Annotated in this window: 224 protein-coding genes, 1 tRNA gene and 2 pseudogenes (1 of these 227 cut by a window edge); 116 read left to right on the top strand and 111 right to left on the bottom strand. The window is 32.5% G+C overall.

The features are described 5' to 3' along the window. The 5 genes from IEV77_RS09345 to IEV77_RS09365 all read right to left on the bottom strand — a co-directional run. Window positions 1-309, bottom strand: the 5' end (the start) of a protein-coding gene (locus tag IEV77_RS09345; RefSeq protein ID WP_188464098.1) for a TlpA family protein disulfide reductase. The gene continues 1,095 nt to the left of window position 1, outside the view; 309 of the gene's 1,404 nt are visible here — the first part of the coding sequence; the start codon lies at window positions 307-309; the stop codon falls past the left edge of the window. A gap of 169 nt (window positions 310-478) precedes the next feature. Further along, window positions 479-1,024: a hypothetical protein gene (locus IEV77_RS09350; protein ID WP_188464100.1), complete on the bottom strand. Its 546-nt coding sequence runs from the start codon at window positions 1,022-1,024 to the stop codon at window positions 479-481. Window positions 1,025-1,250: 226 nt separating this feature from the next. Next, entirely contained in the window at window positions 1,251-2,234 is a 984-nt protein-coding gene (locus IEV77_RS09355) for a DUF6794 domain-containing protein (protein ID WP_188464102.1), read from the bottom strand. 155 nt (window positions 2,235-2,389) lie between these two features. Next, the gene (locus IEV77_RS09360) at window positions 2,390-3,235 is read right to left on the bottom strand and encodes a T9SS type A sorting domain-containing protein (protein ID WP_188464104.1); all 846 of its coding nucleotides are present in this window, start codon (window positions 3,233-3,235) and stop codon (window positions 2,390-2,392) included. Between the two features lie 171 nt (window positions 3,236-3,406). Next, on the bottom strand, window positions 3,407-4,069 hold the full coding sequence (locus IEV77_RS09365; RefSeq protein WP_188464106.1) for a hypothetical protein: 663 nt from the start codon (window positions 4,067-4,069) through the stop codon (window positions 3,407-3,409). Window positions 4,070-4,939: 870 nt separating this feature from the next. Between IEV77_RS09365 and IEV77_RS09370 the strand changes: the two genes are divergently transcribed. Next, complete coding sequence (locus IEV77_RS09370) at window positions 4,940-5,623, top strand: hypothetical protein (RefSeq protein WP_188464108.1); 684 nt, start codon at window positions 4,940-4,942, stop codon at window positions 5,621-5,623. A gap of 99 nt (window positions 5,624-5,722) precedes the next feature. Here IEV77_RS09370 and IEV77_RS09375 read toward each other — a convergent pair whose 3' ends face one another. Next, the gene (locus IEV77_RS09375; RefSeq protein WP_188464110.1) at window positions 5,723-6,535 is read right to left on the bottom strand and encodes an RDD family protein; all 813 of its coding nucleotides are present in this window, start codon (window positions 6,533-6,535) and stop codon (window positions 5,723-5,725) included. A gap of 21 nt (window positions 6,536-6,556) precedes the next feature. Between IEV77_RS09375 and IEV77_RS09380 the strand changes: the two genes are divergently transcribed. The 6 genes from IEV77_RS09380 (at window position 6,557) to IEV77_RS09405 (ending at window position 12,289) form a co-directional block, all read left to right on the top strand. Then, window positions 6,557-7,522, top strand: coding sequence for a stage II sporulation protein M (locus IEV77_RS09380; RefSeq protein WP_188464112.1), 966 nt, complete (start codon window positions 6,557-6,559; stop codon window positions 7,520-7,522). After that, window positions 7,522-8,241, top strand: coding sequence for a hypothetical protein (locus IEV77_RS09385; RefSeq protein WP_188464114.1), 720 nt, complete (start codon window positions 7,522-7,524; stop codon window positions 8,239-8,241). Before IEV77_RS09380 ends, IEV77_RS09385 begins: the two co-directional genes overlap by 1 nt. After that, window positions 8,238-9,446: a DUF4350 domain-containing protein gene (locus IEV77_RS09390; protein ID WP_229736635.1), complete on the top strand. Its 1,209-nt coding sequence runs from the start codon at window positions 8,238-8,240 to the stop codon at window positions 9,444-9,446. The genes IEV77_RS09385 and IEV77_RS09390 overlap by 4 nt, the downstream gene beginning before the upstream one ends. A gap of 4 nt (window positions 9,447-9,450) precedes the next feature. Continuing rightward, window positions 9,451-10,455, top strand: coding sequence for an AAA family ATPase (locus IEV77_RS09395; RefSeq protein WP_188464116.1), 1,005 nt, complete (start codon window positions 9,451-9,453; stop codon window positions 10,453-10,455). Window positions 10,456-10,493: 38 nt separating this feature from the next. Further along, the gene (locus IEV77_RS09400) at window positions 10,494-11,828 is read left to right on the top strand and encodes a DUF58 domain-containing protein (protein ID WP_188464118.1); all 1,335 of its coding nucleotides are present in this window, start codon (window positions 10,494-10,496) and stop codon (window positions 11,826-11,828) included. A gap of 92 nt (window positions 11,829-11,920) precedes the next feature. Further along, window positions 11,921-12,289, top strand: a complete 369-nt coding sequence (locus tag IEV77_RS09405; RefSeq protein WP_188464120.1) for a DUF805 domain-containing protein — start codon at window positions 11,921-11,923, stop codon at window positions 12,287-12,289. An 82-nt stretch (window positions 12,290-12,371) separates the two neighbouring features. Here IEV77_RS09405 and IEV77_RS09410 read toward each other — a convergent pair whose 3' ends face one another. After that, the gene (locus IEV77_RS09410) at window positions 12,372-13,376 is read right to left on the bottom strand and encodes an LLM class flavin-dependent oxidoreductase (protein WP_188464122.1); all 1,005 of its coding nucleotides are present in this window, start codon (window positions 13,374-13,376) and stop codon (window positions 12,372-12,374) included. Window positions 13,377-13,602: 226 nt separating this feature from the next. Here IEV77_RS09410 and IEV77_RS09415 point away from each other — a divergent pair, with 226 nt between their 5' ends. Next, on the top strand, window positions 13,603-14,190 hold the full coding sequence (locus tag IEV77_RS09415) for a thiamine phosphate synthase (RefSeq protein ID WP_188464123.1): 588 nt from the start codon (window positions 13,603-13,605) through the stop codon (window positions 14,188-14,190). Between the two features lie 57 nt (window positions 14,191-14,247). Then, window positions 14,248-14,892, top strand: coding sequence for a thiamine phosphate synthase (locus IEV77_RS09420; RefSeq protein ID WP_188464126.1), 645 nt, complete (start codon window positions 14,248-14,250; stop codon window positions 14,890-14,892). 19 nt (window positions 14,893-14,911) lie between these two features. On the opposite strand, the gene IEV77_RS09425 is transcribed toward IEV77_RS09420, so the two are convergent. Continuing rightward, on the bottom strand, window positions 14,912-16,120 hold the full coding sequence (locus IEV77_RS09425; RefSeq protein ID WP_188464127.1) for an acyl-CoA dehydrogenase family protein: 1,209 nt from the start codon (window positions 16,118-16,120) through the stop codon (window positions 14,912-14,914). Window positions 16,121-16,470: 350 nt separating this feature from the next. On the opposite strand from IEV77_RS09425, the gene IEV77_RS09430 reads away from it, so the two are divergent. Continuing rightward, complete coding sequence (locus tag IEV77_RS09430) at window positions 16,471-20,316, top strand: T9SS type A sorting domain-containing protein (protein WP_188464129.1); 3,846 nt, start codon at window positions 16,471-16,473, stop codon at window positions 20,314-20,316. A gap of 218 nt (window positions 20,317-20,534) precedes the next feature. Here IEV77_RS09430 and IEV77_RS09435 read toward each other — a convergent pair whose 3' ends face one another. The 5 genes from IEV77_RS09435 to IEV77_RS09455 all read right to left on the bottom strand — a co-directional run bounded on the left by IEV77_RS09435 (window position 20,535) and on the right by IEV77_RS09455 (window position 27,748). Further along, window positions 20,535-21,839, bottom strand: coding sequence for an APC family permease (locus IEV77_RS09435; RefSeq protein ID WP_188464131.1), 1,305 nt, complete (start codon window positions 21,837-21,839; stop codon window positions 20,535-20,537). A 128-nt stretch (window positions 21,840-21,967) separates the two neighbouring features. Further along, on the bottom strand, window positions 21,968-23,215 hold the full coding sequence (locus tag IEV77_RS09440; RefSeq protein WP_188464133.1) for a hypothetical protein: 1,248 nt from the start codon (window positions 23,213-23,215) through the stop codon (window positions 21,968-21,970). Then, complete coding sequence (locus tag IEV77_RS09445; protein ID WP_188464135.1) at window positions 23,199-25,640, bottom strand: DUF2339 domain-containing protein; 2,442 nt, start codon at window positions 25,638-25,640, stop codon at window positions 23,199-23,201. Before IEV77_RS09445 ends, IEV77_RS09440 begins: the two co-directional genes overlap by 17 nt. Before the next feature lie 241 nt (window positions 25,641-25,881). After that, a complete protein-coding gene (locus IEV77_RS09450; RefSeq protein WP_188464137.1) occupies window positions 25,882-27,417 on the bottom strand; it encodes an SDR family NAD(P)-dependent oxidoreductase in 1,536 nt (511 codons plus the stop codon). 139 nt (window positions 27,418-27,556) lie between these two features. Beyond that, window positions 27,557-27,748, bottom strand: a complete 192-nt coding sequence (locus tag IEV77_RS09455; RefSeq protein WP_090840989.1) for a cold-shock protein — start codon at window positions 27,746-27,748, stop codon at window positions 27,557-27,559. Between the two features lie 264 nt (window positions 27,749-28,012). On the opposite strand from IEV77_RS09455, the gene IEV77_RS09460 reads away from it, so the two are divergent. The 7 genes from IEV77_RS09460 to IEV77_RS09490 all read left to right on the top strand — a co-directional run bounded on the left by IEV77_RS09460 (window position 28,013) and on the right by IEV77_RS09490 (window position 34,386). Beyond that, complete coding sequence (locus IEV77_RS09460; protein WP_188464139.1) at window positions 28,013-29,092, top strand: DUF1295 domain-containing protein; 1,080 nt, start codon at window positions 28,013-28,015, stop codon at window positions 29,090-29,092. Window positions 29,093-29,327: 235 nt separating this feature from the next. Further along, window positions 29,328-29,912, top strand: a complete 585-nt coding sequence (locus IEV77_RS09465) for a TetR/AcrR family transcriptional regulator (protein WP_188464141.1) — start codon at window positions 29,328-29,330, stop codon at window positions 29,910-29,912. A gap of 48 nt (window positions 29,913-29,960) precedes the next feature. Beyond that, on the top strand, window positions 29,961-30,593 hold the full coding sequence (locus IEV77_RS09470) for a nitroreductase family protein (protein ID WP_188464144.1): 633 nt from the start codon (window positions 29,961-29,963) through the stop codon (window positions 30,591-30,593). 13 nt (window positions 30,594-30,606) lie between these two features. Continuing rightward, entirely contained in the window at window positions 30,607-31,602 is a 996-nt protein-coding gene (locus tag IEV77_RS09475) for an NADP-dependent oxidoreductase (RefSeq protein ID WP_188464146.1), read from the top strand. Window positions 31,603-31,624: 22 nt separating this feature from the next. After that, window positions 31,625-32,785 carry an iron-containing alcohol dehydrogenase gene (locus tag IEV77_RS09480; protein ID WP_188464148.1) on the top strand — a complete coding sequence of 387 codons (1,161 nt, stop codon included), beginning with the start codon at window positions 31,625-31,627 and terminating at the stop codon, window positions 32,783-32,785. An 8-nt stretch (window positions 32,786-32,793) separates the two neighbouring features. Beyond that, window positions 32,794-33,600, top strand: coding sequence for a type 1 glutamine amidotransferase domain-containing protein (locus IEV77_RS09485; protein ID WP_188464150.1), 807 nt, complete (start codon window positions 32,794-32,796; stop codon window positions 33,598-33,600). 270 nt (window positions 33,601-33,870) lie between these two features. Beyond that, window positions 33,871-34,386: a peroxiredoxin-like family protein gene (locus IEV77_RS09490; protein WP_188464152.1), complete on the top strand. Its 516-nt coding sequence runs from the start codon at window positions 33,871-33,873 to the stop codon at window positions 34,384-34,386. Window positions 34,387-34,484: 98 nt separating this feature from the next. Here the strand turns inward: IEV77_RS09490 and IEV77_RS09495 are convergent, their stop codons facing one another. The 4 genes from IEV77_RS09495 to IEV77_RS09510 all read right to left on the bottom strand — a co-directional run bounded on the left by IEV77_RS09495 (window position 34,485) and on the right by IEV77_RS09510 (window position 38,484). After that, window positions 34,485-35,066, bottom strand: a complete 582-nt coding sequence (locus IEV77_RS09495) for a porin family protein (protein ID WP_188464153.1) — start codon at window positions 35,064-35,066, stop codon at window positions 34,485-34,487. 203 nt (window positions 35,067-35,269) lie between these two features. Then, on the bottom strand, window positions 35,270-36,655 hold the full coding sequence (locus IEV77_RS09500; protein WP_188464155.1) for an FAD-binding oxidoreductase: 1,386 nt from the start codon (window positions 36,653-36,655) through the stop codon (window positions 35,270-35,272). A gap of 74 nt (window positions 36,656-36,729) precedes the next feature. After that, complete coding sequence (locus tag IEV77_RS09505; RefSeq protein WP_188464157.1) at window positions 36,730-37,257, bottom strand: YybH family protein; 528 nt, start codon at window positions 37,255-37,257, stop codon at window positions 36,730-36,732. A 135-nt stretch (window positions 37,258-37,392) separates the two neighbouring features. Further along, complete coding sequence (locus IEV77_RS09510) at window positions 37,393-38,484, bottom strand: nickel-binding protein (protein WP_188464159.1); 1,092 nt, start codon at window positions 38,482-38,484, stop codon at window positions 37,393-37,395. A 218-nt stretch (window positions 38,485-38,702) separates the two neighbouring features. Here IEV77_RS09510 and IEV77_RS09515 point away from each other — a divergent pair, with 218 nt between their 5' ends. From IEV77_RS09515 to IEV77_RS09550, 9 genes are all read left to right on the top strand, one after another. Continuing rightward, window positions 38,703-39,572 (top strand): TraB/GumN family protein, encoded by an 870-nt coding sequence (locus tag IEV77_RS09515; protein ID WP_188464161.1) that lies wholly within the window; start codon window positions 38,703-38,705, stop codon window positions 39,570-39,572. Window positions 39,573-40,076: 504 nt separating this feature from the next. Next, window positions 40,077-42,362, top strand: coding sequence for a catalase/peroxidase HPI (katG, locus tag IEV77_RS09520; RefSeq protein ID WP_188464163.1), 2,286 nt, complete (start codon window positions 40,077-40,079; stop codon window positions 42,360-42,362). Window positions 42,363-42,477: 115 nt separating this feature from the next. Beyond that, the gene (locus tag IEV77_RS09525; RefSeq protein WP_188464165.1) at window positions 42,478-43,050 is read left to right on the top strand and encodes a GNAT family N-acetyltransferase; all 573 of its coding nucleotides are present in this window, start codon (window positions 42,478-42,480) and stop codon (window positions 43,048-43,050) included. Between the two features lie 124 nt (window positions 43,051-43,174). Further along, window positions 43,175-43,381, top strand: a complete 207-nt coding sequence (locus IEV77_RS17465) for a hypothetical protein (RefSeq protein WP_229736636.1) — start codon at window positions 43,175-43,177, stop codon at window positions 43,379-43,381. Further along, window positions 43,365-43,625, top strand: a complete 261-nt coding sequence (locus IEV77_RS17470) for a CCP domain-containing protein (protein ID WP_229736637.1) — start codon at window positions 43,365-43,367, stop codon at window positions 43,623-43,625. Before IEV77_RS17465 ends, IEV77_RS17470 begins: the two co-directional genes overlap by 17 nt. Window positions 43,626-43,637: 12 nt before the next feature. Then, window positions 43,638-44,306 (top strand): DUF2306 domain-containing protein, encoded by a 669-nt coding sequence (locus tag IEV77_RS09535; RefSeq protein WP_188464167.1) that lies wholly within the window; start codon window positions 43,638-43,640, stop codon window positions 44,304-44,306. A gap of 119 nt (window positions 44,307-44,425) precedes the next feature. Then, a complete protein-coding gene (locus IEV77_RS09540) occupies window positions 44,426-45,391 on the top strand; it encodes a tRNA dihydrouridine synthase (protein ID WP_188464169.1) in 966 nt (321 codons plus the stop codon). A gap of 178 nt (window positions 45,392-45,569) precedes the next feature. After that, complete coding sequence (locus IEV77_RS09545) at window positions 45,570-46,139, top strand: Crp/Fnr family transcriptional regulator (RefSeq protein ID WP_188464858.1); 570 nt, start codon at window positions 45,570-45,572, stop codon at window positions 46,137-46,139. A gap of 130 nt (window positions 46,140-46,269) precedes the next feature. Further along, a complete protein-coding gene (locus IEV77_RS09550) occupies window positions 46,270-47,013 on the top strand; it encodes an acyl-CoA desaturase (protein WP_188464171.1) in 744 nt (247 codons plus the stop codon). A 131-nt stretch (window positions 47,014-47,144) separates the two neighbouring features. Here IEV77_RS09550 and IEV77_RS09555 read toward each other — a convergent pair whose 3' ends face one another. The 7 genes from IEV77_RS09555 to IEV77_RS09585 form a co-directional block, all read right to left on the bottom strand. Then, entirely contained in the window at window positions 47,145-47,594 is a 450-nt protein-coding gene (locus IEV77_RS09555; protein WP_188464173.1) for a KTSC domain-containing protein, read from the bottom strand. Between the two features lie 79 nt (window positions 47,595-47,673). Next, the gene (locus IEV77_RS09560; RefSeq protein ID WP_188464175.1) at window positions 47,674-48,987 is read right to left on the bottom strand and encodes a DEAD/DEAH box helicase; all 1,314 of its coding nucleotides are present in this window, start codon (window positions 48,985-48,987) and stop codon (window positions 47,674-47,676) included. 5 nt (window positions 48,988-48,992) lie between these two features. Continuing rightward, complete coding sequence (locus IEV77_RS09565; RefSeq protein ID WP_188464177.1) at window positions 48,993-50,324, bottom strand: DEAD/DEAH box helicase; 1,332 nt, start codon at window positions 50,322-50,324, stop codon at window positions 48,993-48,995. Window positions 50,325-50,564: 240 nt separating this feature from the next. Continuing rightward, window positions 50,565-50,756: a cold-shock protein gene (locus IEV77_RS09570; RefSeq protein WP_188464179.1), complete on the bottom strand. Its 192-nt coding sequence runs from the start codon at window positions 50,754-50,756 to the stop codon at window positions 50,565-50,567. Between the two features lie 148 nt (window positions 50,757-50,904). Beyond that, complete coding sequence (locus IEV77_RS09575; protein ID WP_188464181.1) at window positions 50,905-51,147, bottom strand: cold-shock protein; 243 nt, start codon at window positions 51,145-51,147, stop codon at window positions 50,905-50,907. A 41-nt stretch (window positions 51,148-51,188) separates the two neighbouring features. Then, window positions 51,189-52,286 (bottom strand): fatty acid desaturase family protein, encoded by a 1,098-nt coding sequence (locus IEV77_RS09580; RefSeq protein WP_188464183.1) that lies wholly within the window; start codon window positions 52,284-52,286, stop codon window positions 51,189-51,191. A gap of 352 nt (window positions 52,287-52,638) precedes the next feature. Then, window positions 52,639-54,666, bottom strand: a complete 2,028-nt coding sequence (locus IEV77_RS09585) for a M13 family metallopeptidase (RefSeq protein WP_188464185.1) — start codon at window positions 54,664-54,666, stop codon at window positions 52,639-52,641. A gap of 343 nt (window positions 54,667-55,009) precedes the next feature. On the opposite strand from IEV77_RS09585, the gene IEV77_RS09590 reads away from it, so the two are divergent. Further along, the gene (locus tag IEV77_RS09590; protein ID WP_188464187.1) at window positions 55,010-55,657 is read left to right on the top strand and encodes a hypothetical protein; all 648 of its coding nucleotides are present in this window, start codon (window positions 55,010-55,012) and stop codon (window positions 55,655-55,657) included. Window positions 55,658-55,677: 20 nt separating this feature from the next. Here IEV77_RS09590 and IEV77_RS09595 read toward each other — a convergent pair whose 3' ends face one another. After that, complete coding sequence (locus tag IEV77_RS09595) at window positions 55,678-56,508, bottom strand: phospholipase A (RefSeq protein ID WP_308419212.1); 831 nt, start codon at window positions 56,506-56,508, stop codon at window positions 55,678-55,680. A gap of 443 nt (window positions 56,509-56,951) precedes the next feature. On the opposite strand from IEV77_RS09595, the gene IEV77_RS09600 reads away from it, so the two are divergent. Beyond that, window positions 56,952-57,473, top strand: coding sequence for a 5' nucleotidase, NT5C type (locus tag IEV77_RS09600; RefSeq protein ID WP_188464189.1), 522 nt, complete (start codon window positions 56,952-56,954; stop codon window positions 57,471-57,473). A 108-nt stretch (window positions 57,474-57,581) separates the two neighbouring features. Here IEV77_RS09600 and IEV77_RS09605 read toward each other — a convergent pair whose 3' ends face one another. The 4 genes from IEV77_RS09605 to IEV77_RS09620 form a co-directional block, all read right to left on the bottom strand. Continuing rightward, window positions 57,582-58,331: a DUF6090 family protein gene (locus IEV77_RS09605; RefSeq protein WP_188464191.1), complete on the bottom strand. Its 750-nt coding sequence runs from the start codon at window positions 58,329-58,331 to the stop codon at window positions 57,582-57,584. Window positions 58,332-58,417: 86 nt separating this feature from the next. Further along, complete coding sequence (locus tag IEV77_RS09610) at window positions 58,418-59,860, bottom strand: CotH kinase family protein (RefSeq protein ID WP_188464193.1); 1,443 nt, start codon at window positions 59,858-59,860, stop codon at window positions 58,418-58,420. Between the two features lie 505 nt (window positions 59,861-60,365). Next, on the bottom strand, window positions 60,366-61,094 hold the full coding sequence (locus IEV77_RS09615) for a LytR/AlgR family response regulator transcription factor (RefSeq protein WP_229736638.1): 729 nt from the start codon (window positions 61,092-61,094) through the stop codon (window positions 60,366-60,368). Window positions 61,095-61,096: 2 nt separating this feature from the next. After that, window positions 61,097-61,900, bottom strand: coding sequence for a sensor histidine kinase (locus IEV77_RS09620; RefSeq protein WP_229736639.1), 804 nt, complete (start codon window positions 61,898-61,900; stop codon window positions 61,097-61,099). An 89-nt stretch (window positions 61,901-61,989) separates the two neighbouring features. On the opposite strand from IEV77_RS09620, the gene IEV77_RS17475 reads away from it, so the two are divergent. Beyond that, a complete protein-coding gene (locus IEV77_RS17475) occupies window positions 61,990-62,136 on the top strand; it encodes a hypothetical protein (protein ID WP_229736640.1) in 147 nt (48 codons plus the stop codon). A gap of 4 nt (window positions 62,137-62,140) precedes the next feature. On the opposite strand, the gene IEV77_RS09625 is transcribed toward IEV77_RS17475, so the two are convergent. The 6 genes from IEV77_RS09625 to IEV77_RS09650 all read right to left on the bottom strand — a co-directional run bounded on the left by IEV77_RS09625 (window position 62,141) and on the right by IEV77_RS09650 (window position 68,203). Next, window positions 62,141-63,361 carry an ABC transporter permease gene (locus tag IEV77_RS09625; RefSeq protein WP_188464197.1) on the bottom strand — a complete coding sequence of 407 codons (1,221 nt, stop codon included), beginning with the start codon at window positions 63,359-63,361 and terminating at the stop codon, window positions 62,141-62,143. 2 nt (window positions 63,362-63,363) lie between these two features. Next, window positions 63,364-64,107 carry an ABC transporter ATP-binding protein gene (locus IEV77_RS09630; protein ID WP_188464199.1) on the bottom strand — a complete coding sequence of 248 codons (744 nt, stop codon included), beginning with the start codon at window positions 64,105-64,107 and terminating at the stop codon, window positions 63,364-63,366. A 16-nt stretch (window positions 64,108-64,123) separates the two neighbouring features. Further along, the gene (locus tag IEV77_RS09635) at window positions 64,124-65,314 is read right to left on the bottom strand and encodes an efflux RND transporter periplasmic adaptor subunit (RefSeq protein ID WP_188464201.1); all 1,191 of its coding nucleotides are present in this window, start codon (window positions 65,312-65,314) and stop codon (window positions 64,124-64,126) included. 11 nt (window positions 65,315-65,325) lie between these two features. After that, complete coding sequence (locus tag IEV77_RS09640; RefSeq protein ID WP_188464203.1) at window positions 65,326-66,657, bottom strand: TolC family protein; 1,332 nt, start codon at window positions 66,655-66,657, stop codon at window positions 65,326-65,328. A 246-nt stretch (window positions 66,658-66,903) separates the two neighbouring features. Continuing rightward, window positions 66,904-67,263, bottom strand: coding sequence for a zinc-binding dehydrogenase (locus tag IEV77_RS09645; RefSeq protein ID WP_308419213.1), 360 nt, complete (start codon window positions 67,261-67,263; stop codon window positions 66,904-66,906). A 76-nt stretch (window positions 67,264-67,339) separates the two neighbouring features. Continuing rightward, window positions 67,340-68,203, bottom strand: a complete 864-nt coding sequence (locus IEV77_RS09650; protein WP_188464205.1) for a winged helix-turn-helix domain-containing protein — start codon at window positions 68,201-68,203, stop codon at window positions 67,340-67,342. 132 nt (window positions 68,204-68,335) lie between these two features. On the opposite strand from IEV77_RS09650, the gene IEV77_RS09655 reads away from it, so the two are divergent. Continuing rightward, complete coding sequence (locus IEV77_RS09655) at window positions 68,336-68,908, top strand: hypothetical protein (RefSeq protein WP_188464207.1); 573 nt, start codon at window positions 68,336-68,338, stop codon at window positions 68,906-68,908. 65 nt (window positions 68,909-68,973) lie between these two features. On the opposite strand, the gene IEV77_RS09660 is transcribed toward IEV77_RS09655, so the two are convergent. The 6 genes from IEV77_RS09660 to IEV77_RS09685 form a co-directional block, all read right to left on the bottom strand. Then, window positions 68,974-69,600 (bottom strand): dioxygenase family protein, encoded by a 627-nt coding sequence (locus IEV77_RS09660; RefSeq protein WP_188464209.1) that lies wholly within the window; start codon window positions 69,598-69,600, stop codon window positions 68,974-68,976. A 158-nt stretch (window positions 69,601-69,758) separates the two neighbouring features. Then, window positions 69,759-70,241, bottom strand: a complete 483-nt coding sequence (locus tag IEV77_RS09665; protein WP_188464211.1) for a CIA30 family protein — start codon at window positions 70,239-70,241, stop codon at window positions 69,759-69,761. Between the two features lie 14 nt (window positions 70,242-70,255). Next, window positions 70,256-70,738: an SRPBCC family protein gene (locus IEV77_RS09670; RefSeq protein WP_188464213.1), complete on the bottom strand. Its 483-nt coding sequence runs from the start codon at window positions 70,736-70,738 to the stop codon at window positions 70,256-70,258. A gap of 13 nt (window positions 70,739-70,751) precedes the next feature. Then, window positions 70,752-71,213, bottom strand: coding sequence for a TspO/MBR family protein (locus IEV77_RS09675; protein WP_188464215.1), 462 nt, complete (start codon window positions 71,211-71,213; stop codon window positions 70,752-70,754). Next, entirely contained in the window at window positions 71,210-71,692 is a 483-nt protein-coding gene (locus IEV77_RS09680) for a glutathione peroxidase (protein ID WP_188464217.1), read from the bottom strand. The genes IEV77_RS09675 and IEV77_RS09680 overlap by 4 nt, the downstream gene beginning before the upstream one ends. Window positions 71,693-71,905: 213 nt before the next feature. Continuing rightward, a complete protein-coding gene (locus tag IEV77_RS09685; RefSeq protein ID WP_188464219.1) occupies window positions 71,906-72,826 on the bottom strand; it encodes an EamA family transporter in 921 nt (306 codons plus the stop codon). A gap of 259 nt (window positions 72,827-73,085) precedes the next feature. Between IEV77_RS09685 and IEV77_RS09690 the strand changes: the two genes are divergently transcribed. Then, complete coding sequence (locus IEV77_RS09690) at window positions 73,086-74,012, top strand: peptidoglycan DD-metalloendopeptidase family protein (protein WP_188464221.1); 927 nt, start codon at window positions 73,086-73,088, stop codon at window positions 74,010-74,012. 70 nt (window positions 74,013-74,082) lie between these two features. Here IEV77_RS09690 and IEV77_RS09695 read toward each other — a convergent pair whose 3' ends face one another. The 6 genes from IEV77_RS09695 to IEV77_RS09720 all read right to left on the bottom strand — a co-directional run bounded on the left by IEV77_RS09695 (window position 74,083) and on the right by IEV77_RS09720 (window position 79,160). Further along, on the bottom strand, window positions 74,083-74,604 hold the full coding sequence (locus IEV77_RS09695) for a hypothetical protein (RefSeq protein WP_188464224.1): 522 nt from the start codon (window positions 74,602-74,604) through the stop codon (window positions 74,083-74,085). Between the two features lie 228 nt (window positions 74,605-74,832). Beyond that, entirely contained in the window at window positions 74,833-76,578 is a 1,746-nt protein-coding gene (locus IEV77_RS09700) for a transcriptional regulator (RefSeq protein ID WP_188464226.1), read from the bottom strand. Between the two features lie 75 nt (window positions 76,579-76,653). Continuing rightward, on the bottom strand, window positions 76,654-77,688 hold the full coding sequence (gene arsB / locus IEV77_RS09705; RefSeq protein WP_188464228.1) for an ACR3 family arsenite efflux transporter: 1,035 nt from the start codon (window positions 77,686-77,688) through the stop codon (window positions 76,654-76,656). 1 nt (window position 77,689) lies between these two features. Continuing rightward, window positions 77,690-78,301, bottom strand: a complete 612-nt coding sequence (locus IEV77_RS09710; RefSeq protein WP_188464229.1) for an arsenate-mycothiol transferase ArsC — start codon at window positions 78,299-78,301, stop codon at window positions 77,690-77,692. Window positions 78,302-78,315: 14 nt separating this feature from the next. Beyond that, complete coding sequence (locus tag IEV77_RS09715; protein WP_188464231.1) at window positions 78,316-78,783, bottom strand: DUF6428 family protein; 468 nt, start codon at window positions 78,781-78,783, stop codon at window positions 78,316-78,318. Window positions 78,784-78,827: 44 nt separating this feature from the next. Next, window positions 78,828-79,160, bottom strand: coding sequence for an ArsR/SmtB family transcription factor (locus IEV77_RS09720; protein WP_188464233.1), 333 nt, complete (start codon window positions 79,158-79,160; stop codon window positions 78,828-78,830). Window positions 79,161-79,308: 148 nt separating this feature from the next. Between IEV77_RS09720 and IEV77_RS09725 the strand changes: the two genes are divergently transcribed. Then, window positions 79,309-81,615 (top strand): DNA topoisomerase 3, encoded by a 2,307-nt coding sequence (locus tag IEV77_RS09725; RefSeq protein WP_188464235.1) that lies wholly within the window; start codon window positions 79,309-79,311, stop codon window positions 81,613-81,615. 10 nt (window positions 81,616-81,625) lie between these two features. Continuing rightward, window positions 81,626-82,135 carry a hypothetical protein gene (locus IEV77_RS09730; protein ID WP_188464237.1) on the top strand — a complete coding sequence of 170 codons (510 nt, stop codon included), beginning with the start codon at window positions 81,626-81,628 and terminating at the stop codon, window positions 82,133-82,135. A gap of 55 nt (window positions 82,136-82,190) precedes the next feature. On the opposite strand, the gene IEV77_RS09735 is transcribed toward IEV77_RS09730, so the two are convergent. From IEV77_RS09735 to IEV77_RS09745, 3 genes are all read right to left on the bottom strand, one after another. After that, on the bottom strand, window positions 82,191-82,652 hold the full coding sequence (locus tag IEV77_RS09735; protein ID WP_188464240.1) for a cold-shock protein: 462 nt from the start codon (window positions 82,650-82,652) through the stop codon (window positions 82,191-82,193). A 223-nt stretch (window positions 82,653-82,875) separates the two neighbouring features. Next, window positions 82,876-83,994: a DEAD/DEAH box helicase gene (locus IEV77_RS09740; RefSeq protein ID WP_188464242.1), complete on the bottom strand. Its 1,119-nt coding sequence runs from the start codon at window positions 83,992-83,994 to the stop codon at window positions 82,876-82,878. Window positions 83,995-84,152: 158 nt separating this feature from the next. Beyond that, window positions 84,153-85,496, bottom strand: coding sequence for a T9SS type A sorting domain-containing protein (locus IEV77_RS09745; RefSeq protein WP_188464244.1), 1,344 nt, complete (start codon window positions 85,494-85,496; stop codon window positions 84,153-84,155). Between the two features lie 228 nt (window positions 85,497-85,724). On the opposite strand from IEV77_RS09745, the gene IEV77_RS09750 reads away from it, so the two are divergent. Together IEV77_RS09750 and IEV77_RS09755 are read left to right on the top strand one after the other, a co-directional pair. Beyond that, entirely contained in the window at window positions 85,725-86,015 is a 291-nt protein-coding gene (locus IEV77_RS09750; RefSeq protein WP_188464246.1) for a DUF3817 domain-containing protein, read from the top strand. Continuing rightward, on the top strand, window positions 86,015-87,262 hold the full coding sequence (locus IEV77_RS09755; protein ID WP_188464248.1) for a mechanosensitive ion channel family protein: 1,248 nt from the start codon (window positions 86,015-86,017) through the stop codon (window positions 87,260-87,262). The genes IEV77_RS09750 and IEV77_RS09755 overlap by 1 nt, the downstream gene beginning before the upstream one ends. A 1-nt stretch (window position 87,263) precedes the next feature. Here IEV77_RS09755 and IEV77_RS09760 read toward each other — a convergent pair whose 3' ends face one another. Next, window positions 87,264-87,650 carry an acyl-CoA thioesterase gene (locus tag IEV77_RS09760; protein WP_188464863.1) on the bottom strand — a complete coding sequence of 129 codons (387 nt, stop codon included), beginning with the start codon at window positions 87,648-87,650 and terminating at the stop codon, window positions 87,264-87,266. 186 nt (window positions 87,651-87,836) lie between these two features. Between IEV77_RS09760 and IEV77_RS09765 the strand changes: the two genes are divergently transcribed. Together IEV77_RS09765 and IEV77_RS09770 are read left to right on the top strand one after the other, a co-directional pair. Next, a complete protein-coding gene (locus tag IEV77_RS09765; protein ID WP_188464250.1) occupies window positions 87,837-88,238 on the top strand; it encodes a glyoxalase in 402 nt (133 codons plus the stop codon). 3 nt (window positions 88,239-88,241) lie between these two features. Further along, window positions 88,242-88,688, top strand: a complete 447-nt coding sequence (locus IEV77_RS09770) for a transcription elongation factor (RefSeq protein WP_188464252.1) — start codon at window positions 88,242-88,244, stop codon at window positions 88,686-88,688. On the opposite strand, the gene IEV77_RS09775 is transcribed toward IEV77_RS09770, so the two are convergent. From IEV77_RS09775 to IEV77_RS09900, 26 genes and pseudogenes are all read right to left on the bottom strand, one after another. Further along, complete coding sequence (locus IEV77_RS09775; RefSeq protein WP_188464254.1) at window positions 88,681-89,358, bottom strand: DUF2461 domain-containing protein; 678 nt, start codon at window positions 89,356-89,358, stop codon at window positions 88,681-88,683. The two genes, IEV77_RS09770 and IEV77_RS09775, sit on opposite strands and share 8 nt — an antisense overlap. Before the next feature lie 79 nt (window positions 89,359-89,437). Beyond that, a complete protein-coding gene (locus tag IEV77_RS09780) occupies window positions 89,438-89,986 on the bottom strand; it encodes a hypothetical protein (protein WP_188464256.1) in 549 nt (182 codons plus the stop codon). A 48-nt stretch (window positions 89,987-90,034) separates the two neighbouring features. Then, window positions 90,035-90,238, bottom strand: coding sequence for a hypothetical protein (locus IEV77_RS09785; RefSeq protein WP_188464258.1), 204 nt, complete (start codon window positions 90,236-90,238; stop codon window positions 90,035-90,037). Between the two features lie 143 nt (window positions 90,239-90,381). After that, complete coding sequence (locus tag IEV77_RS09790) at window positions 90,382-90,885, bottom strand: Dps family protein (RefSeq protein ID WP_188464260.1); 504 nt, start codon at window positions 90,883-90,885, stop codon at window positions 90,382-90,384. A gap of 166 nt (window positions 90,886-91,051) precedes the next feature. Beyond that, window positions 91,052-91,834 carry a tRNA pseudouridine synthase A gene (locus IEV77_RS09795; RefSeq protein WP_188464263.1) on the bottom strand — a complete coding sequence of 261 codons (783 nt, stop codon included), beginning with the start codon at window positions 91,832-91,834 and terminating at the stop codon, window positions 91,052-91,054. Between the two features lie 82 nt (window positions 91,835-91,916). Next, on the bottom strand, window positions 91,917-92,513 hold the full coding sequence (gene hisIE, locus IEV77_RS09800) for a bifunctional phosphoribosyl-AMP cyclohydrolase/phosphoribosyl-ATP diphosphatase HisIE (protein WP_188464265.1): 597 nt from the start codon (window positions 92,511-92,513) through the stop codon (window positions 91,917-91,919). Continuing rightward, on the bottom strand, window positions 92,513-93,268 hold the full coding sequence (gene hisF / locus IEV77_RS09805) for an imidazole glycerol phosphate synthase subunit HisF (RefSeq protein ID WP_188464267.1): 756 nt from the start codon (window positions 93,266-93,268) through the stop codon (window positions 92,513-92,515). Before hisF ends, hisIE begins: the two co-directional genes overlap by 1 nt. Then, window positions 93,269-94,000 (bottom strand): 1-(5-phosphoribosyl)-5-[(5-phosphoribosylamino)methylideneamino]imidazole-4-carboxamide isomerase, encoded by a 732-nt coding sequence (gene hisA / locus IEV77_RS09810; protein ID WP_188464269.1) that lies wholly within the window; start codon window positions 93,998-94,000, stop codon window positions 93,269-93,271. Window position 94,001: 1 nt separating this feature from the next. After that, window positions 94,002-94,583, bottom strand: a complete 582-nt coding sequence (gene hisH, locus IEV77_RS09815) for an imidazole glycerol phosphate synthase subunit HisH (RefSeq protein WP_188464271.1) — start codon at window positions 94,581-94,583, stop codon at window positions 94,002-94,004. Window positions 94,584-94,694: 111 nt separating this feature from the next. Beyond that, entirely contained in the window at window positions 94,695-95,828 is a 1,134-nt protein-coding gene (gene hisB / locus IEV77_RS09820) for a bifunctional histidinol-phosphatase/imidazoleglycerol-phosphate dehydratase HisB (protein ID WP_188464273.1), read from the bottom strand. 43 nt (window positions 95,829-95,871) lie between these two features. Next, window positions 95,872-96,159 (bottom strand): annotated as a pseudogene (locus IEV77_RS09825) (GIY-YIG nuclease family protein). A gap of 48 nt (window positions 96,160-96,207) precedes the next feature. Further along, complete coding sequence (gene hisC / locus IEV77_RS09830) at window positions 96,208-97,260, bottom strand: histidinol-phosphate transaminase (protein ID WP_188464275.1); 1,053 nt, start codon at window positions 97,258-97,260, stop codon at window positions 96,208-96,210. A gap of 4 nt (window positions 97,261-97,264) precedes the next feature. Further along, window positions 97,265-98,584, bottom strand: coding sequence for a histidinol dehydrogenase (hisD, locus tag IEV77_RS09835; protein ID WP_188464277.1), 1,320 nt, complete (start codon window positions 98,582-98,584; stop codon window positions 97,265-97,267). Then, the gene (gene hisG, locus IEV77_RS09840) at window positions 98,581-99,438 is read right to left on the bottom strand and encodes an ATP phosphoribosyltransferase (RefSeq protein ID WP_188464279.1); all 858 of its coding nucleotides are present in this window, start codon (window positions 99,436-99,438) and stop codon (window positions 98,581-98,583) included. The genes hisD and hisG overlap by 4 nt, the downstream gene beginning before the upstream one ends. 245 nt (window positions 99,439-99,683) lie before the next feature. Then, window positions 99,684-100,499, bottom strand: a complete 816-nt coding sequence (locus IEV77_RS09845; RefSeq protein ID WP_188464281.1) for a prohibitin family protein — start codon at window positions 100,497-100,499, stop codon at window positions 99,684-99,686. A 9-nt stretch (window positions 100,500-100,508) separates the two neighbouring features. Continuing rightward, complete coding sequence (locus IEV77_RS09850; RefSeq protein WP_308419214.1) at window positions 100,509-102,452, bottom strand: VWA domain-containing protein; 1,944 nt, start codon at window positions 102,450-102,452, stop codon at window positions 100,509-100,511. A gap of 146 nt (window positions 102,453-102,598) precedes the next feature. After that, complete coding sequence (gene fabG, locus IEV77_RS09855) at window positions 102,599-103,345, bottom strand: 3-oxoacyl-[acyl-carrier-protein] reductase (RefSeq protein WP_188464285.1); 747 nt, start codon at window positions 103,343-103,345, stop codon at window positions 102,599-102,601. A 178-nt stretch (window positions 103,346-103,523) separates the two neighbouring features. After that, window positions 103,524-104,270, bottom strand: coding sequence for a T9SS type A sorting domain-containing protein (locus IEV77_RS09860; RefSeq protein ID WP_188464287.1), 747 nt, complete (start codon window positions 104,268-104,270; stop codon window positions 103,524-103,526). Between the two features lie 207 nt (window positions 104,271-104,477). Then, on the bottom strand, window positions 104,478-105,350 hold the full coding sequence (sucD, locus tag IEV77_RS09865; protein WP_188464289.1) for a succinate--CoA ligase subunit alpha: 873 nt from the start codon (window positions 105,348-105,350) through the stop codon (window positions 104,478-104,480). A gap of 69 nt (window positions 105,351-105,419) precedes the next feature. Further along, window positions 105,420-105,827, bottom strand: a complete 408-nt coding sequence (locus IEV77_RS09870; RefSeq protein ID WP_188464291.1) for a nuclear transport factor 2 family protein — start codon at window positions 105,825-105,827, stop codon at window positions 105,420-105,422. After that, entirely contained in the window at window positions 105,828-106,763 is a 936-nt protein-coding gene (locus tag IEV77_RS09875) for a UDP-3-O-(3-hydroxymyristoyl)glucosamine N-acyltransferase (RefSeq protein ID WP_188464293.1), read from the bottom strand. A 5-nt stretch (window positions 106,764-106,768) separates the two neighbouring features. Continuing rightward, a complete protein-coding gene (gene efp, locus IEV77_RS09880; RefSeq protein WP_188464295.1) occupies window positions 106,769-107,335 on the bottom strand; it encodes an elongation factor P in 567 nt (188 codons plus the stop codon). An 80-nt stretch (window positions 107,336-107,415) separates the two neighbouring features. Beyond that, window positions 107,416-108,201, bottom strand: a complete 786-nt coding sequence (lpxA, locus tag IEV77_RS09885; protein WP_188464297.1) for an acyl-ACP--UDP-N-acetylglucosamine O-acyltransferase — start codon at window positions 108,199-108,201, stop codon at window positions 107,416-107,418. Between the two features lie 28 nt (window positions 108,202-108,229). Beyond that, window positions 108,230-109,636 (bottom strand): bifunctional UDP-3-O-[3-hydroxymyristoyl] N-acetylglucosamine deacetylase/3-hydroxyacyl-ACP dehydratase, encoded by a 1,407-nt coding sequence (locus tag IEV77_RS09890; RefSeq protein ID WP_188464299.1) that lies wholly within the window; start codon window positions 109,634-109,636, stop codon window positions 108,230-108,232. Further along, window positions 109,623-110,651, bottom strand: coding sequence for a UDP-3-O-(3-hydroxymyristoyl)glucosamine N-acyltransferase (gene lpxD, locus IEV77_RS09895; protein ID WP_188464302.1), 1,029 nt, complete (start codon window positions 110,649-110,651; stop codon window positions 109,623-109,625). The genes IEV77_RS09890 and lpxD overlap by 14 nt, the downstream gene beginning before the upstream one ends. Window positions 110,652-110,675: 24 nt before the next feature. Next, on the bottom strand, window positions 110,676-111,905 hold the full coding sequence (locus tag IEV77_RS09900) for an HD domain-containing protein (protein WP_188464304.1): 1,230 nt from the start codon (window positions 111,903-111,905) through the stop codon (window positions 110,676-110,678). A gap of 37 nt (window positions 111,906-111,942) precedes the next feature. On the opposite strand from IEV77_RS09900, the gene porX reads away from it, so the two are divergent. The 5 genes from porX (at window position 111,943) to IEV77_RS09925 (ending at window position 116,495) form a co-directional block, all read left to right on the top strand. Continuing rightward, window positions 111,943-113,496, top strand: coding sequence for a T9SS response regulator signal transducer PorX (gene porX, locus IEV77_RS09905; RefSeq protein WP_188464306.1), 1,554 nt, complete (start codon window positions 111,943-111,945; stop codon window positions 113,494-113,496). 92 nt (window positions 113,497-113,588) lie between these two features. Continuing rightward, window positions 113,589-113,993 (top strand): tRNA (adenosine(37)-N6)-threonylcarbamoyltransferase complex ATPase subunit type 1 TsaE, encoded by a 405-nt coding sequence (gene tsaE, locus IEV77_RS09910; protein WP_229736641.1) that lies wholly within the window; start codon window positions 113,589-113,591, stop codon window positions 113,991-113,993. Between the two features lie 271 nt (window positions 113,994-114,264). After that, window positions 114,265-114,804, top strand: coding sequence for a hypothetical protein (locus IEV77_RS09915; protein WP_229736642.1), 540 nt, complete (start codon window positions 114,265-114,267; stop codon window positions 114,802-114,804). Between the two features lie 61 nt (window positions 114,805-114,865). After that, window positions 114,866-116,065 (top strand): alanine dehydrogenase, encoded by a 1,200-nt coding sequence (locus IEV77_RS09920; RefSeq protein WP_188464310.1) that lies wholly within the window; start codon window positions 114,866-114,868, stop codon window positions 116,063-116,065. A gap of 58 nt (window positions 116,066-116,123) precedes the next feature. Beyond that, window positions 116,124-116,495, top strand: a complete 372-nt coding sequence (locus IEV77_RS09925) for a hypothetical protein (protein ID WP_188464312.1) — start codon at window positions 116,124-116,126, stop codon at window positions 116,493-116,495. Window positions 116,496-116,547: 52 nt separating this feature from the next. On the opposite strand, the gene IEV77_RS09930 is transcribed toward IEV77_RS09925, so the two are convergent. Next, window positions 116,548-118,056, bottom strand: a complete 1,509-nt coding sequence (locus IEV77_RS09930) for a T9SS type A sorting domain-containing protein (RefSeq protein ID WP_188464314.1) — start codon at window positions 118,054-118,056, stop codon at window positions 116,548-116,550. 434 nt (window positions 118,057-118,490) lie between these two features. Here IEV77_RS09930 and IEV77_RS09935 point away from each other — a divergent pair, with 434 nt between their 5' ends. The 14 genes from IEV77_RS09935 (at window position 118,491) to IEV77_RS10000 (ending at window position 136,883) form a co-directional block, all read left to right on the top strand. After that, window positions 118,491-119,585 carry a glycosyltransferase family 4 protein gene (locus tag IEV77_RS09935; RefSeq protein WP_188464316.1) on the top strand — a complete coding sequence of 365 codons (1,095 nt, stop codon included), beginning with the start codon at window positions 118,491-118,493 and terminating at the stop codon, window positions 119,583-119,585. Window positions 119,586-119,598: 13 nt separating this feature from the next. Beyond that, on the top strand, window positions 119,599-120,930 hold the full coding sequence (murJ, locus tag IEV77_RS09940) for a murein biosynthesis integral membrane protein MurJ (RefSeq protein ID WP_229736643.1): 1,332 nt from the start codon (window positions 119,599-119,601) through the stop codon (window positions 120,928-120,930). A 153-nt stretch (window positions 120,931-121,083) separates the two neighbouring features. Further along, window positions 121,084-122,205, top strand: coding sequence for an O-antigen ligase family protein (locus tag IEV77_RS09945; RefSeq protein ID WP_188464318.1), 1,122 nt, complete (start codon window positions 121,084-121,086; stop codon window positions 122,203-122,205). A gap of 4 nt (window positions 122,206-122,209) precedes the next feature. Beyond that, a complete protein-coding gene (gene asnB, locus IEV77_RS09950; protein ID WP_188464320.1) occupies window positions 122,210-124,057 on the top strand; it encodes an asparagine synthase (glutamine-hydrolyzing) in 1,848 nt (615 codons plus the stop codon). Next, window positions 124,054-125,142 (top strand): glycosyltransferase, encoded by a 1,089-nt coding sequence (locus tag IEV77_RS09955; RefSeq protein ID WP_188464322.1) that lies wholly within the window; start codon window positions 124,054-124,056, stop codon window positions 125,140-125,142. The genes asnB and IEV77_RS09955 overlap by 4 nt, the downstream gene beginning before the upstream one ends. Then, window positions 125,143-126,300: a glycosyltransferase gene (locus tag IEV77_RS09960; RefSeq protein WP_188464324.1), complete on the top strand. Its 1,158-nt coding sequence runs from the start codon at window positions 125,143-125,145 to the stop codon at window positions 126,298-126,300. 98 nt (window positions 126,301-126,398) lie between these two features. Then, window positions 126,399-127,490 carry a glycosyltransferase family 4 protein gene (locus IEV77_RS09965; protein WP_188464325.1) on the top strand — a complete coding sequence of 364 codons (1,092 nt, stop codon included), beginning with the start codon at window positions 126,399-126,401 and terminating at the stop codon, window positions 127,488-127,490. 4 nt (window positions 127,491-127,494) lie between these two features. After that, the gene (locus tag IEV77_RS09970) at window positions 127,495-128,700 is read left to right on the top strand and encodes a DegT/DnrJ/EryC1/StrS family aminotransferase (protein WP_188464327.1); all 1,206 of its coding nucleotides are present in this window, start codon (window positions 127,495-127,497) and stop codon (window positions 128,698-128,700) included. Then, window positions 128,697-129,287, top strand: coding sequence for a sugar transferase (locus tag IEV77_RS09975; RefSeq protein WP_188464329.1), 591 nt, complete (start codon window positions 128,697-128,699; stop codon window positions 129,285-129,287). Before IEV77_RS09970 ends, IEV77_RS09975 begins: the two co-directional genes overlap by 4 nt. After that, complete coding sequence (locus tag IEV77_RS09980; RefSeq protein ID WP_188464331.1) at window positions 129,284-130,267, top strand: polysaccharide deacetylase family protein; 984 nt, start codon at window positions 129,284-129,286, stop codon at window positions 130,265-130,267. The genes IEV77_RS09975 and IEV77_RS09980 overlap by 4 nt, the downstream gene beginning before the upstream one ends. 390 nt (window positions 130,268-130,657) lie before the next feature. Then, window positions 130,658-131,800, top strand: a complete 1,143-nt coding sequence (locus IEV77_RS09985; protein ID WP_188464332.1) for a DegT/DnrJ/EryC1/StrS family aminotransferase — start codon at window positions 130,658-130,660, stop codon at window positions 131,798-131,800. Next, complete coding sequence (locus tag IEV77_RS09990; RefSeq protein WP_188464334.1) at window positions 131,793-133,691, top strand: polysaccharide biosynthesis protein; 1,899 nt, start codon at window positions 131,793-131,795, stop codon at window positions 133,689-133,691. The genes IEV77_RS09985 and IEV77_RS09990 overlap by 8 nt, the downstream gene beginning before the upstream one ends. A 29-nt stretch (window positions 133,692-133,720) precedes the next feature. Then, a complete protein-coding gene (locus tag IEV77_RS09995) occupies window positions 133,721-134,503 on the top strand; it encodes a polysaccharide biosynthesis/export family protein (protein ID WP_188464336.1) in 783 nt (260 codons plus the stop codon). A gap of 25 nt (window positions 134,504-134,528) precedes the next feature. Next, complete coding sequence (locus IEV77_RS10000; RefSeq protein ID WP_188464338.1) at window positions 134,529-136,883, top strand: GumC family protein; 2,355 nt, start codon at window positions 134,529-134,531, stop codon at window positions 136,881-136,883. Between the two features lies 1 nt (window position 136,884). Here IEV77_RS10000 and IEV77_RS10005 read toward each other — a convergent pair whose 3' ends face one another. Beyond that, a complete protein-coding gene (locus IEV77_RS10005; RefSeq protein WP_188464340.1) occupies window positions 136,885-138,057 on the bottom strand; it encodes a proline dehydrogenase family protein in 1,173 nt (390 codons plus the stop codon). A gap of 95 nt (window positions 138,058-138,152) precedes the next feature. On the opposite strand from IEV77_RS10005, the gene aroB reads away from it, so the two are divergent. Further along, window positions 138,153-139,220, top strand: a complete 1,068-nt coding sequence (aroB, locus tag IEV77_RS10010) for a 3-dehydroquinate synthase (protein ID WP_188464342.1) — start codon at window positions 138,153-138,155, stop codon at window positions 139,218-139,220. Window positions 139,221-139,304: 84 nt separating this feature from the next. Beyond that, a complete protein-coding gene (locus tag IEV77_RS10015) occupies window positions 139,305-139,607 on the top strand; it encodes a hypothetical protein (protein WP_188464344.1) in 303 nt (100 codons plus the stop codon). Here IEV77_RS10015 and IEV77_RS10020 read toward each other — a convergent pair whose 3' ends face one another. The 3 genes from IEV77_RS10020 to IEV77_RS10030 form a co-directional block, all read right to left on the bottom strand. Then, a complete protein-coding gene (locus tag IEV77_RS10020) occupies window positions 139,608-140,123 on the bottom strand; it encodes a DinB family protein (RefSeq protein ID WP_188464346.1) in 516 nt (171 codons plus the stop codon). A gap of 64 nt (window positions 140,124-140,187) precedes the next feature. Continuing rightward, complete coding sequence (locus IEV77_RS10025; protein WP_188464348.1) at window positions 140,188-140,667, bottom strand: Lrp/AsnC family transcriptional regulator; 480 nt, start codon at window positions 140,665-140,667, stop codon at window positions 140,188-140,190. A 71-nt stretch (window positions 140,668-140,738) separates the two neighbouring features. Further along, window positions 140,739-141,899, bottom strand: a complete 1,161-nt coding sequence (locus IEV77_RS10030) for a M14 family zinc carboxypeptidase (RefSeq protein ID WP_188464350.1) — start codon at window positions 141,897-141,899, stop codon at window positions 140,739-140,741. Between the two features lie 301 nt (window positions 141,900-142,200). Between IEV77_RS10030 and IEV77_RS10035 the strand changes: the two genes are divergently transcribed. Then, window positions 142,201-142,599 carry a helix-turn-helix domain-containing protein gene (locus IEV77_RS10035; RefSeq protein ID WP_188464352.1) on the top strand — a complete coding sequence of 133 codons (399 nt, stop codon included), beginning with the start codon at window positions 142,201-142,203 and terminating at the stop codon, window positions 142,597-142,599. A gap of 60 nt (window positions 142,600-142,659) precedes the next feature. Here IEV77_RS10035 and IEV77_RS10040 read toward each other — a convergent pair whose 3' ends face one another. From IEV77_RS10040 to IEV77_RS10065, 6 genes are all read right to left on the bottom strand, one after another. Further along, a complete protein-coding gene (locus tag IEV77_RS10040) occupies window positions 142,660-143,145 on the bottom strand; it encodes an ABC transporter ATPase (RefSeq protein WP_188464354.1) in 486 nt (161 codons plus the stop codon). Window positions 143,146-143,147: 2 nt separating this feature from the next. Next, complete coding sequence (locus IEV77_RS10045; protein ID WP_188464356.1) at window positions 143,148-143,939, bottom strand: (Fe-S)-binding protein; 792 nt, start codon at window positions 143,937-143,939, stop codon at window positions 143,148-143,150. 69 nt (window positions 143,940-144,008) lie between these two features. Further along, a complete protein-coding gene (locus IEV77_RS10050; protein ID WP_188464358.1) occupies window positions 144,009-144,455 on the bottom strand; it encodes an LNS2 domain-containing protein in 447 nt (148 codons plus the stop codon). A gap of 140 nt (window positions 144,456-144,595) precedes the next feature. Then, window positions 144,596-145,903 (bottom strand): 4Fe-4S dicluster domain-containing protein, encoded by a 1,308-nt coding sequence (locus IEV77_RS10055; protein WP_188464360.1) that lies wholly within the window; start codon window positions 145,901-145,903, stop codon window positions 144,596-144,598. Window positions 145,904-145,919: 16 nt separating this feature from the next. Further along, the gene (locus tag IEV77_RS10060) at window positions 145,920-146,867 is read right to left on the bottom strand and encodes an MlaD family protein (protein ID WP_188464362.1); all 948 of its coding nucleotides are present in this window, start codon (window positions 146,865-146,867) and stop codon (window positions 145,920-145,922) included. Between the two features lie 55 nt (window positions 146,868-146,922). Then, window positions 146,923-148,041, bottom strand: a complete 1,119-nt coding sequence (locus tag IEV77_RS10065; protein WP_188464363.1) for an N-acetylmuramoyl-L-alanine amidase family protein — start codon at window positions 148,039-148,041, stop codon at window positions 146,923-146,925. A gap of 216 nt (window positions 148,042-148,257) precedes the next feature. On the opposite strand from IEV77_RS10065, the gene IEV77_RS10070 reads away from it, so the two are divergent. Continuing rightward, complete coding sequence (locus IEV77_RS10070) at window positions 148,258-151,023, top strand: putative LPS assembly protein LptD (protein WP_188464365.1); 2,766 nt, start codon at window positions 148,258-148,260, stop codon at window positions 151,021-151,023. A 95-nt stretch (window positions 151,024-151,118) separates the two neighbouring features. Then, complete coding sequence (locus IEV77_RS10075; protein ID WP_188464367.1) at window positions 151,119-151,499, top strand: Rid family detoxifying hydrolase; 381 nt, start codon at window positions 151,119-151,121, stop codon at window positions 151,497-151,499. On the opposite strand, the gene IEV77_RS10080 is transcribed toward IEV77_RS10075, so the two are convergent. Continuing rightward, window positions 151,496-152,050 carry a class I SAM-dependent methyltransferase gene (locus IEV77_RS10080; RefSeq protein ID WP_188464369.1) on the bottom strand — a complete coding sequence of 185 codons (555 nt, stop codon included), beginning with the start codon at window positions 152,048-152,050 and terminating at the stop codon, window positions 151,496-151,498. The two genes, IEV77_RS10075 and IEV77_RS10080, sit on opposite strands and share 4 nt — an antisense overlap. 19 nt (window positions 152,051-152,069) lie before the next feature. Beyond that, a complete protein-coding gene (locus tag IEV77_RS10085; protein WP_229736644.1) occupies window positions 152,070-154,388 on the bottom strand; it encodes a S9 family peptidase in 2,319 nt (772 codons plus the stop codon). Window positions 154,389-154,806: 418 nt separating this feature from the next. Between IEV77_RS10085 and IEV77_RS10090 the strand changes: the two genes are divergently transcribed. Continuing rightward, entirely contained in the window at window positions 154,807-155,847 is a 1,041-nt protein-coding gene (locus tag IEV77_RS10090) for a GMP reductase (RefSeq protein WP_188464371.1), read from the top strand. Between the two features lie 210 nt (window positions 155,848-156,057). Then, entirely contained in the window at window positions 156,058-157,596 is a 1,539-nt protein-coding gene (locus tag IEV77_RS10095; RefSeq protein WP_188464373.1) for an arylsulfatase, read from the top strand. A 95-nt stretch (window positions 157,597-157,691) separates the two neighbouring features. Here IEV77_RS10095 and IEV77_RS10100 read toward each other — a convergent pair whose 3' ends face one another. The 3 genes from IEV77_RS10100 to IEV77_RS10110 all read right to left on the bottom strand — a co-directional run bounded on the left by IEV77_RS10100 (window position 157,692) and on the right by IEV77_RS10110 (window position 161,368). Further along, the gene (locus IEV77_RS10100) at window positions 157,692-158,390 is read right to left on the bottom strand and encodes a tetratricopeptide repeat protein (RefSeq protein ID WP_229736645.1); all 699 of its coding nucleotides are present in this window, start codon (window positions 158,388-158,390) and stop codon (window positions 157,692-157,694) included. Between the two features lie 67 nt (window positions 158,391-158,457). Continuing rightward, complete coding sequence (locus IEV77_RS10105; RefSeq protein WP_188464375.1) at window positions 158,458-159,516, bottom strand: HAD family hydrolase; 1,059 nt, start codon at window positions 159,514-159,516, stop codon at window positions 158,458-158,460. 133 nt (window positions 159,517-159,649) lie between these two features. Further along, complete coding sequence (locus IEV77_RS10110; protein ID WP_188464377.1) at window positions 159,650-161,368, bottom strand: arylsulfatase; 1,719 nt, start codon at window positions 161,366-161,368, stop codon at window positions 159,650-159,652. Between the two features lie 251 nt (window positions 161,369-161,619). Between IEV77_RS10110 and IEV77_RS10115 the strand changes: the two genes are divergently transcribed. Beyond that, a complete protein-coding gene (locus IEV77_RS10115) occupies window positions 161,620-162,738 on the top strand; it encodes a helix-turn-helix domain-containing protein (RefSeq protein ID WP_188464379.1) in 1,119 nt (372 codons plus the stop codon). 111 nt (window positions 162,739-162,849) lie between these two features. Here IEV77_RS10115 and IEV77_RS10120 read toward each other — a convergent pair whose 3' ends face one another. The 5 genes from IEV77_RS10120 to IEV77_RS10140 form a co-directional block, all read right to left on the bottom strand. Then, window positions 162,850-163,224: a methylglyoxal synthase gene (locus tag IEV77_RS10120; protein ID WP_188464381.1), complete on the bottom strand. Its 375-nt coding sequence runs from the start codon at window positions 163,222-163,224 to the stop codon at window positions 162,850-162,852. Continuing rightward, window positions 163,215-164,087, bottom strand: a complete 873-nt coding sequence (locus IEV77_RS10125) for an N-acetylglucosamine kinase (RefSeq protein WP_188464383.1) — start codon at window positions 164,085-164,087, stop codon at window positions 163,215-163,217. The genes IEV77_RS10120 and IEV77_RS10125 overlap by 10 nt, the downstream gene beginning before the upstream one ends. A gap of 79 nt (window positions 164,088-164,166) precedes the next feature. Then, window positions 164,167-165,165 carry a type I glyceraldehyde-3-phosphate dehydrogenase gene (gap, locus tag IEV77_RS10130; protein ID WP_188464385.1) on the bottom strand — a complete coding sequence of 333 codons (999 nt, stop codon included), beginning with the start codon at window positions 165,163-165,165 and terminating at the stop codon, window positions 164,167-164,169. A gap of 54 nt (window positions 165,166-165,219) precedes the next feature. Beyond that, window positions 165,220-166,206: a 6-phosphofructokinase gene (gene pfkA / locus IEV77_RS10135; RefSeq protein WP_188464387.1), complete on the bottom strand. Its 987-nt coding sequence runs from the start codon at window positions 166,204-166,206 to the stop codon at window positions 165,220-165,222. A 149-nt stretch (window positions 166,207-166,355) separates the two neighbouring features. Next, the gene (locus IEV77_RS10140; RefSeq protein WP_188464873.1) at window positions 166,356-170,729 is read right to left on the bottom strand and encodes a translocation/assembly module TamB domain-containing protein; all 4,374 of its coding nucleotides are present in this window, start codon (window positions 170,727-170,729) and stop codon (window positions 166,356-166,358) included. Window positions 170,730-170,855: 126 nt separating this feature from the next. Between IEV77_RS10140 and tsaD the strand changes: the two genes are divergently transcribed. From tsaD to IEV77_RS10185, 9 genes are all read left to right on the top strand, one after another. Then, window positions 170,856-171,878 carry a tRNA (adenosine(37)-N6)-threonylcarbamoyltransferase complex transferase subunit TsaD gene (gene tsaD, locus IEV77_RS10145; RefSeq protein WP_188464389.1) on the top strand — a complete coding sequence of 341 codons (1,023 nt, stop codon included), beginning with the start codon at window positions 170,856-170,858 and terminating at the stop codon, window positions 171,876-171,878. Window positions 171,879-171,988: 110 nt separating this feature from the next. Next, a complete protein-coding gene (locus tag IEV77_RS10150) occupies window positions 171,989-172,621 on the top strand; it encodes a peptidylprolyl isomerase (RefSeq protein ID WP_188464391.1) in 633 nt (210 codons plus the stop codon). Then, the gene (locus IEV77_RS10155) at window positions 172,621-173,328 is read left to right on the top strand and encodes a 16S rRNA (uracil(1498)-N(3))-methyltransferase (RefSeq protein ID WP_188464393.1); all 708 of its coding nucleotides are present in this window, start codon (window positions 172,621-172,623) and stop codon (window positions 173,326-173,328) included. The genes IEV77_RS10150 and IEV77_RS10155 overlap by 1 nt, the downstream gene beginning before the upstream one ends. Window positions 173,329-173,347: 19 nt before the next feature. Further along, window positions 173,348-174,004: a DUF4159 domain-containing protein gene (locus tag IEV77_RS10160; protein ID WP_188464875.1), complete on the top strand. Its 657-nt coding sequence runs from the start codon at window positions 173,348-173,350 to the stop codon at window positions 174,002-174,004. Window positions 174,005-174,010: 6 nt separating this feature from the next. Beyond that, entirely contained in the window at window positions 174,011-174,535 is a 525-nt protein-coding gene (locus IEV77_RS10165; protein ID WP_188464395.1) for a TrmH family RNA methyltransferase, read from the top strand. A gap of 22 nt (window positions 174,536-174,557) precedes the next feature. After that, window positions 174,558-175,649: an AI-2E family transporter gene (locus IEV77_RS10170; RefSeq protein ID WP_188464397.1), complete on the top strand. Its 1,092-nt coding sequence runs from the start codon at window positions 174,558-174,560 to the stop codon at window positions 175,647-175,649. A 6-nt stretch (window positions 175,650-175,655) separates the two neighbouring features. Beyond that, the gene (locus tag IEV77_RS10175) at window positions 175,656-176,840 is read left to right on the top strand and encodes a THUMP-like domain-containing protein (protein WP_188464399.1); all 1,185 of its coding nucleotides are present in this window, start codon (window positions 175,656-175,658) and stop codon (window positions 176,838-176,840) included. 37 nt (window positions 176,841-176,877) lie between these two features. Continuing rightward, window positions 176,878-177,534 carry an HAD family hydrolase gene (locus IEV77_RS10180; protein ID WP_188464401.1) on the top strand — a complete coding sequence of 219 codons (657 nt, stop codon included), beginning with the start codon at window positions 176,878-176,880 and terminating at the stop codon, window positions 177,532-177,534. Window positions 177,535-177,554: 20 nt separating this feature from the next. Then, on the top strand, window positions 177,555-177,917 hold the full coding sequence (locus IEV77_RS10185) for a hypothetical protein (protein ID WP_188464402.1): 363 nt from the start codon (window positions 177,555-177,557) through the stop codon (window positions 177,915-177,917). An 86-nt stretch (window positions 177,918-178,003) separates the two neighbouring features. Here IEV77_RS10185 and IEV77_RS10190 read toward each other — a convergent pair. Together IEV77_RS10190 and IEV77_RS10195 are read right to left on the bottom strand one after the other, a co-directional pair. Next, window positions 178,004-178,077 (bottom strand) — tRNA-Arg (locus IEV77_RS10190). Between the two features lie 232 nt (window positions 178,078-178,309). Continuing rightward, window positions 178,310-178,504, bottom strand: a complete 195-nt coding sequence (locus IEV77_RS10195; protein WP_188464404.1) for a hypothetical protein — start codon at window positions 178,502-178,504, stop codon at window positions 178,310-178,312. Between the two features lie 160 nt (window positions 178,505-178,664). On the opposite strand from IEV77_RS10195, the gene IEV77_RS10200 reads away from it, so the two are divergent. The 3 genes from IEV77_RS10200 to IEV77_RS10210 are packed head-to-tail and all read left to right on the top strand — an operon-like array spanning window position 178,665 to window position 180,056. Then, on the top strand, window positions 178,665-179,420 hold the full coding sequence (locus IEV77_RS10200) for a hypothetical protein (RefSeq protein WP_188464406.1): 756 nt from the start codon (window positions 178,665-178,667) through the stop codon (window positions 179,418-179,420). Between the two features lie 2 nt (window positions 179,421-179,422). Continuing rightward, complete coding sequence (locus tag IEV77_RS10205; RefSeq protein WP_188464408.1) at window positions 179,423-179,845, top strand: DUF5675 family protein; 423 nt, start codon at window positions 179,423-179,425, stop codon at window positions 179,843-179,845. Next, window positions 179,823-180,056 (top strand): hypothetical protein, encoded by a 234-nt coding sequence (locus IEV77_RS10210; protein WP_188464410.1) that lies wholly within the window; start codon window positions 179,823-179,825, stop codon window positions 180,054-180,056. Before IEV77_RS10205 ends, IEV77_RS10210 begins: the two co-directional genes overlap by 23 nt. A 1,541-nt stretch (window positions 180,057-181,597) precedes the next feature. On the opposite strand, the gene IEV77_RS10215 is transcribed toward IEV77_RS10210, so the two are convergent. Next, on the bottom strand, window positions 181,598-182,692 hold the full coding sequence (locus tag IEV77_RS10215) for a HigA family addiction module antitoxin (protein WP_188464412.1): 1,095 nt from the start codon (window positions 182,690-182,692) through the stop codon (window positions 181,598-181,600). A 563-nt stretch (window positions 182,693-183,255) separates the two neighbouring features. Here IEV77_RS10215 and IEV77_RS10220 point away from each other — a divergent pair. Genes IEV77_RS10220 through IEV77_RS10230 form a run of 3 tightly spaced genes read left to right on the top strand, consistent with a single transcriptional unit; the run spans window position 183,256 to window position 185,480 of the window. Next, window positions 183,256-183,921: a multiubiquitin domain-containing protein gene (locus tag IEV77_RS10220; protein ID WP_188464414.1), complete on the top strand. Its 666-nt coding sequence runs from the start codon at window positions 183,256-183,258 to the stop codon at window positions 183,919-183,921. Next, window positions 183,896-185,053, top strand: a complete 1,158-nt coding sequence (locus tag IEV77_RS10225; protein WP_188464416.1) for a ThiF family adenylyltransferase — start codon at window positions 183,896-183,898, stop codon at window positions 185,051-185,053. The genes IEV77_RS10220 and IEV77_RS10225 overlap by 26 nt, the downstream gene beginning before the upstream one ends. Then, the gene (locus tag IEV77_RS10230; RefSeq protein ID WP_188464417.1) at window positions 185,043-185,480 is read left to right on the top strand and encodes a ubiquitination-like system serine protease family protein; all 438 of its coding nucleotides are present in this window, start codon (window positions 185,043-185,045) and stop codon (window positions 185,478-185,480) included. The genes IEV77_RS10225 and IEV77_RS10230 overlap by 11 nt, the downstream gene beginning before the upstream one ends. 96 nt (window positions 185,481-185,576) lie before the next feature. On the opposite strand, the gene IEV77_RS17625 is transcribed toward IEV77_RS10230, so the two are convergent. From IEV77_RS17625 to IEV77_RS10270, 8 genes are all read right to left on the bottom strand, one after another. Further along, complete coding sequence (locus IEV77_RS17625) at window positions 185,577-185,771, bottom strand: ArsR family transcriptional regulator (RefSeq protein ID WP_188464877.1); 195 nt, start codon at window positions 185,769-185,771, stop codon at window positions 185,577-185,579. A 38-nt stretch (window positions 185,772-185,809) separates the two neighbouring features. Further along, window positions 185,810-187,060: a type II toxin-antitoxin system HipA family toxin gene (locus IEV77_RS10240; RefSeq protein WP_188464419.1), complete on the bottom strand. Its 1,251-nt coding sequence runs from the start codon at window positions 187,058-187,060 to the stop codon at window positions 185,810-185,812. A gap of 1 nt (window position 187,061) precedes the next feature. Further along, window positions 187,062-187,349, bottom strand: a complete 288-nt coding sequence (locus tag IEV77_RS10245) for a helix-turn-helix domain-containing protein (RefSeq protein ID WP_188464420.1) — start codon at window positions 187,347-187,349, stop codon at window positions 187,062-187,064. Between the two features lie 805 nt (window positions 187,350-188,154). Then, window positions 188,155-189,420, bottom strand: coding sequence for a type II toxin-antitoxin system HipA family toxin (locus IEV77_RS10250; protein ID WP_188464422.1), 1,266 nt, complete (start codon window positions 189,418-189,420; stop codon window positions 188,155-188,157). 2 nt (window positions 189,421-189,422) lie between these two features. Then, window positions 189,423-189,686: a helix-turn-helix domain-containing protein gene (locus IEV77_RS10255; RefSeq protein WP_188464424.1), complete on the bottom strand. Its 264-nt coding sequence runs from the start codon at window positions 189,684-189,686 to the stop codon at window positions 189,423-189,425. Window positions 189,687-189,859: 173 nt separating this feature from the next. Continuing rightward, window positions 189,860-191,221, bottom strand: a complete 1,362-nt coding sequence (locus tag IEV77_RS10260) for an acyl-CoA dehydrogenase family protein (protein WP_188464426.1) — start codon at window positions 191,219-191,221, stop codon at window positions 189,860-189,862. 254 nt (window positions 191,222-191,475) lie between these two features. Continuing rightward, window positions 191,476-191,700 carry a hypothetical protein gene (locus tag IEV77_RS10265; RefSeq protein WP_188464427.1) on the bottom strand — a complete coding sequence of 75 codons (225 nt, stop codon included), beginning with the start codon at window positions 191,698-191,700 and terminating at the stop codon, window positions 191,476-191,478. Next, window positions 191,664-192,116: a hypothetical protein gene (locus tag IEV77_RS10270; protein ID WP_188464429.1), complete on the bottom strand. Its 453-nt coding sequence runs from the start codon at window positions 192,114-192,116 to the stop codon at window positions 191,664-191,666. The genes IEV77_RS10265 and IEV77_RS10270 overlap by 37 nt, the downstream gene beginning before the upstream one ends. Before the next feature lie 151 nt (window positions 192,117-192,267). Here IEV77_RS10270 and IEV77_RS10275 point away from each other — a divergent pair, with 151 nt between their 5' ends. From IEV77_RS10275 to IEV77_RS10370, 21 genes are all read left to right on the top strand, one after another. After that, on the top strand, window positions 192,268-192,690 hold the full coding sequence (locus tag IEV77_RS10275; RefSeq protein WP_188464431.1) for an MgtC/SapB family protein: 423 nt from the start codon (window positions 192,268-192,270) through the stop codon (window positions 192,688-192,690). Further along, window positions 192,669-193,940: an NAD(P)/FAD-dependent oxidoreductase gene (locus IEV77_RS10280; protein WP_188464433.1), complete on the top strand. Its 1,272-nt coding sequence runs from the start codon at window positions 192,669-192,671 to the stop codon at window positions 193,938-193,940. The genes IEV77_RS10275 and IEV77_RS10280 overlap by 22 nt, the downstream gene beginning before the upstream one ends. Before the next feature lie 2 nt (window positions 193,941-193,942). Then, a complete protein-coding gene (locus tag IEV77_RS17480; protein WP_229736646.1) occupies window positions 193,943-194,284 on the top strand; it encodes a hypothetical protein in 342 nt (113 codons plus the stop codon). Next, window positions 194,269-195,249 carry a sodium:proton antiporter NhaD gene (gene nhaD, locus IEV77_RS10285; RefSeq protein ID WP_229736647.1) on the top strand — a complete coding sequence of 327 codons (981 nt, stop codon included), beginning with the start codon at window positions 194,269-194,271 and terminating at the stop codon, window positions 195,247-195,249. Before IEV77_RS17480 ends, nhaD begins: the two co-directional genes overlap by 16 nt. A 1-nt stretch (window position 195,250) precedes the next feature. After that, the gene (locus IEV77_RS10290; protein WP_188464435.1) at window positions 195,251-197,851 is read left to right on the top strand and encodes a phosphatidylglycerol lysyltransferase domain-containing protein; all 2,601 of its coding nucleotides are present in this window, start codon (window positions 195,251-195,253) and stop codon (window positions 197,849-197,851) included. 324 nt (window positions 197,852-198,175) lie between these two features. Continuing rightward, window positions 198,176-199,837, top strand: a complete 1,662-nt coding sequence (locus IEV77_RS10295; RefSeq protein WP_188464437.1) for a sensor histidine kinase — start codon at window positions 198,176-198,178, stop codon at window positions 199,835-199,837. Between the two features lie 6 nt (window positions 199,838-199,843). After that, window positions 199,844-200,911, top strand: coding sequence for a response regulator (locus tag IEV77_RS10300; protein WP_188464439.1), 1,068 nt, complete (start codon window positions 199,844-199,846; stop codon window positions 200,909-200,911). A gap of 293 nt (window positions 200,912-201,204) precedes the next feature. After that, entirely contained in the window at window positions 201,205-201,687 is a 483-nt protein-coding gene (locus tag IEV77_RS10305; protein WP_188464441.1) for a hypothetical protein, read from the top strand. A gap of 50 nt (window positions 201,688-201,737) precedes the next feature. Continuing rightward, window positions 201,738-202,436 (top strand): Crp/Fnr family transcriptional regulator, encoded by a 699-nt coding sequence (locus IEV77_RS10310; protein WP_188464443.1) that lies wholly within the window; start codon window positions 201,738-201,740, stop codon window positions 202,434-202,436. Between the two features lie 101 nt (window positions 202,437-202,537). Continuing rightward, entirely contained in the window at window positions 202,538-203,053 is a 516-nt protein-coding gene (locus tag IEV77_RS10315; protein ID WP_188464445.1) for a hypothetical protein, read from the top strand. An 81-nt stretch (window positions 203,054-203,134) separates the two neighbouring features. Further along, a complete protein-coding gene (locus IEV77_RS10320; protein ID WP_188464447.1) occupies window positions 203,135-204,004 on the top strand; it encodes a universal stress protein in 870 nt (289 codons plus the stop codon). A gap of 125 nt (window positions 204,005-204,129) precedes the next feature. After that, window positions 204,130-204,810 carry a hypothetical protein gene (locus IEV77_RS10325; RefSeq protein ID WP_188464449.1) on the top strand — a complete coding sequence of 227 codons (681 nt, stop codon included), beginning with the start codon at window positions 204,130-204,132 and terminating at the stop codon, window positions 204,808-204,810. A gap of 247 nt (window positions 204,811-205,057) precedes the next feature. Next, entirely contained in the window at window positions 205,058-206,353 is a 1,296-nt protein-coding gene (locus IEV77_RS10330; protein ID WP_188464451.1) for a TolC family protein, read from the top strand. A gap of 26 nt (window positions 206,354-206,379) precedes the next feature. After that, window positions 206,380-207,438 (top strand): HlyD family secretion protein, encoded by a 1,059-nt coding sequence (locus IEV77_RS10335; protein WP_188464453.1) that lies wholly within the window; start codon window positions 206,380-206,382, stop codon window positions 207,436-207,438. After that, window positions 207,438-209,003, top strand: a complete 1,566-nt coding sequence (locus IEV77_RS10340; RefSeq protein ID WP_188464454.1) for a DHA2 family efflux MFS transporter permease subunit — start codon at window positions 207,438-207,440, stop codon at window positions 209,001-209,003. The genes IEV77_RS10335 and IEV77_RS10340 overlap by 1 nt, the downstream gene beginning before the upstream one ends. A gap of 100 nt (window positions 209,004-209,103) precedes the next feature. Continuing rightward, window positions 209,104-210,342, top strand: coding sequence for an NAD(P)/FAD-dependent oxidoreductase (locus IEV77_RS10345; protein ID WP_188464456.1), 1,239 nt, complete (start codon window positions 209,104-209,106; stop codon window positions 210,340-210,342). Between the two features lie 31 nt (window positions 210,343-210,373). Further along, window positions 210,374-210,883 (top strand): hypothetical protein, encoded by a 510-nt coding sequence (locus tag IEV77_RS10350; protein WP_188464458.1) that lies wholly within the window; start codon window positions 210,374-210,376, stop codon window positions 210,881-210,883. Beyond that, a complete protein-coding gene (locus IEV77_RS10355; protein WP_188464460.1) occupies window positions 210,855-211,136 on the top strand; it encodes a universal stress protein in 282 nt (93 codons plus the stop codon). The genes IEV77_RS10350 and IEV77_RS10355 overlap by 29 nt, the downstream gene beginning before the upstream one ends. A gap of 23 nt (window positions 211,137-211,159) precedes the next feature. Further along, the gene (locus IEV77_RS17630) at window positions 211,160-211,303 is read left to right on the top strand and encodes a universal stress protein (RefSeq protein ID WP_373282344.1); all 144 of its coding nucleotides are present in this window, start codon (window positions 211,160-211,162) and stop codon (window positions 211,301-211,303) included. Between the two features lie 54 nt (window positions 211,304-211,357). After that, a complete protein-coding gene (locus IEV77_RS10365) occupies window positions 211,358-211,774 on the top strand; it encodes an OsmC family protein (RefSeq protein WP_188464462.1) in 417 nt (138 codons plus the stop codon). A gap of 25 nt (window positions 211,775-211,799) precedes the next feature. After that, on the top strand, window positions 211,800-212,255 hold the full coding sequence (locus tag IEV77_RS10370; protein WP_188464464.1) for a universal stress protein: 456 nt from the start codon (window positions 211,800-211,802) through the stop codon (window positions 212,253-212,255). Between the two features lie 53 nt (window positions 212,256-212,308). Here the strand turns inward: IEV77_RS10370 and rraA are convergent, their stop codons facing one another. Both rraA and IEV77_RS10380 read right to left on the bottom strand, forming a co-directional pair. Then, window positions 212,309-212,794: a ribonuclease E activity regulator RraA gene (gene rraA, locus IEV77_RS10375; RefSeq protein WP_188464465.1), complete on the bottom strand. Its 486-nt coding sequence runs from the start codon at window positions 212,792-212,794 to the stop codon at window positions 212,309-212,311. A gap of 16 nt (window positions 212,795-212,810) precedes the next feature. Further along, a pseudogene (locus tag IEV77_RS10380) lies at window positions 212,811-213,575 on the bottom strand (M90 family metallopeptidase). 117 nt (window positions 213,576-213,692) lie between these two features. On the opposite strand from IEV77_RS10380, the gene rimK reads away from it, so the two are divergent. The 16 genes from rimK to IEV77_RS10460 all read left to right on the top strand — a co-directional run bounded on the left by rimK (window position 213,693) and on the right by IEV77_RS10460 (window position 230,426). Continuing rightward, entirely contained in the window at window positions 213,693-214,568 is an 876-nt protein-coding gene (rimK, locus tag IEV77_RS10385; RefSeq protein WP_188464467.1) for a 30S ribosomal protein S6--L-glutamate ligase, read from the top strand. Further along, window positions 214,568-215,542, top strand: a complete 975-nt coding sequence (locus IEV77_RS10390; protein ID WP_188464468.1) for a succinylglutamate desuccinylase/aspartoacylase family protein — start codon at window positions 214,568-214,570, stop codon at window positions 215,540-215,542. The genes rimK and IEV77_RS10390 overlap by 1 nt, the downstream gene beginning before the upstream one ends. Window positions 215,543-215,569: 27 nt before the next feature. Beyond that, window positions 215,570-215,830, top strand: coding sequence for a heavy-metal-associated domain-containing protein (locus IEV77_RS10395; protein WP_188464470.1), 261 nt, complete (start codon window positions 215,570-215,572; stop codon window positions 215,828-215,830). Between the two features lie 59 nt (window positions 215,831-215,889). Next, window positions 215,890-217,638, top strand: a complete 1,749-nt coding sequence (locus tag IEV77_RS10400; protein WP_188464471.1) for a thiamine pyrophosphate-dependent enzyme — start codon at window positions 215,890-215,892, stop codon at window positions 217,636-217,638. A 66-nt stretch (window positions 217,639-217,704) separates the two neighbouring features. Continuing rightward, window positions 217,705-218,181, top strand: coding sequence for a Dps family protein (locus tag IEV77_RS10405; RefSeq protein ID WP_188464473.1), 477 nt, complete (start codon window positions 217,705-217,707; stop codon window positions 218,179-218,181). Between the two features lie 26 nt (window positions 218,182-218,207). Further along, window positions 218,208-220,988 (top strand): aconitate hydratase AcnA, encoded by a 2,781-nt coding sequence (acnA, locus tag IEV77_RS10410; RefSeq protein WP_188464474.1) that lies wholly within the window; start codon window positions 218,208-218,210, stop codon window positions 220,986-220,988. A 119-nt stretch (window positions 220,989-221,107) separates the two neighbouring features. Continuing rightward, complete coding sequence (gene coxB, locus IEV77_RS10415) at window positions 221,108-222,034, top strand: cytochrome c oxidase subunit II (RefSeq protein ID WP_188464476.1); 927 nt, start codon at window positions 221,108-221,110, stop codon at window positions 222,032-222,034. Between the two features lie 21 nt (window positions 222,035-222,055). Then, window positions 222,056-222,436: a SpoIIAA family protein gene (locus IEV77_RS10420; protein WP_188464477.1), complete on the top strand. Its 381-nt coding sequence runs from the start codon at window positions 222,056-222,058 to the stop codon at window positions 222,434-222,436. A gap of 36 nt (window positions 222,437-222,472) precedes the next feature. Beyond that, window positions 222,473-224,128 carry a cytochrome c oxidase subunit I gene (gene ctaD / locus IEV77_RS10425; protein WP_188464478.1) on the top strand — a complete coding sequence of 552 codons (1,656 nt, stop codon included), beginning with the start codon at window positions 222,473-222,475 and terminating at the stop codon, window positions 224,126-224,128. Continuing rightward, window positions 224,128-224,679, top strand: coding sequence for a cytochrome c oxidase subunit 3 (locus IEV77_RS10430; protein ID WP_188464479.1), 552 nt, complete (start codon window positions 224,128-224,130; stop codon window positions 224,677-224,679). Before ctaD ends, IEV77_RS10430 begins: the two co-directional genes overlap by 1 nt. Then, complete coding sequence (locus tag IEV77_RS10435; RefSeq protein ID WP_188464480.1) at window positions 224,676-225,530, top strand: cytochrome c oxidase assembly protein; 855 nt, start codon at window positions 224,676-224,678, stop codon at window positions 225,528-225,530. The genes IEV77_RS10430 and IEV77_RS10435 overlap by 4 nt, the downstream gene beginning before the upstream one ends. 27 nt (window positions 225,531-225,557) lie before the next feature. Beyond that, window positions 225,558-226,604 (top strand): hypothetical protein, encoded by a 1,047-nt coding sequence (locus IEV77_RS10440; protein WP_188464481.1) that lies wholly within the window; start codon window positions 225,558-225,560, stop codon window positions 226,602-226,604. A gap of 20 nt (window positions 226,605-226,624) precedes the next feature. Then, window positions 226,625-226,843 (top strand): aa3-type cytochrome oxidase subunit IV, encoded by a 219-nt coding sequence (locus IEV77_RS10445; RefSeq protein WP_188464482.1) that lies wholly within the window; start codon window positions 226,625-226,627, stop codon window positions 226,841-226,843. Then, window positions 226,833-227,369 carry a QcrA and Rieske domain-containing protein gene (locus IEV77_RS10450; protein ID WP_188464483.1) on the top strand — a complete coding sequence of 179 codons (537 nt, stop codon included), beginning with the start codon at window positions 226,833-226,835 and terminating at the stop codon, window positions 227,367-227,369. Before IEV77_RS10445 ends, IEV77_RS10450 begins: the two co-directional genes overlap by 11 nt. Beyond that, window positions 227,366-228,784 carry a cytochrome b N-terminal domain-containing protein gene (locus IEV77_RS10455; protein ID WP_188464485.1) on the top strand — a complete coding sequence of 473 codons (1,419 nt, stop codon included), beginning with the start codon at window positions 227,366-227,368 and terminating at the stop codon, window positions 228,782-228,784. The genes IEV77_RS10450 and IEV77_RS10455 overlap by 4 nt, the downstream gene beginning before the upstream one ends. A gap of 124 nt (window positions 228,785-228,908) precedes the next feature. Further along, window positions 228,909-230,426: an FMN-binding glutamate synthase family protein gene (locus IEV77_RS10460; protein ID WP_188464487.1), complete on the top strand. Its 1,518-nt coding sequence runs from the start codon at window positions 228,909-228,911 to the stop codon at window positions 230,424-230,426. Window positions 230,427-230,686: the final 260 nt, after the last annotated feature.

The following is a 230,686-nucleotide window of genomic DNA, read 5'->3' on the forward strand; positions in this document are numbered from 1 at the left end:
ATATCCTTTATTTAGATAAATAGGATATGTAATGTCTCCAACGGAGAGATCGTAAAATCCGCGAGGTATTTCGAGAGTTTCTTTAAAGGAATTGTCAGAGTCAATTTGGAGATTCCAGTTGTTAATTGATTTTCCCGTAACGTGGTAATTTGGATGGGTCTTAATGTAAATTGTATCTAAATTATTGTTTTCTATAATTCCAGAGATAGTTAGATTACTTGATTTACCATTGGATTCACAGGATAATGTGACAATGACCAATATTATTGAGAGTAAATTTCTCAAAATAGCAAATATGTTGTAACTCATGTTTAAACTAATTATTTCTGATTAATTTTTTTCCTATTGAGAGAGCAAAAAGTATGGTAACGGTTTTGTATATGAAAAGTGCGTGCTTGTGTCAGAGGATTTTCGGAACGAAAATCGGATGAAAGCAATTACGCACTTTCCTTTGGTTTAGCACTAAACTACACATTTTTTATATACAGTGTTTGGCATAGTTTTTTATTTTTTGCTCCATGTTATCCCAAATTTTCAATAGAGTATTTGTGTCTTTTGAAGCTGTTTTATAGTCATCTCTACCTTTTGCAGTCAGAGTGTGTTTTTTTCCTACTTTACTTACTAATCCTTTCTCTGATAGCCACGAAATAGAAGTTTGTATTTCTTTATGTGTTGGAACGGCATGATTAATTCCATCCGCAATCATAGAGATGCCATTAAAGTCTGTTGGTTCAGTTTCTGAAGCCATTGACAACGCCAAATAAATCCATGAGATTGTTCTTCCTTCGCTTGGGTTATTATATGGCATTATTTCAATTCTTTTTGGCACTCTATTTCGCATTATAAATCCCGATTTTTTTTTGTCAGGTGTTAGCTCATTATATCGGCTTTTGATATATGGTCTAGCACCGTCAGCAGGAGAAAATTCAGTTTCCAAATATTCAATATCCTCTTCATCTAATTCACTAACTGTTCCATCTTCGTTGACATAAACATATTCAAATCCAAGTTCTTTGGGTCTCAAAGGGACGAAGTATTTGAGGTAGACAAATAGTCCAACAATTACAATAATGCCTATTATGAAATATAATATCGTCATTTTTAATTATGCCTAACGGTTTTGTACATAAAAAGTGCGTACTTGTGTCAGAGGATTTTCGGAACGAAAATCGGATGAAAGCAAGTACGCACTTTCCCTTTAGTTAAGCACTAAAATAAGCATTTTTTATACACAGTAGTAGGCATAGTTTTTATTGTCTATTATAAAAAGTAATAAACCATTCATTTAATTCTTGATATTCTAATTCTGTAATTGTATTATATTCATTTGGACTAATTATCTTCCAACCAAAAACAGGATGAAAGATCCATTTTACATCTTTTTTTAGATTTGAAAAAAAATATAAGGTATAAATGTAATTCTCATTTTCATCTTCAATAAATATTGTTTGTGACCTTTCTACATTTTTCACGTATTTTGGGAAATCTTTTTTTTGTGGGCATTCCGAATTTATGATAGCCTGTATTTGATTTTCAAATTCTATTGGTAAATTGTTTGTTCTTCTATAAAAGCTTTTTAAGATAATACCAGTCATGTCCTCTGAATCTGTAATTCCAAAGTTTTCAAAATATTTATTGAGTCTTGAAGTATGACCATATAGTCCCCAATTATTCCTCATCCATCTTCCAATTGTTAAATGACTTTTACCAATAAAATCATTAATAGATATTTTTTTTATTCCTTCTTTTTCTTCAGTGCTTAAAGCAGTATCTAATTCATTTAACGCATCATTTAAATCAAAAGGAATATAAATACCATTTATACTATCCATTACCATTTGTTCCTCTACATATCGCTCTCTTTCTTTTAATTCAATTAAGTATGGTTGTGTAATTTCAGATAAACAAATAGGATTACCTTTTAATTTGTGGAAAGAGTATCTTGATATAATGTGTTCAATTTTATATTCTGGTATTTTTTGTACTCCATTTAGATTAAAGAATTTAATCACTGATTTATAATCTTCGTAGTTGAAAATATAAAAATCATCAAAAGAAAAATACTCATTATATGAATTAAGTTGAGAGATACTATCCTTTTCTTTCTTGGGGATTTTGCTTAAAATTTTTTCAGATAATTCATTTATTTGAATTGGATGGCAAAAATCAGAATTTTGACCTAAAACATTTAGGGTTAAAAATAAGAAGGATATGTTTAATATTATTTTGGTCATTTCAAATTATGCCTAACGGCGGTTTTGTATATGAAAAGTGCGTGCTTGTGTCAACGGATTTTCGGAACGAAAATCGGATGAAAGCAAGTACGCACTTTCCTTTGATTTAGCACTAAACTACGCTTTTTTTTATACAGTGTTTTTGCGCTGGTTTTTTATTCCTTGATTATTTTTTTAGTTATCGTTTTATTCTGTGATTGAAATTTGATAAAATAAATTCCTGAATTTAGGTTAGATAAATCAATTTTATTACTCTGTAGTTTTGTGTTAAGAACTAATCTTCCAGTAGTGGAATAAATTTTAATACTCTCTATAATCAAGTTTGAGTTAATCGTTAATTCATTTTTTGTAGGGTTTGGGAAAGTCGTTATTGCATTGTAATAGAAATCTGTTATACTTAAGGAACAATTTTCACTGAAAATTGTAGAATCATCTATACACCAACTGTTGTCATCACAAGTTTGATTGTTGGAATAATCCACATCATCAACTTGAATACATTGTAAATTAGGTGAACCACTAGTCCATAGTCGTTCAAGGTTTATATTATTTCCATTTTGGATGTTTAAATATTCAAGTGAATCGTTAACATCACATTCTAATGATTTCAAGTTTATATTTGATGATAAATCTATACTCACTACTTGATCTATATCCCAACATCTTAATGTTTCTAAATTGATAAGAGAAGTAACATTAAGTTCCACTAAAGGATTATCAGTACAATATAGTAAAGTAAGATTAGTGAAATTTGCAATTCCTTCAAGTGATGTAATATTTTTATAATCAACATTCAAACTGATTACTGATTCAGCTTCACTAACTTGAATTTCTCCATCATTGTTTAAGTCAGCATCTGAATCCCAAGTTCCATTATCATCGGTATCTACAACATTATCGTTTACCAAAGCATTTTTAAAATTAATATCGGGAATATTTACAATTTGAGATTGACATAAAAAAGAAGTCATTAAAAATGTCAGAATGCAGATTTTTTTCATAGTTTTATTTTTGGGTTTGAGGTTCGTCAAAATGACACATAACGATTTTGCACATAAAAAGTGCGTGCTTGTGTCAGAGAATTTTCGGAACGAAAATCGGATAAAAACAAGTACGCACTTTCCTTTGGTTTAGTACTAAATTACGCATTTTTTATACAGTGTTGGTAACAGTTATTTTAAACTTTTTATTTTTTCCCAATGAATATTAAACAGTGTTCTTGCTACTTGGATAGTTTTATCTCTTGAAATTCTAACTTTGGTTTCGAAATTAGGCTCTTTACTTTTATTCGTGATAAGAGTTAATAAATTCTCGACTGAATCAATAAGGTCTTTTTGTTCCGTTTTTGAATCACTTAATAATAATTCAAGTTTGGATTTCGCAAATACTAATTTTTCTAAAAATTTATTATTTTCATCAATTTTATCATTTTCAATATTAGATAAATACAAAGTAGACGTTAAAAATTCAGTTAGAGTATGTCTAACTTCATTTATCCAATCTTGTCTGTTTTTTGAAGCTATTGTAGCTTTATATTCGATATTCAGGTTTTCTTTTGTTGTTTTTCTTAATTGATTTGCAATAATGTAGTTTGCTAAAACGGATAATAATCCAATAATTAATGCCACAATCCAAGGCATTTTATCCTTCCACTCGTTTTTCTCATTTAAATCACTTCCTATATTTTCAATTTTAAGAGTTTCAGGTAAATTAATGGAAATTTTTGTTTCGACTTCTTTTTTATGATTTTCATAATTTATTGAATCTACTGCAGTTTGGGCCGATGATAAAATAGAGATAAAAATGAAATACATTAAAAGAAGTAGTTTTTTCATGTGAGTGAGTTAATTGTTACCAATGTGTTTTATCAACTCTAAATATACTCATATCCCTTAAATAATACAGATAACAATACTAATTTACATCAATTTAGAACATAGCCATTACACAAATCCTAAATGTATCTTACTGTTATTTACATTTTTTTTCCACTTTTAGTTCGGGTCTCCAAGGGGTCTCCTCCGGGTTTAGTTCGGGTTTACTTCGGGTTTACTTCGGCATCGGTCGGGTGGAGTTCGGGTGTATAAGCCTAATTCGGGTCCGAAAAAAATTACCATAACAAAAATCTATAGTAATTATTCTATCTTTTTTATGCTATAAAACCGCTACTCTGGTATGTATTATATTAATTTTCCTACTTAATATGTTAAATATGCACTTTTTTTAAAAACCATGTTTTTTGCTAAAAATTCAAAAGCTATCCAACTGTTAATGAGAATAATATAATTTTTTCATACAATAAGAGCCATTTTTTAAATTATTTTCAGCTTTTTACGTATTTTACTGATTACAAGATAATTACACCTATTTTTTTATTCAAATATTTGTTCTATGTTTGAAACGTTAAACAACATTGTGGGGTATTCGCGGTACTGCAACTTGTGTGTTTAATTAATTGGATATCCAATAATTCTCCTAAAAATTAATAGTCCCAAAGCTGGAGCAGATTCTAAGTCTGTATCCTTATTTTTAACCTAACCGGGTGTTACTATTAAATGCCAAATCACTTGGTTATAAATCTTATTATTATGGCAAGAAATAATTCATTTGTAAAACTTGACGGTACCCTAGATGGACTGACGTTTTACCGTAAAAACGGAGAAAATTTGGTTAAAACTCAAAGCCGAATTAGTAAAAAACGTATTATGAGCGATCCCGCTTTTAAACGTACCCGAGAAAACATGATGGAATTTTCAGGCGCATCTAACGCTGGTAAAGCGCTTAGAGACGGGTTTGCAAATACCATAAAACTTATGGGCGATCCCTATTTAAGTTCGCGCATAAGTGGTATCATGAGACGGATTATCAGCGTAGGCGCTGGTAAACGTGGAGAACGTGAAATAGACGTGGTAAGCATGAGAGACATGTTTAAAGGCTTAGAATTAAACAAAATCCTGCCTTTCCGCACTATTTTCTATGCACCCTACTCCCTACCCACTATTTCCGCCTCGCGTAATGTGGTAGACTGGACAGTAGTAGACTTTGCCACAGACCAATTTATATCTGCCCCCTTAGGAGCAACTCATTTTAAATTGGTATTAGCCGCTGGTTATGTTAGTAACTACCAATATAACCCTGCCATGCGTGGCTATGAGCCTGTAGACGACACCGTCAATAGCCTTGGTGGTACAGCTTACAGCAGCTATATCCCTCTGGGTAATTTGGTTGGTAGCGATACAGTCCTGCAAGTAGATTTAACTTCGTTGGGAGTAATCCCTGCTAGCTCGGCTATCTTTACTGGAATTGGTATTATCTTTTACCAAGAGATTAATGGAGACTTGTACGAATTGGCTCAAGCAAATGCCATGATGATTCCTGTTGCAGGATAAACAACTCTTAATTAATATAAAACCCTACTTTAGTTTTTTGGGAGAATTTCTAAAGTAGGGTTTTTTATGTTTTAGTAACAACCAAAACTGCCTAGCTATTTACATACTCTGGGTATAAAAATTGTAATCTTTTAAAACAATATCTATAAACTCCTTATCATTGGTATGCACAGACTTAATTTCGGTAACTTCAATAATCTTACTACGTAACTTGATAAGCGTTTTATAGTCTCTCATCTTGGTTGCCTTGTAAAAAGTCTCCTTAATTATTCTGGCATCATTATCAGATAATCTAATAACCGCCGGATAAACAGGTTTATAAGTGTCTGTAATTTGCTCTAAAATGGTATCCGTAAACTTTACGGTATCTTTTAAATAAATTACCACAGTATGGGCCATAATATCCCCAAAACGCTGATGCTTTTTAGTTAATACAATCAATAAAAACCCAATAAGTTTTCCAATTAAAAAGCATACTATTATTAATTGGAAATTACTATCCAAGCCTAAAGAAGCAAAATAAATAAAGATTAATGAGAAAAAATTAAAATCAATAACCCTTAAAAACCATCTAATAATATAGTCGGTAATAGAAGGTTTAAACCCGTCCACATTAATCACTTTTATTTTAAGAAACTTCTTTCCTATGGTTTGTCCGTCCAATAAGATTTCAGAATATAAAGAATAGAAAGTAACAGGTAGAAAAATTAAAATATCTATAGCCGCTATAGACCATTGATCATCATTAAAAGTATCTCCAATAAGATTGAAATTTAGAAACTTAATAGCAAAATAGATATAGGCAAACTTTATAACATTATCTATTAAGAAGGCTAACAAGCGTTGCCCAACATTTGCTAAAGTAAAATTGATATCTACATTTTGTGCCGTTTTTATTTGGAGTCTTTTCATGCAATGTTTAAATTCGCTCTAATGAGAGAAGTCGCTTTTATTAAGCAAAATAAAGAAAAATGGCTTGAATTTGAACAAAAAAGTTCAAATAATGATAAAAAAAGCCCCGACGATTTAGCTAACCTACACATCAAAATCATGAACGATTTAGTGTATGCGCAAACCTATTACCCTAAAAGTAAAGTTACTATCTATTTAAACAAACTAGCTAAAACTAGTTTTGAAAATGTATATCATGCCAAAAGAAGAAATAAAAATGTTCTCTTAAACTTCTTTCTAGACACCGTTCCCCTACTCTCTTACAAGTATAAAAAATACATTTACATCTCTTTTATAGTTTTCTTTATCAGCTTTTTTATCGGTTTACTATCAACCTTTAACGACGATACCTTTGCTAGACAAATTCTAGGAAACGGCTATGTAGATCAAACTCTGGAGAATATAGAAAACGGCGATGCCATGGCTATTTACAAGGGCGGAAGCAATTGGGGTACCTTTATTGGTATCTACGACAATAACCAGCGGGTGGGATTAAACATGTTTTTATCTGGGTTGTTTTTAGGAATCGGTACTGGTTTTTATGTCATGTATAATGCCATAATGGTGGCTGTATTTCAAGCGTTTTTCTATCAGCACAACAGTTTATTCGATAGTTTAAAAGGCATCTGGATTCATGGTACTTACGAAATCTTCGGAATGATTATAGAAGCGGCAGCTGGTTATATTATTGGCGCAAGCATTTTATTTCCAGGTACCTTAAAAAGATTTGAGTCCTTTAAAATAGGCGTTAGAGAAGCTTTTTATATTTTCATTAGCACCATTCCTTTCACCATTATTGCCGCCTTTTTAGAAGGTTATATTACCAGATATTCTAATACAATGCCAATAATAGCATGCTTTGCCATTATTCTATTTAGTCTGGCCACCATTAGTTATTACTACCTTATTCTACCCTATCAAGTAGCTAAAAAACACGCCTTAAGATAATGAAAAAGTGTTTGCTCCTTCTTTTCCTACTAACCTCTCTCATTGGATTTTCTAAGTCCTTTCAAGATACCTTACAAGCAAGTGAAGCTTCAAATACCTACAATAAAACCACAGAGTTTGAAGATAAACTAGTTTTTATACCAGACCTTAAAGAGAAATACAACGATAAAGAGTTTACCTACGTAGACAATTTAAAAGAAGTAGAACCAGCTAAAGAAGAAGTTTCCTCGCCTGGTAGCATGGGATTGCTAGCCGCACTTGCCGGTTTTCTAACGTATTTTTTTCCCTTTCTTTTAGGAATTATAGTAGTTTTTATCATCCTGAAAGCCTTTCTTGGAACAGGTATGGATTTTTGGAATTTCAAGAAAGCCTCTAAAAAGGTAGCCGATAAATTAATTTATGAAGATGAAGACATCCATGAAGCAGATTTCAACAAACTCCTTGAAAACGCCATTACCCATGCAGATTATAGATTAGCTACCAGATATTATTACCTGTCATTATTAAAAAAACTGTCAGACAAAAAGTCCATAGCATATCATAAAGACAAAACCAATACAGATTACTTATTTGAAATAGAAAACAAAGATATTAGAAGCCAGTTTTCCCAAGTATCCCATATTTATAGCTATGTGTGGTACGGAGAGTTTCCAATAGATTCATTGAAATTTCAGACTGTAGAAAAGAAATATAAAACCCTATTTAACAGCATTAATTGAACGGCTTTAACAACATACAAAAGGGTTTCCTCCTACTTGCTTTATGCAGCCTAATAAGCTGTAATAATACCAACTGGAACGAGAACTTTAAAGAAAAGAACAAAAATCCTTTTGGCACTTATATTCTTTACAATGAAGCCGGAGAATTGTTTAAGGATCAGGAAGTCACGTACCTAAAAGAAAACATTTACGACTACCTATTCCACAATGTAAAGGATACCACTTTTGGTAATTACATTTGTATTAAACCTAATGCCTATAAGCTTGACGAAGATGGTTTTGACTATTTATTATCCTTTATCAATAAAGGAGATCACGCGTTTCTATCCCTTAATTACTTTAGCGAGCATTTAAGCGACACCTTACAATTTACCACAACCTATTTAGACGAAGCTATTTTTTCTCCGGAAGAGTTAAAACAACTAAAAGGAGAGCTATACTTAGAAAACACCAGTTTTAAACACCAGCCTTTTCTTTACGATAGAAATATAAGAAGAACCTACTTCGACAGCTATGACGAAAACAACACCATTGTTTTAGGTACCATAGAAATCGATGGCGTAAAGCAACCCAACTTCATTAAAGTCTATTATGGTAAAGGCGCTATCTTTTTGCATAGCAATCCGGTGGTATTTACTAATTACAACATGCTTAATGGCAACGAAAATTATGTAGAGAATGTCTTATCCTATTTACCAACCGAAGACATTCTATGGGATCCACAAATAAAATCTAGTAACTATTCTAATTCCAATGAAGAAGACCAGGAATCCATCTTTAAATTCTTCTTGCAACATCCAAGCTTAACATGGTTTCTAGGGGTTTCTTTTTTAGGATTAACCTTGTTTATGCTATTTAATGCCAGAAGAAAACAAAGAGCCATTCCAATAATTAAACCTTTACAAAATTCGACGATTGAGTTTGCTCAAACCATTTCTAATTTATATCTCAAAGAGGAAGATCATAAAAATTTAGTAGATAAAAAAATAGCCTACTTCTTAGAAAAAATAAGAGAAAAATACTTAATTGATACCAATAATTTAAATACCCAGTTTATTGAGAATCTAGCCTTAAAGTCTAACAATGACATACAAGGAACTAGATATTTAATAAACACGATAATAGCTTTAAATAAGAAAACAGAATGTTCTAAAAACGAGCTACTTATATTAAACAAAATGATAGAGAATTTCTTTAAAAAATAACCTTATGGAAGAACAAATCAACACAGAAGTATCAGAGAATTTAGAATTCAAAAATAGAATCGATGTCTCTGAATTACAAGAAGCTGTACACAATATAAAAAAGCAATTACAGAAAGTTATTGTGGGTCAAAAAGACATGATCGACTTACTAATTGTGTCCCTTTTAGCCAATGGCCATGTGTTAATTGAAGGTGTTCCAGGAGTAGCAAAAACCATCACAGCGAAACTACTTTCTAAAACTATGGATGTCGATTTTAGTCGTATTCAGTTTACCCCAGATTTAATGCCTTCAGACATTTTAGGAACCTCTGTTTTTAATGCCAAAACATCCAACTTCGAATTTAAAAAAGGACCTATCTTTTCTAGCATGATCCTAATAGATGAAATCAACAGAGCACCCGCAAAAACACAGGCTGCCTTATTTGAAGTCATGGAAGAAAAGCAAGTAACCATTGATGGAGAAACTTATAAAATGAAAGAACCCTTTATTGTTCTAGCTACTCAAAACCCTATAGAACAAGAAGGAACTTACAGATTACCAGAAGCACAATTGGACAGATTTCTCTTTAAAATTAATGTAGAATACCCAACTGCCGACGAAGAATTAGAGATTATTATTAGAGAGCAAGGCCTCCAAAACACAACGAAAATAGAAAAAATAGAGAAAATAATTACGGGTCTAGAAATTGAAAAATACAGGGCGCTTGTCAATCAAATAAGTTTGGAGGAAAATTTACTAAAATACATAGCCAATATTGTGGTGAATACCAGATCCAATTCTTTTTTATATTTAGGAGCTTCCCCAAGAGCCAGCATTGCTATTTTAAAAGCTTCCAAGGCATTTGCCGCTATAGAAGGCAGAGATTTCGTAACCCCAGAGGATATTAAAAGAGCCTCCACTCCAGTGCTTCAACACAGAGTTATTGTAACCCCAGAAAGAGAGATGGAAGGTTTAACTAGCAAACAAATTATCGAACAAATAATTGAAGCGGTAGAAATCCCTAGATAGTATAAGCATATAATAAGCGATTTTAATGCGTTAACCCAATGAAAAAACTATACAGTTCCTTGTTTTTAAACAACAGATTCTTCTACATCTTAGCTGTAATATCAGTTTTATTTGTGGTAGGGTTTTTTGTACCAGTAGTTTTTTACATCTCTAAAGTCTTATTATTTATTCTAAGCCTTTTGGTGTTGGTAGACATATTCATTTTGTTTAATAAAACCACCGGTATTACCGTAGAACGATTACTACCTGAAAGACTATCTAATGGAGACGAAAACAAAATCACCCTTCAAATAAAAAATACCTATCCCTTTTTAAGTCATCTATCCATTATCGAAGAACTACCTTTTCAATTTCAAAAGAGAGATTTCTTCTTTGATTTAGAGTTAAGTTCCAATCAAAACAAGACCATTCATTACAATGTACTTCCTACAGAAAGAGGTCTTTATAGTTTTGGACATGTTAATGTTTACGCTTCTTCCCCACTTAAGTTAGCCACAAAGAAGTATCAATTAGCTGAAGCAAAAGAGCTTAAATGTTATCCGTCTTTTTTAAAGCTAAGAGAATTTAATTTCAATGCTTTTACAGATGCGACTATTTCATATGGAACTAAAAAAGTAAGACGCATTGGACACTCCTTAGAATTTGAACAAATTAAAGAATATGTTTCAGGCGATGATATTAGAACTTTAAACTGGAAAGCTTCAGCCAAAAGAAATCAATTGATGATTAATCAGTATGTGGAAGAAAAATCCCAGCCTGTCTATTCTGTTATCGATAAAGGACGTGCCATGCAAATGCACTTTAATAATATTACCTTGTTAGATTATGCTGTAAATGCCACTTTAGCTATAAGCAATGTTATTTTAAGAAAACAAGATAAAGCTGGCATGCTTTCTTTCTCCAGAAAGCTAGAAGACATTGTAGTTGCAGAGCAAAGAAACTCACAAATGAATTTAATTTCTGAAGCCCTCTATAATATAAAAACAGATTTCTCAGAATCGGACTTTAGTAGTTTATACGCTGTGGTAAAGCGAAAAATAACCAACAGAAGTTTACTCATCTTATATACCAACTTTGAGACTATGGATGGCTTAAACAGGCAACTTTCCTATTTAAGAGCTTTAGCTAAAAATCATTTATTGCTTGTTGTTTTCTTTAAAAACACAGAGTTAAATGCGGTTGTAAATTCCAAGTCGGAAAACATCCAAGATGTCTATGACACCATCATTGCAGAAAAGTTTATGCATGAGAAAAAAAGAATTGTAAACGCCCTAAAAAAATATGGCATTCAATCTGTTTTAACAGAACCACAAAACTTAACAGGAGATACCATTAATAAATATCTAGAATTAAAGTCTAGAGGCCTTTTTTAATTAAAGTGGGATAAAGGAAGTTGTTAACATTTTAATTGGTAAAGAAGATAATATTGTTAAATTAGCAGACTTAACCTACAAAAAACAATAAAATGAATTGGTATTTAAAAGTATTAAAACAGTATGCAGATTTTAGTGGAAGAGCTAGACGTAAGGAGTATTGGATGTTTTTTCTATTCAATATGATTATATCTTATAGTATTACTCTTTTATCTGTATTTTTAGAAGTCCCTAGTTTAGCTATAGTATCAACATTATACAGTATTGCAGTTTTAATTCCAGCCATTGCAGTAGGAGTTAGACGCATGCATGATGTTGGAAAAAGTGGCTGGTTTTTATTAATCCCAATCTATAATTTAATTTTAGCTTGTACAGATAGTGATCCTGGACCAAACAAATGGGGACAAAACCCTAAAGAAGTTGGTAATGATAGTGTGATCGATTCTATAGGAACGGAATAAATTTTCCCGTTTACAATAACTTATAAATCTTGTTTATTTTTGTGCAATCTAGATGTTGCCACATAAAATAGACAAGATTTTTTTATTGCAACTCCTTCATAATTTCGGCAAACAATTGGTAAGAGCGTATTCTATCTTTAATATCATAGATATTAGTAACAGCAATCAGTTCGTCTGCTTCCGATTGTTCCATAAACTCCTTTACCTGAGCCTTTACGGTAGCTTTACTGCCAATAAAAGAATACTTAAGCATTTGGTGCACTTGTGGGTTCCGCATCACATCTCTAAGTTCCTCTGTCATGTCTGTTGGCGGTTTCACATAATCACGTTTCCCTGTAAAGATGCCAACAATCATTCTAATTAGAGAGGTTGATAAACGCTGAGCTTCTTCATCTGTATCGGCAATTATAATATTAACCCCTGCCATGACATAAGGTTTTTCTAAAACCTCCGATGGCTGAAATTCTCTTCTATAAACAGCCATAGCTTCCCATAAATGAGTTGTTGCAAAATGACTTGCAAAAGCATAAGGCAATCCTTTCTTAGCCGCTAAATGGGCACTATCTGTACTGGATCCCAAAATATACAACGGAACCTCAACGCCTTCTGCTACTGTAGCACGCACCATGGCATCTTCATTTTCTACAGAAAAATAGGTTTGTATTTTCTCCAATTCATTTGGAAAAGAATGAGCTGCCTTCATAAAATCCGAACGGATGGCTTGTGCCGTTTCCATATCTGTTCCGGGTGCTCGCCCTAAACCTAAATCTATTCGGTTAGGATACAAAGAACCTAAAGTTCCAAACTGCTCCGCAATAATTAATGGCGAATGGTTTGGCAACATAATTCCTCCGGAACCTACCCGAAGCGTGCTAGTTCCTTCGGCCACATAACCAATCAATATAGAAGTAGCACTACTTCCTATGGTTGCTGCATTATGGTGTTCTGCCAACCAATAACGCGTGTATCCATATCCTTCGGCATGCTGTGCTAAAGAAAGACAATTATTAAAAGTTTGTTTCAAAGTGGTGCCTTCAGAAACTAAGGCAAGGTCTAAAATAGAATAAAGAGTAGGTTCTGTTTTCATAATTAATTAATCCCCATTTAGAAGCGGTTTTTTTTCAATACTACAAAGTTACATAATGCTAAACAGAATTAAATAATGAAATTCGTGTAATTAATAACAAAAATATTTACATCTTGAATTATTAGTGTTAATCGTATTCAAAAAGATATAGTAGCTAAAGCCATTTAAAAGTGAATGTGAAGTATCTTTGTAAAATAAACGAAGTTAGAAGTAAAAGAATAAATCCATGATAGTTTTAATTGCCCCAGAAAAGGATCTCCCAAACGAAATAGACATACTCCATGAGTTATTTCAGGAAGGTTTAGAATACTATCATTTAAGAAAGCCAGATAAAGATGTTCAAGCCTATGCCACTTATTTAAATAAAATAGACACAAGCTATCACAACAGAATAGTGATTCACGAGCACCATGAGTTAATTAACACCTTTAATTTAAAAGGCATTCATTTTCAAGAGCAACAAAGAATTGATCATTTAGACAATCCAGGGAGATATTTTAAAAACCTGAGTCTCTTTGGAAAAACCATTAGTTCTTCGTTTCATGACCCTAAAGAATTGGAAGATTGTTATTTTGAATTCGATTATCATTTACTTAGTCCTGTCTTTTCATCCATCTCAAAGGAAAGCATAACAGGACGTGGATTTGATGTAAATGGAATCGACAAAAGAATTATAGGGATGGGAGGCGTTACGGAAGATAACCTAAAAACCTTTGACACTTTAGGCTATAAAGGCATTGGTGTTTTAGGTGGTATTTGGAATAGTGAAATTCCCGTAACTGTTTTCAAGAAAATGAAACAACATTTTCAATAACTGGCGTAAGCAAAGAAATAGAAGGAATAAGATTAGTAAGCATAAAAAAACAAAGACATGATTATCCCGAAATTACATTATATAGCTCAAGGTGAAACTAAAAAAGAGTTACTAGAAAATATTCAGAAAGCCTGTACTTCTGGTGCTGAACTTGTGGAGTTACGTATGGAAAATGCTTCAGAAAACAAAGTTTTAAAAGTAGCCAAGGAAGCTATAAAAATCACCGAACATTTTCAAACCAGATTAATAATTAGTGGGCATTACAAAATAGCAAAAGAGATTAAAGCAGATGGGGTCCACCTAGAAAAAACGGACGTCGCTCCTACTGTAGTTAGAAAACATTTATACCCTTGGCAAAGTATTGGGGGAACTGCGAATACTTTAGCCGACTGTGAAAACTTATTGGATGAAGAAATCGATTATATTACTCTAGGACCTTTTAGAGAAACATCAACGAAGGTTGATTTAGGTCCTGTTTTAGGACTAAAAGGTTATACTGCAATCACAGATATTTTAAAAACACCTATCCCAATTATTGGCTTTGGGGGCATTACCACAGAAGATATTACAGACATTTTACAAACAGGAATTTCAGGAGTTGCAGTTTCTGAAGCCATTACCCAAAACTTTGACTCTATAAAAACATTCAACCAATTATTAAAAGCATCTTCTACAGAAGAGCAACGTCATACTTTTGAATAGCCTATTTTAAATGGATAGTTTAAGAAGGTTTATTGTTAGTTTTGGCGGCTCTTATTTGTTGAAATAACTCTTTAAACAAACCACGAGCAATCAATATTTTCATAATCTCATTGGTGCCAGCATAAATCCTGGCTACTCTATTATCTGCATACATTCTGGCAATGGGATAATCCCACATATAGCCATAACCTCCAAATAACTGCAGGCATTCATCTACCACTTTTCCATGCATCTCGGTAGCGGCATATTTAGCCATGGAAGCGCTTTCAGCAGTTAATTTATGCTCTGCTAACAAAAGCGTACAGCGATCTAAAAATGCTTGATGCAATTGTAATTGCGTAGCACATTCGGCTAGTTTAAATTGCGTATTCTGAAAACCAGCAATGGGTTGCTTAAAAGCCCTTCTTGTAGACGTATAGGCAATGGTTTTTTCTATAGCACCTTCTGCGCCACCAATAGCATTAAGCCCTACTGTTAAACGCTCTCTAGCTAATTCGGTCATCATAATTTTGAAACCCATGCCTTCTACTCCTAGTAAATTCTGTTTTGGTACTTTCACATTATCAAAAAACAACTCACAAGTATCCTGAGCTTTCATACCTATTTTCTTAAAAGGAACGCCCTTTTCGAAACCTTCATAAGCACTCTCCATGAGTAATAAAGACACGCCTTCTTTCTCTGTACCTGTATTGGTTTTTACTGCAACTATAGACATGTCACTCATAAATCCATTGGTAATAAAGGTTTTCTGTCCATTTACCAAATAATGATCACCTTTATCTACGGCATTGGTTTTAATAGCTTTAAGGTCGCTCCCACAGTTAGGTTCCGTCATTCCAATAGATGTAATTATTTTTCCGCTAGCCATTAAAGGAAGATACTTTTTCTTTTGAGCTTCGGTGCCATATTTTAAAAGATAAGGCGCTACAATATCGGAATGTAAAGAAAACCCAGGCCCATTAACGCCTTCTTTTCCCATTTCCTCAATAAGTAAGGCATTAAAACTAAAATCCAAACCTCCACCTCCATATTCCTCAGGCATATCCATACAAAGCAATCCTAATGCTCCAGCTCGTTCCCATATGTCACGGCTAACCATACCATTTTTCTCCCATTCGTCGGTCTGATCCAGAATCTCATTCTTAATGAAATCTTGAATCATTTCCTGCACCATTTTATGTTCTTCTGATGCGTATATTTCGCGTGCTAATAAAACATTCTGTAACATATAACCTGATATTAAAAAGTGTGAACTCTAATATATTTCGTTGCTTCTTGTAGCTTCCTCTAAGGTAGATAAATCCAATGAGTTTTTTTAATTATTTGATTAAGACCTTTTAATGCAATTAAACCTCTCATGATTTATCTATGATTTTAAGCTCTAAGCCACCTATCAACTAACTATCAATCCCGTTTCGAACCTGTTAAACATTTTTCTCAGCTACTTTATATTTTTTTAATTTAGGTCAACCAATAAATTAACTTATAAAAGTACTTTCGTAACCGTATCATAATCTTTAGTTTTTACAGAGGTAAACTTCGAGAAGTAAATTGCACCCTTAAACTAAAAACTAAATTATGTGTAAAAAACTTACAATTTTAAGTGCCCTTTTACTTACTAACCTTTTTGCCTTTGCGCAAGTGTCTCTACAAGTCACGGAAATCTGGCCAGGTAACGAACCTGGTTCTAACCTAACGTCAGACTGGTTTGAAATTACAAATAATGGATCTACTGCTTGGGTTTCTGGAGTAGATGCCGATTTGTTTTATGATGATGATTCTCAAGATCCATCAACTGCCGATCTTATTAATGGTATTACAGATATCCAACCTGGTGAACGTGTTATTATTGTCATTGGAGAAGCTATCGACGTAACAGAGTTTACGGCTGTTTGGTCCTTAGACTATAATTTAACGGGGATAGAAATTGGTTATACAGATGGTTCTGGTTTAGGTGGCGGTGGCGATGGTGTTACCTTATTTTTAGGTGGTCCAACCGTAGCAGACATTGTTGATTTTGAAACCTATCCAGATGCAGATTCTAATGGCGGACAATCTTACGATGTCGAATTAGCAGCATTTAGTACTTTAATGAATACAAGTAATGCAGGTGCTACCAATAGTACTTTAAATGATGAAGGGCAAGTAGCTATTGCTTCTCCAGGGAATCAGGGTCCTTTAGCAACAATTGCCGATTTACAGATAACAGAAATCTGGTCAGGAAATGATCCAGGATCTAATCTAACTTCAGATTGGTTTGAAATTAGAAACACTGGTACTGCTGCTTGGGTTTCTGGTGTAGATGCCGATTTATTTTATGATGATGATTCTCAAGATCCATCTACTGCCGATCTTATTAATGGTATTACAGATATTCAACCAGGAGAACGTGTTATCGTTGTTATTGGCGAAGCGATTGATGTCATTGAATTTACAACTGTTTGGTCTATCGATTACGACTTAACTGGAATAGAAATTGGTTATACAGATGGTTCTGGCTTAGGTGGCGGTGGCGACGGTGTTACCTTGTTTCTAGGTGGCCCAACTGTGGCTGATATTGTGGATTTCGAAACCTATCCTGACACAGAAAATAATGGCGGACAATCTTACGATGTAGAATTAGTAGCCTTTAGTACTTTAATGAATGTAAGCAATGCAGGAGCTACTTATAGTACCTTAAATGATGAAGGACAAGCAGCTATTGCTTCTCCAGGAAACCAAGGACCTTTAGCTCCATCTACCTTAACCATTTTAGTAGATACTGCTAATTTAACACCCTTTTTAAGTCTGCCTGAAGCCAATGCTGGATATGCTAGTGCTGTTTTAAATGATCCAACAGATCCTGCAAGTATCTATGGAATTCCTTTTGATATTATGGATGTTGAAACTCCTGTAGCTAATTTAGTAGTTACAGTATCTAGTAGTGAAGAATCTGTAGTGCCTAATGCCAATTTAATATTAACTGGAACAAACAGAGATCGCTTATTAAACATCACACCTATTGCTTTCGGGTTTACAACCATAACTGTTACGGTTGAAGATACCGATATGAATACATCTACCTATACTATTAATTATGCAGCATCTGAAGCATCTGTTGTGCCAAGTACAAGTCGTTTTTATACTGGAGCATCAGATGGTTCTACAGGAATTGAAATTGAAGACCAGTATGTTTGGGTTGCAGACGACGAAGACCAAACCATTAGATTATATGATGGTTTACAATCTGGCCTACCAGTAAATGCAATAAACTTTAATGCAGATTTAGGTTCTACAGAAGAAGCAGATTTAGAAGGCTCTTTCAGATTAGGAAACACGATTTACTGGAATGGTTCAACATCAGAAACAGACAGATCGGTTATTTTTACAACTACAATTTCTGGCTCAGGAGCTAATTCCATGTTAACTTATGGAGATAGATATAATAACCTTCATGATGATATCGTGGCTTGGGATGTGAATAACGGTCACGGTTTAGGGGCAAACTATTTTAATTTCAATTCTCTCTTAGAAGTAGAAGCCTTGGCTTTAGCGCCAAACAGTACAACAACTGCTTACTTAGGTTTACGTAGCTCCACATCAGAAAATCAAGCTATTATTATAACGGTAACAAACTTTACAAACTTACCAGGCATGCCTGCAGGTTCTGCAACGTTTGGAGCTCCTATCCTACTCGATTTAAAAGGAAGAAGTTTACGTGCTATGGAATGTAATGCCGAAGGGTGTATTTTAATTGGTGGTCCTTTTGGTACCAAACCAGATTTTAAATTATACACTTGGACAGGTGATGCCAACGATACTCCAGAACTTAGAAATGCAAATTTAACTGCTTTAAATACTCATGGTTCTTTTGAAGGTTTAGTTTCGCTACCAAACTCTAGTTTCTTAGGAACTGATGGAGATTCAGATACCGTAAAACTATTAGTAGATTTAGGTGCAACCACTATTTACAACAACGGCGTTGAAAATAAAGATCTACGTGCCGAGTGGAAAAAATTCAGAACAGACATTGTAACTCTTGGAACTGTTGCTACTCCTATAATTAAAACCCCTGTAATTAATGAGTTTGTTGCAGACCATTCTGGAGCAGATTCTGCAGAGTTTGTAGAAATTCTTGGAGATCCATTTACAGATTATTCAAATTATACAATTCTTGTAATTGAAGGAGATAGTGGAAACACAGGCTTAATTGACGCTTCTTTTACTTTAGGAACTTCAAATGAAAATGGATTCTGGACAACTCCTTTCTTTTCTAACGATATAGAAAATGGGAGTATCACCTTATTACTTGTCGATGGATATACTGGTATCCTTGGAGATGATATCGATACATTAGATGATGGTAATATTGACACAACTTATTGGACAAGCATTGTTGATGGTATTGCTAGCTCTGATGGTGGTGTCGATGATTTTGTTTATGCTTTAGATTTAGCTCCTGGTTATGATGGTGATACGTTTCAAGTTGGTGGTGCATCTCGTATTCCTAATGGTTTAGATACGGATGCTACTTCAGACTGGGTAAGAAATGATTATGATGGTGAAGGTCTTGTAGGTTTTACTGGAACACCTATAGAAGGTGAAGCTTTAAACACTCCTAATGCTTACAACAAACTTGTTGGTCCAATTTTAAACATTACTGAAATATGGCCTGGAAATGGTGATGGAAGTAACCTAACTGCCGATTGGTTTGAAATTACGAATAATGGTCCAATGGCATGGACACCTGCGGTTGGTGGACTTTATTTCGATGATGATTCTCAAGATCCTGCTTCCGCTGTTTTAATTGAGGGAATTACATCTATTCAACCTGGAGAATCTGTTATAGCTGTTGATGCCGGAACTAACGATAACTTTATCGCTGTTTGGGGAGGTGTTTATAATCTTTCTGGAGTACAAGTAGGAACATATGCTGGTGCTGGTTTATCTGGTGGTGGAGATATGGTTACTCTATGGATTGGAGAGCCATTAACTGTAGGTACTATTGTTGATGCTGAAGCTTATCCTGATACAGCTTCAAACCCTGGTCAATCTTACGATGTAGAAAAAGCTGGTTTTAGTATTGTTAACGAAACTCCTTATTTGCCGGCAGCAACTGCTGGAAATGATGCTGGTGAGTCAGCTATTGGTTCCCCTGGGAATCAAGGTCAGACTTTAAGTGTCGAAAGTAACAGTTTTTCAGATTTAAGTATGAAACTGTATCCAATGCCATTTACTAATGAAATTAATATGTCTCTAAATTTAACGACTTCTGTTCCAGCTACTATTAAAATAGTAAACTTATTAGGAGCAACTGTTTACAGCGAAAAAGCACAGGTTTCGAATGGCACAACTACCATTTCTAATTTGTCTCATCTTTCTGCTGGAGTTTATGTATTACATATTTCAGAATTAAACTTGACGATGAAGATTATCAAGAAATAAAATATTTTTCTTTCCTTAAAAAAGCCAGTTTGAAATCCTTCAAACTGGCTTTTTATATTAAAGTCTTTTAGCAAATTGCTTATAGTAGAAACTGAATTAAAATGCATCTCAGTTCTATGAGACTTCTTTTTATTGCTTGTTTAAATCTTGTGAATGAATTAGATTGATAGCTTGGTATTGTATTAAAACATCTGTATCAAGAAATATATGGAACTTGTTTATCTGCTACCTACTTTTTTTACTTTAGTTCTATAGACTTTTTCAATAACAAAGGATAGAACAATCATACCAGCTAAAATCCATAAATGATCTTTTGTTGCTGGGTTTTCATCTACTTTAATACAAAGTATTATTAAAGCAAAAGCAGTCATTATTGCCGCCAAGCCAGAAAGCCATTTCAAACTCCCAGTTTCCTTTGCCAAACGAACATTAGCAATATTAACCATCATAAAAATCAGTAAAAACCCGGCGCTTCCCATGGTTGCTATGGCTTCTAAGGGAATAAAATTGGCCACAATTATCGCCAATCCAGCTGTAAAAATGGTTCCAACCAGATGTTGCCCTCGAAATGTAGCTTCCATTTTACTTGGTAGTTCACCACTTTGGGCTATTGTATTGGTGAGACTCCCGGTACTATAAAAAGTAGCATTAATAGCTGAACTTGTAGCCAATAAGGCTGCAATGGCTATAGCAATAAACCCCTTTTTACCCAACATTTTCTCTGCCGCTACAGATAATGAATTGACACTATTTAATGCTATTTCATTAAAATTAAGATGCCCAATAACAACGGATACAATCAATAAATAGAATATCATAGCTATTAGAATGCCACCAATATAAGCTATGGGTAATGTTTTCTTCCGATTGGCTACTTCTCCTGAAGCGTTTGCTATTAATTCGAAACCTTCATAATTTAAAAAAATAAGCATCGCTCCAGATATCATACCTAAAGGCGAAACGTAGTTCTCTGGTTCAATACGCGTCCAATCGGCATCCATGGTTAAACCAAAAATGATAAACCCCAATAGGATAATCATCTTTAGAGCATTGAATAGGTTTTCCGAACGAATCACTAATTTACCACCAAAAGCATTTACAAATAAAAGTAAGACTATAATTCCTGTGGTTAGCGTATAACGCCAAAACTCCTGATCGGCTTCTGGGAAAAAACTCGAGCCGTAGCCTCCAAAAGCATAGGCATAAACCGAAACTAAAACCACATAACTGAATAAAAGTAGAATGTTTAAGCCTCCAGTAAAAGTTCCTGTTCCAAAGCCTTTATTTAGGAAGGATACGGTACCTCCTTCTCCTGGGTATTTTAGTGTCAATTTTAAATAAGAATAGCCCGTTAGTAAAGCTACAATTCCCGCAATTCCAAATGCAATAGGTGCGCTTCCTCTGGCAATTTCAATGGATAACCCAGTAACAGCAAATATACCACCACCAACCATACCACCAATACCAATAGACAAGGTAGAAAAAGTTCCTAGTCCTTTTTTGCTTTCACTTGTCTTTGCCATTTATAATTGAATCGTTTTTGGTAAATATATACATTTAATAAGTACGCTTGTGCCTGATATTGTTTAGGGTTATAACCATACCTAAAAAAGTAGCTATATTAGATGTCTTGTTATTAAAAAGAGAGTTATTATGAATCGATTTTATTCTTATTCAAATCTTTCAAGAGGTTGAATGCCACATACAAAATCATAAGACTTGCAATCCCAATACAACACCACATAAACCAGGGTTGTTGCCAGATTGAGGAACTCTCCTTGGTTGTTTCAGCTTCTTGTTCATAAACTACAGAGCTTATTTTAGCAATAGGCAATATGCTTTTCGTGGTATTGGTGACATCAAATATATCATAGTCGGGAAAAGTCAAGGTGTCATTACCTGCAGTTACTTTATAAGTTTCTAAGCTCTTTAAGGAGGCTACTAAATAAACGGCTTCTTGCAAGAATTGAAGCTTCTTAATTTGCAGTTTGGGATTGTCTTTATTGTCTATTTCCAAATAAACCTCTTTTTCTATACTTCTTGGAACGTTGAAAACCAAGTCTTTGTCTGAGCGAATTGAAAAAGATGCTACGTTTTGTCTATAAGATTCCATACTACGTTTTACTTCACGCTCTTTTATGGTATAAAAACTGGCATTCCGGCTATATAGTTCTGGAGAAGTTATCTGCATTCTAATTTGATCAATAAGCTGTGGCCTATTAAAACGAATATGAATTTGGGTCCTTTTATCCTTCTCTAAAAATTCGATACTTTTTACTGGAATTTGTTCCTTAATGATTGGCACTACCGCTACAGATTCTGTAGTTGCCATCCCTATTTTCAAGAGATTTATTGGTAAAGACTTTCTATCATCAAATACAACTTTGAGGTACTGATACCTACACAATGGAAAATGAATGCTCTTATAAACACTCGTTTCTGTTGAGTGACTTAACTGGTTTAACTGCCCACTATTCACAATCCCAAACCATTGTTTTTGATTGTTGCTACCTTCTAATTTATAGCTTTTATTGCCTTGGTAATTTGCAATTAAAAACACGGCTTTTTCCAGAGTGTCATAAGGATTTTTAAAAATATAAGTAGCACTTGAATCTGCGATTCTTGTACTTGAAACAATTGAAAATTCCTTGAAGTCTGAAACTCTGGTGTTTATATAATCAGTAGTAGGTTGAATAAAATAAGGTACTTGTTTGCCTTTATCAGCCCATATTCTAATGTCACGCAAATCGGATGTCGCATAAGAACGCATCTCCTGTGGCATTTGAATACGATATAACCCATCTTCTTGTACGGGATCTATTGTTCCGGTAACTAAGGATGTCTGGGCAAAAGTGACACTCCCCAAAAGCATTGCAAAAAGCTTAATCAATTTTATCATTCTTAGGTGTTTTGTCTTCGTCTATTACTAAAACTTTAATCTTTTGATATACAAATGAAATAATTAAAATAAGCACGCCTAATAAGATAAACGCAATAATCTTTCCTGTTTCAGATACATTACTAATGTCGTATGCAAATAATTTTACAATGGTTAGCCCCAGCAAGGTTAAAGCAATAATTCGTAATTGTTTTATTTGTTTTTTAATCCCTATCAATAATAATATAAAGGCCAAGATTCCCCATAATACCGGTAGTCCTGTTTTTATTATTTTATATCTAGCGGAAGAGATCATTTCGTAAGCCAAATCAAACTGTCCTGGTTCAATGGTGAAAGTCATGATATGCAAGCCTTGTAAAATAACTTCGGTACTCGTTAAAACCACCAAAATAAAAACAGCAAACCATAAGGCTAATTTATTATTAAAGGCTAAAAATACCTTTTGTGATTTGTTACTTTTAACAATCAAATACCAAAAATATACCAGTATGACTAGAGATACCATATGAAGATAGTATGCGAGATGATTATCTTCATTCCTTATAATATTTTCGCGATGTTCAGAAAAAGGAATTGCTACAAATAAGAATGTAAAAGCTACGATGTTTAAAACGGCAAGAATATTAATTGTTTTATCATTTCCTGAAGTCCTGTTTCTAAATAAAACAAAGCAGAAAACTGCTGTGAACAATAAATGATACAGCACGATAATAGCCAAAAAGTCATTAATTGAAAAATAGGTTATGGACTGATATGATACTTCAAAAAGGCCTACAAAATAACCTGTAGTTATAGCCATAATGTGACATATCTTTCTATAGAATGTCGGGTTGAAGGTCAAACCAAACTTAGTTAGTTTTTCTGTTTCATTACGCAATAAGTATCCAACAACCACAAAGGAAGCCACAACAAAAGCACCACCAATAAAAATAGGATTGCCAATAATTCTCAAATTTTCATAAATACTAATATAATTAGGCCAATCCATTATCAAACTTCCTAACATTAAAATTTGCACGATAACGGACGCAAAACGATAACTTTTTATTTGAGATTTTTGAGCTAGCCACATTAATAAAACAGCTTCAACAGCCCAGAACATAGTAATATTATTCCCTGAAAATTGTACAGGAATAGCTAAGGTTATAAAGGTTAATGTTAAACCTATTAATAAATATATGGCTATTTTGTCTAAGCCAAATTTCTTGTACAATAACAAGGCATAACCCAAATTCAACAAGGCTAAAAGCGTTGTAAAAAGTCCTGAAAACTCAGGTTTATAATGAGATAACACCAACATACCAATCCCATAAAAAACAAAATTATTAACAGTTAGCATGACCAGTTGTATCTTGGAGAAGCTATCTTTTGTTCGTAGATTGTTAATGATATTTGTAATAATAAAAATGAGGTAAAAAACAAACCCAAAAATTAAAGCCCCCAAGTAATGTGGATTCTCAGCGTTCATTTCTGTAAGCACCCAACCAGAAAATAAAAGGGTTGTAAATACAAAGGCGAGAATGTGCACCAAATGCCACTTTTTAAAATAAGCTAGCGTTAAAATACCAATATCTAAAATGGCGATATAGGTAAACAACACCAAATAGTTTCCGCTTCCAGTGCTTATCATAAAAGGCACTAAAAAACCACCAATTAGGGATAATATGGCGAGTTCCATTCTATTATAAGATAGAGAAATTAAACAGCTGAAAGCCGTTATTAACACCATAATGGCAAAAGCGACCTCTTGTCCAAATAATTGATATTCATGAAAAGCTATGGCAATGGTGAAATAAAAGATTGCGATGGCTCCAGCAACTAGAACAGAACTGAATGGCGCATATTTTACACGAAGTTTATGGGCGATAAATAATACCAAACTCCCAGCTAGAATACCAATTCCCACACGAGCAGGTTCATTAATCCAATCCTTGTCTATGGCAAATTTCACAAAATAACTGATTCCTAAAACCAAAATAAGAATACCAATTTTGTTGATTAGGTTTTCCCCAACAAATTTCTCAAGATCGGGGTTTCTTTGTTTAAATCGTTCCCAGAAACTAAGAGTTGGTTCTTCAATGACTTTTTTAGCAGGTGCCGCAGTCATAACAGCCTTTGCGGAAGCCGCTAGTACCTCTGCTTCTTTAGCTTCTACTTGCTTGGTAAGCTCTGGAATAGGTGGTGTTACTATAATAGGTTCCGATTTAACCAAAATTTCAGGAATAGGTTCAACCGGTTTTATTAAATCATCTTTTACAGGTTCATTTTCTTTAGTTTTTATACCCTCTTTACGCTGGGTTAAAAGACTATTTAATTTGTTATTTAGCGTATTGAGGTCTTCTTTTAGACTCAGGTTGTCTCTACTATATTTTTTATTCTGAAAGATTAATAATACAATAACAACAATTGAAAGGACATATTCCATAGGTTTCTTTGGGGTTAGCTAGGTATAATTTAGACTAAGATAATGGGATTTTATTATAAACGCATTGGTTACGGCTAAAATGAAAATGTTATTATACTTAATTTTATTAATCCTCAAACTCGTTTGTTTAGGATTTGAGTAGAATTAGAGCATATATAATTTCTAAATTTATTTCATTTTTAATAATGAAATAATAACTTCTCAAGTTAGATTCTCTCGTTTCTGCAATGATCATTCATGCCTACCAATCGATAGGAAAATAATCCTTCAAAAACTTACCGGACCAATGTTTTCCTGTATTTATACCATCTATTAGCGGATCCATGACTCTGGCCGCGCCATCAACGATATCTAATGGTGGCTGAAAATCGTGAACTTCAACTTTTTTCTTAGATAAGGCTGCAGGATCTTCATCTGTAACCCAACCAGTATCAACAGCATTCATATAAATCCCCGATTTGGCAAAGGTTGCCGCCGAGGTATGTGTTAGCATGTTTAAGGCTGCTTTGGCCATATTGGTATGCGGATGTCTGTCTTGTTTTTTAAATCTATGAAACTTGCCTTCCATGGCAGATACATTTATAATATGCTTCTTACCTGTATTTTCTTTCATCATTAAATTAGACAAACGATTACATAGTACAAAAGGCGCTACTGCATTTACTAATTGAACCTCAACCATTTCAGTAGTTTCAATTTCACCTAGTTTTAAACGCCAGCTATTGGTTTTTCTTAAATCTACTTGTTGTAAATCGGCATCTAATTTGCCTTCCGGAAAGACTTCGGCTGTTTGCAGAGAATTATCAAAACTGTAAGGAATTTGAGACAATTCTGCTGAATTACGTAAACCAATTCCTGGTTCTGGTCCGTGCCATGTAACTGGTAACACGTTATTCTTACTCGTTTTTGAAGCGCTAACACTTAGACTGGAAAGTTCTTCTAAACAACTTTCGTGATCCTTAAGTAAGGTTTGTGCTAGTATAGGTAATTGGTTGATAGGGAGTTTTTCATTTTCCATTAAATGAAAATAAAAACCTGATGGTCTTCGTACCGTTTGTGCGGCGTTATTTATTAAAATATCTAAGCGATCGTACTTTTGTTCTATATAATTACAAAAAATCTCTACACTTGGAATGTGTCGTAAATCCAAGCCATGAATATGTAACCGGTGACTCCATTCCTTATAATCGTCTTCTTTAGAAAACCTAATGGCAGAATCAGCCGGAAAACGTGTGGTTGCCACAACAGTAGCACCAGAACGTAATAACATTAAGGTAATATGATAGCCTATTTTTAATCTAGAACCTGTAATAACAGCTACTTGATCTTTTAAATCTGTAGTTTGAAAACGTTTCGCATAGTTTAGATCGCCACATTCGGTACACATGGTATCATAAAAATGATGCAATTTTGTAAAGACTGTTTTGCAGACATAACAGTTTCTTGGAGATTCTAATTCTAGAGTGTCTTCTGGAATTGAAGCCGATGCCAATAACTTTGGCGCTACAAATAATGCGGCTTCACGTGCAGAACGAATGCCTGTTGTTTTTCTGGCATGCTTATCCTTAGCAATCATTTTACGCTTCGTTGCTTTTTTAGCATCCTTTTTTCTGCGTTGAAACTCATCCCTGTTGGGTCTGGTTAATTCACCTGCCGCTTTAAAAAGCGCAACTCTTTGGTCTTCTGGTAATTCAAAAAGTTGATTGGTGTCTTCCAGTAGACTCTTTAAGGTAGCGATACAAGCTTCTATATCTGGATTACTGACGTTTTCACTCATAACAACAACTTACTTATAATCTATTTAGGTATTTAAAAATATTGGGTAAAGATAAACAACCTTTTGAGAGAGCAAACTATTGTATACTAAAAGAGCCCATCTAATAGATGGGCTCTTTCTGAAAATATTTAGATATATACTAGATAACTTTTACGTTTACTGCGTTTAATCCTTTGTTTCCTTCTTGTAAGTCGAATTCAACTTCATCTCCTTCTCTAATCTCATCGATTAATCCAGAAATGTGTACAAAATGATCTTTATCAACTCCCTCTTCGGTGATGAATCCAAAACCTTTAGCGTCGTTGAAAAATTTTACTGTTCCTTTACTCATTGTAATATAATTTATTATTAATACTTGTTAGATTGCAAAGATGGTGCCACAAATGTAAAATACAGTTATAATCTTATTATAATCATTAAGTTATGGTGTGCTTTTAAAAATTAGTACATCGCCAAGTCCGATTTCATATAAAAATTAATTAGTTTCATAATCTCAAAAAGATATGAAACTTTAAGTCTGGATGCGGACTAAGGCCATCTGAAATTATAAAGCTATGATAGCATCCTTTAAACTTTTGAATACAACCAACGTCTCATGAACATTTACATACTAGGTTTTTTTACACCATGGATTATCTATGCTATTATTACCTTATTACATTATTTCCTCCCTGGACGTTGGGTGACAGGATATGTGCGACACTCCGAAACAGGCGATTTATTAAAGTACCGATTAAATGGCAGATTGGTATTAATTACTAGCGTCCTTATCTGGTTTGTCTTAGGATATTTTGACTACGTGGCATTCGATTGGCTTTATGAAATTAGATGGGCTAGTCTAGCCGGAGCTTTTGTTTTTGGCCTGCTTTTTTCCTTATGGATTGTTTTACCTTTTCCCTCAACTGGAAAATCTGTTTTGTCTGATGTCTTTTTAGGGCGTCTAGAGAATCCTCAATTTAAAAAAGGAACAATAGATGCTAAAATGTGGCTGTATCTAATTGGAGCTGTTATGCTAGAATTACATGTACTCAGTTTTTTAGCCCATCATTATAATACCTTTGGAAGTATTGCTCCTGGATTAATGCTTTGTGCTGCCATGCTAACATATTTTGTTTTAGACTATTTGAGTTTTGAAAAAGTACATCTTTATACCTATGATTTTTTTGCTGAACGGGTAGGAATTAAATTAGGCTGGGGCTGTTTGGCCTTCTACCCCTATTTTTATTTAATAGCTATCTGGTCTACAGTAAATTTACAAAATCCACATACCCCTATCTGGTTGCTGATATGTTATGCGCTTATCTTTCTAATGGGTTGGAGTTTGGCTCGTGGTGCCAATATGCAAAAATACTTTTTTAAGACCCAACCCAATCGGGCATTTCTGGGTATAAAACCAGAAACCATTACAGATGGCAAAAAGACCTTATTAGTGAATGGTTTTTGGGGACTAAGTCGTCATATTAATTATCTAGGTGAAATTCTTATGGGTACTGGAATTGCATTGAGTGTTGGTCACCCTGAAGTATTTTGGGTCTGGCTTTATCCAATATATTATATAGCCTTATTATTACCAAGACAAATTGACGATGATAAAAGATGTGCTTCAAAATATGGTAATTTGTGGCAGGTCTATATAAACAAGGTCAAGTATCGGATTATTCCATATTTATATTAAAAGGCTATTTACTATACATACTTATATTATGGGAGAAATGGGTTCGGTTTTTAATCTATCCTAATACAAAATGATTTCTCAAATTGCTTATCAGTTTAAATACCTTTTGCCTAACCCTTTTAGTTCCGTATGTCAACATGAATTAAATATTTAAATTATTAGCTTCATTAAATCTTTGTTAAAAAAAAGAATGAACGTTCATTTTTACATATCTTTGCCTCATAATAAAAACAAAATGGCTAAGCTTCAAAAAAGTATAGATAAACGAAATGCCCTTATTAAAGCAACAATTGAGTTGGTAAATAATAATGGCTTTCATGCAACACCTATGAGTAAGATTGCTAAAATGGCGAACGTATCACCTGCAACTATCTATTTGTATTTTGAAAATAAACAAGATTTAGTAAATCAAACTTATATTGAGGTAAAAGCAGAATATACAGACTATGCTTTTGCAACATATAAGGATACGATGTCTGTGGAAGATGGTTTTAAATTAATATGGCATCGTATTGCAGATTTTAAACTTAAAGAATGTGAAAACGCGATGTTTTTAGCTCAATGTGACAATACGCCTATGATAGATGAACCTAGCCGATTAGAAGGCATTAAACATCTTCAACCCTTAGTGGAACTTTGGGCACGTGGTAAAACAGAAGGGATTATCAAACCCATTTCAGATTATATCTTGTATGCTTATTCTATAAATCCGCTCTCTTTCTTAATGATTATTCAAAAAAGAGGAGATTTTCAACTAGACAAAACACATATAGAAGAAGCCTATCAATCTGCTTGGAGCAGTATTAAAGTTTGCAACTAAATAGCACAATAAATTAAACTTAAAACGACAATTACAAAAATTAAATACATGGAATTATTAGACAAATTAAACTGGAGATATGCTGCAAAAGCAATGAATGGAGAAAAAGTTGCCGAAGATAAAATTGAACGCATCTTAGAAGCGGCACGCTTAGCTCCTACCTCGAGTGGCTTACAACCTTTCGAAATATTTGTTATTAAAAATCAAGAATTAAAAGAGAAAATTAAACCTGTAGCTTGGAACCAATCTGTTATTACAGACTGCTCTCACCTACTTGTTTTTGCGGCTTGGGATACCTACACAGCAGATAGAATTAATTATATGTTCGATTTAACCAACGAGATTCGTGGCTTTAAAAACGAAGGTTGGGAAAATTACCGTCAGATGTTATTGAGTTCTTATCCTCAAAAAGATGCTGAAGAAAACTTTAATCATGCGGCGAAACAAGCATATATCGCTTTTTCTCAAGCCATTGCTGCGGCGGCTTTTGAAGGTGTAGATGCTACCCCGTTAGAAGGCTTTGATCCAGATGCTGTAGACGAGATTTTAGGACTACGTGACAAAGGTTTACGTAGTGCCGTTTTATTGCCTCTTGGTTACAGAAAAGAAGATGAGGATTGGTTGGTAAATCTTACAAAGGTTAGAAAACCTATGGATCATTTAGTAACAGTTATAAACTAAAAACAACATCAAGATGAAAACTATTTTATTAAAAAACAGACCAGAAGGAAAACCTTCTCTTTCAGATTTTGAATTTGTTACAGAAGACACCGATTTAAAAATTAACACAGGAGAAATCCTTTTAGAAACCACCTACGTATCCGTAGATCCTTATTTAAGAGGTAGAATGAGCGCCGCTAAATCCTACGTTCCTTCTTTCGAACTAAACAAACCCATACAATCTGGTGTTATTGCCAAAGTTATAGAATCTAAAAATGAGAACTTTCAAGTAGGAGATTTTGTTTCCGGCATGTTAGATTGGAAAACAAAACAAGTATCTACAGGCGAAGGTCTCTTAAAAGTAGATGGCTCTAAAGCGCCATTAAGTGCTTACCTAGGTGTTTTGGGGATGACTGGTTTAACAGCATACTTGGGACTTACCCAAATTGGAAAACCTGTAGCAGGAGAAACATTAGTAGTTTCTGGCGCTGCTGGTGCTGTTGGATCTGTTGTAGGACAGATAGGGAAAATTTTAGGCCTAAGAGTTATTGGTATTGCGGGAACAGATGAAAAAATAGACATGCTTAAAAGCAAATTCGGTTTTGATGCTGGAATCAATTACAACACCAGTACAGATATTGCAGCAGATATAGCTAAAGTCGCACCAAATGGCGTTGATATTTATTATGATAATGTTGGAGGCCCAATTTCAGATGCTGTGTTATTCAATATCAACAAATTTGCAAGACTTATTATCTGCGGCGCCATTTCGGTTTATAATAATAAAGAACATCCAAAAAGTATCAGTGTACAACCCTTCTTAGTAAAAAATAGCGCCTTAATGCAAGGGTTTATTGTTTCTAATTATGCCTCTAAGTTTCCAGAAGCCATGAAACATTTATCAGGATGGTTAGCAGAAGAAAAATTAACTTATACAGAAACTGTTGTAGAAGGTTTTGATAACATCCCTAAAGCTTTTATCGATTTATTTGAAGGTAAGAACAAGGGGAAAATGATTGTAAAAATTTAAAGAATTTAAATAGAAAAAGAAGATGAACAATTTTGAATTTAAAAACCCTACTAAAATAATATTTGGTAAGGATACTATAGAAAAATTAGAAAATGAAATCCCTAAAGACGCCAAAGTTTTATTACTTTACGGTGGTGGGAGCATCAAGAAAAATGGTATTTACGACCAAGTAAAAAAAGCTTTAGCCAAAGTTGAGGTTGTAGAGTTTGGAGGCATTCCTGCAAACCCAGAATATGCTGTATTAATGCAAGCTTTAAAAGTAATTAAAGACAAAAACATTACGTATTTATTAGCTGTTGGTGGAGGTTCTGTTATTGATGGTACCAAGTTTTTATCGGCTGCCGCTTTATATGAAGGCGATACCCCATGGGATATTTTAACTAAAAACATTAGAACTGAAAAAGGGATGCCTTTTGGAACGGTATTAACCTTACCAGCAACGGGATCTGAAATGAATTCGGGAGCCGTTATTACTAGAGCAGAAACGAAAGAGAAATTAGCCATGGGAGGACCAGGATTGTTTCCGGTGTTCTCTATTTTAGATCCTCAGGTAATTACCTCTATTCCAAAACGTCAGTTAGCGAACGGATTAACAGATGCGTTTACTCACGTTTTAGAGCAATATATGACTTTCCCATCTGGAGCCTTATTACAAGATCGTTTTGCTGAAGGTATCTTACAAACCTTAGTAGAAATTGCTCCAACGGTAATAAAAGATCCTTCAGACTATAATGCCGCCTCTAACTTTATGTGGAGTTGCACCATGGCTTTAAACGGATTAATCCAAAAGGGAGTTCCTACAGATTGGGCTGTTCACGCCATGGGACATGAGCTTACCGCCTTGTTTGGTATTGATCATGCTAGAACTTTAGCTGTGATTGCCCCTAGCCATTACAAGTTTAATTTTGAAGCTAAAAAAGAAAAATTAGCACAATACGGCGAACGTGTTTGGAATTTAAACGAAGGAAGCATCGACGATAAAGCCCATGCCGCTATAGAAAAAACAGAAGCTTTTTTCCATCAATTAGGTATTGACACGAAGTTATCAGATTATACCAAAGATTACGAAGGCACAGCAGAAAAAATTGCTAAACGCTTTACAGAACGTGGTTGGATGGGATTAGGTGAGCACCAATCCTTATCGCCAGATAAAGTAGAGAAAATAGTAAAAATGGCTTATTAAGTTTCATTATGAAAACATTACAAACCTTAGCCTTGGTTTGCACCCTTATAACAGCATCTAGTTGTAAAGAAGGCACCAAGGAAACTGCTTCTGAAAACGCTTTAGAAGATAAAACAACATTAAAAGAACAAAAAGACATGAAAATTTTATTTGTATTAACATCTCATGATAAACTAGGAGATACAGGAAAAAAAACAGGCTTTTGGGTAGAAGAATTTGCAAGCCCATATTACACACTTTTGGATCAAGGAGCTAAAATTACTATTGCTACTCCAAAAGGAGGCGCAGCTCCAATAGACCCAAGTAGTGACTCCCCAGACGCAGCCACTGAAGAAACAGAACGTTATAATAACGATGCTGTAGCACAAGAGAAAATTGCAAACACCAAAGTGTTAGCAGATATGAATCCAGACGATTTTGATGCGGTTTTCTATCCAGGTGGTCATGGACCATTATGGGACTTAGTAAACGATAAAAATTCTATCGCTTTAATCGAAAAATTTAACAATCAGAAAAAACCTATTGCTTTTGTTTGTCATGCTCCAGCCGTTTTACAAGATGTTAAAAATGCTGATGGAAGTAGATTGGTTAAAGGTAAAAAAGTCACTGGCTTTTCAAATGCAGAGGAAACTGCTGTTGGATTAACAGAAGTTGTCCCTGTATTACTTGAAGATATGCTAATTGAGCATGGTGCTTTTTATTCTAATGGCGATTCATGGGCACCTTATGCCATTCAAGATGGAAATTTAATTACGGGTCAAAACCCAGCTTCTTCTAAGTTGGTTGCCGACAAATTATTTGAAAGCTTAAACTAAATAATAGTTATTGAAATATAAAAGGCTGTCTGAAAAGGCAGCCTTTCTTTTTTAAACTTATCAACCTAAATTATTTTTTAGTACCTACTTTTTTTAGAGTTAAAGATTTCATCATTACAAGACATCCTTTTTAATTAAAATATAGAACTTATAAAAAATAAATCTGGGACCAATATATTTAAGATTTGTCTTACTGTCAGCCTTGTATTCAATGATTAATTTGCTATGAATGTGGGTTTAATTGGTTCCTTAAATTAAATAATAAATATTATGATTAGACCACAAGAACAAGCACCAGAATTACAATTAAAAGTTATAGGTGGAGAAACATGGAATCTTGCCAAGCAAAATCCGAAGAACTTCACAATGGTTGTATTTTATAGAGGGATACATTGTCCTGTATGTAAAAAATATACTGAAGAATTACAAAACTTAAAATCGAAATATAACGAATTAGGAGTTGACATTATTGCTGTAAGCATGGATACCGAAGCTAAGGCAAGAAAGGCTAAAATGGATTGGGATATTGCCGATATTCCAATAGGTTATGAGCTAACCGAAGAACAAGCAAAAGCTTGGAATTTATATTTATCTAAAGGAGTTAAGGACGCGGAACCCCAGTTATTTTCTGAACCTGGTTTATTTTTAATTCGCCCAGATAATGAAATTTATTATATTGCTTTAAATTCACAACCCTTTGGACGACCTGAATTAAGTTCCTTTGTCAAATCAATTGATTTTATTGTATCTAAAGACTACCCTTCTCGTGGAGAGGTTTCTTATTAAATAAAAAAAGCCAACTAGTAATTTATACTAGTTGGCTTTACTATAAAAAGAATATGGGCTTTAGTAAGGTTGATATCCAGATCTAAAGCCCATTTATTTTATTGTTTTGATTTTGATTTCGTCTTAAAAAAGAAGTAGCCAACAGACACTTGAAACACGCCATTTTTATACGAATCCGATGATCCCTCAATACCATTGATGTTGGTTAATCCCAAATCGTATCTGGCTCCAAAATTAAGTCCATTATTTAGTTTGTAACCCAAACCAAAGTTAACACCAAAATCTACTGTATTAAAATCGTCTTTTACATTTCTACCTTCATTATCTCCATAAAGTAAAAACCCAATTTGTGGACCAGCTTCTATGCTTAATCCTTTAGTTACATAATATTTAGCCATTAATGGCACGTTTAAATAACCTAGGGAAATAATATCATCTCCAATACTAGTACCCTGTGGCGAAAACATTATTTCAGGTTGAAAAGAAAATTTCTCACTAAAAGACATTTCTGCCATAATACCAACATTAAAAATGCTGGTAATGGGATCAAATAATCCTGTATTATCTCCATAAATATCTGAAAGATTAACACCTACTTTAGCACCAAACTCAATTTCCTGAGCCTTGACATTTGTAATTCCGAATACTGCGATTGCAGCGACAAGTAATAGTTTTTTCATTGTTTTAAGTTTTAATTGTTTCAAACAAAAGAAATCATTATTACTAGATGTAGGATTCGTATTATAAAAGCTTTAACCTTTTTAACCAATTTTAACAATGAAACTAAAAACACCTATAGGTCTTAAGTCTATTTCAAAATTTAAACGAAACGAGTACCTAATTAAGCATCTGCATTCCAATTCATTACACACCAAAAATATTATTAAGGTTTGATATTTTGATTCACACGAAACAAATTTTCAGGGTCGTAGGCTTTTTTAATTTGAAGCAATCTATCGTAGTTATGTTTGTAACTAGCTTTCACTCGTTCTTGTCCTTCGTCCATCATAAAATTAGAATAGGCACCTCCAGCGGCATAAGGATGCAATGCGTTGTAATATGCTTTACACCAATCCGTTATAATATTTGCCTTTTCTGGGTCTGGATCCACGCCCACATAAACGCCAGCATATTTGGAATCTCTAAAGGCCCAAGGCGTATCTGTAGGGCCTACTCGACTTGCAGCACCACTAATTGGATATAAATGCATTTGCGACAGAACTGTTGGAATATTAGAACCAAACTTTAAATGCTGTGCGGTAATTTCTGGAGTTAAGGCGTTAAAAAAATCGGCTCTCCAATACCATTGCATGCCTTTTGGAAAAAAGCCATCAAACATGGTTTGCAAAGCAGGATAAGGCATTTCACCTACATGTACAAAAAGAGGTTTTTGGTCCAAAACAGGTTTAAAAATGTCGTCGAATTTATCTGGATCTCCTACATAACACCACACAATACCACAAAACTTTTTATTGTGTAAATGCTCTGGAAAGGGAGATTCTGGAATGACCATAGTGGCTATAAAACCATTTAAATCTTCTGTTGCCTCTTGAATAAAAGTGTCATACCAAGTCATAACTTGTTCCACCTGTTCTATGGGCCATAAGGTTGGTCCGCCCATAAGCATTTTTACTGGATGGGCTTGAAAAGTAAAGGAAGTAACGACTCCATAATTTCCCCCACCTCCACGGATAGCCCAAAACAAATCTGTATTCTCGTTTTTATTCACTGTAACAAAATCGCCATTAGCTAAAACCATGTCAGCTTCCAATAAATTATCTATGGTTAGACCATATTTCCGAGTTAAATATCCAACACCACCACCAAGCGTTAATCCACCAACACCCGTTGAAGATACCATTCCTGATGGAATGGCCAAACCAAATTCGTGAGTCGCCTGATCCACTTCATTCCAAATATTTCCACCTCCTACCTTTACGGTGTTCTTTGCCGTTTCTACCTCTACAAATTTTATACCTGATAAATCGATAACCAAACCACCATTGCAGAGCCCTAAACCACCACCATTATGACCACCTCCTCTTATGGCAATTAATAAATTGTTGTCCCTTCCAAAGTTGACGGAAGCTATGACATCGGAGGCATTTTCGCACATAGCAAAGAGACCAGGACGTTTATCTATCATGGCGTTATAAACCTGACGAGTTTCATTATAGGTTTTATCTGAAGGTGAAATGAGTTTGCCTTTTAATTGCGATGCAAAGGCTTTTATGATTTGAGGAGCGAGGTTTTGAACTGTATTTTTCATTTTAAGGTTTTGAATTTATAATAGGATTTATTAGAGAATAATATTAGATGCTCTGCAAACTATCATTACAGGCTTTAACCTGTTACTTTTGATAAAGGAGAATGATGTTCGTGAACTAATTTCCAACCATTTTCCGTATTCACGAACAACAGAGTTATTTGATCATTAACCACGACTAAATCACTTCCAAACATTAATTGAAAATCGGAGTGAAATGTTAGATTCGCAACATCTCCATAAACTGCGATTTGTAAATCATTGGCATCAAACTTAAGAACTTCTGTTACAGAACCGAAAACTGATCTTTCGTAAGTTTCATTGGCTTCTCCTTCATTTCTTGGTTGACCATTCTTGAATTCAGTAAACTTAGGACTATAAGCATGAAAGGAAATCAGCTTATCTAAATCGCCATCTTTAATACTTTGAGCAATAGCCCCGAAAGTTTCCAAGACTTCTTGTTGTGCTTCAGGAAATGGTTCATTGATTAAATCAATTGAAATTTCCTCTACTTTAACTATTTCTACTGTTGGTTCTTGCTGCTTGCATCCCATATTTATTGCTACAATTAGTATCAGATACCCTAGTGATAATTTTGTCTTCATTGTTTTATATTTAATTGGTTTTCATCAAAAGTAGAACAGAAATGTTTTTCATTATTCTACATTTAGACCAAATAAATGTAATTTTAGACCAGGGAGAAATTTAGGAGACAAACTATTGTATAACAATCGGTTATACTAATAACTCTTTACATTTGAAGGAAGTACACCATACTTTTTATGGAAACATTTTGAAAAATAAGCTGGGCTACTAAAACCAGTTTGGTAGGCAATTTCAGAAATAGTGGCCTCTTGTTTTTTAAGCAAATCTAAAGCTTTATTTAAGCGATAGTCTCTTAAAAATGCATTAGGCGATTTACCTACCAAATGCATCATGGTTCTATAGAGTTTGGATTTACTATAGCCTAAATTCTCTTCAAAGTCATTAACATTTGTGGTGGTATGTGACCAAATGCTTTCTGTAAAATCCATTAATTGTGTCATAAACGCTTCTTCATTGTTATTTATAACAAGAATGCTATTATTGGTTTCTAAGGATATATTTTGATTTTCACCTTCATACAAATCTTTGATAGCCGAAGTTATAGAAAAGTTTCCTTTAACAATATCACTTAAATAATTTGAAGTTTTTATGGTATCCTCAAAAATACCTTCTTTATCGGTTACAGGGATTCCTGCGCTTATACCTATTTTAAACTCTAAATCGGGTGTTATTATGCCATTATAAGACTCTTGAATTTTTATACCACAATGAATGGCATCTGAAACAGTATCAAAAGACATTAAAAAACTATTTGTTTCTTGCTTAACTAATCGTCCCTGATATTGAGGAACTATAGCTTTAATGGAATACGAATATCCTCTAATAGCCGTTTTTAAAGTTTCAACATCTTTGGACCGCAGAGATTTACTTTTTATTTTAACTACCATAATGGTTCTAAATGCTGGATCATTGATAATATTTAGGCTAATATTCTTAGATTTTTCAGGATCTTCAATACGTCCCAAAAAAGATTCTACAATGGTGTCATTAACTTCAATAATACGTGTAGGAATAGCACCATGAGCATGCTCATGTAAATCAATAAGAGCCTGTTTGTTTGGAGCATCAATTAAACAAAATGCTGTTTTTCTTTTTTCATCACACCAATAGGTAAGCCCACGACAATTATATTTGTGTTCAGTATCTAAATCTGCTTGATGCATTTCGGCAACATGTGCCGCTGTAATACCTTCAGGAAGTTCATGTAAATCTAAAAATAATGGCATAGTATTGATTTTGAGACTGTAAGGTACATTTTTTTAATTAAATATATAGTTTCAATAAGCTTTCTATGGACATTTCACTGGGGGTTATTTTAGAAAATAATTGTTAATTAATCAACGAAACCCGAAAAGCCTCAAAGATTTTTCAATCAAAGGGAAAGGCCTGTACTATTATTTTTTGGACTAATGTCCTATCTTTGAAAGGTAGCATGTAGCAAAAAATGAAAAACATCCTCCTCCTATTTATTTTTATGACCATTTCATATATTGGGATCAGTCAGAACACCATTTTATGGAAAGTTACAGACACCATAAATAATAAAACCTCTTTTGTTGTTGGTACATTTCATCAGTTAGGAAATTCGTTTGTTGATTCCATTCCCGAAATACAAGAGAGTTTATACCAATCAGAATTAGCCATTTTCGAAAGTGTATCTAAAATAGCGGAAACCCGAGAATTAATTAATCAAAGAGAAAAATCATACGAAATAGAAAAAAAATTAAATAAAAAAGATTTCAAAAACCTTTTAGAAATAAGTAAAGATTGGGAAGTTGATATTTATAAATTAAAACCCATAGAAGTTAGGTGGAAATTACAGCAGGAATTTCAAAATATTATATGCGAAACCGTCAAACCTATTGACAAATGGACTCATTTTGATAGCTATTTACAAGAACTTGCCGAACAAAAACAAATAGAAGTTCTAGGTTTAGAAACGGATAGTGTGCAATTAAATTTTATCTATAAGCAATATAAATATCCTAGTTGGAAAGATGAAAAAAGGAATCTTAGTTACCTTATAAAGCAAATGACCACAGACAACCCAAATATGAATCCTTGTAATCTTGTGAACGAGTATAAGGCCTTTGATTTAAATTACGACTTTGAGAAACCTTGTTCGATTGATGTTTTAATTATAGAGAGAAATGAAAATTGGCTCAAAATACTCCCTCAATTAATGCAAGAAAAAAACTGCTTTGTAGCTGTGGGCTTTTATCATTTAAAAAATGATTGTGGCATACTTCAGCAATTAAAAAACATGGGGTTTATAGTTGAACCTGTAAAAATACAGTCAAAAGTTGTTGATTAACAATTCCTGAAAAACACCTTCTTAAATAATTAACTAACTTCATTTGGTGCTTATTATAGCTTACATACACATACAAACATTTTGTAAAGTCTATGAAATCTAAAACTTTAGAGGTATTGCCTATATAGAAAATTAATGCACTATTTTATATGTCACATATACCATATAAAATGTTGCTTAGACAAATTATCTGAATAGCATATCTCGAGGGGTTATTATGCGCATGTTCTTTTCAAAAGCCATTCCTTTTTTTTCAATTGCTTATTTTACAATGACTGTATGACAATCTTAAATTTATTTTATGGCATTTGTTTCAGCTTTTTCGGTTTTTATTATTAATTTTAAACCCCACGAACTATATGTGTTAGCTATTGATTTTTATGTTTCTATAAATTATACTTATAATTCAATAGCATATGAAAATTAAAAACTCAAATTTACATCTCAGAATAAGGTTAAATTTGATATGAAATAAAACATTCAATTAATATAACCTTTTCAAATATGGAAGATAACAAACATTCAAACTCACCTGACGATCTAAGCAAATGTCCCGTTAATCATGAAGCACTTCCGCTTAATAATGGTGATACTATTGTTGAAGGCAATCATGATTCAGCATCCAATCATAGTTCATCTGCAGGAAAATGCCCAGTAATGCATGGTGGCAATACATCGACCAAATCAAATGTTATGGAATGGTGGCCAAATGCACTTAATTTAGATATTTTGAGTCAACATGATACTAAAACAAATCCATTAGGTCAAGATTTTAATTATCATGAAGAACTTAAAAAATTAGATATAGAAGCCTTAAAAAAGGACATGCATGCTCTAATGACTGATAGTCAAGATTGGTGGCCTGCAGATTGGGGACATTATGGAGGTTTAATGATACGATTATCTTGGCACTCTGCCGGATCTTACCGTATTTCAGATGGCCGTGGCGGTGGTGGTTCAGGAAATCAGCGTTTTGCACCATTAAATTCTTGGCCAGATAATGTGAGTTTAGACAAAGCGAGACGCTTGTTATGGCCAATTAAGAAAAAATATGGTAATAAAGTAAGTTGGGCAGATTTAATTGTTTTGGCTGGTACAATAGCTTATGAAAACATGGGCTTAAAGACCTTTGGTTTTGCTTTTGGACGTGAAGATATTTGGCATCCAGAAACTGACACCTATTGGGGAGCTGAAAAAGAATGGTTAGCTCCAAGTGACGAACGTTACGATAATGTAGACGATCCAAAAACAATGGAAAACCCTTTAGCCGCAGTACAAATGGGACTAATTTATGTAAATCCAGAAGGTGTTAACGGAAAACAAGATCCTTTAAAGACTGCCGCTCAAATTCGTGAAACTTTTGCTAGAATGGCAATGGACGACGAAGAAACAGCTGCTTTAACAGCTGGCGGACATACCGTTGGAAAAACCCATGGTAATGGTGATGCTAGTATTTTAGGACCGGATCCTGAAACTGCAAATGTGGAGGAACAAGGATTAGGCTGGAAAAATCCAAGTCATTCAGGAAAAGGACGTTATACGGTAACAAGTGGACTTGAAGGTGCATGGACCACGCATCCTACAAAATGGGATGGTGGCTTTTTTGAGATGTTATTTAATCATGAATGGGAATCTGTTAAAAGTCCTGCTGGCGCCTGGCAATGGGAACCCGTAAGTATTAAAGAGGAAGACAGACCTGTTGATGTTGAAGATTCTAGTATTCGTCATAATCCGATGATGACCGATGCCGATATGGCCATGAAAGTAGATCCTATATATAAGGAAATATGCTTGAAGTTTATGAATGATCAAGAGTATTTCTCAGATACCTTTGCTCGTGCATGGTTTAAATTAACGCATAGAGATTTGGGGCCAAAAGCCAATTACTTTGGTACCGATGTACCCCAAGAGGATTTAGTTTGGCAAGATCCCATTCCGGCTGGAACTACAAATTATGACGTCATAGCTGTAAAAAATAGAATTGCATCTTCAGGTTTATCAATCTCAGAAATGGTCGCTACTGCTTGGGACAGTGCTCGAACATTCCGTGGTTCAGATAAACGTGGTGGTGCCAACGGTGCACGTATTCGTTTAGCACCTCAAAAAGACTGGCAAGGAAATGAACCAAAACGTCTAGCATATGTTTTATCTGTTCTTGAACCTATTGCTTCTGAATTTGGAATTAGTATTGCCGATACCATTGTATTAGCAGGTAATTTAGGGATAGAACAAGCAGCTAATGCAGCAGGTATTAATATTCTAGTTCCTTTTGCTGCAGGACGTGGGGATGCTACAGATGACATGACAGATGCAGATTCTTTTGAACCCTTAGAGCCTTTGGCAGACGGTTACCGTAATTGGAGTAAAAAAGATTATGTAGTAAGTTCTGAAGAATTAATGCTAGATCGCACACAACTTATGGGACTGACAGCGCCAGAAATGACCGTTCTAGTTGGTGGTATGAGAATGTTAGGTACTAATTACGACAATACCAAACATGGTATTTTTACAGATAAAGTTGGTGCTTTAACTAACGATTTCTTTGTAAACTTAACGGATATGAATAATAGTTGGAAGCCAACAGATAAAGGGCTTTACGAAATTCGCGACCGTAAAACAGGAGTTGTAAAATGGACTGCTACTCGTATGGATTTGGTGTTTGGTTCTAATTCTATTTTGCGTTCCTATTCTGAAGTTTATGCACAAGACGATAACAAAGAAAGATTTGTAAACGATTTTGTAAAAGCTTGGGTGAAAGTTATGAATGCCGATAGATTCGATTTAAACTAAAAAAACCTAGCCAACAATTTGCTAAAATAATAACGGCTTCGGTTCTTTACCGAAGCCGTATTTTTTTTGCCTATTTACCCCTTTTACCTTAATTGATAAAACAAAACATTAAATAATGATAATAAGAAAAGCAACCAAAGCCGATTCGAAAATAATTTCAGAACATATGGTTTTGGCCATGCAGGATATTATTTATGAATTTATTGGAACGAAAGACTTAAAGAAAGCAAAAACTTTTTTATTATATTTTGTTGAAAGAGAAAATAATCAATATTCCTATACTAATTGTTTTGTTTTAGAAATTGATAATGAACTGGTTGGAACTATTAATATATATAATGGCGCAACACTAAAAACTTTAAGAGAATCTATTGCACTTTATATTAAAAATCATTTTGAAATAGATTTTAATCCTGAAAATGAAACCCAGCAAGGGGAATATTATATTGATACTATTGGTATAAGTCCAGAGCACCAAGGAAAAGGAATAGGAACTCACTTATTAAAATATATAATAGAAACATATTGTATCAAACGGCAACAAACCATTGGATTATTAGTTGATGAAGACAACCCAAATGCCGAAAAATTATATTTGAACTTAGGTTTTGAGTTTGTTGGAAAAAAGGTATTAGCTGGAAAACAGATGAAGCATCTTCAAAGGAAACCATTGAAAGATATAACATAAGTGAATTTTCTAAACATTGTTTGCTATTAAGACATGCTTCTACCCAAATTAACGTTAAGTTAAAAGCACTTTTCAAAACCAAAAATTAGATTACATTAGTTCTTATAAATAGTATCAAAACATTATGAATAATGATTTAATTGTACAAAAAAGTTGGTGGAAACAAAATTGGAAATGGTTGGTTCCAATTATTGGAATCGTTCTTCTTTCCATTTTTTCATTACTATCTTCTGGGTTTGGTGGTGTTTTAGGTGACTATACAAAAGCTTATGCTGACCCTGAGCTGTATGAAGGAGCCATAGCAAAGAATCCGATTGAATCCACGAGTTAAGGACGTTTTAGGTGAAGTTGAACCCATTGATCCTATGACCATTCTAAATGGTTCTGTAAGTTATTCAGACGATAATACATCGGTTAATTCCACAATAAAAATTACATGCAAAAATGGAAAAGCCATGCTCGATATTTCTGCGGACCGAGTTAATGGAACTTGGAATTACTCCAAAATTGCGATTAGAATAAAAAGTCCGCCAGAGAAGAAAGAAACCATAGAAATACTAAATCAAGAATTATAAGAAAACGAATCTATGCCTGATTATTCCTTTTTACATACTTCCAATATCGTTTTTCATGTAATTGCTGGTTCCATAGCTTTATTATTAGGCTTTATTGCTTTATTTACAAAAAAAGGTGAAAAATGGCACACAACAAGTGGGAATTATTTTCTCTTCTTTTTAATTTTAGAAGTGCTGACTGGATTGATAGGAGTCTTTATTTTTAAACGAAATACCTTCTTATTAATAATTACGGTTTTGAGCGCTTATTATGGATTTTCTGGCTATCGGATTCTAAAAACCAAAACTAATAGCCCGAAAATAATTGATATTACAGTTGCAATAGTCTCACTAATTTCGGTTTCTTACTTTTTATATTATTTCAAATCGATGGGAATGTATTGGTCACCAGTGATTGTTTACAGCACAGTTGGAGCTTTGCTACTGATAATTACTTATGATTTCTTGCGTTACCTAATTCCTAAAAAGACGTACAAAAACATGTGGCTTTACGAACATATCTTTAAAATGATTGGAGCTTTTACCGCATTGTTATCTGCCTTTTCAGGAACTGTATTTGAGAATTACCAACCTTATAGCCAGTTTTTACCTTCTGTTTTTGGTACCTTATTACAAATTGGATTTATAGTTTATTATGTTAGAAAATTTAAACGAAGTAGGAAACAACGTCTCAAAGGATAATATTTAAATTTGTCATGGGATTTTATTCAATTTATCAACTAAAAAATATAGTATGCCGTGAATAGAAACTTGTGTTTACTTCTTTCTGTTTAACTATCTTTGCCCAACTAAATAATAAGATGGCTTTCACACTACTTTCATCACCTTTACAAGGTTTTACAGATTTCAGGTTTCGAAATGCCTTCAATCATTATTTTGGTGGCATTGATACTTTTTATGCACCATACATTAGACTTAATGGGAAGCTAAAAATTAAGCAATCTTATCAAAACGATTTACTTCCAGAAAACAACAATACCTTAGAAGTCATTCCGCAAGTTATTACTAACGACCCTGATGAGTTTCTTTTTGTTGCCAAGTACGTTCAGAGTTTAGGTTATAAAGAATTAAATTGGAATTTGGGTTGCCCCTATCCTATGGTTACCAAATCAGGAATGGGTTCTGGCTTAATTTGCAATCCGTCACGAATTAACGAGGTTTTACATAAGGCTCATAACGAAACAGATATTTTGGTTTCTATGAAAATGAGAATGGGTTATGAAAATCCAGAAGAAATTCTAGAAGCCTTTCCTATTTTAGATCAATACCCGCTTAAAAATATTGCTATTCATGCCAGAATAGGAAAACAACTTTATAAAGGCCCAGTTAACTTAGATGGCTTTGAAAAATGTTTAAGTAGTACCAAACACAAGCTTTACTACAATGGTGACATTACCAGCGTTGCGGCTTTTAAAGCCATAGAAAATAGATTTCCAACCCTTGATCACTTTATGATTGGCCGTGGCTTAATTGCAGATCCTTTTTTACCAAGTATGATAAAAAATAATACCACGGAATACCCAGAAAACCGATGGGCTATTTTTTCTGAATTTCATGATACCATTTATCAGCAATACGATGAATACTTGTCTGGACCAACGCCTATAAAGATGAAAATGTTAGGGTTTTGGGAGTTCTTTTCTCAATCGACTTCAAACCCACAAAAAACTTACAAAGCCATAAAAAAAGCGACAAATCCTGTGAAATATAGAAAAGCCGTAGATCTAATTTTAAATACAGAAATGAAGCTTAAAAGTACTTTTTAGATTAGACTTTCAGTCACATATTTATCACACAGATCTATTGAAAAATTCGGTTAATTTCTATTTTTTCAAATGGCAAGTACACAGCATCATACCAGAATTAAAAGAGAACCCAAAATTGTTTTGATTCTAAAACAAAAGAACGATATATTTGACTTATCAATTACAAGGATTACAAGATTTGCAACAAATAAAAGCACACTTAGAACAAATAGCAACCATTTCTGATACAGATTGGGACTTTTTTATGTCCAAATTACAACGACGTACGTTTAAAAAGAAAGCTGTTTTTCTAAAACTTAATGATGTTGAAAACTACATCTCTTTTATTGAAACCGGTGTAGTACGATTATATATCCCAAAAGAAAATCCAGATAAAGAGATTACCTTTGGGTTTAGTTTTAAAAACCAGTTTATTAGTGCTTACGATTCTTTTTTAACTCAATCTCCTTCTGCATACGAATTACAAGCACTGACAGAAACAAGCGTTTTATGTATCACTTATGCCGATTTACAAGCTGTTTATAATCAAACAAAAATAGGTAATTTAATAGGTAGAATAACAGCTGAGCGTCTATTTTTAATAAAATCTAAACGGGAGCAACACTTATTGAATCTTACTGCAGAGGAACGCTATATCAAACTATTTAAAGAGCGTCCAGAGCTTTTAAAAGTGATTCCCCTAAAATACATTAGTTCTTATATTGGTGTTACTGCACAGGCTTTAAGCCGAATTAGGAAACGAATTTAACTCAATATCTGATTGCCACGTAATATATTGGATTGTGGAATTTAATTTTTTAGGGTTTTAAAACCTGCGGTTTTTTGATTTGGGTTCATTGTTTGAATCACGCTTTCAGATTATCTTTGTAAAAAAAGGTATGACAATCGTTATTTTTGTTTTAGTGCTGTGGTATGGAGGCTTATTCTTCCAGTCTTTCTTTTTGCATCGTTATGCGGCACATCAAGTATTTACCATGTCCAAAACCATGGAACGTATTACCTTTGTTTTAACTTGGGTTTTTCAAGGCGCTAGTTATTTAAGCGCTTATGGCTATGGCGTTATGCACCGCATGCACCATGCTTATACGGATACGGAACAAGATCCACACTCTCCTTCTTATGATGCTAATTTGTTTGCCATGATGTGGAAAACAAAAACCATTTATCAAGATATTAATACACAACGTGTTGCTGTTGATTCTCGTTTTACTAAAAACGTTCCTCAATGGAAAAGTTTTGATGCCTTTGCAAGTTCTCGTTTTTCTAGAGTCCTTTGGATTAGCTTATACATTTTATTCTTTGCTTTTTTTGCAACAGCTTGGTGGCAATGGTTATTATTACCAATTACCTTTTTAATGGCACCTATACATGGGGTAATAATTAATTGGTTTGGACATATCTATGGTTATGTGAATTTTAAAATGAAGAATACCAGTAAAAACCTCTTTCGTTTTGACTTTTTAATGATGGGTGAAGGTTATCATAACAATCATCACATGCACGCCAGTAGTGCTAATTTTGGTGTGAAATGGTACGAGATTGATATGACATATTTAATAATAAGAGTTTTAAATGCTCTTGGGTTTATTAAATTAAAACCAATTTCAGTAAAAAACAAATAGACTATCGTTCCGTAAGAATTATTAAAATAACTCCATAAAAAAAGTATCATAGAGCGTAAGCCTTATGATACTTTTTTATTTTCAATACTTTCTATAAAGAAAGCTAGATGTATAGTTCTTTTAATTAACTACTAAGCCTCTTCAAGCGTGCGCTTAGACATTCTATAGGTGTAGTTAGGATAAATATTACGTTTAGCAAAACGATTTACTTTATCGCTATTAATCATTTTAATATATACTGGTTTCGTTACACCAAAGTATTCGTACGTTGTTCCATCTTGAAAAGTGATTTCCAACAACAAACCTTTATGGATAAAATCCAAAATTCCAGAGTTATTAATTGTTTCTGTGTAATTATCTAAGTTAGCTGCAATGGTTTCTGGAGCAATACTTACTAAAAAATGGTATCCATCGATAATCTTACGACTATTAATTTCAGCTTCTTCCTGTAACGCGTCTCCGTTTTGGAATTTGTCTGGATGCCATTCTTTTACTAAATCACGGTAACTTCTTTTTAAAGTCTTTAAATCGACTTCAGTTTCCATTCCAAAGAGTTTCTTGTATTCGTTTATGCGTTTCATACCAAATTTATTTGAGGGCGCAAAAGTACATGTTATTATTGCATTTATTACTATAAAATATCAATAAAAAACAACCTAGCTATAGAACAGTTACTCGAACCTTTTTCTTTTTTAATCTGCTGTTATTCAATTTATCAGCTAATGCCACGGCAATACTAAGCGGAACGGCAACAAATGCACAATCCTGTTTTAATTCAATAGTCCCTAACTGATCCTTGTTTAAACCACCTTCTTTAAAAAATAGTCCAGCAATATCTCCTTTAGAGATTTTATCTTTTCTTCCTCCAGAAATAAATAGAGTTTCCCAGTATTGAGGTTTTAAAGGCGGATTCTTAGTAATCGTCTCTATTTTTGGTTTCCCAACAAACTCGGGAAGATATTCTTTGTCCCATTTCAAAATATAAGCCGTTCCCTTAGCTTGCACTCTTGCTGTTCTACCATTTCTATGCGTGAATTCTTCTAAAGCATTTGGAAGCTCGTAATGAATGATGTAATTTAATTCTGGAATATCAATTCCTCTAGAAGCTAAATCGGTGGCTAATAAAATCTGACTCGAGCCATTTCGAAAAGTAATCAAAGAGCGCTCTCTGTCTTTTTGTTCCATGCCACCTGAAAAACACGAATGACTGATGTTGTTTTTTTCTAAAAACCTACTTACCACATCAATGCTGTCTCTTAAATTGCAGAAAACAATCCCTTGTTGGTTACCAAGATGCAAAAGTAAATTTAATAAGGTGGGAAGTTTGTTACTTGTTGGAGAAACTACTGTTTTGACAATTAATTTTGGTTTCGCGTTATCATTTAAATAATTGATGATAGTTGGCTTATCCAATCTCACAAAACCAGGAATCGTAACGCCTTGAGTTGCAGATGTTAGAATTCGCTTATTTAAACTAGGTAATTGCTTAATAATGTCTTTCATTTCCTTTTCAAAACCTGTTTCTAATGACTTGTCAAATTCATCTAAAACCAAAGTTTTTATATTTTCTAACGAAAATCTTTCATTGTTAAAATGATCTAAAATCCTTCCTGGAGTTCCTATTAAAATAGCTGGAACATGTTTTATTTCAATTTTATCTTTAGACATGGATCTGCCTCCATAGACGGCATTCACTTTAAATCCAGACCCCATATCTCGAGCTACTTGTTCAATTTGAATAGCCAATTCTCTAGACGGGACTAAAATAAGCGCCTGTACATCTGGACAATCTGGTTTTAACATTTTTATCAATGGTAATAAAAAAGCTAAGGTCTTTCCAGAACCGGTAGGAGAAAGTAAAACCGTATTTGTCGTGTTTTCTATAACAGGAATAGCTTTCTCTTGCATAGAGTTTAGCTGATGGATATTTAATTTGTTTAAAATATCCTGCTGATCTTTGATCTCATTTGCCATAAAAATTATTTTTTTTTTGCCTTATCAGCATTGGGATTCCCCATGTTTGTTTGTGATAGATAATCCGCCAATACTTTATCTATTAATTCTTCTTTTGTTAGATGATGAAAAATAGTTGTTATCTTATTTTTATATTCCCCGGAAATATGACGATTGGGTTTGGTTTTAAATATTTTTTTAGCCCAAAGCAAGCCATTATTTTCTTCGATACTAAGAGCATCTGCTTTTTTAAACTTTTTAAAGCTTATCCCTAATTCCTGTTCGAAATCGGCTATATCCACAACTTCTTCCTCTTGTAAAATAGTCAAGGAAAGCCCCTTTGCTCCTGCTCTTGCTGTACGTCCACTTCTATGAACATAAGCATCATAAGTGTCTGGTAAATGATAATTTACAACATAGGAGATTTCTTTTACATCAATTCCACGTGCAGCTAAATCTGTTGCTACTAAAATATCAATATAACCTTCTCTAAATTGTCCCATGATACGATCTCGAATCCCTTGAGTTAAACTTCCATGAATAGCTCCAGACGAAAATTTATTGATTGCTAGGTTTTTAGCTAACTTATTAACTGCGGCTTTTGTTTTACAAAAAATAATACCTCTTTCGCCTTCTCTAGAGTTTAAAAAATGAAGTAAAACATCTAACTTCTCTATAGGTTCAACAACAACATATTGATGATCGATGCCTTGATGTCCAACTGTAGCCATATCAGCTTCAATTTGAACGACATGTTTGGACATATAATTTTGAATCATCTGTTTGATGGTTCCTGGCATGGTAGCAGTAAAAAGCAACGTTCTTCTAACTTTTGGAAGTTCTTTAATAATGCTATCTAAACCTTCTTTTAAAGCACTTACCATTTCATCTGCTTCATCTAAAATAAAATAAGAGATGTTTTTGATGTTAACAGCGTTTCTACTAACCAAATCTGCCAAACGTCCTGGCGTTGCAACAATAATATGTGTTTTAGATTGCAAGCGCTCCATTTGAGGTTTAATTGGAATCCCTCCACAAAGTGCCGCGATAGAAATCTCTGGGCTATTAGATGCAAAAGATATTAAATTATGATAAATCTGCTGTCCTAACTCACGTGTTGGTGCTAGAATAACAGCTTGAATGTCTGATGAAGTAACATCTATTAATTGCAACAAAGGCAATCCAAAGGCTGCTGTTTTACCAGTTCCAGTTTTTGCCAAAGCCACAACATCCTCTTTCTGATTAAGAATGACTGGGATTACTTTTTGCTGAATATCTGTAGGAACAGAGATTTGTAAGTCCGTTAAGCTTTTTTGTAAACTTTCGATAATTCCTAAATCTGAAAACGTTTTTGACATCTAATAATTTTCAGCAAAGATAACCACAGTTTTTCTAGAAGTGCTTTCTAATGGCCGATTTTAATAATTAATTAGACCTATTTACTATCTGAAGCACTTTTTGACAAGGGTTTAAAAAGTTTAATAGAATCGTTATTATTAAAATGGTTGTTAAGCATGCCCATAAATCCAATGGGTAAAAACATAAAAAAAGCCCATCAATATATTGATGGGCTTTTGTGTAATTTGAAAGTATATGTATTAGATAACTTTTACGTTCACTGCGTTTAAACCTTTGTTTCCTTCTTCAATATCGAATTCAACATTATCGCCTTCACGAATTTCGTCAATTAATCCTGAAATGTGTACAAAATGGTCTTTATCAACACCTTCTTCTGTTATAAAACCGAATCCTTTAGCGTCATTGAAAAACTTTACTGTTCCTTTACTCATTGTTTGTAATTTAATTTATAATACTATTTATCTTACAAAGATGATGCCATTATTTTAAAATTCAGCACATTAGTTCATCTTTCTTCAATATAATTTTCTTCTAATACAGATTGTATGCTAATTATTTTTTCCCTAAATCTAGTAGTTTTTAGATTTTAGAAACGTTTACTGCTACTAATCCTTTTTCACTTTTTTCAATTTCGAAGGTTACTTGGTCTTTTTCCTTAACTGGACTATTAAGGTTTGAAGAATGAACAAATATTTCTTGATCAGAATCTTTAACGATAATAAAGCCAAAGCCTTTTTTATTATTAAAAAACTTTACAGTTCCTTCTTTCGTTGTAGTTACATTAATCGCATTCTTTAATTTGTTTAAAATTCTTTTAATCATCTTTTTTTTATTCTGTTTATAAAATCTTTAATCACTTGTCATTAGGTGACACTAACGGTTTGATTATTACCCAGCAATTTAAGCATTTTAGTATGATCTTTTATAGCATGGAACATACTTTTTTTAACATGGTACGGCATGTTAAACTCATGAGCCGTTTGTTTAACGATACCCGTTAAGTTTTTATAATGAACATGACACACATCTGGTAAAACATGATGTTCTACTTGATAGTTTAATCCGCCAATCAACCAAAATAGCAACTTGCTATTTGGTGCAAAATTACTTGTTGTAGCTAATTGATGTCTGTACCATTCATTTTTCATCATGCCATCTTCGTCAGGTAATGGGAAATCTGTTTCTGGCATAATATGAGCTATTTGAAATACAATACTCACCATCAAACCTGTAACAAGATGCATGCATAAAAAGCCTAAGGCAATAATATACCATGGCAAAGGTACCATAATTAGTGGTAATATAAGTGCATAAGAATAATAGAATAATTTCCAAGCCGTCATTTCTACTAGGCCTTTTTCATATTCGTTTTTTTTATTTAACAAACCCATATCCTTATAACGTTTTAAACGCACAAAATCTTTTGCCGTGATCCAGAAAAGTGTAGAGATTGCATAAAAGAACCAGATATAGATATGTTGAAATTTTTGTGACTTATGATGTTCTCCATTAGGTGAAAAACGTAAGAAAAAAGGTGTATTAATATCGTCGTCTGCATGATCTATATTGGTATAAGAATGATGTAAGACATTGTGTTGAATTTTCCAAATTTCGGCATTTGCACCAATAAGATTAAAGGTATAGCCCAATAATTTATTTACTATTCTATGTTTAGAATAAGAACCATGTAAAGCGTCATGCATAACTCCCATTCCTATTCCAGACATGCCAAACCCACAAATTATATAGCAGGTAAAAAGCAACCAGGTGCTTGTAACAAAACCTGTAGAAAGCAAAATTAATGGTCCGAAAAACAAAGATGACATTACAATTGTTTTCACAACCATATTGGCATTACCTTTCTTACTGATATTATTATCTTTAAAATACTGATTGACTCTTCTTCTTAAAGTTTTTGAAAAATCTTTATCAGTTACTCTTGAAAACTTTGGATTCTCCATAGGACTCTTTATTTTTTAAATTTGTGGCATGTACTCCTTCAAAACGTTCTGTTTTGAAGTTTCGCATTTCTAAGAGAAAAGTAATTATGAAGATTTTTTTCAGAAAGGAATAATTCAAACAAACCTGAAAAGTCTTAACAAATAAAGTGTCTAATATACTACGATATTAAACTATTGAAGAAAGCAAAGGATTGATTAAAATTGTGGGAAAATTAAAAAAGAAGGCAGTCTATATAATTTAAGCTCCAAAATTAGACTACTTAAAAGTAAATTAATACAATTATACGTTAAAGTGTTGAAGCTCCTTATTTAACTACTCTCGTTAATACGGACAAAGAGACGTGAATTTGTTCTACCAAATTTTAATTCTCTCTTCTTCTGTTTTATAATTTATTCCTCCAGGTTGGATATTAAAAGCTTCGTAAAAAGGTGTAAAGTTCATTAGAGGACCATTCACTCGCCAAATTGGTGGCGAATGTGGGTCTGTTGCTACATAATTACGTAAAAATTCGTCACGCATTTTAACACGCCAAATAGTTGCAACAGATAAAAAGAAACGTTGGTTTGGAGTATAACCTCCAATTTTGGTCGTATCCTGTCCTTGTTTAGTAAGTTTAAAAGCATCGTAAGCAATAGCAATTCCACCATTATCGGCTGTATTTTCACCCACAGTTAAAGCTCCCTTTAAATGAACACTATCGAGAACTGTAAAAGCACTATACTGCTCTATGATTTGCTGTGTTTTTGCTTGAAATTTGGTATAATCTTCTTCCGTCCACCAATCGGTTACATTTCCGTTTTTATCATATTGAGCCCCTTGGTCGTCGAAGGCATGAGTAAATTCGTGGCCTATTACCATACCAATGCCTCCATAATTTACGGCATCGTCTGCATATAAATCAAAATACGGAGCTTGTAAAATTCCCGCAGGAAAAACTATTTCATTAGCAGATGGATTATAATAAGCAGTAACCGTAGATGGTGTTGTGTACCATTCGTCTCTGTTTGGTTCTTTATTGAGTTGGTTTAATTTATATTGATAATCGTTTTCACGAAGCGCCACAACATTTTCAAAAAACTGATCTCGATTAATAGACACGTCGTAGGTTCTCCACATATCTGGATAACCAATTTTTTTCTTAATAGCATAAAGTTTGTCTTTAGCTTTCACTTTGGTACTATCGCTCATCCAGTCTAGAGCATCAATGCGCTTTTCTAATACTTTTTGGAAGTTTTCAACTAAATCTAAAGCTCGTTTTTTAGCATCTTCATTAAAATATTGCTTCACATATAATTGTCCCAAGGCAAATCCCATTTGATTATCTACCCGACGAACCATAAGTTTTTCTCTAGGTTGCTGTTCAGATTGACCTGATAATTCTTTAGAATATTTAAAAGACACATCCTGAAAGGGTTGACTTAATATATTATCATGAGATTTAATCGAGTTCGCTTTTAGGTAAAGTTTCCATTGATCTAATGAAACTGAACTTAACATATTGTTTAGAGCATTATAATAAGCAGGTTGTGCGACATCAATAGAGTCTACCTTAGCTCCTAAAGTATTTAGTATGGCGTTCCAATCAATATTTGCATGTTTAAGTTGTAATTCTGAAACAGCCATCTTGTTGTAATTCTCCTTGATAACTCTGCGTTCAATTCTTGTTTTATGTGAATCGGCCAATTGCTTTTCGATGTTATAAACAACGTCTGCATTTGCCTTAGCGTTTTCATCTCCTACCATTTCAAACAAGGATGCGAGATATGTTTTATAAGCCTCTTGAATTTTAAGTACGGAAGGATCTTGCCCAAAATAATAATCACGATCTGGTAAACCTAGTCCGGTTTGTGAAACATGCAAGATATTAAGCAAGCTGTTTTTTTGGTCAGGAGAAATGTATGGCGCAAACATGGAGTAATCCCCCGATTTTATTTGAGAGGCCACAAAATCTGTTAAAGTAGGAACATCCGTTATAGCATCAATACGCTCTAAAATAGGAAGAATGGGTTTGTATCCTAATTGATTGATACGAACGGTGTCCATTCCTGATGCATAAAAATCACCAACCTTCTGTTCTATACTACCCTTAGGATGTTCTTCTTGAGACACCTCTACCAAAATATTTTTAAGTAATTCTTGTTGTGGAATATTTAAAAACCTATAAGCTCCTACTCCAACCTGATCTTCGGCAATTACCGCTTCCTCAAACCAGTTTTTATTAACGTGATTAAAGAAATCGTCACCAGGCATAATTGCTGGATCAATCCCATCAAAAACTACTGGTGTCATTTCCTGAGCTATATGCTTACTTACCGTCTGATCTTTTTTACAAGAAAGACATAGTAATAAAATCAAGGAGAGATAAGGTAAGGTTTTCATGATGTGGCTGTTAGTTTCTCAAAGATATGTTTTAATTATTTAACTGTTTTAAACAGAAATAAAAAAAGAGTGATATCAAAATGAAAGACCTCTCCTTCGTCCGAAAACACACAAAACTCTAATAAAATATTATATATAGACTAACTTATATAACTTATATTTACCGAATGAATTTCTAATTATATATCCAAATCATTAATTTAAATATATTTAAAGCGATTTTATTTCTTAGCCCTACATGATTAATATTTTTAAAGACTTTTTTAATTTTTTGAGAAAATTACAACCTGTTGATTTTCTCTTTTATTTATTCTTGCTTAGCTCCATTATTTGCAGTACTCTTATGGATAAGAGGTTTCTAGCTATTGTGATGCCTATAATGCTTGCAACTCTTGGTTTAAAGCACTATTTGGTTTGTAAAAAGCAATCCAAAGCTATTAATTATTATTTTCTAATAGCTTTATTATTTATTGCAACATCAGATGTTTTAGGTTTTTTATGGTTTAAAGAAACTTATTCGACCGTTGTTGGACTTACTTCGGCACATCTACTCCTTTTCTCTTGGATATTGAAACCATATATACAGACTTGGAAGTTTAAATCGGTAGTTTCCCTTTCTATTGTTATTTGTATTCTGCTATTTGGATACATAATATACGCCGTTCTTGAATTGCTTATAGACTTTATCCCCAAGGATCAAATGCTTATTACATTTGTTTGCGTGTTTTGTCTTTTGGTCTATATGTCCATGATTGCCTTAATTTATATCAACGATTTTTATAATAATGGTGTGATTCTTTTGATCTCAGGATTTCTTAATTTTTTTCAAATATCCTTGACTCCCATTAATGAGTTATTCCATTATAACATAACCTTTACGGTATTAATAATATTATGTCACGGACTTTCTATCTACCTCTTTATGAATTTTATTAGCAATACGCACCCTGTTGATGCCAGAGATATTTCAGAAAAATATATTAAGTTATAAAATAAAGGCAACCTAAAATGCTATTTTTCCTTCGGTTTTAAAAAATTTAACTCGTTGGTTTTTATAACGAATCCAATTCTAACCATGCTTGTAAATACATCGTAATCAATGAGACTTTCTGCATAGCCAGCATACCATTCAAGCATTAGATACTGATTTTTTGTTTTAAACGGATTATAATACAACCGAGTTCTTAAAGAACCTTTCCAGTCCCATTCCAAACCTTTTTTTACTTCCACTTCTAAAATGAGTTTATCACCTTTAAGATCGCGAGAAACAGTTACACCAGTCAAACCTATATAATCTAAAAGGTCAGGATTCCCTTCCTTATAACTAAAGGGTGCCCAAACCTCAGCGCTCAACAACGTTTTATCGTTTAAGGCAGTAGAATATTTAAAATTAATACTGTTCCAACTTCTGGAATAAATACTATCTCTTCCATTGGAGTTATGATTGAACATAATAGATGCTAACCCTTTTACATGAGCATTTTTGTTATATATAACTTTTGCTAATCCAAAGGCAGGGTTAAAATTAAGTTCTTCAAATGGACTGGAAAATTCATAAATATTCCAGAATGCTTTTTGGGTATATGCTAAATAAAAATAAGCATCCCAAATAATTGGCTTACGACTAACCAATTGCTTAAAACTTATTTGATACTTGATATCTGCCGTGTTAGAATTAATTTCTTTATTAGTAGGAACTCCAGTAATAATATAATTATCCTTATGAATTGTAAAGGAAGGATTAATGCTTATTAAACTATCTACTTCATCTTTAGAATAAGATTGCGCGTTACTCTTAAATACTATTAATAATAACAACAATAAAATACTTTGTTTCATCATACATTAAGTTATTCAATTTTTATCTGATTTGAGACAACCCAAGGACTTTAACCTCAACACAAATAGGCATCTTTCACTACAATTATATAGAGTTTTGGATCTTTCGATTAAGCGAGACTGCAAAAATATTGCTAATTATAGGATGAAAGATGTTGAATTAAGAAAGATATTTCTCCTATTGTGACATATTTTAACTCATTTGAATTTCAAGAAAGTTTCATGACCTAAAAACAAGGTAATTCGTCATTATTAAAAAATATAGAACTTAGTTTTTGTTTGAAGCAAAGCCTATGAGACGATAAAAAAACCTTATTATTTATAATCTTGAAATTGGTATCACTTTTTTATATTTGTAACTATTCCTACTTTAATAAAACATTAAATAAAGGGACAATCCTTGATATTTATTTTTATTATAGGGTATTTTGTAAAAAAAATAAACAATGACAATATTTGTAGACATGGATGATGTGCTAGCCGACACTTATGGCAAACACATAGAGTTATATAATGAAGAGCACAAAAAGGAACTAAGTTTTAACCAAATCACCTCTGGAGAAGTATGGCAAAATGTGCCAGAGATACACCAAAAAAGTATCCGCGCACATGCTTTACAACCTGGCTTTTTTAGAGATTTAAAACCTATTAAAGATTGTAAACAGGTTATGGAAGCTCTTTGCAATAAGCATGAAGTTTACATTGCAACGGCAGCAACTCAATTTCCTAATTCCTTAAAAGAAAAAAGTGATTGGTTGGAAGAGCATATGCCATTTATTACTTGGGAATACCAAATTATGTGTGGTCACAAATTTATATTAAATGGAGACTTACTTATAGACGACAGATCCTATAATCTTGATAAATTTGAAGGCGATACTTTGTTATTTAATTCACCACACAATGTAAATGATTCTGGTTACACCAGAGTTTCTACCTGGTTAGAGATTGCAGAACGCTATTTATAAGGTAAAGGGCTAGATATTAAAAGAATTATTATTTACAAATTCTAAAAATTTGGATTTGTATTGCTCCGATACCGTAATACGTTGTTGATTAATAATTTTTTGGCCTTATTAATTCGCTAATTCTTTATTTAATTTAGAAGCTATAATTTGGGTGTTAACTTTTAAACTCCTACTATTTTTTAATTGGATTTCTGTTTGTATTAATCTATCTACTAACGCATTTTGGTAGGCTCTACTATTTAATAGCTCTATATAATTAGATGGTAAGGCCCAAACTTTAGCTGTTTTAAAACCAATATCTCGATTAGAAACAATATCCAATAAAGAGATATGCATTTCTATTGCCGGTTTTAAACGATTTATTATAATATTCTCGATGGCAGCCTCTTGACTTTCAAAATTATCTAATTCATTAGGATAAGATGCTATTAATTCCTTTAACAAAGTGCTTTCCATAAACTCAAATTTATTAGTACTGTTAATGGAATTTATGGCACCATCGTGCAATTGGGTTAGTTTATAATCAAGTAATACGACATCCTTTTTTAATTGGTCGGTCAACTCTTCTGGCTGTAAACCAATATTTCGAATGGTATTGCTAATGGTTTTTATATTTTGCTCATATCTATATATCGAAGAATCGAGAAGTATTAAATTTGCATCTAATTCTTCTGTTAGACTTTGATAAATTTTTAATTCTACAATTCTATTTTTTCTTATGTCATTTAGGTTATTTATTTTCCAGGCAATTAAAATACCAATAACAATTAAAACTATTTCACCTAAAGCATATACTATATAACTTTTAGTTTTCCCAGACGCTACTAAGGTTCTTCTTATTTTTCTAAATATTCTCATAATTTACTAATTCTTAAAGTTTATAAATGAAAAAGACTCCATGCCATTTGAAGCATGAAGCCTTTGACTACTATTAACCAAAAATTCTAATTTAAATAATTACTCACTGCTATTGCACGTGCTGAGACATGATTATTAAGTTCGTTTACAGCATTTTGAAAATCTGAACTGTTATTTAAAAATGAATACCCCTCAATTTCTGCAATAGCATATGGCTGCACTAATGAAGCATAGTTTGCATAAGTAGATTGCATAGTGCTTACATTAAATGCACCATCTACCACCTCCTGAACATATATATCGTATTGTGTTTTATAAACTGAATCTTGATATAAATAACCAATTAAAGGCCATTCAGTCGCATTTAGTCCAGCAAAGTTTAATGGTAATGAACCACCCATATTGCCAGTTTCTAGAGCTTCGTTATTATCCCAAGGAATCCAAGTTAATTTACGGGTATCTGGATTGTTATACAGAAAATAATTATGTGTCATTTTGCCATAAGTATCCCAGTTTTGAATGACGGTATTGACAGCTAAATATTTTAAAAACACATCTGTATCTAAAATGTCATCAAGATTTGTTCTCCAAGCTACAGGGTCTGTTATTCTTGAATTATCATTTAAAATTGACAATAAGCTTGCAACATCTGAGAAATCTGCTTCATTTTCATTGGTTTTCTTTACGTATTCAGATTCATTATAACTACCTAAGGCAAAACTTGCTGCATCACCATCTGGTTTGTATAAATTACCATTATCACTCGAAAATTGTTCATCTAAAACCGTATCGTCAACTTCTTCAACTAAGGTATATACTCCAAAATATTCCGGACCATTTCCATGATCTACATAAACCGTATAAAAGGCTGCATGAGAAGATACTAAACCTGCATTTCTGAACACATCTGTTGCTACTTTTTCGCGGAGCATAGATTGGTCGTTAAAATTATTTTTAAGACTTAATTTTTTAAAGCCATAAAAACGTTGATTATCAATTTGTGGATAATCATCTTCAAACTCATCAAAATCTAATTTGAATGATAATTTTAAAATGCCATTTTGCCAACTGGTTTGTAAGCTAGAATTGCCTTTAAAACGCACACCTACTCTATACCATTCCTTACCATGATAAAATACTTCGGCAGGCACAAAAAGGGGGTCTTCTGTGGCAATATTATTAACGGGGCCTCCAAGACCACCCAGACCACCAGAAGTTGTACCAAAAGTGCCATATAGACTGGTCATATCATCTAACATACTTTCCCAACGCGCTTCTGTAATCACGATATCTAATCTTTTTACTACATTATCTTCAAAAACTTCATCAAAATCGGGATCAGCATCATTACTATGGGTTGCCGTTGTCCAATCTGTGGTTACAAAATCTGTATCATCAATTTCCTCTGATTCTGCTTCTGTTTCTGTTGTAAAGCTCTCATCATCACTACAACCATTAAAAGTTAATATGGATGCACTAAAGATTAACATTATGAAGATAAGACGAAGGTTCTTTTTGAATATGTTCATTTTTAAAATTTATTTATTTGTGATTCCTTTTTATAGTTGGTTTTTTAAAATTTAGTAATTAAAAACTTCGCAATCTCTTACGAAGTTTTTAAAAATCTGTGAAATCTAATATTTTTGGACTAACTCAAATAATTGTTTTTTCAAGATTTACTATTTTTTTATGCGCTTTAACTTTGCACTTGCTGTTCAATATTAGTCATTCCGGGGAATGATAAAATTTTAATGTTATATCCTTTTAGATGGCATTAGAATAAATTACTAGTGGTGATTCTTGTTAAATAAAAGCCAAATAAAATAGAAATTATTAGTGAAATACTTTTACATAGTAGCCTTTAGAGTAACTATTAGATAAAAGGTTCCTATTCTTTTATTTCTATAACTTACCATAGAATTAAAAGTGTAAATATATTTGGACTATAAGAGTGAAAAAATGAATATAGACTGTCGCTTAGATGGTATCGACGGATGAGTCTATTTTAAGGAAGTGAATATTTGAGGGTGAAAATTAAAGTGAATTATTATTTACAAACTCCAAGAATTTAGGTTTGTATTGTTCTGAAACTGTTATGCGTTGCTTATTGATTATTATTTGGCTACGCTCAATAACATCAATATTTTTTAAGGATACAATAAACGAACGATGCACACGCATAAATTGCGTTTCAGGAAGTTCTTCTTCCAAAGATTTTAGGCTCATTAAGGTTAAAATAGGCTTCGGATTATCTTTAATCCAAATTTTGATGTAATCTTTCAAGCCTTCAAAGTATAAAACATCAGCTAACTTGATGCGTATTTGCTTGTATTCTGACTTTACAAAAAGAAAATCTTTTTCTTTAGAAACCACATTGCTTTGCTTTCCTTTCACCATTGAGAACCACGTATTTGCTTTGTTAGCCGCAGCTAAGAATTCAGCATAATCAAAAGGTTTTAAAAGGTAATCTAAGGCCTCAACTTTAAAGCCTTCTAAGGCATATTGATCGAATGCTGTTGTAAAAATAACTCGTGTTTCTTGAGGTAACAATCTAGAAAATTCTATCCCTGTCAAATCTGGCATCTGTATATCTAAAAATAGTAAATCTACAGGTTCCTCTTTGATAAATTCCATAGCTTCAATTGCACTACTACACTTCTTTTTAAGTTCCAAAAAAGGAGTCTTTTGAACATAACTCTCTACTAAATTAAGTGCCATAGGCTCATCATCTACAATAACACAAGTGATTTTTATATTACTCATTTTTAGTTGGTTTCAATTTCTAATTGCGCCACAAAATTATTGTCTTTTACAAATGTTTTAAAGCTGCTTTTGTTTGGGTATAATAATTCTAAACGTTTTTCAACATTAGGAAGTCCGATTCCAGAACCACTTTTATCGTCTGTTTTTTTTGGGAAATTATCGTTTTCAACAGAAAATAAAATGGTATGATCATGACAAGTCATATTTATTTGAATAATACTTTCTTTACTAGCAGAAACACCATGTTTAAATGCATTTTCAATTAATGAAATGAACAATAAAGGAGCTATTCGAATGCCTGTTTCTTCTGAAGGAAAACTATAATTAACCACTGTTTTATCTGAAACTCTTAACTTCATTAAATCGATATACTTTTTCATAAAATCGATTTCTTTTGTTAAAGGTATTGATTCCACATTAGTTTCATACAACATGTAACGCATTAACTTACTTAAACTATGTATGGACGATTTCGCCTGATCGGGTGAAATATCAACCAAAGCATAAATATTATTAAGAGAATTAAAAAAGAAATGCGGTTGCAACTGGTAATGTAAATGTTGCAGTTCTTGCTTTAGTTTAAAATTAGCAGCCTCTTTACGCTCTGCTTCCGTTTTAGCCCAACGCTTTGTTGACTTTAAAGCCACAGAAAAGAATAATGGTGCTAAGTATGATAGCAACTGAATATAAATAGCCATTTTAAACGGAGGTTCCGCTCTGTTTGTGATTGCTAAACGCTTTTGCGACAATTCTTTAAAGAAATGATCTTCTATATATTCTTTTAAAACTAAGAAGAAGATAATCAATAGTGTATTTGTAATGATAAACTGGAGTGTTTTTTTAGGAAACAAAAACCGGTCTACAAAGACAAAATAGTTAATATAAAAGATGATTGATGAAAACAATAGTGGAATCCAAAAATGCGCAACAACCCTATTTATATTTTGTTCATCACCGTAAGAAAGCAAGTATGGCAAACACATTAGTGTTAGCCATACAAGCATATGTGAAATTACTGTTATGGTTTTATTTTGATACATAATTTATTATTCGTAACGTAATGCGGTTATTGGGTCTAAAGCCGATGCTTTTCGAGCAGGATACCATCCAAAAAAGATACCAGTTACTGCACAAACAGCAAAGGAAATCACAATAGAATACAAGGCTACGCTTGTAGGCCAATTTAAGAATTTTTCTATAAAAACCGTGGATCCAAGTCCTAATAAAACACCTAAGACACCACCGGTAATACTTATTAAAATAGCTTCTATTAAAAACTGCATTAAAATATCTGCACCTTTAGCTCCTACTGCCATACGCAATCCAATTTCTTTAGTTCGTTCTTTTACAGAAACATACATAATATTCATAATCCCAATACCACCAATTAACAAGGAGATACTAGCAACAGCCACTAATAGTATTGTCAACATCTCACTAGTAGAACTAAAGGTCGAAATTAACTCTTCCATAGATTGCACATAAAAATCATCGTCTTGATTCCCTGTTAATTTATGCTGCTCGCGCAAAATCTTAGACACTTCTAACACCGCGTTTGGAGCTTCCTCTTCATTGATGGCAGATGCTATAATCTGATTTAAATGATCGATAGCTAAAATACGTTTTTGAACCGTAGTATAAGGTGCAATGACTACATCATCTTGATCTTGACCAAAGGTATTTTCACCTTTTTCCTCTAAGACTCCAATCACTTTAAACGGAATGTTGTTATACCGAATCATTTGTCCCACCGGATCTTGACCATCAGGAAATATGTTTTCAACAACGGTTTGTCCAATTAAAGCCACTTTTGCAGCGCTTTTAACGTCCACGTCTGTAAACATACTACCACTTTGTAAGTCAATCACTTTAATGTTCAAATACTCAGGGTTCACCCCATAGATTGTAGAAGGCCAGTTATTAGACCCACTGATAATTTGTCCATTACCATTAACCAACGGTGTACTATAACTTAGTAAGGTTGACTGCGATTTTATAGCTTCGTAATCACTTAAGGTTAAGGTTTCCATAGCACTTGCCGCTTGTTTTACACCACCTCGTGTATCTGCACCAGCTTTAATAGTAATCATATTAGATCCCATTGCAGAAATTGTAGTACGAATACTTTCTTTAGAGCCCTCGCCTATCGCTAACATGGCGATTACCGAAGCGACACCAATAATGATGCCTAGCATAGTAAGCAACGTTCTAGTTTTATTAAGAACGATAGCTTTGGTTGCGATTTTAAATAAATTTAATAGTCTCATAATTAATCGTCTTGTTTAGGTAATTTAGCTAATTCACTTGCAGCAGATAGTATATTATGATTATTGTAATCTTGCATAATGTCTCCATCTTTTAATACAATGGTTCTACTACTAAATGTAGCAATATCAGGTTCGTGCGTTACGAACGTAATAGTAATACCTTGTTTATTTAATTCTTGAAATAAGGACATGATTTCGTACGATGTACGCGTATCTAAGTTTCCTGTAGCTTCATCAGCGAGTATCATTACGGGGTTGTTGACCAATGATCTGGCAATCGCTACACGTTGTTGTTGACCACCAGAAAGTTGTGCAGGCGTATGATGCAAACGTTCTCCGAGTCCAACCTTTTGTAAAGCTTCGATAGCTCGTTTTCTGCGTTCTTCTGTAGAAACTTTACTGTTATACAACAATGGTAACTCTACATTTTCAATAGCTGATGTTCTTGCTAATAAGTTATAAGATTGAAAAATGAATCCTATTTTTTCGTTTCTAATAGTTGCTAATTCATTCCTACTAAGGTCTTTTACACTTACACCATCGATGTCGTAGTTTCCTGAAGTGGGTTGATCTAAACAACCCAAAATGTTTAGCATGGTACTTTTACCAGAACCACTCGATCCCATTATGGTTACAAATTCTCCTTCTTTAATATCGAACGAAATGCCTCGTAACGCATGAACCGTTTCGTTACCCATGGTAAACTCTCGCTTTAAATCTTCTATTTTTATGATTGCTTTGCTCATGATTTTTTATTTTCGGTTACCTTTTTCTTTGTGGCATAAATGGGCTTGTGCTTTTTTCAGTGCCATTAATTTCAGATTCAGACACTTCTTTTAAGCTGTAAACTAATTTATCTCCTTCAGAAATACCACTTAATATCTCTACATTGACTCCGTCACTCGCACCAAGTGTCACGATTTTTGGAGTTATTGATCCATCAGATCCCAATACCCATAGGGCGGTTGCTTCTCTAGAGCGCTCACTCGTATTCTCCGCTAACTGGTGTTGTTGGTTATACGCGCTTAGGATTTCTCTTTCTGGTTTAAAGTTGATGGCTTTGGCTTCTGCTGTTAACACATCATTTAACTCTAAAGTAAAAATTGAAATGGTTGCTGTTAATCCTGGTTTAAGTTTTAAGTCTGGGTTATCCGCCTTAATAACAACAGTATACGTTACTACATTTGAAGTCACTGTTGGGTCTAAGCGTACCTGCGTTACTTCTCCCTGAAAGGTTTCACCTATATAAGCATCTACGGTAAACTCTACACGTTGCCCCTCTTTAACTTGTCCGATATCTGCTTCATCTACATCTGCTTCCACTTGCATTTCTTTTAAGTCTTGTGCAATGGTAAATAATGTTGGTGTACTTAAACTTGCTGCTACAGTTTGTCCTTCGTCAATTGCTCTAGATAGTACCACACCATCAATTGGTGAGTAAATATTAGCATATCCTAAATTTGTTTTTGCAGATTGCAAATCAGAATAACGTTGTGTAACAGTTCCTTTTGACGTTTGATAATTATATTCTGCATCATCAAAATCCGATTTACTGATCACTTGATTTTCATATAATGTTTTTTGTCTGTCGTAGATGGTTTGTAAGTAGTTTCTCTGACTTACAGCATTATCATAAACCGCTTGTGCTTGTGTTAAAGAAGCTTGTAGATTTGTTTTATCTAATTCTGCTATTAATTGCCCTTCTGTAACTACACTGTTATAATCTACATAGATTTTTTCTACAACTCCAGATACTTGTGTCCCAACCTCTACTTGGGTTATAGGTTGAATGGTTCCTGTTGCCGTAACACTGGTAGTAACTTTCCCTTTTTTTGCTGTAATAGTTTGTGCTTCTATAACAACGGCATCTCCGCTATTTAAAAAGCTGTATCCAACAACGGCAAGAACAACCAGTATAAAGCCTCCTATTATAAATTTCTTTTTATTTTTCATGATTGTATTGATTAAAGTTTAATGTCGTTTCCTTGATAAAATTGTAATAATTGATGGTATAATACATTTAAGTATTTAGCTTGTAAATAGTTTTGCTGAGCATTGGTGTATGTATTTTGACTAATTACTAAATCCATTGTACTTAAACCACCTAATTCGAATGTTTTTTGTGCTAATTTATAAGATTCTTCTGCTGTAACTTGCGAGGCCTCTGCAGCAATAACTTGCTCTTGACTAGATAAGGCATTTTGATAAGCGGTCCCTACTTTTTTATAAATGTCTTTTTCTGTTCTTTGTTTTTCAATTTCAGCTTTTTCTATTTTTATTGTCGCCGTTTGAGTAGCTGCTTTTGTTTGGTTTCTATTAAAAATTGGAACTACTAATGACAGTCCAAGTCTTTGATTGAAATTGACGTTAAATTGATCTGAAAATGTATTGTCGTTAATACTAGTGTACCCTGATCCCAAACTTCCCGTTAGTGATAAGGTTGGTAAATAAGCTCCCTTAGCAATATCCAATTCTTTTTCGTTCGCTAAAATGCCTATATCACTCACTTTAAGTTCAGGTAAAAAGTTTAAAGCCTTGTTATAAATCTCCATTTTGTTAGGTTCCAGATACACTAATCCCATGTTTTCATCTATCGATTCTATTTCAATATCTTGAGTTGGAGGAAGCTCTAATATTTGCTTTAAATCAATAATAAATTGTTGGTAATTATTTTTGGCGGCAATAACTTCATATTGATTAGATGCTGCCTGACTTTGTGCTTCGGTGTAATCTCTTAAAGCAATCGTACCCGCATCTAGACGTGCCTTCGCTCTTAAGACTTCTTTTTTTGAAGCTTCTAAATTGTTTTGAGCTATAGAGATACTTTCTTTACTGTAAAGCGTTTGTAAATAGATTTCTAATAAACTTATAACGATGCTATTTTTTTCAACCTCTTCCTGTAAAATACTTTGGTCTAAAAAGAGTTTATTTTGTTTAACCTGATTGTTTAATTGATTCCCTTGAAAAACGGTTATAGAACTATTAATTCCTACATTTGTGCTAAGTATTTGATCTGTAACATAATCACTAGTAATAGGGTCAATAGAGTTTCCACTAGAAAAATTTTCTGAAGCACTACCAAATAGATTAGGTAGTCTAGCCGATTTCGTTTTATAATAATCTACTTCAGAAATATTCTTGTTAAGGACTGCGTCTTTAACAACAAGATTATTTTCTAAAGCATAAGTAATACAATCTTCTAAAGACCATATTTTTGATGTGGAATCAATTGAAACCTCTTGTGCAAAAGAAAATTGCACAAACACTAAGCTTGCAATGATGAGATATTTTTTCATTTTTGAGTACTTTTAATTTAACACTTCAAATATGAAACTATATGAAACTATATAAAAGAGCAATAGATGTTTAGCATGAATGACTATACAGATGGCGGTATTTTATCGACGAGAATTTTGATAATATGTCCGTTAAATTTGGGCTTTAGAAACATTTAATTGATTTAGATGAACTCTTATTCATACAATTAATGGCGAATAAGATTTATTTCCTATTCGCCATTTTTAATTTAAAACTAAATTCTCTTATTCTTTAAGAGATTTCATATCTATGACAAAACGATATTTAACATCACTTTTAAGCATGCGCTCGTAAGCTGTATTAATATCTTGAATGTTGATTACCTCGACATCGGAAGTCATATTATGCTTGCCACAGAAATCTAATAATTCTTGGGTTTCTGCAATGCCACCAATTAGAGATCCAGCAATGGCTTTTCTTCCCATAATCATTGGAACTGTTACTAAGGCGGGATCTAAAGGACCTAAATAACCAACTACAATCAAGGTGCCGTTAGTTGCTAAAGTGACAACATATGGATTTAAATCATGAGCGTATGGAACAGTATCGATTATTACATCAAAAGTATTAAGAACGCTTTCCATCTGAGCCCCATCAGTAGATATAATAACCTGATCATAAAAATGAGTGTTTTGTATCTAAAACTTATTTGAAACCATTCTACAATAATTCTAACTTATATCCTACCCCATGAATATTGGTGATTTTCACAGAATCGTCTGTTTCAAGTTTTTTACGCAATTTTGAAATATAAGTATCTAAACTTCTTCCCACAAAGACTCCATGATCTTCCCAAACTTTTTTAGTGAGCTCGTCTCGTTTAATAATCTGGTTGGGACTGGCTACAAATATTTCCAGTAACTCACATTCTTTTTTAGACAGTTTTATTTCTTCAGCTTGCTTCACCAATTTATTTTGTTCTGGATAGAATTGAAAACTCCCTAAATTGGCAAAATTCTCTTCATTTTCTTGTGATACTTCAGGTTGTTTCTTTCTATAAAATCCTAAAAACATAAGTATAAAACCAGACATTAATATTCCATAATAAAATGTTTGATTGTTATTATAAGCTATTTCCCTGTTTGTAAATAAGACTTCAATAGTATAACAACTTTCTGGTAAATACCTGCCTTTGCAAGGTATGATACTGTTTTCTACACTATTTACTATTTGAAAACTATAAGCTACTTCTTGCTTGGTGCATTGGATTGTTTCTACAAGATAATTTTTTGGAAGCGTTGCTTTTTGAAAGGCTATATCCATAATGGAAACCAATTGTCCTGGCTCAAAGGATAAAGGCTTTTCAAAAGATAATTGAAACTTATCTTCTTCTAAAGCTAGAACAGGTAAGATTAATGAAGTTGAATCCTGATTGATAAGCAATAATTGATTCCCAACATCACGTAAGGAGACTTTAACTTTTTCGGTAAACAAATCGGTATTAGCTTTGGAAGGTATGAGCATCCAAATAGAGAACAAGATAATAAGCAAGCCACCACTAATAAAAAGAATTCTTTTTTTCATATATGATGTAAATTACTAACTTTTAGATGACAATTTACAACTGTTGACACTTCTTTTACATTTTTTTGACACTTACACAAGGGCTTTCTAGTAGTTTTACTTCAGTTAATAATCATTTAAAACAATCACAAGATGAACAGATTAATAATAAGTAGCATGATTCTATTATGCCTGGCTTGTAATACAAAAAAACAAGAACCTTTAATGGAGATTGCATCGGCCGAAGTCCATTTACCATTGAACCCTTATGACTCCGTTTCATTTAAAGAACCTTACAATCCCCATAGTCCTTATCATTTAGATTTAAAAATAGAAGACACTGAAAATGATTTAAAACAGTTAGTTCTTTTTATTACTTTAAGAGATGGCGCTCATTTTGTTTCTCCAAATGCTGAAAGGTCTTTTAAAGGAAAGTTTAGCATGACCTTAAATGAGAATAATAAACTAAAACCTCGAGAAGATCTAATTGAAATACCTCTTTCGGTTGAAGAGATTGACACACATCCTTTTGTAAATGGTACCATTAATTGGGTAAGAGAAGACACAACCTATAAACTACCTTTAAATATTTTAACAGAAAGCGATTTTGAGGCTACCGGACTTATTAGGTTTACTATTGAGCCACGATGTAGTTTGGAGGAAATTCCTTTTGTTGTTAGGCAACAATCAGGAATATTATCTGTGAAAATTCTTGGAGGTTGTTAAATTTTGGTGATTAAAAAAGCAGCCTAGTTAGACTGCTTTTTTAATATATTTAAACTGACATATGTTTATTGTGTGTCGGAACCATCTTCCTTTAAAGTAATATTATAAGTGGTTTCATACATGTTATCCTTTTTCAAAGTAGTTAGGATGTTAGTCATTCCTTTCTTATCCATTTTTTTACGACACCCTTTAGTTAAAAATGGATCGTCTTCAAAAATTAAAGAATTCATAGCATATTCCGATTTTCCAGCTTCTTTAATTGTTGGATTAATCTTTCTTAATTCTTTAGAATGGCTATAACTTCCTGGGATATAAGTATAAAAGGTATATTGTCCCTCTGCATCAGTAATTACCCATCCTCTATTGTAAACATAACGTTTATCATTTTCATGTTTTAAAATATATTCGCCATTATCGTCCGCTTGACAGATATAAAGGATGACATCTTTAGCAGGTGTTACTCCATCGCTTTTAAAAATGGTTCCAGAAATCTTCAGTTTGTTTTCATAGGTATCAAATCCAGGAACAGTATCTGTGCTACTTATTAGCTTAGCATCATAATCGTAAATAGGATTTCTAGATATATAATCGAAAGGAATTTCTTCTAAAACTTCTGCAGAATCTTGCGCTTGTAACATATTGAAAGTACCTAAAAAGTAGGTGATACTTAAAATAAAAATTAGATTTTTCATGGGGCGTTATTTATATAATTTGTTTAAAACTATATTATTAAGCCTATTGCCTCAAAAAAAATCTTATGAACTAACTTATTTTACGATGAAATGAAAAAAAAATGCAAAACCATCGGTGTAATGCAACTTTATTTTAGCAGTTGGTTTTAAGTAAAAAATTAAATCAAACTAATTTGCTCAATTTCCAGTTTAAAATTTTGGTCTTTCTTGTTTGCTATTAAAAACCCTAATTCTTCAAGAAATTTGCCTGGATATTTTGGTAGTTCCAAAGCTCGTCCTCTATAAGTTGGATAGAATTCGTGCAACGGTAACTCTAGGGTTTGCCATTCCCCATTAGTCTCAAAATAAGACACATAAGAATGTCTTTCGCTTTTATTAGTCTTTAATCGCAATTGATATTTTAGTGTATCTCCTTTTATTTTGACTTGGATTTTTTGAAATTCATCAACCTCTATGGCCCCAATTTGATATTTAACACTCGCAAAGCCTCCATTGTTTTCTAAAGAAACATGTCCTAAAAACTCACCAAAACCATCTTTATTTAATAGAAATTTTGCTTCGGAAGCACCTCCCATAACGACATCATTTACCACCTGCCACTGCAACAAGTTGTGGGATTTTTTAGAATCAAAAAGGATCATATTTATTATTTCATTTAGTTCAAGTTACCAAATAATTCGTTGAGCTTTTTAGTACGATGATTAAATATCTCTATAAGCTTGGGTTTTACCAAAATGGGATGAATCCACCTTCCTAAGAAACCAAAAGGAAGCTTATAATCAATAATATCTTCCATCTCTACACCGCCTGGAACCTCTGTAATAAAATGTTTGTGATGCCATAAAGCATAAGGTCCAAAACGTTGTTCATCTACAAAGTATGTTTTATCTACAACATGGGTAATCTCGGTAACCCAATTTGTTTTAATTCCGAAAACAGGTGTGACGATGTATTGTATTATCTGTCCAGCAAACATGGGTTTATCTGATCCAGAAATAATATTAAAGCCCATATATTCAGGAGTAATGGTTTTTAAATTTTTTGGATTCGATAAAAACTTCCATGCCTCATCTAAGCTTATTGGTAATTTTTGCTTTGACGATAATGTATAAACTGTGCCTTTGGTTGAAAAATTCATTTAAAAAAATTAACTAGTTATTTAATAAAATGTATGCATTTAAACTGCTGGCAATTAAGAGCCATAAAACATAAGGAACAATTAGCCAAGTTTTAGCTTTCATTACTGTTTTATACTTAAATAAAAACACAGCAACTACTATAGTTAGTAAGAGAATAATCCATAAACCTAAGGGTAGTAAATGCTGATTAAAAAACACATAATTCCAAGATACATTTAACACAAACTGAAGCGCAAACCATCCAATTACAAACTTACTAGCCTTTAGTTTAATCAAGCTTGCCATATAAAAAGAGAAGCAAATCATGATACTAGTCCAAGCTACTCCAAATACCCAACCTGGAGGTGTCCAAGGGGCCTGATTTAGATTTGTATACCATTCTGATGCAGGTCCATTACCCATCAACCAACTTCCAATGCCTAAAGCAGCGAAGTTTATCACAAGAAATATTAAGACTCTTTGGTATGCTTTCATTTTAGTTGTTTTGTTATTTTTGAACTTAAAGGTTTGGTTAAGGAATAATAGTAATCTATTAAATGTCCTTCTTCATCTATTAAGTACTTTTGAAAATTCCATTTTACAGATGAATTACTTACTCCATTCAATTCTTTCTTAGTTAACCAAGTATAAAGTGGATGTTGTTGATCTCCTTTTACATCAACCTTTTCAGTCATTAAAAAGGTAACGCCATAATTTTGTTTACAAAAAGTCTGGATGTCGGTTGACGTGCCAGGCTCTTGTCCGCCAAATTGGTTACAAGGCACTCCTATAACAACTAGTTTATCCTTATACCTATCATAAAGCTCCTGTAAACCATCGTATTGTCCGGTAAAGCCACATTCTGAAGCTGTGTTTACAATCAGAATTTTCTTTCCTCTAAATTTGTCAAAATCAATAGCTTCGCCCGTTAAACTATTAATTGAAATGTTATAAATACTTTCAGTTTCTTGCATGTGGTAGCTTTTTGTTAATTTTTAAAATAAATAAATTTAAAGAAGTTATTAGCACTCTTTATTTTTGTATAACTTATCATTATGCAAAGTTAGACAAAAATATTAAAAGATTATAAATATTTCATTTTAATTATGATAATTAATGGATCTACTTTGGGTTATTTGAAAGTATATTCGATTTATTCCCAAAGTAAAAGAGAATAATATTGCCCCTTATTTTGTCCTAAATCTATTGAAAATAGCGAATTTTTTCTTCGAATTAATAAAATAAACGCCAGTTAATAATATTAAGGCCGCCAAAATCGATTGAACGGAAATATGTTCATCTAATACATACCAACCTAATAATAAAGCAATAACAGGATTTACATAAGCAGATGTAGAAACCTTCTCAGTTGAAACTACTTTTAGCAAATAATTAAAGGCAGAAAAGGCTACCACACTACCAAAAACAATCAACAATACCATAGAGCCCTGAACCTTTGGGCTCCAGTGCATTGGAGACAACCATGTTTCACCTATTAAAAAACTGAAAATAATTAATATAACTCCAGCGGCTAACATTTGATAGCCAGTACTTACAAAAAAACTACTTGGTAAATTTGCTTTAGACACAAAAATACTAGCAAAACTCCAGAATAACACACAACTTAAAATCATTAATATTCCTATAATACTATCCTTATTTAAATCTAGAGCATCTTGACTTACTAAAAGATACATACCAATAATACCTAATGCCACGCCAAACATAGATTTTGCTTTAATTTTGGTACCGTGAAGAATGCGCATTAGAAAAATAACAAATAAAGGTTGAGTTGTGGCAATAAGCGCCGCGAAGCCACTATCAACATATTTTAAAGCCCAAACAAACACGCCATTACCATAAACCAAAAAGAAAAACCCAGCTATGATACAATTAAGGAGTTGTTTTTTTGACATTTTTAAAGACAACTTTAGAAGTTTTGCAATACCAAATATTAGTATTCCCGCTAAGAGAAACCGAATAGAAGCCAAAAATAATGGGGCAACTTCAGACACTACTATTTTATTCAATAAATAGGTAGAACCCCAAATAATGTAAATTGAAAAAAACGAAAGTATTATTAAGAAGCTACTTTTAGATTGACTCATTTTTGATTAATTGGGATGCCAGAGATTTCCTAATCAATATTAAGAAAACTAACTACAATAAAATATTAATAAGATTAAAAAAGATACTAATTTTTTCTCAATTTTTAATATGATACAAAGTTTCATTTAAAGAAGTTTATATTCAAAAAATAACTCTAACAATATATTAACACTATTGAACGTTATTTTATTTAAATTCGTCCATTATTTTTTTGAAAAAAATTAACAAATTAAGTTTAGCACACTGATTATCAAGCTTATGAAATCATTTTTTTATCTAATTACTTTTTGTCTGCCATCCATATTTCTAGGGCAAACGAAACCTACTATTATCACAAATCCAAATCTTGTTAATCTTATTGAAGAATATAAGGCTCTTATTGGTGACACTAATGATGAGACCTTGTTTACTGATTCTTTAGAAGAAAATCAAGAAGCTGATATTACTTCAGAATTTTGGGATACCAGCAAAATAAAAATCGAATACAACACACCCGTCAATTTTCCTTTAAACATTCACTTCAAGGACTCCAGTTATGTATCTCCTATTTCTCGAGATAAGGTAATTACCTCTCGTTATGGTTGGCGTAAAGGCCGTGCTCATAAAGGTATTGATATAGATCTTGTTACAGGAGATAGCTTATATGCTATGTTTGATGGTGTAGTTCGCTTTGCTAATTACAGTTCTGGTCATGGAAACACCATTGTAATCAGACATTTTAACGGATTGGAAACAGTCTACGCTCATTTATCTGGTTTTGATGTCAAAGAAAACGATTCTTTAGTTGCTGGTGCTTATATAGGTAAAGGTGGCGCAACAGGCAATGCACGTGGGAGTCATTTGCACTTAGAGATGTATTACAAAGGAATTCCTGTAAATCCTGAATATCTTTTAAGTTTTGATGAGCACAACGAAGTAAGAGCTCAAGATATCTGGGTTACTAAAACGTGGACACGTCCAGAACTGCATAATAGCAAGCGTCAAAGTGAGCTTGAGATTTTTTCTAGCGAAGAAGAAGCTGTTGCAAGTAGTTTAAAACCTAAACGTGTTTATGTTGTTAAAAAGGGAGATACACTTTCAGGAATCTCATCAAGAAACAATTTGAGCATGACTGCCCTTTGTAAAACAAATCAAATTTCAAAAAACAGCACCTTACGTATTGGACAGAAATTAATTATCAATTAATTTTTTCTCATAAAAAAAACGGTATCCCAAAATGGATACCGTTTTTTGCAATTATTAAGGGGATTTGATATTAAACTTTAATTGAAATGTTTTTGGATTTTTGTCCGTTTTTAATGGCCACTTTATATACAATGGTTCGTTCTGAATCTTTCACATAATTTATTTCGCATTCAACCGCTTTTATAGACCAATTTGGATAGTCCTTTACCAATTTAGAACTTATAGCATATGGTAATTTAATAGCTTGATAATTTTCTTCACAGCTTATTAGGCTTCCTTTATTATCAAATATAGCACTAATGGCATTTTCTCCTTCCTTAAAATCAATTGTATAGCTTCCTTCACTATTAGATCGATAGATATCTGTAGTTTTAATATCATAATTCGCCACTAAATTTTGCATCAGGGACATTTTTTTAGATTGATCCACGTGATCTACCGTCTTTATGTATTCTGAATTTAATACGGTTTTACTACTAGTTGAATTTAAATACGCATTTTGATTAGTGGTAGAAACTACTGCTAAATCATTTTGCGCGATCGTAAGGTTGGTTAGACCTAAAAATAAAAAACCAAGTACATACGTTTTCATAAGTGTAAGATTAGAAGATTATACATTTGTTTTGCTATTGGTTAATGTCTTAATAGGGAATCTAACTTAGCATAAAAGATGCAAATTAGACTTACACGAAATTAACTCAAAACTAACATAAGTCACTGAAAAACAGATAGACAGATGATGCACAAGCAATAGACAAATAATAGACAACCTTTAAGAATTCACTTTAAGAATCGTGTCAAACCTCAAAAAAATAGGTGTTTATAGATGTTGAATGAAATCGTCTAAATTCTCCACTTCAGATAATTTGAGTTTTTTTCTGAGGCGATAACGACTTGTATTTAATGAAGAAAGAGCTATATTTTGAAGTGTTGCAATACTCCGACTATCCATTTTTAAACGAATTAAAGAACATAAACGGATTTCGTTCTTGCTCAAATCGGGAAACAGATTGATAAGTTCGCTATAAAAAGAGTCACTTAATTTATCCAATCGTTCGTAGAAGTCTTTGGTATCTGAATCTACTGTTATTTTATTTCTAATATCCTGTTCCAGCTCGTCAATTAAATGTTCTCGGTTTTTAATTTCGGATTGTTTTATAACTTTTAGCTTGTCGGCTAAAGTTTCTGCCCATTCTTGATTTTGAGTCAAGTTAATGGCGAAATCTGATAAATCTCGCTTTTTTGATTCTATTTCAGATTCTAGTTCTCTATTTTTAAAGCTTATTAAATCTCGTGATTGCTCCGCAAGTAGCTGTTTGTTTTTTGCGTTCTTGAGATGCTGACGTCTACTTAAAAAGAGTAACAATAATAAAATTAAAACAAAAGATGATGAAAGACTTACAATTAAAAGTTTGGAGCGTTGTTTCTGTATTTCATTCTCTTTATTAATTCTATCTATTTTAAAATTTAATGCGACACGATCCAAAGAAATGGTATTTAATTCTTCTTGCCATTTCTTGTCCGCTGTTTTCAAAATTGAGTTTAGGCTATCATTTAAAATCCGCCTTTTTTCACCTATAGCATAAGCTTTTTTATAATCTTGTTGTGCTACTAGTAGAATTTCTTGAGCTTTCAAGAACTCCAATTTGGAGCTTGGTAACAATAGCTTAGAAAAAATAGATGTTAAATGAGTTAATTTAGAAAAGGTTAATTCTGCGTCGTCAAGTTTATTTAATACAATTTCAGTTTCTACTAATTGAGATCCTGCACTTATAAGTCTTGGTATATCTAATTCTTGAGACTTTTCATTTTTAAAATTCTGATAAAAATTAAAATTTGTTTGATATAATGGCAAGGCTTTATCTGGTTGATTTTTATCTCTATAAATATCTGCCAAGTTATCTCTAATACTTCCTATTAAAGTGTGGTTTGGATAATCACGATGGGTAACAACATATGCTTTATTAAAATACACCAAAGCTGAATCTAAATCTTTTTTGAACCAATAAAAAAACAAGCCATAGTTATTATATGCAGATGGCGTTGAAATGGTATTTAATTCTTTAGCGAACTTGATGTTCTTTTTATGTTCCAAAGAGGCACTATCTAAATAGCCTAAATTCGCATAATTCTCCGCCAATTCACTATACGAATAAGCTTGCATTGGTACTAATGAATCCTTTTCGAATTGGGTTAAATCTGGGGTATGTTTATTATAATAATCGAAGAATACTTTATACCATTTTATAGATTCTTTAGGAAAACCTAGTTGTCGAAACCAGTTTCCAGATTGCAAATAATTATTTAGCTTAAATCCATGATGGCCTTCAATTGAAGGTAATAAATCTAACCGTTGAAAATGTTGAGACAAATATGCTTGAAGTTGTTGTTCAGAAAATGATTCTCTTCTGTAAGATTTAAAATCATCTTCAGGGAAAGATTGTTCCATAACAACCGTTAAAGAATCAAATTGTTTTAAAGCCTGCTTACTATTTTTTGATTCTTGAGCATGGCAATAGCAAGTAATAAGAAAATAAGTACCTAGTAATAAATGTCTGAAACACATCACTATAAAAAAATGTTTTTGGTTTAGTTATCTCAAATATACAAGATTATTATAAAAATATCTTTACAGATATATTTAATAATAACGCTTACGCAACCAAAAAGCCACACGAACTAATAAAATTAATGCAGGTACTTCAACTAAAGGTCCAATGACACCTGCAAAAGCTTGGCCCGAATTCAAGCCAAAAACAGCAATAGCCACAGCAATAGCTAGTTCAAAATTATTTCCTGTAGCAGTAAAAGAAATGGCCGCATTTTTATCATAAGTGGCACCAGCCGCTTTGTTAACAAAGAAGCTAATCAAAAACATGAGAACAAAATAAATTAAAAGTGGGACTGCAATAATTAATACATCCATAGGAATTTCAACTATCAATTCGCCTTTAAGGGAAAACATTACCACAATGGTAAACAATAAAGCGATTAAGGTAATAGGCGAAATTCTAGGGATAAAAACCTGATTGTACCAAGTTTCTCCTTTCCATTTTACAAAAATCTTTCTACTTAAAAAACCTAATAAAAAAGGAATTCCTAAATAGATAATTACACTTTCTGCAATGGTAGCTATGGATATATCCACTATTGCACCTTCAAAACCGAAGTATGGAGGTAAAACAGTGATAAATATCCACGCATAAAAACTATAAGCAAACACTTGAAAGATACTATTTAAAGCTACCAAACCTGCGCCATATTCGCTATTTCCTTCTGCTAAATCATTCCAAACCAAAACCATAGCAATGCATCTAGCAAGACCAATTAAAATTAATCCAACCATGTACTCGGGATAATCATGCAAAAAGGTTATGGCAAGAATAAACATTAGTACAGGTCCTATAATCCAATTTAAAACTAAGGATATTGAAAGAATTTTTACATCTTTAAAAATCTTTGGTAATAAGGCATAATTAACTTTCGCTAAAGGCGGATACATCATTAAAATCAATCCAATTGCAATAGGAATATTAGTAGTTCCACTACTAAACGAGTTCATGTAATTTGGAACATTAGGTACAAAATAACCAATACCTACTCCAATTGCCATGGCCATGAAAATCCAAAGCGTTAAATAACTATCGAGAAAACTTAATTTTTTGGATGATGCCATTTTATTTTTTTATTTTGGAAAAGACATAAAACATTTCAGTTGCTATCTGTAAACTTCTTTTTGCATAAACTTCTTTTTGATTTGGTGTACCATCTGAAATTTTAGGATCTTCGTAAGTTATTGGAATACGCTTTTCAGCTCCAGCAATAAAAGGACAGCCAGCATCTGCCTGAGAACAGGTCATTATGGCTACAAATTGAGATTCAGGATTAAAAGCATCATCAAATTTTTTAGAGAAACCTATAATTGGGTGTTCATTTATGGAATACTTGATACTATATATAGGGTTATTTTCTTCTGATAATTTCTGAATTTGAAAGCCAGCTTGCTCCAAAGTTACTGCAACCTTCGAATATAAAGCTGTTGCTTCTGTACCTCCAGAGTAACATCTTACTTGATTTATTTGAAAATGATGCCCCATCGTTTGAGCCCAAACCTGAGTTAAATGACTGCGTCTGGAATTGTGAGTACAAATAAAATTTAAACGAATTTCTTCTTTCTTTGAAACCTTCACTTGAATGTAATCAATAAGATTTTTAAGTATTAATTGGCGTTCTTCGCAGACAGAGGAAACATCTAATACTTCTATAAAAGCTGATAATTTTTTATACATAATACATTCTAATATTAGCAACAACCCGAATCTGGCGAACAACTAGACGTGTTTTGTAATTCTGAAAACTTTATTTTAGGTTTTGCCTCTGGGATACCACATTTGTCTTTTGCTAAACAATCAGTTTGTGTATTAGTTAATAAAAACTGGGTTCCATTAAAATCTAAACCAAATTTCCCAATAGTTTCTCCTTGATATTCCACTTCAATTTCTAAATCGTCAAGACTTAAAACGTTTTCCGACAATTCAATAATGTTTACTAATTTCTCTGGATGCAATCTATGGTCGTAATCATTCTCCTCCCATAATTGAAAATTGATAACAGATTCTTTTCTAACGCTTCCGCCACAATCGATAAAGTGTTTATCTATTTTTCCTACTTCTGTAACGTGAAAATGACTTGGAACCAATGTTCCATCAGGTAATTGAAAAGCAATGGTTTCTAAATTGCTTAAATGTTTTTTAATTTCTGAAAGTTTCATAATATCAATGAATTAATGATTGATTTTTTTAATGAATTAAGGTTTTAGCAACAAGTACCATTTTCAATAGTTTCTTGCTCAAAAAACTGAATAAATATGTGTTTTATAGTTTGCCATTCATCTTGATCAATACAATAGCAAACACTTGTTCCCGAGATATCTCCTTTTATAATACCTAAGTTTTTTAATTCTTTTAAATGTTGAGAAATGGTTGGTTGAGCCAAACCTATTTCATTCACTAAATCCCCACAAACACATGAATTTATTTTAAATAAATGTTGCAGAATGGCTATTCTGGCAGGATGACCAAAAGCCTTAGCTATTAAAGCCATTTTGTTTTGTTCATCGGTAAACATTTCTGATTTTGTCAATCCCATAATAGGTTCTTTATTTATTCATTGCAATATTACGATTAAGCAGATTGTTACGCAAACATTTTTAATAAAAAATGAAAATTGAGTTCAAAATAGACTCCTCCTTTTTATAAAAAATATGTACTTTGCATGACGCTAAAACAAGATGAAAATGAAAGTATGCATTGCCGAAAAACCTAGTGTTGCTAGAGAAATTGCTTCCGTTCTTGGAGCAACAACGAAGCATGATGGTTATTATGAAGGCAATGGATATGCCGTAACTTATACTTTTGGACATTTATGTACTTTAATGGAACCTAATGACTACAAAGCACATTGGAAAAGTTGGGATTTAAACAATTTACCTATGCTTCCAGAAAAGTTTAAAACGAAAGTGGTAAGTAATACTGGAATTCAAAAACAATTTAGAATTGTAAAGAGTTTATTTGACAAGGCTGATGTTGTTATAAATTGTGGGGATGCAGGACAAGAAGGAGAACTTATACAACGCTGGGTTTTAGACCAGGCCAATTATAAAGGCAAAGTTGAACGCCTTTGGATTTCATCACTTACAACGGAAGCTATTAAAGAGGGATTTCAAAACTTAAAGCCTTCCGAAGATTACGACAATCTCTATTATGCTGGATTTTCCAGAGCCATTGGAGATTGGCTACTTGGTATGAATGCCACACGATTATATACCGTAAAACATGGTGGCTACAAGCAAGTTCTTTCAGTTGGACGTGTGCAAACACCTACCCTAGCTATGGTTGTTAATCGATTTAAAGAGATTGAGAATTTTAAACCACAAGCTTATTGGGAACTTCAAACCATGTATCGAGATACGCTGTTTTCTTATGAAGAAGGACGTTTCACCAAAATGGAAGATGGTGAAGTTTTAGCTAATAAAGTTAAAGAACATGATTTTGAAATTGAATCGGTAACCAAAAAGAAAGGAACGGAATTTGCTCCAAAACTCTTCGATTTAACAGGTTTACAAGTTTATTGTAATACTAAATTTGGGTTTTCGGCAGATGAAACTTTAAAACTTGTTCAGAAGTTATATGAAATGAAAGTGGTTACTTATCCAAGAGTAGATACCACCTTTTTACCAAATGATGTATATCCAAAAGTGGCAGGAATTCTTCAAAAACTGACTAATTACGCAACTTTAACACAGCCTCTTTTAGGAAAAAAAATAAAGAAATCGTCTAAAGTCTTTAATGATAAAAAAGTAACAGATCACCATGCCATTATTCCTACAGGCATTCAAACCAATTTGCAATACAATCAACAACAGGTTTACGATATTATAGTCAAGCGTTTTATAGCCGCTTTTTACGATGATTGTTCCGTATCCAATACTACAGTTATTGGAAAAGTTACTGATGTTCATTTTAGAACTACTGGAAAGGAAATTTTAAAGAAAGGTTGGCGTGTTGTTTTCGATACTTCGACTCCGCTTAGTGGGACAGACAAGGACAAGAAAGAAACAGATATGCTTCCAACCTTTGTTAAAGGCGAAAAAGGTCCTCATGAGCCTAGTTTTCTAGAAAAACAAACCAAAGCACCCAATCAGTTTACGGAAGCCACGCTCTTACGTGCTATGGAGACTGCAGGAAAACAAATAGACGATGATGAGTTACGAGATTTAATGAAGGAGAATGGTATTGGAAGACCATCAACACGTGCCAATATTATTGAAACTCTTTTTAAACGTCAGTACATAAAACGTAACAAAAAACAAATTTTGCCTACAGTAACGGGAGTTGCCTTGATAGATACCATTCAAAACGAATTATTAAAGTCTGCTGAACTCACAGGATTGTGGGAAAAGCAATTAAAAGATATTGAAAAAGGTGAATTTAGCGCAAGCCAATTTATCATCAATATGAAAAAAATGGTAGATGAATTGGTTTATGAAGTTCGCAGTGAAACTACACGAGCCAATATCTCACAAGCGTCGGTTGTTAAACAACGCCAAGCCAAAACCGAAACTATAAAAAAGGCAGGAATCACAGCTGAAACTTGTCCGAAATGCAAAAAAGGCAGCCTTATAAAAGGAAAAACAGCTTATGGTTGCTCTTCCTATAAAGAAGGTTGTAAATTCATATTGCATTTCGAAGCTTTTGGAAAAAAGATTTCTGAAAAACAATTCTTAAGACTCTTACAAAAGGGCTCTACCGTTAATTTAAAAGGATTTAAAACCGACTCTGGAACAGCTGAAGGTTTGTTGCGTTTTGATGACCATTTTCAACTTATTTTAGAACCTAAAAAAGTAAAATCAAAATCCATCCCGGATACTTTAACCTGTCCTAAATGTAAAAAAGGAACCGTTATCAAAGGCAAGACTGCTTATGGTTGTTCGGCTTATAAGGATGGTTGTGACTTTAGATTTTCTTTCGACGATTTAAGAAAACAAGCAGGGGACAAAGCACTTACCAAAGAATTGGTTTTTGAAATTTTGAATAAAACTTAATAAAAACAGAATGAAAAAGGTTCTATTTACCAGCACAATAATGCTAATTGTATTATCAAATTGCAAGCACAATAGTCAAGAAACTCTAAGTATAAAACCTAATCCCGTCAATCAAGTTGCTTTTGAAGTTTTGTCTGATGAAAATTTCTTAACGCAAGATGTGAATTTAGATTTAGGAAATAGTTGGGTGAATGATATCCAACTGGACAATGGCAAGAAATGGACGGCAAACCCGGAAACAAATATTGGTGTAGAAAAAATGAAAGGGATTCTAAAGAATCAAGTTACAGATAGGTTAAGCGACTATCACAATTTAGCTATTCAATTGACTTCCGAAAAAAATTATGTCATTAAAGAATGTACAATGAAAGGACCTTCGCATGAAAACCTACATATTTGGTTACTCCCTTTAATGGAAAAATTAGAAGCATTATCCGAAGCCAAGAACATTGTGGAAGCTTTAGAAATTAAAAACAACATTATTGAGAATGTTGAGGGCTACGATCATTATTTTCAATAAAAAAACCCTATTGAATTGAATCAACAGGGTTTAAAAATTTTATAATTTCTAATTATTATTCTACAATTTTCACACGAACAGCATTCATTCCTTTCATCCCTCTTTCTAATTCGAAAGTAACCTTATCGTTTTCAATAATTTCATCGATTAGACCACTAACGTGGCAGAAATATTTTTCTTGATTTTCAGAGTCTATAATAAATCCGAAACCTTTAGACGAATCGAAGAAAGAAACCTTTCCTTTTCTAATAGGATCGACTTCCTCAATCAAACTATCGTCACGTTTTGGAATACTAACCTCAATGCTTTCAACATCAATTTTTTCTTTTAAAGCTGGATCTGGAGGCGTATCTGTTAAATTTCCGTTGAAATCTACATAAGCAAATTGAATTCCTTCACTTCCTCCTTCTTCCCTTTCCTGCTTACGGGCGTCCATTTTTTTACGCTTATCTTCACGTTTCTTTAAACGCTTTTTTTCCTTTTCACTCTTATTAAATGTTTGCTGAGATTTTGCCATTCGTTGTTTTAAAATTAATTGATAATGTATTGCTGAAGAAGAAGTTAAAATACTAAACGAATGTTTCGATAAGAACCATGTATATTATTAATGAACCTAAAGATATGATTTGCAAAAGTAACTTATGCAACTAGGTATATCTCCTTTAACTCCTGCAAAGATAAGGCATTCATTTTAATTTTAATAATGTATGGGCAGTCTTTTTTTATTGAGGTATAAGCAATTATAAAATAATCTCTTTAAAAGTTATATTTAATTCTTTTTGAAGGTCGTGAATCTTGTGTAATTCCCCTTGTATAATTAAAGCTATAGAGTGGCCTCTTTTGCCTGCTCTTGCGGTTCTACCACTTCTATGAGTATAATAATCCAATTGTTCTGGAAGTTGATGATGGATAACAAAACCCAAATTATTAACATCTATTCCCCGTGCCGAAACATCTGTGGAAACAAGTACTCGAAGCGATTCATTTTTAAAGGCACGCATAACTTTATCACGTTCTTTTTGTTGCATATCTCCTTCTAAAGCCGCTACTGAGAACCCTTCATTTTTAAGGCTTTCTACCAGACTTTGAGTTCCAGCTTTGGTTCTACAAAATATAATGCCACGTTCATCTTTTCGTCTGTCTAAAATTCTTGACAGAATATTTACTTTATCTTTTATATTTGTAGTAATATATTGATGCGTAATATTTTCATTAACCAAACTATCTTTATTGACTTCAACCTTAATAGCCTTAACAGACATATAAGTTTTTATAATTTGCTTAATTTCTTCCGGCATGGTTGCAGAAAACAACCAAGTATTTCTTTTTCCAGAAGTAAAGGATAATATTTTATTTAAATCTTCCTTAAAACCCATACTAAGCATTTCATCTGCTTCGTCTAGAACTAATGTTTTAATGTTTTTTATGTTTATATCATTACGCTCAATTAAATCTATCAAGCGACCTGGAGTTGCAACAACAATATGCGTAGTACGCTTTAGAGAACTTATTTGTTTATCAATTTTTTCGCCACCATAAACTCCTTCAACAAATATTTTGTCTTGAGAATACTTAGTGAATTTGAAAAGTTGTTTTTTAATTTGTTGAACCAATTCTCTTGTTGGCGCTAAAATTAAAGCTTGAATTTCGTTATTTAAAGGATCTATTTGATGAAGAATTGGCAGACCAAAGGCAGCTGTTTTTCCAGTTCCTGTTTGAGCTAGTCCAATAAAATCTGTTTTAGAATTTATTAAAACAGGTATGGTTTGTACTTGTATTAAAGTGGGATCTTTTATTCCCAATTCTTTTAAAGATTTTATATAATCTTTATTAATTCCTAATTCTAAAAAAGTTGCCATGATAGTGTTTTAAATGACAAAGGTAGGTCTAATTACCCATTATGGAGTGAATTATAAGAACAGATTTTGAACCGCTTATAGTATATAATAAACTATCTAGGTTGTTAAAATTCTTTGCAAGAGTTAGTTTCAAATCTTAAAGAAATAAATTTCTTATACTAATTAAGTAATAATTTTTTAGTTTCTGAAGTGCTTTCTGAAGTTATTTTTACCATATACAAACCTGAGCTAAACCCGTTTAAAGTGATGTTATTAGCACCATACATTAACATGTCATTATAAACTAATTGTCCTTTAACAGAATAGATTTCCAATTTGGCCTCCTGAACAGTGAGGTTTAAAGTAACACTTCCTGAAGTGGGATTAGGATACATACTAAAATTAAAAACTGGCAATTCTTGAACAGATAAAGCTTCACAATCAGATTCGTTTTCTACAAAAGAACTAGCTTCGTCTATAATCCAGTTTTGTAAAAAAGGTGCATGAATATCATCCACAAATATACAGTTTAGACTCATGTTTTGAGTCATAATAAATTCTGCAATATTACTGTTATTCCCATTTCTAAAATCAACCAAAGACAAGTTGTTACCTTCACATTTAATAAATCTTAAAAGGGGATTTGCTGAAATATCTAAAGCAGATAAATTATTATAATTCGCATAAAACAATAATAAACCTGGCGCATTGCTTAAGTCTATATCGTTTAAATTGTTATTGCTTATAAACAATCTTTTTAAATCAGGATTATTGCTTATTTGTAAATTGTTGATGTTATTAAATCGACAATCTAAATAACCTAACTCTGTATTTGATTGAACTAATAATTCGTTTAAATTATTTGAACTGCAAGAAAGAGTTCTTAAATCGCCATTATGTGATACATCAAGTACGTCTAAATTATTATAATCAATATAAAGAGATCTTAATTGTGAGTTGCTTGAAAGGTTAATATTTTCCAATAAATTAGAATAACAACCTAAATATTTCAAACTTAAATTTGCTGAAACATCTAAATCTGTTAGTTTATTTAAATTTACAGAAAGATCTTCTAACCTAAAATTTGACAAAACATTAATTTCGGTTAAATTATTTGAACTAACCAAGACTATTTTAAGTTTTGTGTTTTGAGTTACATTCACAGAAGTTAAACTATTGTCGTTGGCATTAATTTCTTCTAAATGAGTGTTTTGGGAAAAATCTAATTCTGTTAATCTATTATAAGAGCAGTTTATTCTTTTCAAATTAATAAAAGCCTCAATTCCAGATAAATCGTCAATGTTTTGATCGCTAATATTTAAGTTTAAAATGCCTTCTGCATCGCTATTTAAAATATTACCATTGACACCATTAGTATCAATATTCATGTTTACCAAAGCTTCTTCAAAATCAGAATCTAGAATGGGTGTCGTTTGGGAATGGGTTTTAATATGAATAGAAAAAACCACTAAAAAAACAGATAAAAATAAATGTTTTGATATGCCGATAATAGTAGGTTGCATATTTAATTGTTTAGAGTTGGATATTAATAGCTTACTTATATTACTCTAAAGGTATAATTTTATTAAAATGAGTAATCATTTAATCGTTATGTTTGATATTTTCTCGTTAACTTACTGTTTTGCACCTAAATATGCCTATATTTTCATAAAATTTTATTAGTTAAAAACATTGTAAAATGAACAATAATTGTTCTTTGAATTGTATTTTTGCAAATTAAAATTTGACCTATGTTTTCTTTATTGAACTTGTTTCGTGTTATAGCTGTCTTGGAAGGAATTTCTTATATCTTATTATTATTTATTGCTGTGCCAATCAAATATTTTGGAGATGAAGAACAATACGTAAAACTTCTGGGCATGCCCCACGGTTTACTGTTTGTTGCCTATATTATATTAGCCTTTATTTTAGGTTCTAGATTGAAATGGCCTACTAAAACATTGTTATATGTATTGGTTGCTTCTATCATACCTTTTGGTACATTTTATGTTGACAAGGTTTATTTAAAGAAAATTTCTTAATGGAAAAATTACAATGTTTATTTTACGATTATTTCGTTTCTCTTAATGTCTCTGAAACATTAGCTAAGTATATAAACATGCTTTGTTTGTTGTTCATACTATTGATTATTATTTATATAACAGATTTTTTAACTCGTAAAATCTTAGTGAATTCTTTTACTAAGTTTTCGGCTAAATCTAAAACCAATTTCGACGATTTATTGATAAATCATAAGGCGCCGCGTAATATTGCCCATATTGTTCCCTTAATAATCACCATTAAAGTTTTTCCTTTTGTTTTTCTAGATTTCCCACATTTCGAAAATTATATCATCGTAATTTTGAAGATATATGGGATTTTATTAACCATTTGGATTATTCGTAGTATTTTAAAAACTTTCGAATCTTATTTTAAAACCTTACCAAGGTTAAAGGATAAGCCTATTGGCAGTTACATTCAAGTAGCTATGCTTTTTTTATGGATTATTGGCTTCGCAACTTTTTTGGCGGTACTAATTGATCTATCATTTTTAAAGTTCTTTACCACCCTTGGAGCGGCATCTGCTGTACTTTTATTGATTTTCAAAGATACCATCCTAGGTTTTGTTGCCAGTATTCAAGTGGCGATAAACGATTCTGTTAGAATTGGAGATTGGATTACCATGGAGAAATATGGTGCAGATGGTGATGTGATAGAAATAAATTTATCGACTGTACAAGTACAGAATTTCGATATGACTATTACAAACATCCCAACTTATGCCTTGATTTCAGATTCGTTTAAAAACTGGAGAGGGATGCAATCTTCTGGTGGAAGAAGAATTAAACGTGCCGTAGTACTAAAGGCTAAAAGTGTTCATTATTTAAAAGACGAGCAAATTGAAAATTTAAAGAAAATCCAGTTAATTTCTGAATACCTTTCTCAACGTCAAAGAGATATCTCAAGTTTTAATGAGTCACATCAAATAGATAAAACCAATTTAATAAATGGTAGAAACATGACCAATTTGGGCGTTTTTAGAAAGTATTTATTAAGTTATATACAAAATCATTCCGCAATTAATAAAGATATGTCTATTATGGTGCGACAACTTGAACCTACACCACATGGCCTGCCTTTAGAGATTTATGCGTTCAGTAGTGATAAACGTTGGGAGAATTATGAGTATATCGTATCTGACATTTTCGATCATGCTATAGCAGCTGTGCCCTACTTCGATTTAGAATTGTTTGAATATCCTACCAATTTTGCAAACTCAAATAAGTAATTTATTTTATTCGATCCTTAACGTATTCTAATTTACTTTTACCATGAGGTGCTGGTTTACCATCGTCTCCTAGATTAACCATAACAATATTTTCGACAGTTAAAATAGTTTCACGTGTCATTTTATTACGTGCTTCACAATTTAATGTAATAGAAGTTTTTCCAAATTTTACTACACTCATTCCTAATTCAACAATGTCGCCTTGTTTAGCAGAACTATTAAAATTAATTTCAGAGATATACTTGGTTACAATTTTAGAATTTTCTAATTGAATATTGGTATATAAAGCCGCTTCTTCGTCAATCCAAGCTAATAAACGACCTCCAAACAAGGTGCCATTTGGATTTAAATCTTCTGGTTTTACCCATTTTCTTGTGTGAAATCTCATCATAAGTTTTGTTTTTTTATTGATACTCAAAGATACCTTTTAATACGGTCATCTCCTTATAACCTGTATCATTAAGATTTATTTGAACATACGTTTTCTCTATTTGTTAATAACCTTGTTGATATTGAAAATCGCGATGTCAAAATATCCTGAGCATTATTTATAAATTTAAAAAAACTTATTAAAATGAAAAGATCCTCAGACCTTATAGCTTGTCGTCCTCAAATCTCTTCAATTACCTTTTCAGATTCCATGAGCGATGACGAACGTTTTCAAAATGCCACGTTAAGACCCATAATCAAACTTCAAAACAATTTATTTATTGAAGTTTTTAAAAACTATGTAACCAAACATAAAAATGTGTTTTTTGGTTTAAGTCTTGAAAAGCAAATAGATTATATAGAAAATGCCATTCAAAAGGACATGAAATTTAGAAACTCTTTAAAAGGAATGGTTATAGGGCAATTTACAGTTGAAGAATACCAACTTTACATTACAAATTCTTCGACTTTAAATAAACGAATGATGCACCTTGTTAAGGAAAAATTAATTAGTAATATTCAAGTTTTTCATCCTATCTTTGTTTAAGATATGAATTTAAAAGAACAATTGTTACAAGCCTGTTATGGTTATGTAAACAAACGTATTGCTAGTTACAAAGGCGAAATAGAAACCATTAAGGAATCTATTGACAGCAACGATAAAAGCAATAACGAAGGTGACGATTCCGGTAGCGGAAAATTATTTAACGATTTAGAGTTGAATGCACAATATTTGAACGATGCAAATAAAATGCTTGATACTCTAAAAATGATTAATTCCAAAACAGTCAATACAGATGTTGTATTAGGCAGTTTGGTTAAAACCACTTCGAACAATTTTTTTATGTCCATAAGTATGGGCAAAATTGATATTGAAGATGTTACTTATTTTGGAATTTCTTTAAACGCTCCAATAGGTCAACTACTTAAAAACAAAGTCGTTGGAGACGCCATTACTTTTAACGAAAATACTTTTACTATTACCGAAATTAAATAATAGATTCACCATTTAAATTAGTTGTAAGCACATCGCTCATATAATTAAAATATGGTCGAATGCTTTTGAATGCGCTATTGACATCTTCAAAAAACGATGCAGATAAAACCTCTTTATCTGTATAGTTTTTAGAAAATATGTATTGTTTTTTACGTATTAAATCGATTGCTGGATGGTCTTTATCGAAATTTCTTGGAGCTGTTTTTAATTCGTCTCCAACAAAATCGCCCCAAACAGCGCTAATTTTTTTATTTGAAATGATGTCTCTAATCTCAGTATCATCCATTTCAAATTCTTTTCTAATTCGAAGTAAATCGTCTTTGCTCGGTTCCCAAAAGCCAGTGGCTATAAAAGATTTATTATTAGGTTCCAGATGCAAATAATAACCTCCTCTTAATTCTGGTTTCTTTCTGTGAAACGAACCTCCAAAATGGTTTTTATAAGGTTGTTTGTTTTTTGAAAAACGCACATCTCGATAAATTCTAAAAATCTTCAGATTGTCAATATCATCATGGGTTCTTAACCCATCTAATACTGAATTATAAAAAGCTTTAGTTAGTTTTTCTACTTTTTTAAATTCACTCTTATTATCATTAAACCAGTCACGATTATTATTTTTTTCTAATTTATTTAGAAAATCGAAGATGTCTTTTGAAACAGTAGCATTCATTATAAAAATATTTTGGTTAAAAGTACAAAAAAAGTCCTGCTATAAAGCAGAACTTTTTTAATTTGAAGTTTTTGAAATTTTATTTAGCTAAAGTAAAGATCTTCTTTGAAGTGGCTTTTTTACTTGTATCATAATACTCAACAACAAAATTACTATTGGCATCAAAGTATCCAATTCCATTGTAATTGTCTGATGTAAAAATATAGTTATTAGCTCTATTAGTAATTATACAGTTACCAAAATTTGGTTGCGCATCTGATCCAGTAATCAAGAAACCATTACTATTTTTTTTCAAAATATAATTAGTATTGTTATAATTATAGGTTACAGATTCAGATATAGAATCGTAATACGTATCTCTATCATCCTCTATTTCTACTGTTTGAGTTACTTTAGTAGGTGAGGCAACAATTTGCTGATTTACTTTATTTTTATCGCTAGAATCCAATTCAATGTCTTGCACCTCTCGAGTAGTTACTTTTACTTTTTGTTCAGTTACTTCCCTCCCATCATTTACAGTAATAATCTTAGTAGTTGTTTCTTCAGAGACATTTACGTTAACAGGTTTTTCCTGTGCAAAAAACACAGCTGGAGCCAAAAAGGCAATCATATATATTAATTTTTTCATTTTGATTTGATTTAAAGATTAGTAATAAATTAGTAAAGATTAAAAGGTTTAATTTCCGTCAAAGACATCTTCTACTTCGTCTGCCGCATTTTCAATTCCATCGCCAACATCATCTGCAACATCTTCAATATCATCTCCTACATCGTCTAACGTTTTTTCTACTTGGTTATCTGCTTTCTTTTCTTCTCTACAACCCATAAATACGGTTGATAAAGAAAATAACACAGCAAATATTAATAAGATTTTTTTCATATTTATAAATTTTAATGGTTAGCATTAATACTTGATTTTCAAATATCTACTATACAAATATGATATAATAAATCTGATTGAAATAACTTTTATGAAAACTAAATTAACTCAAACAAATATTTAGTATCGCAAATCATATTCTTTTAAACTTCTAGTACATTTTCTTTTAGAGCATCTGTTGATTTCTTGCTCCATGCATCTAGCATCCAACTTGCTTTTTCAAGTTCTCGAATATAAGCTCCAATGAGATCTATGGTACCTTCGTCTGATACTGCATGACATTTTTCTATTACCAAATTCATTTGTTTTAAAAGTATGGTATGGTCGTTAATAGTTTCAGAAACCATTTCTCTATCTGTGAGCAAAGCAGAAGCCTCTTCAATGGAAGACACTTTTAAGTAATCGCTATATTTACTCATTGGATGATATCTAAGTGTTAAGATACGCTCGGCAATATCATCTATTTTAACTCTTGCATCCGTATATAATTCTTCAAATTTATTGTGTAAATCGAAGAAATTCTCACCTAATATATTCCAATGATTGCTTCTTAGTTTTTGGTAGTATAAATGGTAATCCGCCAATAGCGTATTAAGTTCCACCACAACTGGTAATAATTTTTCATCTTGCATGTTCAAATAACTCATAATTATATCTTGTTTTTTTGATTCGTATATCTACAAGCTATAGTTTGAGTTCAGAAAGTCAGATGATTTAACATGGTTTAACGGTTTTAAGTTTTTATTAACTTAAATTATGTTAAAGAAAACTCTAAATGTTAAAGAAATTAAGAAAAATTAAAGTCAAATTGGGTTATTCGAATTCTATTTTATTAAGAATTAAGCCAGATGCAGGAGCAATATAATCCATGACTTCTATGCTTTCAGGCTTTAAAGAGTCTTGTATATATTCTAAAGTAATATCTCCTCTTCCTAGTTTTATTAGAGCTCCCATAATCAATCTGATTTGGTTACGCATAAAACCTTGTCCTCTAACCCTAAGTAAATAAGAAGTTTCTGGAAAGAAATTGGCAGTAAAGATTGTGTTTTCTACTATTTCGCAAGTTAAAATCTCTCGATTATAAATACCATTGTCTGTGGCTTTATAGCAATAGGTTTTAAAGTTGTGAAATCCTTCAAATAATTTAGCTCCTTGTTTCATGAGCTCAATATCAAGTTCCTGCAAAATAGTTGTCATAATCGGAGCACAAAACGGATGAAACTTATCTCCATGAGCAAAAACATATAAATATTCTTTAGTTTTTGCACTGTTGATGATATTAAATTTCTCATCCACTTGTCTAATAGACAGTGCTCGAATATCTTGTGGCAAGTTATGATTAAACAAGGCTAGAAATTCATTTAAATCTTCTAAAGGTTCGTAAACAAACAATTCGAAAGCCGCTTCTTCTGCAGAAACCATTGCATCTGTTCTGCCAGAGCCTAAGCTTTTGAATCTTTTTCCTTCAAAAATATAGTTAAGAGTTCTGTCTATCATTAAATGAACCGTTTTTAAATTGGGTTGTTTTTGCCAACCATGAAAACGGTAACCTAAATACTGAACTTTTAAAACGTAATAATATCTTTTATTGAACACCTAAACTTTATTTTAATGCCGAAATTACAGCATTTAAAGTAACTAGCACCTTTTTATTTTTTTGAATTACAAATTAGAATTGCTAATGTCTCTTTTTTAATTCTTTAATAACATCTTCCATTTGAAACCCTTTGGCCTGAAGCAAAATTAAATAGTGAAACAGCAAATCTGCACTTTCGCTGATAAAAAGATCGTCATTATCATCTTTAGCTTCTATAACAACCTCTACAGCTTCCTCTCCTACTTTTTGAGCAATTTTATTCATGCCTTTTTCAAATAAGGATGCCACATAAGAATCTTCTGAAGATGAATTTTCTTTTCTATCTTTTATAATATCTTCAAGTTGAGAAATAAAACCGAAGGTCTGCGTATTATCTTCATTCCAACAAGTATCCGATCCTTTATGACACGTTGGCCCGCTAGGATTAACTTGTATCAGTAAGGTGTCGTTATCGCAATCTAGTTTTATATCAACCAAACTTAAATAGTTACCACTCTCCTCACCTTTGGTCCACAGTCTTTTTTTGCTTCTACTATAAAAAGTTACTTTATTTAATTCTTTTGTTTTATTGAAAGCCTCTTCATTCATATAGCCCAACATCAAAACATTTTTTGTTTGAACATCTTGAATAATGGCTGGTACTAATCCGTCTATATTTTTATTAAAATCTATTTTCATTACAATCTCACTTCTATGTTATTCTTTTTTAATTCATTTTTTAAATCATTAATAGCAATTTCACCAAAATGAAATACGCTGGCTGCTAATGCGGCATCTGATTTCCCGATAGTAAACGCATCTACAAAATGCTGCATCTTTCCTGCTCCACCAGATGCGATTATAGGAATATTAAGTTCTTCAGAAAGCTTTTTTAAAGCTTGATTTGCAAACCCGTTTTTTGTTCCATCGTTATTCATAGATGTAAATAATATTTCTCCTCCGCCACGAGTTTCAACTTCTTTTGCCCATTCGAATAAATCCAATTCTGTTGGAATACTTCCGCCAGCGATATGAACAAGCCATTTATCATCTATTAATTTAGCATCTATAGCAACCACGACACACTGACTTCCGAATTTTTCAGATAATTCATTAATTAAATCTGGACGTTTAATAGCCGAGGAATTAATAGAAATTTTATCTGCGCCACATTTTAAAAGAGCTTCGACATCTGCAACTGAGGAAATACCTCCTCCAACGGTAAATGGAATATTTATTTGTTCGGCGACTTTTAAAACCAACTCTAACATGGTTTTCCGACCTTCAAGAGTGGCAGAAATATCTAAAAAAACTAATTCGTCTGCACCATTCATGGCATATTGTTTTGCTAACTCAACGGGATCTCCTGCATCTCTTAAATCGACAAAATTGATACCTTTAACGGTTCTACCGTTTTTGATATCCAAACATGGAATAATTCTTTTTGTAAGCATTTAAAAATGTGTTTCTAAATCCTTTAAACTAATTTTTCCTTCGTAAAAAGCTTTTCCAATAATAACAGCTTCACACCCCATATCTTCTAATAAATTAAGATCTTCTATACAAGAAACACCGCCAGACGCTATTAACTTAACAGACTGTCCATTGCTATTTGAGCAAGAATCTATAATTTTTTTATACAAATCTAATGACGGTCCTTCAAGCATACCATCTTTGGAAATATCTGTACAAATGACATATTGGATGCTCTTTTTTTGATAATTTTGAATAAAAGGAATCACTTCTAAAGCACTTTCCTCCTGCCAACCGCTGATAGCAATTTTTTCATTCATACAATCGGCTCCAAGGATTATCTTGGTTCCTCCATATTTTTCAAGCCAACCTTCAAACATTTTGGTATTATTTACGGCTATACTTCCGCCTGTAATTTGTTTTGCACCGGAATTGAAAGCAATATGTAAATCCTCATTGGATCTGATTCCACCACCAAAATCAATTTTCAAATTGGTTTTGGAAGCTATTTGTTCTAGAACCTTGAAATTAACAATTTGCTCTGCTTTTGCGCCATCTAAATCTACTAAATGTAAATACTCAATACCTGCGGCTTCAAATTGCTTAGCCACTTCTAAAGGGCTTTCATTATATATTTTTTTTGTGCTATAATCTCCTTTTGTTAACCTTACGCACTTTCCGTCAATGATATCTATTGCTGGTATGATTCTCATATTATAATTCTAAAAAATTTTTTAATAATTGTTCTCCTGCATAACTACTTTTTTCTGGATGAAATTGAACTCCATAAAAATTGTCTTTTTGTAAGGCTGATGAATAGATTTGGGAATAATTAGTAGTTGCTATAGCTTCTGGGCAAATTTCGGCATAATAACTATGTACAAGATACATATATTCATTATCAGAAATGCCATTAAAAAGCTTAGATTTTAAATTAGTTACAGTGTTCCATCCCATTTGTGGAACTTTTACCTGATTTGAAAATTGTTTTACAGAAACATTAAAAACACCTAAACCTTTTGTGTTCCCTTCTTCTGTATCATTACAGAGCAATTGCATTCCTAAACAAATGCCTAATACTGGCTGTTTAAGCTGTGGAATAACAATTTCCAAACCGCTTCTATTAAGCATTTCCATGGCACTTTTAGCTTGGCCTACACCAGGAAAAACAACTTTATCTGCTTTTAATATATCTTCCCGATTATTAGTTAAAACAGCATCTATCCCCAAACGTTTAAAAGCAAATTGGATGCTTTTAATGTTTCCTGCTCCATAATCTAAAATGACTAAATTCATATAATAGTTTTTTTTGTCATTCAGAGCACCATGCCTGCCGGCAGGCAGGAAGCGAAGAATCCATTAATACAGAGATTCTTCAGTCGTACCTCCTTCTGAATGACAAAATATTTATAAAAGACCCTTTGTTGATGGTAAAATCATCTTATCCACATCTCGTTTTACAGCCATTTTAATTGCTTTTGCAAAGGTTTTAAAAATGGCCTCAATTTTATGATGTTCATTAATTCCTTCCGCTTTAATATTCAAGTTGCATTTGGCTCCATCTGTAAAAGATTTAAAGAAATGGTAAAACATTTCTGTTGGCATCTTCCCAATCATTTCGCGCTTAAATTCCGCATCCCAAACCAACCAGTTTCTTCCACCAAAATCAATAGCTACCTGAGCTAAACAGTCGTCCATGGGTAAACAAAACCCATAACGCTCAATCCCTAATTTGTTGCCTAAGGTAGTAGCAAAAATCTCGCCTAAAGCAATAGCAGTATCTTCAATAGTGTGGTGTTCGTCAACTTCTAAATCGCCTTCAACCTTGATGTTTAAATCTAATTGTCCGTGTCTAGCTATTTGATCCAACATATGGTCGAAAAAAGCAATTCCTGTATCTATGTTACTTTGTCCGGCACCGTCTAGATTCAAATCTATTTTAATCTTAGTTTCATTGGTATTTCGTTCTATAGAACCCCTTCTTTCCTCGGTTTTTAAGAATGAATAAATTTCTTTCCAACTATTAGTTTCTAAAGCGATATATGGATCTAATTCCTCTCTTTTAACTGTAATTTCATTGGTTCCTAGATTGGTGTTGTCATTTATAAAAATGCCTTTAGATCCTAAATTTCTAGCTAATTCGATATCAGTTAAACGATCTCCAATGACAAACGAGTTTTCTAAATCGTATGCTTCTGAAAAATATTGCGTTAACAACCCTGTATTAGGTTTCCTAGTTGGCGCATTATCTTTTGCAAAAGTTCTATCAATAAATTGTTCTTTAAATGAAACACCTTCAGCTTGAAACGCTTTTAATATGAAATTGTGCACTGGCCAAAACGTGTTCTCAGGATATACTTTAGTTCCCAAACCATCTTGATTGGTAATCATGACGATTTCAAAATCCAATTCCTTGGCTATACGACCTAAGTATTGAAACACGTTTGGATAAAATTCTAGTTTTTCAAACGAATCAATTTGTTCGTCTGCAGGTTCTTTTATAATGGTTCCATCTCTATCTATAAAAAGTACTTTTTTCATAATTAACTTGTTAATTAACCCTGAACTAGTTTCAGGATCTTTTTTAATAATTTTCTAATGTTTCTTTATTAGGATTTGTAATCTTTATTAGGTTCCATTTCCAATCCTTATGCCAATTCTTTAATTGTTTTTCTCTGTCTTTAGCGTCTTTTTTGGTTTCATACACTTCAAAATACACTAGATCCTGCACACTGTATTTTTTAGTAAATACAGCTCCTTTTCCTTACCTATGTTGTTCAATCCTAATCTTTAAATTTTCTGTATATCCAATATATAAAACAGTTCTGTTTTTATTTGTTAGTATATAACAGTAGAATTTATCTGGCTCCATTTTTTTTTTTAAATCTATAATTTTATTATTAAGGCTCCTGAAACGAATTCAGGATTTCGAAATTGATTGAAGTGTTTCAAACAATTTCTCATTTTCTGCTTTTGTTCCAACCGTTAAACGCAAACAATTATCACAACCTAACTGATTGGTTCTGTTTCTAATAACAATATTATCATCTATTAATTGTTTATATCTTAAGTTGGCATCATCTACTTTTATAAGTATAAAATTGGCATCAGACGGATAAATTTTTGAAATAAATTTTATAGTATTTAACTGAGGTATTAACTTATCTCTTTCCAGTTTTATTTGGTTAATTTCAGAAATGACTTCAAGATATTTGGTTAATCTTTTCAAGGCGGAAATTTGAGTTAAACTATTGACATTATATGGTGGCTTTATTTTATTCAGAATAGCTATAATTTCTAATGAAGCATAGCAAACTCCAAGTCTAATTCCCGCCAAACCATAAGCTTTTGAGAAGGTCTGAGTAATAATTAAATTTGGAAATTCTTCTAATCTTTTCAACCAGCTTTCTTTTTCTGAAAAATCAATATAGGCTTCATCTAGTACAACAATCCCTGAAAACTTTTTAAGTAATTCTTCAACTTGAGAAATCTCAAAAGTATTTCCTGTTGGGTTATTAGGAGAACATAAAAATAAGATTTTCGCATGAGATACTTCTAAAATTTGAGTTACCTGGGGTTGAAATGTATCAGACAAAGGTACTTCTACAAAATCAACAGAATTTATGTTCGCTAAAACCTCGTACATCCCATAAGTTGGTGGTAACGTTATGACTTTATCTAAATTTGGTTCGCAAAAAGCTCGAAGGATTAGATCTAAAACTTCATCGCTACCATTCCCTAAAAGGATGTTTTGGGTAGCCACATTTTTTATTTTTGAAAGTTCCAATTTCACGAGTGACTGTTTTGGATCTGGATACCGGTTCATGCCATTGTCAAACGGGTTCTCGTTGGCATCCAAAAACACCATATTGTCAAAAACTTCCTGATACTCATCTCTTGCAGACGAATAAGGCTTTAGTTTTTTGATGTTTTCTCTTACCAAATTATCAATATTAAATACTTCTTTTTCCATTTGACTACTGATTTTCTATGTTAGAAATTCCTACTTCCCCAGGAAGTATATCTTTTAATCTAATAGAAACTGCATTTTTATGAGCTTGTAACCCTTCTGCTTCTGCCATTAACTCAATAGTATTCCCAATATTTATTAAACCTTCTTTCGATATTTTTTGAAACGTAATGCTTTTGTTAAAACTATCTAAATTCACTCCGGAATAAGACTTACTAAATCCGTTAGTAGGAAGGGTATGATTGGTTCCAGAAGCATAATCTCCAGCACTTTCGGGGGTGTAATTTCCAATAAACACAGAACCTGCATTTATAATATTATCCAAATAAAAATCTTCGTTTTTTGTGCAAATTATAAAGTGTTCTGGAGCGTAGTCATTAATTAAATCCATAGCGTCTTCATCACTTTCCAAATAGATGAATTTTGAATTCGAAATCGCTTTTTCGGCCATATCTTTTCTTGGTAATTCCTTAATTTGCTTCGTTATTTCCATTTGAACTTCTTCTATAAGATCTTTGGAAGTTGAAACCAGAATAACCTGACTGTCTGAACCATGTTCTGCCTGACTTAATAAATCTGAAGCTACATAACTTGCATTAGCCGAATCATCGGCAACCACTAAGAGTTCACTTGGTCCAGCAGGCATATCGATTGCGACTCCAAATTTGGTTGCCAACTGCTTAGCGACGGTTACAAACTGATTTCCTGGTCCAAATATTTTATAAACTTTAGGAATGGTTTCAGTTCCAAAGGTTAAACCTGCAATGGCTTGGATACCTCCTACTTTAAAGATTTTAGTGATACCACATAATTCTGCGGTATATAAAATTTCGTTTGCAATATTTCCTTCCTTATTTGGCGGCGTACACAAAATAATTTCTTTACAACCTGCAATTTTAGCTGGAATAGCCAACATTAAAACAGTTGAAAATAAAGGCGCTGTTCCGCCTGGAATATATAATCCTATTTTTTCTATAGGTCTTTTTTCCTGCCAACATATAACACCTTGCGTTGTTTCCACTTCCACTTTTTCCGTTTTTTGTGTTAAGTGAAACTTTTCAATATTATCTTTCGCTCTATTTATGGCAATTTTTAATTCGGTTGAAATTTCTTTTAAAGCTTTTTCAAATGAAGTTCTAGTTACAATATTTGAGTCTAAAATCACACCATCAAACAATTGGGTGTATTTTGAGATGGCTTTGTCTCCATTTCTTTTTACATCATCAAAAACCTGATTGACCGTGTCTTCTAAATTTTCTACCTTCTGTGTTGGCCGTTGTAATAAAACTGACCAATCTTCCCTTTTAGGGTTTATTATACTTTTCATATTACCATGTTTTCAATTGGACACACTAGAATTCCTTGAGCTCCATGCAATTTTAATTCATCAATAACTTCCCAAAAGTCATTTTTATCAATTACAGAATGTAAAGAACTCCAACCCACTTCCGCTAAAGGTAATATAGTAGGACTTTTCATTCCAGGTAGTACTTTTATGATATCTGGGATTTTATCATTTGGAGCATTTAACAGGATATATTTAGATTGTCGCCCTTTTAAAACAGATTGAAACCTAAATTTTAATTTGTCTAAAATCTTTTGGTTTTCAGAAGAAATTAAAGGTGAAACAGCTAAAACAGCTTCAGAGTTTAAAAGCACTTCAACTTCTTTTAAATTGTTTTTAAATAAGGTACTTCCACTTGAAACAATATCAACAATAGCATCTGCAAGTCCGATATTAGGAGCAATTTCTACAGAACCATTAATAATATGAAGTTGTGCCTCAATCTTGTTTTTTAATAAAAACTGGTTGACCGTGTTTGGATACGATGTAGCTATCCGCTTACCTTGTAAATCTTGCACAGATTTAAACTTTGTTGATTTTGGAACAGCAAGAGAAACTTTACATGTTGAAAAGCCCAGTTTTTCTACAATTGCTATATCATTTCCTTTTTCAATTAAAATATTTTCTCCAATAATAGCGGCATCTACAACGCCATCTCGAAGGTATTGCGGAATATCTCCATTACGTAGGTAAAACACTTCGATTGGAAAATTTTTAGCTGAAGCTTTTAATTGGTCTTTCCCATTTTCTATTGAAATTCCCACATCTTTTAGGATTTTCATGGAGTCCTCGTGAAGACGACCCGATTTTTGAACTGCAATTTTTAGTTTACTCATTATTTGTTTAATAATGTTTGAGTAAATCTTTTCGGAAAGAAATTTCTGTTTTTAGAAACAAAAAACCCGCTTGATTAACTCAAACGGGTTTTTAAATATGTTGATTTTATTCAATACATTTTCAGCTCGCTTGAATGCCAGAATGAAAATGATGATGATGTGATTGAATAAATGTCATGTTCTTTTTTTGTGAGTACAAATATTGTAAATAATTATTTAGAATTCCTAAACAATTATTATATTTTTTAATTATTCCCAAGTATTAGAGGCATTCCAGATTCTCCAGAACCTATAACAATGATCTTAGTATTAGGCGATTCCGATAGTTTAACGGTTGCGTCTATACCTTTATCTTGTAAAATTTTATCGGTTAGTGAAGCACTTAAAATTCTATTAGATTCTGCTTTCCCTTCCGCTTCAATAATTACTTTTTGAGCTTCTTTAGCGGCGGTAACCAATCTAAATTCGTATTCTAAAGATTCTTGTTCTTGTTTTAATTTACGTTCAATAGCGTCTTTAATAGTTGGTGGCAAAGTTACATCACGAACTAAAATTTCATTTAATTGAATGTATTGATCTTGAACAATGTTTTTTGTTTCTTCAAAAATCTCTTGTTGGATAGCGTCACGTTTACTAGAATATAATTGTTCTGGCGTATAACGTCCTACAACGCTTCTAGCTGCCGAACGAATAGCTGGCAACAAAACACGTTCTTTATACATTTCACTTTTCTCTTGATGAAGTTTTCCTAAGTTTGCATAATCTGGTTGAAACCAAATTGATGCTTCTAATTTAATATCTAACCCATTAGAAGAAAGCACGTTCATTCTCTCCAATAATTCTTGCTGTCTTACTTCATATACGATTACTTTATTCCAAGGTGCTACAATATGAAAACCTTCACCTAAGGGTGGTTCATCTGTTACAACTCCACCATCGAAAGTTCTATATAAAACACCTGCTTCTCCTGAGTCAATAGTGACAGCGGATTTGGCAAGTAAAACAAGTAAAATAATAGCAATAATAATAGTTGGCAGAGCAACTTTAGGTAATTTTTCCATATATAAAATTTAAATTAATCCGTTATATTTTCTGATAAACCATTCTGCAGATAAGCAAAATATAATTAAGGCAAGAAGATATTTCCAGTCTATCAAAGGTACAACATTTTTATGGCTCTTTTGAATAGGTTTGTATCTTTCATCTTCTAATAAATTACTTAACAAAAGACCGCTATTACTAGCAAAATAACTAGTTCCATTATTGGAATTTGCTATTTGCTGTAACTTATTCACATCAGCATTTAAAAACTGCTGTTCTATATTATAATCCAGAATTTTAAAACTTCCAGATTTAGAGATATTCTCATTTTTAGCACTTACTGTAAATTGATATTCTGAAGCAGGCAAACTACTTAAATCTACTTGATAATAATTGTTTTTCAATATGAAGGGAAAGGATTTAGGTTTTTCTAAAACCTTATCCATTACAGTTATTGACAAGGATTCCTTAGCGTCAAATTCGTAATTTTTATTGAAGAATTGCGCTTTTATGAGGACACTTGAGTTTCCTTCATAAAAGGAACTATAATCTAAACTAAGTCTCGTTTTTCTTTCTGTAGATGCTAGATACTGTACAAGTTTCCCAATGAAATTATCAAAACTATTGAAAGATTTATCATTTAAATAAGTTTGGGCACGCCATTTCCAAAGATCTTCTCCAAACAATACAGCTTCTCTTCTTCCATTGTGTTCCAAAGTTGATAGCAGACTACTTTCAGTAGTATAATTACCTACTTTTTTAAACAGAATTGTCTGAAACGGAATTTTAAATGATGCTTCACCAAAACTAGATTTTAAGGGAGGAAATGATTCGAAATCTAAATCTTCAATTATAAATTCTGAAAAATTAGAATTCAAAACAGCTTGAAAATCTTCCGTTTGATTTGTTATTTCATTCGTAATATTTAAATCAAGACTGTTTAAATATCTCCAGTTAGTTTTTGTTCCAGAAATTAAAAAATAATTACTATTTGTTTTCTTCAGACCCTCGAAAACATCATTAAAGTTATTATTAGGTTGATACAACATAACTAATTGAAAATCATTTGTTTTATTAATAAACTCATTGGGTTTTAAAATTGTTGCTTGACGCTGTTCATTAGCTTCAATACTCTTTTTTAAAGCTCCTAAATCTGGATGTAATATATCTGAAACAATAGCCACATTTGTCTTCTGATCGATCACTTCAACAGCAAATTCTTTGACATTATTAATTTGATTTTTTTCACTTTCTAAAGGTACCAAAATAGCTTTGTATGTTTGAACCCCTACCTGATTGGCCGGTAAATAAAAGTTTAAAATTTGGGAGTTATTGGTTTTCGAAAAACTTACTTTTTCTGAGTACAATGCAGAAGAACCACTTTGCACCTTAAAGACTGAATTTACAGAATCTTCACCATGATAGACCAAGATTACTTCTACAGGAAATTTATTCTTTAAATAGGCATATTTATTAACATTTAACTGTTGCACCTTTAAATCTGAATAAATAGTAGAATCTCCTAAAATAACAGAATAAACAGGTTGCTTGTATTTATTTGCCGAAAACACATAATCGCTTCCAAGCGTTTGGTTTCCATCCGTTATTAAAACTGTTGGAGAAATGGTTTGTTTGTAAATCTGATTGAATTCTTGAAAAACCTTATCCAGATTGGTCTGCTGTTCGTTAAAACGAATAGAGTCGGATAATTTTACTTGATTCCCAAATGAATAAATTTGAACATTAAATTTTTCGTTAATTTCTGGATTCGACTTTATATCATCCAATATGGACAAAGCATTTGTGTCTTGTTTCAAATAGGCTATAGAATTTGAATTATCGACAGCCACAACCAAATTGGGCTTTTCCAGATACACACTCTCACTTTCAAACTTAGGATTGACAAGCAAAAGTAATAAAGAAAATACAGAAATAAACCTCAAAGACGTAAGAAGCATTTGTTTTCTAGACATTTGCTTTACCTTATATTTATACAGAAAAAGCGCTACGAATAGCGCTATAATTCCTGATAATATAATGTATATAAGAGTTTGAGACCCCATTGAGTTATAAAGTTATTTTGAAGAGATTCCCTACTTCTAGGGAATGACTAAATGGATTATGTTAACATCCCTCCATCTACATGAATTGTTTGCCCAGTAATATAAGAGCTCATGTCGCTAGCTAAGAACACACAAACATTTGCAATATCCTCAGGAGTTCCACCACGTTTTAAAGGAATAGCATCTCTCCATCCTTTTACAGTAGCTTCATCTAATTTATCTGTCATTTCGGTTTCAATAAAACCGGGAGCAATCACGTTGCTTCTAATATTTCTTGAACCTAATTCTAATGCTACAGATTTAGAGAAGCCAATAATGCCGGCTTTAGAAGCCGCATAATTAGTTTGTCCTGCATTTCCTTTCACACCAACTACAGAGCTCATGTTAATAATAGAACCACTGCGTTGTTTTAACATGGTACGCTGTACAGCTTTAATCATATTAAAAACAGACTTTAAGTTAACCTCAATAACGGTATCGAAATCTTCTTCTGAAATACGCATTAACAAGTTATCTTTTGTAATACCAGCGTTATTAACTAAAATGTCAATCGTGCCAAATTCAGCAACAACGGCATCAACCAAATCTTGAGACTCTTTGAAATCGGCCGCATTACTCTTATAACCTTTGGCTTTAACACCCAAGGCATTTAGTTCTTTTTCTAATTCGTTGGCTGCTTCAACAGATGAGCTATAAGTAAAAGCAACATTGGCGCCTTGTTGAGCAAAAACCTGTGCGATTCCTTTACCAATTCCTCGGCTTGCCCCTGTAATAATGGCTGTTTTTCCTTTTAATAATTTCATATTTGATAAGTCAGATTTGTTAGATTCCTGCTAAGGCAGTAATGACAGTTTTAATTAAACCTTTGTATATGTGTCAAAGGATTTTTTCTCAAGTCAAATATAGCAAATACAAATTGTATCAAATAAAAAAACCTCACAAAATCTTGTGAGGTTTTTTTTATGAATTAAATTGATCATATTAGTTTTTAATGAACTTTTTAACACCGGTTCCTTTATCAGAGTCAATTAATAAAAGATATACCCCAGCATTCAATTCTGAAACATCTATTTGAGACTTGCCAACGGAATTTCCTAAAATTATCGTTTTTATAGATCTGCCATTTATATCAGTAATTCCTACCTTATTAATTTTTAAACCTGTGCCATTAGAAATTGAAATAACATTATTTACAGGATTCGGAAATATAGAAAAAGCATCTGATACAACTTCACTTATAGATATTGAGTTTTCAGATACCCCATAAAGAGTAATCGTGATATTTTCCCAAACACCTGTATTTGAAGCATCAGCATATCCATTCCCTATCCATACATTATATGTAGGATTGGCCGAAAAATCTATTGGGGTGGCAAGTGTCTGTGAATCTGTTAGATTGACTGGAACTACATTGCTGTCACCAGTTGCCCAGAAAATTCTCTCGTTAGCACTAAAATTAGTACTACCTCCAGCTTGTAAAACTCCATTTATATTTATTGTATTTGTTTGCGACACATATACCGTTAAATCATTTCCATTGGTATTATTTACTGAACCCGTTAGCGTTGCTTGGATGTCTATTGATGTTAGAGTTCCTGAAAGCTCATTGTCTGTATAAATTCTAAAAAAATTTCCTCCATCTGCGTTTAGAGTGGTGGCAATTATGTCAACCTGAGCATGTGAATAAAAACTACATAATGTGAATACTAAGAGTAATTGTTTTTTCATGTTTAATAAGATCTAAAATTTATTTATGAGGCAAAAATATAACAAAACATTAACTCTTAACTGATTTTTTATTACAAAAACACTGTTAGTTCTCTATTATAGTTTAAGCAGATATGTTTTTAAATCTTACCTAAACTCCACAATAGGCAATAAAAAACCTCATAAAATTAAAAAAATTATGAGGTTATATTATATATAAAGCGGATATTATCCTAAAACTTCTTTTACTTTTTTACCAATTTCAGCAGGAGATTCAACCACGTGGATTCCACATGCTCTCATAATGGCCTTTTTAGCTTGAGCAGTATCATCGCTTCCACCAACAATAGCACCAGCATGACCCATGGTACGACCAGCAGGAGCAGTTTCTCCAGCAATAAAACCAACAATAGGTTTTTTAGATCCACTAGCTTTATACCAGTTAGCCGCATCTGCTTCTAACTGACCACCTATTTCACCTATCATAACAACAGCTTCAGTTTCTGGGTCGTTAATTAACATTTCTACTGCTTCTTTGGTTGTAGTTCCAATAATTGGATCTCCACCAATACCTATAGCTGTAGTAATACCTAATCCTTGTTTTACAACTTGATCTGCAGCTTCATAAGTTAAAGTTCCAGATTTAGAAACAATACCTACTTTTCCTTTTTTAAAGACAAAACCTGGCATAATACCAACTTTTGCTTCACCTGGTGTAATAACTCCTGGACAATTAGGACCAATTAATCTGCACTCTTTATTTTTAATATAGCTTGCAACTTTAATCATATCCGCAACAGGAATACCTTCAGTAATAGTAATTATAACTTTAATTCCAGCGTCTGCAGCTTCCATAATAGCATCTGCAGCAAAAGCTGGTGGTACAAAAATTATGGTTGTATCTGCTCCAGCTTCTTCAACAGCTTCTTGAACCGTATTAAAAACTGGTCTGTCTAAATGTGTTTGTCCTCCTTTTCCTGGTGTTACACCTCCTACTACATTTGTTCCATACTCAATCATTTGACCAGCATGAAATGTTCCTTCACTACCTGTAAAACCTTGAACAATTATTTTTGAATCTTTATTAACTAAAACGCTCATTGTTGTTTAATTTTTTATGTTTATAAAACGTTGCAAAAGTAAGTTTTTAACGGCTATTTATAAAGTGTTTTAAACTTTAATTTCAGAAAAAGAATTAGCTTCGATGGCATCATCATCTGCTAATTGACTTATTTGATATCCTCTAAATAGTTTTCCGTCTTTTATTTCCCAAATAGTAATATAATGAACTAGAGGAATTTCTTCATCTTGATTTTCAATAGTTCTGGCATAAACAGTATGTCGAACGGTAACAAAATTATCCTCTACTAAAATGACACTTATTTCATTTCTCAAGGATACATAACTATCACTGATACTTTTATAATATTCTAAAATATCATTATATTTTAAAATTCTAAAGTACTTCGTACTATTCCAGTGTAATTCACAGTCTTTATGATAGAACTTTTCAACTAAATCTAAATCTTTAATTATATTAGAATTATGAAAATCTTTGATTATTTCTTTAGGGCTCATTTATTTAATTTTTAATTTCTCTAAAATTTCCGGAATTTTTCTAATTGAAGCTATTTCTTTATATTTAGATCTAAAATCATCAGCCGGAGTACCAAAATAACTTTTACCTCCTTCAAGAGATTTACTAACCCCAGATTGCGCCGAAACAACAGCTTTAGTTCCAATAGTAATGCCACTGGTAATACCAACTTGTCCCCAAATGGTTACTTCATCTTCAATAATAACACAGCCTGCAATTCCAACTTGTGACGCAATTAGACATTTTTTGCCAATTACTGTATCATGACCAACTTGGATTTGATTATCAAGTTTAGAACCTTCACCAATAGTGGTGTCTGCTGTTACCCCTTTATCTATAGTGCATAATGCACCTATATCGACATTGTCTTTAATAACAACACGTCCACCAGATTTTAATTGATCAAAACCATCTGGTCTTTTCTTATAATAAAAAGCACTTCCTCCTAAAACAGTTCCGGCATGAATTATGACATTGTTTCCAATAACAGTATCATCGTAAATACTTACATTAGAATGAATGACACAATTATCTCCAATAATGACATTGTTTCCAATAAAACAATTTGGTTGAATGATGGTGTTTTTTCCAATTTTAGCTGAAGTCGAAATAGCTGCGTTGGAAGACACGAAAGGCTTAAAGTGTTGTGTTAACTTATTAAAATCTCTAAACGGATCGTCGCTAATTAACAAAGCTTTCCCTTCTGGACATGCTACTTCTTTGTTGATTAAAACAATGGTAGCAGCAGACTCTAGGGCTTTGTCGTAATATTTTGGGTGATCTACAAAAACGATATCTCCAGCCTCTACAACATGAATTTCGTTCATGCCTAAGACTTGAAAATCGGTATCGCCAATAAATTGACAATCTATAAGTTCTGAAATTTGTTTTAAAGTATGTGGTTTAGGGAACTTCACTGTGCTTATTCTTTAACTCTTTCTTTGTAAGTTCCTTTTTCTGTTTCAATTTTAATTTTGTCCCCTTCATTAATAAACAAAGGTACATTTACTTCTGCTCCAGTTTCAACTGTTGCAGGCTTTGTGGCATTGGTAGCCGTATTTCCTTTAATACCAGGTTCTGTATGTGTTACTTCAAGCACAACACTAGCAGGCATATCTACTGAAAGTGGCATATTGTCTTCTGAATTAATAAGAACAGTTACTATTTCACCTTCTTTCATTAAATCTGATCTATCTAAAGCCGCTTCAAGTAAACGGATTTGAGTATAATCTTCCGTATTCATAAAATGATAAAATTCTCCATCATTATATAAAAACTGAAATTTATGAGTTTCCACACGTACATCTTCTAATTTATGTCCAGCCGAAAAGGTATTGTCTAATACTTTTCCATTGGTAACACTTTTCATTTTTGTTCTAACAAAAGCAGGGCCTTTTCCTGGTTTTACATGTAAAAATTCAATTACTTTATAAATGTCGTTATTATACCTGATGCATAATCCGTTTCTAATATCACTAGTTGTAGCCATTTTATTGTTTGCTTTTTGTTGTTAGTTCCTCCTTTGCTTAAATCTTTGGAAGGTTAAATGCTCAATTTACTATAATTAAATCAATTAGATTTAAAATATCCTTTCATAATACCGCGATGTGAATTCTTGATAAATTGAAGAATTTCATCTCTTTCTGGCGTTGCTTCCATTTCAGCTTCAATTAAATCTGAAGCCTGGGTATTATTATAATTTTTTTGATATAATATTCTGTATATATCTTGAATTTCTCTTATTTTTTCAGTTGAAAATCCACGTCTACGCAAACCTACCGAATTAATACCTACATAAGATAAGGGCTCACGACCTGCTTTAACAAATGGTGGCACATCTTTTCTTACTAAAGATCCTCCTGTTACAAAGGCATGATTACCAATAGAGCAAAATTGATGCACAGCTGTCATTCCAGCCAAAACTACATAGTCTCCAATATTTATATGTCCAGCGAGCGTGCTGTTATTAGAAAAAATACAATTGTTACCCACAATACAATCGTGTGCAATATGGCAATAAGCCATAATTAAGCAATTGTCACCAATAACGGTTTTCATTTTATCTGTGGTTCCTCTATTAATAGTTACGCACTCTCTAATAGTTACATTGTTTCCAATAATGGTCAAGGTATCTTCGTCATCAAACTTTAAATCTTGTGGAACAGCTGAAATAACGGCTCCTGGAAAAATATTGCAATTTTTCCCAATGCGAGCACCTTCCATAATAGTAACATTACTCCCTATCCAAGTGCCTTCACCTATAATTACATTGTTGTGAATGGTAGTAAATGGATCTATAACAACATTTTTTGCTATTTTAGCTCCAGGATGGACGTAAGCGAGTGGTTGATTCATTTATTTTAAGTTTTATTTACTTACATTATTATTTAACTTTCGCTATTTGAGCCATTAACTCAGCTTCTGCACATAATTTTCCATTGGCATACGCATAGCCTTGCATGTGACAAATACCACGACGTATTGGCGTAATTAAATCACATTTAAAAATTAAGGTATCTCCAGGAACTACTTTTTGCTTAAATTTTACATTGTCTATTTTCATAAAAAATGTAAGATAGTTTTCAGGATCCGGAACCGTGCTAAGCACAAGTATTCCTCCTGTTTGAGCCATAGCCTCCACTATTAAAACTCCAGGCATAACGGGTGATCCAGGGAAGTGTCCCGCAAAAAACGGCTCGTTCATGGTCACATTTTTCATACCAATAACTCCAGAACTTGTTAATTCAAAAATTTTATCGATTAATAAAAATGGTTGTCTATGTGGCAACATATCCATTATTTTATTAACATCCATTAAAGGCTCTTGATTCAAGTCTATATTAGGTACGTTGTTACGTCTTTCGTTTTTAATAAGTTTAGACATTTTTTTTGCAAATTGTGTATTTACAAAATGACCAGGCTTATTGGCAATCACCTTTCCTTTTAAACGAATTCCAATAAGTGCTAAATCTCCTAAGACATCCAATAACTTATGTCTAGCAGCTTCATTTGGGTAATGAAGGGTTAAATTGTCTAGAATACCATTAGGTTTAACGGCAATATTATCTTTATTAAAAGCAATTTTTAATTTTTCAATAGTTGACGGTGAAATTTCTTTATCGACATAAACAATGGCATTATTTAAATCGCCACCTTTAATCAATCCATGATCTAAAAGCATCTCTAGTTCATGCAGAAAGCTAAACGTTCTAGATTCTGAAATTTCAGCTTTAAAATCTGAAATGGTTTTTAAAGTCGCATTTTGGGTTCCTAAAACCTTAGTTCCAAAATCTACCATGGTAGTAATTTGATACTCGGTTGAAGGCATGATTAAAATTTCGCTACCTGTTTCTTCATCTGTATATGAAATAACATCTGTAACCACATATTCTTCTCTAAAAGCGTCTTGCTCTACTACTCCAACTTTCTCCAATGCTTCTACAAAATACTTTGAAGAACCATCCATTATAGGTGGCTCGGAAGCATTAAGTTCAATAATTACATTGTCTAAATCCAAGCCAACCAAAGCTGCTAACACATGCTCTGATGTTTGAATGGTAACCCCATTTTTTTCTAAACAAGTACCTCTTTGAGTATTAGTAACATAATTAGCATCAGCTTCAATTACAGGAGTTCCTTCAAGATCTATACGTTTAAATGCAAAACCTTTATTTTCGGGAGCTGGCTTAAAAGTTAAAGTCACATTTTTCCCTGTATGCAAGCCAACACCATTCAAAGAAATTGCTTTTTTAATGGTTTTTTGTTTAACTTCAGTTTTAATTATTGCCATCTACTTTTTTTTCTAATTCGATTATATTTTTTACAATTTTTGGAAGATTCTTAAAATGAACATAAGATTTATTCCAATCGCTATAATTAAACGAAGGAGAGCCTTGCAAAACCTCGTTGTCTTTAATGTTTTTTCCAATTCCAGACTGCGCCTGAATTTTCACATTATTACCAATAATTAAATGACCTGCAAATCCAACTTGTCCTCCAATTATGCAATTTTCGCCAATTTTAGTAGAACCAGCAATTCCTGTTTGAGCAGCAATGACTGTATTCTTACCAATTTCAACATTATGAGCGATCTGTATTTGATTGTCTAATTTAACACCTCTTCTAATTATAGTAGAACCTAAAGTTGCTCTATCTATAGTTGTAGCGGCGCCAATATCTACAAAATCCTCTATAATAACGTTTCCTGTTTGAGGTACCTTATTATATTCTCCTTTTTCATTTGGCATAAAACCAAATCCATCAGCTCCTAAAATAACTCCAGAATTAAGAACACAGTTCGTACCAATTACGGTTTCAGAATAAATTTTAGTTCCAGCAAAAATAATAGTATCATTTCCAATAACCACATTATCGCCGATATATGTATTGGGATATATTTTCACATTATCTCCAATTTTTACATTTTCTCCAATGTATGTAAAAGCTCCGATATAAACATTAGCACCATAATTTGCAGTGCCAGAAATAAACGAAGGGTTTTCAATACCAACTTTATTTAACTTCACCATATTATAGTATTCTAATAATTTAGAAAAAGACTTATAAGCATCTTCTACTCTTATAAGCGTTGTTCCTAAACCGCTTTCTGCCACAAAAGTTTTATTAACTATTGTAATCGAGGCTTTTGTAGAATATATATATGCTTGATATTTAGGATTAGCAAGAAAAGTTAAAGACCCTTCTGTACCTTCTTCTATCTTGGAAAGCTTAGTAACTTCAACATCTGGATTGCCCTCAATGTCTCCATCCAATATTCCTGCTATTTGTTGTGCTGTAAATTTCATTCCAGCAAAAATAGGAAAAAAGTGCTAAAGTTTTTCTTTAGGGTAGCAGATATAATATTTTGTAACTGTTTTTGAGAGTGCTTTTAAATTTAATTGGTCTGAAGCTTTAATTATATCCTGAATTTTTCCGTTTTTGTATAATATATTAATATGTTGATTTTTTATTTGATAAGCTTGATTAGAAACCTCTCCAGTAAACACAAAATAATTTGCTTCTTCTCTACTAATAGGATAAGTCTCCATTAATTTTTGAATATGTACTTGGAGTTTTTCTTTTTTTATCTTTTTGTTTTTTAATTTCACTTTTAGCAAATCACGATTAATAAGCATATCGCATAAATTCTTTAAAACAAAATCATCATGAAACTGCCATTCCTTCATGGCTGAAACCACATCGTAATCATCTAACCTTGCAAAAGTATCTAGGGTTTTACTATCAAAATTCTCCAATGTTATTTCTCGAGTTAAGAAAAACTGTAAGGCTTCACTAGCTTTTAAGGTAACACCTTGTTCTGTAAGTTCTTTGGCACGTTTTAATACCCGAATTAAAAGTTGTTCGGCAGCCAAACTGGTTTTATGTAGATATACTTGCCAATACATAAGCCTTCTGGCAACTAGAAATTTTTCGACACTATAAATGCCTTTTTCTTCAACAACCAATTCGTTATCAACCACATTAAGCATGGTTATTAAACGTTCACTATTAATATTTCCTTCAGACACACCAGTATAAAAACTATCACGTTTTAAATAGTCCGCTCGATCCATGTCTAATTGGCTAGAAATTAACTGACAAAGGAACTTTCTTGGGTATTCACCTTTAAACACTTGAATTGCTAGAGTTAAACTTAAGTTAAAGTCTATATTGAGTTGTTCCATAAAAAGCAGTGAAATCTCTTCATGTGAGACCCCATTTACAATGCTATGCTCCATAGCATGAGAGAATGGACCATGTCCAATATCATGCAATAAAATGGCAATATAAAGTGCTTGTTCTTCGTCTTCTGAAATGTCAATCCCTTTAAAACGCAGGACATTAACAGCTTTTTGCATTAAATGCATACAACCCAAAGCGTGATGAAATCTGGTGTGATGTGCACCGGGATAAACCAAATAAGACATGCCCATTTGCGAAATTCTTCGCAGGCGTTGAAAATATTTATGCTGAATTAAATCGTAAATTAACGAATTTGGAATAGTAATAAATCCGTAAATTGGGTCGTTAAATATTTTGAGTTTGTTTTGCACAATCAAGCTTTAGTCTTTGACATTAATATATAAACAAATATACATGAACAATATAAATATTCTTTGGGTTGACGATGAAATTGATTTACTAAAACCACACATCCTCTTTCTTGAAAAGAAAAACTATAAAGTTACCACTTGCAAAAGTGGTACGGAAGCTTTAGATATTTTAGACGACACCAATTTCGATATTGTTTTTTTAGACGAAAACATGCCTGGTTTAACGGGTCTTGAAACTTTAAATGAAATTAAAGAGAGACGTGATACACTTCCAGTAGTTATGATTACTAAAAGTGAGGAGGAATATATTATGGAAGAAGCTATTGGTAACAAAATAGCCGATTACCTTATTAAGCCCGTAAATCCGAATCAAATACTATTAAGTCTGAAGAAAAATTTAGATCATTCTAGATTGATTTCAGAAAAAACCACTTCGAACTACCAACAGGAATTTCGTAAAATAGCTATGGATTTAAGTATGGTTAACAGCTATGAAGAATGGGTTAGTTTATATCAAAAGCTTATTTATTGGGAAATTCAGTTAGAAAACATAGAAGATCCTGGAATGTTTGAGATTTTAGAATCTCAAAAAAATGAAGCTAACACACAGTTTGGAAAGTTTATAGATAAAAACTACCCTAGTTGGTTTGAGCCACATACAGATGCTCCCACCCTTTCTCATACTTTATTTAAAAATAAAATAGTTCCAGAATTAAGTAAGGAACAACCAACACTTTTAGTGGTTATTGATAATTTAAGATATGACCAATGGAAAGCCTTCGAACCAATAGTTAACAACTATTATAAGAAAGCTTCTGAAATGTTATTTTATAGTATTTTACCAACAGCCACGCAATACGCAAGAAATGCCATATTTTCTGGATTAATGCCAAGTGATATGGAGAAACTTCATCCAAATTTTTGGAAAAACGATACAGATGAAGGAGGTAAAAATCTTCATGAAGAAGATTTCTTGATAGCACAATTGAAACGCTTAGGACTTTCCCATTTAAAAATGGAATACCATAAAATAACTAATTTAAAAAATGGAAAAAAATTAGTTGACAATTTTAAATCACTAAAAGACAACGACCTAACCGTGGTAGTTTACAATTTTGTTGATATGTTATCTCATTCTAAAACTGAAATGGATGTGGTAAAGGAATTAGCATCCAACGATAAAGCTTATCGATCTTTAACTCAAAGTTGGTTTAAAAATTCCCCTTTACTGGAAATGATTCAACAAGCACAACAAATGGGCTTTAAATTAATATTGACTACAGATCACGGTACCATTAATGTGAAAAATCCATCGAAAGTTATTGGAGACAAGGAAACCAGTTTAAACTTACGTTATAAAACAGGTAGAAGCTTAACCTATGAGAGTAAAGATGTTTTAGTTGCCAAAGACCCAAAAAGCATCCACCTACCTACCATTACTATGAGTAGTTCGTTTATTTTTGCAAAAGGAGATTTGTTTTTTGCTTACCCAAATAACTACAATCACTATGTTAGTTACTACAGAGATACCTATCAACATGGTGGCGTTTCTTTACAAGAAATGATCATTCCTTTTGTAGTCATGAATCCTAAATAAACCCATGTAACGCAAAAATATCCGACGAAATACCTAATTTTTTAGTTTTTTAAAATTATTATTCCTATTATTGTATGCTTAATTCAAGTAGTTTGAACATTGATTATAGTTTAAATGAGTTACCAATTGTAGCTAAACAACTTCTAGAGAACCTAAAAAGTAAAACTATTTTGCTTTATGGAGACATGGGAGTTGGCAAAACTACCTTAATAAAAGAATTTGTTAAGGCTCTTGGGAGTTTGGACGAAGTTAGTAGCCCAACTTATTCTATAGTTAACGAATATGAATTAAAAGATGATAAAGTTTTTCATTTTGATTTATATAGACTAAAAGATTTAGATGAAGCCTATAATATTGGAATTGAAGATTATTTAGACTCTAGTAACTGGATTATTATTGAATGGCCAGAGTTAATTGAAGATTTAATTACAGATAATTACCATTGTGTTTATTTATCCTTAAAAGACAAGAACACAAGACATATAATTTTAAAATAAGTGTTTAACGAGTAAAAAAAACGAGACTAACAACCAATATCTACCAAAAAAGAGGGTCGATTACGGAAAAACCGTAACGAAAAAATGCGAAATCGCTGTTTTTAACATAATTTTAACATTTAACCCTTTTAACATACTAGCTACTCACATACATTTGGGGTATTAATTAATTAAATCCCTTAAATTATGAAGACTAAAAAGTATGTAATTGCAATTGCAATTTTCGGTGGAATGTTTTTCACAGCACAAGCAGCAAATTTATTCCAACTAAATGAAGACGCACCAAAAATTGAGAGAAGAGCTTACCCAATTCCGTCACACGGATAAGAAAAGCCTTATTATAGGGAGTATAGTAGCTACAATTTTAGCTGTTACACCTTATCTTTTTTATTTATACGAAAGTGTTCCTGCTACGCAAGTTTGGGACACTTTTTTATTTACGTTTGACGCGGGTAAATTGGAAAATGCCAATTATGTCATGTGGCTAATTACCGGAAAAGCATTGCCATTATTGTTTTTATTAATTTGGTTCTTTACCTGCAGACATTGGTGGTACCATGTTATTTTAGTGCCTACTATTATGTACGCCTTTCAAATTGTAGCTATTTTTTATGACACTACTTCTCAAATTGATGAATTACAATTAATGTATTATTTCCCATTAATGGCGATAATAATACCAACCATCTACCTTATTAGAGCAAGAATGTTTGATAAATTAAATACAGCCAACAAATCAATGGAAGAGCTTGAAGAAGAGTTTATGATCAAGCCAAAAAATGTATGGGATAAGATTAAACAATATTTTTAAATTCTATTTCTATCATTCAAAAATTTATTCGTAATTTGACTAATCTTATAACGAGTCCATTATGTCTAAAGCTTTAACGCCATTTACCAAACAACAATTACTTCCTCAAGAAGAAACGCTAGAAATCTTTAGTCGTAAAGGCGAACTATTTATTGGAATCCCAAAAGAAACAGCTTTTCAAGAAAAACGAGTTTGTTTAACACCAGACGCAGTTTCTGCTTTGGTTAATAATGGTCATCGGGTTTTAATGGAATCTGGTGCTGGAATTGGCGCACATTTTTCAGATAAAGAATACAGCGAGGCTGGAGCCGAAATAACCAAAGACACAGCAAAAGTTTATGGTTGTCCTATGATTTTAAAAGTAGAACCCCCTACTCTAGATCAAATAAATCTAATAAATCCACAAACCATATTAATTTCAGCTGTCCAGTTAAAAACTCAAACAAAAAAATATTTTGAAACTTTAGCTACCAAACGTATTACAGCTTTGGCCTTCGAATTTATTAGAGATGAAACTGGTGCCTATCCTGCCGTTCGATCTTTAAGTGAAATTGCTGGAACTGCATCAGTACTTATTGCTTCAGAATTATTAAGCAATGTAAATAATGGTAACGGACTAATGTTTGGAAACGTTTGTGGTGTTCCTCCAATTGAAGTCGTTATTATAGGTGCAGGAACCGTTGGCGAATTTGCTGCCCGAAGTGCGATTGGACTTGGAGCCAATGTAAAAGTGTTTGACAATTCAATTACTAAATTAAGACGGATTCAAGTTAATTTAGGAAAAACCTTTTACACATCTACTTTGCAGCCAAAAAACTTAAGCAAAGCTTTAAAACGTTGCGATGTGGTTATTGCTGCTGTAAGAGGAAAAAACAGATCTCCAATTATTGTGACAGAACCTATGGTTGCCAATATGAAAAACGGCTCCGTTGTTATTGATGTAAGTATTGATATGGGCGGATGTTTTGAAACGAGCGAAGTGACATCTCATAAAACACCCACTTTCACCAAACATGGTGTCATCCATTATTGTGTACCAAATATTCCTGCACGTTATTCTAGAACAGCTTCAATTTCAATTAGTAACATCTTTACTCCTTATCTTTTGAAAATTGCAGAAGATGGTGGCTTAGAAAATTCCTTACGTTTTGACAAGGGTTTAAAAAATGGGTTGTATTTTTACCACGGAATTTTAACTAGTAAACCTGTTGGTGAATGGTTCGATTTAAAACATAGCGATATTAATTTGCTTATTTTTTAATTTCAATATTCGTAAAAAAACCAACATCATTCCACAAAAAATCTTTAAGTACACTTAAATGAAATTATTACATCGTGTTGGCTATTATCTTGGCGGATTTTCTATCGGCTTAGTCATATTGGCTTTTTTTTTAAATGGTAAAAAAGTATCATGCGATTATGGTCCTGATGCCAGAGTTTTAAAAAATATTAATTTAAAACAAATTCGTTTTTCTGAAAATATTGAAACTGCTATTTTAAATAAAAAAATCGATTCCCTCGAAATTAGAGGACTTTTAAAATACGGAGATATTGATTTTTCTAATAGTGATACGAGAAAAAAACCATGTGGCATTTATGCTATTGAAGGGGAAATTAATGAAAAAGAAATTCTCCTAACTGTTGAAAACTGTGACAGTATAGCTACCATAAAAGATATTTCTTGGCCATAAAAAAAGCCTGAAAATTTAATTCCAGGCTTCATTCATAAAATTTATAACTAGTCTAATTCAAAATAATTCGTTTTGTAATAGATCCATTATTTTCAGTTTGAAAAGACAATAAGTAAACTCCTGAAGGTAAACTTTCTAGGTTTAAACTCTTTTCGTTAGAATTCATCTCTTCGTTTCTAATTACTCTTCCAAGCATGTCGTATAACTGAATAGATTTAACAGCAATGTTTCCATTAAGTTTAATTTGAACTAATCCGTCTGAAGAAGGATTTGGGTAAACCAAAATATCGTTAGAAGCTATGGTTTCGCTATTTTCTATACTTAGAGTAGATTGCGCCTCTACAACAAAAGATGGTGGATGTGCTTCTGTAAAATCGTTATTCCAGTTACTTGCAAACATCACTTTGCTCCCATCTCTATTAGGAACTGCATGTGCTTGATGACCATATCCAGCATCTTCGTCTGTATGATGGATTCCAAATCTTTCAATAGTATCAGAACCGTCTAACTTAATAGCAAATATTTCTTTAAAGCCAATTGTTTCGCAACAACCTTCACTTACATAAGCCCATCCTGGTCTATTGTTATTTCTAGTACTAACATGACCATTCCAAATACCATAACCTTGAGTATAGTGAAACATAGGAGTTACATTAACATCAGATAGTCTGATAGATTTCATATAATAATCATTATCACGCATTTCGTTATCTGCAAACGTTACAAATACGTCGTCTCCATTAGTATCAATACCCAAATCACCATGATTAATAATGTCATTTAAATGTCTTCTATTGGTTAAATCAATATTCATTACTTTAATTCCTTGCTCATCTCCCGTTCCACTTACCCCGTAACACGTAACAGCATATTGTCCAGATTGACTTACAGAAAACCAATCTAAATCGGCAGAACCAATATATGTAGAAGCAACTATAACATCTTCTTCAATATTATAAACAATTAAAGTTTGGTTATTACCATTCTCTCCAATAAGACCAATATATTTATCATCTGTAGACATATTTCCTTCACTGTTACCATATTCAATTTCAGAATAGTCACTAAAAGTATGTAAGGTTTGTCTATTATTTGTAGTAACATTAAAGCTAACAAGTTTGTTACCAGAAGTTCCATACATTAAATTAGGGTTCGTATTTGCCCATGTTGCAGAACTTGGAATACTAGACCAATAAAGGAATTCGTAAGTTTCTGCATCTAAAATGGCCGCTGGATAGCCTGCCAGTTTAATTAAGGAACCATCTGAGTTCCAAGGTTGATCTTTAGAATAATGGTGTCTTAAGTTAAAAGCTGTAGTTCCAAACTCATCAGCATCACTAATTCTTTTAAAACTATTACCAAATTCATTAGTATTTGTCTCTAAATAATCTGGTGCAGCACTTGTGGGACTTTGGTAAGATTCATATTGAATATCACTCAACAGAACAGATGTAGGATAGGTCTGAGCAGATATAATTAAACTGAAAAATAAAAAATAAATTAAAAAGACTTTCTGAAAATTCTCATGCTGTGAGAATTTTCTAACATATAAATGTTTCATACTTAAGGGTTTTGCTATTAATTTTTGCTAATCTATTAAAATGATGCTTATAAAATTGCTTAAAAAATAAACTAATCGTTAAAATACATTAAATTTGTAATATTTTTACTACTTAAAATGTATTTTGTAGTATTAATTTGACTTTTAAACGGTTTGTCGATCGACGAACTGCATCTTAATAGGCATCGGGTTTATATACGGGTACAAATCGGTTTTGGATTTTTTCAATTAAAAAAATTAATTAACAGGTTATGAACAATTTAAGCTTCATAAAACTTCTCCTACAAAACTTAATCCTACACTTTACATTGTAAAAAGGTTACTTCATCTAATTAATTATAGAGAACTATTATTAGAATAAAAAAATACATATTTTTAAAACTTGAATGAAAGCGATATCAAGCTTTAATAATATTATATAACCTTTTTTTAAATTGAAAAAATCGATTGCTTTTGTTTTACCAAATTTAAATGCTGGAGGAGCTCAACGCGTAATTAGCTCTTTGGCCAATTTACTTATTAAAGAATACCATGTTTTAATTGTAGTACATTATAAATGTGAGCCATTTTACAAACTAAACTCCAATATTAAAATAAACTATTGTCAACTTCAATATAACACCAACACCAATAAACTTCATTCGCTTACCAATAATTACAGACTTGTTAAAAATCTAACAAGAATTCTAAAGGAACATAAAACAGATATAGCCATAGCCTTCTTACCTGCCACAAATATTTACACCATACTTGCTTCGAAATTTGCTAAAATACCATGTATTATAAGTGAAAGAGCCAACCCTGAACTTTTCCACATCAATGCGTTTTGGCATACGGTAAGAAAACTAGCCTACCCTTTTAGTAGCCGTTTGGTAGTACAAACTATAGGAACAAAAAATTATTTTAAAAAATATAGTAAGTCTGAAATTGAAATTATTAAAAACCCTTTAAACTCCGACTTACTAAATAAAAGAGATGTCTTAATTCCGAAAGAAAACATTATTTTAAATGTTGGTAGATTAATAGAGATTAAAAACCAAGACCTTTTAATCCGAGCTTTTTCTAATATAAAGCATGGGAACTGGAAATTGATTTTAGTAGGAGATGGAGATAGATATGAAAGCTACAAAAAGCTAATTAGTTCTTTAAAAATGGAAGAACATATTATATTGGCTGGAAACATTTCAGATGTTTCAGAATATTACAATAAAGCTAAAATATTTGCTTTTACTTCAAAACATGAAGGCTTTCCAAATGTTATTACTGAAGCCATGTCTTTTGGTTTGGCATGTATCTCTACTGATTGCCCATTTGGTCCATCAGAATTAATAAAGAATAATGAAAATGGATTCCTAATTCCTGTAGGAGATCAAAAAGCATTAGAAATTGGTTTAACAGAACTTATTAATAATCCTGAGCTTCGTAATGCTTTTAGTGAAAAATCATCTCTATCTCTTCAAGCTAACAATCCTAATGAAATAGCGAGTCAGTGGTCTACCTTAATTAACAAACTAATAGAAAAACAATAAACAAAAAATATTTTTGAAAGTTAAAAACAAAATAACAACCTTATTTCATTCACTTAGAAAAAACCCAATGGTTATTAATATAATAGCTGTTGCTGTTATTACTCTATTTGTAAAAGGTTTTGGTTTTTATAAAGAAATAGTTGTTGCAAGTAATTTTGGTCTATCAGAATTGTTAGATACTTTCCTTATAGCTTCTTTGGTTCCTGGTTTTATTTATCAGGTTTTTTTAAGTGCTTTCAAATCTGTTTTTATACCCAATTATATCCTAGAACAAAAAACTGATAGATCCATCAGCTCTTTCCAAGCTACTAGTTTTATTGTAACGATATCTACCACTGTTTTTTTTATGATTTTGGCGTATTTATTTACAAATACCTACTTAGAATTATTTTTTCCAAATCATACCGAAACTTATTACGCTTTAATTAAAGTGCAATTTTATTATTTATTACCATGCATTTTATTTTGGGGGCTCTCATCTCTCTTGAGCGGCTTGTTAAATATTCACGATGAATTCAAATACTCAACCATTTATCCTGTTTTTACTTCTATTTCTATGTTGATTTTACTCCTTTTCTTTAAGGACGTTTTTCAAGAAAGAGTTTTAGCTGTAGGATTACTAATAGGTAGTATTCTAGAATTTTCATTTTTATTGATTGTCTCAAAGTACAAAAAAATCATTCAATTAAGTAAGCCAGATTTTAAAACTGAAGGTACCAAGCTTATGTTCAATCAACTTCCTGCAAAAGTGAGTTCTGGGTTTTTAACAGGCTTAATACCTGTAACAGACCAATATTTTGCGGCTCAATTGATTGTAGGCTCCATTGCCGCATTAAATTATGCCATAAAAATCCCTGCATTCCTAATTGCAATTGCTGTTATGGCTTTATCAAGGGTATTATTACCACATTTTTCTAAATTAATTGCAAACAACAAACAGGAAGCATCAAAACAGCTAAAAAGGATGCTGAAATTTGTATTTATTTCTTTAGTTATTATTATTATACCTGTCATATTTTTTTCAGATTTTATAGTTCAATTTATATTTGAACGAAACCAATTTACTTCTGAAGACACATTACTAGTTTCAAAATTACAAGTAATACTGCTAATTGGCGCACCATTTTATATTTGCGACAATATCATTGTTCAATATTTAACAAGCCTTAATAGAAACACATTTATGGCATACGTTTCTTTTGGAAGCATGACTTTAAACATTATTCTAGACTTTGTTTTCTTAAAATTTTATGGGATTTTTGGAATAGTGCTTTGTACTTCCACCATATACATTGTAAGGAGTTTGGTGCTTTTAAACTATGCTAATAAACAAAATAAAATTTAATATGACATGTCATGGTACTTAAACATCCATTTTGGAAGCTTATTTTTTGTAAATTAAAAAACTAGATTGTAAAGCATTAAAAAACAAATAGTCATACCCTTTAGCAATTAGAATCTAACTAAACAGATCTATATGCCTTTTTTTATTTAAAAAATGAAAATAATAAAATACATATTATTATCCATTACACTACTAAATTTAGTGTCTTATAGCAAAGATATTTTTGGGTCTGGCGCCGGAAGTTTTACCAGCGCTCTGTTTTTTGTCTTAATTATAGTCTATTTTTTTATTAGCCCAAAACCTAAATTGGTCATTACCTTTATTATACTAGGGCTTGCATACTACGTGATTTCCGGAATTAATTATACTGGAGAAACAAGAGATTTTTTCATTGATGCTTTAAAATATTTCATTTTCATTATAGGTATTGTGTATCTGGCTAAAGAGACAACCAGTCTAGAACTAGGCATTTTTGCATTTATTGGAGCTATGAGCATTTTAATAAATGCTGTAGTTTTTCCAACAGTTTACGGGCGCTACGGAGGTTTATACGTCAACCCAAACAATGCCGGAATTGTTTGCCTTATCGCATTTTCTTTAACTTTTGCAATTAAAAACACCTTCCTAAAATTAACGCTACAATTATTAATTGTCACCGCTGGAATTATGACACTCTCTAGATCTTTTATTCTACTTCTCGTGTTAATTAATATTATCGCAATAATTGCAAACAGAAAAAACAGCATTAGTCTATTGGCCGGTTCGACAGCGGTTGTAGTGGTTTTAACAGTGTCGTCCATGTTTAATCTAAATACGCTCAGGTTTACAGCATTTCAAAGTATTTTCGAAGGAAATCATGTTGAAACTAAAACCATTACACAAAATTCCAGAAATGAAACTTGGGCTTTATATACCGATTTAATTTTGGACAACCCTGTTGTAGGAGTTGGTTATGGTGCCTTACAAGGCATCAGTAGAACAAAATATTCAAATGTGCCCTTTGGAGTACATAATACCTTTTTAATGGTAATTGGAGAATCTGGGATTATCCCCTTTTTACTAATTATAATTATTTATATTTATCTCTTGTTTAAAAGTTTTAGACAATTGAAAACCAATCCAGAATATGCTTATATTGCTACCATTCTCGTGACGTTTTTATTTGTGTCTCATAATTATTTCGATAATTATCTGATATTATTTACATCCATTTGGCTCTATCAAAGAGTTACAGATGAATCTAAAAATCTTAACAACATGACATTAAATCCTTAAAAATATGTGTGGAATTTACGGCTCTACAATTGCTTATAATAATTCTCAAATTAATGAGAAACTTGAACGATCAAACTTTAGAGGTCCAGACAAATTAAAATTTGATCATTTTGGCGACGACAATCAGGTGATTTTCGGTCATAATAGATTAGCTATCATTGATTTGGACGAACGTTCTAACCAGCCCTTTACATATCAAGAGAAAGTACATTTGGTGTTTAATGGGGAAATTTACAATTTCAAAGACATTAAAATCACTTTAATAGAAAAAGGGTATAAATTCAATACAACTAGTGATACGGAAGTTATTTGCGCCGCATATTTAGAGTATGGGGAATCCTGTGTAAACCACTTTAATGGCATGTTTGCTTTCGTAATTTATGATAAAATTAAAAACATCTTTTTTGGAGCAAGAGATAGATTAGGACAAAAACCTTTTTATTATTATCACAATGGGAAAAACTTTGAATTTGCTAGTCAGCTTTCAGTTGTCCAGTTATACAATCAAAATTTAAGTATTTCAAAAAAAGCGATTTCATTGTATTTAGCATGGGGAAACATCCCTGATCCATACTCTATTTTTAATGAAATAAAAAAACTTCGAGCAGGACATTCTTTTGTATTTAACTTAAGTACAACTGAGTTTACAGAAAAAACTTATTGGGATATTGATTACAAAGGTGAAAACAAATATAAAGGCAGTTTTGAAGATGCCGTAAACATTCTAGATCATACTTTAAAAGATGCAGTTAAGCTACGTTTATTTGCTGATGTTCCTGTTGGAATTTTTCTTTCAGGCGGAGTTGACTCGTCTGTTATAGCGGCATTGGCTACAAAAAGCACGAATAGCAAGGTGAAAACGTTTTCGGTGAAATTTAATGAAAAAGGTTTTGATGAAAGTATTTATGCTCAACAAGTTGCAGATCACTTACAAACCGATCACCATGTTATTGAATGTAATTATGAAGAAGGAAAAAGTTTAATTATAGACTTTTGTCATTATTATGACGAACCTTTTTCAGATTCTTCAGCAATTCCATCTATGTTATTAGCTAAACACACGCGAGAAAAAGTTACTGTAGCTCTATCTGGAGATGCTGGGGACGAAAGTTTTATTGGCTACCACAGATATAATTGGATAAAAAAAGGACAACTAATTTCAAGTGTTCCATTCTTTTTAAGAAAAATAGGCGCTTCCATATTAAATCTATCCTCTAGCTATAGACTGCAAACCATTGCAAAAATATTATCTTATAAAACGGCTGACGATATTTATTTAGCCAACATGACACATTTAAATCCGTCATGGATAAAATCGGATGTGGATTATTTAGATTTAGATGAAATAAAATATCTGAAACATAAAAACAAGAATTTATTTGAACGTATATCCGATTTCGATTTAAAAAGCTACCTCGTTTGGGATATCAATACAAAAGTAGATAGAGCTACCATGGCATTTTCCTTGGAAGCCAGGGCTCCTTTGTTAGATTACAGAGTGGTGGAATTTGCTAGATCACTACCTACTTCTTTCAAGTTTAAAGGAAAAAATCAAAAACGGATTTTGAAGGAAGTGCTATATAAGTACGTGCCTAAACATATTTTCGATAGACCTAAATCTGGATTTTCGATGCCTTTTTCAGAGTGGTTTAAAACAGATTTAAAAGATTATGTGCTCTCGGAACTAAGCGATGAAAACTTAGAACATATTCCATGTATCGATGCTAAACTTGTTAGTCTTTATATAAAGGAACACATGGAAGGTAGCTGGAATCGTTTTACTATTATTTGGCAAGTTTTAGTACTTAAACAATGGTTAGATAATAACGGAAAAGGATACCCAATTAAATGAGAAATAAAAAAATAAATATCATATTTGTCATCCCATCACTTGCTGCTGGAGGAGCAGAACGTATATTATCTTTTGTAGCTCAAAATATTGATAAAGAGACGTTTAAAACAACACTTCTCGTTACAGGATATGAAAAAGACACGGTCTATCATCTAAAAAATTTAGACATTGTGTATCTTAATAAATCGAGGGTTTTAAAATCGTTTTTTAGTGTGTTTTCATATTTCAAAAAAAACAAACCCGATATTGTAGTGAGCTCTATTGTACATTTAAATGTGTTCATAGCTTTTATGTCGCCATTTTTTAGAAAGACTAAATTTGTAGCTCGAGAAGCTAATGTTTTAAGCGTTTTAAATAAATACACGCCATCTTCTTCAATTCTATTCTCGAAACGAGTTATTAGTTTAGCCTACAAATTGGTGGATTGTATTATTTGTCAATCTAAAGATATGCAACAAGATATGTTGAATTATTTCAAAATTCCTGAAAGTAAAACAGTATTGATTAATAATCCCATTACAAATGATTTTGAATTAAAAACCAATATTAGAAACAACCAAGAACCGTTAAGATTTATTACCATTGGGAGATTAAAGAAACAAAAAGGACATCTACGGATTATTGAAGCACTTTCCCAAGTAGATTTCCCATTTAAATATACCATAATTGGAAGTGGCATTGAAAAAGACATCATATTTGAAACCATCGAAAAAAATGGTTTAACAGATAAAATTGAATATATTAAATTCACCAAAGAAGTGGATAAACATCTAACACATAGTGATTTGTTTTTGCAGGGATCTTACGTAGAAGGCTTCCCTAATGTGTTAATTGAAAGTTGCGTTGTTGGAACCCCCATCTTAGCATTTAATGCACCAGGAGGATTAAACGAAATTATTGAAAATGGAACAAATGGTTTTATTGCTGAAACACTTGAGGAATACATAAACCATTTAAATGTTATTAATAAAAATTACCCTTTTAAACCCGAAACTGTTAGTCAAGTTGTTAAAGAACGTTTTAACAAAAAGAAAATCATTGCGAAATACGAAAGTTTATTTTTAAATTTGGTCAACTCTAATTAGATGACAAACAAAACAAAAATTGCTTTATTTATACCTGCAATAGGATTTGGTGGAGCAGAGAAAGTTGTTAGCCTACTTACCTTCGAATTAACCAAATATTACGATGTTACTTTAATTTTATTATATGATATTATAAAACTTCCTATTTCTAAAGATATCAAAGTAATATTGCTTTCAAAAGAAGGGGAAGAATTCAAAACTTCAAAGGCGCAACATTTTTCAGATTATATCAAGTTTATTTTTAAATACCAAAAGGTTTTAAAGACTGAAAAGATCGATGTTGTTATTTCATTTATGCTACGTCAAAACGCCATGACAGGAATAGCCAAAATGTTTAATCCCACATTAAAATCCATTATTAGCGAAAGATGTTTCCCTTCTAAACGTTATAATAATTCGAAATTAATTTCCATTATCTCGAAAACAATGATTCCTTTTTTTTATAATAGAAATGATAGGTTGTTTTCTAATTCCATTCATATTAATCAGGATTTAAGAACACATTTCAACGTAAAAATAGATGCCAGTGTAATTTACAACCCTACTGTTTTAAATAATAAAAAGTTAAACTCTGATAATTATAGTCATCCACCAGACATATTTAAAATTGTAACAGTTGGCAGATTAACGGCTGTTAAAAACCAAAAACACATTCTTAACAGTTTGAGCAAACTACCAGAGCATTTTCGTTTAGATATTTATGGAGATGGCGACATTCTCGAAGAACTTGAACAATTATCAATTAATTTGAACTTAAAAGATAGGGTCAATTTTAAAGGGAACGTCCTTGATGTCCATTCTAAAATTTTTGATAGCCATTGTTTTGTTTTAAGCTCTTTAACTGAAGGATTTCCAAATGCACTACTTGAAGCTTTGTCATTAGGAATACCTGTTATTGCTACTAACTGCATGTCCGGACCTTTGGAGTTACTGAACGAAAATGAACCCATAGAAATAGAAAACGGATCCTTTTTTAAAGCAAAATATGGAATTTTAATTAATATAGATGATGTTGAAGGTTTAACAAAAGCTATTACATACTTACAAGAAAACCAAGAACAGCGTATAACCTATAGCGAGTTGGGCTATAATCGCGCAAAAGATTATGGAGTAGATAAAATTGGTTTAAAATTAAAATCCCTGATAGATAGCATTTGATAATAAGGTTTAAAACCAATTTCAAAAGTGATTTAATATAGGTTTGGTTTTTTAAACTTTTAAAAAGAAAATATTAAATTTGAACTGATTACAATTCGATGACTAAAAAAATCTGTATAATTGGTGGTGAAGATGTACATAAGAGAATTCTTTTGTCCAACTATTTAATGGATGCTGGTTTTCAAGTCACTATTATTGGCACTAGCAATCAGGTTTTTCCAGATTCTATAACTTATGTCCCGTATAATTTAAACAGAAGCTTCTCTCCTATTTCAGATTATAAGACGCTCTCTTGGCTAAAACATTTTTTTAAGAATAATTCCTTCGACCTCATTCATACGTTCGATACCAAACCTGCATTTTTAGTACCCTTATCACAATTAAAAACAAATACACCAATAACAAGAACTGTTACGGGTTTAGGGACTATTTTTATGTCTAATTCCTTTTCTAGCGCCATTTTAAGAAAGGTTTATTTGTTTTTACACATCTTAGTGAAAAAAAGAATTACTAATACCATTTTTCAAAATGAAGACGATAAAAACCTTTATTTAAAATATAATTTAATTTCAAACTCAAATTATAGCATAATATTAAGTAGCGGTATTGAGTTAGATTTGATAACGCAAAAAGCCAAACGAAATAACCAAACCTTCACTTTTATCTGTGTTGCAAGGTTGGTTTATGAAAAAGGGATTGTCAATCTTTTAGAAGCCGCAAGAATTTGTAGCAATAAAGGTTACAACTTTAAATATCTGTTAGTTGGTCCGCTTGAAGAAAACTCTAAAAGACTTAATAAAACCGTTCTTTCTCAATACGAAGATATAGTTGACATTCTGGGTTCCAGAAACGATATTTTAAATTTGCTGGAAAACTCTGATGCTTTTGTGTTGCCTACTTTTAGAGAAGGTTTTTCTAGAGTTTTACTAGAGGCTGCAGCAGTTGGACTACCAATAATTTCCACAAATGTTACTGGGGTTCGGGATTTTACAAGGCATAATCAAGAAGCTATTTTAATTGAACCTCAAGACTCTGAATCCTTAGCTGATGCTATGATTGAAATTGCTACAAACAAGGAATTAGCAGATAAATTAGCCAAAAACGCTTTAATACACGTCAAACTGTTCAGTCTTGAAAATGTTTCTAAACAATATATAACTATATTTAACACAGCTATTAATCACAATTAAAATCATGAAAATTCCGTTTTCACCTCCTTATATAAACCAAGACGTTATAAAAGAAGTTAACAGCGCTTTAGAATCTGGTTGGATTACCACTGGTCCTAAAGTTAAACTTCTGGAAGAACTTGTTTGCAAATATACCTTAGCGCAAAATACACTTTGTGTTAATTCGGCTACTTCAGGCCTCATGTTGGCCTTAAAATGGTACGGTATTGGTGTTGGAGACGAAGTTATAATTCCTGCTTACACTTATGCTGCTACAGCCTTAGCTGTTATACATGTTGGAGCAACTCCAGTGATGGTTGATGTGGAAGCCGATTTCAATATCTCTATTAAACAAATTGAAAAAGCAATTACACAAAAAACCAAAGCAATTATTCCTGTTGATTTTGCTGGATGGCCATGCAACTATGATGAGTTATTAAACCTGCTTGAAAAAAAACAAAATATATTTACACCTTCTACAGAAAATCAGATAAAATTAGGAAGAATTCTTATTCTATCAGATTCTGCTCATTCTATAGGCGCAACATATAAAGAACAGTATTTGGGATCCATTACAGATATTACTGTTTTTTCCTTTCATGCCGTAAAAAACGTTACAACTGCAGAAGGCGGTGCTGTTTGCCTTAATTTACCAAAGCCCTTTAATAACCAAGATGAATATAATTACTTGAGGTGTTTTTCATTAAACGGACAAACTAAGGATGCTTTTACAAAATCTAAAGCTGGAGGCTGGAGATACGATATTATTTATCCAGGATTAAAAATAAACATGCCAGATATCTTGGCCGCCATTGGAGTGGCTCAATTACCTGAGTATTTTGAAAAAACTCTCGATACTCGAGTTAATATCTACGAATTTTATCATCAGTTCTTTAAAACTAAACCTTGGGCTATTTTACCTCCATATGAAGATGAAGACAAAAAATCTTCATGTCATTTGTATGCCTTAAGGATTAAAGGGATTTCCGAATCAACCAGAGATACTATTATTGAAGATATTTCAAAAAATGGCGTAGCTGTTAATGTACATTTTCAACCCTTACCAACCTTAAGTCTTTTTAAAGAAATGGGGTTCAATATAGCTGATTATCCAATGGCATACAACAATTACAAATGTGAAATATCGCTACCAATCTACCCTCAATTAACTCAAGAAGAGCTTGAGTATATTGTAAGTACGGTAGCTAATGCTATTGAGTCGCAAATATGATTAAAAGAATCTTTGATATAGTTTTTTCTTTTTTTGGTTTAATAATATTATTACCTTTATTACTCCTTATAGCAATACTAATTAAAGTAGAATCTAAAGGCTCGCTTTTCTATTTACAAACTAGAGTTGGCAAGCATAATAAAGATTTTAAAATTTTTAAATTTAGAACCATGTTTGTTGGGTCTGATAAAAAAGGGTTATTGACCCTTGGTGATCGAGACCCTAGAATAACAAAAACAGGTTATTTTTTAAGAAAATATAAATTAGATGAACTCCCACAACTAATCAATGTTTTTATAGGCAACATGAGTTTTGTTGGCCCAAGACCAGAAGTACGCAAATATGTGAATTATTATTCTGAAGAAGATTTAATGATTTTCTCTGTGAAACCTGGAATTACCGACTATGCTTCCATCATTTACAGAGATGAAGCGGAACTCTTGAAAGGAACCGACAATCCTGATGCGTTTTATATTGAAACCATCATGCCTGAAAAACTCAAATTAAACAAGAAATACATTAATAGCCATGATCTGTTTACAGATTTGAAAATTATTTTAAAAACGTTTAAAATTATTATTTCATGATGGATATTTCAAATGGATACTTTGTTATTTCTTTGGATTTTGAACTACACTGGGGAGTTTTTGATAAAAGAAGTGTTGCCGAATACAAAGAAAATTTAGAGAATGTTAAACTAGTAATCCCAAGGCTATTAGATCTTGCAGATACTTATAACATTAATCTAACCTTCGCAACTGTAGGGTTTTTGTTTAATAAAAATAAGCAGGAACTTTTAAATAACAATCCAAAATTATTACCTGGCTATACAAATTCCAAATTTTCTCCCTATACAAAATTGGAAACTATTGGGGAAAATGAGACTGAAGATGAATTTCATTTTGCATCTGGTTTAATAGATTTAATAAAGAAAAAAAAACAGCACGAAATAAGCACACACACCTACTCTCATTATTATTGTCTAGAAGATGGTCAAACAGAAGAGCAGTTTGAGGCAGATCTTGTTGCCGCTATTTCTGTGGCTTCAAAAAAGAATATTAACGTAAAAAGTATAGTTTTTCCAAGAAACCAAGTAAATCAAAAATATCTAGACATATGCGTTAAACATGGCATTACCTCTTACAGAGGAGTCGAGAATCATCGAATTTATAATACATTAGATAGAGATTACTATAAAAAACAATCCACTAGAGCACTTAGGCTAATTGATACTTATGCAAACTTAACTGGCTTTAATACTTATAATATTAAAAAATTAAACACAACAAAAAACATTTCAAACATACCTTCCAGCAACTTTTTAAGACCTTATAGTAAAACCCTAGAATTTTTTGAACCCTTAAAAATTAATCGTGTTAAAAGGGCAATGACTTACGCCGCAAAAAACAGTGAGATGTTTCATCTTTGGTGGCATCCTCATAATTTCGGCAAACACATAGATGCGAATTTCAAAGGACTAGAAACCATTTTAAAACATTACAAATACTTAAATGAAAACTATAAATTCAATAGTATAACTATGACAAAATTAGCTAGTTTAGTTTAAATATTATTCAAACTGAGTTATTCCGAAGTAATCAAATAAGATTCGCAAGCTCTCCTCTACTTGTGTAAATTCCGAACCTCTAAATAATTTAAAATAAACTCAATATGATTCATTATTTTTAAAGTGTGATATTGTTTTTTTTGTATATTGAACCAATCAAAATAGCCCTATAATATTTTACATATTCTTCCCTTTTTTCAATTTATAGCATGTTTAAATGTATTAAGTTTGCTTTTAAACTAACTGATTTAATTTTTTTTAATCCTTACAATTAAATATTTAATTATTCAGATTTAAGAAACGCATTATTATAAATAAAATACAACAACGTAAATATTAGTTATATAACGTATTTATTTGACGATTGCTGTTTAAACGTAGATATTTACTATGATTAAAAATGAATCTTATTTGAATTCAAAAATATGGTTGTCCTCACCTCACATGAGTGGACATGAAGAAAAGTTCATAAAAGAAGCATTTAATACTAATTGGATTGCGCCTTTAGGACCTAATGTCAATGGTTTTGAAAAAGATTTGGAATCTTATTTAGAGAACAACGCTAATGTAGTAGCCTTAACATCAGGGACAGCGGCAATACATTTGGCTTTGGTTTTACTAAACGTTTCAAAAAATGATGAAGTCATTTGCCAAACTAAAACATTTGTAGCCTCTGTGAATCCGGTAACTTACTTAGGCGCTAAACCCGTTTTTGTAGATAGTGAAATTGACACATGGAATATGTGTCCTATTTTATTGGAGCAGGCCATAAATGATAGATTAAACATAGGGAAAAAACCAAAAGCCATAATTGTAATTAATTTATATGGCATGCCACATAAAGTGAAGGAAATACAAAACATATCGAATAAATATAACATACCAATAATTGAAGATAGTGCTGAAGCTTTAGGAAGTAGCTACTTTAATAAAAAGTGTGGCACTTTTGGCGATTTGTCTGTTTTATCTTTTAATGGAAATAAAATAATCACCACTTCCGGTGGCGGAGCTTTAGTTGCTAAAGATATTAAGACGAAAGAAAAAACCATTTTTTTGGCAACACAAGCCAAAGATCCCGGAATTGAATATTCGCACACCCATGTTGGCTACAATTATAGAATGTCGAACATTTTAGCAGGCATAGGCAGAGGACAAATGGAGGTTCTTGATAACTATGTAGCCTTAAGAAGGAAAAACTATCGTTATTATTATGATCAATTAAGCAGTATAAATGACATTCGTTTTCTAAATGAACCCGAGGGCTACTTTTCAAATAGATGGTTAACTTGTATTGAGCTTCCAACTAATAAAATGCGAGAAGACTTGCTACATCTTTTGCAAGAGAACAACATAGAAGCTAGACCTTCATGGAAGCCCATGCATTTACAGCCTATCTTTAAAGAGTATACAAGTTATCTCAATGGTGTTTCAGAGAGATTATACAAAACAGTTTTATGTCTGCCTAGTGGTTCAAATTTAACAAAAGGTGAATTAGACAAAATTATCAATTTAATAAAACAATATTTTGGATAAATTCATTAACATTTTAAGAAAATTATCAGATCAATACGCCTCTAAGTGGCTGGTTTTGCTCTTTGACTTATGTGTTGTTGCCTTTACTTTTTTTATTGCATACATTATTCGTTTTAACTTCATTATTGATTTTGAGTTCAACCTTTTCTTTAAACAAATCCCTTTTGTTTTAGTCGCTGCTTTAATAAGTTTTTTAATAGTAAGCTCCCACAAAGGCGTTGTAAGATTTACTGGCGCTAAAGATATTATTAACATCATTATTGGAATAAATATTTTAGCCACCATACTAATTGTAACCACTTTTTTAAGTAGAAAATACCAGTTTGATGTTGTTTTTGATATTCCAGGCTCCATTATATACATTCATTTACTGCTAAACATTTTCTTTCTGGTAGGCTCTAAATTTTTTGTGAAATCACTTTATAGAATAATTGTTACAGATTTCGAAGAACAAAAATCTGTTCTAATATATGGTGCAGGTACTTCTGGTATGATAACCTATGATGCGGTATCCAACGATCCAAAAAGCAATATCAAGGTTGTGGGATTTTTAGACGATAACGATGGTAAGGCTGGTAAAAAAATTAACCTTCTTAATGTTTACGAACCAGATAAAATTACAAAAGAATTTATTCAAAAAAATAGTATTGATGAAGTTATCATCTCTATACAAAGCATAGACTCCAACAGGCTTTTAGAAATTACCAGCAAGTTGTTTGCCTTAAATCTTAAGGTTAAAATAGTGCCGGCTGTTCAAAACTGGATAGATGGCGATTTAAGTATTGGTCAAATTAAAGATATTAATTTGGAAGATTTACTTGGTAGAGAACCTATAAATATAGACAACCCAATGTTAGTCGAGGAATATAATAATAAGATTATTCTTGTCACTGGATCTGCAGGCTCCATTGGTAGTGAGCTAGTTAGGAAGTTAGTACGTTATAATTTTCAAAAATTAATACTGATTGATAATTCCGAATCTCCTTTATACGATTTGCAACAAGAACTTCACCAAAAAGGTATTACAAACATAGAATGCATAGTTGCAGATATAAGGAATCAAATTAGAATTGATAATATTTTTAACGAATATAAGCCAGACATTGTGTTTCATGCCGCCGCCTATAAACACGTGCCTTTAATGGAGCATAATCCATATGAAGCTGTAAGCGTTAATGTTCGAGGCACTAATAATGTTATTAACCTGTCTGTAAAATATGGGGTAGAGAAATTTATTCTAATTTCAACCGATAAAGCTGTTAACCCAACCAATGTAATGGGGGCAACAAAGCGTATTGCTGAAATGATTATTTGTTACCAAAACACAGTTACAACAGGCAAAACGAAATTTATAATAACTCGTTTCGGTAATGTATTGGGCTCTAATGGTTCTGTAATTCCTTTGTTTAAAAAACAAATTGAAAATGGTGGTCCATTAACGGTTACGCACAAAGACATCATTAGGTATTTCATGACTATACCAGAAGCATCTCAATTGGTACTGGAAGCAGCTGCCATGGGACTAGGTCAGGAAATATTTGTTTTTGACATGGGGAAACCTGTCAGAATTTTAGATTTAGCCGTCAATATGATTACCCTTTCAGGCTTTAGATATCCGGAAGATATTGATATTAAAATCACAGGTTTAAGACCTGGAGAGAAAATATTTGAAGAATTACTAGTAGATGGTGAGAACACCAAACCTACTTATAATGAAAAAATAATGATTGCAAAATGTAAACCTTTAAATAATTTAGATGTTAAAATTATTATTGAAGAATTGTGTAATTTAGGACCTAGCACACAAAATATCGCAATTGTTTCAAAAATTAAGGACATTGTAAAAGAATACAACCCTAATAATAGCAAATACGACGTATTAAACAATTAAAAAAAAGAGTTAAAAATCTAATTATCAAAATGAGAAATTTTAAACATATACTAAAAAATACAGTTGCTATTATTCTATTGGCCACCTCTTTATCATGTGTTACAAGTAAAGAGATTATTTACTTTCAAGACGAACCACTTAACGCGTTAAACGCTGTAGCTATTAATTCTGAAATAGCATATAAACCTAACGATTTATTGACCATAAATGTTTCAGCAATAGATCCTGCAACAGTAATGCCTTTTAATTTACCTGTTATTACCAACAGCTCTACATCTCTAGATTCTCGAGGAGAAATTAGAATGCAAACCTATATTATAGATCAAGATGGAAACATTGATTTCCCTGTTTTAGGAACCCTTAAACTTGGCGGTCTTACAAGAGAACAAGCCACTTTAATGTTTAAAAAACAAATTTCTGAGTTCGTTAAAGACCCTATCATAAACATTAGGCTTACCAATTTCACAGTTACTGTTTTAGGAGAAGTAAATAATCCAGGAACTTACATTGTAGAAGAAGAACGTATTTCATTTATTGAAGCCTTAGGTCTTGCCGGAGATTTAACCATTCACGGCATAAGAAATAACATCTTTTTAATTAGAGAAGAAAATGGCGTTAAACGTTTTACAAAATTTGATTTAACGTCTATTAATGTCGTGAATAATCCAAATTATTATTTACAACAAAACGATATTTTGTATGTTGAACCTAACTCAGCAAAAATACGATCAGCATCTTATAATCAAAATTATGTTTTAATTATTTCTGCTGTTGGAACCCTAGCTACTATTGCTGCAATACTCATAAGATAATAATCGATAATGCTATCAAAATATTATGAATCAAAACACTGACTTAAACGGCATTATAAAGCCCTATTTAAACAAATGGAAGTTTATTTTATTATGCACCATATTCGCTGTCGCATGTGCTTTTATGTATTTAAGATATGCCGATTATGAATATCAGGCAAATGCCAAAATTAAAATTAAAGAAACCCAAGAAAACGATAAACTTGCTGAACTTTCAAGAATGCAAAATTATGGTTTGTTTAGAACTGAAAATAATAATGTTTTAGATGAAATTGAAGTCATTCGATCTAGGATAATCATAGAACAAGTAGTAAAAGAACTAAAATTTAATATTCAATATTTTGTTGAAGGACGTATAAAAGCATCAGAAGAGTATAAAAACCCTCCAATAAATATTAATTTTAGCGCGACAGATTCTATTATTCACACTATAGATACCACTTTTAACATCAAAATTCAGTCAGCCAATAATTTTCTTTTAAAGGGAATTAATTTTACTGAAAAATTCTCTTTTAATGGTCAGGAAGAATCCGATTTAGACGATGAAGGTACCGTCTATGGTTTTGGAGAAAGTATAGCCACAAGCTTTGGTAATATAATAATTACACCTAGAATTGGAGAAGATGCTACCAAAATAGGCTCAAATATTATAATAAAAATAAGCCCACTCTCTAGTGTTGTTTCTAAATATAAATCAAACCTCATTATCTCTAACCAGGAAATGTCTAGCATTATCACGTTATCCATTAATGATAATGTTCAAGAAAAAGCAAAATTATTTTTAGAAAAACTTATTGAAAAATATAATGAAGACGTCCAAAACGACAAACAACAAGTTGTTGATGCTACTTCAGAATTTATAGATAACAGATTAGATATTGTTTCTCGAGAATTGGGAGATGTCGATATAGATGCAGAAACTATCCAAAAAACTAATAAATTAACTGATTTAGCGACACAATCCAACTTATCATTACAGAGCGAAAGACAAAATAAAGATAGATTGGTTGATGCAGCAATGCAAATTCAACTAATTGATTATATGAGTGAACATATTGGGACTAATGTAAAAAGCTCAGATCTATTGCCATCAAACATAGGCATTTCAGATAATTCGGTTTCTCAACTAACCCAGCAATACAACAACCTCGTCTTAGAAAAGAATAGATTGTTAAAAAATTCCAGCGAAAAAAACCCTACTGTTGTTAACCTTACCAATCAAATAGATCAACTAAAAACTAATTTAACTCAAAGTCTTGATAATATTAAGCACACCAACGAACTGAACTACAATTCACTGGTAACTGAAAACAATAGAATTAGCTCACAGATTTATGCTGCTCCAAAAAAGCAACGGCAGTTTAGAGATATCAAGAGACAACAAGATATAAAAGAAGGCTTGTATTTATTTCTTTTGGAAAAACGAGAAGAAGCTGCAATTACTCACGGGGTGTCATCGCCTAACGCAAAATTAGTGGATGAAGCTTATGCCTCTGGAATTCCTGTTGCTCCAAAAAAAGCAATAATAATTCTTGCTGCCTTAATTTTAGGTTTTGGTTTTCCAATTGCAATAATTTATATGTTGAATTTGCTAGATGATAAAGTTCACAATATTACCGACATTAAAAAAGAAGTCACAATCCCTTTTATTGGTGATATACCAAGGTCTAAAAATAATAAACTTTTAATCTCAAAAGTAGACTACTCCCCTAAAGCAGAAGCGTTTAGAATGATAAGAACCAATGTGGAATTTATGCTTCAAAACATTGAAAATAGATCTAAAATCATTTTTGTCACTTCTACTACAAGTAAAGAAGGGAAATCTCATACAGCAACAAATCTGGCTTTATCCTTATCATATTCAGATAAGAAAGTCTTATTAATTGAAACAGATATTCGAGTTCCAAAGGCAACAAATTACCTGGATATCGATAATACTTTTGGGCTTACTAATTTTATTGGAAATAAGAAAATTGAAATTAAAGAGGTTATATTCCAGCACAAAGACAATGAATATTTTGATATAATTCCGTCTGGAACCATTCCTCCAAATCCTGCCGAATTACTCATGAGTAATCGTGTTAAAGAACTTTTTGAATACGTATCCCCTATTTACGATTATATTATTGTAGATACTGCCGCTATTGGCTTAGTAACAGACACCTTACTAATTAGTAAATATGCAGATTTGTTTATTTTTGTAGCAAAGGCCAACTATATCACCAAGAAGCAATTAGAATTGGCACAACGTATGTACACTGAAAAAAGATTGCCAAACATGACCATATTACTTAATAGCGTTGACCATAGAAAAGGTTATGGTTATGGCTATGGATACGGAACAAGTCCAGGGAAAAAGAAATGGTGGAAATTTTCTTAAACTAACTTTTTCTTCTGTTTTTTTCTTTTGCTAATAACATAAGCTCTCTTCCTGTTTGCCCAGCTACTGATGTGTTTTCCTCTGCTCTTCGTATTAAGTAAGGCAGCACATCTTTAACAGGTCCAAATGGCACGTATTTCGCTACATTATAACCTAAATTAGCTAAATTGAAACTGATATGGTCACTCATACCATAAAGCTGTCCAAACCACACACGATTATCAGTTTTAGCAATCCCTTTTTCTTTCATCATATCAAGAATAAGGTAACAACTAGCTTCATTATGCGTTCCAGCAAAAAGTGAAATAACCTCTAAATGTCCTAAGATAAATTGCGCCGCATCATTAAAATTCTCGTCCGTTGCTGCTTTACTTTCACAAATGGGCGTTGGATATCCTTTTTTAGTAGCACGTTCGTTCTCTTTTTCCATATAGGCACCACGAACTATTTTGTAACCTAAAAAATACCCATTTTCTTTAGCATGTACTAACTCCTTTTTCATGAAGTCCATTCTATCATGTCTATACATTTGCAAGGTATTATAAACAACGGGCTTTTCTTTATTATAGTGTTGCATCATCTTAGTAACCAATTCATCTACAGATTTTTGCATCCAACTTTCTTCTGCATCAATTAGCAACTCTACATCTTTTTCTTTGGCCAATTTACAAACCTTGTCATACCTGGCCTCTATCCTATTCCATTGCTCCTGTTCTTCTGGAGTAAATGCCACACCTTCACTTTTCTTTTCGTATAAAATAGGTTTTCCAAAACCTGTAGGTTTAAAAACGGCTATTGGCATAGCTTCTTTATTTTGCGAAAAGTTGATTATCTCAAGTGTTTTATCCATTGCAGCATCAAAAAAAGACTCTACCTCTTTACCCTCAACAGAAAAATCCAAAACAGAACTAACCCCTTTTTCGTACATAGAATCAATAACTGGGATGCAGTCTTTTTCGCTAATACCACCACAAAAATGATCGAAAACAGTTGCTCTAATCACGCTATCAACAGGAAGATTTGCTTTAATAGCAAAATTCGTCAACACCTTACCAACCTTAACTAAAGGTTCGTAAGAAATCATTTTAAATAATAAATAGGCTCTATTAAGTTCTGAATTGCTTTTTAAAGAAAAAGCGATTTCAGTATTATCGAAAAGTCTTTCTGTGGACATGCTCTTAAAAATTATGTGCAAATATAATTATAGTATTGCTACATTTTTATAAAAAAATGCCATAATTTTCGCCTTTAATTTTTCTAAAAAAAGATATGAATTCTATTACAACTTCAAACTACTTAATTCATTTTAATACAACGTGTTACCAAGAAATTAACACGCATTTAAAAGCCGTCAATTATTCAAAAATATTTGTTTTGGTCGACCAAAACACACACGAATATTGTTTACCACAGTTTTTAAGTAATTTAGAAACCGATTTGAACATAGAAATAATTGAAATTGAAGCTGGAGAAGTCAACAAAAGTATCGAAACCTGCTCTGGCGTATGGAATGCTTTATCAGAACTTGAAGCCGACAGGAAAAGTTTGATGATTAATCTAGGTGGTGGTGTTATAACAGACTTAGGAGGTTTTGTAGCCTCAACCTTTAAGCGCGGGATCTCGTTTATTCAGGTGCCTACTACCCTTTTAGCTATGGTAGATGCCTCTATTGGAGGGAAAACAGGAGTCGATCTTGGGCATTTAAAGAACCAAATAGGTGTGATAAATACTAGTGAAATGGTTTTGGTGGACACATCATTTCTAAAAACGTTACCAGAAAACCAAATGCGATCTGGTCTCGCCGAAATGCTGAAACATGGATTAATTTACAGCCAAGACTATTGGAATAAGTTTACCACGTTAGAAAAATCACATACAGATGATTTAGACGAATTAATCTACGAATCCATAGAAATAAAGAACAGTATTGTTGAAAAAGATCCTCATGAAAACAACCTAAGAAAGACCTTAAATTATGGTCATACACTTGGTCACGCAATTGAATCTTATTATTTAAGTAACCCTAGTAAAACTCCTCTACTTCACGGAGAAGCGATTGCTATTGGAATGATATTAGCTACTTATATCTCTACCAAATTAACCGGCTTTTCAAAAGACGAATGCAATAAAATTAAAGATACTATTCTAACTATTTTTGGGCAACCTAAAATTTCAGAGGAAGATATAATTCCTATAATCGATTTATTGAAATTTGATAAGAAAAACGAACATGGTAAAATCTATTTCGTGCTTCTTGAAGCCTATGGGAACTCTAAAATAAACTGTCAAGTTGAAAACAACTTAATCCTTGAAGCCTTCAAATACTATAATTCTTAATTTGTAATTGAAATAATTTGTAACTTTATAAAAATTGCTAAAGATAAAAGTAAATGCTATTCATTAATTTTAAACCTTTAAGTAATGAAACGAGTTATTGCAGATTACAAGAAACTTACTCCCCAAATCCTAAAGTTGCTAACTGACAAATTTCCAGATGGCTACGATGACGACGATGTTATTACGTTTGAAAACCATAAAAACGAAATAATAGAAGCTGTAGAAGTACGCACCTTAGATACAATCTATCTTGTTAAGGTTAGCAGCAAATTACGCTATACCATGACCAATTTTGAAGGCATTGAAGACCTAGAATTAAACAACTTAGGACATGTTATTGTTGAGGAAGAGATTAAAGCAGAGGCCTTTAAAGATGAAGAAGAATAACTACAAATAACGTGATTCAATTATCTGGCAATGGTGTTTTTCATGACCTATTGTAACAAAACCTATAGCTCGAACAGACATATTTACACCACTTGCTTCACCAATTTGCATAAGCATATCGACATCCATACCCTTAAACAGCATTAAGGTAGATTCCCTAACTAATTGATATTCTTTAAATAAATCTTTTCTAGTTCTATCATTAGCATTCGCTACAGAAGCGTATGCGTTTTCCTCAAATCCCGCCAAACTAACTGTATCTCTTCTAGCGAAACGCAATGCTCTATAGGCAAAAATACGTTCGGTGTCTATCATATGTTGAATAACATCCTTAATAGTCCATTTTGCTTCTTGATAGCGGTATTCAAGTTTATCATCAGGAATGGACTTCAGAAAGGTTAAGGTTTCCTGTAAGCTGGAAGCTATTCCAGAAATCAAATCTTTAGATCCAGCTAGCTTAACATAGTTTGCATAAAACTCGCCATATTCCTTTTCTAATAAATCGTTTACATACATAGGTTTTATCTTAAAAAAAAACCTCTTTCGCTTGAAAGAGGTCCTAAAGATTCTTAATATTCCACTACAGATCTTTGAAAACTGAGTGCATTAATCGTTTTTTATCATTTAAACTTTCTTCCAACGAAATCATAGTTTCCGTTCTATAAACGCCTTCTATGTCGTCTAACATAAAGATAATATCTTTAGCATGTTCCGTGTTTTTAGCTCTAATCTTACAAAAGATATTGAACTTCCCAGTGGTAATATGAGCTACGGTTACAAAAGGAATATCATTAATACGTTCTAAAACAAACTTGGTTTGAGAGGTGTTTTGTAGAAAAATCCCAACATAAGCTATAAAAGAATAGCCCAGTTTTTTATAATCTAAAGTTAAAGAAGACCCTTTAATTATACCTGCATCTTCCATTTTTTTTACCCTTACATGAATAGTTCCAGCAGAAATAGATAAGCTTTTTGCTATATCCGTAAAAGGAACTCTCGTGTTTTCAATTAACATATCTAGTATTTGATGATCAATTTCATCTAACTTAAATTTCGCCATTTTTAATTTTTTTTTAAATAAAAAGCAAAAATAGTATATTATTATTGAATTATATCTTTTAAAATCAAAGATTACACTAGTTTAGTTGAATATTTAACACCCTTTAAAATAAGACTTTCTAGGACAATCCCCTCGACAACATTCTGATGATTTTCATTTGTAAGCTCCTCTCCATCTGCAAAAATCTCTTTATGACCAAAATAAGTCTTTAGATCACCTATTTTCTCAACCATTGGAATAAATTCTATCTTGTTGTCTTTTAAAACCTCCTGATATTGGACAGCAACGTCAAAAATTGCATATTCATTACTTATCAACATTTTAGCGTCTCTAATGATGATATCAAAATGATTTTTACAATTCTGCGGAATACCTAAATAGGCTTCATAAGCAACCCCATCTACCTTGTTTTTAGATATATAATCAATACTGAAGAGAATAGCTTGAAACATATAAAACCTTGTCACTTCGCGGTTGTAGTCGTTTTTAAAATGCCCTGCTTCGAATAAAATAGTTGGACAATTTAAAGATTGAAATGTATCCCCTACACAGTTGCCATTATAAGCATCATCATAAATCCCTATTTGATTTGGAATTTGTGTATGCAACAAATTATTAGTGGCAACTATAACTTCCATAGCTTTTTTTCGTGTTTCAGTAACTGCGCAAGTTTCATCCTGAGCGGGAGACAAAAAAGACAAAATAGCCGAGTTAGCATTATTTCCAGCACCAAATATAGTGCGTTGTCCATGTAAATTAAAACAGTAATCCGGTTTGATTTCATCGAACAAACCCCTTAAAACCTGGCTTTCTGGCTGCGAAAGATTTTTTGCATCTCTATTTAAATCGATGTCATTGGCATTTAGTCTCGTATAACGCTTAGCTCCGTCTGGATTTAAAATAGGAACTATAACTAAAGTACAGTTTTTAAGTATTTGCTGAATAGATACACTTGAATCCTTTACAAACACATTACAAATATCAAAAAGCGCCTTCGTAGTTGTACTTTCGTTTCCATGCATTTGAGACCACAACAATATTTTTTTTGGACCAGTTCCAATTTTAATGGAGTGAATAGGTTCACCTAAAACTGAAATCCCAATGCCTTCAATTTCAAAATGATTTTTTAAGTTTTCTATTAGTGGATGAATATGCTCTTGATGAACATACCTGTTTTTAAGTCGTGTTTCTTTATGTGAATCATAAAGGGTTTTTAAAAAGATTGAAGTCATCTAAAACGGTTTGATACAAATGTAAACAATTAACTATTTACAATTGTAAACAATGAAATCACATCAATCTGTTTACATTACTATACAAACGCCCCTTTGTTTTCTCCTTTTAAAAGCAGAATTATTCTGAAAATTTAACATAATAATTATTTGATAATTAAAATATTTAATTCTAGATGTTTAAGTAGTCCTATATAAAGTATTAGTTATATTTATTTTATTCGTTATCGATCAAACACATGTACGATATGATTATAATCGTTACATTTGTAAATAGAAAAACGCCTATTTAAAGTTTACAATGATAAACAACGAAGATTTCGCAAAAAGACTTCAAAAAGTCATCGATTACTACAACGAAAGTGCTTCTTCTTTCGCTGAAAAAATAGGCGTACAACGTTCTAGTATATCACATATTCTTTCTGGAAGAAACAAACCAAGTTTGGATTTTGTATTAAAAGTCCTCTCTTCTTTTCCTGAAGTTGAACTATATTGGCTGCTAAATGGCAAGGGGAAATTTCCTTATGAAGGAAAAACCGAAGTTGTAATTCCGGTTGAAAAAAATATTAAAGAGGAAAAAATAACTCATCAAGTTTCCGAAATAAAACAAACTGTAAAAAATAACTCCAATGAAAAATCTATAGAACGGATTGTTATTTTTTATACTGACGGAAGTTTTAAAAACTACGAAGATTTATAAAATGCAAAAAGCTTGAATAAATATTCAAGCTTTTTTTTATTTTCGATATTTCAGAAAAAATTATTTTATAAATCGGCTATGCCAACTATCGCTAGCAGGAACTTCCCAATTTTCATTAAACTCTGCGATATTTACAACAAGGTTGTTAAAAACGATCGTATTTTTAGATACAGCTTTATCCTTAGCCATTTTCTTAAAATCTACTAATGTTTTATATGCTATAAAATCGCCTTGCTTGTAGGACACGTTCATTTTGTCTAATAAGTCAACCTGATACTCTTTTTCTAACTCTTGAATAAAATGCACTGAAGCATCAATAGAACATCCTGTTGCAGCTCCAGCCTGTTGATTCAAGCCTATAACAATAAAACGTTTATACACTATTTTGTAGCCAGCCTGCAAATCGCTTCCATGAGCAGTCCAATTTTCAATAAAAATATCAAGCTTGGTCGCGATGTCATTTATTTCGTCTTCAGAAAAAGAACGATTGCACTGGTAAATCCAAACTTTGGATTCTTCTGGTAAGGTATTAAAATCTACTAACATCTTTAATCTAGTGAGTTTGCAATTAATTCAGCGATATCCAGCACTTGGACGCTATCTTCTTTTTCTTTGGCTTTCACACCATCAGTCATCATGGTATTACAATAAGGACAGCCTGTTGCAATGATATTTGATTGTGTTTCTAAAGCATCTTCCGTTCGTAACACATTAATGTCTTTATCACCTTTTTCTGGTTCTTTAAACATTTGCGCACCACCAGCACCACAACATAAAGCTGTTTGCCTGTTGCGTTTCATCTCTACAACTTCCACTCCTAAAGATTTTAGTAAGTCTCTTGGAGCTTCGTAAATATTGTTGCCACGACCTAAGTAACATGGATCGTGAAAGGTTATGCGATTTCCTTTTAATTGACTCGCATTCCCTATTTTTAATTTTCCAGACTTTAAAAGGTCATTAATAAACTCTGTATGATGTTGTACTTGATAATGTCCACCAAGTTCTGGGTATTCGTTTTTTAAGGTATTAAATGAATGCGGACAAGCAGTTACAATCCTCTTTACTTCATAGGCATTTAATACTTCAATATTTGTAACGGCTTGCATTTGAAATAAAAATTCATTTCCTGCTCGTTTGGCAACATCTCCAGTGGAACTTTCTTCGGTTCCTAAAACAGCAAAATCTACGTTTGCCATATTGAGAATCTTAACAAAAGCTCTGGTTATTTTTTTAGCTCTATCGTCATAACTTCCAGCTGCTCCAACCCAGAATAAAATTTCTGGTTGTCTGCCTTCTGCCATACATTGTGCCATGGTTGGCACTTTTAATTGTTCGCTCATTTTATTAAATGCTTTAATTATGAGATTAGCTGCGCTAAATCTTCGATTTTCTGCTTTCGCAGAAACTTATTATTTATGTTGACCATCGTCAAAGACTTGAATGGTCACCTTCTTATCTACTAAATCTGTAAATTTCCCTTTATATCTCGTAGCTTTCACTAAATGATTATCGATCCAATGGTAGTTCCCTCCTCTTGGTTTTCCCATTAATAAACTATGAAATTTAAATCCGTTTTTATTCAACCAATTTGTGGTTACCTCTCTGTGGTCTTCAGTTCTTGATGTGAAGAAACAAATTAAATGTCCCTCATCATGCCATTTATTACAAGTTGCTAAAGCATCTGGATAAGGTGCGCAAGTTGCCATTCTTTCTGGCTCTTCATTTGGAATATCATCTGTAATAGTTCCATCAATATCAATTAAATAATTTTTAACCCCTTTTGGTAAAATTGGACTAACTTTTTCTCCTAATTCTACTTTTTCGTGTAGTAATTTGTCTGCGTCTTCTCTTTTCATATTCACATTTCCTGCGAAGGCAGGAATCTCTTTAATTCAACTTTTTTTGTTTTCTAATATTCTATTTCGTCTAAAGTTTGATTTAATCTTCACTTATTGATAAATCAATTTTTTATCAGATTCCTGCCTGCGCAGGAATTTTACTCGTCTTTCCAATTCAATCTATCCATTTGGTTGTAAGGCCAAGGAGCTCCATTGTTTTCAATATTTGTCATCATGTTGTTCAATTCTACTGGTGCCGCACTTTGCTCCATAACCAAATATCGACGCATTTCTATAATAATTGAAAGTGGATCAATACTTACTGGGCAAGCTTCTACACATGCATTACAGGTGGTACAAGCCCAAAGTTCTTCGGTAGAAATATAATCACCCAATAGCTGTTTGCCATCATCCTTGAAAACCCCATTATTAGCATCGATGTTTTTACCAACTTCTTCTAACCTATCTCTTGTATCCATCATAATCTTTCGAGGAGACAATTTCTTTCCTGTTAAATTTGCTGGACATTCGCTGGTACAACGGCCACATTCCGTACACGTGTATGCATTTAATAACTGCACCCAACTTAAATCTTGAACATCGCTAGCTCCAAATTTTGCTGGCATTTCGGCATCAGCACCTGCAGCCGGAGCTGCAAACGGATCGATATTTGGATCCATCATCATTTTTACTTCTTTAGTAACCGCTTCCAGGTTATTTAATTGACCTTTGGGTTTTACTTTTCCAAAATATGTATTCGGAAAAGCTAAAAGTATGTGTAAGTGTTTTGAAAAATATAAGTAATTTAAGAAAACTAGGATTCCAATAATATGCATCCACCAAGCAGCTCTCTCTATAAGATGAATAGTCGTTTCTGGTAAACCGTTAAACCAAGGAGCTATAAACTGGCTGATGACGTTTCCAGAATTCATTGCTTGAAAATGAAGGTCTGTCGCATTCATAATTAAGAAAAGTGACATTAAAACCATTTCAAAATAAAGAATAATATTAGCATCATTTTTTGGCCAACCTTTCATTTCACTACTCCAGAAACGTTTAATTTTAATAATATTTCTTCTAATCCAAAATACAACAACAGAAATAAAGACTAGGGCTGCCAATATTTCGAATGTTCCAATTAAAAAACCATAAAACCCTTGGAAATAAGAAAATATTCTCCAAGTTCCAGTTAAACCATCAATGATTATCTCTAATAATTCGATATTGATTATTACAAATCCAACATAAACAACCACATGTAAAAAGCCGGAAACTGGTCTTTTAACCATTTTGCTTTGTCCTAAAGCAATTCTTGCCATGTTTTTCCAACGTATATTCTTGTTATCACTAACATCTACGTCTTGACCAAGTTTAATGTTCCTGATAAGTTTTCTTACATTTCTTGCAAAATATCCAAAACCTGCGATAAGTAATATAGCAAAGAGTATGTTTGGAAGGTAGTTCATAATATGGTTGGGTTAGTTATTGTCTTTCGTCTTCAGGTTTTTCGAAATCATCTTTATTTTTTCCTCCAAAAACGGATACATTCACATAACGTTTTGGATTTAATTTAAAATCTTGTAGCAACTCGCTTAATTGCGCAGAAGCAACTTCTAGATTATGATATAATTGATCGTCTTTAAGTAGTTTCCCCATAGAACCTTCTCCTTTTTCTAAACCGGATAAAAGTGTATTCACATTTTCCAAGGTTTCATCTAGGTTGGCGACTGTTTTTGAAATTTCTACTTTTTTCAAATCTTCAGATAAGGTAGCCAAATTTTTACTAACCGAATTAAAATTGCTAATAACTTGTGTTAAGCTATCCTGATTTTTAGCAATTAATGAATTGAATGAACCAGATAAGGTCTTAAAGGAAGTTAGGGTTGAATTCAACTCTTTAATGGCGTTTTTTAAACCTTCTTCTGAATCATCTTTTACCAAACCGTTGATACTAGTTAAAAGAGAATCTGCTGATTTTAATGTAATATCCAAACCATCGCTTAACCCAGAAAAATTTTCAGTTAAATCTTTAATTATTCCTGCCTCCACTTCAGATTTAATGGCATCGCCACTTTCAGCATATTGCTGATCGTTTGCAGGAACAAGAGCTAAACCATTACCTTCTAGAAGACCCAAGGAATAGAGTCTCATCACACTATTTTTAGAAAACTTCAATTCGTCATTCACAGTAAAGGATACTCTAGTTTTTCCAGTTTCAATAACGTAAATTATTTCTTGGATTTTACCAATATTATTACCTTTAATGGTTACTGGAGATGCGGTTGTTAAGCCGTTATAATCGAATTCTGTATAAAAAGTGTCATCAGAATTAAATAAATTTTTTCCTTTTAAATAATTAAAGCCAAAAATTAAGAATAGAATTCCTGAAATGACTAAAATAGCCGTTTTAACTTCTCTTGATAGTTTCAAATTATGTGTATTTAGTTACCTAACAAAATTAGAAATAAATTTATAAAGAATGGCTCTAATTAGTAGTAGATTTTAACGCATCTGATAAAGGAATATTTACGCCATCTTTAAATGCCACAATAAAACTGGATGTATAACCTTTAGTTTTAGCTTGGTTTTGAAACTCTTTTATTTTTGTATAATTGGAAGTATTGCCATAATAGTATTTATATAAGCCCTTTATTTTATCTTTAGAAATATTATCTAAACCTTTAAAATTATAGGCTTTTAAAGCAATATCTTTAGAGCTTGCTGCTATTTGAACCTTAAAAATCACATTTTTATAAATTTGGTCCGGCTCTGTATTTTTCACTTCTATTGTTTCAGTTTCTTGGTATACAAAATCGTCGATATTTTGATAAATCGCATTTTTATAGTCCAAAATAGCTTTTTTAATTGCCGAAGACATATCGTTTTGCCCTCTACTAGAATTTAAGTATGCACCTTCTTCTTTATTCGTTATAAAACCTGTTTCGACTAAAACACTAGGCATAATGGTTTGATGTAAAACAATAAAACCTGCTTGTTTAACTCCTCTGTTCTTTCGTTTTAATGTGTTTGTGAAATTATTTTGTATTAAACTAGCTAATAAGATGCTTTGATCTAGATACTCTTCTTGCATAAGGGTTAAACCAATATAAGAACCAGGCGAATTTGGATCGAAACCATCATAGTTTTTTTCGTAATCGTCCTCTAAATAAATTACTTCGTTCTCTGCTTTGGCTACATTGAAATTAGTATCGTTCCTATTGATACCAAGCACATAAGTTTCAGAACCGTAAGCTTGAGTATGGTGTGCATTACAGTGAATAGAAACAAACAAATCTGCTTTTGCTTCATTTGCAATTTTACCTCTTACAAATAAATCCACAAAAACATCTTTAGATCTTGTATAAACTACTTTAATATCTGGATTTTTCTCTAACTCTTTTCCAACTTCCAAAGCAATTTTTAACGCAATGTCTTTTTCCTTATAGCCATCTTTAGAAGGTTTCCCTGGATCTTTTCCTCCATGTCCTGCATCAAGTACAACAATAAATTTATCAGAATTATCTTGAGCGTATAAAGAATGACTGCTTGTATTTGATAAAACAAAAATGGCAGTTAAAAAAAATAATATCAATTTCGTTTTCATGTGTCTATATATACTGTTTTTTATTTGTCATACTTTGATTCCACGCAGTACAAGCAGGTAACATTTTCAATAATCGATTCTATTTTAGAGAAAACTTCAATGTTTCATAAAATAATAACAACTAAATTGCTTGTTTATTACTGAGTTTGACTAAGTAAAAGTTTAATTTTCGAATTTTCGTGTTTATTAAATTAATCACAAAAAATATATGTAATTTTGGCAATTCAAAAACCGAGCCATACTTTTACAAAAATACATTTAAAAGCGTTGCGTACAAACAACTTTTACATACTTTTTGCCTTAAGTTTTACAGTGTTTATCAACACTTCTGGCTTCGCTCAAGATATACCCAAATCTGAAGGAAAAGTTTCGCCCAATACAGAACAAGATAGTGTAACTGTCCAAATTGATAATCTTGAAAAGTTAGAGGTTTCAGAAGTAGGTCAAGACTCTACGTTACAGGACTCTGTAAAGCCTAAACCTAATTTATTAGCTTCGACAGTTACCTATAAAGCCACTGATTACACCTCTTTTAATAGCAAAGAACAAAAACTTTATTTATATAATGAAGCCGAAGTTTACTTTGAAGACATGGAGCTTAAAGCTGGAGTTATTGTTATAGATTATAGTAAAAATGAAGTATATGCTGGACGAATAAAAGATTCCGCTGGCGTTTATTCTCAACGCCCGTCTTTCAAACAAGGAGAAAATTTAGTAGAACCAGATTCAATTCGGTTTAATTTTAAAACAGAAAAAGCTTTAATTTTTAAATCGAGTACAGAACAACAAGGGATGCAAATTTATGCGCCAATTACAAAAAAAGAAAATGATTCGGTTATTTTCTTATATAAAGGTCGCTTTACCACTTCTAGTGATATAGAAAACCCAGAATACTATTTTCAAGCTAATAAAATTAAACTTGTCCCTGGTAAAAAAATTGTTGTAGGTCTTACAAACATGGTTATAGCAGATGTGCCAACACCTATAGGACTACCTTTTGCTTTTTTTCCGTTGACAAAAAAGCAGACTTCTGGAGTTCTAATTCCTAGTTTTGGTGAAAACAGTAGCCGAGGTTATTTTTTACAAAATGCAGGTTATTATTTTGCTATTAACGACTATGTGGATCTTGCTGTTTTAGGGGATTATTACACAAATGGTAGTTATGGATTACGAATGGAAAGTAATTATGCCCTACGTTATAAATTTACTGGAAATTTAGGCTTTAGATATGAAAATTTAATAGATAGCGAACGAGGATTTCCAGATTATTCAAAATCTACCATCTATAATATTAGATGGACGCATAGCCAGGATGGAAATTCCAGTCCAAATTCTAGATTTGCAGCCTCTGTTAACTTAGGAAGTAGTAAATACTACCAAGAATCTATAAATCAAGTAAATGCTCCAAGTTTTTTAAATAACACCATGGCTTCTTCTGTGTCTTATTCTAAAACATTTCAAGGAGATCCTCAGGTAAATATGAGTGTGGCAGCAACACATACACAAAATACAAATACGGGTGATATTAGCATGACTTTGCCTACCATTCAGGCCAGTGTGAGTAGAATTTATCCTTTCGAACCAAAAACAGGCTCTAAAAAAGGTATCATAGAAAATATCAATTTTCAATATAATGTAAGAGCAGAAAATAGAATTCAAACTACAGATTCCCTTTTCTTTAAGAAAGAAATGTGGGAACAAGCTCAAAATGGTATTAACCAAAGTATACCTCTTACCACAAACTTTAAAGTTTTAAAATATTTAAGTGTTAGTGCTGGAACAAATTACAATGAAACATGGACATTTAAGACAGTTAACAAGCTATATGATGATACCACAGATGAAGTAATAACCTCGGATATTAGTGGATTTGCAGCTTATAGAACCTATAATTTCAACACGAGTGTAGGAACCACGTTATATGGAATGTTTGATTTTGAAAAAGAAGGTGAAGATAGAAAAATAAAGGCGCTTAGACATGTCATGAGACCCTCTGTAAGTTATACAATTAACCCCTCTTTCAACCAGTATTATGATACTTATGAAGTTATTAGTGCCGATGGATTAACAACAGAACAGGTAGAATACTCGAAATTTGAAGGTTCGCTTTATGGAGCTCCAAATAAAAATTATTCAAACACATTAGGGTTTACTTTAGGAAATAATATTGAAATGAAGGTTCGAGATAAAGATTCTACCGTTGCTGAACCAAAAAAAATCAAATTATTAGACAACTTGAATTTTAGTACAGGATATGATTTAGCTGCAGATTCCTTAAACTTAAGTCCTGTAAGAATTTCTGGAAGTACACAAATACTAAAAGATAAAATGGCAATAAATTTTGGAGCCATTTTAAATCCATATGCTTTAGATAATAACAACGATCTTGTTGACACTTGGAATATTAATAATGGTGGAAGCTTGTTTAGACTTACAAGTGCCAACATGTCTGTAAATTACACCATTTCAAATACCACCTTTACTGGTGGAGAAACTGAGGAAAGCAATCAAGAAAACCTTAGAAGTGGTGGTCGTGATGACGATTTATTTGGACGTTCTCAAGGATATGCAGATTCAAGTTTTTACGCAAATGATGACGAATTGGATGACGAGGAAGAAGATAAATCACCAAGTGCTTTATATACCAACCCAATGCCTTGGAGTTTGCGTTTGGTATATGCTGTAAATTATTCAAATTCGCAACGTGAAAATGAAATCTCTTCAAATTCCTTAATGTTTTCTGGTGATGTCGAGTTATCACCACGTTGGAAAGTTGGAGCATCATCTGGTTACGACTTTAAAAACAAAGGTTTTACTTATACCTCTTTAAGATTTGAAAGAGATTTATTAAGTTGGAGAATGAGCTTAAATTGGCTCCCTGACCCAGATATATCTCAATGGAATTTCTTTATTGGAATAAAATCGAATTTACTTAAAGATCTTAAATACGACAAACGTAAGCAATCTGATAAGCAATTGTAATTTTACAATTTTCAGTACTTTAGAAATAAAAACATGTTTAACTAAAAAAGATTCCCACTTTCCTGTCGGCAGACAGGCAGGCGTGGTAAATAAATATGAAAAAAATAATTCACACACCTCATGCTCCTGCTCCAATTGGGCCGTACAACCAAGCCGTTTTAGTCAATAATATTTTATATACCTCTGGACAGATAGCTTTGAATCCAGAAACCATGGAATTGGTTTTAGATGATATAAAAATAGAAACTAAGCAAGTTATGGAAAACTTGAAAGCTGTTTTAAAAGCGGCAGACATGACTTTTGAAAATGTGTTTAAAACAAGCATTTTTATAAGCGATATGCACAATTTTTCTAAAATTAACGAAGTGTATGCAACTTATTTTAATGAGGAAACCGCTCCTGCACGTGAAACTGTTGAAGTGGCCAACTTACCAAAATTTGTCAACGTGGAAATTAGCATGATGGCTACAATTTAGATTTTATCTAATTTCTCAAAAACATAGAGATTATTAAGTCCTAATTGAAATTTTCTCTTTTCAATAAGTTTAAAACCTTTTGAAAAGAGCTTTTCAGTATCACTTGGTTTAAAACCATAATGTTCTTCCAAACTCATGCCATCTATAAGTTTTAGCTTTAAAAGAACTTCAAGAATAAAATCTACTTGGGGTGAAGGCACTGTTATAATAACCCGACCTTTCGGTTTTAATAAATTATAAAAACCTTGAGACATTTCTTCCTGCACTTCTTGTGGAATATGTTCCAAAACAGCAAGCATAGTAATGGCATTAAAAGTCAGATTTTCTGGAATATCTTCAGGGAATTTTCCAGGTAATAAGGTATAATTATCCTTTTTAATTTCTTGCTTTAAAATAGGATCTATCCCATAACTGTAAGAAATAATCTCTTTCCATTTATCGAACATCACGCCATCAACACTACCAATATCAAGAACAGCATCGTTCTTTCTAATAAATTTTTTAGCCTTTTTAATGCGGACGTTTTGTAAATAGGTATCTAAAGCTTTCATTTTTATCTTTTACAAGCAATTATTCTTCAATCAAACTTTCCTGAAATAAATTATAAATCCGAAGATATTCATCTGTCCAACTACTAGGCTCCACAAAACCATGACGTTCCACTGGATAAATAGCCATTTCCCAATTTTCTTTTCCTAATTCTATTAAACGTTGTGACAGACGAACCATATCTTGAAAATGCACATTATCGTCTATCATTCCATGCAAAATCAATAAATTGCCCTGTAAGCCATCTGCAAAATAAATAGGTGAACTTCTTCTATATGCCAAACTATCTGATACTGGTGTATTTAAAATTCTTGCTGTGTACCCATGATTGTATGCCGCCCAATCCCCAACAGAACGAATTGCTGCTCCTGCTGCAAAAGTTTCAGGTTCATTAAACATAGCCATCAAGGTTATAAAGCCTCCATAAGAACCTCCATAAATACCAACTTTATCTTTATCAATTCCGTATTCATTAATTAAAAATTCAACGCCATCTACTTGGTCCGATAAATCCTTCCCTCCCATGTGCCTATAAATTCCTGTACGCCAATCTCCACCATAACCTGCACTTCCGCGATAATCAATATCTAAAACCGTATAACCATTATCAACTAACATGTTATGAAACATGTATTCTCTATAATAACTACTCCACCATTTATGAGCATTTTGTAAATAACCAGCGCCATGGACAAAAACTATGGCCGCCTTGTTTTTTACTTCTGGTGTTGGGTTATATAATCTGGCATGAACTTTAGCACCATCTTTAGCTTGAAAAGTTATTACTTCAGGATCTTTCCAAGGATAACTATTAAAAGTAGATGTTGTAGAATGTGTAATTTGTTTTAAAGGTGTTTCCCTTGAAGAAAACATCGGGTTTTCTTTCACATATAATTCGGTAGGCTTATTTGAATAGGAATATAAAATAGCCATCTGCTTTTCATCTGGTGAAAGTGACACATCGTTATTTCCTATTTTGTCAGTCAAAGCCATAAATTTACCGCCATTTATAGGCATACTATAAAACTGACGATCTCCAGGATGATTCTTATTTGAAGTGAAATACCAATGCTTTTTATCTTTAGAAATCTGCGGCTTATAAATTTCGAAAGCTCCTTCGGTAAGTTGTTTTACCTTTTTTGAACTCACATTCATGGTGTACAAATGAGAATATCCTGATTTTTCCGACATGTACCAAATGCTTTTTTTGTCTGGCATCCAACCTAAATCTCCGCCTCCATAACCACCAATTCCTGGTCCGGCAATCCAAGCCTCGTCATGCTGATGATCTAAGTTTTCAATTGTTCCAGTAGCAACATTTAATCTTACAAGCCATCGGTCTTTATAGTCGTTTGCAATTATATCCAAAACCGCATAAGTACCATCTGGACTCCAATTTGGGCCAGAGATATAACCAATTCGGTTGTCATTTTTATAAGGCTTGTCTGGATAATCCTTGGTGTATTCAGGAATGTAGTCCAAACCTTCTAAATTATCTAAAACAACTGGAAAGGTTTTTCTATTAGTAATATCATAAACATACAGGGTATATTCTGTTTGCTCATCTCCTACTTTGGAACGTGTGTTTTCATTCTCGGTGTAGCCAGATTCAGTAACATAATGTGGCATGATGGTTTTTTTGTTATCAGCACGTTTTGCAGTAACATACGTAACATATTTCCCGTCTGGACTGATTTGTTGATTTAAAACCGACTTCCCATCAAGATGAATTTTTAATGGTTTTTTAGTCTCAAAACGTTTCATTAAAGTGTCGTGTAAATCGGACTTTTCTTTACGTTCTCTTAGAACATCAAAAAGCTCTAGTTGATCGTTATAAAGCCATTCATCTTTTTCATCTTTTTCTTTTTCTTTCTTATCCTTTTTTATAAAATCTGTAATTTGCTTCGTGGCTCCTGTTTTTAAATTCCACGAATAGATATTCGTGTTTTTTATAAATGCCAATTCTTTATCATTATTTGTAAACTGAACATCGTGTTCAAATTCTGATGTATTAGTGATTTGAGTTATTTCATTTGTTGAGACATTTACTAAATAAACATCACCATGTTTACTATAAGCTTTCTTTGTTTTGTTTTTATTAATCACTTCTTTTGAAGCAGGTAAAAAATATTCTGTTTCAAAATCTACTTTAGAAATTTTATCATTTTTTAAATGGAAGCTATACAACGAATCGCTAAGGTTTGCATCCGGATTCCAATCAAAATAGATTGTTTCGCTGTTACTAGACCAACTTACATTAGAAGGTAAATAACCTATAAAGTCACTGCCTTGCATGATATCTTTAATTTGTAATTCTGAAATATTCTTTTTTTGTGCCATGCACAACAAACTCACAAGACAAAAACTTAAAAATAATAGGGGTTTTTTCGGCATCATATAGAATAAAATAAATGAGAATAATGAGAAAACGAAGTTACTCTTTCTCATTATTAAATTCAAGTCAAAATCGTCTTTTAAGTAACTGCTCGGTAAATAATCCTCTGGGCAATCTAACAAGTCATTCAACAGAATATAATTTTTAAAATTCCAAAGCAAGCTTCGGGGTATTAAACACAAGATCCCTCTGAAAAAGAGGGATTAGTTCAACTATCTATTTTGAATTCGTTGCTTTGTAACTTTTCAAAATAGAGTTTCATTAATAAACAATTGTTAATAAAACACCTTTAAAATACTAAATTTTAGTTCAAGAATTTTCAAAGAACGTGTACTTTTGATAGTAACCAAATACGTTCCAAACATGAGAATTGAACAAGACATTAAATTAGGCTTTAAAGATGTGATGATTAGACCGAAACGTTCCACTTTAAAAAGTAGATCTCAAGTTAATCTAGATCGAGATTTTACTTTTTTAAATAGCAAATTACAATGGCATGGCGTCCCTATTATGGCTGCAAACATGGATACTGTTGGCACTTTTGAAATGGCTTTAGCTTTATCTAAACACAAACTATTTACCGCCATCCACAAACATTATTCAGTTACGGAATGGGAACATTTTCTAAATACCGCACCTAAAGGAATTGAAAATTACATTGCTATAAGTACTGGAACTAGCAAAGAAGACTCAGAAAAAATAGCTTCTATTTTTAAATCTCATCCAGAATTAAAATGTATTTGTATTGACGTTGCAAATGGCTATTCAGAGCATTTCGTGAAATTTGTAAAACAAACTAGAAAACAGTATCCAAATAAAACCATTATAGCAGGAAATGTCGTTACTGGAGAAATGGTTGAAGAATTATTACTATCTGGGGCTGACATTGTTAAAGTTGGCATTGGACCTGGTTCTGTTTGCACTACCCGTGTTAAAACAGGGGTTGGCTATCCGCAATTATCAGCCATTATAGAATGTGCCGATGCCGCACATGGTTTAGGTGGACAAATAATAAGTGATGGTGGCTGTTCTACTCCTGGAGATGTAGCAAAAGCTTTTGGAGCTGGAGCGGATTTTGTAATGCTTGGAGGTATGTTTTCTGGACACAATGAAAGTGGTGGAGAAACCATAGAAAGAAATGGTAAAAGCTATAAACAATTTTATGGAATGAGTTCTACTACAGCCATGGACAAATATGTAGGAGGTGTTGCAGAATATAGAGCTAGTGAAGGTAAAACTGTTGAAGTTCCATATAAAGGTGCTGTTGAAACAACACTACAAGATATTTTGGGAGGCTTGCGAAGTACATGTACCTACGTTGGTGCTGAACGTTTAAAAGAATTAACAAAACGTACCACTTTTATTCGCGTTGCGGAACAGGAAAATAAGGTTTATACGGAATAGATTATGTCTCTAAAAAACAAGAATTATTAGAATGGCACAACAGGTTAAGGTCCTAATTCAAAGAATATTATATATGTTATTTTCTTCTCGACAGTTTCAGTAAAAAAGTATACCTTTATATACGATTTTAAATATCGTCTTCAAGGAAAACCTCTTTGAAATATGATATTTAATAAAAATATAAATAATTAACCATTAAGCTATTAACTTATGCAAAAACGAAACTATTTAATTTTATTAATCTTGTGCTTTGTAGTCTCTTCTACTTTCGCACAAAAAAAACCTAATATTTTGGTGCTTTGGGGCGATGATATTGGTCAGTCTAATATTAGTGCCTATACCATGGGGTTGGTAGGTTACCAAACACCTAATATTGATCGGATTGCTAATGAAGGAATGATTTTTACAGATTATTATTCTGAGCAAAGCTGTACTGCAGGTCGCTCCACTTTTATATTAGGACAAAGCGTATTGCGTACTGGCCTTAGTAAAGTTGGATTGCCGGGTGCTAAAGATGGTATTTCAGAGAAAGATCCAACCATTGCAGAATTGTTAAAACCTTTAGGTTATACTACAGGGCAATTTGGAAAAAACCATTTAGGCGATCGTGACGAAATGTTACCAACCAATCATGGTTTTGATGAATTTTATGGAAACTTATACCACTTAAATGCAGAAGAAGAACCAGAATTAAGAGATTATCCAAATCCTGATGATTTCCCGAATTTTGCTAAAAATTATGGCCCTCGTGGTGTCATTCATTCAACAGCTGGTGGTATTATTGAAGATACTGGAGCCTTAACTAAAAAAAGAATGGAGACCATTGATGATGAATCTTCAGATGCAGCTATTGCCTTTATTAGAAAAACTGTAGCTTCAGGAAAACCTTTCTTTGTTTGGTGGAATGGAACACGTATGCATTTCAGAACCCATGTAAAACCTGAGTTATATAATATTTCCGGTCAAAATGAATACGGAGATGGTATGGTTGAACATGATATGCATATAGGTAAATTTTTAGCTGTTATCGATGAATTAGGAATTGCAGACAATACCATTATTCAATACGGTACAGATAATGGTCCTCATAAAAATACCTGGCCAGATGCTGGTGTAAATCCTTTTAGAGGTGAGAAAAACACCAATTGGGAAGGTGGTTGGAGAACCCCTGCTATGGTACGTTGGCCTGGCAAAATTAAAGCAGGTTCAGTTTCTAATGAAATCATGTCTGGTTTAGATTGGTTGCCAACTTATGTGGCAGCTGCAGGTGATCCAGATATTAAAGAAAAATTACTAAAAGGTTATAAAGCAAATGGAAAAACATTTAAAGTACATTTAGACGGATATAACTTTTTACCTTATTTAACTGGAAAAGCAGAGAAAGGTCCTCGTATAGAATTGTTTTATTTCTCAGATGATGGGGAATTAATGTCACTTCGTTACAACGATTGGAAAGTGACCTTTATGCAACAAACATCTCCAGGAACTTTAGATACTTGGTCAAAACCAATGGTAACTACAAGAATTCCTTTATTATTGAATTTACGTAGAGATCCTTATGAAATGGCGCCTGTAACATCTAACACCTATTGGGATTGGTATTTAGACCACGTTTACTTATTACTTCCAGCAGCTGATTATGTTGGTAATTTTATTGCAACGTTTCAAGAATTCCCACCACGTATGAAAGCCGCAAGTTTTAACTTGGGTGATACTATGGACTCATTAATGAGTGCAGGAAGTGATTAAGAAGTAAAAGATATAGTATTTTAAAAAATTAAAAGCCTCCATTTTGGAGGCTTTTTTTATAGGTTATGATTTTTATTTATTCTCTCTTAGCACTATTACTCTGTTGCATTCAAATAAGTATCAAAAGGAACCAAGAGGTTATTGGCTTCACCCATTGCTTCTGAAAGCGCTTGGGCTTCAGTAACCATAGCAGTAGATAAACCACGAGTTGCTGTAATATTATTCCTAGCATTGTTTTCTGGAGAGGTATCAACAGTAGCCGACAATAGTAAAAGTGCTATGCCCGCGACCTTGTTTTCTTTCACACCCTGGCCACGTACATACAACATCCCCAGATTGCCAATGGCAAGCCCATCGCCTTGTACCGAAGCCTTACGATACCACTCATTAGCTTTTGCGAAATCTATAGTGGTACCGATTCCATTTTCATAAAGCCAGCCAAGATTAAATTGTGCGCCTGCATTTCCCTGAGATGCGGATGAATCATACCAAAAAAGCGCTTCCTTTTCATTTTTACTAACCCCAAGACCCTGCTCATACATGAGTGCTACATTGAACTGGGAATCTATATGTCCTTCTTTAGCAGCTTCTAAAAAATCTTTAAAGGCCTGTGGCATATTGTTGGTCTCTAAAGCCTTAAGCCCAGCCTCGAAATAGGCCGTTCCATCAGTTTTTACTTGTGTTTTTTCTTTAGTCTGTGCCTGGGTATTTTCTTTACATGCCATTAATACTAGGAGGCTTGTACTAAGCAGAAGGATTCTAAGTGTCAAGGGTTTTCTTTTCAATGATTTCATTTTTTATTTATTTTTATATCTGATGCTTTTAATCATCCTATTAAAACAGGTTCACACTATTTAAAACCTACTTAAGCTCATGAGGAAAAATCACCTTCCAATCTGTTTTCATATCGATCACGTTCCAGCCACTACTATTTGCTTTTGTCATAAGCGCGTCTGAAAAAGTTCCAATTTTAGAATCTGGACCGTAAGCCCATTCTCTTGCAGCATCGGTATGATGAACCAGACCTTGAAAAGTTTTTATACCTGCACTTTGGCTCCATTCTAACATTTCCTGATCTCCAGTTGAGTTTCCGAAAGCCAAAATAGGCTTTTTACCAATATGTGAATTGATTCCTGCTGGTTTGGTATCCTTGTCGTCTATAAATGCGACTGCAGGTAATCTCATTAATACAGGTTTGCCATCATTATATTCGTATGAAACTTTGATGCTACTTCCAACAACATTTTGAGTAGGAACGCCATAAGTTTTCTCTGTCCATGGACGCATAAATTCAATTCCTCCTCCTGAAACAATAAATACTTCAAAATCGTTGGCTCTTAAATATTCCATTAATTCAAGCATGGGTTGAAATATCATTTCAGTAAATAGACGATCTTTAAACCTTGGGTCTGGCTGTTTAGCAGTAGCGATCCAATTGGTTACAATCGTTTCAAAATCGGTTGTAGACATACCTGCATGTGTTACAGCTATTATCTCTAATAATCCTTTCTCTCCAGAAGCCATCAATGCCTTTTCATCGTTTTCCAAAACGGCTTTAAAAGGTTGTTTGGTTTTCCATTCTGGATGTTCAGGAGCTAAAGTTTTGATTCTATCGAAGGCAAATAACAGTTGGGAATAAACTGGTTTTTCCGACCACAAAGTTCCGTCATTGTCAAAAGTGGCAATTCGGTCAATGGCAGGAATAAAATCTCCTCCATCTTTGTTTGTTACAGCTTCAACAAATTCAATAATCGCTTTCTTATTGTCTCCATCGTTCCAAGATGGTAAAGGGTCAGGCTTTATGGCATTTTCTATAGTTGTAACAGTCTTGTCAACTTTTGTTTCTGTTTTTTGATTACATGAAACCAAAAAAATGCAAAAAGTGGTTATTATAGTTATTGATTTAAAAGTGGTTTTCATAATTTATTGTTTAAAGTAAATGAAAATATTCTAAAAATAATTAAAAAGCGGGATGATTTGAATATCACCCCGCATTTTTTTTAATTTAAAGAGAACGCCTTGTTAAGATGTTCACTCTATTGCATTTTCTAAACTAGTGCCCTGCGTGGCTACCAGTATTCACTTCCTGCATCGACTTTATAATCTGATCCAGGTTGTAGCTAGATGGCGACTGTAGCGCTGGGAATTCCTTGTAGGCCATCAGCTCCTTCATCCACATGAGCTGTCCGATTGGTAGCATGTTCCAGTCATAAAGGTAAGCCGTGCTTGGTGAAGATAGTGCACCACCTATACCAATCAAAGTGTTCTCATTCATGATAGAACCTTCGAATGGATCACGCTTGATGTTGCAGACTTGTGTCCAATGATAATTCTGCACTCCCAAAAGTCCACCTAAAGGATCTGAAGGTGCCATGGCGTAGTACATTTTCCAGTTTTTGAAACGCACTGCCGAAGGGTGTGTTCCACTATAGTAGAAAAAGTAGTCACGTGCAGAATCGCCTGTGCCTTCCAAGTAAGCGCGTTGATTAACACCGCTTAGAGTAGTTTTTACGATGCCAGGGTATTTACCTGCCATAATCTGCTTGTTCAGCTCATCACCTTTCGCACCACCTGCAATATCAACTAAGGTTGGCACAAAATCCATCATCGAGAAGATTTGATCCTTGATAATACCCGGCTCGATGTGTCCTGGCCAACGGATTAGTAATGGAACTCTCATTCCACCTTCCCAAGTAGTCAATTTACCACCACGGAACGGTGTAACACCTCCATCAGGGAAAGTAATAACTTCAGCACCATTGTCTGTAGTGAAAACGATGATGGTGTTGTCCATCTCACCCATTTCCTCGAGCTTATTGAACACCAATCCAATGTTATCATCCATCTGCTTCATTCCTGCTTCATTTGGACCCCAGTCTTTGCCACCCTTAACGCCAAGCATATCCATGTACTTAGGCGACAACATGGTCGTTACGTGCATACGCGCTGGGTTGTACCATACGAAGAAAGGTTTTCCTGTTTTCTTCGGATTGTTACGATCTAGGAAGTCGATAACTTTAGCCGAAATCTCCTCATCAATAGTCTTCGAGCGTTCAAGCGTTAATGGACCTTCATCGATACCAATCTGATTCTTCTCAGTACCATCCGAAGATTTCAACCACATCACAGGACGAGGTGGCGTCATACAAATTCCATCTTTTGGATCAATAGCTCCAGGAACGTCTGGTATTCCTGGTATAGGTATATTCTTACATGGCAGACAAACACCTTGAACCAATGGGGTGCTGTTAATATCTGGAAAACTCACACCCTGCATCGCATCTAGGTGATACAGATAGCCCCAAAACTCTTGAACGCCATGAGCCGTTGGTAAAGACCCAGGTTTGTCACCCAAGTGGTTCTTACCAAATTCTCCCGTAGTATAACCAAGATCTAATAGAAATTTTGCAATATGCGGGGTTCCAGGTAATAATGAACTAGTAGAACCAGGCAATTGTGGCATAATCATACCTGCACGCAACGGAGTCATACCAGTTGCGAACGCAGTTCGTCCAGCAGTACAACTCTGTTCTGCATAAGCTGTCATGAATTTTGCACCTTCCTTCGCAATACGATCAATATTAGGTGTTTCACCAACCATTAGGCCTTGGTGGTAAGCACCAACATTCATAATACCAATATCATCTCCCATAATAAAGAGAATATTAGGCTGTTTGGCATCCTTTGTTCCTTTTTTTTGCGCATACATATTAGGTACCGAACAAAGGAAGACACCTAATGCGATTAAAGTTAAAAATTTAATGTTTTTCATAAATAATTGGTTTTTGGATTAATTTATTAATGATATAAATTGGTTATACAAACTCTAAAAAGAAATTAATACCTATTTTTAACAAATAGATTTAACTAATTTTTAACTAAATTATAAATTAATGGCTTTGTAATATTTTTCAACGGCCCAAAATTGTCCTGAATGTTAATTTAGGACAATTTTAGATAAAAATATTTTAGACAAAAACGACTAAGCATCGCTAATTCAAACCTTTAAAAAAAAAACATTAAATGTTAACATTTACGCTTTCAGAATTATTTGGAGCCACTAGTAGTTTTCTAGGCTTATTAATAATTGTACTTATTCTAACTAAAAGAAAAGGAAAAAGTGCCATTAAAATAAGTTTAGTATGTTATTTACTCATCTTAATTTTGATGATTAGCCTTGGCATTTTAAATTATTCAGGTAAAATTAAGATGTTTCCACACCTAGTAAGAATAGACAGTCCCATACATTATTTGTTTGGCCCAGCTGGTCTCTTTTATATTTATACAAGTATAAAACCTAATTTTAGGTTTCGGTATATATATCTATTATTCTTAATACCCGCTGTATTCAATATTTTTCAATTCATGCCATTGTATCTTTCGAGTGCTACTGATAAATTGAATTATATTAATGGTTTTTCCATGCAGGGATCTATGATAATGAAAGGACAATATATATTTAAGGAGTTTTATGGGTGGGCTTTTTTTATTGCGCAATGCTTCTTATTTTACAAATTTATTGTTAAAAACAAGATGGATAAAAAACCTAACATAGTCTTAATTCGATGGTTTACAGTGTTTTTTATTATTCAATTGATTGCTCGTTTACCTCTTCTTTTTGATCATTTTAACAACTTAAAGACATTTGCAGACCCTTATCAATTTTCGATGAATATGGCATCGCTCTTGCTTCTTTCCATTTCAACTGCCTTATTATTATTTCCAAAGTTATTGGAAGGTGCTATATTAATTGATATTCCCAATATTGAGAAATACAGGAATTCAAATTTGACGGAAGTAAATAAAGAAATCATACTCGAAAAATGGAAGCTTTTTATTGAAGATAGTAGTAAACCTTATCTTAACCCAAAAATATGCATTAGTGAAATTGCAGATAATTTGAACACCAATCCACAACGCCTATCTCAGGTAATAAATGAAAAAACAGGAATGAATTTTAACGATGCTATTAATGCTTTCCGGATTGAAGAGGCTAAAAGGTTATTAGTCAGTGATAGCTACAGTAAACTAACTATAGATGCTATTGCTCATAAATCTGGATTTAATTCTAAATCACCTTTTTATACCGCTTTTAAAAAAAATACGGGTTTAACACCTAAACAATTTATAGCTTCAATATAAATGGTGTAAGCTGTTTTCAAATTGAAAATTGTTTTTTAACTAAGGGCGATGCTTAAAATATTTAATCCAGTGAACCACTTTTATTGCCGTTGTAGAAATGGAAAACAGAATTTAAACGGAGTAATTTAAACCTTTTATCAATAACTCTGCAGTTGCAGGATTGGTTGCTAATGGCACATCATGCACATCGCATAAACGCATAAGCATTAAAACATCTGGTTCATGTGGATGTTTTTCTAGAGGATCTCTAAAAAACAAAACCATGTTGCACTTACCTTCTGCAACTCTGGCAGCAATTTGGGCATCGCCTCCTAAAGGACCTGACAGTAATCTTAATACTTCGAAACCTGCTTTTTTAACTTTTTTTCCGGTAGTTCCAGTAGAAACTAAAGTGATTTTATTTTGATGAAAAAACTCTTTATGTTCATTTAAAAATTGAACCATTTCAGCTTTTTTACCATCGTGAGCAATAATTGCTATTTCCATGAAGCTAATTGTTTTATATGATATTTTACAATTCCGTCAATTGGGCGTCGAACAATATTTCCAACTTTAAAATGAAATTCGTCTGCAACTTCATAAATTTCCTCTTTTGAAAAATAAGCTATGGAACCTGCAAAATGCACTGGAACTTTTTTTATTTCTTCGGAAAACTGCATAATCATATTTTTTGAAAACTCTCGCAGACCTTTAAGAATAAGGTTTTTAATATACTCTGAATCTTTATGTGCAAAAATAAATTCGGCAAAAGATGCCAAATACGCATTTGGATTGGGTTGTTTGTACAAATGGTGTTTTATAGTATCTCCACTTAAATCATAGGTTTCTTGAAAAGCTATTTTTAAATCTTCTGGCATATGATTAAAATAATAATCACGAATCAATTGCTTGCCATAATAATTTCCAGAGGCATCATCCATAAGCGTATAACCTAAAGAAGAAACGCGTTGATGTAGATTTTCCCCATCGAAATAACTACAATTGGAACCTGTTCCAAGTATACAGACTACTGCTGCTTCATTTTCATTACTGATTGTTGCTCTAACAGCCGCCAAAGTATCTTCTTTTACTTCCACTAAAGCGTTCTGGAATATTTTCTCGAGGACTTGTTTTAATAACAATCTTGGTTTTTCTGTTCCACAACCAGCCCCATAAAAAAATACGTGAGAGACTTCTGCTTGATTATCCACTAAATCTGAACTGGATTTGATAATAGATAAAAGGTCTTCCTCATTTAATATGGCGGGATTTAGACCTTTTGTTTTAATTTTATCTAAAAGCTGATTTCCGTAAGAATCCACAGAAATCCAATCGCATTTTGTAGAGCCACTATCGACAATTAATATCATATGTTAAAAATATAAAAATTCCACATACGAATCTTATTATATATTGATTTTGTATGTGGTATTTAAAAACACTTTAAATTTAAAGGGAATGAACCAGTTTTGCTAATTCTATTAATTTTACAGAATAGGCATATTCGTTATCATACCATCCTATTATTTTAAAGAATTTAGAATTTAATTCAATGGCTGCATCTGCATCGATTACACATGTTCTAGTTTCACCAACAAAATCTTGAGAAACTACTTTCTCTTCAGTATAACCTAAAACACCTTTCATTTCGTTTTCTGAAGCGTTTTTAAAAGCCTTTTTAATTTCTTCAAGAGATGTTTCTTTTTGAGTTCTAACAGTTAAATCGACCACAGACACATCTGCAGTTGGTACTCTAAAAGCCATTCCTGTTAGTTTTCCATCTAATTTTGGTATCACTTTTCCAACAGCTTTGGCTGCTCCTGTTGAAGCTGGAATAATATTAAGTAAAGCACTTCTTCCTGCTCTGTAATCTTTTTTTGATGGACCATCTACCGTTAATTGGGTAGCTGTGGTAGCATGAATGGTTGTCATTAGGGCTTCTTCAATCCCAAAATTATCATCAATAACCTTTGCCATTGGAGCTAAGCAATTTGTAGTACAAGATGCATTAGACACAATGTTATGAGAGGCGTTTAACTCCTTATGATTCACTCCCATTACAAACATAGGGATGTCTTTACTTGGAGCAGAAACAACTACTTTTTTTGCTCCAGCTTCAATGTGATAATTGGCTGTTTCAAGCGTTGTAAAAATACCTGTACAATCTGCAACTACATCTGCTTGAACTTCATTCCATTTCAAATTTCTTGGATCTCTTTCAGAGGTCACTCGAATGGTTTTTCCGTTTACTATTAAATGACCTTCTTTTACGTCTATAGTTCCATCGAAGTTCCCATGAACAGAGTCGTATTTTAATAAATAAGCTAAATGATCTACTTCTAATAAATCATTAATAGCTACAATTTCCACATCTTGATTTAATGCGGCTCTAAAAGCGATTCTTCCTATTCTTCCGAAACCGTTAATTCCTAATTTTAATTTTGACATTCTTACTTTCTATTTATTAAATTCTTTATTATTCTATTTTTTCCTTGAAAAATATTACGTCGTCATGATATCTGACACGCGTAATAATTCTAGATTTATTTCTGTTTTTCCTTTTACGGCCATTTCTAAAGCTGTTAATTCCATTTTGTTATTTAGAATACCTACCATATAATTAGATTTCCCTTCCAATAAGGACTCTACTGCTTTCACCCCCATTCTACTAGCAAGTACACGATCGAAACAAGATGGCGAACCACCGCGTTGCATATGTCCTAGAACAGAAACTCTAACATCGTATTCTGGCATATTCTCGTCTATGTAATCTTTAAGTTCGAACACATTTTTACCTATTTTATCACCTTCGGCTACAACAACAATACTCGAAGATTTTCCTGAAGCTTTACTTCTTTTTAAAGACTCTACCAATCTATCCAGACCTAAGTCTTCTTCCGGAATTAAAATCTCTTCTGCTCCTGCTCCAACACCAGCGTTTAAAGCAATATGACCAACGTCTCTTCCCATAACTTCAACGAAAAACAAACGTTTATGAGAACTGGCAGTGTCTCTAATTTTATCAATAGCTTCTACAACCGTATTAATTGCCGTATCATAACCAATAGTGAAGTTAGTGCCATAAATATCATTATCTATGGTTCCTGGAATTCCAATAACAGGAAAATTAAATTCTTCATTAAAAACTAATCCTCCAGTAAAAGTTCCATCTCCACCAATTAGAATTAAAGCATCTATTTCATTATTTAATAGGTGTTCATGAGCTTTTTGTCTTCCTTCTTTTGTTCTAAACTCATTAGAACGAGCAGATTTTAAAATAGTTCCGCCTGTATGAATAATATGATTGACACTTCTAGCTGAAAGCGATTTAAAATCGCCTTCCATTAAGCCTTCAAATCCTCTGTATACACCTACACATTCAATCTTATGAAAAGCACAGGTTCGAGCAACGGAACGTATGGCTGCATTCATTCCTGGAGCGTCTCCACCAGAAGTCATGACGCCTATTCTTTTTATGTTATTTATCATAAATATTTCCTTTAACAGAGTAAAGCTACTAAAGAAAAACTATATAATACAAGGTATTTTAGATAATTTATGAGTGAAGTATAAACTCAAACGTTTGCGTAAATAAAAAAACAAAAGATTGAACAAAAAAGTGCCGAAAAGTATAAAAATCAGTCCTCTTTTTCCTTTTTAAAACCAATATAATCCGGAAGCATGCTTTCTTCTTTATTAGAGTCTTCTTTTTTAGTTGGCTCAACAGTCTTAACATCTCCTTTAAAAATTTTATGAAGTAATTCCTTAAAGGTGTCAAAATCGACACTGTATGCAATACCTACACCTTGAGTATAACCTATTTCTTCACCAAAATTTCGAATACTATTTTCCCTATTAAAGACTTTTGCAGTTAAAGTACCTTCTTCATTCAATAAGAAATCTATTTGAACATCTCCAGCTACAACCGATTCGCTAACACCACCTACCGGCACACCTACTTTACCGTTAATAATTACGCGTTCTGAGATATTAGTTTGTAAAGTAACCCCTAACCTATCGTCCGATTGGTATTCTGGTGTGTTTTCGCCAGCTTCGTAGTTTAAACCTATATTCACTTTATTATTGCCACTAGTAATTAGTCCATTAACAATACCACTTAAACGTTCGGTTAATGTTCCTGTAAAATTAACATTGTTCAAACTGTTAGAAAAAGAACCCGTTGCTAATAAGTACAATGCTTGATTGTCTCTATCTTCTTTAGAGCCTAATCTGTATTGAATCTCAGATTTCACAGTAGAACTTAAATTAGGAAATGTAAAAGCAAAATCTATTTCTGGTTTTTCCAATTGCCCTCTAAGTTTTGTTTCTACAACAACAGGAATGCTTCTATTAATTGGATTATCAAGTAACGGTGATGGGTTTGCTTGGGTTTCATAAATTGCTGTAATGTCTATTCTAGCATCGAAAGGCACGCCATCCCAACCAAGTGTTCCTTCTTGAATTTTAAATTTCTTTTCAATTAAGCCTGCATATTTAAAATTATAAAAACCATCGAAGACCACAAAATCTCCAAACATCCTAAATTTCCCATTGGTATTTATTTCTATTAGCAGACCTCCTTCTCCTTTCCCTTTAATAGTACTTCCAGAATCTTTATCAATAACTATTTCAATTTCTGCATCTTGGGTAATATCTAAGTCAAAATCTAATTCTAATCCTTTAACTTCTTTAAAAGCATATTCCTCGCCTTTAAGTTTGGCTTCTTTTTCTTCCAAAGTGAGGAAATGAATGTAGGAATTATCACCAAAAGATTCCATGTCACTTAAAGGAATAACAAAATAAGTCCCAGGATTGGTACTTGCTATAACACTTATAACCAATTGATCTGAAGGTCCAGAAATATTTGCAGAGCCACCTATAAAGGCAGTTCCATAATACAAGGCCTCCTCATCGTCTTCAGCATGAGTGTCAAGAACAACTAGATTTGAAGTCTCTACCTTTAGATTGAGTTTCCAGTCTGAAAAATTAACATGACTAATTGAGCCATTTAAAATACCTTCTGTATCGAATTTTGTGTCCGTTAATTTTAAAGAATTAAAAATAAAGCTTTGATTCGTTAAACTAACTTTCGAATTATCTGCAAAATCATAATTCACATTTAAATAAGGCACTCTTAGTCCAGAATTATTAAGATTTAATTCGCCACTAATATCTGGTTCTTTTAAATTTCCAGTAACTTTAGCTACACCCGTTACATCTCCACGAATATCACTTAAAACGTCCACTAAAAAGGAATTAATAAAACTCAACTTAAACTTATCGAATAACACATCTACATCAATTGTTGACACATCATTAATTAAGCGAATGTCTCCAACAGCTGACAAAGATTGTGTTTGATCATCCTTAATTTTTATGTCAACGTTATAATTTGTTAAATCTTCATTTCCAACAATAGAGGCATCGAACGAACCTAAAGCTAATTCATTAACAATCAAACCGTCTATGGTTATTTTTGAACTAGGTAAATAGTTGCCTTTTTCCTGAAGAATATCTAACTTTCCATTTAAATTACCCACCAAACTCAAACCATCAACAGTTGGAGTGATTTTATTTAAATCGACATCTTTAAAATTTAAGTGTAGGTTTTTATAAGTTGAATCTTTTAAAGCTCCAGAAAGCGTAATTTCTTCCTGCTCATGACTCATGACCATTTGTTCGATATTGACATCTAAAAACTTATTATCGAAAACTATTTTATTTAAATGATTTCGGTTTTCATTAATGATCCAGGTATTTCCCTTAAAATTAACATCAGACTTTTTAAAACCAACCACAGATTTGTTTTCCTGATTGATTGTATGATAAAAATTCAAATTGTAAACGTCTGTGTTTTTTGGTCCTCCTTTAAATTCTGAACGTACAAACAACGTGTCGTTAAGAGTAATGTTAATTAAATTGAATTTTGAAACATTATAAAATTTGGTATTAATGCTATCTATTTCTACATAAGCATTAAAAACGGGGTTTTTGTTATCTAACTGCAGTTCAATCTTATCTACAAAGTAATCGAATAGTCTAATTTCAGGAGACTTAAAGGTTAGTTTAAACTCTTTTTCATCACTTTCAACTCTGCCACGAACATGTGTATTCTTTCCAAGTTTTAAATCTGGGACAAAAACTTCAACAATTTTATTATAAATCTTAAAGTTAAAATCGATGTATTGATCTTGCTTAACTTTATGAGGTTTGAAGTTGGTATAAATACTGCCAATAGCATTTTCAAAAAGCTTACCTATATCTCTAATTACAAATTCACCACTAAGTTCGCCCTCAATAATATCTGGAGAATTAACTTTAATAGATCTTACCTTATTTTCAAAAGAAGAAGTGATTTCAAAATCATTGAAAAAATAATCGTCATTGTGATTTTTATAAGACGTCTTATTAAATTGAATACTACCTACAGCATCGTCTATGGTGGTTCCAATCATTTTCATATCTACAATCCCTTTAAAGATTGAAACGTCGTCCTTTTTTACAAAATTTAAGGCGTTTAAGTTGGCGTATGAAACGTTTGCGACAAAATCGAAAGTATTAATATCTTCAGAGAAGTTAGCCAGACCGTTAAATTCTAATTGAAGATTTTTGTCGTTAGAAACCAATCTTCCATTAAAAATTTTATTCATTAAAAATCCTGAAACATCAATGTTTTCGTAGGTATACTTATTATAAACCATTGAAAATACATCTCCATTTAATTGGGTATTCACATTTTCTTTGGTGAAACCAGAGCCATCGACGTCCAAATTTAAAGAGGTGACACCAAAGGTTTCATCGTTTATAAACTTCCCTATATTAAATTCTTTAAAAACAACATTTCCAGAATAGGAGGCATTATCTATATCGTTTATTTTTTGCATTTCTAGATTGGCATCAATCAGTCCAATTTGCGTGCCTATAACAACATCCGCTACAATGGTAGATGTTGTTATTTCGGTGGTTCCAACCACATTAAAATTTCCTAATTTATCGAAAGCTGAAGGAATGGATTCACCTAAAACATTAGGCAACAATGCTTTTAAATCTCTATAATTTGAAAACAACTGTTTAAAATCACCTTTCATATAAAAATTATTATCCTCTTTATTAAAAAGGTTTTTAAAATGAAGATCTCCAACAATTTTACTCCTTGTACTCGTAAATAATTCTAAATTATCAATCTGTAAATCGTTAAGTGTTCCACTAAACTTCGCACTTAATTGTGCTCGTTGGTTTACGCCAAATTCATTATAAAACGTATTCAATTCATTTAAGGCTATATCACTTTTAGTAAAAGTAGCATCTACCTGAACTTTATTTGTAAAATCTTGAAGTTCTACCCTATCATAAAAAAACTTTACGTCTCCTTCTAAAGATGAATTTGCTGTTTTAATACTCAAATTTTCAAGCAAAATATTACTTGGTGTATAGGTGAAATTACTTACCAAGTTTTTAACTTCTAATCCACGGCTGTCATTAAAAGCTAAGGTATTAATGCGTGTACTTACATCACTCCCATTAATCAATAAGTTAGTGGTATTGGCTTGAATATTACTAAACTCTAGAATTTTAGGCGTTTCATTGTTTTGGTTAATCAATCTAAAAACACCATTATTAATGGTAACATCGCTAGAAGACAACAAGAAATTACTCTTTGTTTTAGTAGGATTATCGGCATCGAACTTAGCAACAAAAATATCTAAATTGGTTTCTGTTTCATATTTATAGGTTTTTAAATTAAAAACCAAGTCTTCTAAATCTATATCGCCAAAAACCAATTTAGCGTTCATAATATTTCTGAAATTGACAATAGATGTGTTTAATTCTTTCGCAGCAAACAGGGTATCTTTTCTATAATCCCTGATAAGAATTTCTTTTATCTCAATATCGCCATTAAGCTGAAGTCCAATTTTACCGATATTAATGTTCGTACCAAAATCGTCGTTTAATTTTTTAGTTACCTTTTTTCCTAAATAAGTTTGAACTGTGGGAATAGACAATAACAGCACCAGAATGATGAAAAGCAGCAAGATAATTGCCACCAATTTAGATACTATTTTTAAAAATTTTTTGATACGTATTAAAGTTATAACTTTGAAACCAAAATTAACAATTATTGTGCCTAAAATTCACTAATGTCTTCACAAAATATTTTTATTCTTGGAATTGAGTCTTCCTGCGATGATACTGCTGCTTCTGTAATACATAACGGGAAAATTTTGAGCAATGTTATTGCCAGTCAAAAAATACATGAAGAGTTTGGTGGCGTCGTTCCAGAGTTAGCTTCTAGAGCCCATCAACAAAACATAGTACCTGTTGTAAATCAAGCTATTAAGAAGGCGAATATTACTAAAGAACAACTTAGTGCTATTGCTTTTACACGTGGTCCAGGTTTAATGGGTTCTTTACTTGTTGGCACCTCTTTTGCTAAATCTTTAGCCATGGGTTTAAATATTCCTTTAATAGATGTAAACCACATGCAAGCGCATATTTTAGCTCATTTTATTGATGAAGAAGGTTTTAATAAGCCTCCTTTTCCGTTTCTAGCCATGACCATTTCTGGTGGACACACACAAATTGTGAAAGTTTCTAGTTATTTTGACATGGAAGTTTTAGGTGAAACCATTGACGATGCTGTTGGTGAAGCTTACGATAAAAGTGGTAAAATTTTAGGTTTAGGCTATCCTGCAGGCCCAGAAATTGACAGACTTGCACAATTGGGAAACCCTAAGGCTTACTCTTTTACAAAACCCAAAGTAGGTGGTTTAAATTTTAGCTTTTCAGGATTGAAAACTGCTATTTTATATTTTATTCAAAGGGAAGTTAAGGTCAATCCTAATTTTATTAAAGAAAACATCAACGATATTTGTGCATCCATTCAATTTACCATTATTGGTATTTTAATAGATAAACTCAAATTAGCGTCTAAGCAAACTGGTATTAATCATATTGCAATTGGTGGTGGTGTCTCTGCCAATTCTGGCATTAGACACGCTTTAAAAACTGGAGAAACTAAATTTGATTGGATAACCTATGTCCCGAAATTTGAATTCACCACAGACAATGCAGCCATGATTGCTATTGTTGGATATTTAAAATATCTTGAAAACGATTTTTCAAAACAAGATGTTACTGCTTCAGCAAGATTAAAGATTTAATTCTTTTAAAACCATAACTTTGAAAACTCTGTTAATAACCTTCAAGAATAATGTTATTTCAAGCTAATAATTTTGTTTTTTTGTGATACAAAACCTAAAATACACCCCAAATGAAAAGATTTCTTATTTTAATTATCCTAATTACTTCAACAATACAAGCTCAGGAAAAAAAATCTAACGAATTAGATTTAATTTCTGATACAAATTCCGCTGAAACCTACTTAAAAACCAATAAGAAAAAAGGCAATAAGCTAATTACTTTTAATGAGGAAAAACACAAATCAGCTTTAACAGAAGACCTGTTTAAGTTGTCGGTTGGAGGCAAAACAACTGTAGAATCTAATTATGAAATCACCACTTACAAAGTGGTTGAAAAAAATTCCATAACTCATTACAGGATGAGTTATATTTTATTAGATAGCAAAACCAGCGGTGCAGAGAAAACAAAACAATATAGAGATAGAATTGTTAAATCTTACAAAAGTGGTGCTCCTATGGATTTTTTAGCTGTAAAATATTCAGTTGCAGATAATGCAAATCAAGGTGGAGATACCGGTTGGTTTACTAAAGAGGATATGGGATTATTTTTTGATCTGGATGTTACTGAAAATAACCATTCTGAAAATGATATTTATACTTTAGATAATGATGCTACAGGACATTATTACATTATTGTAAACACGTACCAACCAAAAGAAATTCAAGAAATTAAAGTTCTAAAAATAGTAGAACCAAGAAACTAATGCAGTTATTTTATAAACCAGATATTACAGTAGAAACATCTCAAATTATTTTCCCAAAGGAAGAGAGTAAACACATTGTTAAAGTGTTACGAAAATCTGAAGGAGATATTTTGCATATTACTAATGGTTTTGGGTTGCTATTTACGGCAAAAATAACAGTTGCAGACATTAAAAACTGTGTTGCTATTATTACTAATTCGGAAGAACAAGCTAAAAGATCTTATCAGGTACATTTAGCTGTTGCACCAACAAAAATGAACGATAGATATGAGTGGTTTTTAGAAAAAGCTACAGAAATAGGTATCGATACCATTACTCCTATTATTTGTGATAACAGCGAACGCAAAGTTATCAAACCTGAACGTTTTGAAAAAATATTACAGGCTGCCATGAAACAGTCTCTAACATGCTATATGCCAAAACTTCAGGAAGCTATAACTTATTCCGATTTTATTAAAACGAAGATTGTTGGTCAAAAATTTATTGCCCATTGTGAAGAAACCGATAAAAAGTCTTTAAAAACCGAAATCAATCCAAATCAAGATATCACTATTTTAATAGGTCCAGAAGGCGATTTTAGTGTTAAAGAAATCCAACAGGCTCTGCAATCTCAATTTATTCCTGTAACTTTGGGAAACACCAGACTTAGAACAGAAACCGCTGCCATAGTTGCTTGTCATTCGGTTGCTTTTGTAAATGAGTCTTAAAATGAATTCTAGAACTTTTATGAAAAATAATAATAAATCGAGTCTGTTTTCTTTATTCTTTATTCTTTTTTCTTTGGTGGTTTTTTCTCAAGAAATAGCAGTTTTAAAATATAAAGGTGGCGGCGATTGGTATGGAAATCCTACCTCATTACCTAATCTAATTACTTTTTGTAATTCGAATATTAACACTCAAATAACTCAAAAGCCTGAAACAGTAGAACCTGGAAGTTCTGAGATTTTCCAGTATCCTTTTATCCACATGACAGGTCATGGGAATGTTTTTTTCAATGAAGAAGAAGCTGAAAACCTAAGGAATTATTTAATTTCCGGAGGTTTTTTACATATTGACGATAATTACGGGATGCAACCTTATATCACCGAAGAATTGAAAAAGGTTTTTCCGGATAAAGAACTTGTAGAATTACCAGCAAATCATCCAATTTTTAATATCGCATATTCCTTCCCTAAAGGCTTGCCTAAAATTCACGAACACGAAGGAAAAAGACCTCAAGCTTTTGGGATTTTCTTTGAAAATAGACTGGTTATGCTTTTTACCGTTGAAAGCGATTTAGGAGATGGTTGGGAAGATGAAGTTGTCCATAACGATTCATTCGAAGTAAGAGAAAAAGCCTTAAAAATGGGCGCTAATATTATTAAATATGCGTTTGAAAATTAATCTTTTGTGAAACAGTTAACCCATTACAACACCCATTTTAAAAAACAAACATTTCCAATTATTTTGGTCTGTGATAATATTACAAATGCACCAAACATTGGAAGCCTGTTTAGAACTGCTGATGCCTTCGGGATTGACAAAATTATTTTTTGTGGTTCTAAAATTCCTTTAGGACGAAAAATGACTAAAACATCTCGAGCTACTGAAAAAGTAATTTCTTATGAAGAAATCGAATCTATTTCAGAAATGATTCAACATTTAAAAGCTGAAGAATACCAGATTGTTTCCCTTGAAATAACAAACAATAGTCAGTCTTTAGAAGATGTCATCTTTCCTAAAAACAAAAAAATAGCGCTTATTATTGGAGATGAAAACTTTGGGGTTTCAGAAGCGGTTTTAAACCTATCAGATGCTATTATTCACATCAACATGTTCGGACAGAATAGCAGCATGAATGTGGTTCAAGCTACTAGCATTACTTTATACGAAATGACTAGACAGTTTTTAAAAAATAAAAACTTGGCTGTTTAAATGCAAAATGTATCTTTGCCTTATGAATTCTAAAGAAATTTCAAACGGACTATTAAGAGCAACCGCAACAATAGCAGGTGTTTGTATCCTATTATTATTTTTATATGAGATCCAATCAGTAATCGTTTATATTGCAATTTCTGCTGTTATATCTTTAACCGGTAGACCCATAATTCTTTTTTTAAGAGACCGTTTAAAACTGAATAATTTACTGGCAGTTATAATTACAATGATTCTTATTTTAGGTGTTATTATTGGACTTATTGGTCTATTTATTCCTTTAATTTTAGAACAAGGCCAGAATTTGTCATTATTAGACATCGATCAACTTCGAGATAAAATTCAATCCTTATATAATGAATTACTTTCGCATTTTAATTTAGGAGCTATTACTATCAATGAAGATACCATAGCAAGTTCTAAGTTGTTTTCTAAAATAAATTTTGCTGTAATACCAGAATTTTTAAATTCTCTTGTAAGTGGTTTTGGGAGCTTTAGTATGGGATTATTTTCTGTATTGTTTATCTCGTTTTTCTTATTAAAAGACAGCAAATTATTTGAAAGCTCCTTAATGTTGCTTGTACCAGATAATAAAGAAAGTCGTGTAAAAACTTCAATTACTAAAATCAAAAATTTATTATCTCGTTATTTTGTTGGACTGGTATTGCAAATTTCAGTTTTGTTTATTATTTACACCATTGGTTTATTAATTATTGGTGTTCAAAATGCCGTAGTTATTGCCTTTTTATGTGCTTTAATAAATTTAATTCCATATTTAGGACCATTAATTGGCGCTTGTATCATGGTTTTACTGACTATGACAAGCAATTTAGGACATAGTTTTAGCGAAGTAATCCTACCAAATACGCTATATGTTTTAATAGTAATTGCTATTGGTCAATTAAATGATAATTTTGTTAGTCAGCCATTAATATTTTCCAAAAGTGTTAAATCATCTCCATTAGAGATTTTCTTAGTTATAATCATTGCAGGCCTATTATTTGGTATTGTAGGAATGGTTATCGCTATACCAGCTTATACAGCTATTAAGGTTATTTTGAAGGAGTTTTTATCTGAAAACAAGATTGTACAAAAACTGACCAAAGATTTATAATTCACTTTGATTAAAGCCGTTTTAAATATTAAAAATCAAGATTTTATAAACAGAAATCTTAATGCAGATGCAGCTACTTTATTATTAAAAAAACAACCTGAACTTGATGTCGATATCAAGATACTTGTTGAGCAGATTGAATCTAAAAAACGTTGCGAAAAAAAACTTTCATCCTGGTTTAAAACCCCAAATATTTATTATCCTAACAAGCTTAATATTGAGCAAACTTCTTCTGAAGTAACTGCAAAATATAAAGCGAGCCTTATTTCAGGAAATTCCATTATCGATTTAACGGGAGGTTTTGGAGTTGATTGCTTTTATTTTTCTAAGCAGTTTCAATCTGTCACTCATTGCGAAATAAATGAAGAACTCTCTCAAATTGTAAAACACAATTTTCAGCAATTAGTAATCAAAAATATTGACACTGCAGCTACTGATGGCATTCAATATTTAAAAAATAATCCTTCAACTTTCGATTGGATTTATATAGATCCTTCCAGAAGGCATGACAGCAAAGGAAAAGTGTTTTTTCTAAACGATTGCCTGCCAAATGTACCAGAACATCTAGAACTTTTATTTAAATGCTCTAGTAACATTTTAATTAAAACGTCACCATTATTAGATTTATCCGTTGGAATCAATGAATTACAACATGTAAAAACCATTCATATTGTAGCAGTTAATAATGAGGTAAAAGAATTGCTTTGGGTTCTTCAGAAGGATTACAACGAAGATGAAATTCTTATTGAAACAGTAAATTTAACTAGTAGTAAAATAGACCGTTTTAGTTTCAAATTTAACCAAGAAAATTCAGCCGAAGTTCTATATAGCCTACCTCTAACCTATCTTTATGAACCAAATACGGCTATTTTAAAAGCTGGTGGCTTTAATAGTGTTTCAAAACAACTTCAATTAAAAAAATTACATCAACATTCACATCTTTATACTTCAAATAAATTGATAGACTTTCCAGGAAGGTCTTTTAAAATTGAAGACATTTTACCTTATAATAAGAAGCAATTAAAAAAAACTGGTATTGAGAAAGCCAATATAACGACAAGAAATTTTCCTGATTCGGTTGAAAACATCAGAAAAAAACTGAACATTAAGGATGGCGGTTCTATTTACATTTTTGCTACCACTAACATGGAAAATGTGAAACTCTTAATTATTTGCTCAAAATTATCTTAAAAATGAATGCTTCAGTATCTTTGAAAAAATTTCAGAGATGTTAAAAGCTGTTTTATTTGATATGGATGGTGTTATTGTAGACACAGAACCTTTACACCACAAGGCGTACTTTGGAATGTTCGACAACTACAAGATTGACGTTACTGAAGCGCATTATCAGACTTTCACAGGACAATCGACCATAAATGTTTGTAGAAGTCTATGCAATCATTTTAAACTGTCTAATAACCCCGAAGATTTAGTGCAAGTAAAACGAAATATTTTCAAAGATTTATTCGTAAAAGATCCAGATTTACAACTAATAGATGGCGTTCTAGATTTAATAAAGGAGTATCATAATAATGGCTTAACCCTTGTTCTTGCATCTTCAGCCTCTATGGGAACTATAGAAAGTGTATTTAATCGTTTCCAATTAGACCAGTACTTTATAAATAAATTAAGTGGCGCCGATTTAAAAGCCTCCAAACCACATCCTGAAATATTCTTAAATGCCGCCACAGCTAGCGGACATCATAAAAAGCATTGTATGGTTATTGAAGATTCTACTAGTGGAATTAAAGCCGCACATGCTGCAGATATTTTTTGCGTGGGCTATAAAAGTATTCATTCCAAAAATCAGGATTATAGCAAAGCTAATGTTGTAATTAATAATTTTGAAGAAATACAATATGAACGGGTGAAGCTTTTGTTTTAAAAAACTATGAAACTATGAAAATGAATTTCTTATTTTTTTTAGTAAGTGCATTTAGCTATTCACAAACAGCCACTTATCCACCTGAACCAGGAAGATATGAAACATATCAAACTAAAGAGGAACAAACTATATCCATTGGAGATAAAGTAGAAATAGGTATTCCTTATGGTGGAAAAGAATTTATTTTTATATCTCAAGGAAATGAATACGTAAAATCAAGACTCGCAGGAGATATTGTGGAAATAATTAAATTAGAAGCATTATCAAATAATAAAACAAGTTATAAAATGCAAGCATATTTTAAAGGATATGGGTTGTTACCTGTCGTAATAGATTTAGAGAATGCATTAAAAGTTAAGGAAATTATTTTATTGAATCAATAATTAATTTCACTCAGGTTTTTATTGCCACTAAAATTATAAAAGTAAATAAAACAAAAAAGCTTCACTATTTCTAGTGAAGCTTTTTGTGAGCCCGACAGGATTCGAACCTGTGACCGCCTCCTTAGAAGGGAGGTGCTCTATCCAGCTGAGCTACGAGCCCGTAACTCTATAATATTGTCGGGGTGGCAGGATTACAACTCCTGTTCCGATATATTTAATATTCAATAAGTTATATAATTTTCAAATTACTTGGTAACCGAATAGGTAACTTTATTGATAAGAACTTTCGCTTTGTATTGTTTTATACTTGAGCGGTGCAAATATAACTACCTTAACTCAACAATACAACATAAATTTAAACAAATTTTATGAGGAATAAAATTAGTTTGTAACTAACTTATATACTGATTTATAACTTCCAATTCGATGCCTGAATATTCCGAGAATTCATAAATAGTTATGAATTGATGAGGTTCTTTATCCAGTGTTACACGGATAGTTTGAAGTAATTTACGCCCATAACGCTCACTCCTACCTGTTATGAGTTGGATATCTTTTGCATAAATACATATTCGTTTGCGATTCATGGTACTTTATCTAGGGCTTATCTATGTTTTATTATACAAATATAAAGCCATCTATGGAATATTTGGCAAAATCGGTTTGAATGGTTTTTACGGAACTAGATTTTTTAATTCTTGACTACAAGTTAGTTGTTTTGTTCTATTAATCAAAAAACGAATTATTATGGCAAAACAAACTGGAATTATTAAATTAAAAGGAACAATCGGTGGGATTTCCTTTTACAAAACGACTGATGGACATCTAGCACGCGAAAAAGGTGGTGCTGATGCCAATCGTATCGCGAATGATCCTGCGTTTCAAAGAACGCGTGAAAATGGGTCTGAATTTGGATCTGCTGGTAAAGGTGGAAAAGTTATACGAAATGCTGTTCGTATTCTTTTGCAGAATGCAAAAGATAAACGTGTGGTTTCTCGTTTAACAAAAGATCTTCTAGCTATCATTAAAACAGATCCCGTAAATGAGAGAGGACTGAGAACTCTAACGGACGGTGACTTCAACTTGTTCTCAGGTTTTGAGTTTAACCTCAACGGAAAGCTTGGAGCTACTTTGTTTACTCCATTTGTGAATGCGTTTGATCGTGTTACGGGTGATGCTACTTTAGATTTAGCACCATTCTCCCCTACTTTAAGAATTGCAGCTCCATCTGGAACTACGCATTTTAAAGTGGTTATGGGTGCTGCAGAATTAGATTTTGCAAATGAAACCTCAACATTTGAAAATGATGAGACTGTCATTCTTCCATACACTGCTGCAAATACGGTTGCCATTGCATTAACTGCAACTGTAACTGCAAACTCTGCCTTGGATGTTATTCAAGTGTTGGGGATTGAGTTTTATCAAGAGGTCAATGGCCAAATGTATGCCCTTAAGAATGGTGCTTACAATGCTTTAGCCGTTGTAATTGTAGATACTCCTTAATCATGGAGTTCGTGCTTCATAGAGCCTATTTTAAAGAGGGTACCAACGGTACTCTCTTTTGCTCTGGCACTTTTTTGTGTCATACCATTGAACTGCCCTGGAATAATAACAAAGGTAATTTATCATGTATTCCTGAAGGCACTTATGAAATCATGACAAGGTTTTCTAAACGCTTTCAGAATCATCTTTTAGTAAAAGGTGTTTCTAATAGACGTTTGATTCTGTTTCATCCTGCTAATGATGCTTTAAAGGAGTTAGAAGGCTGTATTGCTCCTATTACCTATTTAAGTGGTATTGGTAAAGGCACCCAATCAAGACCTGTTATGCAAAAACTATTGTCTTTGGTGCATCAAGCTCAAGACCGAAAAGAACCTATTTTATTAACTATTAAATCTCAAAATTATGAACATTGTAGAACGTTATAAAAAACCAACTCCGAAGTTTTTCAAAACTTTAAGAAATATTGGAATCGCCTTGGCTACTGCTGGAGGTGTTATTATTGCAGCTCCTATTAGTTTGCCTGTAATTGTTATCACTATTGCTACTTATATGACTGTTGCAGGGACTGTGGTTACTGCAGTAAGTCAAGCTGTAGTAATTGATGAAGATGGCGAAAAGACAGCTAAAGAAGAATAGTAATGCATTTTAATTTCAATGAAAAAATAAGCATTATTGGTGGCACCGTGTTTGGCATTTTACCCAATATACCACCCGACGACCTCGTGGTTACGATCATTATGGCTTTCACTGGTGCAATGGTCAGTTTTATTGCCTCGATGTTATTTAAATATTTAGTAAATCGTTTCAAAAAGTCTAAACGATAGATCAAAGCCCGGATGTCCTCCGGGTTTTCTTTTTCTATACCATCCCCTTCATAATAAATTTTTAAACAAAGAAAAAAATAAAAAAGAAAGCCTCTTTTTAGATGGCGTGGAACATGCTGTCAAGGTTTTTGGAAAAAATACTACCCGCTTTTAAATGATTAATTAATAATGAAAAATGAATAATTAAGGGTGGAGATTTTTTTCAAAACCCGGAGGGCTTGACCTTTATAGCATGTAGCGTTGGACAGAGGAGCCAGCTATCTTCGTTTTCTTTTTTATTTTTTTTATGGCCTTGGATTATTGTATTGAGCAGGTAATTTAGTTGCGCGAGCCGACTGCGAGATGAGCAAGGGTGGTGTGGTAATAGCACGTTGCCTTTTCGGCATAAGTGCGTACCACAGCAACGGTTTACCGCAAGGGTGGCGCATTTTTTGATTTCTTTTTATAGACAGATGAAATTGCATAGGTATTTACCGAATATTCAAGTTTAGGTAAGTGCAACGATTGAAAGAGGCAATGGAAGGTTTTGAGAATAGTTTTCATTTAAGGGTTGGCGTTTCACTAAACTATAAGAATATTGAGAGTAATTAGATTATAATGGGAATTATAATGAAACCTAACTTTAGCCAATCCGTAATGTAAAAACTATTAAACGTGGATGGAATTGCCGACTGAATGAGTTGCTCTTACAATCTTTGCAAAATATGATAACTTTTAAGTTTACTATAATAGGATTTTTAACAAAAATTGGAATTACATTAAAGAGGTCCCCGCATTCGCGAGGATAAAGTTATCTTATTTGCAATCTGGAATTGTTCAAAAAATGTGACACCCGCAGACCCACATGCTTAATCTATCAGAATATGAAGCAATACCTACATTTCAATTAAAAACAATACTTTCAATCTAGATAAATTTATGTGGGTTTTGCCCGAAGCGACCCGCAGGCTCGCATCATATGAAGTAGCGGTTGTACCCAATAAAAAAAGCTCGCGAAGCGAAACCTTATTGGGTTTGGGTACAAGAGTAGCTACGGGTGAGGAAGGAGAGAATGTGTGAAATAAAACAAATAAATAGTGCCAACGAGGACGTGTCGCCGCAGTGGTGCTATTTATGGTATATGCAAGAGCTTTATTATATAATTGTAGTGTTACCAGATGAGATTGCCACGACTTTTTATCAAAAGTCATGCAATGACATTCCTAGGCTCTTGCAGATATGTTTTATGGAACAAAATGGAACGACTGACGAACACCTTATTACCTGCATTCCTTGATGTTCAAGTATTGTAATAAAGATGGATTCGTTTTGTTCGGATTTGAACCAGTCATTCTAAAACCAAAAAAGAAAAAATCAAACTGTAAGTTTGTTCATTTCAGTAATAACACTTCTTTTTCTGTAATACTCACTATATTCAAAACAAACACGACCTCTCACGATACCTGGATGAATTTTATGTTTTCGTGAGAATTCTAAAATTATATCATCAGTAAAATCTTCATTGAATGTTATGAAGTCACTCCAAATACCTAGCTCAATTAAATTGTTTCTGGCATAATTATCAGCTTGAAACTCTACAATCTCTGCATTAGAACTATTTATAAAAAATTCCTCGTTTCTATATTCCGGTCGTTCTGGATGAGTAAGATGTTCAAAAACATGACCTAATTCATGAAATAATGTGAAAGCAAAATTATCTAATCTTTTATATTTCAAAGAAAGAACGATAGTAGGATTATTTTCAGATATAAAAGATTTACCATCCACAGGCGTTTGTGGCGGTCTATTTAATGTTAAAAATTTAATACCATATTTATTTAATATTTTCTTCGTTTTCTTTATTACATTTTCATTTTCAAAAAAACATTTCTTTAATTCGTTTAATAAAACAGCCTCGTTTGAACGTTGGAAATCAGAAATATTTTCTTGTTTAGCTTTATATTTAGCCATCAAAGACCAAGCAACTACATTGTTTTTATTTTCCGAAAATTTAGATGACTTCCTAAAGTATGTTGGATTAAAGTCATTTACCCTTTTTTTAAGACCATTGTAATCATTTACACCATAGATTCCATAAATTTTATCAATATCGTCAGATGTTTTAATTCCAATATTATGTTTTTTAAAAAAGGATAAAGGAACAATCCCATCATGTTCAATATCATTCCACTCTTTTATTGACTTAGTCTTTTTAATAACATCCTTGTCATTTTGGGCTTGATTTAAATTAAATTTCATTTGTTCTATAAGCCAGTAATTGGCATCTTCAAACCCTGCAGATTCGAGTGCAATTGCAATATGGACATTGATGTTTCTATTACCTTTCAATATATTGTTGAGTAAAGAATGAGCTACGTCAATTCTTGAGGCTAGGTCTCGCTGGCTTAAACTTCTTTCATTCAACATATTATCAAGTAAAATACCTGGGTGAATGATTTTGTTTTGCATAAAAGGTTTTGGTTTTAAGAGTGTACAAATATAATTAATAACCCCATATTATCACTAAAATGTTAATAAATTTAAAGAATTTTGTTAATAAAGGTTGATAACTTTTTATAATTACCAAACGATCTATTTTTAAATATATTGTATTTTTGTTTTGTAATTTTATAATTGAGTTAATTAAAAATAAAGTTTAACAATAATGTTATCATTAAAAATTACTTAACTATTTTTTTGCATATATTTGTAAATGTATAATTTAAAATAAAAAGCTGACATGAAATAAAAAAATCCAATCAATTGCTGTAACAAAAGATTGGATTAAGAAAATTTTAGGAATAAATCTTTAGTCCGGTAAACTAAACTTTCAAAAGGCTTGTCACCTAATTTGAATGATTCCTTGTTTGTTTTGTTGTACAAATGTAACATCTTTTTATGTTTTAAACAATTGTTTTAACAAAATATTGTCGCCTGAACGACAGCTGCCCCAATGTTGTTTTTAAGAAAAATCGGGAGTATTTAGATTATCAAAATTGATAATAATTGTATAATTAAAAAACATAAAAAAAATGAAATTTGTTTTTAAAATTAATGAAAAGAGATTCGAATCCAGCGAATCGAAACTGACTGGAAGTGAGCTATTAACTATTGCTAATTTGACTCCTGTTGAAGATTATGAGTTACTATACAAAATCAACGAGAAAGGCTTTGTGCCAATCCAACTTGAGGAGTTAGTTGACCTAAAAACAGCAGGGATTGAAGGCTTTAAGGCTAAACCTTATAAGAAGCTTAAAATAAAAGTTGACAATAAGCACTATGAAGTTGAAGAGTGCTTTATGACTCCGATTGAGATTATGGAAGTTGCAGGTATTAATCCTGACCAATTCTATTTAAAGGAGATTCGTAAAGGCAACGTTGAAGTATCTTACAAAGACGATGTTGAGCATAAAATAGCTATTACGAAAAATTCTTGCTTTGTTTCTTGTGAAAAAGAAGAAGCCATAGCGTGTGTAATTGTTAATAGTAAACCTAAAGAATGGTCGAGAAACACTATATCTTTTGATGATGTGGTTATACTTGCTTATGGCAAGATTTCGATTGACCCGAATGTGATTTACACTGTAAATTATATTAATGGAGTGCCGAGTAAACCTGAAGGCAGTATGCTTAAAGGTGATGTTATTTCAGTAAAAAACAAAATGATATTCAATGTTACTGAAACAAACAAATCATAGTCTCGGTATTAAAGAGCTTCATAATGATGATTATGAAGTGGAGATAGTTGGCAACTTTCTTCTAATACATAGTGTTCCTTATTTGAATGCTAAAAAGGAATTGGTTTATGGCACGTTGGTTTCCAACGTGTCAACTCCAAGCCCTAATACTCATGTTGTTTACTTTATTGGTGAAACACCATGTGGTATTGATGGACGGCCAATGAGCCAATTGATTAACAATAGTCAAAGGCAAGATTTGGGAAATGGAATTATTATTGACCATTTATTTTCTCACAAACCGAATCCAATGTATCCGACATATTATGAGAAAATGACCACGTACGTGAATATTCTTTCAGGACAAGCGCAACATTATTTTCCAGAGGCAACTGCGAGGACCGGGAGAGTGATTGATTCCAAACAAGAAGATTCAGTATTGCATTATACCGATACAAATTCTTCAAGAGCAGAAGTTGATGCAATCAATGAAAAGTTATCTGGATTAAAGATAGGAATTATTGGCTTGGGAGGTACTGGTTCTTATATATTAGATAAAGTGGCCAAAACTTTAGTTGGAGAAATTCATTTGTTTGATGGAGATAAGTTTAAGCAACATAATGCCTTTAGAGCACCAGGAGCAACTACAAAGGAAAGAATTGACTTAAACACCTTCAAGGTTGAATATTTTAAGGAGGTTTACTCACAGATGCACAAGAACATTATTTCTCATGCGGTTTACATAAACGAGACTAATTTAGGTTTATTGAATAGTTTAGATTTTGTTTTTATTTCCATTGATGTGGGTGAAATAAAAAAGATGATATTTAGAAAATTAGAAAATCTAAACATCCCATTTATTGATTGTGGCCTCGGAATTGAAAGAGAAGGAAATGAATTGATGGGCATTGTAAGAACCACTTTAAGTACTCCTGATAAAAGAGAACATGTTTACAATGGTTTGGTGAGTTTCTCTAATGGAAAAGATGATGATTACAAAACCAATATTCAAATAGCAGATTTGAATGATTTGAATGCCATATTTGCTGTTATTAAGTGGAAGAAATACTATGGGTTCTTTAATGATCAAAGATTAGAGCATGATAGCAATTATTCAGTCAACGTAAATACCGTTTTCAATAATGAAACTTAAACATCAATTTGTTGATTTTATGCCTGATATCATACAGGAAGGTGTGATATATATTTCTTTAGAATATAAATCAGTCATTCATAAATGTGCATGTGGTTGTGGCAAAGAGGTTAATACACCATTACATCCAACAGGATGGAAGATGTTATATGACGGCGAGTCAATATCTCTTAAACCCTCTGTTGGTAACTGGAGCTTTGATTGTAAATCCCATTATTGGATAACTAATAATGAGATTGAATGGTCATTGAAATGGACTAATGAGACAATCGGTAAGGTCAGGACAATTGAAGATTCCGAAAGGCAAGAGTATTACAGAGATAAAGATTCTGAAAATTTAGATAATGATTCTAGCAACTTAATAGATACGCCAGTTTCAAAACCTAAAACGACGAGTTGGCTTCAAAAACTAATCTTTTGGAAGTAGATTTAAACCCTAGTTGAAAGGCTGGGGTTTTTAAATCTTTTTCTAAATTGATTAAAATTATTTAACAGTAAGTTTTCCACCCACCTTTCTACCCACTTACGGAAGTATATAATTAATTTTCCAATGACCTCCTTTTGCACTGCCAACTCTTTCAATAAGTCTCATATCTTTTAGAGCATCTAGATTATTATCAATAGCAGTCGCACTTAAGCCAACTATTTCCTCAAGTTCTCTTTTAGAAACTTTACTATTTTTATGAATAGCTTTAATGATATTAACTCTATTTATCAGTTAAATTATCTACCCACTTATTTAAATCGAAAGGATATTTAAATATTAAAAGCTTTACTCATTAGCTGTTGTTCTTTATTCGGAATCCCTATTTCTTTAGCCACATCTTGCCAGGTTGCTACTACGGTTTTAACTTCTGCTATTATGTTATTCATTTGTTTATTCTCTAAACGGAAAAATTCACCGACGCTTATTGCTACATTATAATCTAAGGCATTATTATCTATATCGATGTTGAGTGCTAAACCGTCCTTGTCTATAGATGGATTTAAATCGTATGCAGGAGATAAAACCCAACCTTGGTTTGTTAATATAAAACCATGATTACGTAGATGATCGTCTGTATTTGAAATAGCTATGTTAAACACTATTCTACGCCATAATTGTTCTAAATTCTCATTGATTGTTGCACCGTGGTTTTGAATGAATTCTGCAAGCTCTAAATAACTTGCTGGGTTATCTCTAATAGTGTCTTCATTATTTCCTGTCATTGTCATAGCAGAAGCAAAATGAATTCTGGCTCCATTCTCACGATCAAATCTTTTAGTAAAGAATGTATTAAAGTTTCCAGCAATTTTTTCAATTCTTGATAGCGACATGTGAATGCCTACTTTTATAGCTAGTTGGTATGCCAAAAATTCCCAAGCTGCTTTATCCACCATATCATTTTTAGATGGGAATTTAGCTATACATAATTCTTTATTCTCATCTATAATATTAGCTTTTGGTCTTGCTCCACCTAGTGATGATCCTGGAGCCATTAATACTGCTAACCATTTTCTTACCTCATCACTATCATCGTCATTTTCAAAATTCTTTGCTGCTTCTTGTAATTCTCTTATGGAAGACCAAGGTGGTGTTGGATTTTGGTTGCTGTTATCTAAAAATGGTCCTTCTGGATCTAATTTAAATCGTAATGCTCCCATCCGACTTTCGTCATACACTCCCAGTAAATAATCAATCTCATAAAGTGTTTTAGGCTTTTCATCTTTAGCAGTTGCTTGTTGTGCTTCTCTACGTTTCATTAAAGTTTTACCCCATGTATCTGGCATACTGTCCAGAAATACTCCAAAATTTTCTTTATTGTTAGGGTACTGTGGACCACTAAAAAACTGTATGTCTGGATCTAATAATATTTGCTCTTTGGATTTTAACCACGCTTTATCATACTCAAAACTAAAAGCTTTTTTACCTTTGGCTTGAAGTGCAGAAAGAACACCCATTAATTGTGGATCTTCCAAACCTTTCCAATGAGCGTATATGTATATGTCTTGTTTTCCGGTTGCCATTTTATATTAAATCTAAATCTTGTAGTTTTCTTCCAAATTCATCATCAGCTGCGAGTTTTAAGAAATCGTCTTGAAGACCTAATACTCGCAATACATTAAAATAAGCCCCTATAGTTACACTTGGATTTCCTGTTTCAATTAAGTATAAAGTACTCCTTACAATGTCTGCTCTTTCAGCTACTTGTTCTTGTGTTAGTTTCCTTCTTTTACGAGCTAGTTTTATATTCTCACCCATTTGCTTAAGCACCTCTTTGTGTTTAGGAAACAGTATTTGTTTCTTCTTACTCATTACATTATGATTGTTATTTCATACAAATATAGCTATTTTGATTGAAATAGCAAGCGTTTTATTATTTTACACTTTTTAATAGATTGCTCCACCCTATCGGATTCGCAATAATAATACCAATTAAGTTTTGGCAAATTTTTATGATTTTTGTCAAAGTTTAATTTGATATTGTTACATGTGTTTTTCGGAGTTGAGTCGGTGCTGTCCTTTTTATTTTTCAACAACATTTTTTTAAAAGCAAATAAATAATTGGGGCTGTTATTTCTTAAACATTGAAGAGTCAAAAAATTTTACATAATTTAAATTTACTATCAAAAAAAAGGATAAATTGTAGTAGTGAAATTTAACATTAATAAAAGAAATATATTATGGGAATTAAACCATGACCAAAAAGAATTGCTGATTCCACAGGAAAACCAGACAGACGTCAACGAGATAATAAGGAAACTCCAAAAAATACGCCATCACTAAAGCCACATAAACATAAGAAAGGGGATTAACCCTAGACTCTTAGAAATAATGGAATTGCTTAAAGACATAACTATAAATCTTCTTTCTGATTTGATTTCGTTTCTAATTGGAGCATTGTTATTCTACATGTTTGCCAGTCTAAAAAAAGCTAAAAAAGTAATATATTATATTACTAATCCCTTTTTAAAAAAACCTGTATTGGCACAAAATTGGCACAATTTTAATAACTAACTGCTTTAATAAACTAATAAGTAAGTAGTTACGTTTTTATTACCGACCCCTAAGGGATTCGAACATGAGATCCTCAATCCTTCAGCATTAAGAAATAAAATAATTATAAGAGTATTACAAATTCTTTCTTAATTGCCTCACTTACTTTTACAGGTATTTCTAATTCTTTTGTGAAACCTTCCCATTTTAAAGTAGCTTCTTGTATCTCTTTTATAATCCCTTTTGGATTTTTTATTGCGTATGCTTCTGCAATGATTAAAACATCTTCCATGGTAATATTACTCCTTTTGTTGTTTATAGACAAAGCTCTGGTTACATTACTAAATGTTAGATTTATATTTAATGGATATGTTAAGTCATATGCAGGTGCCAGATTCCAAGAATTCGTGTTTTTGTTATAGATGAAGCTGTGGTTTTTTAAATGGTCATCTATATTGGCAAAAACTATATTAAATACCATACGTCTAAATAGTTCTTGAATATCCTTGTGTGGTACTTTAAGGTCTATTGCTACCTTGAAAACATTTTCATAACTGGCATTCTCTGGTTTTTTAAAATCCCAACCAGTTAATCCAGATACAGTTAAAACGTGTTGTTTTTCTCCATTTTGCCTGTCGTAACGCAGCGTTGCAAAATGCTTATTTTCTATCAATTTTGAAGACATCATTTGGATTCCGACCTCTTGGGCTAATAGATAATATGCATATTCTATTTTTTCTTTATTATATCCCCATTCTTCACCCATACACAACTTTACGAGATAGTGATTGTAAGCATCAGAATATTCTATGTCTCCAGGAATAATTTTTCCAGATATTTTGTTTTTAGAAATTAAAATTTTAGGCCTTGCCCCTCCTGCAGAGGTCCCTATTTTAAAAATATTTAATAGCGCTATGTCGCTTAAAGTTTCTTGAGATGTTTCATTTTTTAGGTCTAAAACTTTATTTAACACCTCAACGATTTCGTCAATATTAATCGTTGCAGTTTTTGGTATTTCTACCGAAGGATGATATTCTAATGCTCCCATACCACGATTAGACACATAGGTTAACTGCTCCAATGGTGTGATTTTTTTAACCTCTTTGTTTTTGGCTTCAATCCACTCTTTAAAAATGATGTTACCAAACATATCTGGTAAAGAATCAGCAATCATTGGTGGTAAACCCCTGAATGTTTCTCCTTCAAATTGTGTAAATACTTGAATGGGTTTTACACGTTTAAAAACATAAGGAAATATATTACTGTATTGATTGGACTCTAAAAATTCTGGATTGTATTGAAAGAAAGATGTACGCTTATCAACATCATAGCCTACTTTGCCTATTTCTAGACCAAACAACACAACATCTATGATATTATTTTTTGCCATTATTAATAGAGTGAGTTTATATCATTCGTGTTTTCCAAGTCCTTTAATGCTTGATATAAATTTTCTAGTAAATCGAAATGATTTGCTATTTTTAATACCGTATCTATTGTGGCATTTTTACCATTCTCAAATTTTTGAATGGTATATCGAGATAATTCTAAAGCATCGGCAAGATCTTCTTGGGACATTTCATAACTTTGTCTTTTCTGTTTACAAAGCTCTCCCAATTGTAATTTCACTTCCTTAATAGTTACTGTATCAATCATAAATTGTTTATTATAATACACAAATATAGTAAAAATAGCATAATTGTTTATTATAGTACACAATCATATTTAATTTTATAATCAACTCTTTCGAAATGAAAGGCAATTTCAAGGATAGGGTTTTAGCTAAAAACTAATGTATGTTGGTGATTAATTATGAAATAACTTGTTATTTACACAAACGCACTATATCCTGTAATTGCTCTACCAACAATTAGGGAGTTAATCTCTTTTGTCCCTTCATAAGAATAAATGGCTTCTGCATCTGCAACAAAACGAGCCACATTATATTCTAATAAAATACCATTGCCACCCATAACTTCACGAGCGCGACTTACCACATCTCTGGTTCGCATAGAGCAGAATACTTTGGCTAGTGAAGCATGTTCGTCTGTCAATAAGCCTTGATCTTGTAATTCTGAAAGACGATACACCATCGCTTTCATTGCTGTAAGATTAGCAAGCATTTCTACTAAATGATTTTGAATAAGCTGAAACTTTGCAATGGGCTTTCCAAATTGCTCACGTTTTTTAGTGTATTTTAAAGCATTTTCATAAGCCCCTCTAGCACATCCTAAAGCTTGCCATGCTACACCAGCACGAGTCATACGAAGCACTTTGGCCGTATCTTTAAAAGAATTCGCTTTTTGTAAACGATCTGTTTCTGGTATTTTACAATCTGTAATAGTAATGAGTGCATTTTGTACGGTACGCAAAGCCATTTTATTTTCAATTTTTTCAGCTTTATAGCCTGGATTTCCTTTTCGCACTAAAAATCCTTTGGCTTGATTATCGTCTATATCTCTAGCCCAAATAATAATCACATCAGCAAATGTGGCGTTTCCAATCCATTTTTTCTGACCGTTTAAAATCCATTGGTCGCCAACTTTTTTACAGGTGGTTTCCATACCTCCTGCAACTGCACTACCTACATTAGGCTCGGTTAATCCAAAGGCACCAATAAGTTCCATTTTTTGCATTTTTGGTAGCCATTCTTGTTTTTGCTCATCACTTCCACAGAGATATATTGAGCCCATGGCAAGGCCACTATGCACCCCGAAAAAGGTAGAAATTGAGACATCCACACGAGCTAATTCTTCTGCAATAATCCCTTCCATTAAAAAAGGTAAGTTAGGACAACCATAGCCTTCATAAGCCACACCACAAATGTTTAAAGCAGCCAATTTTGGAATTATTTCCATAGGGAATTCAGCTTTGTTCCAATAATGATTTGCAATAGGATCAATTTCAGTTTCCATAAAATCACGAACTTTCATCTGTATGGCTCGCTGTTGTAGCGTCAGTTTTAAATCGTAATCATAAAAATCGCCGTCTATAGGAGGTAATTTGTGCTGTCCTTTTTTTGCTTTCTCAGTAAGCATTTTCATAAGGCCATTGAGTTGGGTATCATCCAAATCACCAACGGATTTCATGATTTTAGGTAAATCTATTTTTTCTGAAATCTTACCCAACTCATTGAAATCTACTTGTTTCATTAAATGGGTAATTTGCTTTATTTTTTTGAAGAGTTCCATTATTTTTTTGATTTGATTATTACTTCTAAATTTTTGTGATAAATTGTTTAGACCATTTTGAAGCTCTACCAATTGCTGTTGCTATGGTTGCAAAAACTTCCACTTTTCTGTCATAATATACACCACTTCCTTTTATTTTTCCATGTTTTAAAATCTAGATGTTTGAATGGTGACCTCTTTTTATGTTGCTTCATGCCTAAAAAATCATCTGGACTATTTAATGAGGTTTCTTACTGCATAACATGGATTTCATCTCAATTTGTTATTATAAGTGGTGGATTTACAATTCCATACACATTATATACAAATAAATGTAAGCAATATTCCATATTATTCTGGATGTCTAAATCGTGAAACTGTATTTTAGTTATTACTGGAATATCATTACCGGCAACATCTCTTCCATCTAAAACGTTTAGTATACCGACATCGCGTATTTTTGTTATCTTAAAATAGTCGTAACAGAAGGTTTGGACCATTTAGAAACACGACTTACCATTGGTACGGCAGTTGCAAAAACCTCTAAGTTTCTTACATAATAAGCACCACTTCCTCTTATATTGCCTAACTTTAAAGTCATGGGTGTTTCAATGGTCATCTCTTTTTCTGTTGCTTGAATATGAATGGCTATAGTACCCAAAAAATCGTCTGGATGATCCAATGAGGTTTCTACAGGAATAACATAGCTTTCATCCCAATTTGCTATTATTACTGGTGGATCCACATTAGAATGCACATCGTAAACAAATAAATGCAGATAATAGTCAAGTTTTCCTTTAATATCTGGTTCGTGAAACTGTAATTTGGTAGTTACAGTAATATCCGTTTGGTTATCTGTAATATCTATTACATCTGGTGTGTTGAGTAGTAAATCTACTGAAATTATCTTTGCCATTAGTTTATGCTTTTATTCTAATTTTATTATTCAAAGATAAGTTTGATTATTTATAGAAACTGCTACCTAAGTAGCATTTTAAAAATGTTCTACATTATATTTTTGTTCAGATCCTGAATACAATTTTTAATTGTTATATCTTGAAAACATTATGACCACAACCGATTTTTTATTAAGACTTTGTGCTGCTTCGTTAGCAGGACTTCTTATTGGTTTTGAACGGCAATGGCAGCATAAGTCTGCAGGGCTTAAAACGAATATGTTGGTTGCTACTGGAGCAGCTATTTTCACCATGCTTTCCATTCAATTTAATCATTTTTCTAATGATGTGGATGTCACCAGAATTATTGCTCAGGTGGTCTCTGGTATTGGCTTTCTAGGAGCTGGAATTATTTTTAAAGAAGGTGCGACCGTCCACGGATTGACAACAGCCGCCACTATTTGGTGTAGCGCAGCTATTGGCTGTATTTCTGGTGCAGGCTTTTTTACAGAAACTTTAATATGCACCTTTTTAGTACTTATTATTAATATTGTTTTACAACCTTTAGACACATGGCTCAAAAACCGAAAATAGTCATTATTGGCGCTGGCTTTGGCGGCATTGCTATGGCAAAATCATTCAAAAACAAACCTGTTGAAATTTTGTTAATTGATCAACATAATTACCACAACTTTCAACCTTTAATGTATCAAGTAGCAACTGGAGGTCTTGAACCAGGTAATATAGCATATCCTGTTCGTAGGATTTTCAGAAATTATAAGAATGTTAGTTTTAGAATGGCAGAAGTGTTTTCTATGTCTTTTCAAGATAAAACACTCTCAACATCTGCTGGAACAATTCCTTATGACTATTTAATTATAGCCACAGGAAGTCAAAATAATTTTTTCAATTTTGAACCTGTAAAGGATAAATTGCTCACTTTAAAATCCATACCTGATGCACTCAACTTGCGAAGCTCCATTTTTCAGAATTTAGAAAAAGCTATGGAGGATATTAAAAAGGAACCCTTAGAAGAGATTCTTAACATAGCAATTGTTGGTGGAGGTCCTGCAGGAATTGAACTAGCCGGAGCCTTAGCAGAAATGAAACGGTATGTCATACCAAAAGATTTTCCAGATTTAGACACCTCTAAAATGACCATTAACCTATATGAAGCTGCTCCAAAATTATTAGCAGTAATGTCTAAAAATGCGTCTATAAAAAGTGAAGTTTATCTTAAAGAATTGGGTGTCAATGTATTTTTAAACGCCAAAGTGAATAGTTATGATGGTACAACCATTACCCTTGCAGATAACACCACCTTTACAACAGATACGGTTATTTGGACAGCTGGAGTAAAAGGTGCGCCAATAAATGGTTTGCCAAAAGAAGTCATTGTTGGTGGTAACCGTATATCGGTAAACGAATTTAATCAAGTTTTAGGTTTGAAAAATGTATTTGCTATTGGTGATGTGTCTGCACATCTTTCCGAAGAAAACCCAAAAGGATTACCAATGTTAGCACCTGTGGCACAGCAACAAGGAAAACAACTATCTAACAATATTTTAAGACTAATAGTTGGCAAACCTTTTGAGGTATTCAAATATAAAGATAAAGGTTCCATGGCCACTGTTGGTAGAAAAAAAGCAGTTGTCGATTTACCAAAATGGAAATTTCAAGGTGCGTTTGCTTGGTTGGTTTGGATGTTTATTCATATCTTTTCATTGGTAGGTTTCCGGAATAAATTTATTGCTTTAATAGATTGGTTTTCAAATTACATTAATTATGATAGACCTTTAGGATTAATTATAAGACCTTATAAAAAGGCTATAAATAAAAATTAAGTATGTATATAGCTATTATAATAATTTTTGCAATAGGATATCTAGCTATAGCTTTAGAACATAATATTAAAATAAATAAAACAGCAACGGCCCTACTCTTAGGTGTTTTATGTTGGGTACTTTTAGTCTTTGGGAGTTCAACTATTTTTCCAAATTTAGATGTTAACACTTCTCATCATTTCTTAACTGAATCTCTCTTAAAACAAATTGGTGAAATTTCTGAAATTTTATTTTTTCTACTTGGCGCCATGACTATTGTAGAATTAATAGACGCTCACGAAGGTTTTAGCATTATTACTGATAAAATAAAAATACAAAAAAAAGCCATTTGCTTTGGGCTCTAAGTTTAGTTACTTTTTTTCTGTCTGCAGCATTAGATAATTTAACAACTTGTATTGTTATGGCTGCTGTTCTTAAAAAAATGATTAAAGACAAAAATGATTTATGGCTTTTTGCTTCCATGATAATTATTTCGGCTAATGCTGGTGGTGCCTGGTCTCCAATTGGAGATGTAACAACCATAATGCTTTGGATTGGAGGTCAAATAACAGCAACTAATATCATTACCCAGATTTTTTTTCCAAGTTTGGTTGCTGCTTTAATTCCATTAATTATTTTTAGTATAAAAATGAAAGGCAGTATTGTGTATGAATATACAAATTCAGAGGACACCGATAAAACAGACCAAAGAGTAAGTGCTTTTGAAAAATATTTAGTGTTTACAACAGGAATAGCCGCTTTACTATTTGTTCCAATTTTTAAAACCATAACACATTTACCTCCATTTATGGGCATATTATTTGGATTAAGCATCATTTGGATTCTAACAGAAATTTTGCATAAAAAGAAGAATGATGAGCACCGCAGGTCTTTGTCTATTTCTGGAATCATTGAAAGAATTGACACTCCAAGTATTTTATTCTTTTTAGGAATTTTAATGGCAGTTGCTGCATTACAGACAGCAGGACATTTAACACAACTATCTGGAATACTAGATAAAAATTTTAATAGTGTTTATGTTATTGATGGCTTAATTGGAATATTTTCTTCAATTATAGATAATGTACCTATGGTTGCTGCTACTATGGGAATGTATTCTATAGACGTGCATTCTGTAGATAGCACTTTTTGGGAGTTATTGGCTTATTGCGCAGGAACTGGAGGTAGTATCTTAATTATTGGATCTGCTGCAGGAGTAGCAATAATGGGAATATTTAAAATTGATTTTGTTTGGTATTTTAAGAATATATCTATTACAGCTCTTATAGGCTATTTATTTGGTATAATAACATATATTGTTTTAAACTAAAATGAAATTACAATTACATCTTCAACAAATAAAAAATCATTGGAAATTAATTCTTCAAATTGCCTTGGGCATACTTTCCGTATTACTTGCAGTGTACTTTATAAAACATGAAGGCACAGAACTTACAGATGTAAAAACAGTTTTATTACAGGCCAAACCCTTTTGGTTGTTTTGTGGAATAGTCCTTATTTTATTATTTGTTGCAGTACAAGGCTGGATGTATCAACACAGTTTTAAAGCTGTACAGCGTAAAATTCCATTCAATGTGGGTATGTTATTATACCTTAAACGCAACTTCATTAGTATTTTTATTCCTGCTGGGACACTTACTAATGTTCTTTTTTTTAATAAGGATATTGAAGAAAAGCAAGGAATAGAAAAGACATATATTTATTATGCCTCTACCCTATTCTCCATTTGCTCTATACTTTCCAGTATTTTAGTTGCTATTCCTGCTGTTATCTTATTATTCATTAAAGGAGGTTTAAAAGGAAATATGGTTTATGGTATTTTAGCCGCTACTCTAATTTTCTCGTTACTGATTTATGTTGTAATAAGTATTGTTAAAAAAAGATTTGTATACCAGAAAATATTAAAATTAGCACCCACATTTGCAAAAGTTATTTCTGATTTGCAAACACAGCCACTTAATAAAATAGAACTACTTAAGGTCTTACTATTATCTTGTATTATCGAGCTAATTGGTATATCTCATTTATATATTGCTATGGGTGCTTTAGGGTTAACACCTTCACTTATTGTAGCCATCATAGGATATGCTTTAGTCTTGATTATTTTAATGAGTTCTCCCTTTTTAAGAGGTATAGGAGCTATAGAATTAGCATTAACATACGCTTTAACACTGTTTGATTATTCTGCTGTAACAGCATTATCAATGGTTTTTTTATTCCGGTTTTTTGAATTTTGGAGTGTCATGATCTTAGGCATCTTTGCCTTACTTTTTAAAAAAGATGGTTTGTTTATGCAGTTATTAGTACCCGTATTATTATTGTTTTTAGGTATTGCAAATGTGCTTTCAGCGTTAACCCCAGCATTAGCCGTTCGGTTAAAAATCCTTAAAGATTTTATTCCTTACGATATTATAGAAGTTTCAAATACGGCTGTTTTAGTTATTGGTATTATTCTTATAGCTACTTCTGTTGCTCTGATAAAAGGCTATAAAAATTCTTATTATTTGGCACTATTCTTAACCATCGTATCTTTTGTAGGTCATTTTATTAAGGGTATTGATTATGAAGAAGCAATGCTAGCAGCTATAACCATTATTGTTTTATTATATCAACGAAAAACATATTATATTAAATCTGTTCCATTGAAGGCCTTCATGTGGCAAAAGGGACTTGTATTAATTTGTAGCGTTTTAATTTATGGGATTGTTGGTTTTTATTTTCTTGATGTAAGACATTTTAACACCAATTTTACATTAGATGAGTCTATTACAGAGACTTTAAAAACCTTCATTTTATTAGATGGAAACCTAAAACCAGTAACTGCTTTTGGACGTTATTTTTTATACAGTATTAACATGTTGGGTGTCTCTAGTATCTTATACTTTGTGTGGTTGTTATACAAATCGTTTACTACGGAAAAAACCACAAATACTTCAGACATTCAAAAAGCAAAGCAATTGGTTAAAACTTTTGGGAATTCGTCATTGGATTATTTTAAAACCTATGAAGATAAACAGTTTTATTTTTTTGGAATAGATGAAGGTTTCATTTCTTACAAAACTACACCTCGCTACGCAGTAGCTTTAGAAAATCCAGTTTTAAAAACCAATGTTTCGGAAGTCATTATAGAACATATAAAAGAATTTGAAATGGTTATGCTCTCACAAAATCGGAATGTCATATATTATCGTATTCCTGAAAACACACTTGGCATTTATGACACTTTAGGAAAGAAGAAATTATTATTAGGCGAAGATGCTTATGTTAATTTGGATACTTTTACCTTAGAAGGAGGCGATGCTAAACCCTTAAGAAATTCAATTAACAAAGTTGAAAAAGCAGGATTTGTTTTTAAAGTAAACGAAGCTCCTCAAAGTGACGCGTTCCTTCAGCAATTAGCAAATATTTCTGATGCTTGGTTAACAGATATGAAACGTAAAGAGTTAGCATTTTCACAAGGCTATTTTATTAAGAGTGAATTAAAAAATCAAACCATTTTAACGGTTGAGAACGACCAAGGTAAAATAGAAGCGTTTTTAAATATTATAGACGATAGTGTTAAGGACGAGCTCAATTTTGACCTAATGCGAAAAACTGCTGAGGCACCAAATGGCATTATGGATTTTCTCTATGCTAAAATGATGCAACATTATAAGGTATTGGGATATAGAACCGTCAATATAGGTATGGTGCCATTGTCTGGTATTGATAAGCCAGAAAACATGACTGAACAAGCCTTAAAATTAGCTTACGAAAATATTAAGAAATTTAGCCATTATAAGAGTTTGCGCTTTTTTAAGGAAAAATTCAATCCATATTGGATAAAAGTTTATGTTGCGTATGATACGGATTTAGACTTAGTTAATCTTACTAAAGTATTAAGTCGCATGATGAAACCAAATGAAAACTAATACCTTCTTGTTTCGGCTTTCTGCATTAGCTGGTGTTTTAGCTTGTGTTTTTCAAATACTAATTATTTCAACCTGCATTTCAAAGTAACTATTTTATTTATTACCTTTTTATTGCTATCTAAATGTTTTTAAATAAACGTTAAAATAGTAGTAAGTAACCAAAATAGGCTAAATAATAACAAAGAAATTCATAACTTGTAACACCATTTCTTTAAACTAAAATTCAATAATAACAATTCCTTTTAGGACATTAGAATTATAAAATAGTTTGAATGTTTTAAAAACCATTTTATATTTAAAATTTCAATTAATAACTTATAATTATTGAATACAAAACAGACAATACCAGATAATTTACAACATATTCAGCTTCAAGCTATGGAAGTTGCAAGTTGCGCTATTGTAATAATAGATGTACTTCAACCAAATAGACCTGTAGTATTCTGCAATACTGCGTATGCGAAAATGACGGGTTTTGCAAAAGAAGAAATTATTGGCAAAAACTGTAAAATTTTACAAAATGATACTACTCAGCAAAAAGAACAGGACATTATAAAAAACGCCATTAAAAATGCTGAAACTTGTGAGGTTGTGCTTCGCAATTACAAAAATGATGGTACACTATTTTATAGTGAGCTATCCTTAAGCCCTGTTTTTAATTCCGAAAATAATCTAACCCATTACATAGTCATTCAGAAAGACTTAACTAAACTCGTAGAAAATGACGCAGTAATGCGAAAAGTACAACAGGAAGAGTTTGCAAATAAGGAACGGTTATTAGAGGAAAAAATAACAGAAAGAACAGAAGAACTCTCTGCAACCGTTAAAAAATTAGTGGAAACCAACTTAGATATGCAAGAAAAATCTAAGTTACTGCGTTTGGCAGAGCAAAAGACCAAAATAGATTTAGGTTTGCTTGATGGAGTTGTAAAAAATTTTCCGAATGGTATTATTATTGTCGTCGATGCCAAGTACAAAATACAATATGCAGAAGGCGAAGATTTAGGACATCATAAACTAAATACTTTTAATTTTGAAAAAGGAAAAACGATAGATGAACTAGAAAGTTTCCCCAATGACCTTAGAGCAAACTTTAAAATCCACATTAAAAAAACTTTAGAAGGAGAGCATTTAACCTATGAGTTGTCATACAAATCGTTAACTTATGCCGTAAACACCACGCCTTTATACGATGCTACAGGGAGAATTAAAAAAGCATTGTTGGTATATACAAACATTTCCCTACAAAAACAACATGAAAAAAAAGTAGAACACGCCTTGCAAAAAGAGCGTGAACTTAATGAATTGAAATCGCGCTTTATTGCTATGGCATCGCATGAATTTAGAACACCTTTGAGTGCCATTAATTTATCAGCTTCCATTATAGAAAAATTTAATAAAGTAGACCAAGCAGAAAAGCGAACAGATTATGTGCAACGTATTAAAAATAATGTACAAAATCTGGTTGTTATTTTAGACGATTTTTTAAACCTTAGTAAAATTGAAGAAGGCAAGGTGATTTCCAATCCTAAGCATTTTAATATCATTGATTTTGCAACTAGTGCTATTGAAGTGCTTCAAGACAGTAAAAAAGAAGGACAAACTATTACACTTATCAATACATTAAAAAGGAAAGATGTATTTTTAGATGAAAAATTACTAGACCATATAATTCAAAATTTAATAACCAATGCCATCAAATATTCTTCTGAAGGAAGAACGATAACCGTTAAACTTTCGGAAATAGAAACCGAATTGAGTATCGCTATAAAAGACGAAGGAAGAGGGATTCCTGAGAGTGAACAACAGCATTTGTTTGAGCGATTTTTTAGAGCAGGTAATGTTACAAGTATAGAAGGTACAGGGTTAGGCCTAAACATTGTAAAACAATATACAGAGTTAATGGGTGGAAAAATACGTTTTAAGAGTGAACAAAATGTAGGTACAACTTTTATACTTACGTTTCCAAATGCCTTTAAGATTTAAAAAAACATGACACACATTTTAATTATAGAAGACAATGCAGACATTAGAGAGGTCACAGCAGATATATTAATGTTAGAAGACTATAAAATTTCGACTGCATCAGATGGAATACAAGGCGTAAAACAGGCACTTAGAATTATTCCAGACCTTATTATTTGTGATATAATGATGCCAAAATTAGATGGCTATGGTGTTTTTGAACAATTACAAGAAAATGAAAAAACGGCTAAAATACCCTTCATATTTTTATCTGCTAAAAGTGAAAAGTGTGATTTTAGAAAAGGTATGACCTTAGGTGCAGACGATTATATCACCAAACCTTTTGAGCCTGAAGAGCTTGTTAATGCGATTGAAACTCGACTAAAAAAAAATGAATTTTTTAAAAAGTCCTACGGAAATACTACCAATAGTATCAACCAATTTTTACAAGATGCTTCAAAATATTTAAAACTAGAAGATTTGGCAAATAATGCTGAAACCGTAAGTTTTAATAACAAAGACCTTATTTTTGAAGAAGGCAAACCAGCTAACCATTTGTATTTTATTGCCAATGGTACGGTAAAAACCTTTCGTATTAGTGAAAGTGCTAAAGAGTTTGTTTCTGGTATTTATAACAAGGGAGAATTTATTGGTCAACTTTGTTTGTTAGGCAATACAGGTAAATATACTGAAACTGCAATGGTTATGGAACAAGCAGAAGTCTGTGCCATACATAAAGTTGATTTTACCAAACTCATTTACGAAAACAAAACCGTATCTAACAAGTTTATCGAGATGTTGTCTAATAATATGATAGACTTGCAAAACCAATTATTTGATATGGCATTTACACCAGTGCGCCAACGTGCTGCTAAAGCTTTATTACACCTTTTCAATAAAGGTATTATCACAGGCGAAACCGAAATTGGCATCAATATTCCTAGAGAAGATTTTGCGGGCATTATTGGTACTGCCACGGAAACAGCCATACGAACGTTACGTGATTTTAAAAACGAAAAACTGATAAAAGTTGAAGACGGAAAACGCTTTATACTTTTAAATGAAAAAAAATTACAAGACATTGCAGATTGTTAAATTTGTTGTCATTCTAGTACAATTCCTGCAAGGTTTCCAAAACCTTGTTGGTATAATAAAATAAATTAGATTTTTTTTATAATAAAATAATATTATTTCCCACACTCTTTAAAAGCCTTTAAAATAAGAGTTTTTCCACTTTCATAAACTTCAAAAAACACAAATGACTGACCTATGTCAGTCAATTTCATAAAATTTCACTGCCCTTTTTTGATGGACTGACTTAAGTCCTTCAACAGCTTTACAATGCACTATACCTTAGCATCATAATTAAACAATAAACGATGTTAAGTTTGTCAGCAACAATTCAAAATCCAGTACAGTCTAACCGAAATCAGTTTTTAGTAAAGTCATTTCAAGACATGTCTCAGTTACATTTAGCTATAGATAAATGTCATGATATAACTAAGGAAAGACTTCAATTTTCTGTTTTAGAAAAATGCAAAGCACCAATAGCTAATGATGTGGTATTGTGTACACAACAATTTCAAAATTTAAAAACAGTACTACATAATGAGTTTAGTGCAAAGTCAAAATCTGGTCTATTTTTTAACCCAGAAATTGGAACCATTTTTTGCATTGGAAATCTATCGCCATTTTTTTTACAAGAAATAGATGGCAAACCTTTAGGCGCATTAGGGACAGGAGTTTATGGCATTATTAGAGGACTAGGTATAAATGAAGAAGACGCTAAACAAAACATTACAGAATTAAGACAAGGAAATTACTTGTTATTTATAAGCGGAACTGCCAACACTATTGAAAACTTAAAATAAAAAGAGTGATAAGAACTCAAAAAAGGACTACCTCAATTAAAACTAAAATTATGAAAACTACAGCCATTAATTATTCTGTTTGTCTAACTCAATTAGAAAATCACAAGTTATTTAAACACTTAAATAATGAGGCAGTAATTTCTCTATTAGAAAACTGCAAGTATACCACTTGGCAAAAAGGTACAGAGTTTTTTGAAGGGGATAATAGTTCAAACAACTTTTACATCATTTTATCTGGACGTATAAAAACCTATAAAACAAATTTTGATACAGATAGAAATTATACTTTGTCTTTATTAGGAAAAGGAGATGTTGTAGATATTATGGCTCTTATAGATGGTAAAAAACACAATATTAATTTTACCACTATAGATGAAGTAGAAGTTCTCTATACATCCATGACTAATATGCGTCATTGGATGGAAAAATATCCAGCAGTTTACAAAACCTTTATGCCATATATGTCAAGTCAAATGCGTGTCATGGAGGTAAACCTTACAGATAATATATTGGCAGATATTCCAACACGATTAGCCCGCTTATTTGTGTCTAACTGTAACGAATCTAAACATTTAGAAAAAATTAACGATTTATCTCATGATGAAATTGCTAATATGATAGGGTCTACAAGAGCTGTCGTAAATCGTCACATACAACAATTTAAAAGAAACGGTATTATAAGCGTACAACGTAAACAAACAACCATATTGAACTATCAATTATTGACTCAACACGTTGATGCATTTTAAACTATTAATCATTTTAAAAAATATGATTTGATGATTGCTACTTACGTAGCATTTAAACACAAAAAGTCATTATACTTTTACAATACTTAAATAAACACAATATGAAAACAATTTATTATAATATTATTATGGTTTTGCTTTTTACAACTACAACTGCTATAAATGCTCAAGATGAAGGAACTACAATTCCAATTAAGCAAGACATTGTGCCTAATGCCATTCAAAATTCTGTAAAATCTGAATTCCCAAACTATGAGATTACTGGTTATTCCGGAATTCCTCGTAAAACTGCAAATGATGAATTTATTGAAGAATCTAACGGTGGCATTGTAGATGAATTTGAAGCTATTACGGTAAGCCTTAAAGGAGAAGATGACGAACTTTTAGCTACTTACTCCTTTGAAGGTATCTTAATGAGTGTTATGAGTAACAAACCAACAATAGACATACCTCAAGAAGTTACCCATAAAGTAAACAAAGCCTATCCTGATTGGATAATAATTAACTATTATCGTCATCTTTTAGGAGATACTATTACAGATTATGTTGTTATTAAAAACGGTAGTAAAACTATTACCTTGTTTTCTGATGAAGACGGCAGTTTTGTTGAACATTAGATTATTGTGAGCTTTTCAGATTTATTTGGAACAAAAAAAGTTAAAAAACAGTATCAATCATTTAAAATTTAAGAACCAATTATGAAAACCATATTAGTACCAACAGATTTTTCGGAAACTGCAAATTATGCGCTTGAAGTAGCAGTTCAATTAAGTAAAAAAACAAATAGTAAACTTGTGCTCTTGCATATGCTAGAAATAAAAGACCATTTATTACCAAGTGTTTCTGAAACAAATGATGTTATCAACCCTATCTTATCAAGTGGAGGCAACCCTCCTGCTGCTGTCTTTTACATGAAATTAGCACATAAAAATTTTGAAGCCTTAAGAGAGCATAAATTTTTAGAAGGAGTTACTTATGAAGAAGCCATACAGAATCATTTAAATTTTAATGAAATAAATACAACTGCAAAAAAATACCAGGCAGATATAATTGTTATGGGTTCTCATGGAGCAACGGGTTTAAAGGAAGTATTTGTTGGCTCTCATACTGAAAAAGTAGTCCGTAGTTCAGAAATTCCTGTCATTGTTATAAAAAATAAGCATTTAGATTTTAATGTAAAGAACCTTGTTTTTGTAACAGATCTAAAAACTGATACGCTTTCCACTTTAAAAAAAGCTTTTGCTTTTTGCAAGCAGCTGGATGCAAAACTTTACTTACTTCATATTAACACTCCAGGAGATGCCTTTATGACTTCAAATGATATTGATGAAAAAATTAATCATTTAGTTAAAGAAGCTGGATTTGACCCAAATAAATTTGAGGTTCAAAAATATAATGACCGAGATATAGAAAAAGGTATTATCAATTTTAGCAAAAGTATTGGTGCCGATCTTATTGCCATACCTACTCACGCAAGAAGAGGATTAGCTCATTTTTTTAACCATAACTTAAGTGAGGAAATGGTGAATCACTTTGACATACCTGTAATCACTTTTAAGATTGATTGAGAGTTCATTTATAAAATGCTAAATAATCAATAGTGCTACTTAAGTATCATTCAATGAGTTGAAAGCATCATACATTTACACTGTAATTTTAAAAAATCAAATAAATAACAAAAAAACCGATAACAATGAAAAACACAAATCTCATTACCGTTGTAGTAATTGCAATCTTATTCGTGAGTTGTAAAGAAAACGAAGCAAAAAAAGAAGCACTTATTAATGAAGCTATCGAGGAAACTACCGTAGATGTGGTTCCTAGAAAATCTGACACATATTTTAGCGATGCATTAGCGTCCATAAAAGCAGATGATAAGCAAGTTGCTTCAAAACAAATTATTCAAGGTGTTGATGCTCTATTAGAAGAAGGCAAAGATGTTTCTGGATTATATAAATTAAATCTTGACATGGCCATAGACCAATTAAGAGATATTGCAGGAAAACTTGAGGATAATTTTGATGTCTCAGAACAAGGTTTTAAAGAAGCCGTTGCTAATGCTGAAATTAACATTGCTCATAACTATTTAGCTACAGATGATGTGTTTGTGCTTACACCTAAAGAAAATGTAAAAGATTCAAGGTTTCACCAAGTTTTTAATATGAACCTTAAAAACCTTGAAGCAGGTACTTCCAAATTAAAAGATGATGCTAAAAAAGAAGGAGAAAAACTTACTATTGAGGGTGAAAAACTAAAAAAAGAGTATGAAGATTGGAAAAAAAGAGCTGAAGAACACGTAAAGAAAACAGAATCACACTTCAAGGAGCATCAACCTGAGTATGTATATCCTTTGGGAGTATTTCCATTATTTTAAGAAAACTTATTAATTAAAAAAAATTGTTAATCAATTTTTAACTTATTTATTTTATTGACTCATAGTTTTGATTGATGAAAGGTCAGTTATTTTTCCCTATAACTGATTAATAGCGTGATGGAGGTTACTTTAAGCAGCCTCTTTCCTTTTTTTTTTAAATTAACCAATCTGCTACCTAAGTAGCAAAAATAGCTAATATACAGTAGTATTTTTACTTTATTATTAGAAGTCTTATTACAGAACAAACATGGGAAAAAAAAATATATTCTTACTACTTTGTATTACAACAATTGCGTTTGTAAATGCACAAGAACAAATAAATTTAGAGCAAGCTATTGCATTAACCATTGCCAATAATCCACAAATAAAACAAGCTGAAGCATCTAGATTGGCATCAACAGCATCTATTGAAAAAGCGAAAGCCAATTATTATCCACAATTAACTGCAAATTCTGGATACACACGTTTAGATCCAACAGGTTATGTGCCTTTTCCTACTGCCCAAGGAATTCAAGATTTTGCATTTATTCCAATAGATAATTATAATCTCAATCTTGAATTGAATATTAATATTTATGATTTTGGGAGAACAAATACTGGAGTAAAACTTGCCGAAAATGGCGAAGAAACAGCTGATGTTTCTTTGTTACGAACCAAACAAGAATTGGCTTTTGCAACCATTCAAATCTATTATCAAATTCACTTTTTACAAGAAGCCATTAAAGTACAAAACAAACAGATTGAAGCTTTTAATATTACTTTAACTCAAACCAAAAAACTGCAAGAAAATGGAGAAGCTACTAATTACGAAATAATGACCACAGAGGTCAAAGTATCTTCAGCATCAGACAGATTGTTAGATTTGCAAACGGATTTAAGTAACGCATTTATTCAATTAATCCAACTTACAGGGCAAGAGAACATAGATACCGAAAAATTAGTTAATAATTGGTTAAAAATAGAGAGCCCAAATGCACTAACTACCAATATAAACATAACAAATAGACCTGAATTTAAGCTATCTGAATTGCAGACAGAAAACGCTACTTTACAAGAGTTATTAGCACGAAGAAACTTTAACCCCTATTTATCAGCAAACCTGCAAGGTGGTTATAAAAATGCCATTCAACCAGACATCAATCTATTACAATTAAATTATGTAGCTACAGCACAATTAACAATCCCATTATTTAATGGCTTTAAAAACAAAGCATCATTAAAAGAGGCAAAAGCTTTAAAAGATGCTTCAGATTTTAATCTAGAAAACACTTCAAATCAATTAGAAGCTGAAGTTAAGCAGGCTATCGAGAACTTAAACAATTCTTATCAAAAAATTGAACGATCCAATCTACAAGTTACACAAGCTGAACAAGCTGCAGAATTAGCACGTTTAAAATATAAAAACGGAGTAATCACCAATCTCGATTTATTGGATGCCGAAATAGCATTATCTCAATCAGAAATAAATAAACTGAATACCATATTTAATTACACCTTAAATACCTATCGTCTTAGAAAAGCCATGGGTATTAATTTATATTAATTAATCAATCTACCTATCAATATAACATGGAAACAACAACAGAAACAAAACCAATTCAAAAGAAAAAGAATCCATTAAAATTTATCATTATAGGTGCTATTTTGGCCATAGGTTTATTCTTCGGAATAAAATATTTACTCTTTATGTTACACCACGAAACAACAGACAATGCACAATTAGCAACCAACCAATATCATTTAATACCACAAGTATCAGGACGAATTACAAAAACATTTGTTAACGATTATCAGAATGTAAAAAAAGGAGATACCTTATTTACAATAGACACTTCTAATTACGCTATTCAAGTAGCTGTTGCAGAAGCCAACCTACAAAATTCTATCGCAAATTTGGAAGTTGCAAAACGCAATCCAAGCACTTTAAAAACAGGTTTAGGGGTTTCGAGTTCAAATATAAAAGCTGTGGAAGCTTCAAAAATTAAGGCAGAACAAGATTTACAACGAGCACAAAATTTGGTAAATGAAGATGTGATTACAAAAGCTAGTTTTGATGCTGTTCAAGCTGAGGCCACAGCTGCAGAAGCACAATATCAAGCAGCTAAAGCGCAATATGCAGTTTCTGAAAAACAAGTAGGAACAGCCGAAGATGGCATAAAAGCAGCTGAAGCCATAGTAAAAATGCGTGAAGCAGATTTAGCAAATGCAAAACTCATTTATTCTTATACTACCATTACTGCGCCTAATAATGGTCGTTTGGCCGAAGTAGGCATTAAAGAAGGCCAATTTGTACAAGCTGGTCAGCCTCTTACAGATATTATTGGAAGTAACATTTGGGTAGTTGCCAATTTTAAAGAAACCCAACTTAATAAAATTAAAGAAGGAGATATAGCAACAATAACCGTTGATACTTATCCTGATAAAGTATTTAATGCTAAAGTTACCATGCTTTCGCCAGCTACAGGATCAACTTATGCTTTATTACCACCAGATAATGCTACTGGAAATTTTGTAAAAGTAGTACAGCTTGTGCCTGTAAAACTTGAATTTACGGATGTTATTCCTACAGATTATAATTTAGAAGCTGGAATGAGTGTAACCGTAAGTATCCCAACTCATACTAAGTAATGGCAGAAACTGGCGCAAAAAAATGGCTAATTACCATTACGGTTATTCTATGTTCCATGTTAGAGCTGGTTGATGTATCTATTGTCAACGTTGCCTTAACAGACATGATGGGTAACCTTGGTGCCACGCTAAATGAAGTGACTTGGGTGGTTTCTGCTTATGCTATTGCTAATGTTATTGTTATTCCATTGGCAGGATTTTTATCTGAAACCTTTGGAAGGCGAAATTACTTCATCACTTCAGTAATGTTATTTACAATAGCATCTGTATTTTGTGGTTTATCTACAGGAATTTGGGAACTTGTATTTTTTAGATTTATACAAGGTATGGCTGGAGGTGCTTTACTAACAACTTCTCAAACTATTTTAGTAGAAACCTTTCCAGAAAAACAATTAGGGTTAGCTAATGGGCTGTTTGGTATGGGAGTGGTTATTGGACCTACTATTGGCCCCACTTTAGGAGGTGTAATTGTGGATAATTTGTCTTGGCATTGGATCTTCTTTATTAATTTACCCATAGGGATTATTGCATCCATCTTGGCGTTTACTTATATAAAAAATCAAGCCACTTACATTAAAGGGAAAGTTAAGAAATCTATTGATTGGACAGGTCTTTTGATGCTTATTATTGGTGTGGGCTCTTTACAATTAGTTTTAGAAAAAGGAAATGATGACGACTGGTTCCAATCGTCGTTTATCATAAGTTTTACATTTATAGCAGCATTTGGTATCATCAGTTTTATATGGCGCATGCTAACACAAGCAAATCCAATAGTAGATTTAAAAGTGATGAAGAATAGAAACGTAGCCGTTGGTACATTTCTGTCTTTTATTATGGGGTTTGGATTGTTTGGTTCCGTGTTTATTTATCCGGTTTTCACGCAACAAATATTAGGCTATACTGCAACACAAACAGGCGAGCTTTTAATTCCTGGAGCATTGTTAGGTGGAGCAATGATGCCTGTGGTAGGGGCTTTAATTTCAAAAGGTGTATCGCCTAAATTTTTAGTGCCGATAGGTTTTATAATATTTGGAGCCTTTTGTTTAATGACATCCACTATCATTGCACCAGACACGAGTGAATCTGCTTTTTTCTGGCCATTGTTGTTAAGAGGTTTTGGTATGGGTTTTTTATTCTTACCATTAGCCATTTTGTCATTACAAGGCTTAAAAGGACGTGATATTGGGCAATCTACCGGAATCAATAATATGATGCGTCAATTAGGAGGCTCTTTTGGGATTGCTATTTTGGCCACCTATTTAGGAAATAAAGCAGCACAGAACAGAAGTGTTTTAGCGACACATTTAAACAGTAACGACCCGAAGGTTTTAGCACGTTTGCAATCCATTACTGAAGGATTAATAGCCAAAGGAACCAACGCTTTTGAAGCGAAACAACAAGCATTAGGTGTTTTAAATGGAATGCTCACAGAACAGGTTTATTTGGTAACTTATAAAGATGTTTTTGTATCCCTTGGCGTATTTTTCTTGGTATGTATTCCAATTATTTTCTTGATTAAGAAAGTAAAGAACATAGAACCAATGGATAATTTATCTATGCATTGATAAATTTTTTGTGAGTTTTACATTATGAACGGCTACTTAAGTAGCAGTTTTTGTTTTTATTTGGTTTTACTTTTACGTTATAATTTAATAAATAATTAAAATGAAAAAGATACCACATATTGTAGTTCTTGGTTGTAATTTTGCAGGTCTTACTGTTTCAAGATACTTACATAAAGAAGCAAGAGATAAAGCTAAAATCACGGTCATAGATCGTAAAAACTATATCAATTTTATACCCAATATTCCTATTGAAGTTTTTAATAATCACAATCCAGCTGATTCCTTAGAGTTTCAATTTCAAAAACATTTAAAATCCGACGGAAGTGCTTTCATACAAGCTGAAGTTGAGAATATAGAAGCAGATAATAAAAAAGTTTTTTTTACCCCTAGTGAAAGACCAGGAGCTGCACAAGAATTTATAACCTACGATTATTTAGTTGTGGCATTAGGTTGCAAATTAGCATTCGATAAAATTGAAGGTTTTGCAGAATTTGGACACTCATTTTCTGATACTTTTTATGGAAATGAAGTTCGTAATTATTTACATAACGATTATAAAGGTGGTCACATAGTTATTGGTTCTGACCGATTTATTCAGGGTAAGAGCCCAAAACTTCCAAAAATGCCAACTGCTTTAGCAGCATGTGAAGGTCCACCAGTAGAATTAGCATTTTCTTTGGCAGATTGGTTAAAAGATAATAAAAAAGGAGATGCAAAAAACATTACTTTATTTACACCTGGAGAAGTTATAGCAGAAGACGCAGGAGAAACAATATTAAAGCAGTTACTTCCTATGGTTTCAGATATGGGATTTGGTTATAAAAAAGAAACCGTTGGTATTAAAAGATTAACAAAAGATGCCATTGAGTTTAAAGACGGAACAAGTTTAGAAGCCGAGATGAAAATTATTTTACCTAATTGGGAACCTCATAGCTTTATGAAAGGACTTCCGTTTGTAGATGACCAAGGATTTGTTGTTACCGATTTATACATGAGAAATCCAGATTATCCAGAAATCTTTGCAGTAGGAGATGCTGCTGCAGTTACCGTACCAAAATTAGGATCATTAGGTCACATGGAATGCGAAATTGCATCCAAAGTTATAGCAAATGAAATTTTAGGATACCCAGAAGAAGTAAAACCTTTACATCCAATGGTCGTTTGTTTTGGCGATATGGGAAGTCATAAAGGGTTTTATATGCATACTGATGAGTGGTACGGTGGAGATACAAGTATATTAAAAATGGGCTTTAAAACAATGTATGAAACCTTAGGAGGAAAAGTACCAAGTTGGGGTATGCCATTATCTGAGGTAATAGGAGATCATACCATAGTTTAATACTTAAAAATTCACATTAAATTATTTTAAAATGGAAAAAACAGAACGAACATCCACTAACTATTTCAGTTTAAAGAATCGTGACACTTGGTCAGATAACAGATTTACTTGGTTTTATGCAACATTAATTTTTATTGCAGTTGTTGTGTTTGCTATTATTTTAAAAACTGCAAATATATATGAGTCTATGGCATGGCGTGTTGTAAATTTCTTTTTTATACTTGTAGGTTTTGTATTAATGGTTAAAGATTATAAAAAGCATAAAGACTTTAATTTAAGCTATACCCAGGCACTTTTACTATGTTTTCGTACAGGTTTTTACTTTGCTTTATTATTTTTACCAGCTCTGGCTTTTGTGGTAAATGGTTATCCTACAGAACAAGCGATTATGGACAAAGATGAATTGTATAACTCTCAGTTTCCTATTTTTGAAATTGTTTTTGCTAATTACGTAGAAACAATTGCCTCTATTTTAATATGTAGTTTTGCAGGTGCCTTTTTTGTTGGTCTTGGTGGTTCATCAACTAAAAAAAATAATTAAACTAAAAAAAATATGTATTGCTTTAGACACTAGTCCTTCTGCAGAAAAAGTAGCAACTTTAGGTTATGAAAATGCAAAAGCATTAAAAGCGGAAGTGGTTATAGTACACGTTGTTTCTGATGCTGGTTTATATGCCATGGATTACGATCCTATTATGGAGTATAATGGCTTTTTAATTCAGAAAAATGTAGCGTTTATTGAAGATTTAGAAGGGAAGCAACAAAATTTCTTGAAGCCACAGCCAAGTTTTTAGGCGAACCAAACCTACAAACCAAAGTGCTAGATGGGGAAGCAAATTATGAAATTTTAGAATTTATTAAAGAGTGGGAAGCAGATTTATTAGTTATTGGTACTCACAGTCATAATTTTTTAGAAAACGTATTGATGGGCAATACTGCTGTAAAACTTGTAAGACATTAAAAAATCCCCTTATTGGTAGTCCCTGTAAAGAATTAAATATCAATTAAAAATAAAATGAAATTTACTAGAAAAGCAGATGCCTATTGGGTAGGCACAGGTAAAGAAGGAAAAGGGACATTAACAACAGAAAGTACAATACTTAATGCGTCCCAATATTCTTTTAAAACACGATTTGAAAATGGTATAGGTACCAATCCCGAAGAATTAATTGCAGCAGCACATTCTGGTTGCTTCACTATGCAATTTAGTTTTTTATTAGACGAAAATGGTTATAGTGAAAAAAACCTTAATATTCAAGCAAAAGTTACTTTTGAAGATGGTGTTATTACCAATATTCATTTAGATTTAAAAGCTAGCGTAAAAAACATAGACAAAGCTGAATTTGAGGAAATAGCAAATAAAGCTAAAGAAATTTGCCCTATATCTAAATTATTAAACACAACATTGACTTTAACTACTACTTTAGAATAAAAAAGATGAATTCAAATATAAAATTATGAAAAAAATATGTATCGCCTTAGACACAAGTCCTTCTGCTGAAAAAATAGCAACTTTAGGTTATGAATACGCAAAAGCATTAAAAGCAGAAGTCGTTTTAGTTCATGCAGTAAATGATGCAGCATTGTATGCTATGGATTACGATCCAATTATGGGATATAATGGCTTTTTAATTCAAAATAACATAGAGTTTGTTGAAGGTTTAGAAGTCGAAGCAGGTAAATTTCTTGAAGCAACAGCAAAGTTTTTAGGCGAACCAGACCTACAAACCAAAGTGTTAGATGGAGAAGCAGATTATGAAATTTTAGAATTTATAAAAGAGTGGGAAGCAGATTTATTAGTTATTGGCACTCACAGTCATAATGTTTTAGAAAACGTATTGATGGGCAATACTGCTGTAAAACTTGTAAGACATTCAAAAATCCTTCTATTGGTAGTGCCTGTAAAAGAATAAGTATTTGTTCTGAATTTAAAAACTAAAGAAAACATTTTTTTTTAAAACTGAATCTACACAAGTCTATTTTCGGAAGTAATAATGCCATCTTCATCTACATATACAAAGTGTCCAGGTTTAAAAACCGTACCAGCAAATGTAACCTCTACTTGTGTTTCCCAATCTGTTGAAGTTGTTTTAGAAATTGGATAGACATGCAATGCCAAAACACCTAGATTAAGTGTTGCAATGGTTGCTGCATCTCTTATGCTTCCATAAACAATAATACCTTCCCAATTATTTTTTATTGCTAAACTTGATATTTTGTCACCAACAATAGCACATCGAGGCGAAGCCCCACCATCTACAACCAAAACTTTACCTGTACCATCTGTACTTGCAATTTTAGTGACGTAAGAGTGATCTTCAAAACATTTTAAGGTGTGTATTTTACCACCAAATCGTTTTTTACTACCATAACTATTAAAACCTATGGCATCTGCTATAGTTACCTTGTCTAGGTTATCATCGCATAAATCTGCTACTTTAAAATCTTTCATTTCTATTTATTTAAATTTATTTTGTGTGAAAACAGGCTTTTAGCATCTGATACAAATCTGGATGTTTTGTTTTCATTAGTTCTGGTTGCTCAAAAAAATATTCTGAAGCTACGGCTAAAAATTCAGCTTCATTGGTCAATCAATAACTTCTAATATCAGACTTGTTATCGTTGATCGCTTCCATTTCCTTATGGATGATTTTCAACCAAGGAATTACATAAGAATGTTGTATCAAGGATTCTGGCACACCATCTGTAAAGCCATCAATTTTATCAATTAAATGTACAAATTCGTGAATACCAGTATTATGGATATGCGATTTTTGCTCAAAACCTTCATGTAATGCTTTACGAGAAAGAATCATTTGATGTTCAAATTGTCCATTACCAACCATTCCTGCTATATTTCTCTTTTCATCTGATTGAGCAAAACCTAAATCTTCATTAAATTGTTCAGGATACACTAAAATAGTACTTAAATTTTTATAATGCCATTCTGGGAAATTAAACACAGGAATAACAGCACTAGAAGCAATCAATACTTTATCTAAATCATTTAATTCTATATCTACACTTTCCAAATACACTTCGCTTAAAAAAATCATCATTCTCTTTTGAAAACGCTGTTGTTCGAAATCAGGTAACTCTTTGTAAAAATGAACATTCTTTAATAATAAATTATGCCAATTTTCAGGAAAAGCATTAGCTTTTTTCTTTCTTGTAGAAATAAAAGCATAAACAATAAATAGTACTAAAAGTAAAAAAATAAGAGTGAGTATCATAAAACAATAATCGATAGAACAAATATATACTAAACTCCAAAAATAGAACTGCTACCCAAGTAGCAGTTTAACTAGTTAATATGGACTTACTTTACGGTGAACAAAATAATAAATCAAATGAATATTAAAATCCTATCACGAGATGCAAAGTTATATTCTACTCAACGTTTAGTTGAGGCTGCAAAAAAACGAAACCACGATGTAGAAGTGATCGATTATTTGTATTGTGATTTAATTATTGAAAAAAAACACCCAAGTATATTATATAAAGGAAGATTACTAGATAATGTTGATGCCATTATTCCTAGAATTGGCGCGTCCCACACATATTATGGTGCAGCAGTAATTAGACAGTTTGAAATGATGAAAGTGTTTTCAACATTAGAATCTGTAGCATTGACAAGGTCACGAGATAAATTAAGAAGTTTACAATTATTGACTAAAGGAAACATCGGTCTTCCCAAAACCGTTTTTACAAACTATTCTAAACATACAGATGAAATTATTAAAAATGTAGGAGGTACGCCAGTAGTAATTAAACTGTTAGAAGGCACACAAGGTTTAGGAGTTGTTCTAGCTGAAACAAATAATGCCGCTACATCAGTAATAGAGGCCTTTTATGGATTGCATGCTCGTGTTATATTACAGGAGTTTATTAAAGAAGCAAAAGGTGCAGATATTAGAGCTTTGGTGGTCGATGGACAAGTGGTTGGTGCTATGAAACGCCAAGGTAAAGAAGGCGAATTTCGATCTAACCTTCATCGAGGTGGTCATGCAAATTTAATTGAATTGTCTGATGAAGAAGAAAATACAGCCATAAAAGCAGCCAGAATATTAGGGTTAGGCATTTCAGGAGTGGATTTGTTACAATCTGAAAGAGGACCTTTAATTATGGAAGTAAACTCATCTCCAGGACTTGAGGGTATTGAAGGCGCAACCAAAAAAGATATTGCAGGAAGTATTATTAAGTATATTGAAAGAAACATAGAATAATGATAAAAAAAACACATCCAGAAGATTTAGAATTATTAGGCGAAAAAATAAAATTAGGAGAAAGCAAAAAACTTAATTTTAATATCGCTCATCTGTTTACCGATACACCTGTTGAAGTACCAGTATTTGTGGAACGTTCAAAAAACCCAGGTCCTACCCTATTAATTACAGCTGGTATTCATGGAGATGAAGTTAATGGAATGGAAATTGTTCGGGAAGTTATTTCGCATAAATTAAATATCCCAAATCGAGGTACTATCATCTGTTTACCAATTGTAAACGTATTTGGTTTTATCAATAAATCGAGATATTTCCCAGATGGCCGCGATTTAAATAGAGAGTTTCCAGGAAGTACTGATGGCTCTTTGGCTAGCAGATTTGCACATCATTTTGTAAAAGAGATTTTACCTGTTGCAGACTTATGTATGGACTTTCATACAGGAGGAGGCGAACGTTTTAATGCTGCACAAATTAGAATTGAAAAAAATAATGAAACAGTAAAAGAATTGGCTACAATCTTTAATGCTCCTTTTACTTTATACGAACCACAAATACAAGGTTCTTATAGAGACACATGCTCTAAAATGAATATTCCAATCCTCTTAAATGAAAGTGGAAAAAGTTTAAATCTGGATAAATTAATTTGCAAAGAAGCTTTAGATGGTATTAAAAGAATATTGTCTCATTTAAAAATGCTTGACACAAATTTTGAAATACCAACCGTTAATAAAAAAAGTGTTTTCATTACAGAAAATCATTGGATTCGTGCAGAACATTCTGGATTCTTACATGTAAAAGTCAACATTCATGATTATGTTACTAAAGATCAAAAAATAGCAACACTTTCAGATCCTTATGGTTCTCCAAGTCATGTAGTTAGAGCCCCTAACGATGGCTATATTATTAACATCAATGAATCGTCCATGGTTTATCAAGGCGATGCTATTTTTCATATTTCAACCAAAACAGAATAATCATTAAAACGACTTAAAATAAATTATATGAGCTTACAATCAGAAAATGTTATCCCAGGAAATCACGGAAAAGTTTTTGGAACCAATGCAAATGAAGTAAAGGATTTACAAAACATAAAAGACAAGCTGTTACTAGTTCATGGAATAAAAGACGTGATTCTTAATTTAAACATTTACCCAAAAGAATTCACCATTCATACCACAACTTTGGTTGAAATTAAAACCATTGAAGATGAAGTAAAAAGGATGGGGTTTCATGCCATACCAAAAGGTATATTTCCTCTTTAATGATATATTATTAAATTAATTAGCCTTATAAAAAAAAACTATAATTCATATATATAACAATGAACGTAGCAGAACAAATATTAAAAATTTTAGAAGAAGTAGGTGTAACCCAAATTTGGGGAGTTACAGGAGATGCCTTAAATACATTTACTGACGCGCTTCAGGGCGATGATTCCAAAATAAAATGGAACGCAGTTCGTCACGAAGAAAATGGCGCATTTGCAGCTGGAGCCGAAGCGCAGATTACAAATAATCTCGCCGTTTGTGCAGGTACTGTTGGTCCAGGAACACTACATTTAATTAATGGATTGTATAACGCAAAAAAAGAACGTGTACCTGTATTGGCTATTAGCGGACAAGTAGCTCGTGTAAATATGGGAACCAACTATTTTCAAGAAGTTGGACTGACCAAAATATTCGATGATGTCTGTGCGTATCAGGCAGTAATTCGCTCTGCAGAAGAAGCACCAAGAGTAGTGTTGAGAGCCATTCAAATTGCCCTAGAACAAAATGCGGTAGTACGTATAGAAGTGCCTGTAGATATTGCTACTGAAGATGCTGCTGGAGGTCATTTTATACATCCTGTGGTACGCTCTCATGCCGTTTTAATACCTTCAGATACAGATATCGACACTATAGCTTTAGTAATTAATTCAGCTAAAAAAGTAACTATTTTTGCAGGTGCTGGTTGTGCAGATTGTAAAGATCAAGTGCTGCAACTTTCAGAAAAATTAAACGCACCAATCACGCACACGTTACGATCTTCAGATATATTTCATACCAACGATAAAAATGTAGTTGGAATGACTGGACTTATTGGAAATCCGAGTGGTTATCATGCAGTCATGCAGGCTGACGTGTTGTTAATGTTAGGAACCGATTTTCCATATACCAACTTTTTACCAGATGATTGCACCATCATTCAAATCGATAAACGTTTAGAGAATATTGGAAACAGAGCAAAAGTTACACATGGAGTTCATGGCGATTGTGGAGCTTCACTTACTAAATTATTAGCAAAAGTGAATGCTAAAGAGGATTCAAGATTTGTAGGACATCTTGTAGAAAAATATGTAGAATGGAAAAAACATAAAAATAACCCAGAAACTTTTGATATCGATACAAAACCGATTCATCCGCAGTTATTCATTCAAGAAATTGATAAACAAGCCAGTGATGATGCCTGTTTTACAGTAGATGTTGGCGAAAGTGCCATTTGGTTGGCACATCATTTATCCTTCAAAGGAAATCGAAAATTACAAGGGTCGTTTAATCATGGAACTATGTCTGTCGGTTTTCCAGCAGCAATGGGTATTCAATCTGTAAACCCAGGAAGACAAGTTTGGGCTATTGTTGGCGATGGAGCTTTTGGTATGTGTATGAACGATTTTATTACGGCAGTACGCTACAATTGGCCAGTTAAAATTTTGGTCTATAATAACAGTCAGCTTGGTTTTGTAAAAATTGAAGAAGAACAATCTGGCTATGCATTTACAGATAAAGCGTTAAAACTAACCAATCCTAATTTTGCAGAATATGCGAAACTGTGTGGAGGCGATGGCATACGAGTTGAAGATGCTAAAGATATTCCAAAAGCCATTGAAATGGCAATTAAATCGGATAAGCCATTTATTATAGATGCAGTTACGAATCCTGGCGAATTATCCTTACCACCACACATCACTTTAGAAGAAGCTTGGGGTTTTGGAAAATCAAAAACCAAAGAAATATTGTTAGCTGTTAAAGGTGAAAAAGCACAAAAGAAAAATTTAATGGATGAGTTGAAGGGATTATTGCATAAAATTTAACGCAACAACAAAGTATGTTCAAAATTGAAATATTTGACTATTTTTTATTAAAAAAAACATAAAATCATGAAAACAAACATTGGAATTTCCGAAGAAAACAGAGAAAAAGTAACCGATATACTTGCTAAATTATTGGCAGACGAGTTTGTACTCTATACCAAAACCTTACGAGCACATTGGAATTTAGAAGGTCACGACTTTCATACAAAACATGTATTTTTTGAAGAACATTATAACGCTATTAAAGAATTTGCAGATAGCGTTGCCGAACGAATTAGAAAAATAGGGCATTACGCACCTGCAACTCTTGGCGATTTTTTAAACCTCACGCACCTTTCCGAAAAATACGAAGGCAACAATACAAGTCACGATTTTACAGCAGCTTTGTTAGAAGACCACGACGCCATTATTCAATATATTAGACAGCGAATTGGAACAATAGAAACAGATTTTAAGGATGTAGGAACCGCAGATTTTTTAACAGGCTTACTACAACAGCACGAAGAAATGGCTTGGATGCTAAGAGCAACTATTGCCAAATAATTTTAAAATTTCGAAAGCATAGACCAATGAAACAAGATATATTAAACCTCAAAAAAAACCTTGAGACCTCTAAAGGTAAACAAACGTATTATAGTCTTCCTGAACTTGAAAAACAAGGACATCACATCAAAAAAATGCCTTTTTCAATTCGGATTCTTCTTGAAAATGCGCTTCGTAATTACGATGATTTCTCAGTAACTAAAAAGCATTTAAATGCTATACTAAACTGGAAACCAAAACAGAGCGATGATGATATTGCTTTTAAGCCTGCGCGTGTATTGATGCAAGATTTTACAGGTGTTCCAGCAGTTGTGGATATAGCTTCATTACGTTCTGAAATGGCTAGAAAAGGCATGGATGCCTCAAAAATAAATCCGTTAATTCCAGTAGATTTAGTTATAGACCATAGCGTACAGGTCGATTATTTCGCATCCGATTATGCCTATCAGCAGAACATGGAAATGGAATATAAGCGTAACAAAGAACGCTATACCTTTTTAAAATGGGCGCAAAAATCGTTCGATAATTTTAGAGTTGTTCCACCAGGAATGGGAATCTGCCACCAAGTAAATCTCGAATATTTTTCTAAAGGTGTTGTTTCCAGAGATGGATTGGTCTTTCCCGACACGCTTGTTGGTACGGACAGTCACACACCAATGGTTAACGGAATTGGTGTGGTAGCTTGGGGAGTTGGCGGTATAGAAGCCGAAGCTGCCATTCTTGGTCAGCCCATTTATTTCATAAGTCCAGAGGTTATCGGACTCAAACTCAACGGGAAATTACCAGTAGGAACAACCGCTACCGATTTAGTGCTTACCATTGCCAATATGCTTAGAAAATATGGTGTTGTGGGCAAATTTGTTGAGGTTTTTGGTTCTGGTTTAGATAACCTTTCTGTCCCCGATAGAGCAACTATTGGTAATATGTCGCCAGAGTTTGGTTGTACTGTTACCTATTTTCCTATTGATGATAAAACGTTGGAATATATGCGAAGCAGTAATCGTAGCGAAGAACAAATTGAGTTGGTAGAAACTTACTGCAAAACCAATATGTTATGGCGAGAAAATGAAGATGACATTGACTACACAGATGTTTTGGAACTTGATATTTCAACAGTTCAACCAAGTGTAGCAGGCCCAAAACGACCACAGGATAAAATACTTTTAAAAGATTTTCAGCATAAATTTATTGAACTTTTAGAGACTGGATTTGACAGAGAATATATACAACCTTCTGATCGAGAAGAAGCAGATACGCAATGGAATGAAGAAGGCGGAAGTCAAATTTCAACCCAATCAAAAAAACCAAATGCAAACATCCATCTTGAAAAAGAAGCTAAAGGTGATTTAAAATCCATTTGGATTTCAGAAGGCAATGAAAAATATAGGCTTTCTGACGGTTCTGTTGCCATTGCGGCCATTACGTCGTGTACTAATACGTCCAATCCTTTTGTAATGATTGGTGCAGGTTTGGTTGCCAAAAAAGCCCGTGAAAAAGGAATCGACACTAAACCGTGGGTAAAAACGTCGTTGGCACCAGGCTCAAAAGTGGTTACTGATTACCTAGAAAAAGCCGATTTACTGAAAGATTTGGAAGCCTTACAATTCCATTTGGTAGGTTATGGTTGTACCTCTTGTATTGGAAATTCAGGACCTTTACCACCTCATATTGCCAAAGCGGTTGATGACCAACAATTAGTTGTAGCATCGGTACTTTCTGGGAATCGGAATTTTGAGGCACGTATCCATCCACAGGTAAAAATGAACTTTTTAATGTCGCCTATGTTAGTGGTAGCTTTTGCTATTGCTGGACGCGTAGATATCGATTTAACGACCGAACCATTGGCAATCGACCATAACGGAAAAGCTATTTTCCTTAAAGATATTTGGCCAAGTGATGATGAAATTCACGAAGTGATGAAAAAAGTGCTTACACCAAAAGATTTTAAAAAGAATTATGACGAAATTTTTGAAGGCAATGATATATGGCGAAACCTAAAAGTTCCTACTGATAAAATTTACCAATGGGAAGATGCATCTACCTATATCAAAGAAGTACCGTTTTTTAGAGATCTTCCTGAAACGCCAAAAGCGTTGAAAAATATTGAAGATGCACGTGCGCTTTTAGTGTTAGGTGATAGTATTACCACAGACCATATCTCACCAGCTGGAGCATTTTCGGAAGACTCTGCGGCTGGTCAATATTTGAAATCACGAGGTGTTGAAAAGAAAAATTTCAATAGTTATGGCTCTCGTCGTGGAAATGATGAAGTCATGGTAAGAGGTACTTTTGCCAATGTGCGCATCAAAAACCAACTGGTAGAAAAAGAAGGGGGATTCACTAAACACTTACCCTCAGGTGAAGAAATGACTGTTTTTGAAGCATCACGAAAATATCTTAAAGAAAAAACACCCTTAATTGTACTTGCTGGAAAAGAATATGGAAGCGGTTCTTCTCGAGATTGGGCTGCAAAAGGGACTTTTTTGTTAGGTATAAAAGCTGTTTTGGCGGAAAGTTACGAACGTATTCACAGAAGTAATTTAATTATGATGGGTGTGTTGCCACTTCAATATTTGGATGGTGAAAGTGCTAAATCACATGGATTAACAGGTAAAGAACATTTTAATATCACAGGAATTGAAAATGATTTATCACCTTTAAAAAAATTAACGGTAACCGCTAAAAATGACATCGGCAAGAAAATCGAATTTAAAGTTGTTGCAAGATTAGATTCGCCAATTGAGGTTGCTTATTATCAAAATGAAGGTATTCTTCAATATGTTTTACGTCAATTTTTAAAGAATTAAAGCCCCTATAAAAACTAAAATAATTTATGCACTCTGCTATTCAAGTAGCAAAACTTATTTGTAATTATTATTTTCTTTGTTAAATATGATAAGCAAATAATAAAACAGTAAATTCACAAATGACCAACCATTACCTTTTACAGGCAACTGATGTTGAATTAATAGCCAATTTGTTTAACTACTTTCTAATTGTAGCAGGCATCATTTTTGCATTGGTTATATTTTACACGTTTTTTTATCTTATTCGTTATGGTGCAAAAAGACGACCAGAAACACCGTCTCAAGTTGAAGGTAGCGAGCGTGTGGAGTTAATACTCGCCATTATTGCCACAACCATCACAGCTGTTTTTGTTTATTTAACTATAAACACTATGGAAAAAGTGCAAGACATTCCAGAAAATCCAAAGCCTTTTTTAGAAATTACCGGCCACCAATGGTGGTGGGAAGCAAAATATCCTGAAAGCGGAGTTATTACTGCAAATCAAATTTATATTCCAACAGGAAAAAAGATATTATTAAAATTAACATCAGCAGATGTGGTGCATAGTTGGTGGGTTCCGGAATTGGGTAGAAAAATGGATATGATTGCAGGAGTAAATAATTATATGTGGATGTATGCCGAAAAAGAAGGCGAATACTTAGGCACCTGTAGCGAATTTTGTGGTGTACAACACGCACGAATGCGAATTAGAGTAACAGCACTTAATCCAAAAGATTTTGAAGCATGGCAACAAAAACAACTACTACCAGTAGTAACAAGTACAGATGCTTTATTTTTAGAAGGAAAACAATTATTCGAAGAAAAAACATGTACCAATTGTCACGCCATAAACGGTACAGAATTCAAACAAAATATTGGTCCAAATTTAACGCATTTTGCAAGTAGAAAACGCTTTTTGGCGGATATGAAAGAAAATAATGAAGCTAATTTAAGAGCTTGGTTAACAAATCCGCAAGCTGTAAAATCTGGTGTAAAAATGCCAAATTTTATTTTGTCAGATTCTGAAATAGATGCGTTAGTAGCCTATATCAATGGGTTAAAATAATAACATACAAATACAATAAAAATGATTGAACAAATAAAAACATTTAAAACTAACGCTTTAGCAATAGAAGTTATTGACGGATTTACTGAAACAGATGAAAAGTTGGCTCAAAAATTTTTTAAAGAAAAACTAGATGAAGGTTTTGAAACTGTAAATCTTCTTGTTTCTATAAACGAATATAAAATTTCAAACACTAACGCGAAAGCATTTTTTGAGGACATAATATTCGTTTTAAGAAATTATAAAAATTTGGGACATTTAGCCATTGTTGGACATTCAAAATTAATAAAAGCTTTAGTTCCACTAGATAATTTCTTTTTTAAACGATTGGGCGAAGGAAAAGAAGAACGTTATTTTGATGTTTCACAATTAGAGGAAGCTTTTGAATTTATAACTGAATAAAAATAAGATACTTGATTGCAAAAAAACATATTATAAATGAGTTTATACATAGACATACCAGAAGATAAAGAGCAATTACCATCCTTAAAAACAGGACAAGGTAAACTGGCTTGGATGGCTTCGGTTGACCATAAGCAATTAGGTATTATGTATCTATGGTTGGCATTAGTTTTCTTTGTTATTGGTGGTTTAGAAGCCATGATGATTCGGGCGCAATTAGCTTTACCAAATAACGATTTAATTTCACCAGAACTGTACAATCAAATTTTTACCATGCATGGTACCACCATGATATTTTTGGTGTTGATGCCAGCATCTATTGGGTTGGGTACGTATTTAATTCCATTAATGATTGGTGCCAACGAAATGGCATTTCCAAGATTAAATGCTTTTAGTTTTTGGATGACCTGTTTAGGTGGTATGCTATTGTATTTTAGCTTTTTTGCAGGTGGCGCACCAGATGCAGGTTGGTTTAATTATGCACCTTTAAGTGAAAATAATTATTCATCAACACAAGGCGTCGATTACTTTTTGGTTGGCTTAATCTTAACAGGAATTGGTAGTATTGGCGCAGCATTAAATTTTATAACTACGGTTTTAACATTGCGTTCACCTGATATTAAACTAAATATGTTGCCACTATTTGTGTGGATGATTTTTGTGAATGCCTTTTTAATGTTAGCCGCATTTCCATTGTTAAATGCTGGGTTATTTATGATGCTAATAGATCGTCAATTTGATGCACATTTCTTTTTAGCTTCAACAGGTGGTTCAGCTATTTTATGGCAACATTTTTTCTGGGCTTTCGGACATCCTGAAGTGTATATAATAGCTTTACCAGCTTTCGGCATTATTTCAGAAGTCATTCCAGTATTTTCAAGAAAACCCATTTATGGTTACAAGTTTGTCGCTGCGTCTTCCATCGCTATCGCATTATTATCCTATAGTGTTTGGGCACACCACATGTTTACTGTTGGCTTGTCCAATACCGTTAATGCCTTTTTCGCTATTAGTAGTATGTTAATTGGGATTCCTACAGGATTAAAAATAATTAACTGGATTGGCACTATGCACAAAGGAAGTATAAGATTAACGACACCCATGCTTTGGGCTATGGCTTTTTTAATCTGTTTTACCTTTGGTGGATTAACAGGTATTTCCTTCGCAATTGTGCCAATTACATGGCAGTTAACAGATACGTATTATCTCGTAGCGCATTTTCATTATGTGTTTTTAGGTGGAAGTTTGTTTGGTCTTTTTGCAGGAATCTATTACTGGTTTCCTAAAATGAGTGGTAGAATGTTGTGTTCAAAATTAGGGAAATGGCATTTTTGGTTGTTTGTCCTCGGATTTAATCTCACCTTCTTTTTGCAGCATGTTTTGGGTGTTTTAGGCATGCCAAGACGCATATTTACTTATCCAGATTTACCCTATTGGAAGGTGTTAAATATGCTTGCAACATTAGGTGCAGTTATGATGTTTGTAGGTATGGCTATTTTCTTTTGGAATATTTATAAAACATTGAAAAAACCAAGAACAGTAGGCGAAAATCCTTGGGATGCTTGGACCTTGGAATGGGCAACACCATCACCGCCAGAATTGAAAAATTTTGATGAAATTCCACGAGTACATAGTAGAAGACCTTTATGGGATATTAACAATCCTGATAATCCTGATAAAAAACTGAACTGATGAAAAATAAAGGAAAGTTAATAATGTTGATTTTTATTTTTTCGGAAACGTTCTTTTTCATAGCGTTAATAATAGCCTATGTCTATTATCGAAATTTTTCTGATACCACAGATACGGTTGCCAAAAGTTTAGATGCAGTAAGAGCAGGAATCTTTACACTATTTTTAATAGCAAGTAGTGGCACTTTAATCTTGAGTAAAAAGGCATTACAGAAAAAAAACTATAAAATTTTTAAACTCTTTATGGGATTGACTATTGTATTAGGAAGTGTATTTACTTTTGGTCAAATCACGGAATATATAGGTTTGTATCAAAAACAAATCACATTGAGCCAAGATATTTTTGGTTCCAGCTTTTTTACGCTCACAGGTTTTCATGGTCTACACGTTATTTTAGGATTGATAGCATTAGCAATTTTATTCTTTTTATCATTCGGAAAAATGAAAACCGTTACCATTGCTGGTATTGATGGTGTTGATGTCTATTGGCACTTTGTAGATGTCGTGTGGCTATTTGTCTTTTATTTTGTCTATATAACACCATTATTATGAACGCAACAGACTATTTTTTAAATCCATATAACTGGTCATTCACTGGGCTTTTAGCTTTAGTGTTAGTCCTTTTATTGTATCTATTACTTTTGAAAACAAGTAATACTCAAAAAGTATTATTCTGTTCAGCATCCCTATTAATTTATCTGGTATTGGGTTCGCCAATTGCAGATTTAGACAATTATGGATTACATAGTGTTTCCATGTTACAGCATATTATATTATTAATGGTTTCACCAATTTTAATATTGAAGTCTTTGCCTTTAAAGGCAATTGATAATAAATTTTTTAATATAATTCCATTATTCAATAATCCCAAAAAGTATTTTATAATAACATGGGTTATAGGTGCAATAGCCATGTGGACAGGTCATTTTTTAAGTGCCGCAATGATGTCTTCAAAATACGGAATAGCCATTTGTGGCATTACAGCATCTAAAAATTCTTGGTTAGCACACTTTCCAGAAACACCTGTTTTTGTTTTATTATTTGTTGCAGGATTTTTATTGGCATTACCTGTATTTCATCCTAATAAAAGCAAACGATTACACCCTTTAAAAAGTGTGGTGTATTTATTTACCGCTTGTGTTAGTTGTTCTGCATTAGGTTTGTATGTTACGTTTATGGCAAATTCGGCATCCATGTTAGAAGCCATTCCTGTTTTTGCAACCTTTAGAAATCCAGTGCCAATGTCTGTTCGCACAGACCAAGAACTTGCAGGACTCATGATGTGGGTTCCTGGATGTATTTTATATGTTTTATCTTCAGTTGAAATTATGTTGCATTGGTATGATGCCAATCCTGATATAGATAAAAAACAATTAATTGAAGTACCTATTTCAGATAAATAAAAGAGTGACAGTAGTAAACGAAAAATTATGGAAATTTTAAAAATAACCGATTTAGAAAAAATTGATGCATTAAGCCTATTACTTGCTATTGCAACAGATGGTGGTAAAATAGACCTTCATCCTATCCATCAAAAGACCATACAAGCTATAGGTAGCTATATTTTTAAGGTTGATAAAAAAATTGAAGAACTTTCAAATAGTTTTTCAATAGCCGACAATTTTTCGGATGAAAATGTTCAAAAAGAATTATTGCATTTAGCAGCACCAATGGTATTCTTAGAAGATGAAGGCAAAGAGCAACGTGCCCAAGCATTAAAAGATTTAGCTCAAAAATGGCATTTTAAAGACCATTTAATTAATCAAGTATTTAAAGGTGCCGAAGGACATAAATTGGCACTTCTTAGATGTGAACTAAGACCGAGTAGTGTAGAGCAAGGCTATTCGCCACTATATCAAACATTTTATTATTTAACGTCCAAATTACATCTCAACAAAAGTCACAAAGCGTTATTTGATAGATATAGAAGTTATAGTTTATTACCTGAAGGCACTTTTGGAAAAACACTTTATAATTACTATGTAGATAATGAATTTGCTATACCAGGTACACCAGGAGCAGAATTTGAGGATATTTTAATCATTCACGATATACATCACGTGTTATCGGGTTGTGATACATCACCTTTAGGCGAAATTTGTGTAGGTGCTTTTGATGCAGGAGTATCAAATGTAGATTACACAGCATATATCTCGGCTTTAACCGCTCAATTTCAAATTGGTTTTACGATGTCAGATCCATCTATAAATACGTGGGTAAAACAATTTGATGCAGATATGTTGTATCGTTCTTTTAGAAGAGGAATTGATACTAAAGTAAATTATTTAGTGAAAAAGTTTGATTTTTCACCATACACAAGTTTACCTATTTCTGAAGTAAGAAAACAGTTCAATATTTCTGAAGAAGGCATGATGGTAACACCACCAAATGAAAATTGGGCAGGTTCCTATGGACCACCTGCCAAAAGAAAGAATCCAAACATTGTAAAGCACGGTTTTTTACAAAGTAAATTTTAGTTCCAAATAAAAGTTGAATCATGTCTAAAGAAAAAAAATATAAAGCACAACCTGAAGAATTACCTAAACCAACCTATTGGCCATTTTTCTTGGCTTTTGGAGTGGTGTTAATTTTTTGGGGCATTTTAACCTCTTGGATTATTACAGGAATTGGATTCATTTTGTTTGCAGTTGCGTTAACAGGATGGATTATAGAAATTTATAAAGAATTACCTAAAAAAGAAGATGATGGCTTGTAATTGCGAAGACCAACAAACAGAAGAAGACTTTAAAAAGGCTGTAGATAGAAGAGGGTTTTTAACAAAAATCACTATTGCTATTGGTGGATTTATAGGAACTGTTTTGGCATTTCCATTAATCACTTCCATGTTAGACCCTGTAACGCGCAAAAAAAGTGTTAATTGGCGAGAAATAGGAGATGTAAACGAATTTAAAGAAAATGAAATTAAAATGGTGTCTTTTGAAAATGCATCACCTTACGAATGGAGTGGGAAAATTGCGTACTCTGCTGCCTATATTAGACGAGAAGAAAATAACAAATTCACAGCTTTTTCAGTTAATTGTGCGCATTTAGGCTGTCCTGTGCGTTGGGAAGCAGATGCCGAATTATTTATGTGTCCTTGTCACGGAGGTGTTTATTATAAAGATGGTTCTAGAGCAGCTGGTCCACCACCTCGTGGGTTATATACTTACCCAATACGCATTGTAAATAATCAAGTGGAAATTGAGACTGAAGCGCTTCCAATAACAAATATTTCTTCATGAAGAAAAAACTAAAAAACATATGGCTTTGGTTAGACGATAGAGGTGGTTTTAGCGATTTAATAAAACCACTAAAAACGCATTTAGTACCACCAGGTTCTACATGGAATTATGTTTGGGGAAGTGCCACTTTATTTTGTCTAATAATACAGGTTATTACTGGAATTGCATTAGGCTTTCTCTATCAACCATCGGCAGATGTGGCTTATCAATCGCTTCAATATATCGAAAACCAAGCTTTTATGGGAAGCTTTATTCGTGGGATGCATAATTGGGGAGCTTCTGGTATGGTCTTTTTAATGGGAATGCACATGATACGGGTTTATATAAATGCTGCCTATAAATATCCACGAGAAATGAGCTGGATAACAGGTGTTGTTTTAATGGCTATTACCATTGTTATGGCATTTACAGGTCAGCTTTTACGTTGGGATAATAATGGTGTTTGGTCTGCGGTTGTTGCTGCAGAACAAATGGGACGAATACCATTAATTGGTGATTCCCTTGCCTATTTTCTTTTAGGTGGAGATACTATTAATGGAGAAACATTAAATCGTTTTTTCGCCATGCATGTATTCCTATTTCCAGCGCTTTTATTTCTAATGGTTATATATCATCTATATTTAGTATTTAAAAACGGAATATCAGAACCACCAAAAGTAGGTCGATTGGTAGATCCAAAAACTTATAAAAAATGGTACGAAGATATGTTGTTGAAAAAAGGAGTACCATTCTTTCCAGATGCTATTTGGCGTGATGCTGTTTTTAGTGCCTTAGTTTTAGTAGTTATTGTTTGTTTAGCATGGTTTGTTGGTGCACCTGCACTTAGTGATGCTCCAGATTTAACCAATGTTAACGCTAACCCAAAACCAGATTGGTACTTTACTTGGATTTTTGCGCTATTTGCTCTAATGCCAATGCAAATTGAATCTTATGTGATGTTTTTAGGACCACTTATAGGTGTAATTTTAATCTTTTCAATTCCTTTTCTTTCAAAAGGTGGCGAACGCAGTCCGTTACGCAGACCGTGGGCAATTGCTGGAGTTATATTTATTGTTTTAACCATTAGTTCCTTATGGTATGTAGGTGTACAAGAACCTTGGTCGCCACGTTTTGATGCAAAACCTTTATCTGAATATACAACTGTACCTAATGCTTCACCTGAAGTAAAAAAGGGGATAGAACTTTTTAATACTGTAGGTTGTATTTACTGTCACAGTATTGGAGATGATGGAGGTATTAGAGGGCCAAATTTAAGTGATGTTCAAAATAGATTAACCAGAGAACAAATGGTTATTCGTATTGTCAATGGTGCAGAAAATATGCCAGCCTATGGTGGCTCATTATCAAAAGAAGAACTCGATGCAATTGTTTCATTTTTAGAGACTCAATATAAAACACCTAACAAAGGAAATTAAAAATTTTAAAATAATTTTAAGTTCAATTCTTAACTTTTAATCTAAATACTTTTAACTGCTACTTAGGTAGCAATTAACTTAAATTTATCACATTAATTTTGAACTTTAAAAACAAACTATTATTATGAGGGAAGCTGCTAAATTTACTTGGATTGCTTTACTGGTTATTACAATTATATCTTGTATTGCTATTTGGCCAATTTATGGGTTTTCCATATTGGGTATATTTATTTTAGGGTTGGGTATTTACGATATTACCCAAAAAAAACATACCATACTTAGAAACTTTCCAGTCATCGGACACATGCGTTTTCTTTTAGAATTAATTGGTCCTGAAATTCATCAATATTTTGTTGAAAATGATACTGATGGTAAACCTATTGACCGTAATCATAGAGCTTATATATATTCACGAGCAAAATTAGAAAGTGAAACACACCCATTTGGTACAGAATTGAATGTTGAAGAAGAAGGTTATAAATGGATGCAACATAGTATCTATGCAGCCAAGCAGTTGGAAGAACCACCTAGAGTTACCGTTGGTGGTCCAGATTGCAAACAACCCTATTCTGCAAGTATTTTTAATATTTCGGCCATGAGTTTTGGGGCATTGAGCAAAAATGCAGTAATGGCATTAAACAAAGGTGCAGCTGCTGGAAACTTTTTTCATGATACCGGCGAAGGTGGCATTTCAGAATATCACAGAAAAGGAGGCAATTTAGTTTATGAAATAGGTACAGGATATTTTGGTTGTAGAACCGAAGATGGGTACTTTTCTCCAGAAAAATTAAAAGAAAAAGCGGCCTATCCAGAAGTTAAAATGATAGAAATTAAAATTTCACAAGGCGCAAAACCAGGTCATGGTGGTGTACTTCCTGCTGCAAAAAACAATGAGGAGATTGCTGCGATTAGAGGTGTTAAGGCACATACAGATGTTATTTCACCACCAAGTCATAGTGCGTTTACAAATGCGAAAGAATTATGTGCTTGGATAAAGCAATTACGAGACTTATCTAACGGAAAACCAATAGGCTTTAAGTTATGTATTGGTAACAAAAAAGAGTTTATAGACATTTGTGAAGCTATGATAGAGACTGGTGTAAAACCTGATTTTATTACAGTTGATGGTGCTGAAGGAGGTACAGGAGCTGCACCAATTGATTTTTCTAACTATGTTGGTATGCCTTGGGAAAAAGCCTTGATTTTTGTAGTGGACACCTTGAACGGTTACGACCTTAAAAAAGACATAAAAGTATTTACAGCAACTAAAATATTTACAGCCTTTGATATTTTTAAAGCACTCTGTATTGGTGCAGATATTTGTAGTTCTGCACGTGGTATGATGTTAGCTTTAGGTTGTATTCAAGCAATTAGATGTGATACAAATACATGTCCAACGGGAGTGACTACCAATAATCCAAATTTAATGCGAGGTTTGGTAGTTGAAGATAAATGGAAACGCGTTAAGAATTACCAACACGAAACCGTACACGATTTTCTGGAATTGTTTGCTGCAGCAGGTTGCACACAATTAGAACAGCTAAATAGAAGTTTTATACATAAAAAAGTAGGAGAAAATAATCTGTCTTTTGAAGAATTATATCCTAAGGTTAAAGCAGGTGCTTATCTAAAACTAGCTTAGTTGTAATTTTTAGTTTGTGGCTACCTTAAGTAGCAATATTTTAGTATTAAAAGAACAGTTTTGATTTGTACAAATTAATTATGGCTTATGTCTTTTTAATACTTCTCTCAGAAAAAATGTAATAAAATTAGAATCGAATTCAAAAAAAGTTACAATAAGAATAAATAGAAAACAAAAAACATTTACGTCATTTGAAAAAGCATAAAACCTAATTTTGGTAATCAGAAATAAACCAACTTAAAACTCTAAAACAAATCAAG

The sequence above is a fragment of the Xanthomarina arctica genome (assembly GCF_014638915.1).
Classification (GTDB): domain Bacteria; phylum Bacteroidota; class Bacteroidia; order Flavobacteriales; family Flavobacteriaceae; genus Xanthomarina; species Xanthomarina arctica.

Excerpts from the sequence above, each read along its gene's own strand:
- IEV77_RS09915 (WP_229736642.1), top strand. The coding sequence starts at position 114,265 with ATGAAGACGCACCAAAAATTGAGAGAAGAGCTTACCCAATTCCGTCAC.
- IEV77_RS09970 (WP_188464327.1), top strand. The coding sequence starts at position 127,495 with ATGAAAATTCCGTTTTCACCTCCTTATATAAACCAAGACGTTATAAAA.
- IEV77_RS09785 (WP_188464258.1), bottom strand. The coding sequence starts at position 90,238 with ATGAAAAAAATCTTATTAATATTTGCTGTGTTATTTTCTTTATCAACC.
- IEV77_RS09980 (WP_188464331.1), top strand. The coding sequence starts at position 129,284 with ATGATGGATATTTCAAATGGATACTTTGTTATTTCTTTGGATTTTGAA.
- hisIE (WP_188464265.1), bottom strand. The coding sequence starts at position 92,513 with ATGAAAATAGATTTTAATAAAAATATAGACGGATTAGTACCAGCCATT.
- IEV77_RS09605 (WP_188464191.1), bottom strand. The coding sequence starts at position 58,331 with ATGAGAATATTTAGAAAAATAAGAAGAACCTTAGTAGCGTCTGGGAAA.
- IEV77_RS09955 (WP_188464322.1), top strand. The coding sequence starts at position 124,054 with ATGAGAAATAAAAAAATAAATATCATATTTGTCATCCCATCACTTGCT.
- arsB (WP_188464228.1), bottom strand. The coding sequence starts at position 77,688 with ATGGCATCATCCAAAAAATTAAGTTTTCTCGATAGTTATTTAACGCTT.
- IEV77_RS10275 (WP_188464431.1), top strand. The coding sequence starts at position 192,268 with ATGACCACAACCGATTTTTTATTAAGACTTTGTGCTGCTTCGTTAGCA.
- IEV77_RS09850 (WP_308419214.1), bottom strand. The coding sequence starts at position 102,452 with ATGTCTAGAAAACAAATGCTTCTTACGTCTTTGAGGTTTATTTCTGTA.
- IEV77_RS09755 (WP_188464248.1), top strand. The coding sequence starts at position 86,015 with ATGGAAAAATTACAATGTTTATTTTACGATTATTTCGTTTCTCTTAAT.
- IEV77_RS10310 (WP_188464443.1), top strand. The coding sequence starts at position 201,738 with ATGAAAACTACAGCCATTAATTATTCTGTTTGTCTAACTCAATTAGAA.
- hisD (WP_188464277.1), bottom strand. The coding sequence starts at position 98,584 with ATGAAAAGTATAATAAACCCTAAAAGGGAAGATTGGTCAGTTTTATTA.
- IEV77_RS09960 (WP_188464324.1), top strand. The coding sequence starts at position 125,143 with ATGACAAACAAAACAAAAATTGCTTTATTTATACCTGCAATAGGATTT.
- tsaD (WP_188464389.1), top strand. The coding sequence starts at position 170,856 with ATGTCTTCACAAAATATTTTTATTCTTGGAATTGAGTCTTCCTGCGAT.
- IEV77_RS09510 (WP_188464159.1), bottom strand. The coding sequence starts at position 38,484 with ATGCCATTATTTTTAGATTTACATGAACTTCCTGAAGGTATTACAGCG.
- IEV77_RS10110 (WP_188464377.1), bottom strand. The coding sequence starts at position 161,368 with ATGAAAAACATTAAATTTTTAACTTTAATCGCATTAGGTGTCTTCCTT.
- IEV77_RS10290 (WP_188464435.1), top strand. The coding sequence starts at position 195,251 with ATGAAATTACAATTACATCTTCAACAAATAAAAAATCATTGGAAATTA.
- IEV77_RS10050 (WP_188464358.1), bottom strand. The coding sequence starts at position 144,455 with ATGAAAAGAGAAGACGCAGACAAATTACTACACGAAAAAGTAGAATTA.
- IEV77_RS09430 (WP_188464129.1), top strand. The coding sequence starts at position 16,471 with ATGTGTAAAAAACTTACAATTTTAAGTGCCCTTTTACTTACTAACCTT.
- IEV77_RS10205 (WP_188464408.1), top strand. The coding sequence starts at position 179,423 with ATGGAGTTCGTGCTTCATAGAGCCTATTTTAAAGAGGGTACCAACGGT.
- IEV77_RS10325 (WP_188464449.1), top strand. The coding sequence starts at position 204,130 with ATGAAAAACACAAATCTCATTACCGTTGTAGTAATTGCAATCTTATTC.
- IEV77_RS10005 (WP_188464340.1), bottom strand. The coding sequence starts at position 138,057 with ATGTCCACAGAAAGACTTTTCGATAATACTGAAATCGCTTTTTCTTTA.
- IEV77_RS10340 (WP_188464454.1), top strand. The coding sequence starts at position 207,438 with ATGGCAGAAACTGGCGCAAAAAAATGGCTAATTACCATTACGGTTATT.
- IEV77_RS10430 (WP_188464479.1), top strand. The coding sequence starts at position 224,128 with ATGAAAAATAAAGGAAAGTTAATAATGTTGATTTTTATTTTTTCGGAA.
- IEV77_RS10225 (WP_188464416.1), top strand. The coding sequence starts at position 183,896 with ATGTTACTGAAACAAACAAATCATAGTCTCGGTATTAAAGAGCTTCAT.
- katG (WP_188464163.1), top strand. The coding sequence starts at position 40,077 with ATGGAAGATAACAAACATTCAAACTCACCTGACGATCTAAGCAAATGT.
- IEV77_RS09770 (WP_188464252.1), top strand. The coding sequence starts at position 88,242 with ATGAATTTAAAAGAACAATTGTTACAAGCCTGTTATGGTTATGTAAAC.
- IEV77_RS10255 (WP_188464424.1), bottom strand. The coding sequence starts at position 189,686 with ATGATTGATACAGTAACTATTAAGGAAGTGAAATTACAATTGGGAGAG.
- IEV77_RS10440 (WP_188464481.1), top strand. The coding sequence starts at position 225,558 with ATGGAAATTTTAAAAATAACCGATTTAGAAAAAATTGATGCATTAAGC.
- IEV77_RS10370 (WP_188464464.1), top strand. The coding sequence starts at position 211,800 with ATGAAAAAAATATGTATCGCCTTAGACACAAGTCCTTCTGCTGAAAAA.
- IEV77_RS10460 (WP_188464487.1), top strand. The coding sequence starts at position 228,909 with ATGAGGGAAGCTGCTAAATTTACTTGGATTGCTTTACTGGTTATTACA.
- hisG (WP_188464279.1), bottom strand. The coding sequence starts at position 99,438 with ATGAGTAAACTAAAAATTGCAGTTCAAAAATCGGGTCGTCTTCACGAG.
- IEV77_RS09735 (WP_188464240.1), bottom strand. The coding sequence starts at position 82,652 with ATGGCAAAATCTCAGCAAACATTTAATAAGAGTGAAAAGGAAAAAAAG.
- IEV77_RS10095 (WP_188464373.1), top strand. The coding sequence starts at position 156,058 with ATGCAAAAACGAAACTATTTAATTTTATTAATCTTGTGCTTTGTAGTC.
- IEV77_RS09625 (WP_188464197.1), bottom strand. The coding sequence starts at position 63,361 with ATGAGACTATTAAATTTATTTAAAATCGCAACCAAAGCTATCGTTCTT.
- IEV77_RS10105 (WP_188464375.1), bottom strand. The coding sequence starts at position 159,516 with ATGAAAACCACTTTTAAATCAATAACTATAATAACCACTTTTTGCATT.
- IEV77_RS10365 (WP_188464462.1), top strand. The coding sequence starts at position 211,358 with ATGAAATTTACTAGAAAAGCAGATGCCTATTGGGTAGGCACAGGTAAA.
- hisH (WP_188464271.1), bottom strand. The coding sequence starts at position 94,583 with ATGAATTTAGTCATTTTAGATTATGGAGCAGGAAACATTAAAAGCATC.
- IEV77_RS09975 (WP_188464329.1), top strand. The coding sequence starts at position 128,697 with ATGATTAAAAGAATCTTTGATATAGTTTTTTCTTTTTTTGGTTTAATA.
- sucD (WP_188464289.1), bottom strand. The coding sequence starts at position 105,350 with ATGAGCGTTTTAGTTAATAAAGATTCAAAAATAATTGTTCAAGGTTTT.
- IEV77_RS09780 (WP_188464256.1), bottom strand. The coding sequence starts at position 89,986 with ATGAAAAAATTAATATATATGATTGCCTTTTTGGCTCCAGCTGTGTTT.
- asnB (WP_188464320.1), top strand. The coding sequence starts at position 122,210 with ATGTGTGGAATTTACGGCTCTACAATTGCTTATAATAATTCTCAAATT.
- IEV77_RS09360 (WP_188464104.1), bottom strand. The coding sequence starts at position 3,235 with ATGAAAAAAATCTGCATTCTGACATTTTTAATGACTTCTTTTTTATGT.
- IEV77_RS09650 (WP_188464205.1), bottom strand. The coding sequence starts at position 68,203 with ATGAAAAAAAGAATTCTTTTTATTAGTGGTGGCTTGCTTATTATCTTG.
- IEV77_RS09595 (WP_308419212.1), bottom strand. The coding sequence starts at position 56,508 with ATGATGAAACAAAGTATTTTATTGTTGTTATTATTAATAGTATTTAAG.
- IEV77_RS10180 (WP_188464401.1), top strand. The coding sequence starts at position 176,878 with ATGTTAAAAGCTGTTTTATTTGATATGGATGGTGTTATTGTAGACACA.
- IEV77_RS10155 (WP_188464393.1), top strand. The coding sequence starts at position 172,621 with ATGCAGTTATTTTATAAACCAGATATTACAGTAGAAACATCTCAAATT.
- IEV77_RS09445 (WP_188464135.1), bottom strand. The coding sequence starts at position 25,640 with ATGGAATATGTCCTTTCAATTGTTGTTATTGTATTATTAATCTTTCAG.
- IEV77_RS10085 (WP_229736644.1), bottom strand. The coding sequence starts at position 154,388 with ATGGCACAAAAAAAGAATATTTCAGAATTACAAATTAAAGATATCATG.
- IEV77_RS10120 (WP_188464381.1), bottom strand. The coding sequence starts at position 163,224 with ATGGAAATAGCAATTATTGCTCACGATGGTAAAAAAGCTGAAATGGTT.
- IEV77_RS10280 (WP_188464433.1), top strand. The coding sequence starts at position 192,669 with ATGGCTCAAAAACCGAAAATAGTCATTATTGGCGCTGGCTTTGGCGGC.
- IEV77_RS09470 (WP_188464144.1), top strand. The coding sequence starts at position 29,961 with ATGGAATTATTAGACAAATTAAACTGGAGATATGCTGCAAAAGCAATG.
- IEV77_RS09410 (WP_188464122.1), bottom strand. The coding sequence starts at position 13,376 with ATGAAAACAGAACCTACTCTTTATTCTATTTTAGACCTTGCCTTAGTT.
- IEV77_RS09375 (WP_188464110.1), bottom strand. The coding sequence starts at position 6,535 with ATGAAAAGACTCCAAATAAAAACGGCACAAAATGTAGATATCAATTTT.
- hisA (WP_188464269.1), bottom strand. The coding sequence starts at position 94,000 with ATGAGAATCATACCAGCAATAGATATCATTGACGGAAAGTGCGTAAGG.
- IEV77_RS09585 (WP_188464185.1), bottom strand. The coding sequence starts at position 54,666 with ATGAAAACCTTACCTTATCTCTCCTTGATTTTATTACTATGTCTTTCT.
- IEV77_RS10030 (WP_188464350.1), bottom strand. The coding sequence starts at position 141,899 with ATGACTTCAATCTTTTTAAAAACCCTTTATGATTCACATAAAGAAACA.
- IEV77_RS10265 (WP_188464427.1), bottom strand. The coding sequence starts at position 191,700 with ATGGTCCAAACCTTCTGTTACGACTATTTTAAGATAACAAAAATACGC.
- IEV77_RS10350 (WP_188464458.1), top strand. The coding sequence starts at position 210,374 with ATGGAAAAAACAGAACGAACATCCACTAACTATTTCAGTTTAAAGAAT.
- IEV77_RS10160 (WP_188464875.1), top strand. The coding sequence starts at position 173,348 with ATGAAAAATAATAATAAATCGAGTCTGTTTTCTTTATTCTTTATTCTT.
- IEV77_RS10395 (WP_188464470.1), top strand. The coding sequence starts at position 215,570 with ATGAGCTTACAATCAGAAAATGTTATCCCAGGAAATCACGGAAAAGTT.
- IEV77_RS09890 (WP_188464299.1), bottom strand. The coding sequence starts at position 109,636 with ATGGCAATAATTAAAACTGAAGTTAAACAAAAAACCATTAAAAAAGCA.
- IEV77_RS09420 (WP_188464126.1), top strand. The coding sequence starts at position 14,248 with ATGATTATCCCGAAATTACATTATATAGCTCAAGGTGAAACTAAAAAA.
- IEV77_RS09700 (WP_188464226.1), bottom strand. The coding sequence starts at position 76,578 with ATGTGTTTCAGACATTTATTACTAGGTACTTATTTTCTTATTACTTGC.
- IEV77_RS09720 (WP_188464233.1), bottom strand. The coding sequence starts at position 79,160 with ATGGGATTGACAAAATCAGAAATGTTTACCGATGAACAAAACAAAATG.
- IEV77_RS09505 (WP_188464157.1), bottom strand. The coding sequence starts at position 37,257 with ATGAAGACAAAATTATCACTAGGGTATCTGATACTAATTGTAGCAATA.
- acnA (WP_188464474.1), top strand. The coding sequence starts at position 218,208 with ATGAAACAAGATATATTAAACCTCAAAAAAAACCTTGAGACCTCTAAA.
- IEV77_RS09740 (WP_188464242.1), bottom strand. The coding sequence starts at position 83,994 with ATGGCAACTTTTTTAGAATTAGGAATTAATAAAGATTATATAAAATCT.
- IEV77_RS09945 (WP_188464318.1), top strand. The coding sequence starts at position 121,084 with ATGAAAATAATAAAATACATATTATTATCCATTACACTACTAAATTTA.
- IEV77_RS10210 (WP_188464410.1), top strand. The coding sequence starts at position 179,823 with ATGAACATTGTAGAACGTTATAAAAAACCAACTCCGAAGTTTTTCAAA.
- rraA (WP_188464465.1), bottom strand. The coding sequence starts at position 212,794 with ATGAAAGATTTTAAAGTAGCAGATTTATGCGATGATAACCTAGACAAG.
- IEV77_RS09495 (WP_188464153.1), bottom strand. The coding sequence starts at position 35,066 with ATGAAAAAACTATTACTTGTCGCTGCAATCGCAGTATTCGGAATTACA.
- IEV77_RS09440 (WP_188464133.1), bottom strand. The coding sequence starts at position 23,215 with ATGATAAAATTGATTAAGCTTTTTGCAATGCTTTTGGGGAGTGTCACT.
- IEV77_RS09925 (WP_188464312.1), top strand. The coding sequence starts at position 116,124 with ATGAAATTATTACATCGTGTTGGCTATTATCTTGGCGGATTTTCTATC.
- IEV77_RS10420 (WP_188464477.1), top strand. The coding sequence starts at position 222,056 with ATGATTGAACAAATAAAAACATTTAAAACTAACGCTTTAGCAATAGAA.
- IEV77_RS10055 (WP_188464360.1), bottom strand. The coding sequence starts at position 145,903 with ATGAACTACCTTCCAAACATACTCTTTGCTATATTACTTATCGCAGGT.
- IEV77_RS10335 (WP_188464453.1), top strand. The coding sequence starts at position 206,380 with ATGGAAACAACAACAGAAACAAAACCAATTCAAAAGAAAAAGAATCCA.
- IEV77_RS10230 (WP_188464417.1), top strand. The coding sequence starts at position 185,043 with ATGAAACTTAAACATCAATTTGTTGATTTTATGCCTGATATCATACAG.
- IEV77_RS09515 (WP_188464161.1), top strand. The coding sequence starts at position 38,703 with ATGAAAAACATCCTCCTCCTATTTATTTTTATGACCATTTCATATATT.
- IEV77_RS10040 (WP_188464354.1), bottom strand. The coding sequence starts at position 143,145 with ATGTTAGTAGATTTTAATACCTTACCAGAAGAATCCAAAGTTTGGATT.
- IEV77_RS09555 (WP_188464173.1), bottom strand. The coding sequence starts at position 47,594 with ATGAAACGCATAAACGAATACAAGAAACTCTTTGGAATGGAAACTGAA.
- IEV77_RS10000 (WP_188464338.1), top strand. The coding sequence starts at position 134,529 with ATGAATCAAAACACTGACTTAAACGGCATTATAAAGCCCTATTTAAAC.
- IEV77_RS09750 (WP_188464246.1), top strand. The coding sequence starts at position 85,725 with ATGTTTTCTTTATTGAACTTGTTTCGTGTTATAGCTGTCTTGGAAGGA.
- IEV77_RS10320 (WP_188464447.1), top strand. The coding sequence starts at position 203,135 with ATGAAAACCATATTAGTACCAACAGATTTTTCGGAAACTGCAAATTAT.
- IEV77_RS10080 (WP_188464369.1), bottom strand. The coding sequence starts at position 152,050 with ATGAAAGCTTTAGATACCTATTTACAAAACGTCCGCATTAAAAAGGCT.
- IEV77_RS09730 (WP_188464237.1), top strand. The coding sequence starts at position 81,626 with ATGAAAAAGGTTCTATTTACCAGCACAATAATGCTAATTGTATTATCA.
- IEV77_RS09655 (WP_188464207.1), top strand. The coding sequence starts at position 68,336 with ATGAACAGATTAATAATAAGTAGCATGATTCTATTATGCCTGGCTTGT.
- pfkA (WP_188464387.1), bottom strand. The coding sequence starts at position 166,206 with ATGATAAATAACATAAAAAGAATAGGCGTCATGACTTCTGGTGGAGAC.
- IEV77_RS10170 (WP_188464397.1), top strand. The coding sequence starts at position 174,558 with ATGAATTCTAAAGAAATTTCAAACGGACTATTAAGAGCAACCGCAACA.
- IEV77_RS10045 (WP_188464356.1), bottom strand. The coding sequence starts at position 143,939 with ATGAGCGAACAATTAAAAGTGCCAACCATGGCACAATGTATGGCAGAA.
- IEV77_RS10115 (WP_188464379.1), top strand. The coding sequence starts at position 161,620 with ATGTTAACATTTACGCTTTCAGAATTATTTGGAGCCACTAGTAGTTTT.
- IEV77_RS09475 (WP_188464146.1), top strand. The coding sequence starts at position 30,607 with ATGAAAACTATTTTATTAAAAAACAGACCAGAAGGAAAACCTTCTCTT.
- IEV77_RS09610 (WP_188464193.1), bottom strand. The coding sequence starts at position 59,860 with ATGAACATATTCAAAAAGAACCTTCGTCTTATCTTCATAATGTTAATC.
- coxB (WP_188464476.1), top strand. The coding sequence starts at position 221,108 with ATGACCAACCATTACCTTTTACAGGCAACTGATGTTGAATTAATAGCC.
- IEV77_RS17480 (WP_229736646.1), top strand. The coding sequence starts at position 193,943 with ATGTATATAGCTATTATAATAATTTTTGCAATAGGATATCTAGCTATA.
- IEV77_RS09355 (WP_188464102.1), bottom strand. The coding sequence starts at position 2,234 with ATGACCAAAATAATATTAAACATATCCTTCTTATTTTTAACCCTAAAT.
- IEV77_RS09525 (WP_188464165.1), top strand. The coding sequence starts at position 42,478 with ATGATAATAAGAAAAGCAACCAAAGCCGATTCGAAAATAATTTCAGAA.
- IEV77_RS09560 (WP_188464175.1), bottom strand. The coding sequence starts at position 48,987 with ATGGCAAATGAGATCAAAGATCAGCAGGATATTTTAAACAAATTAAAT.
- IEV77_RS09870 (WP_188464291.1), bottom strand. The coding sequence starts at position 105,827 with ATGAGCCCTAAAGAAATAATCAAAGATTTTCATAATTCTAATATAATT.
- IEV77_RS10300 (WP_188464439.1), top strand. The coding sequence starts at position 199,844 with ATGACACACATTTTAATTATAGAAGACAATGCAGACATTAGAGAGGTC.
- IEV77_RS09395 (WP_188464116.1), top strand. The coding sequence starts at position 9,451 with ATGGAAGAACAAATCAACACAGAAGTATCAGAGAATTTAGAATTCAAA.
- lpxA (WP_188464297.1), bottom strand. The coding sequence starts at position 108,201 with ATGAATCAACCACTCGCTTACGTCCATCCTGGAGCTAAAATAGCAAAA.
- IEV77_RS09500 (WP_188464155.1), bottom strand. The coding sequence starts at position 36,655 with ATGAAAAATACAGTTCAAAACCTCGCTCCTCAAATCATAAAAGCCTTT.
- IEV77_RS09715 (WP_188464231.1), bottom strand. The coding sequence starts at position 78,783 with ATGAAACTTTCAGAAATTAAAAAACATTTAAGCAATTTAGAAACCATT.
- IEV77_RS09665 (WP_188464211.1), bottom strand. The coding sequence starts at position 70,241 with ATGATCCTTTTTGATTCTAAAAAATCCCACAACTTGTTGCAGTGGCAG.
- IEV77_RS09565 (WP_188464177.1), bottom strand. The coding sequence starts at position 50,324 with ATGTCAAAAACGTTTTCAGATTTAGGAATTATCGAAAGTTTACAAAAA.
- IEV77_RS09415 (WP_188464123.1), top strand. The coding sequence starts at position 13,603 with ATGATAGTTTTAATTGCCCCAGAAAAGGATCTCCCAAACGAAATAGAC.
- IEV77_RS10455 (WP_188464485.1), top strand. The coding sequence starts at position 227,366 with ATGAAGAAAAAACTAAAAAACATATGGCTTTGGTTAGACGATAGAGGT.
- IEV77_RS09365 (WP_188464106.1), bottom strand. The coding sequence starts at position 4,069 with ATGAAAAAACTACTTCTTTTAATGTATTTCATTTTTATCTCTATTTTA.
- fabG (WP_188464285.1), bottom strand. The coding sequence starts at position 103,345 with ATGAAATTATTAAAAGGAAAAACAGCCATTATTACAGGGGCAAGCCGA.
- IEV77_RS09575 (WP_188464181.1), bottom strand. The coding sequence starts at position 51,147 with ATGATTAAAAGAATTTTAAACAAATTAAAGAATGCGATTAATGTAACT.
- IEV77_RS09460 (WP_188464139.1), top strand. The coding sequence starts at position 28,013 with ATGAACATTTACATACTAGGTTTTTTTACACCATGGATTATCTATGCT.
- IEV77_RS10245 (WP_188464420.1), bottom strand. The coding sequence starts at position 187,349 with ATGAGTAAGAAGAAACAAATACTGTTTCCTAAACACAAAGAGGTGCTT.
- IEV77_RS09570 (WP_188464179.1), bottom strand. The coding sequence starts at position 50,756 with ATGAGTAAAGGAACAGTAAAGTTTTTCAATGACGCTAAAGGATTCGGT.
- IEV77_RS10220 (WP_188464414.1), top strand. The coding sequence starts at position 183,256 with ATGAAATTTGTTTTTAAAATTAATGAAAAGAGATTCGAATCCAGCGAA.
- IEV77_RS09845 (WP_188464281.1), bottom strand. The coding sequence starts at position 100,499 with ATGGAAAAATTACCTAAAGTTGCTCTGCCAACTATTATTATTGCTATT.
- IEV77_RS09860 (WP_188464287.1), bottom strand. The coding sequence starts at position 104,270 with ATGAAAAAACAATTACTCTTAGTATTCACATTATGTAGTTTTTATTCA.
- IEV77_RS09995 (WP_188464336.1), top strand. The coding sequence starts at position 133,721 with ATGAGAAATTTTAAACATATACTAAAAAATACAGTTGCTATTATTCTA.
- IEV77_RS10250 (WP_188464422.1), bottom strand. The coding sequence starts at position 189,420 with ATGGCAAAAAATAATATCATAGATGTTGTGTTGTTTGGTCTAGAAATA.
- IEV77_RS09550 (WP_188464171.1), top strand. The coding sequence starts at position 46,270 with ATGACAATCGTTATTTTTGTTTTAGTGCTGTGGTATGGAGGCTTATTC.
- efp (WP_188464295.1), bottom strand. The coding sequence starts at position 107,335 with ATGGCTACAACTAGTGATATTAGAAACGGATTATGCATCAGGTATAAT.
- IEV77_RS09485 (WP_188464150.1), top strand. The coding sequence starts at position 32,794 with ATGAAAACATTACAAACCTTAGCCTTGGTTTGCACCCTTATAACAGCA.
- IEV77_RS09920 (WP_188464310.1), top strand. The coding sequence starts at position 114,866 with ATGTCTAAAGCTTTAACGCCATTTACCAAACAACAATTACTTCCTCAA.
- IEV77_RS10400 (WP_188464471.1), top strand. The coding sequence starts at position 215,890 with ATGAACGTAGCAGAACAAATATTAAAAATTTTAGAAGAAGTAGGTGTA.
- IEV77_RS09985 (WP_188464332.1), top strand. The coding sequence starts at position 130,658 with ATGATTAAAAATGAATCTTATTTGAATTCAAAAATATGGTTGTCCTCA.
- IEV77_RS09590 (WP_188464187.1), top strand. The coding sequence starts at position 55,010 with ATGGATAAGAGGTTTCTAGCTATTGTGATGCCTATAATGCTTGCAACT.
- IEV77_RS10185 (WP_188464402.1), top strand. The coding sequence starts at position 177,555 with ATGAATTTCTTATTTTTTTTAGTAAGTGCATTTAGCTATTCACAAACA.
- IEV77_RS09760 (WP_188464863.1), bottom strand. The coding sequence starts at position 87,650 with ATGAGATTTCACACAAGAAAATGGGTAAAACCAGAAGATTTAAATCCA.
- IEV77_RS09710 (WP_188464229.1), bottom strand. The coding sequence starts at position 78,301 with ATGTATAAAAAATTATCAGCTTTTATAGAAGTATTAGATGTTTCCTCT.
- IEV77_RS09370 (WP_188464108.1), top strand. The coding sequence starts at position 4,940 with ATGAGCGATCCCGCTTTTAAACGTACCCGAGAAAACATGATGGAATTT.
- IEV77_RS09540 (WP_188464169.1), top strand. The coding sequence starts at position 44,426 with ATGGCTTTCACACTACTTTCATCACCTTTACAAGGTTTTACAGATTTC.
- IEV77_RS10075 (WP_188464367.1), top strand. The coding sequence starts at position 151,119 with ATGAAAAAAATAATTCACACACCTCATGCTCCTGCTCCAATTGGGCCG.
- IEV77_RS10090 (WP_188464371.1), top strand. The coding sequence starts at position 154,807 with ATGAGAATTGAACAAGACATTAAATTAGGCTTTAAAGATGTGATGATT.
- IEV77_RS10345 (WP_188464456.1), top strand. The coding sequence starts at position 209,104 with ATGAAAAAGATACCACATATTGTAGTTCTTGGTTGTAATTTTGCAGGT.
- IEV77_RS09675 (WP_188464215.1), bottom strand. The coding sequence starts at position 71,213 with ATGAAAGCATACCAAAGAGTCTTAATATTTCTTGTGATAAACTTCGCT.
- IEV77_RS10315 (WP_188464445.1), top strand. The coding sequence starts at position 202,538 with ATGAAAACAATTTATTATAATATTATTATGGTTTTGCTTTTTACAACT.
- IEV77_RS09615 (WP_229736638.1), bottom strand. The coding sequence starts at position 61,094 with ATGAGTAATATAAAAATCACTTGTGTTATTGTAGATGATGAGCCTATG.
- hisB (WP_188464273.1), bottom strand. The coding sequence starts at position 95,828 with ATGAAAAAAGTACTTTTTATAGATAGAGATGGAACCATTATAAAAGAA.
- IEV77_RS09600 (WP_188464189.1), top strand. The coding sequence starts at position 56,952 with ATGACAATATTTGTAGACATGGATGATGTGCTAGCCGACACTTATGGC.
- IEV77_RS10445 (WP_188464482.1), top strand. The coding sequence starts at position 226,625 with ATGTCTAAAGAAAAAAAATATAAAGCACAACCTGAAGAATTACCTAAA.
- IEV77_RS09580 (WP_188464183.1), bottom strand. The coding sequence starts at position 52,286 with ATGGAGAATCCAAAGTTTTCAAGAGTAACTGATAAAGATTTTTCAAAA.
- IEV77_RS09480 (WP_188464148.1), top strand. The coding sequence starts at position 31,625 with ATGAACAATTTTGAATTTAAAAACCCTACTAAAATAATATTTGGTAAG.
- IEV77_RS10450 (WP_188464483.1), top strand. The coding sequence starts at position 226,833 with ATGGCTTGTAATTGCGAAGACCAACAAACAGAAGAAGACTTTAAAAAG.
- hisF (WP_188464267.1), bottom strand. The coding sequence starts at position 93,268 with ATGCTTACAAAAAGAATTATTCCATGTTTGGATATCAAAAACGGTAGA.
- rimK (WP_188464467.1), top strand. The coding sequence starts at position 213,693 with ATGAATATTAAAATCCTATCACGAGATGCAAAGTTATATTCTACTCAA.
- IEV77_RS09680 (WP_188464217.1), bottom strand. The coding sequence starts at position 71,692 with ATGCAAGAAACTGAAAGTATTTATAACATTTCAATTAATAGTTTAACG.
- IEV77_RS09640 (WP_188464203.1), bottom strand. The coding sequence starts at position 66,657 with ATGAAAAAATATCTCATCATTGCAAGCTTAGTGTTTGTGCAATTTTCT.
- IEV77_RS09670 (WP_188464213.1), bottom strand. The coding sequence starts at position 70,738 with ATGAATTTTTCAACCAAAGGCACAGTTTATACATTATCGTCAAAGCAA.
- IEV77_RS10025 (WP_188464348.1), bottom strand. The coding sequence starts at position 140,667 with ATGGCGAAATTTAAGTTAGATGAAATTGATCATCAAATACTAGATATG.
- IEV77_RS09465 (WP_188464141.1), top strand. The coding sequence starts at position 29,328 with ATGGCTAAGCTTCAAAAAAGTATAGATAAACGAAATGCCCTTATTAAA.
- hisC (WP_188464275.1), bottom strand. The coding sequence starts at position 97,260 with ATGGAAAAAGAAGTATTTAATATTGATAATTTGGTAAGAGAAAACATC.
- IEV77_RS09630 (WP_188464199.1), bottom strand. The coding sequence starts at position 64,107 with ATGAGCAAAGCAATCATAAAAATAGAAGATTTAAAGCGAGAGTTTACC.
- IEV77_RS09385 (WP_188464114.1), top strand. The coding sequence starts at position 7,522 with ATGAAAAAGTGTTTGCTCCTTCTTTTCCTACTAACCTCTCTCATTGGA.
- IEV77_RS10215 (WP_188464412.1), bottom strand. The coding sequence starts at position 182,692 with ATGCAAAACAAAATCATTCACCCAGGTATTTTACTTGATAATATGTTG.
- IEV77_RS09425 (WP_188464127.1), bottom strand. The coding sequence starts at position 16,120 with ATGTTACAGAATGTTTTATTAGCACGCGAAATATACGCATCAGAAGAA.
- IEV77_RS17475 (WP_229736640.1), top strand. The coding sequence starts at position 61,990 with ATGAAAACAATAGTGGAATCCAAAAATGCGCAACAACCCTATTTATAT.
- ctaD (WP_188464478.1), top strand. The coding sequence starts at position 222,473 with ATGAGTTTATACATAGACATACCAGAAGATAAAGAGCAATTACCATCC.
- aroB (WP_188464342.1), top strand. The coding sequence starts at position 138,153 with ATGAATTCTATTACAACTTCAAACTACTTAATTCATTTTAATACAACG.
- IEV77_RS10390 (WP_188464468.1), top strand. The coding sequence starts at position 214,568 with ATGATAAAAAAAACACATCCAGAAGATTTAGAATTATTAGGCGAAAAA.
- IEV77_RS09775 (WP_188464254.1), bottom strand. The coding sequence starts at position 89,358 with ATGAATGCTACTGTTTCAAAAGACATCTTCGATTTTCTAAATAAATTA.
- IEV77_RS10100 (WP_229736645.1), bottom strand. The coding sequence starts at position 158,390 with ATGAAATCATTGAAAAGAAAACCCTTGACACTTAGAATCCTTCTGCTT.
- IEV77_RS09490 (WP_188464152.1), top strand. The coding sequence starts at position 33,871 with ATGATTAGACCACAAGAACAAGCACCAGAATTACAATTAAAAGTTATA.
- IEV77_RS10405 (WP_188464473.1), top strand. The coding sequence starts at position 217,705 with ATGAAAACAAACATTGGAATTTCCGAAGAAAACAGAGAAAAAGTAACC.
- IEV77_RS09965 (WP_188464325.1), top strand. The coding sequence starts at position 126,399 with ATGACTAAAAAAATCTGTATAATTGGTGGTGAAGATGTACATAAGAGA.
- IEV77_RS09695 (WP_188464224.1), bottom strand. The coding sequence starts at position 74,604 with ATGAAAACGTATGTACTTGGTTTTTTATTTTTAGGTCTAACCAACCTT.
- IEV77_RS17465 (WP_229736636.1), top strand. The coding sequence starts at position 43,175 with ATGAATAATGATTTAATTGTACAAAAAAGTTGGTGGAAACAAAATTGG.
- IEV77_RS10015 (WP_188464344.1), top strand. The coding sequence starts at position 139,305 with ATGAAACGAGTTATTGCAGATTACAAGAAACTTACTCCCCAAATCCTA.
- IEV77_RS10435 (WP_188464480.1), top strand. The coding sequence starts at position 224,676 with ATGAACGCAACAGACTATTTTTTAAATCCATATAACTGGTCATTCACT.
- IEV77_RS10270 (WP_188464429.1), bottom strand. The coding sequence starts at position 192,116 with ATGGCAAAGATAATTTCAGTAGATTTACTACTCAACACACCAGATGTA.
- IEV77_RS09645 (WP_308419213.1), bottom strand. The coding sequence starts at position 67,263 with ATGGAAAGCGTTCTTAATACTTTTGATGTAATAATCGATACTGTTCCA.
- IEV77_RS10035 (WP_188464352.1), top strand. The coding sequence starts at position 142,201 with ATGATAAACAACGAAGATTTCGCAAAAAGACTTCAAAAAGTCATCGAT.
- IEV77_RS09535 (WP_188464167.1), top strand. The coding sequence starts at position 43,638 with ATGCCTGATTATTCCTTTTTACATACTTCCAATATCGTTTTTCATGTA.
- porX (WP_188464306.1), top strand. The coding sequence starts at position 111,943 with ATGAACAATATAAATATTCTTTGGGTTGACGATGAAATTGATTTACTA.
- IEV77_RS10065 (WP_188464363.1), bottom strand. The coding sequence starts at position 148,041 with ATGAAAACGAAATTGATATTATTTTTTTTAACTGCCATTTTTGTTTTA.
- IEV77_RS09450 (WP_188464137.1), bottom strand. The coding sequence starts at position 27,417 with ATGAGTGAAAACGTCAGTAATCCAGATATAGAAGCTTGTATCGCTACC.
- IEV77_RS10260 (WP_188464426.1), bottom strand. The coding sequence starts at position 191,221 with ATGGAACTCTTCAAAAAAATAAAGCAAATTACCCATTTAATGAAACAA.
- IEV77_RS09790 (WP_188464260.1), bottom strand. The coding sequence starts at position 90,885 with ATGAGTTATTTGAACATGCAAGATGAAAAATTATTACCAGTTGTGGTG.
- IEV77_RS09930 (WP_188464314.1), bottom strand. The coding sequence starts at position 118,056 with ATGAAACATTTATATGTTAGAAAATTCTCACAGCATGAGAATTTTCAG.
- IEV77_RS09635 (WP_188464201.1), bottom strand. The coding sequence starts at position 65,314 with ATGAAAAATAAAAAGAAATTTATAATAGGAGGCTTTATACTGGTTGTT.
- gap (WP_188464385.1), bottom strand. The coding sequence starts at position 165,165 with ATGTCAAAATTAAAATTAGGAATTAACGGTTTCGGAAGAATAGGAAGA.
- IEV77_RS09405 (WP_188464120.1), top strand. The coding sequence starts at position 11,921 with ATGAATTGGTATTTAAAAGTATTAAAACAGTATGCAGATTTTAGTGGA.
- IEV77_RS09690 (WP_188464221.1), top strand. The coding sequence starts at position 73,086 with ATGAAATCATTTTTTTATCTAATTACTTTTTGTCTGCCATCCATATTT.
- IEV77_RS10125 (WP_188464383.1), bottom strand. The coding sequence starts at position 164,087 with ATGATATTAATTGTCGATAGTGGCTCTACAAAATGCGATTGGATTTCT.
- IEV77_RS10150 (WP_188464391.1), top strand. The coding sequence starts at position 171,989 with ATGAAAAGATTTCTTATTTTAATTATCCTAATTACTTCAACAATACAA.
- IEV77_RS09745 (WP_188464244.1), bottom strand. The coding sequence starts at position 85,496 with ATGCAACCTACTATTATCGGCATATCAAAACATTTATTTTTATCTGTT.
- IEV77_RS09435 (WP_188464131.1), bottom strand. The coding sequence starts at position 21,839 with ATGGCAAAGACAAGTGAAAGCAAAAAAGGACTAGGAACTTTTTCTACC.
- IEV77_RS09765 (WP_188464250.1), top strand. The coding sequence starts at position 87,837 with ATGAAAAGATCCTCAGACCTTATAGCTTGTCGTCCTCAAATCTCTTCA.
- IEV77_RS10200 (WP_188464406.1), top strand. The coding sequence starts at position 178,665 with ATGGCAAAACAAACTGGAATTATTAAATTAAAAGGAACAATCGGTGGG.
- IEV77_RS10240 (WP_188464419.1), bottom strand. The coding sequence starts at position 187,060 with ATGGCAACCGGAAAACAAGACATATACATATACGCTCATTGGAAAGGT.
- IEV77_RS09685 (WP_188464219.1), bottom strand. The coding sequence starts at position 72,826 with ATGAGTCAATCTAAAAGTAGCTTCTTAATAATACTTTCGTTTTTTTCA.
- IEV77_RS10330 (WP_188464451.1), top strand. The coding sequence starts at position 205,058 with ATGGGAAAAAAAAATATATTCTTACTACTTTGTATTACAACAATTGCG.
- IEV77_RS09725 (WP_188464235.1), top strand. The coding sequence starts at position 79,309 with ATGAAAGTATGCATTGCCGAAAAACCTAGTGTTGCTAGAGAAATTGCT.
- IEV77_RS09400 (WP_188464118.1), top strand. The coding sequence starts at position 10,494 with ATGAAAAAACTATACAGTTCCTTGTTTTTAAACAACAGATTCTTCTAC.
- IEV77_RS09380 (WP_188464112.1), top strand. The coding sequence starts at position 6,557 with ATGAGAGAAGTCGCTTTTATTAAGCAAAATAAAGAAAAATGGCTTGAA.
- IEV77_RS10195 (WP_188464404.1), bottom strand. The coding sequence starts at position 178,504 with ATGAATCGCAAACGAATATGTATTTATGCAAAAGATATCCAACTCATA.
- IEV77_RS09455 (WP_090840989.1), bottom strand. The coding sequence starts at position 27,748 with ATGAGTAAAGGAACAGTAAAATTTTTCAACGACGCTAAAGGTTTTGGA.
- IEV77_RS10020 (WP_188464346.1), bottom strand. The coding sequence starts at position 140,123 with ATGTATGTAAACGATTTATTAGAAAAGGAATATGGCGAGTTTTATGCA.
- lpxD (WP_188464302.1), bottom strand. The coding sequence starts at position 110,651 with ATGAAATTTACAGCACAACAAATAGCAGGAATATTGGATGGAGACATT.
- IEV77_RS09660 (WP_188464209.1), bottom strand. The coding sequence starts at position 69,600 with ATGAAAAATCTAATTTTTATTTTAAGTATCACCTACTTTTTAGGTACT.